A 230,686-nucleotide genomic window follows, 5' to 3' on the forward strand; every position below is an offset into this window, starting at 1 on the left:
GGAATATACCATTACAGAAATCCATAAAAAATTGGCTATTTCTAAGACAACTGTATTCTCAATTATAAAAGTACTTGAAGAGCATGACATTGTAAAAAAGAATGAAAAAGGTGAATACAAGACAGGTGTTAAACTTTATGAATTAGGTATGTCCTATATTTCAGAAGTAGACATAGTGAAAATTGCAAGACCATACATTGAGAACTTAATGGAGGAAACGGGATATACGGTTCATTTGGGGGTGATCGATGAGGGGGAATTATTATATGTTGATAAAGTCGAGCCAAATTCGTTTATCCGATTTTCTACTTACCCGGGGTTGCGATCAGAATTTCATGTAACCAGCTTGGGTAAGGCAATTGCAGCTTATTTAACCGAACAAGAGCTTGACGACATAATTGCCAGGAAAGGCTTAGCAATACATACACCACATACCATAACAGACGTAGATGAATTCAAGGAGGCCTTAAAGGAGATTCGGAATGTTGGACATGCCATTGAAGATGAAGAAGGAGAAATAGGGGTGAGGTGTATTGGTGTTCCGGTATTTAATGAAAATAACGTTGTAGCATCTGTTAGTATTGTTGGTCATTCCTCAATGCTGAGTTTCCAAAATGCTCATGAGTTAATAGAGCGATTAAAACGGGTAGCCCAAAACATTTCAAAAGAGTTAGGATCTGTAAATTATTAATTATAGATGCACGAATTACTAAAATGGAGGCCTCAATTATGAACAAAAGTAACGCGCAGTTCTATCAGGAAGCAAATGTATACTCACCAGGTGGGGTTCATACTTCAATTCGGAATGTAGATCCACATCTTATTTTTACAAAAGCCGAAGGAGCATATATTGAAGATGTCGAAGGAAACAGATTTATTGATTATCAAGCAGCTTTTGGACCGTTTGTTTTAGGTCATAATTATCCAAAAGTAAATGAAAGAGTGATAGATGCGATTTCTCGTACTGATTTATTCGGTGTGGGAACAACAGATTTGGAAATCGAACTTTCGAAAAAAATTTGTCAACATGTTCCATCATCAGAACAGGTGTTGTTTTGTAACTCAGGTTCCGAGGCTACTTATCATGCTATTCGATTAGCGCGGGCGGTAACAGAGAAACCAAAGTTAATTAAATTTCAAGGATGTTATCATGGCTGGCATGATTATGTGGCACGTAATATGCTGAGTGACTGGGACAAAATTGGCAAGCGTGATCCGGGATCGGCTGGCATGTTAGAAGAAGCAATCGAGAATACACTTGTTTGTACTTTTAATAACCTAGAAAATGTTGAACAAACGTTAAAAGAAAATCAAGGTGAAGTAGCAGCAATTATGGTTGAGCCAATTCCGCATAACATTGGTTGCGTCTTGCCAGAGAGTGGGTTCTTAGAAGGATTAAGTAAACTTTGTTCTGAATATGGGGCACTACTCATTTTTGATGAGGTGATTACAGGATTTCGTCACGATATTGGTGGCTTTCAAAAGGTTAGCGGAGTATCGCCGGACCTTACAACATTAGGTAAAGCAATGGCAAATGGTTATCCCATTGCCGCAGTTGCTGGTAAGAAAGAATATATGTCTCGCTTTAATACTCAACCGGGTGGTGATGTATGGTTTGCTGGAACATATAATGGCCATGCAGTTGGAACTGCAGCTTCACTTGCTACGATTGAGGTGATGGAAAATGAACCAGTACATGATCATATTTTTAGACTTGGTGACAGAATGCGTTCCGGTATTAAGGAAATACACGACCGTCTAGATATTAACGCAATTGTGACAGGAATTGGTTCTGTATGGACATCGTACTTTATGGATTCATTACCGAAAAATTATGGAGATCTGCAAAATAATGATGGTGACCTTTATGTTGCCTATCGAAAAAAGCTAATTGAAAAAGGTATATACAAAATGCCAATGAACTTAAAACGCAATCATATAAGCTATAGCCATACAGAGAAAGAAGTTGATCAGACTTTAGAGGCTATAGATGATGTATTACGTGAATTAGTTAGGGAATAAAGATTAAAAAAAATACGAATTAAGGGAGGTTTATCAATGAAAATAACAGATGTAAAAACGTATATTGTCGGAAACAATTGGAAGAACTGGGTATTCACGCAGGTTGAAACAGATGAAGGAATAACCGGATTAGGCGAAGCTACACTTAATGGTTTTGCCAAAACAACAGAAGCAGCAGTTCACGAATTAAAACGGTTAGTTATTGGAAAAGATCCTTTTGATGTAGAGCGTCTTTCCCTCAGCTTATTCCGAGATTATTATTCAGATGGTGGCCAAATACATGGAGCTGCTCTTTCAGGTATTGAATATGGCTGCTGGGATATTATGGGGAAAACGTTAGGAGTTCCAGTATATAAACTTCTAGGCGGAAAGGCTCAACCGCGATTACGTGCATATGCTAATGGATGGTATCGTTCTGCTCGTACTCCTGAAAACTTTTACCAAAATGCAAAACACGTAGTTGGAAAAGGGTATACAGCTTTGAAATTTGATCCATTTGGGTCTGCATGGCGCATAGTTGATCGTCCAGATTTTAATTATGCGATTGAGAATATTAAAGCCGTAAGAGAGGCAGTAGGAGAAGAAGTTGATATCTTAGTAGAAGGTCACAATAGATTTACCGTGCATACAGCATTACAATTTGCAGAAGCGATGTATCCATATCAGCCAACATGGTTTGAGACACCAGTACCACCACAGAAAATTTCCTCCATGGTCGAAGTGGCAAAGCGAAGCCCTGTCCCTATTGCTTGTGGGGAAGACTATTATTGTAAAGAACAATTTTCGGAATTGTTAGCACATAATGCTGTTCACATTATTCAATTAGAACCTCAATATTTAGGTATAACTGCTGCTAAACAAGTTGCGGCGATGACACATGCAAATAACGGGGTGACTGCACCACATAGTGCCCAAGGCCCTCTATGTTCCATTGTTTGTGCCCATTTGAATACAGCGACTCCTAACTTCTATCTTCATGAAGTATTCGATGACTTTAATGTGGATTGGACACAGGAATTGTTGACTGATCCAATAAAGGTTGAGAATGGATATATGACAGTAAGTGATCGTCCTGGATGGGGTGTGGAATTAAATCATGATGTTGTACAGCAGCATCCATATAACTCGAATAACTTTTTACCATTGTTCTCAGATGGCTGGGAAAAAAGGCAATCGGTAGAAAATTAAATCAAAAATGAATGAAATCAAGGAGATAGTTATATGAGGAAATTGCGTATAGGTATTGCAGGAATGAATCGAGGAAAACATTTTTATAAAGATTTTAGTAAGGTGGAAGGTGCAGAAGTAGTAGCTGTTATGGATCCTGACCAACAAGCTCTTGAACAATTTCAACATAAATACTCTGGAATATATGTCTTTACAGAATATGAAGATTTACTGGATGCTGATATCGATGCTGTCGTTATTGCTTCCCCCCTTAAATTTCATGCCGAACAGGCAATATTAGCACTTAACCGGGATATTCATGTATTATCGGAAGTTACAGCTGCAACGACAATTGAAGACTGTCGGTCTTTACTTAGAGCGGTAAAAGAAAGTAAAGCCCAATATATGATGGCTGAAAATTATTGTTACATTCGTGAGAACGTTGCTATTCGCAATATGGTGGAGAAGGGAGTGTTTGGAGAAATTTATTTTGCTGAGGGAGAATACCTTCATAATGTTACTTCCCTTCATTATGATAATAATGGACAGCCAACATGGCGCAAAAAAGATATGATGAATAAACGTGGGTTAACATATGGCACACATAGTCTTGGCCCAACTTTGAATTGGTTTAACGAGCGAGTTAAATATGTTAATTGTTTAGGCTCAGGTTCGCATACCGTATCAGAATATAAAAATGATGATACTACGATTATGTTATGCAGAACCGAAAATGGTGCATTAATCAATATTAGGTTAGATATGGTATCAAATAGGCCACATAATATGGGTTACTATTCATTACAAGGAACGAAAGGATGTTATGAAGCACCTAGAGTTCCTGGAGAGAAGCATAGAGTGTGGTTGGAAGACTATGCTGAATCAAGTGAACAATGGATGGATTTATCCGATCTATATGCTGATTTTCTGCCTCCAGAACTAGTGAACTTCCCTGAAGAGGCAAATGATTCGCATCACTGGGGAGCAGATTATTTTATGGTAAAAGATTTTGTGAAATGTATTAGTGAAAACAAACCAGTAAAAATTGATATATACAAGGCACTTGAATACACGTTACCAGGTCTGTTATCAGAGGCATCTATCGTAGCTGACGGGATACCTGTAGAAGTTCCCGATGTTCGTAAATGGTAGATAGAAAAATGGGGTGGGAAGAAAATGAAATTTTTATTTGAACAAGTTGATTTAGACAAGGTCATTAATAATACATTAGAACTTGTTAATGTTCAAGATACTGCCGGAGATACAGTTGAAGTAGCTTCCCTTTATGAGAAGTTATTGAAGCAAGCGGGATTTATCGTTGAAAAATATGAATTTATCCCCGATAACCCTACATTGATTGGAAGGTATCAAGAAAAAACTAATCCTGAAGGAAAGACATTACTATTCAACGGACACATGGACGTTATAACTCTTGATCACACACCTCCCTACGTTGAGGATGGAAAGATTTATGGTAGAGGGACATGTGATATGAAAGGATCTCTTGCTAGTATTTTGGAAGTAGTAAGAGTACTGGAGTTGTCGAAATCAGTTGTAAATGGTGAGATCATTGTAATTGCAAACAGTATGCATGAAAGCCCAGGAGGACGTGGAGAAGATTTAATTGCTTTGACTAAAAATCTGGAGTTACAAGCTGATGCTGCAGTTGTGATGGAAGGCGCCACGTATGATTGTACAGTCGCACAATTAGGATCTGCTACCTTTAACGTAACTATCGAAAGAGACGGACAACCAAGTCATCAACTATACACACCTGATAGAACACCACATCCAATTACTGTACTAGCAGACGTTGTTGAGGCATTGGACCAAGAAAATGATAACCTTAGAAAATTGAAAATAGAAGATATTGGATATGGTTCTTACTTTATTGGACAAGTACAAAGTGGAGCATTTTATAATCAAATGCCAAATCAGTCCTTCTTAGAAGGTGTTAGAAGGTATGGACCAAGTGAATCTTATAATGATGTAGAAGGTTAAATATCAGAATTATTAGAAAGTATAGCGAACAAACATGGTGTAAAAATTTCCTTAGAGATGAAAAAGGTAAGAGATGGTTACCGAATAAATAAAGAGGATAAAGCAGTTAAAGCTCTTCAGGAATCTGTAAGGCAGGTAAGAGGAATTGATTTGCCACTTGTAGGAAAGAAGTTAGTTACGGATGCTGGTATTTTTGTAAAAGAGATGAATATACCAACTGTTTGTTATGGTCCAGATCAAAGTAAGGCACATGGTGAAGTTGAATATGTAAAAACAAGTGAATTGGAAAATACGATAAAAGTCTATTTACAGTTTATTCATGAGTATTTAGGTATCAAAAACAGTAACATATCTTATCGTTGAGGGGTGGCATGCTTGGGGAATATACGAGTGTTAGTAACTGGAGCTGCGAGTGGAATTGGAAAAGGTATTGCAGAAAAATTTTTGTCGCAAGGTGCAAAGGTAATTTTATTAGATAAAGATGAATTAAAATTGTCTGAAACAGCGAAAGAATTGGAATCCTCAACAGAAGTTGTTGAATCTATAATATGTGATTTGCGAAATGAAAAAGAGCTTCAATCAAGTATTGATTGGACATGGAATAACTTGGGAGGGTTAGATGTATTAGTTAACAATGCTGGTTTGGCTATACGCGAATCATTTGTAGACATCCCTTTATCTACTTGGGATCAAATTATAGATGTAAACTTACGAGCAACATTTCGATTAAGCCAGATCGTTGCCAAACGAATGATCGAAGATAAAGTTTCAGGTTCTATCGTAAACATCTCTTCAAAAAATGGGATTTCAGGTAGTTCGAAGTTAGCTCATTACAATACTTCAAAGGCAGGTATCAACCTTTTAACACAATCGATGGCTGTAGAACTGGCAACATATAATATTCGAGTGAATGCTGTTGCTCCAGGGTTTATTGATACACCTTTAGACCGTGAATTAAAACAGAAAGAAAACAATCTTAAACTGACAGAAAAGACGCCCATGAATCGTTTGGGTACCGTACAAGAAGTTGCAAATGGAGTATATTTTTTAGCATCACATCAAGCATCTTATATAACAGGAACAACATTAATTATTGATGGTGGTCATCTTGCTAACGCAAGTGAATTTTAACTTTTTATAAAGGAGAGGTCATTTTAATGAAATTATTAACAATTCGGACAGATAAAGAGGAGCAACTAGGGATTAGTACAAAAAAAGGGATATTGAATGTGACTGAAAAGTTCCCTAATTTTCCTGACGTGAAAGCTGTTATTAAAAATAGCTCAATCCATGAATTGATCAATTTACATGACAAAGCACTTAAAGATGATGAGTTGAAATTTTTAAATGAAGGTGATCTCGATATAGGACCGTGTGTAACAGATCCAGGTAAAATTATTTGTGTTGGACTGAATTATCGTAAACATGCGGAGGAATCTGGAGCAGAGATCCCCAAATCCCCTATATTGTTTAATAAATATAATAATACACTTGCAGGTCACAAGGAATCTATTAAATTACCAAATGATTCCACACAAGTTGATTATGAAGCAGAATTGGCCATTGTAATAGGAAAAGAAACAAAGGAAATTTCAAAAGAGCATGCACTTGAACATGTTTTTGGTTACTCTACAGCAAATGATCTAACAGCCCGGGATCTGCAATTTCGAACTAATCAATGGCTCCTTGGAAAAAACCTTGATGGGTTTTGTCCATTAGGCCCCTATTTAGTAACAGCAGACGAGATTGAAAATCCTAATTCGCTAGATATAAGTTGTACGATAAATGGAGAAGTAAGGCAAAAATCTAACACGAAGGACATGATTTTCTATTGTGATGAAATTGTAAGTTATATTTCGCATTATATGACCTTGAATCCGGGTGATGTTATCTTGACAGGGACCCCAGAAGGTGTAGTTTTAGGTTTGGAAGAATCAGAACAGGTGTGGTTGGCAGATGGTGATGAAATCGAGGTTGAAGTTGAAGGGTTAGGTAAACTTCATAATATTATAAGGAAAAGAATTGAAGAATAATCTTAAAGTAATTTAAGAAGGAATTTGTTAAAAAGAGGTGGAAAAATGAAACCATTAAAAAAAACCTTCGTTAAAGAGTTAAAATTATTTGGAATGGGTTTATTATATTTGCTTCCTACTTTTTTAATTTTGGGAGTATTTCTTTTCTACCCTATTATCAAAACACTTCAATTCAGTGTCTCTGATGTGTTGGATGGAGGAATTGTGACTGAATTTGTGGGTTTAGAACATTTTCTATCTTTATTTAGCTCTTCGGCGTATTTAAATAGTATTAAAGTAACTTTCCTGTTTGTACTTTATACCGTTCCACTAACAATTATGCTTTCCCTTTTTTTAGCAGTTATAGCTAATGAGAAGTTAAAAGGGAATAAATTTTTTCAAATGATTTTTTCTTCACAATTGGGGATTTCTGGAGCAGCTAGCTCTGCGATTTTGCTTTTTTTCTTCCATCCGACACTTGGAACAATCAATAATATCCTGGGGTATTTTGGTATACCGAGTGTTGAATGGCTTACATCTCCTGATTGGGCATTATTTTCAGTAGCCTTAGCAACCATTTGGATGGGTCTTAGTTTAAACTTTATTCTTTTTTTAGGTGGCCTTCAAAATATCTCCAAGGATTTATATGAGAGCGCTACTGTGGATGGGGCAGGATATTGGGTTCGTTTATTTAAAATAACGATACCTTTGTTAAGTCCGGTTTTGTTTTTCGTTACGATTATTAATTTTATTAATGCACTTCAATCATTTGGACAAATTCATATTTTGACCGAGGGAGGCCCAACAGAAGCAACGAATTTACTTGTTTATTCTATATATAGAGAATCATTTATTTATGGTAATTATGGACTTGCCAGCGCTCAGGCCGTCATGTTATTTATAATCACCTTAATTATCACTTTAATTCAATTTAAAGTGGGAGAAAGGAGGGTGCATTATCAATGACGAAAAAAATTGTTTTGTATGTGTTGCTTTCAATAAGCGCATTTATAATGTTTGCACCTATTCTTTATGCTCTATCAGTGAGTTTTATGTCTGCAGATGATATTAACAATGCAGCTTTGCTACCATCCGACCCAAATGTTCAAGGGTATTTAGATGCAGCTGAAAGAATTCCACTACTCGAATTTATCTTCAATAGTTTTCTTATTGCGACAGTAACTATGGTCAGTCAGATAATTCTTTGTAGCTTAGCTGCATATGCGTTTGTCTTTATTCCTTTTAAGGGAAGAAATTTTTTATTTATTTTGTTGTTGAGCACGATGCTTATTCCCTTTGAATCAACAATTGTACCTAATCATGTAACGATTCTTAATTTAGGTTGGCTGGATACTTATCAAGCCTTAATTGCACCGACTTTGGTAACGCCATTTGGAGTCTTTCTACTAAGACAACATTTTTTAACACTTCCTAAAGAGTTGTGGGATGCTGCTCGAATGGATGGAGTTTCATACTTTCGTTATTATCTATCAATTGCACTACCATTGTCTAAAACTACTTTAGGGGCACTTAGTATATTTGCTTTTATTTCATCTTGGAATAGCTATTTATGGCCACTTATAATGACTAGCGATGATAGTGTCCGTCCTATTCAAATTGGCCTTAAAATGTTGGTGAGTTCACAGGCTTCGACAGATTGGCCTATTGTTATGGCAGGTGCCATTATTGCCTTGTTACCTACATTACTTATTCTTTTCTTTGGATTGAAATATATTCGAAAAGGGTTGCTTTCTGGAGGTGTTAAAGGATAAAAGTAAAAAGGGATAGAGGTGTAATATATTTAGATTAATGAGCATATGCCCCTGGTGACTTTGGAAAATATGGATCTAGGTTAAAAAGGCCTAAATATATTTTAAAGGAATGATTGAATTGAAAAAACTAATAGTATTAATTGCTTTAGTCCTTATAATAGCCGGATGTAGCGGCAACTCGAGTGAAACCACAACCACGGAAGATGGTAAAACAGTTATTTCATTTTGGCATAATCTAGATGGAGATAATGCAGTCACTCTTGAAGGGATTATTGATAATTTCAATGAGCAATCAGATACTGTAGAAGTGAACGCTTCATTTCAAGATGATGTGCAACAGCAAATGCGCACTGTAGGGGCAACGGACTCAGCACCAGAAGTATTTATGGGAGGAAATACAGCATATTATAGTCAAAGTGGTTTTATTAGACCAATAGAAGAAATGATAGACGAGGATAGCGATTTTGATATTTCAACAATGAATGAAGCGGTAATTTCAAATCACTCTTTAGATGAGACATTATATTCTATGCCATTTAATGTTTTTGTTCCTTTATTATTTTATAATGTAGAAATATTTGAAGAAGCAGGAGTAGATCCAGACAATCCACCACAAACGTTTAGCGAAATTCAAGAGGCAGCTGGTACTTTAACAGCTGGTGATGTTTATGGGTTTTCTATTCCTTTGGACACTTCTTTTATTTATAATTTCTTTGCCGTTCAAAATGAGCTTGTTTTTAATAATGATAATGGACGATTAGGAGAAGAACCCAGTGAAACTAATCTGAATACACCTACTGGACAGAACATATACAATTGGATCAATGAAATGAATGAAAATGGGCATTTTGGTAACTATGGACGTGAATGGTCCAATATGCAATTAGCCTTTTCTTCTGGAGAACTTGCCATGTATCCGGACTCTTCAGCTGTTACAGGAATTTGGCTTGAAACGCTTGACTTTGAATTTCAAACAGCACCTCTTCCAGTTCCGGATGGAGAAGAATGGGCAGGTGTTAACCAAGGCGGTTCACAACTTTGGTTATCTAATCAAGGTACAGAAGAGGAGCAAGAGGCTGGCTGGGAGTTCATTAAATTTATGGTTAGTGCAGAAACACAATCAGAATGGGCTGCATCTACTGGATATGTTCCTGTAACACAAGAGGCGGTTGAAATTGATCCTTTAAATGAAGCTTATAATGAAAACGAGCAGCTGAAAGAAGCGTATGACGCTCTAAATAATACCAATCCGTCTGAGGCTACCGCGGGGCCATCAATTGAACAATTAGAGGTATCCGAAGCTATTGCACAGTCCTTTGAAAGGCTTGTACAAGGGGAGGATATAGAAAGTTTATTAGAAGAGACCGAAAGTGAAATTAACGAATTACTTCAAAAGTAAAGAGACAGTTTTTCATTAGATTTGATGGGGCTGGGACATAACTAGCCTAAAATAACTTAAAAAGGAATCCCTTCATCAAAAATAAATGAAGGGATTCCTTTTGGTTTGGATGATGGCTTCCATTTAAACTCGGACTGGCCTTCATGGCGGTATACTTCCTCAAGTTTACCGCCATGAAGGCAAATCCTAATTCATTATCCACCCTTTCTTTTCCTCGAACGGAAAAACGAGTGAAACGTAAATTAGCCTTCAGAAATCCAAAAAACAGGTTCCATATTGATTTTACGTTGAACCGTAAATTTCTCCTGTTCTTCTTCCGAAAGCTTCTGCCTTGTATAGGCTTTTTGGTTTTCCCATTTTTCGTTATAATAAATTTTCTAGTTGTTTCCTTCGCCTTCGTGCATTGAGGGTGTAGCGAGTAATAGGAACAATCTTCCCATTCATAAACTTTAAAGGTTCGGGTATAGCCGTAACGGTCCGTTCGGTAAGACCAATAGTGAAATAAGACCTTCCTGCATTTTGACAGGTGAATGCATCCTTTTCCTCGTCATACACCCAATTGGCGGCGTTAATAGTATTTTCCTTATATTTCTTTTTCCTTTCTTTGCGATTTTAATTTCTAAATCTAAAGGCAAAACAACCTGATCTATGTTTTAAACATAAGGACACTTCCAAAAATAATGTTTGGTAACTTTACTTTATCAAAAGGTGTCCTTTTTGTTGACCTAAAAGTGAACATTAACATTAAACAAATATAAGCATGATACCTCAACCAATTTCATGATGATATCAGGCTTATTATTTTCATTCATTAGGGTTTTGTCCCAGCCCCTAAGTTTAGTGTTTAGAAGGACTATCAGTTTATACTCCCTGGCCATATCCAAAACCGATCCATGGTTATGAACCAACTCCTTCTACATCAAAATCTTCACGATGGGGTTTTAAAATATCTTGAGTAAGAGTTAACTTACACACTTTATTTGACAAATCCATAAAAAGTATAACGAATTAGCACCTTTAGGTCAGCATCTTTCTTTGAATATTCCTCCTACAATTTGCGTAACTTTCAATAAACATTGGAACGATGAGTGGGGAGTTATCGGTAAGAAAAAAGATCGGAAAAAAAGTTTTTGAAAAATATTGACTTGAAATCGCTTTCGTATTACACTTTGCTTAGATAGTAAACCTAACTAACTAAGTTCATCCAGAAATTGGCTTATTAAGGGGATGTTTAACATGGATTAAAATGAATAACTATATTATGCTGATGCAGATTGGATTGTAATAAATGAAAAAGTCTACGCCAAAATTAGCGAAAATAATGAATCGAGAGTTAATTATTAATGAACTGAAAAGCAATCCTGAGCAATCCCGAGCAGATCTTTCAAAAAAAACAAAACTCAGTAAACCCACAGTATCAGAGATTGTGAACGATTTAATTAAGGAAGAGCTCGTATTTGAAACAGGGGTAGGACCCTCCAGCGGTGGGAAAAAACCGATATACCTTGTATACAACGCTCGATCTAGTTATGTAATCGGTATTTCAATTGAGAATGATATAATCTTTTTTGCAATTGCTGATATGAATGGTGAAATCATAAAAGTTTCCCAAACAATCTTCACTTCGCAAACTGAAGGTCAGATTATTATTGATTTAATAATAGAGGGAATTATGAGTTTATTAGAATCAGTAAAAGCAGATTTTAAAAAGGTTTTAGGTGTAGTTGTTGGTATTTCAGGTATTGAAATGGATTCAGAAGGTATTATTATTTCTTCTCCAACAATCAAATGGCATGATATTAATTTGCGAAAAGAATTATTAAATCGGTTGAAGAAGGATGTCATTGTTGAAAACGATGTCAATCTTATGACAGTTGGCGAGTTCTATAAAGGACAAGGAAAAAATATTTCTGATTTTGTTTACTTATTTATTGGGAATGGAATTGGAAGTGGACTCTTTTTGAATGGCAAGTTATACAAAGGATTTCATTCAGCTTCAGGTGAAATAGGCTATATGATGTTAGGTGACGAACAAAAAATGAATCTGGATTCGGGTGTGTTTGAAACAAACTATGGGATGTTTGGTGTTACTAAGAAATTGCGAGAGATAAACGTTAACCCTACAGATGGAAAAAATTATTCACTATTGCAGGTTTTGCAAAAACATAAAGATGATAAAATGGTTGGAAATATTTTAAATGATACGATTGACCATTGGGCTAAAGTAACAATTAATATCATCAGTTTAATAGACCCACAAGCGGTCATAATTTCAGGGGAACTTGTAAACATGGATCAATCTTCTTTGAATCGTTATAAACAAACAATTGAAAAATTTGTCCCTAGAAGAATGCCTGAAATAAAAGCAACTGAGTTGGGTTCCAAGGCTGGGTTATATGGGGCAGTATATTTAGCCTTAGAGAATTTTTCCACTTCGGTTTTAAAATAACTTTAATTTATTAGGAGGTCTAATTATGGGGAGTAAAAAGAATTGGCTATTCATATTTATAATTGCCATTCCTTTCATCCTTCTGGCTGCTTGCGGAAGTGATGAAAGCTCTGGAGATGGAGGCAATGAAGGTGAAAATGAAAGCGGAGATTTGGTCATTTATACAGCGAGAGATCAGAACGTTGTTGACGAGGTTATCCCACTATTTGAGGAGGAGTATCCAGATATAAATGTTGAAGTATTAACAATGGGTGCACAAGATATACTTGAACGTGTCCGCGGCGAAAGCAGCAATCCACAGGGTGATTTCTGGTGGGGCGGTACACAATCTGCCTTTGATTTAGGAGTTGAAGAGGAGTTACTTCAACCCTTTGAGCCAGAATTCGCTGACACCATCCCCGAAGAGTATAAGGAACCTGAAGGTCATTGGTACGGGGAAATCATTTTACCTGAAGTTATCATGTACAATACAGATGCACTTTCAGAAGAAGAAGCACCACAGGACTGGGATGACTTACTTGATCCACAATGGGAAGATGAAATCATTATCCGAGATGTATTACCATCAGGGACAATGCGGACGATTTATTCAGCTATGATATACGACCAGAATCCCGAAGATCCTGAAGCGGGCTTTGAATGGTTAAAAGAATTTGATGCAAATACAGCAAATTATGCACAGGATCCAACGAATCTATATTTGCAACTCGCTCGCCAGGAAGGAACGCTTTCAGTATGGAACCTGCAGGACATATTGTTGCAAAGCGAACAGCAAAGTCAGCCTTTTGGTTATGTCATGCCTGAAAGCGGTGCGCCGATACTGGTAGATGCTGTTGGTGTTGTAAATGATGCGCCAAATGCAGAAAATGCAGAATTGTTCGCTGAATTCCTGTTTTCAACAGAAATACGAGCAAACTTAGCAGACGAGTTTTTTCAAATTCCAACGCGTACTGATATAGAAGATGAAGAGCAGGCTGATTGGTTGAAGGATCTTGAATTAAATGAGATGGATTTGGATTGGCAGATCATGGCTGAGAATGAAATGGAATGGATGGAACATTGGGATCAAAATATAAAAAACTCTAACTAAAAATTGATGAAAGCAATTTATCAGGAACAGGGCACAGTGGTACCCTGTTCCTTCCCAGATGACCGCCAAAACAAACAGGAGTGATAACAGTGAAAGCTATAGATATACACGGAAGAGAATTGGACGAACTTACTGATGCAAAATTTGCAGTTGTTCCTTTAGGCAGTTTTGAATACCACGGGCCGCATTCACCGCTTGGAACTGACATCTTTTTGGCAGATGGATTTGGTAATAAAATTAACACTGAATTAGGTGGCGTCATTTTTCCTACTGTACCGTATACAGCTTGTCCAGGAAAGACAGTTAAGTATAATGGTACCATTCCTATTCGATCATCAATCGTTCAAGAATATTTAATCGACATTGTCGATGGGATTATAAATCAAGGTATAGAGAAAATCTTGCTTTTGAATGCGCATGATGGAAATATAGGGATCTCACGAACTGTCGCTGAATATGTTACAAGTAAACATAACAATACCAGCTTTTTATTGATTAACTGGTGGCAAATGGTTGAAATCGAAAAAGCAAAGGAATTGGGAATGGTTTATACAAAAGGTAGAGGCCATGGAGGACCCTACGAGATGTCAGCAACCAAAGCATTTCAGCCTCATCTGGTACATATTCAGGAAGGTGATACAGAATTTCCTGATGTCGAAAAACTCTCTCCTCAACCGTATACACTTGTTGAAGGCAATCCTAAGTCTTGGGATGGCTATACAGGATTGATTCAGCAAACTTCATTTGAAATGGGTAAAAAAATTGTTGCGGAAGCAACAGATAACTTAAATAGACTAATAGAAAATTGGATACAGTAGTTTTTCACATATAAACCAAGGAGATAAGCATTCACTAACAATACCACTTTTCTCGTAAGATTTCTCTCCATATATCGTGAATTAGCTTTTTCCAGTTTTTCTAATCAAATAAAATTACCTACCGATTTTTGTAAAAAGAAAGGTGAAGGAAATGAAAAGTGTTAGATTGGAAAATATAACGAAAATGTTTGGTGAAACGATTGGTGTTGAGGATGTCAACATTGATATACAAAGCGGGGAATTTTTCACATTCTTGGGTCCAAGTGGCTGCGGTAAAACAACAACATTAAGAATGATCGCAGGGTTTTATTTTCCTACAAAAGGTAAAATAGCCTTCGACAATAAAGATATCACCGCGGTAAAACCAAACAAACGAAATATCGGCATGGTTTTTCAAAATTATGCGCTCTTTCCGCATATGACTGTCTTTGAAAATATTGCATTTGGTCTACAAGTTAGGAAAAATTCAAAAAGTGTTATAAAGGAAAAGGTGGAAAAAGCACAAAAATTTGTCCGATTGGTGGGCTATGGAGATAGAAAAATTACAGAATTATCCGGGGGACAACAACAACGCGTGGCACTAGCAAGATCGCTTGTCATTGAACCGGACATATTATTGTTGGACGAACCATTGTCTAACTTGGACGCAAAATTACGTGAAGAAACAAGGGTTGAGATTAAGCGACTTCAAGCTGAACTAGGAATCACCACAATCTATGTCACGCACGATCAGCATGAAGCGATGGCGATGTCTGATAGAATTATGGTCATGAGTGAAGGTGAGGTTCAACAAATCGGTACTCCTCAAGAAATTTATAACAGACCGATTAACCAGTTTGTTGCTTCATTTATCGGTGAATCAAATATTTTAGAAGGTACTATCACGGAAGTATTGGGTGATCATGTCATTGTTGATGTTGGCGAGGGCATTTCACTTAAAGGAATAAAAGAGAACGGTTCCCCGCATGTTGATATCACAGAAGGCAAAAAAGTATTACTCTCCATACGGCCCGAAATCATTGAGATCGATGAAGGTCTTAATTCAGTCGATGGCAAAATTCAGATGGTTGAGTTTTCCGGGGTAAGTATTAACTATCTTGTCAAGGTTGGCAATCATGAATTGAACGTGATGATTGTCAATTCGGGCTCCAATATATTGGAACGTGATCATACTATCACTCTCAACATTCCCGAAAACGGGATATATTTTATGAGCGAAAAGGGGTGAGGGCATGACTGATGGAACAATCGCCCCCAAAAAGACAATTTGGGAGAAAATGACACAATCGAGATATTTTGTATATATATTAATTTCACCTCTGGCTCTGGTATTATTAGCTTATGTGATTTATCCGATGTTCAGTACGCTTTCACAGAGTGTAAAGGATCAAGAAGGTGCTTTATCATTATCCAATTATATAAACTTTTTTTCTACTGAAGCCAATCTGGAATCATTAAGAAATAGTGTGTTTATATCGATCGTGAGTGTCATTACATGTGCTATTGTCGGAGTGACGATGGCTTTCTTACTAAACCGATTTGAATTTCCGGGAAGAAAAGTTTTATCTGTACTTGTTTTGGTACCTATGGCTTTACCGGATTTAATAGGTGCCCTTTCATTTGACTTTTTATATGGCCAAACAGGAATTTTCCCTCGTTTTTTCCAACAAATTTTTTATTTGGAGGACGTTCCATTCTCCCTAGAGGGGATTTTGGGTGTTATGGCTGTTCATACCTTTACAATGTATCCCTATTTTTATTTGAGTGCCTCCGTAGCGATTAAGGGATTGGATTTATCATTGGAGGAAGCAGCTTCAAATTTGGGTGCAGGTCGATTAATTATTTGGTTAAAAGTTATTTTACCTATGTTGACACCTGCAATGGTAGCATCATCATTACTTGTGTTTATGATTTCAATGGCATCATATACTGCTCCATTAATGTTCGGTGTCGAAAGAACGATGACAATGCAAATAACGCTTTCCCGTACAAATGGTAACCTAGAAATGTCGGCAACACAATCGACCATTCTTTCCATTGTATCAATTGCATTTCTGATACTGATGATGTGGTATCAAAACAGGAGAAATTATACAAATCAGAGCAAAGGTGTCGGTGCTCACAGGGCAGAGGTCCACTCGTCTATTGCCAAATATCTGGCAGTAATCGGATCCATCATTGGCGTTGTCATTTTAATGCTTCCGATCGTGGTCATCGCGTTGATTTCGTTCGCTGAAGACGGAGCCTGGACAACGCAAGTGATACCTGAATCCTATACCTTACAGCATTATATTGCTCTGTTTACGGATTCAAGTATATGGGCGCCCATTTGGAATAGCATTCAAATGAGTACAATTGCTGTTATTGGAAATATCATTTTTGGTGTTGCAGCTGCTTATGCGATGGTTCGTTTTGATTTTAAAGGAAAAAGCTTCATGGATATATTGATTATGGTACCTTGGGCGCTACCAGGCACTGTGGTAGCAGTTAATCTGATTTCAGCTTTCAGCGATCCTAGTGTTTTTTCATTTAACCAAGTATTGGTTGGTACTTTTTGGATTTTGCCTTTAGCATATTTTCTCAGACAGTTGCCGCTTGTCTTCCGCAATGCACAGGCAAGTTTAATGCAAATGGATCAATCAATTGAAGAAGCAGCACAAAGCTTGGGGGCATCTTGGTGGCATTCATTCAGGAGAGTTGTTTTACCACTTATTATGCCGGGGATTTTAGCTGGCACACTACTGGCTTTTATTCAAGGTCTAACGGAGTTTGTTGCGTCAATTTTAATTTATACACCTTCCAACATGCCATTATCTGTCGGTATATGGAATAGGTTGTACTCATTTGAGTTCGGAATAGCATGTGCATATGGCGTACTTCAAATCATTTTGGTTATTATTGTTCTCTTCATCAATGAAAAAATTAAAGGTGATAATAACAATACAAGTACTACTTTTTAAGAAGGAGTGACTGGAAATGACGACATTTCATCGACAAAAAATATTGGATATGGAAGGTATCAGATTCCCATCAAAAACCTATCGGGAACTTGTTCTTGAGCCAGCTTATAACAATGCAAAAATGAACTCCATTCAGCCCATGCTTCAAATACATTATGCACACTTAATCATGCTTTATGAAGAAGGGATTGTGAATAAGGAAGATGCAATTCAAATTGTTCAATCATTGAAAAAGATTGATGTCGAAGAGGTTAAAAAAAGAAGATATGATTCGTCTTATGAAGATTTGTTCTTTGAAATTGAGCATTTTCTCATTGAAGAAGGAGGTGAAATTGCAGGAAACCTTCATATTGCCCGGAGCCGAAATGATATGGGAATTGCCATTTACAGGATGAATCTTCGTAAAAGGCTGCTGAATCTGATCGAAGCATCTCTCCACCTACGTAAAAGTCTAAATGAATTGACGGAAGAACATCTTGATACAGTGATGATCGGATATACGCATACACAGCAGGCACAACCCACGACACTGGGGCACTATTTTAATGCTATGACGGATATGCTGACAAGAGATATCAACCGTCTAATGGCAGCTTATAATACGGTGAATCAGAGCAGCATGGGAGCGGCGGCTTTGACGACTTCTGGGTTTCCCATTAACCGGCAATCGGTTCAGGAGATGCTCGGATTTGAAGAAAGAATCGATAACGCTTGGGATGCTGTTGCTGGCGCGGATTATATAGGCGAGACGGCAACGTCTATTCAATTGGCTGCCATAAATTTGGGCAGATCAATGCAAGACTTGCTTTTGTGGGGAACGCAGGAATACGGAGCCTTCAAGTTGTTTTCGCCGTACGTTCAGATCAGTTCAATCATGCCCCAGAAACAAAATCCGGTTTCGATTGAACATATGCGCTCACTATTATCAGGAGTTGTGGGTGACACGCAGACAGTATTGACAATGATGCACAACACACCGTTTGGTGATATTGTCGACACTGAGGATGATATGCAGCCATATATGTGGAAAGGCATGGAGAAACTTGAAAGTATTTATTATTTACTATCGGGCGTATTAATGACAATGGAAGTAAATAAAGAAAAATTATACAAACGAGCAAAGGAAAGCTTTGCGAATGTCACAGAACTTGCTGACACTCTAGTTCGGACTAACAATATCTCTTTCCGAAAGGCACATGAAATTGTCAGCTCTTCAGTAAAAGATTTGACTTCGAAAGGAAAAGAGTCTTTAGAAGAATTTCATTTGTCCCATTTAAATGATCATGCCGAAAAAATAACAGGAAATAAATTAAATTTAACGGAAAAGGATTTAAAAGACGCGCTTGATCCAAAACATTTTATCAATATTCGCTCACTTGAAGGTGGACCGAGCCCGGAAAGAATGAAAAATACAATTGAGGACAGGGCTCAACAGCAAAGTCATTTAAATAGTTGGTTACAGAAAAAAAGAGATGTATTAGAGTCTGCAAATAAAAAGATTAATGAGAGAATAAAAAGAATGGTGAACCATGATAAATAAAGTAAGATATCATCATTTATCAGAAGGAAGGAAATATAACTGCTTTTCGAAAGACGAATCTGGCAGAAGTGAGACTGAGTTTTCATCTGGTGCATCTATTATGAATGGTCTAATAAACCAGAAGGAAAAATCATATCCTAATCCAACTATGCAGAGAACGGGTCGAGATAAATTTCCGCTCTTGGCTATAGATGGTGGTGGGACAAAAACTATTGCTGTCATTACGGATTCCCGTGGAAAAGTATTAAGTTCCGGAACATCCGGTAGTTCAAACTACCAGGTTTCTGGGAAAACAGAGACTATTAAAGCACTGAAACACGTAATAAAAAAAGCAATTAATCTTCTAAATGGGACTGCTTTCCCTCATGATACAGAAATCACTTTTAATGTAGGTGTATTTGCTTTAGCTGGAATAGATACTAGAAAAGATGAAGTAAATGTGCAAGAAATTGTAAAACAGGTAATTGGAGAAATCGGCATTCACATTGATAGAGTAATTGTAGAGAATGACGCATTGTCCGTATTGCTTGGGAAGACGAACCGTACACCAGGTGCCATTCTCATTTCCGGAACGGGCTCGATTGCCTTTGCTCATGATGGAAAGGGTCATTATGTCCGTTCCGGTGGATGGGGCATAGGATTGGCGATGAAGGTGGAGGATACTGGATTGGAAAAGAGGCTATAAGAACTATCATGAAAATGCTTGATGGTAGGGAACCTGAAACAATTTTATCCCATCTAGTGTTAAATCACTTTCAGTTCGAAGACTATGAACAATTATATGATTGGGTATATGGACCTAATTATTCTATTCACGAAGTGGGTAAAGTATCAACCATTGTTGGAGAAGCGAACCATCTAGGTGATCCAGCCAGTAAATGCATTTTAAATCGTGCAGTTACAGAACTTTATTGTCTGGTATCTACGGCTGTGAAAAGAGCTGATATTTCAGATGAACCATTTAAGTTATTAATGCTTGGTGGAGTCTTACAAAATAGTGAATATATTAATAGTGAATTAATTCGCCAAATTAAAGATAACATGGCAAATGTAGATATAATTACTGATTACGATATACCCATTGATTTAATTATTCAAAGAGGGTTGAATGGATAAATGTTTTAATTGGTTTTCTTATAAGCAAAATCATTACATTAATTAGTGAAAAAGTAATACTGAATTTGAACTCGATATTAGTCAGTTTAATTAACTGAAAGATTCCCTTGAGAGGGATGAATCCGGTGGCTATTAATCTTGGAACAGAAAGAAATAAACATTAGATACAAGGTTCTATTGTTGATCAACAAATGAAGAGAAAACATACTCTATGTTTAATCCCCCTTGTTGCAATTTGAAATTAATACAAGGGGGATTAATTATTTTACTGCCATTTTTCAATCAAATGGTTCGCCTCTCTATCCAAATCACTGTACGCTTTCTCGGAAACAGATTCGTTCTCAAGCATTTGATTGATTAGTTGTTTAAAGCTGGACATATGTTTAACAACTTTCATACCTTGCTCTTTATTCTCATAGTGGCCTACAGATGTTAAGTGAGTTGTTAATAAATGAACATCATCTTCATTGTTAAATTCACCATCATCCGCTAAACGTTCGACGGTTGCTTTTATTTTAGATGCACTAATTTCTTCAATATTTTCATCGGCACCATAACTTAAGAGATTGGTGAAGATGCGATAGCCACCAGGTACTTGATTATCGATTTGACGATAGAACACTAAACTGGAATAAAGATAGGTTCCTTCTCCATAATTTGTCATCAATATACCACCATCAAAAGGATCTTCTCCTGGGTCCGCCATGCTTACAAACGTTTCATATCGATCATCCCAGTTCATAGGGAAGTACAGTCCTCTTTCTTGTACCCAGCCATCCCAGTCGTTGTCTGATATTTTGTTTGGAAAGTTAAATAGTTTATGATCTGGCTGTGTCATGGTGACTGGTGCATTTTCATCTGTAACCCTCCATTCAATAGACGGGCTACCTAATTCTAATGAGTAGGGTGGAGTTTCATTTGCATTCCAATTATCCCCCGGTTTATGGTATTGGACAACTACATGACCACCATTTTCAGCATACTCAAGTAAACGCTGATTGTTTTCTATTAAATCTGGCCGTGATAAGTTTGCTCTAATACCTGTTACAATCGTATCGTATTGACTCAAGTCACCTGATTGTAAATCTGCTTCACTTAATTTCGTTACATCAATTCCAACATCTAGTAGATAATCGGCTACCTCATCGAAACCACTTTCAATATAACCGACCTTAAGATTATCCGGTTTTAATAACTCAAATGCTACTGTATTTACAGTAGATGGATATTGATAATAGGAGTCGTTTATATGATCGTATTCTATTTCTTGAACAGTAGTATCATAAGTTTCTCCATCCGATTCAGCAATCACATCAAAAGAAAAGTCTCCTTCTTCTATATCAGATGGGGACTTACATTGAAAGTTACTTCTTGCTCCTCTAGACGTTCAGTTAATGTTACTTGCTCCTGTTCAGTTTCCGTTGTCCAACCTTCAGGCAAGTTTAATGATACCTCTACATCTTTTTCTCCGTTAAAATAATTTTTTACATTAGCAGAAATAGGAATCTCTTCTTGTAGATCTGCTGTATTTATCGTTAATTTATCTGGATTAGCCTCTACACTAAGATCAGGTAAGACTGCAATCGTATCATCGAGTTCAAACGTTTTTGTAGTATTTGTTCCGCTTTCTTCAAACGAAACTTGAGCTTGTAAAACTGAATCGTCATAAGGTTCATAGTATGCCTCATCTTCAGGAACTGTGACGTTGAAAACAAATGTTTCAGATTGATCCGGATCTAGATCATTAAGATTTTGGCTTTCTTCGTGTTCCCAGTCTTCAGGTGTAATCAAAGATGCCTCGATGTGATTTCTTTTTTCATTTCCATTATTAGTGATTTCCATGGTTACTTGTGTTTCCTCACCCTGCGTTAAAATCCCAGAATCGGCTGTCGTTTCAACATGAAGATTGGATGAGATAAAGCTCACTTCTTGTAATTGTTCACTTTTTAGTTCGAGTTTATGGATCAAATCGTTTTTAACATCCTTATTCATGTCCGTATTTCTAGTCATTTCCAATGCCTCTTGAACATCTTTTAAAGCGTCTTGGCTAGGAGGCAAAATGTCATCTCTATTTGGATAAAGATCAATAATAGTATCCAGCTTCTGCTGCAGTGCTTCTAATTGGTTACTTAACTCGCTTGTAGGAACTAGTTGCGCCCATTCATTCAAGTTATAGGGGATATTTGAAAATAAATCATCATTTTCGTTGTCTACTGATGATTGAATCAGTTCCAAGTGAGTTTGCCTAGGCTCCGCTGGTATGTCGTTTCCCATTCCCTGACTTTTATGCAAATACCTGGATTCCTCTCCAAGTTGAGGATAAGTCATTCCATAAATAGGGTCATAATCACCTATTTCAATGGAGGTTGTAGCAGTTTCTTCAGATTCAGCAGGCAAATATAATTTCTTTATTTGCCAAACGTCCAATCCTTCTTCAAGGTGCTCAGGATAAACAGATGGATCTGCTGCATCCTCAAATGCTCGTTCACTCAAGATTGTTAGTGTTCTATGATGACCGTGTTGACTTTCCACATTGCGGAAAGATGGCATAACAATATCTGGTTTATAGGTGCGAATGAAGCGAATGAAGCGTTCGTAAGTCAATTCTTCTCCCCATTCTTCCAATGTTTCCTCTGGTGACTTGGAAAAGCCAAAATCGTAAATGGGATCAGAAGTGGTTTCGCTCAAATGATATGCTGTTACCCCATTGATTTTTGCTGCTTCAATCATCTCATTTGATCGTATAATACCCAGTCCGTTTCCTAATTCATTTCCAATCTCATTCTGTCCACCTTCTCCACGATTTGCTATAAGACTAGAAGTTTGCACCCCCAATCCACGTGATAGATATGCAAGGAAATCACTCCGTTCATCATCTGGATGTGCTCCAGTATTTAGAAAACTCACAGTTGTACTAAGCGGTTTAACTGCATTCCATAAATCTACATCTGAATCATTTTCATTTGCTACTGAACTCTGCAATGGCAGAAGAGACAGAATCAACACCAGTGAAAAAAATAAAGAGAAAATCTTTTTCATACATTGAAACCCCTTTCATTATTTTTGAACAAAGTAATATTTAATCATTTACACCTCCTTTTCTTGATTAGCTTAGTTAGTAAAGGTTACTTACTAACCATTCAAAAATTACTTTATAATAGAATAATATCATTTTTTAGTGAAAATAGTAAATATTAAAAAATAACTATTTTAAAAATTTAATAGTGATAAAGTGATGGTCTAATAGAACTACCCTAAAAGCAGGAACAGAATCATTTATTGATGGTGCGGAATCTTTGTTGTCTTCATCCCACTAGAAAGCTAGACTGTGAGGCAAAATTAACTCCTTTATTTCTGAATGTTGTATATCGGTAAAATAGATTATTTATAAAGTTCTATATAAAGTTAAAATTAAAATGTTTATGCTGAATTTTTTGAAAAGAACTATTGACAAAATATTTTTCCACATTAAAGTGGAAGAAAGTCCCGAATGTCGACATTACAATGGTCGTAGGTTAAGTTAATAAAGGTAATTGGAAAAAGGAAAATTTAAGGGCGAATAAAAGTGAACATACCAAAAGCGACTACTTTCGATTATTATGGAACTATCATTGATTGGAATGGGTAAATTTAAAAAAATTTAACATCCTGGAAGGGTATGGTGCAAACAATGCAGATGTTGTTGCACCTCACAAGCACTAGGAAAATATCCAATTTGAATACTTTCAAAATCAGTACCGTCCTTATAAAGAAGTTCTTAAAAACACAATGGCGATGGCATTTCGGGACTATGGCTATCCTTTTAGTCCAGAAGATTGTTTGCCTTTTCTGAATCCATGGGAAAATGGGGAACCTATTCCTGATTCCATAGAAACTTTGTTAGAATTAAAGAAAATGACGAAAATAGCGCTAATTTATCCGCAATTCTAGTGATCTAATATCATTATTCTAATTTACAAAATAATAGAATAATGAAGCAATAATCATAAAATATAAAACAACATCCATATTGTGGAAGCGCTTAAATTAAAGTATATTTAACATGTGGTTTAGTAAAGGGCTCTGCAGGGTTATATTGATATCTATTACAAGTTGTGGGAGAGGAGTGAACATAATAAGAAGTAAATTGATTGCGGGGCATTTTGCTGTTTAATTAAAGGAGGTAAAAATTAGTGTCAAATAATATGACAAAAAAAGCCTTTGCCCTATTAGTTGCTTTCATGTTGCTGCTATCACCAGTGATAAGTGGTTTTTTATCTTCAGTACATGCAGAAGCAGATGCAGGCACTGGGAATTTGAATACTGTGAACGATACTGAAATGGATTCCAATGAGCATAATTCCGAAGAAGGAGTAGAAGTAAACAACTATGAAAATGTAAGGGAACAATCGATTAAAGAAGATAGTGTAGTAGAAGAAGGAGACTTTGACGTCATCGAAGGCGATGGGGAGTTAAAATATAATGATGATGGTTCTGTTACTTTTGGTACTACATCGTCAGGGAAGAATAAAATTGTCTACAATGAGGCAGACGAAATGGAAAACGGAATTTTTGAAGCGGATATAAAATCAGATCAAGATTTGAATAGATTTGGTTTTATTTATCGGGTTCAGGATGCTTCCGAATATAAGTATGTCGGAACAGGCGATCAAAACAATCAGTATTTTAGCGAAATATTTGGTGATGCAAATGAATGGACCTCCATGACGAATGGTGTTCCATTGGAGGCGGATAATACGTATCGTTTGCGTGTCAGATTTATCGATGATGTGGCAACGTTGTATATCGATGGTGAAAGAATCGGATCCTGGTCACAAGATGGGGTTGAAGATGCAGGCTTATTCGGATTCGAGAAAAGCCGTGGTGCATCGAATATCACTATATCCAATGTAAGCATGGAAGAATATGTTGCACTGGAACCGCCTGAAACAGATCCGGAAGAACAAGTTCTAAGTTCTGATTATATGGATGTAACGATAGACGAAACATTCCCCCGTGTCATCGATTATAACGTAGATGATAAGTTGATGACCGGCCAAGAAACACCTGTATATGGATTAAAAATCAATGACATGTTTTATTATCCGGAAATTAGTTTCGAAAAGGTAAGTGATAATGAAGCAGCATACACGATGACTGTTGAGGACAGCTTCGATGACCTTGATGTTCAATTTACTTTATCATTAAAAGTAGAGGATAATCATGTAATTTACAGCTTTGAAGATATTTCGAATCACGGTGAAGCGACAATTGAAAAAATTGAGTTTGCAGATATGAATCTAATTTCGGTAGATTCAAGTCAAGCGGAAGCACATGCAAAATTAACGAATATTAGCAGTGATGTTACCGTGCCTGGTGACACGGATGTTGAGGTTAATGATTCCATGGATGAAATAGGGACATCTTCTGGTCATTATACGGCATTTTTAACGACAGGTGAATTAAGTGCAGGAGTATGGTCCAGTTCTGAAGTGGATGGATACAATAACCTGCTTGCGAATCGTTATGAAGCAGAAAATGGTGATAAGGCAATGGGTATTAGCTCTAATTCGCTTTTTTACCATAGGGACTTTATGCCGGAACCATCATCAAATAAACCTACCATCAAGATTGCCATTGCAGAAGATTTAAATGATGATGATAAAGTAGACTGGCAAGATGGCGCTATTGCGTACCGAGATATTATGCAAGATATTCAAGGCTGGAAAGATGTAAATAATAATGTTGGTACACGTATTGCCATGAATTTTGGATCGCAGGCACAGCAGCCATTTCTAAAGACTTTGGATAATGTGAAGAAAACTGCTCTTGCAACTGACGGCTTGCGACAGCCTGTTTTATTAAAAGGATATGGAAATGAAGGACATGACAGTGCTCACCCTGATTACGGTGATGTTGGTGAACGCATGGGTGGAAAAGAAGATTTAAATACACTGATTGAAGAAGGACATTCGTATAATGCTGAAATCGGTGTTCATATTAACGCACAAGAGACTTACCCAGAAGCAAAGGCATTTAGTGAAGATCTAATTGAAGGTCCAAATTCTCAAGGCTGGGGTTGGATAGATCAGGCTTATGTGATTGACAAATTATATGATTTATACTCTGGAAAGCGTGCGGAACGACTTGCTGAACTAGAAGAAGCTGCACCTGATCTTGATTTTGTGTATTTAGATGTATGGCATCAGGATCAGTGGGAATCCAATAGAATTACGGAACAATTAAATGGTATGGATTTAAGGTTGACAACAGAGTTTGGTACCGCCATGCCAAATAGCGCGACGTGGCAACACTGGGCTACCGATAAAAATTACGGTGGAGCGGAAAACAAGGGAATGAATTCAGAAGTGCTGCGTTTTATTGGTAATCATCAGAAAGATTCATGGGTATTGAATTGGCCAGAAGCCGGCGGAACAGCTGACCATCCATTACTTGGCGGATTTGAATTGGCCGGTTTTGAAGGATGGCAATCTGATAAAAACTTTGACAACTTTATTCATATGACGTTTGATACGAATGTACCGACTAAGTTTTTACAGAAATATTATATTACAAATTGGGAAACAACAGATGGAGATCCAACAGAAACGAACCTAGAACAGGAAATTAAACTTGAGGATCCAAGTAATGGGGATGTTGTCGCTGTTACAAGAAAAGATGATTCTAGAGAGCGCGTCATTACTTTAAACGACAATGTTGTTCTTGATGAACAAAAATATCTAATCCCTTGGGTGGAACAAGATTTTGAAACTCCTACACCTGATTCCGAGAAACTATATCACTGGAACCTGGAAGGTGGGGAATCAACGTGGACGCTGCCTGATGAGTATGAAGGTATTTCAAGTGTAAACGTGTACAAGCTGACAGACCAAGGCAGAACAGATAAGCAAGAAGTGGAAGTGGTTGATAATCAAGTCACCCTAACCGCTGAAGCAGCAACACCATATATTATTGTTGCCGGTGATGATGACAGTGTTCGAGTTGACGAATGGAGCACCGACGCCCATATCCATGATTCGGGGTTTAATTCGGCTACGATCGATGATGATTATACAACAGTAGATGGGGACTCAGAATCTGTGGACGTTATAAGAACAGATCAAACAGACAGTGCTAGTCAATTGAGCAGTGGTGATTATTACTTGAATTTTGATAGCCCGGAAAAGGATTCAACAATTTCACGAACGTTAACCGATTTAGAACCAAACGAAGATTATGTTGCAGAGGTCTATGTAGAAAACAATAGTGATGAAAAGGCAACAATTGAAGTTCTCGGCGGGGTAGAAGATGCAACTAATTTCACGTTGCGCAGTTTACAGAAAAACTATGTTAAAGCAGATTCGCATGCCGCAAATAATGGATATGACAGCAAAATGCAGCGAATGCAAGTTAGCTTTACCGCAGCGGATGATACAGCGACTATTAAGCTCGGTCGCGAAGCTGGGGAAGGACAAACGAAATTTGATGATATCCGGATTATTCAAAAGACATTGACAAATGATGAATCCGAAGATGCATTTACACAAGACTTCGAATCTGTCGTACAGGGTATTTATCCGTTTGTCATTGGTAATACAGAGGGTGTAGAAGATAATCGCATCCATCTGTCCGAGCATAATGATCCATATACACAAAAAGGCTGGGCAGACAACCTAGTGGATGATGTTATCGACGGAGATTGGTCCCTTAAAATTAATACCGGAAATAGTGGTCTGACCTACCGCACCATTCCACAACATTTCCATTTTGAACCTGGAGCAACATATAAAGTCAATTTTGATTATCAAACAACAGCCGATTCTTATCGTTTTATTGCCGGAGATGAAGCCATTGATGTTAGTGATATCGATGAGGCTGAGGGACTTAGCATGAACGAACAGCTTGCTTCAGCAAAAGATACTGAAACAGCAGAATTCACCGTGACAGGATCTGAAAATGGCCAAACGTATATAGGTATTTTCAATGATGGAACGACTGTCGATATGCATACAAAAGAAGGTGCGTTCATGCTGGATAATCTCCGAATTGAAAAAATAGAAGACGCACAGCCACCAGTGTCAACTATATCTGATTTGAAAAACTTCGTTGAACAATTCGAGGAATCTGGAGATTTTTCAAGCGATGAAGCTGTACGTGCTTTGAAACTTCATATAACAGCATTGGAACAATATGAAGAGACAGGTCAAAATGAGAAAGTTGTTAAACATTTGCATGGGTTTAAAGATTTACTTGATCATTATAGTGCAGAAGAACAAATTTCTGAAGAAGCCTATGAAACTCTCATTGACGGGACAGATACGTTGATTCATGAACTAGAGTAAAACGTACTATAAAGAAGAAAAGTAAATTAAAAAAGCCTATGAAATGCTTATCGATGGCACAGGTATGTTGACGGAGCTGGATGATTTAGTTATATTTCAAAATCCAAAGACACTCTTAAATGCCGAAAGCAAGAAGATGTCAGTAAAATGGTGAAGCATATGAACGGGTTCAAAGAAATTCTCGATTACCAAAAAGAAAATGAACTTATTTCCGCTGCAGCGTATGGCGCACTATATGATGTGACAGAGACCCTTATTGAGAAGTGGGAATAGACTAGCGGGACAGGAACCAGGTTTTGGACCACGGGTATCTGTCCCTTTGGTCTATTCAATTTTTTTACGTGTAAATTAATAGAGAGACATTATATGAAAAACATATGGGATATTTTTAGACAGATGTTCCTGAGACAAGTAATCAATACATGCCAGATTGGTTCTGTTGGACTTTTAAAGGTAAAATTATGGAAATATAAGGATGGGTAGAGCGATTAAGTGCTTGATATACAAAGACTTTTTGTTATGATTAAGCTACTGTACCAAATTTACATAAACGGATGTATTATCATGGGAAGGGAGATAACAATGCAACCAAAAACAGCCATTATCATAGGAGCCGGAGACCGTGGTGCAAGAGGATATGGGCCTTATGCTTTAGATCATCCGAATGAGTTAAAAATAGTTGCAGTCGCTGAACCTAATAACTACAGGAGAAATAAAGTGTGTGAATCGCATTTTATCTCACAAGAAAACGCCTATATATCGTGGGATAGTTTATTAGATGAGAAAAAAATAGCTGATATAGCAATTATTTGTACGATGGATCAAGAACATTTTGAGCCAACTATGAAGGCATTAGAATTAGGATATCATGTACTACTGGAGAAGCCAATGTCTTCGGATCCGTTAGAGTGTATAGAAATGGAACGGACTGCTAAACAATATGATCGGCAGCTTAGGATTTGTCACGTACTCCGGTACACTGAATTTTGGTCAAAAATAAAGGAAATCGTTGATAAAGGAACCATTGGAGATGTTGCTTCTGTACAATTGAATGAAAATGTAGAGATCATGCATATGTCACATAGTTTTGTCAGAGGTAATTGGAAAAATAAAGAGACGTCTAGCCCAATGATCTTGCAAAAATCATGTCACGATATGGACATAATCAGTTACATTGTGGATAAAAAATGTGAGCGTGTCAGTTCCTATGGCTCCCTTATGCACTTTAAAGAAGAAAATGCTCCTAAGGGTGCACCTGAGAGGTGTTTAGATGGATGTCCAGCTGAGTTGAAATGTCCTTTTCACGCAGGTCGTTATTACTTAGGTGAAGGGAGGTCATGGGCTAGAAAATTTACGGAAGATGATTCTAACGAAGGAATTATTAAAGCATTACATCAAACGGATTATGGGAAATGTGTTTATCAATCTAATAATAACGTGGTTGATCATCAAGTTGTTAATATGGAATTTGAAAATGGCGCTACAGCAACTTTTAGTATGTCAGGTTTTACTCGGGAACAAACAAGAATCGTTCAAATCATGGGGACGAAAGGTGAAATAAGAGGAAATATGGCGGAAAACAGTATTTCCATTTTTGATTTTCTTACAAGGCATGAAACTGTTATAAACTTTGCTAACCCTGTTGGTGGTCATGGCGGAGGTGACATGGAGATTGTTCGCTCTTTCCTGCTGGATATTGATAATGAGCAGTATGAAAGCAAATCATCTGCTTCATCCTCCTTAAGTAGTCATCTAATGGCGTTTGCAGCAGAGGAATCGCGACTTACCAGAGGTCAGTCTATTAATCTTGATGAGTATCGTCGGAGTTATATGAAGGAATCTATTAAGTAGAGCTAACACTAGTAGTTTCTGATCTAAATTACAAGGAAGAAACTTGGAGATTGTGTCCACAATGTATGATATAGCAAAAAAGTAAATGTTTCGTCTGCAACGGCTTCTAAAGTCTTTAACTAAGACAAAACTTTATCCGTTGCAGATATGGCAAAAGAAAAAATAGTTGGGATGTTGCTATAATTCGATTAGCAAAAATTTACACAATAATGACGCTTCACTGTACATTCTTACGTACTTTTTTCCGATAGTTGGAAGGAGGCATCTTTGTTTCACGTTTGAAAGCCTGCGAAAAAAAAGAATGAGATGAAAAACCATTGATACCAGCTATTTCCGCAACGGAGTAATCTGTACTTTCAAGAAGCGTCTTGGATTCCTTAATCCGTATATCATTCAAATACTCGATAGGTGATACCCCCATTTCTTTTTTGAATGTATGTGCTAAGTAGTATTTATTAATATGCCCTACTTTTGCAAGTACATCCAGTGTTATGTCACTCCGATAATTTTGGTTGATGTAGTGTTTTACAAACGCAGTGGTTTTGTTTAGATTTTTTGTTTTCGTTTGCTCTATCGTAAAATTTCTTTCGCGCTGTAATTTAACAATGAGGATTTCAATGACATTTTGACAGACAACTTCATATTCAAGATAACTGTGTTGTACTTCATCCAATAATTTATTCAGGTAGAACAGGATATCATTGCGATCTCCCCGGTAGGTGTACACTCCAATAGGTGTTTCATTTTCTTCTTGAAGCCAAAAGGACAACCCTTCAATTCCTAGTGCAATATATTTCATAGAGTCTTGATCATTGGAGCGTTCCGTATGTTCGACGTGCGGGTTGATGATGACAAGATCGTTTTCTTTGACTGGGATATCATGATTCGGTAGGACAAAAGCCCCCTTGCCTTTAACAATATAAAATAATTCTGTGAAATGATGCGTGTGAGAGGTACTATGCCAACCTTTATCATACTCAGAATGTGTTACATAAAGAAGTTTGAAAGGCACTTTCTTCGTTGATTTGCTGTTCATTTTATACAATTCGAATGACATGATATTCACCTCTTTTGTCGGATTTTTACCATAATTATATTGGTATAAGATAAAAAAAGCAATATCTGATTAATACATAAATCTCCTTGTAGTCTATCAATTCAGGGTTTTAGAAGACTATTAGCTTAAAAGACAATTCAGACGCAGGAATTTTACACGCATAATAGCAATATACCTAAAAAAGTAAACAATATCTTTATTGTGGAAGCGCTTCAAAAATAGATATAATCTAATTGTATTTCATAAACCTAAGGGGGGAATCACGATGAAATTGAGGTATCTATTATTTGCCGGACTCATAATACTGTTGACAGCTGGTTTGGTTGCTTGTGGAGGTGCTGAGGAGAGTGGTAGTACAGCACAAGATGATTCAAGTGCAGACGAAACATCCGGCGACGAAGAAGTTACCTTGCATTTAGCTGCATTGGAATCAGCTTATGACGACGAAATGTGGGAAAATATTATTGAGAATTATGAGGCGGCTAATGAGAATGTCGCCATAGAATTAACCAGTGAAAAGAATCTTGAAGAAGTAATTAGACCACAAATGCAAGCTGGAGACTATCCAGATGTTTTTTTGCTGGCGACTGATCGTGAAGAAGCGTTGACGGAAACGCTAATTAAGGAAGATGGACTTGAGAACATAAGCGATGTTCTAGATATGACTGTACCAGGTGAAGATGTTGCTGTTAAAGATAAGATGTTGGAAGGATTCAGCGATACACTTGCTACCAACCCATATGGCGATGGGGAAATGTATATGGCCCCCATGTTCTACAGTCCATCCGGGATGTTCTATAATGCCGGTCTGTTAGAAGAAAAAGGTTGGGAAGTACCTACAACATGGGATGAAATGTGGGAACTTGGTGATGAATCTGTTGAGGAAGAATTGTCCTTGTTCACTTACCCGATTGCTGAGTATTTCGATACGTTTTTAGGGTCCATGTTTTATGCTTCCGGTGGTCCTGATTTCTTCAATTCTGTGATGACGTACGAAGAGGGGATTTGGGAGACAGCAGAAGCAGAACGGGTTCTGCAAACGGTGGAACAACTCGCCGACTATACACACCCAAATACAGTGGCAAATGCAAACCCAAATGATTTTACTAGAAATCAACAACTAATCTTAGATAATGAAGCATTGTTTATGCCAAATGGCACATGGGTTGTTGAAGAGATGGCCGATGCTCCAAGAGCTGATGATTTTGAATGGGGTATGACGTCTGTGCCTGCATTTGAAGATGGGCAAGGTGATCGCTATGCCTTTACATTCTTTGAACAGATGTGGATCCCTGAACAAGCTGAAAACAAAGAAGCAGCTAAAGAATTCATCGCGTATATGTATTCGGATGAAGCAGCTGACATCTTCCTGGAAGCTGGTGCAGTGCAGCCGATCGAAGGTATGACGGATAAACTGGAAGGACAAAAACAAGAGTTTTACAGCATCTATGAAGAAGACGTGCTTCCTGCAATGGGAACTTTCGCATCTACCGAGCCGGTACCTGGGGCTAATATGGGTGATGCACTATATGGAAGTGTCGATAGCGTAGTCAATGGTAACATGTCTGTTCAGGAATGGCAGGCAGATATACAAGAAGTTTCTGACAAGTTAAGACCTCAAATGAAATAGGGGATGTCAGATCGGTCTTAAAATAATTGACTAGAAGTTTTATTGATTCATGGAACTATCGATTACAACTTGTTAGTTATATAAACACATGAAAGTTGATTGTTGATATAAAACAGAACAGCATCTTGGTTTCTTGCATTTGTCACTAGGTAAGAAACCAAGGTTTTCTCTGAAGAGAGGTGAGCTACTTGAGTAAAAAAATGGCAAGATCTATATTTATAGCGGTATGTATATCTCCTGCGCTTCTATTATTTATCCTCTTTATGGTTGTACCAACATTTGAGGTTTTTCGAATGTCCCTGTATCGATGGGGAGGACTGTCCAGCACACAACAATTTGTGGGCTTGGACAACTTTCAAATCTTGTGGAATGATATGCAGTTTATCCAGTCATTTCAGAATACGATCTTACTGATTGTTTTGGTAGCTATCGTCACCATGTTTTTTTCACTTGTATTCGCAGCTATATTAACAAGGGAAAAATTGATTGGTGGGAATTTTTTTAGAGTCATATTTTATATTCCAAATATTTTATCTATCGTTGTTATAGCAGGTATATTTTCAGCTATTTATAATCCGGAAAATGGATTATTAAATAGTATTTTTGGAATTTTTAACTTAGAAAACTGGCAGCAGCTCTGGTTGGGCAATCAGGATATCGTTATCTATAGTGTTGCCGGGGCGCTAGTCTGGCAGGCTATTGGCTATTATATGGTTATGTATATGTCCAGTATGGCTGGTATTCCAGCTAGTTATTATGAGGCGGCGGCTTTGGAAGGTGCGGGTAAGATTAAACAATTTACTGCCATTACACTTCCATTGATATGGAATAATATTCGAACAACAATGGCATTTTATATTATTAGTACCATCAACCTTAGCTTTTTGCTGGTAATGGCGATGACAGGCGGAGGACCAAATGGATCAACAGAAGTTTTTCTCTCCTATATGTATGATCAGGCATATAGCAATTCAACTTACGGCTATGGGATGGCCATAGGAGTTGTTGTTTTCACCTTCTCGTTTTTACTTGCTGCTATTGTCAGCCAAATTACCAAACGTGATGTGCTGGAGTATTAAGAAGGGAGTTGCAGCTTATGAAAAAAACAAAACGAATTCGTACAGAAACGCTATTTAAATTGTTTATATATGTGGCGCTTATCGTGCTGGCTATTTCCATTATCGTTCCTGTTGCTTGGGTTTTTTTGGCTTCCATTAAGGAAAATGCAGAATTCTATGGGAATCCGTGGGCGTTTCCTGCTGATATGCACATAAAAAATTTTGTCGAAGCATTTATTGAAGCAAATATGGGGCAGTATCTATTAAATTCAGTAATAGTTACTTCATTAGCATTGTTTTTCTTACTTATCATTGCACTGCCGGCAGCTTATGTCCTTTCTAGGTTTAAATTTTTCGGTAGTGGTTTGCTCAATACGTTCGTAAAAGCCGGTTTATTCATAAATGTTAGTTACATAGCTGTACCAATCTTTTTATTATTACTTGGCTGGGATAATGAATTAAGGGCTTTGATTGGGGAGGATTTCTTTTTAAATAATCGAGTTATGCTCGGCTTGATTTATGCATCAACCGCATTGCCGTTTACTATCTTTCTATTATCGAGTTATTTTGAAACATTGCCATCTGATTTTGAAGAAGCGGCAAATATTGACGGTGCCGGTTATTTCAGAACAATGTTTTCTGTTATGCTGCCGATGGCAATGCCAAGTATTGTGATCGTAATATTGTTTAATTTTTTATTATTTTGGAATGAATATATTTTGGCGCTCACCATCATGCCCGGAGAAAATAAAACCTTACCAGTCGGGTTGTTGAATCTTCTTGCTGCTGAGCGCGCGGCTGTGAATTACGGTCCAATGTATGCAGGAATGGTGATTGTTATGTTACCGACATTAATCTTATACATTATTGTTCAAAAACGTTTAACTGAAGGAATGACAGTAGGTGGAGTGAAAGGATAGGTGACGGAGATGAATAAATCAAAGGGAAGGGTAACCCTTCCAATCGAAGAAAATTTCCTGGAGGAGACGAAAGAATTAATGGATCGCTGGGGTGCTGATGCACTTCGAGATAGTGATGGAACAAAGATGGACGAGGAAATGAAAAAACTTCATTCCAAAATTTATACGACATATTTTGTAGCACGTGGACATAACGAATTTGCAGAGCAGCATCCCGAAGAAATGCAACAGCTATATCTCATGTCTTTATATAATACTGCAACAGAGTCAAGCTTAAAAATCAATTTTCTCCAAGGCTATTTTAAGGAGCAGATAGACGCTGATTATGTTCATGATCCAAAAAAATGGTGGGAAGTTATTGACAGAACGACTGGGAATGTGATCGATCCAGCTAGTTGGGAGGTCATTCAGCAGGATAACCAGTTGCTTATTCGTGATGCAGAACCTTGGCATGAATATACAGTATCCTTTTTGGCATATATGAAATGGGACCCGACGCAAATGTATAATCACATTACAAATAATTGGGGTGATAAACCGCATGAAATTCCATTTGATGCACGTCAACCCTACTCTCAGCAGTTTATACGGGATTATTTACAAAAATGGCTGAAAGAGAACCCCGACACGGATGTGGTTCGATTTACCACGTTTTTTTATCATTTTACGCTGATCTTCAACCATCTCGGGAAAGAAAAATTTGTAGACTGGTTTGGATACGGTGCAAGTGTGTCAGTTGCCGCCTTGGAAGCTTTTGAAAAAGAAAGGGGATATAGGCTTCGTCCAGAACATATTGTTGATCAAGGTTATTACAACACGTCATTTCGAGTTCCTTCCAAACCATATTTGGATTATATTGATTTTATCCAGCAGTTTGTAGCTCGACAAGTAAAGGAACTGGTGGACATTGTTCATCAAAGTGACAAGGAAGCGATGATGTTTTTGGGAGACAATTGGATCGGTACGGAACCCTATGGTAAATACTTCAGAGAAACAGGGATAGATGCGGTTGTGGGAAGTGTTGGCGACGGAACGACATTGAGACTGATATCAGATATTCCGCATGTTGACTATACAGAAGGTCGCTTTTTACCATACTTTTTTCCGGACACCTTCTATGAAGGAAATAACCCGGTCATTGAAGCGAATGAAAACTGGCTGACCGCTAGAAGAGCGCTCATGCGCAAGCCGGTGGATAGAATCGGCTATGGTGGGTATCCCAGCTTACCCTATAGGTTTCCGGATTTTATTGATTATGTGGAAAAGGTTACAAATGAATTCCGTGATATTTATAGCAAGATCAAAGACGCTAAGCCCTATACCGGTATCAAAGTTGCGATCTTAAATGCTTGGGGGAAACTCCGAACATGGCAGACGCATATTGTGGCTCATGGGAAGTTCTATAAACAGACATATTCCTATTATGGCGTGGTTGAGGCCTTGAGTGGAGGAGCTGCAGAAGTTTCATTTATTAGTTTTGATGATGTAATAGAAAATGGGATTCCAAATGATGTGGATGTCATCATCAATGCAGGCGATGCAGGTACTGCCTTTTCAGGTGGTGAAAAATGGAAAGATGTCAGATTGGTTACTGCCATAAGGGAATGGGTATACAATGGCGGGGGTTTTATCGGTATCGGCGAGCCATCTGCTGTTCATCATGAAGGTCGTTATTTTCAGTTGGCAAACATCCTCGGTGTGGATAAGGAATTAGGTTTTGGTTTATCGACCAACAAGTACTTTACTGAAAAGACTGATTCCCATTTTATGGCAGAAGATCTGGATGTGTATTATTTCGGTGAAGGAAGCGGAAATATCTACGCACTTAGTGAAGATACGGACATTATCGAATATAGTGATGGAAGTGTCCGGTTGTCGAGTACACCATTTGGCAAGGGAAGAGGTGTTTATATGGCAGGTTTGCCGTACAACCACGAAAACACTCGTTTATTAATGCGAGCTATGTTTCATGCGGCAAGCAGGGAACATGATTTCAAAAAATGGCATGCTTCCAATATGCACTGCGAAGTCCATGCATATCCATCTATAGGGAAATACGCTGTTGTGAATAATTCCAGTAGTCAACAACAAACGGATGTTTATGATGGAAACGGTTCAATACATAACTTGACACTTGAACCAAGTAATATTATATGGGGGGAGATGTGAAATGAACGATAGTCTGTCCCGTGTATTGAAAGTTGTCTTTTTTCTTTTTTGTATGTTTTTGATTGTGTTTGGTCAACAAACAGTCGGTAAAGTATATTTGCTTCTTCAATTGATCGGTCTTGCGGGGCTGTTATTTTTGCTATGGAATTACAATCGAAAATTTATATAGGAACTTGTAAAATGCTATTTAAGCATTAGGATAAAGGTACGTGAATAACGTAGATGCAGAGAAGGGGAGATGGATAATGAAGTATGCCATTGGTTTGGATATTGGCGGAACAAAGGTTGCAAGTGGTATTATCAATCAAAATGGAGATATCATTCAACGGGAAATTGCAAAAAGTGATCCATCCACGAGAGAGAATATGTTTTCTAGCGTGGTTACATGTCTGGAACAGCTTTTGGGTCACTCCAGCATCCCAATATCTGACATCTATGGTATTGGAGCAGGAGTTCCGGGAAAAGTTGATCGAAAAAATGGTATTGCTGTCTTTCAAAATAACCTGCCATGGCGCAACTTTTCTTTTGTGGACAGAATACGCAAAGCATTTGAAATCGACCGCGTTCTTATCGATAATGATGTGCATATGGCTGCATTTGCTGAATGGAAAGAAGCACATCTTCACCCGGATCAATTATTCGTTTATATAACGATTAGTACAGGGATTTCGAGTGCGATTATCCAAGGTGGAGATTTCATTCGCGGAGCGGGCTTTGCTGGAGAGGTAGGCTTCATCCCAGTCTATCAACATAACGAAGATTCACTGGAAAGGCTTGAGGATACGGCTTCCGGCCCAGCTCTTCAAAAACATGCAAACAAACAGTATAGAAGGTCGGACATGACTGCTAAGCAATTATTTGACAACTTTTATACTGGTGATCCAAAAGCGCAATTGCTAATTGATAACATAGCTGGTGCACTGGCTCAAGGTGTGTATACATTCAATTGCCTGCTGGATCCACATAAAATGGTCTTTGGCGGCAGTGTGATGTTCAATAATCCTGATCTGCTTATGCGTGTGAAGTCTAAATTAGATTATTGGCTTATGGAGGAGCAAAAGCACATATTGAACAACATGGAATTGAGTCACATGGGAAATGAGCAGGGGATCATTGGTGCCGGTCGCAGTGTTATGGAAATTGAAGGCAAAGTACAGGGCAGTGCGTGAAGCTACAATAAGAAGATGAATTCAGGAATCTCGGTTCTAAATTATAAAACGTCTCACTCAACTTGGTGTGACAATCACTTGTAGAAAACAACGTAGAATACTAAAAATCACATTTTTACTGGAGACTCCATTTCATGCCTTTAAAATTGGAAATTAGAACCGAGATTCCTGAATATAAATAGAAAGGGTTTACATTTATTAATTTATGATCTATACTATAATCAACTGGTTATAACCGCAAATTTTTATAGGAGGTGGCAAACATTCGTTGGATAAGCAAAGCAAGGTGCCATTGTATTTGCAATTAATGGAGGATATTATTAAGAAAATCGATGCAGAAGAATACCGAGAACACGAAAGGCTACCGTCTGAACGGGAACTGTGTGATCGGTTTGATGTAAGTAGAATCACGGTGAGGCAAACGTTACAGGAATTGGAACGAGAGGGATATATTTACAAGTTGCATGGAAAAGGCACTTTTGTTGGGTTGAAGACTTTTAATCAAAACTTGGTAAAAATGTACAGTTTTACAGAGGAAATGAAAACGTTGGGAAAACAACCTGCTACCCACGTCCTTTCCTTTCAAATAATTGCGGTAGATGAACGATTAGCTAGTAAAATAGATTTGGAACCGTTAGATGACGTCTACCAAGTGATTCGTTTGCGACTTGCTGATGATGAAGCCTTAATGTATGAAACATCGTACTTGCCAAAGCGTATTTTTCCGAACCTTACCAAGGCAGACTTTGACCAGCGTCCTATGTATGATATTTTCTTAGAAGATTATCAGATTGGTATAACTAAAGCAATCGAGCGTTTTTCACCAACAAGTGTCAGACAAAAGGAAGCTGATTACTTACAAGCTCCAATCGATCAACCAGCCATGCTCGTGAAACGTTTTGCTTATCATAATGACAAGTTGGTTGAATATACTGTTAGTGTGGCACGTGGTGATAAATTCGACTATACTGTAGAATTAACATAAGTGATGTAGCTGAATGCGATCAAATTCAAATGATCGTATTTTAAAGAACAAACTGGTAATGACAACATAACCATAAGATATGCGTGATGGAGGATGGCACATGTTTAATCTAACTAAAGAATTTTTAGAAAAGCACAAGGCAAATCATACAGCGACAGAAATAAAACAGCAGCCGCTAGCATGGCAGGAACTTGTTTCGATGATGTATCAACGGAAGGATGAGCTGAATGAGTTTATCACGTCCGTTTACCGAAAACACCAGCAAACCAGAGTTATTTTCACAGGTGCTGGTACATCAGCTTTCATAGGAGATATTCTATTACCGAAACTCCGTAAACAGACGGATGACCAGGTTCGATTTGAGGCTATTCCAACGACTGATATTGTTTCCAATCCGGAAGAATACTTGATCAAAGATATGCCAACGATTATGGTATCATTTGCCAGATCCGGTAATAGTCCGGAAAGTCTTGCATCTGTATCATTTGGAGAACAGCTGATTGATGACTTTTATCAAGTGGTTATTACATGCAACAAAGAAGGGAAATTAGCAAAAAAAGTTCGGAATAATGAGAAATCGGTCACAATTTTAACTCCAGAGAAGGCTCATGACCAAGGGTTTGCGATGACAAGTAGTTTCACATGTATGATGATGGCGACTTACATCTTGTTTACACCTAACGTATTTACGAGTAACGCTGCTAGACAAGTAATTGCCAATGCGGAACAATTGATGGATACCGTAGCGGTTCAAGTGGATGATATTTTACAGTTTGATTTTGACCGGATTGCCTACTTGGGTTCGGGGTCGCTAAGTCAATTATCCCATGAAGCATCGCTGAAAATGCTTGAATTGACAGCGGGAAAAGTTGCTGCAGTTTATGAATCTTCCCTGGGATTCCGTCATGGTCCAAAGTCTATTTTGAATGATTCATCGGTCGTTGTCCTGTTTATGTCACAGGACACTTATACAAGAAAATATGATATGGACATGTTGCGAGAACTTTCAGGTGACGATTCCAATATGAAAGTCATTGCCGTAACCGAAAAGAAAGATCCGATAGTAGAAGAACTTGCAGACTGGACAATAGCTGTGAATGCCAGCCAGAATGCATTTACAAATGATTTCCATCTGGCATTCCTCTATATTATTTTTGCCCAAGTTCTGGCAATGAAAAAATCTCTGCAATTAGGTATTACTCCGGACAATCCAAGCCCGAATGGTCGGGTGAACCGTGTAGTTCAGGGTGTTACGATTCATGAGTACAAAGAATAATGGGCAGGTCGTGTGGTGAGATTATGCTGCACGATTGAAGACAAATTATGATAGCGGTATCAAGAATGGTTAAAATAAAACATTAGGAGATGACAAAAATGGAACAAGGTCCAAATCTTTTAATCACAAGAATTGATAATCGGTTAATTCATGGACAAGTAGGGGTTACCTGGGCGAACCATTTAGGAGCAAATCTGGTGGTGGTTGCCAATGACGGAGTTGCTGGAGATGAAGTACAGCAAAATTTGATGGATATGGTGCTTCCGGATGTGATTCAAACACGTTATTTTACGTTACAGAAAACAATTGACATTATTCATAAAGCCGCGCCACGACAAAAGATATTCCTAGTTGTTCGTGATGTACATGATGTTCTGAAATTAAAAGAAGGGGGTGTGCCGATTGACCAGTTGAATATTGGCAATATGCACTTTGCTGAAGGGAAGAAACAAATTACTTCCACTATCTCCGTTGATGATGACGATATTCAGGCATTTAAAAAGCTGAATGAATTGGGTGTGGAGATGGATATGCGTGGCGTACCGACCGATCGAAGCCAGGATATTATAAAGCTCATTAGTTGATAAGATTGCTAGTCTATATCATTAGATAGGGAGGGAGAAGTTTATGTTACTGGAAGCAATTTTAATTGCTCTGTGGGCTGGTATTATCGGGATTGATATGTACGTAGGGCTGTTGCATATTCACCGTCCGGTTGTTACTGGTCTTGTTGTTGGTCTTATTCTTGGAGATGTGACAACCGGTTTAATGGTTGGAGGAACACTTGAATTAGTTTGGATGGGAATGGTTCCGCTTGCTGGTGCACAGCCACCAAATGTTGTTATTGGCGGTACAATTGGAGCAGCATTCGGTATTATCCTGGGAGTGGACGCGGAAGCTGCTGTTGGGATTGCGATTCCGTTTGCTGTAGCTGTGCAAGCTTTAATTACGTTATTGTTTACTGCGTTTGCACCTGTCATGCATAAAGCGGACCAGTATGCATTGGAGGCCAATTACCGAGGGATTGAGCGAATTAACTACATGGGAATAGGCATTCACTTTGTGTTTAATGCTACTATTGCCTTTCTACCAATCTATTTTGGTGCAAATACAGCCAGTGCAGTCGTTGAATCAGCTCCACAGTGGATCATTGATGGTTTCTCCATTGCTGGGGGGATTATGCCGGCGATCGGGTTTGCCATGCTGTTACGTATTATGATGAAAACAGAGTATATCATGTTTTTTATTGTCGGGTTTATCTTGGCGGCATATCTTGGATTACCAATTCTCGGTATTTCGTTAATCGGACTTGCGATTGCGCTGTATGATTTTTATCAAAACAAAAATAAAGGGAACGGTCCAACACCACCGAGAGAGGAGGAAATAACCGATGGCATCTAATAGCTATGTTTATCAAGATCCTAGTGAGGGTGAACAACTTACCAATAAACAGCTGAATGGACTTGCTTTTCGATCAATGCTTCTGCAGGCTTCGTTTAACTATGAGCGAATGCAGGCTGGAGGTTGGCTGTATTCCATTCTTCCCGGACTTCGAAAAGCGCATAAGAATAAGCAGGACTTAAGTAAATCAATGAAAGATCACTTGGAGTTTTTTAACACTCATCCATTTGATGTCACGTTTATTATGGGTGTTATCTTGGCGATGGAACGGACGAAAGAGGATCGGGAAGCCATTAGAGGCATCAAAGTAGCCACCATGGGCCCGCTCGGGGGTATTGGTGACGCCTTATTTTACCTAACAGCTCTTCCAATTGCAGCTGGGATTGGATCATCACTTGCGATAGATGGCAACATATTCGGACCGATCGTGTTTCTGTTGTTGTTTAACGCAATTCATTTCGGTTCCCGCTTTGGATTAATGCATTACGGCTATCGAACAGGCGTGAAAGCAATTGCGAAATTGAAAGAGGGAACACAAAAGGTATCCCGTGCCGCTTCGATTGTCGGTTTATCGGTTGTTGGCGGACTGATTGCAACCTATGTAGAATTTTCCATTGACTATACGTGGACACAGGGAGAAGCAGAACTTGATATCCAAAATGAAGTGCTCGATGAGATTATGCCGGCCCTTATTCCACTTGGTTATACCTTACTCATGTATTGGCTGTTAAAAAAAGGATTCTCCCCAATATGGCTGATTATTATTACTGTTGTTGTTGGTATAATTGGGTCAGGACTGGGAATTATGTCAGCAGGTGAATAAGAAAGGGAAGGCTCTTTTCACAGAGTCTTCCTGTGTGTGGAGGAGATTAAATGATTGGATTTGTATTGACCGGACATGGACCCTTTCCAGAAGGTGTTTTACAATCGGTGCAACTGATCACCGGCGAAGTTTCTCAGGTGAAAGTGGTTCCGTTTGAAACAGATACAATTAAATTACAAAATGAATTGGAGACGGCCATTGCGGAGGTAGATACTGGATCTGGTGTTGTTTGCTTCGCCGATTTGGCGGGGGGAACGCCATTCAATGTAAGCTCACGGATTGCCGTCGGGAAGGAAGCTGTACAGGTTATTGGAGGTATCAATACGCCTATGCTGCTAAGTGGATTTTTTCAGCGGGAGCAGGATCTGGACACCTTTGTGAATGCAGTTGTGCAGGAAGGTAAAGATAACATTAAACCTTTTGAAATGAACAAAAAAGAAAAAGCTGCGGATCATAGCAATGGCATTTAAACAGGGATGTTGAAGTGTTCGCAGTGGGGGAGTTTATAAATATGGAAGCAAAAGGAAGTATACACCATGAACTATTACGTAAAAGCAGATCATTTTTTACTCGAAACAGAAGAGCGTGAAGGTGGCTATTTGGAAAGACAGTGTTCGCTCATATGCAGAAGAAGGGCAAGAATCGCAATATCAATGGCTCGAAACAACAGGTTTGGAGAATTTAAATAAAGTGAAAAAGGCTATTAAGCATACAGCAACACCATGGACTGGGTTTATTGAGTAGGGTAGTAAAATGTAAAAACCAAGTTCAGTTAGAGTGAGCTTGGTTCTTACTAACTGAAGAATATCACATGCTTAGCCTGAGATATGATTATTCTGAAATATATTGGCCTATAGTGTATTGATTTTTATACAATTAAGAGTTTATTTAACAGAAAATATTAAACTAATTCGGTATAAAATTTACACCGATCTCCACGTACTATGGACTTACAAAATTCTACTGGTTTTTTTGATGGGTCATACGCTATTCTTTCTAATAACAAGGCTGGAGATCCAACCTCTACCTCTAAATGAAATTTTTCTTCTTCTCGTATTAAAGTAGGTTCAAATGTTTCTTTAGCAGAGTTTACGGATATATTGAAATTATTGTTCAATATATTGTATAGTGGGGTACACGCCACGAACTTTAATTTCTCCTCATTATTAATCAGTATTTTTGGTAAATAAGAACTTTCTAAAATAATTGGTTCATCGTTAGCATATCTTATCCTTTGTAACATGACGACTTGCTCTCCTTTTTCTATACGTAATGCTTTAGCTACTTGATGTGATGCCTCAATTACCTTTATACCTAACACAACATCTTTTGGTTTTAATCCTTTTTTACTAAGTACTTCACTAAAACTATAAAATGCAGATAGAGATTGTTCTATTTTGGGTAAGCTCACGAACGTTCCTTTGCCTTGGATTCGGTAAAGTATTCCTTCTTGAACTAAATCTTCAATTGCTCTTTTTGCTGTATTTCTGCTGACAGCAAACATTTCATATAGTTGATTTTCTGAATATATTTTGTCTCCCGGTTTCCATATTTTCTTATCGATCTTCTCTATAATATGTTCTTTTAGTTGCTGATATAACGGCACAAAGATTGATGTATCCAATTGAAACTTTTCCATATTATTTTTCTCCTTCAGTTATATGATATAAAGTAAAACTTCATTTAGTCAGAACTTCTGACACTTTCTATAATTTTACCAGATAAGCATAAAAGTTTATACATCTTGTTTGGTTATTAGAAAACGAGGCATTCGCCAACACTTTGGGCGAATGCCTTAGTAGCACTTATGCATTTTCTGCTTTCTATATAATTATTGCCATTTTTCTAATAAGGAATCACTTTTTTCTTTCAACATGCTAAATCCTTGTTCTGAAATCAACTGATTTTTCCTTTGGTGATTCAATAATTGTTTAAAACTATTCATGTGTTTAACAACTTTTTTGGCTTCTTCATTTCCTTCGTAATGGCTAACAGCTTCCAAATGCATCGTTAAGGAACGAACAGTGCTATTATCTTCAAATTCTCCTTCTTCGTTCAACTCTTCTACAAGTGACTTTATTTGAGCTGCACTGATCTCATCATCTTTGGGTTCTAATATATCTCCAATTTCATCAACTGTGTCAAAGGATGTGTTTAAAAGTAATGATCTTGTAATAGAGGCGTCAAACTCGGTATCTTCTCTTGCCTCTAATTTGACTGTGGCTATTGTTTCATTACCTTCCAATGTTGGCTGGGAACCTTTATTCGAGAGTGCCACCATCATTCTTTGTCCATTTTGTTTGGAATAATTCAACATATGTTTTGTGGCATCAGTTGGATTTATTCCGTCGTCTGCCAGTTTATATTTACTTGGATCAAATGTTAACTCTAAATTAAAAGCATTTATATCTTGCAGGTTATTTCCAATAATATCTACCGTGAACTCTTCTCCTTTTTCTAGTTGCAGTTTACTAGGTCTAACATCCAGTGATCCTTCTATTGACTCACCAGTTTCTTCAAGAGGTTCTTCGCCCAAGTGACTGGCTACATACATCAGGTCATAGGCGTCAATGACACCATTATAATTAATATCGCCTTTCATCACTTGATTCCAGGAACTATCCGTTTTGTCCACTCCCATATAACTTGCGAAGAAATTCAGATCATCTTCGCCTATTTCGCCTTCTGCTCCATCGGATATATTTTTTCCAACAACCCATCCCTCCGTTTTATTTTTCTTGTAAGGTCTGAATTCTCTTGCAGATCCGAAGTCGCCTACACTATCTGTGATTGTTAATTTTATGAATCGAGCGTGTACGGTTTCATCAAAATCAATCGTTTTAAGTTGATTGTTTGCCTCAAAGGAACCATCTTTAACGATATTTTTATACGTTTTGCCATCTAAACTGACATCTAAATCGTAATTTAAAATCGTTCCATTGCCAGCATCTATTCTAGGCAGATATTCAAATTTGTCTAAATCATAGGCAAGCTGCATATCGATTTCATATGTGTATGGTAGATTTGCCTCTCCCCATTCCGTATGCCATTGTGTATTTTCATCTCCATCTATTGCATTCTCGGCTTCTTCCCCTGATTGATAACTGCTTGCGGTTGCTGTCATATTTTCAGGTACATTTCGGAATGGGTCAAGTTCAGTTCTAACTTTTAGCTCTTCACTCCATTCTGAAGGCCCTTTTGTATTCACTGCTCGGACCTTATACGTATAGTCAGTATCGTAGTTTAAATCTGAGTGAGTAAAGTAAGGATCTTCGTCATTTTTCGTAAAGACGTTACTATGAATCACGCCATCTATCATTACTTCATATTGTACATTTTCATCTTCCACCTGATCCCACTCTAATTTGATTTCATCGGCAGTAACCTCTTCCTCATTAGCTCGTAAATTGGTTGGAGTTTCAGGAACTTCGTCATCTATTACTTCCTCTTTTGGAGTGTTATTAAAACCATCTACAGTTAATGAAATATCATTCGCAGTGATATCTGTTTTCTCTATTTTCACATATAGTTTTGGTGTTGTTATTATTTCGTTATCTTCAAACTCTGACCCTTCTGTCGAATATTTATTCAAATTCGGTTCTTCATTATAGAAGAACACGTTACTTGATTCTTCATATTCTTCTTCCGTTTTTACTTCTGTTAAATCAATTTCTTCATCACCTATATGAACAGTTAAATCTTCAGGTTCTTGTTGTGTATTTACAATAAACTCTGTACCTCTGTCTTTAATTATGCCATCATATCCGTTTCCTTTCGCTTTATCAACGGTTATAACAGCTGTATCTTCTTCAACAATGGAAGTGATCTTCGTTCGCATATTTTTATTATCTTTATAATCCACACTCTCACCATCATCTTCATACATGGTGAACTCCGATTCTCCTTCTGGGTATATATCAAATATTCTATTTTCCGTACCATCTAACTCATCAGGTGAGTTGTTTTCCGGTGCCATTGGAATAATTGCACCATTTTTTACAAATACAGGGGTCTTCCATAGTGGAGCTTCGAAATTATGAATCACGGAACCGCCCTCATATTGCTCACCTGTAAAATAGTCTATCCAAACTTGATCCTCATCTGGAAGGTATATTTCATCTCTTACCCCTGCTTCATGGTCGCTTTCCTTATAAACAGGAGCAACTAAAAGATTAGGACCCCACATATACTGATATTGCGTTTCCGTTCCATACGTATATGGATCATCTGGATATTCAAGCATCATCCCTCTAACCATTGGCATAGACTCAGACGTTGATTCTTCAGCAATCGTATAATTATACGGAAGCATTTGTGACTTCAATTTCAAATACAACCTATTTATGGAAGCATATGGCTCACCATAATTCCAAGGGGTTTTCTCGTGTGTATAATCGTCACCACTTGAAGCCCAACCATCCATATCTAACTGCGTAGGAGTAAATGTTTTCCACTGGAAATCTCTAGTTTGAATGACTTCATCTCCACCAAATATGCCATCCATGTCTGAACCGACATTTGGGTTACCTGATAAACCTGCTCCAATGTAAGTTGGGATATGCATTCTTATATATTCCCAGTTGCCACCATATTGATCACCCGACCAAAGACTCGCATATCGCTGAGTGCCTGCCCAACCATTTAATGAAACGATGAAAGGACGAGCTCCACCAGAGTTTTCTTCTTTGGAAATACCTTCTGCAGCTAGTCGTGTAGCATCTAATGCCATGGAATAGCCTGGACCAACCCAAGCAACATCTGTTTTAATCGCTCTAACGCCAGCTTGAATTTCACCGTCGAGGTCTCTGCGCAATGGATCATCTTCTGGTAAATCGGGGTCTGGCTCAAGTTCACTTTCTGTCCATAAGCCTGTTTTAACATTTTGCTCATTTGCTGCAGTAGTAAATTCTTCTAAATTATCTAACCCATCATATCCACATCCATAGCCGTCATTGGGTGTGAACCAACCCAGGGGCATATCATTCTCCATATAGCTATTCAACGTGTTAAGTCCATCTTCCATAAGTGATCGATTATCACCATGCCCATTATGTTCACCATTAAAACAATCTAAATGTCCTACATAAAAGGCATATTCTGGTAAGAGCGCGGGTTCTCCCGTTAATTCTGTATATTCATCGATGATGTTAGGTATAGAATCTTCGACAAAATAGTAAGCATCGTATCGCTCTTCAGAATGCTCAAATGTAGCAGTTTTGGAAAAGTCATAAGTTCCTGGCTGGAAGGTATTACGCATAACACCATAACCATCAGTGCTTAAGTAGAATGGCACAGGACTTGACGCAGCCCCCGCATCCCAGCCGCCACCAACTGAAATATTTATAGTTTCATTTTTATGGGAATAGTATCCGTTTTGTTGGCCACCACCATAAAAATACTCATTTTCACTTGTCGATAATGTTTGTACTGTGTTGTTGCTCTCATATTTAAGTGGAGCGGCCTCTTCCCAAAGAACTTTAGATTGATTTTTATCATACAAGCTCATTTTAGAAGTTTCTTTTTCAATTCTTAGTTCTACTGCTTCTGTAGAGATCTTGAAAAGCTCAGAATCCTCATCAATATCTACTTTTATGGAACCATATTCATCACTGTATTCGCTTTCATTTTTGTCAATAATTTTAGTTTCGTGATCTGGACTATTGGGTTCAGGGTAATCCGGGAATTCTTTGTCTGGATCTAAATGAAAACGAAAAAGGTTATCTTTTAAAAAGGTTACCTTTATCCCTTCGCCTGTGGATAAGTCTATATACACTTCCTCGTTATCTACCGTGATGTCTTCTATCGTACCAATAGTTCCTTCTTCCTCTTCAGCTGCATTTACGCTGCTCCCACCAAGTGTTACTGTGGGAATTATTACTAATAGTAAATAACCTATTACAAATATACTCATTATATTTGTTAGTGACCTTAGATGATACGTATAATTTAGCATTAACCTCCACATCCCTCGTTTACAATTATTGTTTCGTTTCCAATTCACTCATGAACAAGTCCTGTCCTCACAATAAATTATCTGCATTAAAATTCGATCAATGATGCACATTACTCACTCCTTTATTACTTTACAAAGACAAAATCTTTCTTTATTTTTACATTTGTCATTGAAAGTATGTAATCTATTACTGTTTAAATTGTATGGTTAATTGGTTGATGGGTCAACCCAACTTATTCCTTATTTTCAGAAATTTTATATAACGTTTTGAGTAAATAGTACTAAGATAGATGACCTGGGTTTGGATTTAAAAAATGAGCCTCCTTTTAGTAAAGATATACAAACAAAGTCATGTATCTATCCAATGCGTAACTTTTACTTGGTAAATGTGAAAATATGAACAAAAAGTGAATTTGAATAAAAGGTATTGTAAAAATAGCGATTTCATATTACAATAACATTATAGAACAAAATAAAACATTTTCGAACATTTTAGGAGGTGTTCTTCTGAAAGAAGCAAGGCATCAACAAATTCTTCAATTAATAGATGATAGGGATTTTCTAAAAGTAAATGAAGCAGCTGAATTATTAGATGTTACTGAAATGACGATTCGACGTGATCTTGTAAATTTAGAAAAACAAGGATCAATTGTGAGGGTTCATGGAGGTGCTAAGAAAATCCCGGAAGACGAGTATATTGAATTGTCTCATAAAGAAAAGGAAACCTTAAATGTTGAAGAGAAGAAATATGTTGCCAAGAAAGCAGCTGAATTAATTAAAGATAAAGATATCGTATTTATAGGACCTGGGACAACAACGGAAATGATTTACGATTATATTGATGTAAATACAGCAAACATTATTACGAACTCTATCTCTATATTTAATCGCTTTCAGGGAGATACTAGATTTGAAGTAATTCTCATCGGTGGCAGACTACGTGAAAGAACCAAAACTTTTGTTGGTTATTTTACGCGAAATTGGATAAAGGATTTTAAGGTTCAGAAAACGTTTATTGGAACAAATGGAATCTATGAGGAAAAAATAACCACCGCAGATGAAGAAGAAGGGTCTATTCAGCAGACCATTTTAAATAACTCAAAAAATAATTACGTAGTGTCTGACAGCAGTAAATTTGGTATTGAAGCATTTCAAGTAATATGTCCCATTCAAGATGTTACAGCTATAGTTACAGATCAACAAATTCCAGCAAAAATTGAAGAATTTTATAAAGGTAAGTGCAAAATAATTAATTAGGAGGGTCATGTATGAAGGTTGTTATCGGTAGTGATCGTAATGGATTCGAATTAAAAAAAATATTAAAGACGTATATCACTAATTTGGGTCATGAAATAATAGATGAAACGCCAGAAAAGGATTTAGATCTATACGAAGCCACTACAAAAGTTGCAAAAATTATCCAGGAAGAAAAAGCAGATCGAGGTATTATTATTGATGAATATGGCGTTGGATCATCCATTACAGCTAATAAGTATAAAGGTATCATTTGCGCAAATGTGTTTGATGAACATTCGGCTACAATGACCATTAGACACAATAATGCATCCATCATTAGCATTGGTTCTGGAATTGTGGGTCCTATATTAGCCGAAAAAATAGTTGAATCTTTTCTAACAGCAGAATATGACGGTGGCAGGCACCAAGTTAGAGTAGATATGTTAAATAAAATGTGCTAAGGAGTGAAATGTATGAAAATTTCAATAGGTTGTGACCATATCGTTACAGAAATAAAGGATCATATCGTGAAATATCTAACCGATAAAGGGCATGAAGTCATTGATAATGGAACATATGATAAAGAACGAACGCATTATCCAATCTATGGTAAAAAAACAGCTGAAGTAGTAGCGACTGGTGAAGCAGATGTAGGAATAGTAATTTGTGGAACCGGTGTTGGAATTTCTGTTAGTGCAAACAAAGTGAAAGGAATACGTGCAGCATTGGTAGGAGATGTAGAAACTGCCAGATATGCAAAAGAATCCCTTAATGCAAATGTATTGGCTATGGGAGGACGAATTGTAGGACTCGGTGTTATTGAAAATACAATTGATGTCTTCTTAGGAACGAAATATAAAGAAACAGAAGAAAACAAAGCATTAATTGAAAGAATAGACTCCATTGATATGAATCAAGATTTGGTACAAGATGAACACTTTTTCGATGAGTTTATCGAAAAATGGGATCAAGGTGTATACCATAAGTAAGAAATAGATAAAAGAGAAAAAAAGGGAGGTGATGCTATGAATGAAATTAAATCATTATTTAATAAAGAATTAATTTTTATCGAAAGTGCTGAAAGTCAGTCGGATATTTTCACTTATATTGGAAATGTGCTAATTGAAAAAGGAAAGGTGAAACCGGACTTTGTGAAAGCAATCAAAGAGAGAGAAAAGAATTATCCCACCGGATTGGATTTAAGCCCAGTAAGCAATGACATCCCAAATGCGGCTATACCACATACGGAAACAGAATATTGTAAAAGTAAGCACATCGTTTTTGTAAAATTAAATGAGGGTGTTAGGTGGAATAATATGATAGCACCGGAACAGGAAATGGAAGTTAAATATTTATTTTTCATTATAAATGATGAAAAAGATAATCAAACGAATGTGCTTTCAGAAATAATGACTTTTGTAACAGATGCAAGTAAGTTAAAATCTTTGGAATCTATGAACTCCGAAAACGAAATCTATCAGTTTTTAGTAGGACAAAAAAATAAAAAACTAAAGGGAGCGGTTACAAATGATTAAAATTTTAGCAGCGTGCGGAGCAGGTATTAATTCAAGTCATCAAATAAAAACAGCTATTGAAGAGGAAATGAAAAAAAGAGGGCATAAAGTTCAAGTAGATGCGGTAGTAATCAAGGATATAAATGAAGCAATGATGAAGCAATATGATATTTTTACTCCAATATCCAAAACGAAATTTAGCTTTGATATTACGATTCCAACTGTGGAAGCTGGACCAATATTATATCGTATGGCAGCGATGGCTGATCCAGTTTTTGACGAATTGGAAAGCGTTATCAAGAAATTAAATAAATAGAATGATAGGGCTGATCCTCCTTAGCCCTATTCATATCTACTATATAAGGAGAGAATTTAGTTATGTTAGAAAAGATAATAGAATTTGCTAATATGATCTTCGACCCTTTAATAGCATTAGGCGCGGCTCCGATGATGTTTATTTTGTTAACTATATTTGCACTTTTAATGCGTGTCAAAGTAGGCCGAGCACTTGAAGGTGGGCTGAAACTGGCTATTGCCTTAACAGGAATTGGTGCAGTAATTGATATGTTAACAGGGGAATTTGCCCCTGCCTTGGAAGATTTCGTCTTAGCAACTGGTATTGAATTAAATATAACGGATGTTGGTTGGGCGCCTCTAGCAACTATTACATGGGGATCAGCATACACGTTGTTTTTCTTATTAATACTGGTTGTTATAAATCTGGTTATGCTCGTTATTAATAAAACAAATACACTAGACGTAGATATATTTAACTTCTGGCATTTATCAATTATTGGATTACTCGTCATGTACTATTCAAATAACTTATTGTTGGCGACATTATTGGTTACGATGCTTGGTGTTATGAAATTTATCAATGCAGATGCTATGAAACCAACATTTAATGATTTACTAGATATGCCTGAATCGAATCCGACAACAACAACACACTTAAATTTCATGCTTAATCCAGTAATTATGCTTTTCGATAAGTTTTTTGAAAAAGTACTTCCATTTCTTGATAAATACGATTTTGATGCGGCATGGTTAAATGAAAAAATAGGGTTCTGGGGGAGTAAGTTTGCCATTGGTATTTATTTAGGAGCTTTTGTTGGTATTTTAGGTCAGCAATCACCACAAGCAATATTCAGTCTTGCATTTATTGGCGGGGTTTCATTAGAGCTCTTCTCCATTGTGGGGACATGGTTTATTTCAGCGATGGAACCAATATCACAAGGAATTACCGATTTTATGGGGAAACGATTAAAAGGAAGAAAGTTCAATATTGGTATAGATTGGCCGTTCGTAGCTGCTCGTGCTGAAATGTGGGCTGCTGCAAACATTATTGCGCCAATTATGCTAATCATCGCTTTATTCTTACCAGGAAATGAAATACTTCCTTTAGGCGGAATCATAGCAATCGGATTAACACCTGCATTGTTGGTTGTTTGTCGAGGAAAGATCATGCGAATGATATTAATTGGAGCATTCATGGTACCAATATTTTTATGGTCAGGAACTGCAATTGCACCATTCGTAACAGATACAGCAGCATCAGTAGGAGCATCACCAGCTGGAATAGAGGAGGGGGCTCTTATCACGCACTCCACATTGGAGGGACCAGTCGAAAAATTCCTTGGGATTTTAGTAGGTCAAGCTGGTGAAGATTTTAGTATAGGTCCTGTTCTTACTGCTTTAGGAGCTATTGCAGCTTATATTCTACTATTCATATGGTATATCAGACAAATGAAAAAACGTAATAAGGTATATAAAGAAGAAAAAGAAAATGAAGCAGAAGCGGTATAGGCTAGGATTTATAAGGAGTTAGATAGTAGGACGAGAATTCTAGCTCCTTTCTTAATACAAATTTTTATAGCACACAATTTAGATAATGGACTCGATTTAAAAAGATAAATTTTAAACGTTAAGGGAGATATTATCAAATGACAATGAGTGAACTTAAAACAAAACGGTTAAATAAATTAATGAATGAAAATGGTTACTTCAGTGCATTAGCCATTGATCAAAGAGGTGCATTAAAACGCATGATGGGTGAAGATTCGACACAGGAACAAATCGAATCGTTTAAGTCACTTGTTTCGGGAAAATTAACACCTCACGCTTCTGCAATTCTACTAGATCCCGAATATGGTTGGCCAGCAGTAGGAACTAAGGATGAAAAATGCGGGCTGTTAGTTGCTTACGAAAAAACAGGTTATGACACGACAGAAAAAGGCCGTATGCCCAGCTTGCTTCCGGAATGGTCTGTGAAACGCCTTGTAGAAAAAGGAGCAGATGGTATTAAAATATTAATCTATCATGATATCGATGATAATAGTGGAGTTAACGATAGCAAAGATATATTTATAGAAAGAATTGCATCAGAATGTGTGGCTGAAGATGTACCCTTTTTCCTGGAAATTTTAACATATTCAGAAGAAATAGAGGACACTAAGGGAAAAGAATACGCTAAGTCTAAGCCACATAAAGTAATCGGATCGATGAAGCATTTTGCTGATGAGCGTTTTGGTGTAGATGTTTTAAAAGTCGAAGTACCAGTCAATATGAATTATGTTGAAGGTTATAATGAAGGAGAAATACTTCATAAAAAAGAAGAAGCAGCAAAAATATTTAAAGAACAAAGCGATGCTACTAACATCCCCTATATATTTCTTAGTGCAGGCGTAAGCTCAGAATTATTCCAGGAAACATTGAAATTTGCGAAACAAGCAGAAGCAGAATTTCACGGTGTGTTATGTGGTAGAGCTACTTGGAGTGGTGCAGCTCATCTATACAAAGAAAAAGGAGAGAAGGCGGCCTCAGATTGGCTTGATTCAGAAGGAAAGAGAAATATTTCTAGTCTAAATAACGTTCTTGCCTCTACCGCTTCTGATTGTGGTTTTTAATAATGTTCGCTCGAATGATAGTGGTCATTCGGGTGATTCTATTCATTAAATAAATACTTACCAATAGTAGAATGAGGTGGCAACATTGATTTTAACTATAACATTAAACCCATCTGTCGATATTAGTTATAAGCCAAATACATTTACATTGGATTCAGTAACAAGAGTCAAAGATGTTTCCAAAACAGCTGGTGGAAAAGGATTGAATGTAAGTCGCGTGTTGCAACAGCTTGGAGAAAGCGTTGCAGCTACAGGGTTTCTTGGTGGCAGTTTAGGAAAGTTTATTAGCAAAGAAATTACTGCACAGGGAATCCAGGATTATTTTATCGGAATAGATGGAGAAACACGTAACTGCATTGCGATTATTCATGATGGTCAGCAAACAGAATTATTGGAAGCTGGACCAACAATCTTAGAGCAGGAAGAAACACGATTTTTGAATACATTTTCTGAATATGCACGACAAGCTGAGATCGTTACTATTTCCGGAAGTCTGCCACAAGGATTAGCAATTGAGTTTTATCAAAAGATAATCGAGATAGCAACCAGTTATGATAGCCCGGTATTGCTCGATACAAAAGGTGAATTACTTAAAAGTACGCTTAAAGGTAAAATCAAACCGTATCTGATCAAACCGAATCAAGATGAACTAGGTGATTTGTTTGGGCGTAAATTAATAGATGAATCCGATGTTGTTAAAGCTTTAAAATCAGAACTGTTCTTAGATGTACCGTGGATTGTAGTCACACTTGGAGCTGATGGGGCGTTCGTAAAACATAAAAATATGCTGTATCGCGTGTATATACCTCCAATCGATGCAATTAATCCAGTTGGTTCTGGAGACTCTGTGATCGCAGGTTTTGCGGCTGGAATATCAAGAGGTTATACAGATAAGAATCTAATTAAATTCGGATTGGCAATGGGTGTGTTAAATGCGATAGAAGAAAAAACGGGGTATGTAGACCCAGAAAACATAGAATGGTGTGTAGGAGAGATGGATATTATTGAGTTTTAAGGTTGTTGAACCAGAAAAAGATGAGAATGGCGTTTATTTACAAGTCTTTGCAGATCCAGAAAACAATGAAAAAAATACCATTATAGGGATTACGGATCCGAGTTTTGAAGTTAGTACAGATGATTATGTAAAAGTAACTGGTGTTATTCAAGATACATTCGAAGGTGAAAATGTGTTTGGCGGTAATGTTAATGCATCGGTTGTTTTGGCAGATATTGCGGAGGTGGTTGATTATGTAATAGCGGTATCGCCAGCCATCGAAACAATTGAAGTTGACGATGGAAGAGAACAATAGCTTCTATGATACTGGTCTACCGGAGTTACAATCTGATATTTTGCCGGGTATAGAAAAAGATGGTGTGATTAATTTCCCGACGATTGAGCCCGATACAAATGAGATGATATTACATACGGAGGGATCTATAGTAATTATGATTTGGATTTTGAACTATTTACCTTTGAGATCAGCAAGGAGTAGGCTTTTCTGTATTAGGTCGACTTTGTAAAATGGAGCGGGTTCGAAAGGGGTTCCCTATTAGCGTCGAGCAGAAAGCCCCAATAATGTCAGTGGACGAATGATTTAGGCAGGCTGTCGGGAATTTGAAGCAGGTGAATATTGCAGAGAGTGCTGGAGATATATTGTGGATTTAATTGTTAGCAGAGACTGGGTACGCTGAAGGTGCCTGGTCTTTTTTGTGTGAAACAACGCAGGTAAGTCAACCTAGATAGGTTATTTATGAGGAATCGAGTCATATGATAGGGATAGAGTTATATATTGATGGAGTGAAATCTCTGTTGGGGTGACGTGGATGTAGATGTGTATTTGGAAAATTATAGGCTGCCATATTAAATCAAAATAACAATGCTGAATTTTTTGAATAAATATTGACAAAACGTTCTAATCACATTAAAGTATAAGAAAACGTATTATGTCGACATAGTGATTTCTACCGCCTACGCTTATCAATTCATTTAAAAGCAGCAGTTCTGAGATTTTGTATTCCATTAATTGATAACGCTTACAAATGGATTTTAATATGAAAGGGGGATTCGTCATGCATGGATTAACATTTGCCACCTGGTTTTGGTTGCTTGTTCCGATGTTAGCGACCGTCGTTCTGTCTTTGATCAGCTTGATAAGAGTAAGGAGGGGTAAGAATGACTATTGATACGCCGACATTAATGACCTTTATCATATACATCATTGGCATGTTGATTATCGGTATTATATTTTACCGTACGACAAACAATTTATCTGATTATGTACTTGGGGGAAGAAAGTTAAATAGCTGGGTTGCTGCGTTAAGTGCCGGGGCATCTGATATGAGCGCTTTTATGGTCCTTGGGGTTCCAGGAGCCATTTACTTATCAGGGATGAGCGAATTATGGTTGCCGGTGGGCTTAACATTGGGCGCTTATCTCAATTGGCAGTTTCTTGCCAAACGTCTGCGTCGTTATACGGAGATTGCCGGCAATTCGATTACGCTCCCCGACTTCCTGGAGAACCGCTTTCGGGACGAAACAACAGTGACGCAAACGAAAATATTACGCATTGTATCGGCTTTTTTTATCCTTTTATTTTTTACATTTTATACATCTTCCGGGCTTGTTGGTGGGGCAACACTTTTCTCCACTACATTCGGCTGGGAATATCAAACGGCTTTATGGATCGGTGCTGTTGTCATTATTTCTTACACGTTTTTAGGAGGATTTATGGCTGTTAGTCTTACCGATTTCATCCAGGGAATACTAATGTTTTTAGGTTTGATCATTGTTCCGATTGTTGCGATTACGAAGATGGGTGGTTGGAACGAGACCGTTTCAGCTGTTGGGGAGATTGATCCTTCCTATTTAGATGCTTTTGCTGGGACGTCGGCTATCGCAATCATTTCTTTACTCGCATGGGGCCTTGGTTACTTTGGTCAACCGCATATTATTACGCGTTTTATGGCGATTCGATCAGAAAAAGATATCCCTGCTGCACGTTTTATTGGGATGTCATGGATGACGTTTGGTCTTTTGGGAGCGATATTTGTCGGCTTTATCGGCATTGCCTACTTTGAAGGAGCAGGCCCTGGCACCCCGCTGGATGATCATGAAACTGTCTATATATTTTTTTCTCAGCTGCTTTTTAATCCTTGGATCGCCGGTATTTTACTTGCTGCAATACTGGCCGCGATTATGAGTACCATCGATTCTCAGCTTCTCGTGTCATCAAGTGCGCTTACCGAGGATTTTTACAGAGGGTTGATCAAACCCAACGCTTCTGAAAGTGAACTGGTATGGATTGGCCGATTCGGAGTTCTAGTAATCGCCTTGATCGCGACCTTTTTGGCGATGGATCCTGATAGCACGGTTCTTGAACTTGTTGAATATGCTTGGGCTGGATTTGGAGCCGCATTTGGTCCGGTAATGTTATTTAGCGTCTTCTGGCGTCGCATGACCGCTTGGGGAGCGATTACCGGAATAACTGTCGGTGGATTGACAGTTATTGTATGGAATTTCTTTGAAGGTGGCTTGTTCGATCTTTATGAAATTGTCCCGGGATTTGTACTGGGAAGCTTGGCGATCATTATTGTCAGCATGCTCGGAAAACGGCCATCTGATAAAATTTTGGAAGAATTTGATTTCGTTGATAACGCGACATATGATGAAGAGAAAGGAAAATACGTTAGAAAAGGTTAAGGGGAATTTGAATTATTATAAAGGGGGTACGGCAACAATCAGGAATCAAACATTTGGAATAGTTGCTGTATTCTCTTCTTTTTATACAATGGATCATACATGATTTCAATCAGTTCAGCAGCTATATTATTTGGAAAAAACTACGCTCCATTATATCATTCTTTTAATTAAATTAATTTAACTAAATATGTTAAAATAGTGGCATAAAATAGGAATGGGAGGAGCACCTATGCAGCGCGGAACATTCCAATTAATGAAATCGGTAAACAAATCAAACATCCTAAATAAAATACGTAAATCGGAACCAACTTCTAGGGCTTAAATTGCAAAGGAAGATGGAGCTTACGCCACTTACAGTGAGTAGTACTGTGAAAGAACTACTCAAACAGGAAATTATAGGCGTACGTCATGGTTAATCCACATGAAAAATATCATTCAATTACCAGGTATCCATTTGGTGTTGAATGGTCAGTTCCCTCCATTTTTAGAAAGAGGCTGGGACAAAACAAACGTGTTTCATTAAAAAGACGAACATTATCAAACTTAGCGTAGGAAATATGCGGAGACTTCAGCGGGAGGGAAGGCATAGGTGAGACACCGTAGTGCGATAGCAATCTTTTTTGCGAGGAGTGCTGCCCCTCGAAGTCGCTTGCAACACGACGAGCACAAGGAGGCTCACCAGCCGCCCTAAGGTGCGCGAAGGATATTTTTAGAAGCGATGTATGTTCGGAATTTATTTGTTAAAAACACTTTTGTCCCAGCCCCTTTCTTTTTTAATGCTATACTGAAATGAAATATAGATTTATCATAAGGCAGATGCAGGAGATGACAAAGAGGTTATTACTAACTGGATTTATACCTTTCCTTGATTTTGCAATTAATCCGACAATGAAAATTGCAAAGGAATTAAATGGTATAACTATTGGGGAGTATACAGTGATTTTCCATGTACTCTAAGTAGATTTTTACCAGGCAGGAAAACAGCTCTTGCAATTGATGAACGAGACAATACCGGATGCGGTTATTTTGCTGGGACTTGCCGGAGCAAGGTTCAAGATTCATCCGGAAAGAATTACAGTGGATGTGAATGACGGGCCTTATGTGCGGACAAATTATCTTCCAGCTTGTTTTATCCATATCCCTGTATCACAGGAACTTGCTATTGAGAACGGAATAAATATCAAGTTGGAACTATGATGATTTGAAGAGGGATGTTATTTGTATAGAGACTTTATTGGAAATAATGGAATAGAACATACTATACTTTACAACGGAACAGTGATAATATTTTTATTATATATCCGTATAATCAATAATTTATTTAAATAAGCAAAAAATCAATAAAACGATAGAGAGGGGAAAAGTTATGTATTCCAATATTCTTAGACATCCTGGGCCTACTCCAATTCCTAAAGAAGTGGAACGGGCAATGGGGCAAAATATGATTAGTCATCGTTCAGAGGAATTTACCAAGTTATATCAAGAAGCGACAGAACGTGTGAAACCCTTATTCGGGACGAAGCAAGATATTATGCTTCTTCCTTCAGGCGGGACAGCAGCATTAGAAGCAGCTGTAGCCAATACCTCCTCCGTTGGTGATGAAGTAGTTGTTGTCACGATAGGTGCTTTTGGGAACTATTTTGTTTCGATCTGTGAAAAACATGGTTTGCATGTTCATAAACTTGAAAAAAACTGGGGAGAAGCTTGTACAAAAGAAGAACTCGCTAACTTTTTAAAACCTTTGTCTGGTATCAAGGCTGTTTTTGTGACCTATAATGAAACGTCTACGGGCATTTTAAATCCGGTCAAGCAATTGGCAGATGCGGTACACGAGCACTCAGACGCTTTATTTGTTGTGGATGGGGTAAGCTGTATTGGAGGAGCTCCTGCAGAAATGGATGCGTGGGGTATCGATATTTTAGTAACCGGATCACAAAAAGCAATCATGCTTCCTCCAGGACTTGCTTTCGTAGCTGTAAGTGAAAAAGCTTGGAAAGTCATAGAGGCTAATCGGACGACTGTCTATTATTTAGATTTATTAAGTTATCGTGAATGGGCGGAAAAATCAATGACACCGAATACACCAGCTATTTCATTGATTATGGGGTTATCTGCTGTGTGTGATTTAATTGAAGAGGAAGGTGGATTTGCCAAAACAGTAGAACGGCATGAACTCATGAAAAATATGGTTCGGAAAGCGATGAAGGCACTTTCTATTGATTTGTTAACAAGCGATAAATATGCATCACCAACATTAACGACGATTTGTGCTCCAAAGGGGTTGGATCTGTCAGCCTATTTAACACACTTGAAGAAGGAGTACCATCTTGATTTTGCTGGAGGGCTTGGCCATCTACAAGGCAAAGTTTTTAGGTTTGGACATATGGGATATTGCTTCCCTAGTGATATACTTCAAGCAGTTTCCTTAATAGAAGCAGGTCTACAGGACTTTTCCTACCAATTTGAGAGTGGCGCAGGAGTGAAGGCGGCGCAAAATGTTTTCTTGTCCTCCTTAAAAAAATAATCTATAAATCGCAAATGAGGATAACGTGTGATTTTGTTCCTGTTTGCAACAAGGGGAATCCGATTCAATAAATCAAGCAACAAGATATGTTTTTTCAAAAACAACGATTAAAAGAAGAACTTCTGATAAATACTAGAGGTTCTTCTTTTATATCTGTAAATGCACGAATCCTTTTAAGTACTAATGAGGTATATCATCTTCTAAATTAAATTAACTTAACTAACTATGTTATAATGAACCTATATATATTACTAGTTAAACGGAGGAACTTTCATGCAGCGTGGCACATTTCAGCTAATGAAATCAGTAAACAAATCAAACATCCTAAATAAAATACGTAAATCTGAACCTATTTCCAGAGCACAAATTGCAAAAGAGACGAAGCTTACGCCACCTACAGTAAGTAGTATTGTGAAAGAACTACTTGAACAGGGCATAATAAGGGAGAGTAATCTCGGGGATTCAAAAGGTGGAAGAAAACCAACCATGCTTCTTATTAATAAGGATGCTTTCTATATTATTGGAGTAGATGCCGGACCGGAAAGAGTGGAATGCATTCTTGCTGATTTATCAGGAGAAGTATTTGAGCGAATGTCAAGCAAGCTAAGAAAACCCGTATCAAATGATCAATTCATTACGATTTTAAAAGAAAATATCAATAAAATTTTACAATCATCAATGACAGACAAGGAAAAGGTTATGGGTATTGGTGTGGCGATGCATGGGGTTGTCGATGTAGAAACAGGCACTTCCCTTATTGCACCAAACTTAGACTTAAAAAATATCCCGATTAAAGCTGAACTTGAAAAAGCCTTTAACTTAATTGTGAAAGTAGAGAATGATGCACGGGCAATGGCGCTCGGTGAATCTTGGTTCGGCGGTCATGGTGATCTGGAGAGTATGGTTGCTGTTAACATTGGCCGCGGTGTAGGTTCGGGAGTTGTTATCCATGGAAAGTTATATCACGGGGCGCAGGACATCGCTGGCGAAATTGGTCATATGACTATTGATATGAATGGGACGATTTGTGAATGTGGCAATCGAGGCTGTCTACAAACATTTGCTAGTGGCGAGGCCATTGCAAAGAGAGCCCAAAAAGAAGTGCATGATGAGACAGAATCAGACACGCTAACAGGCCAACGTGTTCATGAATTAGCCCAACATGGAAATGAACCCTATATTCATGTTCTCGAAGAAACCGGGAGGGCAATCGGCATTGGTTTAACGAATTTAGTACATCTTATTAACCCCAGTGAAATCGTTTTGGGTGGTGGGGTAATGAAAAGTGAAAAATTCATCCTACCTGCCATTAAGCAAACAATTCAACAGCAAGCCCTTACAGAAGATTCGAAACAGACACAAGTAACAGTGACAAAGCTTGGTGACGATGCGACATTATTAGGTTCGGTTGCACTATTATTGGTGGAGTTATTTGATCCAGTTGAAAAAAGCTGAAGTAGGGTTTCGGCTTCAGCCATCATTCTCTCCTTCCAAAATAAGCCTTCCATTTGTATAAAACAAATGGAAGGCTTATTTTTTTGCAATATATTTTACACGAAAACTAAGTTATTTCGAACAATAGGTCAATATGAATGGCACTAGCTGTAAGTTGGTGGTAATTTACCTAAATTAATTACTATTTTCCAATAATAAGAAAATAATTTAGCAATTTTTGTTTGGTTATGAGTCTGTGTAATCATTTTCTGAGATGAAAATAAAGCATACCAAAAACAACCCATTGAATAAAGCTTAGATAATGATTTCTTTTTACAAACAGGGACTTTAACCCATGTAATAAACAAGGAAAAAGCATTACTATTCTATCAAATTTGAAAATTATATATATTTATATTAAAAAATCTATTATACTTGTGTTACCGCTATAAAAAATAGTGTTTTAACAAGTAGGAGGTGGTTTCTATTAAATTAGTTATTATGTTTACAACTACCAACTAGACTCTCGGATATTGAAATAAAACAGTGAAGGGGGAGCGCTAATAATGGTAAAGGGGAAAACCAAGCGTATCTATTTTATAGCTATTTTACTGCTTTTAATAGGAGTCTTAAACATTCCAACGGTTCAAATTGCTTCAACGAATGAATCAAATGATTCTGATTTTTTTAGTTCGTTTGAGCCTGGTGATCCAGAACCGAATTGGGAAAATACTGTAGAAGAGGACTCGGATGGTAATAAGATGACATCGGGTATTGATGGGAATCTACCACTTGAGGGTATTCAGGGGGACATCACAGATAACGTTGTAAATATCGAAGTACCTGGAGAAAATCCTCCAAATGAAACCAAAGAAAAATTAATTGATCGGGATATTAATTCGAAGTGGTTAATTTTTGAGGAGAGGGCATATATAGAACTTGAACTTCAAGAGCCTGACGCGGTGGTCAAATATGCATTAACATCGGCGGATGACTTTCCGGATAGGGATCCTAAAAATTGGCAATTATTAGGATCCAGGGATGGAGAGAATTGGACAACCCTTGACACTAGAACAGATGAGGATTTTGATGATCGTCATCAGACTAAAACCTACGAGGTTGAAAACACCACAGAATATTCGCATTATCGTGTAGAGATAACGGCTAATAATGGTGATTCCAGCTTACAATTGTCAGGAATTGCTATATCAAATGGGATTGATGTGCCCTCTCCACCACCTTCTGATATGAATTCATTGATCTCGACAGGTCCATCAAGTTCTTATACTGCTAATACGAATGCAGGATGGACCGGATTGAATGCGTTCGAATATTCTGGGTCTCATCTTTCCGACGATCGAGCGTATTCCTATAACAAGGTTTATGACGTTGACATTCCTGTTAAAGCAGATACTGCATTATCGTATTATATTCACCCTGAGTTTACTAATTCCGAGCACACGGATTATTCGAGTACTTATGCGGCGGTTGATCTAGCATTTTCCGATGGAACATATTTACATGAGCTTGATGCGTTGGATCAACATGGTATAAAGCTGAATCCACAAGATCAAGGAAACTCAGATACCTTGTATCCACACCAATGGAATTACAAAGAATCCAAGATCGGTGATGTGGCCGAAGGGAAAACGATTGAACGTATTCTTGTTGCTTATGATAAACCTGAAGGGTCGGCAGAGGCTGAAGAACCGATAACATTCAAAGGACATGTTGATGACATTCAGATAGAGGGAGATCCAGTCGAGGAAACCTATTCCAGATTGACGGACTACGTTGATACATTGAGGGGAACAAATGCGAACGGTACCTTTTCCCGTGGGAATAACATCCCTGCCGTTGCCGTTCCGCATGGCTTTAACTTCTGGACACCCGTGACGGATGCCGGTACAGACAGTTTCTTATATAACTATCATGAAGACAATAATGATGAAAACCTCCCGGAGCTTCAAGCACTCTCATTAAGCCATCAACCAAGTCCGTGGATGGGGGATCGACAGACATTCCAAGTGATGCCATCTGATACTACAGGAAAACCCAGTGAGAATCGGGAAGAGCGTGCGCTAGCTTTCGAACGAGACAATGAAATGGCAAAGCCTCATTATTATAGTGTGACATTTGAAAATGGCATTCAAGCAGAAATGACGCCGACCAATCACGCTGCAATGTTCAGATTTACGTTTGAGGATAACGCTTCTAATTTGATATTTGATAATATCAGTAATGATGGAGGGATTGACCTTGATCCTGAAAATGGCATAATGTCTGGTTATACAGATGTTAAAAGTGGACTTTCAACAGGGGCTACACGCATGTTTGTTTACGCAGCGTTCAATCAATCGGTCTCTGATAGTGGTATGTTAACGGATGAAGGCAGAGATGGTGTGGCCGCATATTACAAATTTGACACCACGGAATAAAAAGAAGTGACGATGCGAATTGCTACCTCTTTAATTAGTGTGGACCAAGCGAAGAAGAATTTAGATCTAGAAATTGGTTCACAAGACAGCTTTGAAACAGTTAAAGAAAGTGCGCAACAAGCGTGGGAAGATAAGTTGAATATCATCGAAGTTGAAGGGGCAACAGAAGATCAGCTCGTTACTTTATATTCTAATATGTATCGCCTATTTCTCTATCCAAACGCTGCGTATGAAAATGTCGGTACGGTAGAACAACCTGACTATAAATATGCAAGTCAGCTCGATATTGACGCTTGTGATACAAGTACGTCTAATGAAACATATGCTGATATTGAAGATGGGGAAGTCTATGTAAATAATGGCTTTTGGGATACTTATAGAGCAGCCTGGCCGGCGTATTCGCTTCTAACACCTAAACACGCTGGTGAAATGATCGATGGCTTTGTACAGCATTATCGGGATGGAGGTTGGATTTCCAGGTGGTCTTCACCGGGATATGCAGACTTAATGGCAGGAACAAGCGCCAATATTGCGTTTGCTGATGCTTATCTTAAAGGCGTCACCAACTTTGATGTGGAAAGCTTTTATGAATCAGCGATAAAAGATGCAGCTGTTGCTTCTCCTAATAACAATGTAGGGAGAAAAGGAACGGAAACGGCTATATTCGATAGATATACTAATACAGAAACTGGTGAAGGTATGTCATGGGCACTTGATGGCTATATTAATGATTTTGGCATTGCTAATCTTGCGAAAACATTATCAAAAGAGGGAAACGATGAAATGAACTACAATCATTTTGAAGAAGACGCTCAATACTATTTGAATCGTGCCCAAAACTACATTCACATGTTTGATGCCAATGTTGCGTTTTTCCAGGGAAGGTCGTCATCAGGGGAATGGCGCCATTCATCTGAAGCATTCAATCCAGCTGAATGGGGGTATGATTACACGGAAACTAATGCTTGGAATATGGCTTTTCACACGCCGCAAGATGGACAAGGATTAGCAAATTTGTATGGTGGCAAGGAAGGGCTTATTCAGAAACTCGATACGTACTTTGATACACCAGAAACTGTTGAATTTCCAGGAAGTTATGGTGGTATTATTCATGAAATGAGAGAGGCAAGAGATGTGAGAATGGGTATGTATGGGTTTAGTAACCAGCCGTCCCACCATATCATTTATATGTATAATCATGTTGGCCAACCGTGGAAAACACAAGAAAAGGTTAGCGAGGTCATGAACAGACAGTTCATTGGAAGCGAGATTGGTCAAGGGTATCCAGGTGATGAAGATAATGGCGAAATGTCTGCTTGGTATATTTTCAATGCGCTTGGATTTTATCCATTCACGATGGGAAGTTCTGATCCAGAATATGCCATTGGTGCTCCTTTATTTGAAAAAGCAACTATTCATTTAGAAAATGGGGAGGAAATTGTGATTAATGCCCCTGACAATAGCAAGGAAAATAAATATGTGCAAAACCTTCAGGTAAATGGCGAAGATTACACAAACACTTCGATTTTGCATGATGATTTAGCTGGTGGAGCAACGCTAGATTTCGAAATGGGGCCGGAACCTTCAGATTGGGGTACTAAGCAAACGGAAGCACCAGAGTCGATTACGCCTGCTGCAACGGAAGGATTGTCCGCTCCACAACCGTTGAAGGATTTGACAGATGGATTGATCGATGGAGATGAAGGCATCGCAATCGACAGTGAAAACGATAATACAAATCTGCTATTTGACAATACGTCCGAAACAGAATTAATCTTTGAGAATAACACGCCTTGGATTCAGTATCAATTTACGGATAAAAAGAAAAAAGGCCGTATGTATACGCTAACCTCGGGAGACAGTGTCTCCTCAGACGAACCTGAATCACAAATGGCTGATCCTCAAAGTTGGGTATTGAAAGGTTCCAATGATGGTGAGGATTGGACCATTTTAGATCAAAGGGAAAATGAAACATTCAAATGGCGTCATTATACGCGAGCATTTGAAATTGAGAATCCAGGGGAATACGAATTTTACCAATTAGAAATCACGGATAATGGAGGTCACCGTTCTACCGCTTTAGCGGAAGTAGAAATTCTAGGGTATGATGGTCCAATTAAAGGTTTAAGTAGTGGTATACAAAACTTAGTTGAGAATTTGGACAAAGATGGCGAATTTACGAGCGGTGAAGCGGTTTATGCGTTAAACCTCCATTTGACTGCAGTCGATCATTATGAGAATGAGGGAGAGGAAGAAAAAGTTGTTGATCACATGGAAGGTTTCCTTGGTTTATTGCAACACCAACATGACAATAACTTAATGTCTACTGAGGCTTATCAATTCTTAAAGTCGAATGCGGATTATATGATTAAGATGTGGGATTAGATTGAAGATCTATATGTGATAGGAAGTCTCTGTCACCTAGATTATTTTACCCAGTATAAACAGAAAAAAGATGGCCAACTGCTAATAACAGCTGGGCATCTTTTTGTAAGGAGAAATTCCATCATTTCCCGGGTAATGAGACGAGTGGCATCGTTTATCACGAATAATTTAGTTTTCCACTCCAAAAGAAAAAAGCGTACGTTTATTATATGTTGATTCACCTTCTAAAATCACATTTGGGAATCCTTCGTGATGTAATGATGCTGGTGAAGCCTGTGTTTCAAAACACACGCCCAGATGTTTTTTAGAAAGGCCTTCTGCTAACTCCAAACCTTCCTCTAAGGTGTTTGCTGTATACATAACCATGCCTGGTTGATCAGTTTGTATAGTCAATGTTCGTCCAGAATCTGAATCTCGAACGATTACGTTTTGCTCCTGCTTGTCATCAAAAATAAAATAATGATCATACCCACTTCCGGCAATTTGATTTTGCTCTAATTTATCATTGAATCCATCTTGAAGTAGACCGCCATTGCGAAAATCAAAGGTTGTGCCGGCAACTCTATACCATTGCCCAGTCGGAATTAATTCCTCATCCAATTCAATAAATTTTCCACTATCCATCGTCACATGATGATTATGGACTGTGTTTTTTAGATTTCCGCTTAAATTAAAATAGGAATGATTCGTTACGGTAAATGGCGTCGCTTGATTGCTCGTTGCTCTGTATTCAAGCATAAGTTGATTCGCATTATTTAAGGTATAAATCACACAAACATCTACATTGCCAGGATAGCCGCCTTCTTGATCTGCCCTTGTATGTGACAGTTTCAACCCAACGCTACTATTTGTCTCAAAAGGTTCAACATGCCAGATCACTTGATGGAACCCGTTTGATCCGCCGTGGAGATGATTTTCCCCATCATTGGCTTCCAAGGCATATGTTTTTTCATTTAGTTCAAATGTAGCATCTTGAATTCTTCCAGCAACCGGTCCAATTAAGGCGCCGAAAAAGTTGGGATTCGTTTCATAATCACCGTAGTCTTTATAGCCGAGAACAACATTCTCCATCTTTCCATCACGATCTGGGACAATGATTTTTGTAATAATCCCCCATAATTAAGTACACGAACTTCCATGCCGTGATCATTTCTAAGTGTGTATTCCTGCCATTTACCTGAGATTTCCTTTGTATGCATATTCATATCATTCACCCACTTCATTTAATGTCCGAATAAAACGGTTGAAAGTTGCTTGTTCCTTAAATACACCCGCATCTTCTAGTACGCGGGCGAATTTCTTTCCGAGCTCATTTTCAATGATTTGATCTACCTGTTCAGGACTTGAAATCGTGCCATACGCTTGTTTGATTTGCTTCGCCCACGTTTGATGATAAGCAGCGATATTACTTGAATTGTCAAGTAAAAATTGTCTGATTTCAGCTAACTCATCTTTTAATCTTGCTGGTAAAACTGCAAGGCCCAATACCTCGATCAGCCCAATATTTTCCTTTTTAATGTGATGCACATCAGCGTGTGGATGGAAAATACCTAATGGGTGCGCTTCTGATGTTCGATTATTACGTAAAACAAGATCAAGCTCATACATACCATCACGTATCCTTGCGATAGGTGTGATCGTGTTATGTGGTGTATCGCCGGTAAAGGCTCTTATATCCGCATCATCGTCGGAATACCCTTTCCATGTTTGTAAAATATGATCAGCTGTTTGGAGGAGCTGGTCTTTCTCCCAACTTTGAAGCCTGATTACGGACATCGGCCATTTCAAAACAGATGCTTTTATTTTAGGAAATTGCTTCAACGTAAAGGAAAAAACATCGGTAGCTTGTGCCATTGGAAATTCATAACGACCTGCCTGATAATGATCATGACTCAAAATCGAACCTCCAACAATCGGCAGATCTGCATTGGATCCGATAAAATAATGCGGAAATTTCTCTGTGAATAGAAGCAGTCGCTCAAATGCGTCCTTATCCATTTTCATGTTACGGTGTTCTTCGGCAAGCACAATACTATGCTCATGATAATAGACATATGGAGAATATTGCAGGTACCAGTTTTCTCCTTTTAATGGAACGTTGACGATACGATGATTAGCACGTGCTGGATAGCCGGTCCGACCTGCGTATCCTTCATTCTCGATGCATAATACACATTTGGGATAAGCGATCTGTTCCTTCTTTTCTCGTTCTCGTCTAATTTGCTCTGGATCCTTTTCTGGTTTCGATAGATTTATTGTGATGTCCATTTCACCATAAGAAGTGTTTGCTTTGAAATGGATATTCTTTGCTATGCGGTTCATCTGAATATAGTTGCTGTTTTTGCTTAATGTATAAAAATAATCTGTTGCTGCTTGAGGGGACTGTTCATATTTTTTATAAAATGTCTTGTTTATAACGGATGGACGTGCAATAAAACAATTCATGATTGTTGCAGCAAGAATTTCCTTATCATCGAAAACATTTTCAATAACGTCATTTTCCACGGCGTAGGCAATTATCCTTTCTAGGATATTAGGGATGGAGTCTTTTGTTATATTGGTTACGTTTTCGGGAAAAGACTCTAAATGTAAAAGGCGCATTACCTGATTTCGCACATAAATCTGATCTGCTTGCTCGATGAGCGCTGCCTCTATTGCCTTTTGAATAAGTCCGTTGATATGCTGATAAATCATTATTTCACGTCCTTCTCGTAGCCATTGGGATGGGTTGTATGCCACTTCCAGGCATCTTTTATGATTTTCGTAATCGATGTTCGTGTTGGTTTCCAGCCTAACTTGCTTTTCGCTTTCTCGGAACTGGCAATTAAAACACCTGGATCACCTGCACGTCGTTCTCCAGTTTGAGTCGGGATATCGTTATCCGTTACTTCTCGTGCTGTTTCGATTATTTCTTTAACGGAAAAACCCTGATTGCTTCCAAGGTTGAAAATGTCGCTATTACCGCCATTTTGTAAATGGTTCAAGGCTAAAAGATGTGCTCGGGTGAGATCTTCCACATGTACATAATCACGAATACACGTGCCATCACGTGTATCATAATCTTCTCCAAAAATGGTGATATGGGAACGCTGACCAAGAGCTGCCTGTAAAATAATCGGGATAAGATGGGTTTCTGGACGATGATCTTCTCCGACTTCTACAGTCTCCCTAGCGCCAGCCACATTGAAATAGCGTAGGGAAACGAACTTTATTCCATGAGCTGCCTGCGTCCATTTCATCAACTTTTCCATGGTTAGCTTTGTTTCCCCGTATGTGCTGGTTGGATTTGTTGGCTGATTTTCTGTAATCGGGACCGCTTCTGGTTCTCCGTAAGTTGCAGCAGTAGAGGAGAATACGATATATGTTACGTTATATTCCACCATCACCTGCAACAAAACTTGCGTACCATAAACATTATTATCAAAGTATGAAAGTGGTTTTTCCATGGATTCACCAACAAGGGAATGGGCTGCAAAATGAATAACAGCGTCTATTGTTTCTTTTTCGAATACATGGCGGAGAAAATCGATATGCCGAATATCGCCTTCATAGAATGTGGCTTTTGGATGGATTGCTTCTCTGTGACCGGTTTGGAGATTATCGACGACTACCACGTGCTCTCCCTGATCCATTAATTGATAAACGGCATGGGAGCCGATATAGCCAGCTCCTCCCAATATAAGCACACTCATTTTAACACTCCTTCTGTTACTTCTTTTGCTCCGTCCCCAATTGTTGCTGTGTAAAATGTGGCATCATAGCCAATTGCTTTATAATAGATCGCATTAACGTTTTTCTTAAAATCTTCTATTTTATCTTTGTCTACAATAGCAATCGCACACCCTCCGAATCCAGCGCCAGTCATTCGAGCTCCTAATACTCCTTCCTGATCCCATGCAGCTTGAACGATGGTATCGAGTTCCATTCCTGTCACTTCATAATCCTGTTTTAGGGAGAGGTGAGATTCATTCATGCATTTTCCGAAACCTTTTAAGTCACTTTCGCGTAATTTTTCCAACGCTTCTAATGTACGGGCATTCTCATAAACGGCATGTTTGGCACGTTTTTGATTCGTTACGTCTTTGATGAGATGCTTATGTTGATCAAATTCAGCTTTGGTCAAATCACCTAAACTGGTAATCGAAAGCTTTGTCTGTAAGTCTATGATTGCTTGGTCACATTGCTGGCGTCGTTCGTTATATTTGGATCCTGCCAATGTTCGCTGTTTGTTGGTATTAATAATTTGGATGACATAACCTTTTAACTCTAGTGGTGCATATTCGTAGTTTAATGTCTGGCAGTTTAATAAGATGGCATGGTCTTTTTTTCCCATTCCAATCGCAAATTGATCCATAATACCGCTATTAACGCCGATATACTCGTTCTCAACTTTTTGACCAAGCTGAACCATGTGGACGCGGTCTATCTTCAAATCGAAAAGACCTTCCAATAAAACGCCGGTAGCCATCTCAATCGAAGCAGAAGAGGAGAGTCCTGCACTGTTTGGGATATTGCCGTAAAATAATATATCTGCACCATAGGAAAATTCATATCCTGATTTCTGTAAATAAAGAAGCATCCCCTTCGGATAATTGGCCCAACCATCTTCTTTGGTGTAATCTAAATTCGATAGATCGCACTCGATCACTCCCATATTCGGAAAATTCATGGAGTAAAAACGTAATTTCTGATCCGAGCGCTTTTGACCAAGTGCATAGGTTCCAAATGATATGGATGCCGGAAGGACGTGCCCCCCGTTATAGTCCGTGTGTTCGCCGATCAGATTGATGCGTCCTGGGGCGAAGAAAGTGCGGGGTGTATCCGTTGTATCAAATGTTTTTTTAAATGTTTGACTTAAATTTGACTTTGTCATAATAGCCTCCTGGGTAAATAGTTTTGATTTTTAATACCAGCATAGAACATAATTAATTAATTTAATTAACTTAAGTGTACTATGTATACTTAAAATAATCAATAGCTGTTACCTGATTTCATTCATCAATTAGAAACAAGAATAAATGTTGTTAATCACTTATTAAATAATCAACCTGGCTAAATGTTTTATTATTTCGATATACGCTAGGAGATACGCCAAGGTAAGATCGAAAAACTTTCGTAAAATAATTACCATTTGAAAAACCTACTTTTAAGGCAATTGCTTCCACTGTTAATTGTTCATTTTTCAGTAATTGTATAGCTTTATTCACCCTTATTTTAGTCAAGTATTGAATTGGTGTTGCATTCATACTTTCGTGAAATAGTCTGGTGAAATGATATTTGGAAAGTCCGGAAGCTGCTACAATATCGTCCAGTGAAACGGGCGCAGCGTAGTTCTCGTTGATAAAGGCAGTTGCATTCTTAATTGCTGAAGGTATAGTGTTTTTTCTGTTTACTTGGAATACGTCAGCGTACAGGCTCATCAAAAAGTCATATGCACATGCTGATGCTTTATATACATCATTGATTTGTTCATTAGATATTTTATCTAATGAACTCATAATGCTCTGTATTGGGGGAGAGTAAACATCCAATTGAAAGATATTACCGACTGCTTTTGTTATTTTTTCATAGCACTGGAAGACCTCATTACCAAGTAAGGTAATATAAATAAACTCCCACTCTTCACTTTCTTCAGGTAAGTAGTATATGTGATTACTAGGGATATGTATAAAAAAGGCATCACCCGGATTCAAATCATACGTTTGCTGTTCAAATTTGATTTTGCCAGCACCTTTTAATGTATATTGAAGTACGAAAATGTCATTCTCGCTACGTGCTTGGCCATTCCAATAATAAGACGTGTCTGTTCTGATTTCTTTTCCGATGGAATATATCCCTGCAACGCGATACTGATGGTCACCTTTGAAACGAAGACCATAAGATTTATTGGTTAAGGATTGATAATTAATAAGCAATATGTTACCTACTTTCAAAAATATTCACCATTGAAAACGCTTAACAATACATTTAACATAATTATAATAGTTATTTTAATAAAGTGAAAGACAAAGATTTCCTTTTTTGTTTTTCGCAATAAATTACCATTCTATATAAAAGGAGATGGATGTACATGGATAAAATTACTTTTCTAGGTGCAGGAAGTACTGTTTTCGCAAAAAATGTGCTTGGAGATAGCATGACAGTTCCGGCTTTACAAGATTTTGAATTTGCTTTATTTGATATTGATCACGACCGATTAAAAGATTCTGAGATAATGCTGAATAATCTCAAAAATAATCTTAACTCTACGGTAAATATTGTCGCGTATACGGATCGAAAAGAAGCAATGCGCCATGCAAAATATGTGATTAATGCGATTCAGGTAGGGGGTTATGATCCAAGTACGATCATTGATTTTGAGATTCCGAAAAAATATGGACTACGTCAAACTATTGCCGACACGGTTGGAATTGGAGGTGTATTTAGAAATCTGCGTACCATTCCAGTTATGATGGAGTTTGCAAAAGACGTGCAGGAAGTATGTCCGGATGCCTGGTTTTTAAATTATACAAACCCAATGGCTGCCTTAACAGGTACAATGCTTCGTTATGGCGAAATTAAGACAGTCGGCTTGTGTCACAGTGTGCAAGTATGTACGAATGATTTATTAAAGTCGTTAGATATGCCTACCGATAATGTCCAATCGAAAATTGCCGGAATCAACCATATGGCCTGGCTTTTGGAAGTAAGCCGGAATGGGGAGGATTTATATCCGGAGATTAAACGAAGAGCAAAGAAAAAACAAAAGAATGCGCATGATGATATGATTCGCTTTGAGTTGATGGAGCGTTTTGGATATTATGTAACTGAGTCATCGGAGCATAATGCTGAGTATCACCCATATTTTATAAAGGAAAAATACCCAGAATTAATTGATCGGTTTAATATTCCATTGGATGAATATCCGCGTCGCTGTGTAAATCAAATTGAAGAGTGGAAACAAATGCGTGATGATATGGTCCTTGATAAAGACTTGAGTCATACACGAACACATGAATATGGATCCTATATCATGGAAGCGATGGAAACAAATAACCCGACCAAAATAGGGGGAAATGTGCTAAACACAGGTGGATTGATTAGCAATCTTCCGGAAAATGCAGTAGTTGAAGTACCATGTTTAGTGGATGCGAGCGGTGTAGCTCCGACTTATGTTGGAGATTTGCCGGAACAGTTAGCAGCTTTAAACCGGACAAATATTAACACACAGTTGTTGACGATTGAAGCGGCAATGACAAGGAAGAAGGAACATATTTATCAAGCAGCAATGCTAGATCCGCATACCGCTGCAGAATTGTCGATTGATGAAATCGTTTCATTGTGTGATGATCTGATCGATGCGCATGGTGATTGGTTACCTTCTTATAAATAAATGACTGAGCCCATCATAGCTAAATATATGGTGGGTTTTAAGTGATAGAATGATAGTATTTCCTGTTTGTAAAATTTCGTGTTATTTGTGTTGATAAAAGTAAAATAATCATGTATTATTAAATTAATTAATTTAATTAATTTACATATCCTTTAATATAATGTGCAATAGAAAGGGGTTATATAAAAATATGAAACATGAAATCGAATAAAATACTTTTACAAGGAGGATTGCTTAAAATAAGATTATGTTTGGAAAGGATATAAAACCGCTACTGAATAGCTGCTATTATAGGGCAATGTTTTTATTTATTTTCTCTGAGTCATTCAGACATCTACTACAGTCTTAGATGAATTTTGAAAAGGCTTACTTAATCCTAAGCAGGAAATCATCAAGACGTGCTGAGACGATCGATAGGTAGTGAGTAACTTTAAGACAAAATGAAGACCAGATTCCTAATTAGAGACTTTCTCAATAAACAGTCATCCTAGTTTTACTTGTCGATAATAAAGAGTTATTTATAACAAGACGTATTACAATAATACTAGAAACGAAAAGGGTGCTTAAAGTGAGTAGATTTATAATTAAGATTTCCAAAAAGGCTTTTCCGCTTGGACTAACTGTTCTCCTTTTATTGGGACTTTGTATTCCAGAAACGGCTATACAGGCAAGCGAATCGAATATAAGAAATGCAGATAAGACAGTGAAATTGGATCCAAGTTATCAACACGAATCATTTGATGGATGGGGAACAGCATTAGTGTGGTTTGGCAATGTAACGGGTGGATGGCCTGATGATATAAAAAATGAACTGGCAGATGCTCTATTTGGCGAAGAAGGTTTGAACCTTAATATTGCTCGTTACAATATTGGCGGAGAAGATTCTCCTGGAACAGAGCCGTATATGCGAATTGGTGGTGCGGTACCAGGATATTGGAACCGACCGGCTGAGTTTGCACCACCAGAAGATGCCGATGAAGATTGGCAAGAAGAGGATGATTGGTGGGATCCAGAAGACCCTAATCATTGGGATTGGGATAAAGATAAGAATCAACAATGGTGGTTGAAGGCAGCAAAAAATAGAGGAGCTAACCTCTTTGAAGCTTTTTCAAATTCCCCGCCTTATTTTATGACCGAAAGCGGGTATACATCGGGGAATTGGGATAGCTGGGAAGACAATCTTCGTTCCGATCAGTATGAAAATTTCGCGATTTATTTAACGAACGTAGTTGAGTATTTACAAGAAGAAATTGATATCGATATACAAACACTTTCCCCGGCGAATGAACCTAATAATGGCTATTGGGGAGCGCTGGGTAGACAGGAAGGGTCTAATTGGGCTCCTGCTTCACAAGCAAAAATTATTAATGAAACGGCAGATCAGTTGGAAAAGTTAGATTTGGATACGGTTGTTTCGGCCATGGATGAAACAAATCCTCAAGTATTTAGGGAGAATTGGGAAACGTATGAGGAAACAACAAAGGCGAACGTGGGACAAATGAACGTTCATACGTATTGGCCTGCACAACGTTCATCGATACGGGATATTGCAAAAGGCGAAGGGAAACGTCTGTGGATGTCTGAGGTTGATTTGGGCCCAGATGGTATTCCTCAAGACTTTGATAATATTGAGCCGGGCCTTGCATTATCTGAACGTATTTCATCAGATATTAGGAATTTGGAACCGGAAGCATGGGTGCTATGGCAAGCAATTGAAGATGAGATAAATATGAATGATGAAAATGAAAACATGAACTGGGGGCTTATTCATGTAGATTTCTCCCCTGAGGACTTTGATAAACTCGAATGGCACAAAAACAAAAAGTATTATACGATGGGAAATTACACAAAATTTATTCGTCCGGGAAATCAGTTTATAAATACGGATAATGAGGATACGACAGCGGCGATAGATAAACAAAGTAATGAAGTAGTGGTGGTTCATACGAATCATTCTGATACGGAAGAAGCGATTGATTTTGACTTATCAGGTTTTGAAACAGTTGCTAATTCCGCCACAGCAACTCCTTACGTAACTTCTGAATCAGAGAACCTTAGTGAAAAGGATAATATTGAAGTAAGTAATGAAGTACTGTCAACAACTGTTGATCCAAAGTCAGTAACATCTTTTGTTATTTCTGATGTTTCCGGTGTTGATACAAGTTTCTTAAACGCTGATGATAATTATAAACTATTTAATGTAAATAGTGAGCTCGTGATGGACGTTGATGGAACGTCATTAGTACAAAATAAGAACAACCGATACAAAGACAATCAAGAGTGGATGATTGAAAAAGCCACCGGTGGCTATTCCCATAAAGAGAAATACAAAATTATCAGTCCTGAGAGTGGTGACGTGCTAACAGATGATCAAGGATCACTCATACTAGCTCCTGATGAAAATCTAGCTGCACAACAGTGGATTATTTCAACAAATGGAATGGGAGAATACACATTTGTTAGTACGGAAAGTGGTCAATTAATCGAGGTTGTTGGACAGTCTTCAGATATAGAAGCCTCCATTGGATTGTATAAAGCCAATTCGGGTAGCAATCAGGAATGGAAAATTATGCAATCGGATATGAATAGTATCGATATTAAGACTTTAGTTGAACAATTTGAGGAACAAGGAGAATTCAAAAGTGACCAAGATGCTCTTTCCTTAAAAATCCATTTGACTGCTGTAAATCGGTATGAAGAAAAGGAGGCATCGGAAAAAGTCATTAAACATATGGAAAGCTTTAAATTATTACTTGATCACCAAAAAGAGGAAGAATTAATTTCGGAAAGGGCGTATGACACTCTGTATGCAAATACCGAATACCTGATTACTGAATGGGAATAAGCCTCCCATTTTGACAAAACTCAGGCCCCAAAAAGAAAGGTGGTGATAATACAAGTTAGTTATTATGCAAACGTAAACATCCTGTTTTGAAAATATTACGAATGTATTTCAAATATTTTACGAGGGGGAAAATAGATGAAGAAACTCATGCTTTTGGGTTTAATGTTCATTGGTATTCTATCATTGGTAGCCTGTTCTGGTGGTAATGAGGATGCGGGAACAAATAGTGATGATTCTTCTGATTCAGGGTCAGAAAATGAGAATGAAATTACTGCATGGGCCTGGGATCCGGAATTTAATATCGCTGGTCTTGAAATTGCAGATGAAGCTTACGATGGTGAAGAAGATGTTGATCTAAATATAGTTGAAAATGCTCAGGATGACATTATCCAAAGATTGAATACAAGTCTTAGTTCTGGAGCTGACACAGGCTTGCCAAATATTGTTTTAATTGAAGATTACCGTGCGCAAAGTTTTTTGGAGTCCTACCCGGATGCATTTTATGCAGTGGATGATTATATTGATACAAATGATTTTGCTGACTATAAAATGGCAACAACCAATCTTGATGGAAACCAATATGGCGTACCATTTGATTCTGGTGCAACAGGCATTTATGTGCGTACGGACTACTTGGAAGAAGCTGGATTCACTGTAGAGGACCTAACGGATATTACTTGGGAAGAGTATATTGAGATTGGAGAAGAAGTCAAAGAGCAAGTGGGAGTAGATTTCCTTACCTTGGATCCAAACGATTTGGGGCAAATTCGTATGATGATTCAATCTTCCGGTTCTTGGTATGTGGAAGAAGATGGAGCCATTCCGGATCTTGCTGATAATGATGCTCTGGCTGAAGCATTTCAAGTCTATAAAAATATGATGGATGCTGATATCGCAAAAGTAGTTTCTGACTGGAGTCAATTTGTAGGGGCCTTCAACAGTGGTGAAGTAGCAACCGTACCAACTGGAAACTGGATTACTCCAAGTATTAAAGCGGAAGATTCTCAAGAAGGGGAGTGGGCAGTCGTTCCTACTCCAAGGTTAGATATGGAAGGTTCTATAAATGCTTCCAACTTGGGAGGAAGTTCGTGGTATGTTCTTAATATTGATGGTAAAGAAAAGGCTGCCGAATTTCTAGCCAATACGTTCGGTTCTGATGTAGACATGTATGAAGAACTTGTGACGGAAATTGGGGCAATAGGTGCTTATCTACCTGCAATGGACGGTGAAGCCTTTGCAGCTGAGGACGATTTTTTCAGCGGACAGTCAATCGTTGAGGATTTTTCCAATTGGACGGACCAAATTCCAGGAGTTACTTATGGACTGCACACTTATGCAATTGAAGACATTATTATTGAATCAATGCAAAATTATCTCAGTGGGGGAGAACTTTCAGAAGTGTTAAACGATGCTCAAGTACAAGCTGAAACACAGCTTAATTAAGCGAAAGATAAAGCCTTGAGTTTCCGTCTACTAGTTGAATTTAACAGCAACTTTTAGACTGTGCTCTAGGCTTATTTTTAAAGAAAGGAGTGAGATTGTGAGACAGCTTATCAGAAAAAATAATATTGGCTGGCTGTTTATTATATTTGCGGTTATGGCAATTTCTGTGTTCTACTTTTATCCAATGGTACAAGCATTACTACTATCTTTTCAATCTGGTATGGGAGCAAGCTTAGAGTATGTCGGTTTGGATAATTATATTAGGCTTTTTAATGATCCGACCTTTAAAACCGCTTTAATGAATACAATCATTTATTTAATCATTCAAGTCCCAGTCATGATTGTATTGGCACTTGTATTTTCGGTGATGCTCAATGATGCAACATTAAAATTTCGAGGTTTTTTTCGAATGGCGATTTTTCTGCCATGTGTGACTTCACTTGTTGCATATTCGGTTATATTTAAATATATGTTTGGAGTCGATGGTATTTTTAATAAATTTTTAGTAGATCTTTCTATTATCTCTGAACCAATAAATTGGCTTTCGGATCCATTTTGGGCAAAAGTCATTATTATAATCGCAATAACTTGGAGATGGACGGGGTATAACATGATTTTTATTTGTCATCATTACAAAATATAGATAGATCTATTTATGAAGCTGCAAAGATTGATGGTGCAAATTCTTTTCAACAATTCACCAAAATAACAATACCGATGCTAAAACCGATTATTTTATTTACTTCTATCATTTCAACAATAGGGACATTGCAACTGTTTGATGAGGTTATGAATATAACTGGAGGTGGGCCAGGTAATGCAACATTGTCCATATCCCAATATATCTATAATCTATCATTTGAGTATAGCCCAGATTTTGGTTATGCATCTACTGTGTCTTACGTAATCGTATTGTTAGTTGTTGTACTATCTATTATTCAGTTTAGAGTGGCAGGTGATAAAAAGTGAAAAAACTGAAGCGTATTTTTATTTATGTATTCTTGGTAGTAGCCTCCTTTATTAGTATCTTTCCTTTTTTGTGGATGATTGTAAGCATGACAAATGAATCCGTTGACGTAACCAGGGGGCGTTTATTACCCGGCACGCATTTGTTGGAGAACATAAAAGCATTGTTTGGAACCGTTGATATTGTTACTGCCTTAGTTAACTCGGCGATCATTGCGGTAGTCACAACTATTTTAACTTTAGTGATTGCTTCATTAGCTGGTTATGGATTTGAAATATTTCAGAGCCGTGGAAAGGATTGGGTGTTTAATATTCTTTTGGTATCCATGATGATTCCATTTGCATCAATAATGATCCCACTATATCGGTTATTTGGTAATTTAACAGACACGGTACCAGCAATGGGAATCGATACATTAGCAGCTGCCATTTTACCCACGATAACGACGGCGTTTTTTATTTTTCTATTTCGGCAAAACACGAAAATGTTTCCGAAAGATTTAATTGAAGCGGGAAGGATAGATGGATTAAGTGAGCTTGGTATCTTTTTCCGTGTTTTCGTACCAACGATGAAAACAACGTATGCAGCAGCAGCTATTATTGCTTTCATGAATAGTTGGAATAATTACTTATGGCCGTTAGTGATCTTGCAATCTCCTGAGAATCAAACTGTACCATTACTCATTTCCAATTTAGGTGCAGGATATGCTCCCGACTATGGAGTGATTATGACTGCTATTGTTATTACTACATTACCGACAGCACTCGTTTTTTTCTTTATGCAAAAACACTTCGTTGCTGGAATGATGGGTTCAGTAAAGGGATAATAATGAACCATTGGTGGGAATTAGTTATACGCATCAAATTCGTTAATATAAATTTATTCGTTAGAAAAATTACTATAGTAGGAGTGGAATAAATAATGGAACATCATCCCAAATTAAGTTGGTTAACAGATGTTAATGTATTTGCGGTTAACCGGGTTTCTGCGCATTCTGACCATACATATTACGAGACAATGAAAGAAGCACAAGAAAAAGGTCCAATGAATTTTCGTCATAGTTTGAACGGGACATGGAAATTCAGTTATGCTCCAAATCCAAAGAGCAGGATGGAGCGTTTTTATGAACAAGATTATGATTGTTCAGGGTGGGAAACAATCCAAGTTCCAGGGCATATACAACTGCAAGGTTACGGAAAGCCGCAGTATGTAAATACGATGTATCCGTGGGATGGGCATGAAGAGCTTCGACCACCGCAAATTTCAGAGAAACAGAATACGGTTGGAAGTTATGTGAAGCATTTTGAAGTTCCACAATCTATGAAGGAACAACCATTATTTGTATCTTTTCAAGGTGTCGAAACGGCGTTTTATGTATGGTTAAATGGCAAATTCGTCGGCTACAGTGAAGATAGTTTCACACCAGCTGATTTTGAACTTACTTCATTTTTGAAAGCCGGTAAAAATAAACTTGCCCTTGAGGTCTATCAGCGTAGCACTGGTAGTTGGCTTGAGGATCAGGATTTCTGGCGTTTTTCTGGCATTTTTAGAGATGTGTATTTGTATACAAAGCCTGCAACTCATGTAGAGGATCTCCATGTAACAACAAATTTGAATGACTCGTATACAAAGGCTGACTTACATGTTGAGCTGAATTTGTCTGGGGCAGCCGATGGTGTAAAAGCTAAAGTTTCACTGAAGGATGCAACCAATCAAGTTGTCGTTGATGTCGAAAAGGAACTTTCAAATTTGAAGGAAATATTGACCTTACATATAAACAAACCTGAGTTATGGAGTGCAGAAAACCCATATCTGTATCAAGCTTATATTCAACTCTATGATCAGTCGGGTGAGTTGATTGAAGTTATTCCGCAACAGGTAGGGTTTAGACGTTTTGAGATGAAAAATAGTATCATGCATATAAATGGCAAACGAATTATTTTTAAAGGTGTCAACCGTCATGAATTTAATTGTTACCATGGTAGGTCAGTAACAAAAGAGGATATGCTTTGGGATATTAAAACGTTGAAACAACATAATATTAATGCAGTCCGAACGTCCCATTATCCGAACAAAACCGAATGGTATGAACTTTGCGATCGATATGGAATCTATGTTATTGATGAAATGAATTTGGAGACACATGGAACCTGGCAAAAAATGGGTGATGTAGATCCATCCTGGGTGATCCCCGGAAATAATGATGAATGGCAAGATATTGTAATGGATCGTGCTATTTCAATGTATGAAAGGGATAAAAATCACCCATCTATTTTAATTTGGTCATGTGGGAATGAGTCATATGCAGGGGAAGTCCTCTTGAATATTGCAAACTATTTTAGAGAAGCAGATCCAAGTCGATTGGTTCATTATGAAGGTGTGTTTCATAACCGGGACTATAATGATACAAGTGATATGGAAAGCCGAATGTATGCCAAACCAAATGAAATTGAGAAATATTTGTCCAATAATCCTGACAAACCTTATATTAGCTGCGAATATATACATGCAATGGGCAATTCGCTTGGAGGTATGAAAAAATATACGGACTTCGAACGAAAATATCCAATGTATCAAGGTGGATTTATTTGGGATTACATTGATCAGGGGATAGTCAAAGAGAATCGCTATGGTGAGGAGTATATTGCATTCGGCGGAGATTTTAACGATCGACCTACAGACAACAATTTTTGCACGAATGGTATTGTTTATGCTACTCGCGAACTCTCTCCGAAAATGCAGGAGGTCCGTTTTTTATACCAAAATATAAAACTGGAACCTGACCGTACTGGTGTTAAAATAATTAATGACAATTTGTTCACGGATACAAACCAATTTATATTAAAATATAGTATTAGTTATGAAGGTAATGAGATATTTAGTGATGAGAAAGAAGTGAATGTAGCACCTGAAACCGAAGAATATATTAAATTAGACTTTCCTTCTGACTTCCATGAAAAGGGTGAATATGTCATCCTTACATCCTTTATATTAAAGGATAAAACACTATGGGCAGATAAAGGTTTTGAGGTGGCCTTTGGAGAATATGAATTCGAGAATGGCAAACAACCTTTTGTTATTCCAGAAGGCAAAGTTGAGGTTGTTACGGGTGATGTTAATATTGGTGTGCATGGTGAGCATTTCAGCACCATTTTTTCGCGAACTACCGGTTCATTGATCTCACTCAACTATTCAGGAACAGAAATGATGAAGCACGCTCCAGCACCATTATTTTGGCGGGCTTTAACTGATAATGATCGTGGCAGCCAAACTGGTTTTAAAAATGGTAGCTGGTATATAGCAAGCCTGTTTCAAAAATGTACAGATATTAAAGTAGTAAAGGAAGACAAGCATCATGCAATGATAGTCGCTGAATATGAAATGTCTATCCATCCCGATGTAAAAGTTACGATTGCTTATACGGTTTATGCGGATGGTACTTTGAAAGTAAATTTATCATACCAAGGTGTAAAAGGTTTGCCGAATATGCCTTTATATGCAGTATCATTTAAAATTCCAGCTGATTATGACCAATTGGATTGGTATGCCAAAGGCCCGGAAGAAAATTATATAGACCGCTCGAATGGTGCCAAGCTATGCAAATTCAAAAATAAAGTAGTCGACAATATAGCACCTTATGTTATACCACAGGAGTCCGGGAATAGGACGGGAGTTCGTAAAGTTGATATAACAAATAATGAAAATTACGGTATAAGGATAGCAGGTGTCGATAGGCCACTGGAATGTAATGTTTCTCCATATACTGCGTTTGAATTGGAAAATGCCTATCATCGTTATGAACTGCCTAACGTCCATTATACAGTGGTTACTGTTATAGGTAGACAAATGGGAGTTGGTGGAGATGATAGTTGGGGTGCACCTATTCATGATGAGTTTCTAATTAAAGCAGAAGAAGATCATCAATTTGAATTTTTTATAGCACCGATTTATTAGATACTTTGGAAGTTAGCAAGAATAGATAGGTATAAATTAATAACACAAAAGTAAAAAACAGACCCTAATTCATCAAAGTTTTGATGAATTAGGGTCTTTCTTATTATAGAATCGATTTTCCCATCATAAAAATGAACCATAGACAGCAAACGTTTTTAAAAGCAGGTGACTACAATGATAATCAAAACAAGAACCCTCTTCTACACTATAACGATAATATTCTTCCTAACCAGCTTCATTGGAATGTTATTCTACGGATATAAAACATTTTACATCGAACCAACGAATGCTACGTCTAAAAGTTACACGCATCATTTCGCATTAATAGCGGAAGAAACTGAAAACGATTATTGGCGATTAATAGAACAAGGGGCAAAAGAGGCAGCAGCAGAAAATGATATTTTCTTGGAATATGTAGCACCACAAAAAGCGGATAATGATCAGTTACTAAGGTTATTTGACCGAATGATAGCCGCCAAAGTCGATGGTATTATTGTTCAAGGGGTTGAAGAAGAGCGTTTTGTAGATCTTGTGCATAAAGCGACTGAGCGCGATATACCAATAATCACAATTGATACGGATGTGAAAAGCAGTGCCCGGAAGGCCTATGTTGGAACGGATAATTTCTATGCTGGCGAACTTGCTGGGAAAACAATTATCGAAAATACAGAAGGGAAACAATTTGTAGGGATTATTACTGGAAGGTTTGAAGCAATCAATCAGCAAGAGCGAATGGCTGGTTTTCAATCAGCTATTGCGTCTGAACCCCGTGTTCAAATTGTGGCTAAAGAGGAATCGAATATTACCGAAATTGGTGCTACACAAGCAACCTACGCATTACTTAAGGAAAATCCCAAAGTCAATGCTTTAGTTGGATTGAGCGCACTTGATGGGGTAGGGATGGTAGAAGGGTTGCAGGAAATTGCGCCAAATAAAGAGATGTATATTACTGCTTTCGATGTTTTACCGGAAACATTGAATCTGATTCGAAAGAATGAAATTAATGCAACTATTGAGCAGTACCCCCATGAAATGGGGTTTGATTCTGTAGAGGTGTTGATTGACTTACAAAAACAGGATCTTTTGGAAAATCAAATTTTCACAGATACCGGGGTTATAGAAAAACAAGATTTGTCTAAAATTCATGGTGAAAGTCAATGAAGACAATCCGCGGAAAACTATTAGTCTATTTCTTTGCATTCGTTCTTTTATTTCAAGTCACAGCGGTGTCTATTTTTGTAAGTTCCAATGAATTAACGAACAGTTACGATGATAGCTTTCAACGTTTTCTATTATTAAACGCCATTTCTCAAAAATCAGAGGAGTTATATATGCACACGGGGATGTATGTAACCAATGCGAAAGCTATGAATGAAATAGATTACTTTAAAACGAAAAATAGGTTAGAAAACGAAATTGAACAGCTTGAAAATGCCTTTGATGATAGCAATGCAATAGAAATAAAAAATTATATCAATTTAATAGAGTCTTTTATGCATGAGAGTGAGCTTACTGTTGGTTTTGTTCTACAAGATGATATTGAAAATTATACATATCACTTGGAAGAAACAAGAATAGCTTCTGAATATATTCAAGCATCTACGTTAGAAATAATAGATGTTGAATTAACAGCATATCAAGCCCTTTATCAGGATTTACAATTGCGCAATGAACATTTTATGCTTTTTATTATTTTTCTGTTTATTACAACGGTTATGTTAGCCATATGCTTTGCATTATGGTTCTCCAAAGGGATAACTCAACCCATTCATAAATTGGCTTATGCGGCAAAAGAAGTATCAGAAGGCAATTTACTTGGAGAACCGATAAACATCCAATCAACCGATGAATTAAAGTTGCTTGGTGATACGTTTCATAATATGCGTTCGAATATACATGGATTAGTTGAAGAGATAAAAGATCAGTCTGAATTGGATCAACTTGTCAAAGAAATGGAGTTAAAACACCTGCAGAATCAAATGAACCCACATTTTTTATTTAATACATTAAATACCATTTCAAAGATGGCTTACTTAGAGGATGCTAAATCAACCTCGAGGCTCATTGATGCGGTGGCAGGCCTGCTTCGGCATAATTTAGGACAGATGGATACAACAATTTCATTAAGGAATGAAGTAGAGGTAGTAAAGAACTATTTTCATATTCAAAAAATACGTTTTTCTGAACGGATCCGATTTGAATGGAACATTGATGAGAATTGCCTGGAGATCGAGGTGCCAAGGCTGATCTTGCAGCCATTGGTTGAAAATGCTTTTATACATGGAATTGAGGAAAACGAGAATGGAGGCGCTATCACATTACAAATTTATGAATTGACGGAAAATATCATAATAGAAGTTCAGGATGATGGGGCTGGGATGAAGCAGGATACTGTTAAACGGCTATTGTCTTTATCTAATTTGGAAGAAGTGCATGTGGGTCATTCGACAGGGATAGGCTTAACGAACGTCATTCGACGACTTCAGTTACATTATCAATTGGATCATGTGGTGGAGATTGAATCGGAACAAGGGGAAGGGACGACAATTCGGTTGGTGTTACCTAAAAAATAACAACGGAGAGGATTCGTATGCACATATTGATTGCAGAAGATGAATTATTGGAGCGAAAAGCATGTAAGAAATTCATTGAAGACAACTTTCATCATATGCTTGTTGTCGGAGAGGCTGAAAATGGAAGGAAAGCTATTGAGTTAGCTGAGAAGACCAATCCGGATATTATTTTTATGGATATCAAGATGCCAGGTATTGATGGGTTAACGGCCATTAAGGAGATCCACAAGTCTCAACCACAGACCAAATTTATATTGCTTTCCGCCTATGATTCGTTCGACTATGCGAAAGAAGCGATGCGGTTTGGGATTAAGGATTATATTTTAAAACCTGGGAAAAGGGAAGAAATGATGAAAACAATAGAACGGGTGGAAAGAGAAATTGAAGAGGAACAGGAGAAAAGAAGAAAAGAAAGTGCACTTTTGAAGGAAAAATTTATAATAAAATTGATGCAACCTGCCTCCTTTGATGAAGAGATGATCGAACTACAAAAAGCGTTATTTCCTGACATGAAAAGTGGCTGTTTTTTCGTGATAAAGCCAACGGTTGATAATCATCTAGAATCTATTAAGAACGCTATTAAAGCAATGATTTCACATTCTACTATAGTACTTCAAACCCGGGAAGTTACGGTTATATGTATGATTGCACCAACGATACTTGAAAAGTCAGCGATATTAACATTAGCTAGAAAGCTAAATTATGAACTTGATGACAAGCTGTTCATTGGAATGGGTTTTCCATACATTTCTTTAGATAATCTCTCGAAATCCTATTTTGAAGCATATGAGGCTTGTTTACTTCTAGCTTCAGAGAACAACAGAAAATACGGATTCCTTCAAACAAATCATTCACGACGAAATGAAGAAAGTCCTATTACTCAAATAGGTCATATGGTTGAAAAGGGACATAGTAATGGTGCAAAAATGTATTTTAAAAAATATCAGGAAACGCTGACAGATAGTGAAAAAGAAGCACTGTATATGGAGCTAAAAATGATATTCACGACGCATGATATTGCTATGCCTAGATATTCATTTACTTCACTGCAAACGGATCAGGATTGGTACTCCTTTCTTCATTTATGCTGTATGAAACTAAGTGAATTTCATCAGTCGAAACAATATGGTTTTCAGGCAAGAAAATACATCCTTGCGCATTTCGCAGAAACAATAACATTGGAAAATGTTGCAGCTTCCGTGAATTTAAGTCCGAATTATTTATCGAATCTGTTTAAGCAGGAATTCGGGGAGACCTTTATTGATTTTGTAACAAAGGTTCGTTTGCAAAAAGCAAAAGAATTAATGGAGCTTAATTGGTATTCCTTAAAAGAAATTAGTTTCATGGTCGGGTATAATGATCCAAATTATTTTAGTCGAGTTTTTAAAAAATATTATCATGAATCTCCGAAGCAGTTTCAACAAGGTATCTTTGAAAAGTGAAGAAAAACGTAAAATAATACAGTTTATTTCACCCATGAAATGGCTTCACTTTTTTTATAATAGATAATGGGAGTGATATCAATAAGAGGGGGAGTTATTCGTGAAGAAAGTATATGGGATAGTCATATTTGTTGCACTTGTACTCTTGATAGCTGCATGTAGTGCGGATTCGTCAGGTGACATGGAATCAGACGGTGGTTCGGATGAAAATGAAAGCAGCGATAGTTCAAGTGGTGAAGTGGAAATCTTCAGTTGGTGGACTGGAGCTGGAGAAGAAGATGGATTACTTGCATTTATTGATTTATTCGAAGAGAAACATCCGGACATTACGGTTGAAAATGCAGCAGTAGCTGGCGGTGCGGGAACGAATGCCAAAGCAGTGCTGGCAACACGAATGCAAGGAAATGATCCGCCATCAACATTTCAAGTACATGGTGGCGAGGAACTGAACAAAAGTTGGGTTGCCGCAGATAAAATGGAGCCATTAAATGATTTGTTTGAAGAAAATGAGTGGATGGATAAATTTCCTGAAGAATTAATTGAGCTAGTAAGTGAGGGTGATGACATTTACTCTGTACCTGTAAATATTCACCGTGGGAATGTTTTCTTCTATAATATGGAAATATTTGAAGAGAATGATATTGAGGTACCTACATCTTTTGATGAATTTTTTGCCGCGGCGGAGCAATTAGAGGAAGCTGGTATAACCCCAATCGCATTAGGCGACAAAGAATCATGGCCTGCAACACAGGTTTTTGAAAACATTCTCTTAGGTGTCTTAGGGCCAGATGATTACCAAAATCTTTTTGCAGGTGAAATTGAATTTGATGATGAACGGGTTGTGGAAGCGATAGAAATCTTCGGGCAAATGCTTGATTATGTGAACGAGGATCATGCATCCCGTAATTGGCAAGATGCTGCTCAGCTTGTCGCAAGTGGTGAAGCTGCGATGATTAATATGGGCGACTGGGCAAAAGGCTATTTTGCAAATGATTTGGATTTGGAAACAAATGAAGACTTTGGGTATTTTCCATTTCCGGATACGGATGGTGAATTTCAGGTAATCACGGATACATTCGGATTACCAAAAGGGGTGGAGAACACAGAAGAAGTTGAGAAATTCTTGACAGAATTTGGATCCGTAGAAGGTCAGGATACGTTCAACCCTTTAAAAGGGGGAATTCCTGCTCGAGTAGATGCCGATCCGGAAGAATATGATGAATACGGGAAAGATGCAATGGAAGATTTCACGAATTCCAGATTAGTACCAAGTCTCGCACATGGATCAGCGGCATCGGAAGGATTTTTAACAAAAGCGAATCAAGCTGTAAACATATTTGTGACACAAGGAGATATTGATAATTTTATTCAAGCGTTAGAAAACGCAGCACCTGAGATGTAGTGAATAATTTTCTAGGAGGCTGTCTCTTGACGGCCTCCTATTCATTAAGCCTTAATGTCAGGAGGGTATGTATGGCGAAAGGTACACAGATAAAGAACAAGCGAAAAATTTCAAAAGATCAATGGACAGCGATATGTTTTTTGATTCCATCCCTTTTTCTTATTCTTGTTTTTGTTTATGGGTTTATCGGGTGGACGGGATATGTTTCGTTAAGTAATTATAATTCACTGGTACCGGATTTTTCATTTGCAGGACTAAAAAATTATATCTATTTATTCCAGGATTTCAGGTTCCAGTCGGATTTGCGTAATACATTATTTTTCACTATTTTCTTTATTGGTATGGTTATTGTAATGGGGCTGGGCTTAGCCATATTAATCGATCAGAAGCTAAAAGGGGAAACGATTTTCCGTAATATTTTTCTATTTCCGATGGCTTTATCTTTTGTCGTTACGGGAGTTGTATGGCAATGGTTACTGAATCCTTCTACCGGATTTAATCAGTTTTTACAGGTGTTTGGAATCCAACCAAAATGGTATACGGATACAAATATTCTGGCAGGTTTTGAGTGGGGAAATATTGAATTTGGTTTACCAATTGCTATTATAGCGGTGGTTATTGCTGCAGTATGGCAAATGACAGGCTTTTCCCTAGCAATGTATTTAGCCGGATTGCGCGGAATCCCGGACGAACTACGCGAAGCGGCTCGTATGGACGGAGCAAGTGAGTTTCAAGTTTATCGAAAAGTTGTTTTGCCTATGCTTCTGCCAATTACAATGAGTGTTGTTATTATTATGGCACATATTTCCCTGAAAATATTTGATTTAATTTATGCGATGACAGGTCCAGGTGCTAATTTCGTTACCGATGTACCTGGCGTTTATATGTTTGAAACCACGTTTAGAGGAAATTATTATGCGAATGGCGCTGCGATAGCCATTATCATGTTACTCCTAGTGGCAGTATTTATTGTTCCATACTTATGGAGCAACAGAAAGGGTGATCGTTAATGGCGTCAGTTCCTTTTGGTAAAATAATTAAATATGCTTTGTTAATCTTTTTTGCGGTTATTTTTTTAATGCCTGTTTACGTGATTATTGTTACAAGTTTAAAGCCACTCGATGAAGTTTCGTTAGAGAGCATGTGGGCATTGCCGACATCGATAGATTTTAGTTCTTACGGGGCAGCTATTTCGCAATTAGCCCCGAATTTTATGAATAGTGTTTACTTGGTTGTACCTGCAACCTTACTTTCAGCACTGCTTGGTGCGATGAACGGTTATGTTTTGTCAAAATGGAAGTTTAAGGGAGCTAATACGCTATTTACATTGATTTTATTTGGCATGTTTATTCCTTATCAGAGTATTTTAATCCCAATGATCCAATTTTTACGAACGATAGAATTATATAATACGATCCCGGGCTTGATTCTCGTACATGTTGTATATGGTCTGCCAATTACAACATTGATGTTCCGGAATTTCTATGCAAATATTCCTGATTCCATGATTGAGTCAGCGAAGATAGATGGAGCCAGTTTCCTGGGGGTATTTAGGCATATTATTATTCCACTGTCAATTACAGGGTTTGTTGTTGTGGCGATCTGGCAATTTACGAACATATGGAATGAATTTTTATTTGCAGTCACGGTTACGACTTCAGATAAACAACCAATTATGGTAGCCTTACAAAATCTATCCGGAAGTCAAATGGTAGAATGGAACGTACAAATGGCAGGGGCGTTAATTGCCGCAATGCCGACATTGCTTGTGTATATATTTCTAGGGAAATATTTTGTGCGTGGGCTTTTGGCAGGGTCTGTGAAGGGGTAGGTTGGAAAGTTATTATGATGCGCTGTTTGGTTTTCAATGATGCAGTATTTTTAATGGGCCATTTGGATATTACTTTTAAAGGTTGGAATAACTTGAGGATTGTGATTAAGTTCCAAGAAGTAGGAGGGAGAAAGCCCTCCTACTTCTCTACAATATTTCTTTATAATTTTTGATAACTTCATCTGTATATGCTTTAAGTGATTTTAAGGCTTCTCCAGAAATTAGGTCATTTTCCAGTTGGTGATCCAGTAACGTTTTAAAACCATTTAAATGATTGAGGGTCTTATCCTTTTTTCCTTGCTCAACATAATGTTCAATAGCTGTTAAATGCGTCTTTAACGCATGAAGAGTGTCGCTACCTGAAAGTTCCCTTTTGAGATCCAAATGATGTAAAGCTAACTGAAGATCAGCTACAGTTAAATTCTCACTTAAATAACCCGCACTATACCTCAGGCTTTCATCTGCTCCCGGTGTTTGTATAGTGTAATAGATCCTTCCTGCTTCATCTCCCAAGTCCAGATTTTCAAATGTTACGGCTTCATCATCTTCCTTTGCTTTTTTTTCAGCTAGTACGTCTTTCGTTTCTAAAGATTTATATAATCTTACAACTTGGTCTTTTTCAACATTTTCAATAGTGACTTCATCATTTGCACCTTCATTATTTTTAGCTGACGCGAAATGCATCATAAGATTTTCGGTCTTAGGTGTTTTTTCGCTTTCGAATAGTTGCCACTCATTAATACGAATAGCTTCCCATGGTGATGAACCACTGTTATGAATTTGTAATTTAAATTCACTGGAAGTAACTGGTTCGTCTAAAACAATATCTGTTATTGCATCTTCATTATCTGTTATTCTTTCTGCACTTGTCCATTCACCATTTTCTGTTTTGTAAAGAAGTTCAAAATCCACTGTATTCATATTTTTTTCTTCTCCGCCTGATTCAGCATGTTCAACTCTCCATCGACGGATTGTTTTCTCTTCCCCCATATCTATTGTTATATATCCTTCTTGTTCATCAGTTGCTGCCCATTTAGTACTTGATAATCCATCTAAAGCATTAGAAGCTGGTTCCGTAGTATTTTCAAATGAAACATCTGTAACATTAGCATTTAACGCCACATTTGGTGAAGGAGGATTCTGGTCATATTCTGTTGCATCAATATCCAGCCCCCAATCAAAGTTGGTTGTTGCTGTCTTCCCACGTTCAAAAGTTTCATTAACAGGCACAACTTTAAGTGTTGTTATATTATCACTAGAGGCGTTTTCCTCCGTTCTGGTGATATTGGGTGTATAAAAATGATTATTTGGAGTAACACCTAAAAGTTTATCATCTCCTTGTGCGTTTTCTTGATAAACTTCATAATGTTGTACATCCTCTTTTGGAGTCCAACTTAAACGAGCTTCTGCTTCATCAGCAGTTTTTAACATTTTTTCTTCTACTTTAGCATCTTCGAGTACTGCAATAGGACTTTCCTCATCATACAGAGAGATTTGTCCTAAATTAATGGAATAATCATCTATTTCATCTGTATTTTTGATATTTAAACTTACGGCGTAAGCTGTTTTGCCAGCGTCTTCGCCTAAATCAAGTTCAATTGTTTCCCAGTTCTTCTTATTATCTGGTAGTGGATAATAGGTCATATCTTCTTTTGAATAATCTTCATTATACGCTACACCTAATGAAACATCAGCTCCTGGCTTATTTTGATAAACTAGACGTATTTTTGTTGAATTTTTAATGGAAAGGTCTGTGCTATATAACATAATGTCATTCTCAGAATTTGCTTCAAGATCTCCAGTGAATTTTAAAGAATTTCCGCCATTGTAGGCCTTTTCAAAGTCGTATTCACTATTTAAGTTGCTTCCTTCTCCTCGAATCCACCAGCGCCATGTTGGCATAATATCTTGAATAGAACGATTATTCCATTCTTGCGAACTTACTTCTTTCCCGTTTGCGTAATATTTTTTACCATGACCGCTATTGAAATTACTAGTAAAGGGTTTACTTTGGATAACCGATGAATCGGTAGCAAACCGAGCCATCCCTTTCCAATCTTCTGAGTCATTTGCTAATGAAGGGTCACCTTGTGGTCCAGTCCAAAGATAATTTTCCTTATTATGAAAATCAGCTGGGTTATCTGCCATCCCCATTGTAGAATTAGGCGTGTACAAAGCAATGGAAACTTTAGATTGGTCCTGATCATTTAGTAGTGCATCAGTATTTATTTTTGTGTTATAGGAATTCTGCTGTAGTTCAAAACCAGCATAAGCATTATAAGGCGAGTGATCATGCTTGTTCATCGTTGAAACAGTTGTATCAATTTCATTGATTCCCCAATTATAATTCAAAAAGAATTCATCAACTGCATAAGCGCCATCCTCAGCCCGTTCCACATACATGTCATTTATTTCATTCACGGCATTCTGATATGAGATGGTGCCGTCGTTAGCTTGAGAATCATACCAGTTAATATTCAAATCTGAGTTACGTTTAAGATATCGCATCATCTCATTCATCTGTGTTGCTGTTTCTTTATTAACACCTGAAGTTTCCTGATTAAAAAAATAACCATCAAAACCATAGTATTGTGCTATTTCTATCATTTTTTCGGCAACAGGAAACGATCCATCTTCTGCTTGTTGAGTAAAATCTTCAATCTCAGCCAAGGTTTCTGGTGAACCTGGCCCCCAAGGAAAACCTATTGAAGCATATACAGGGACTCCATTTCGATGGGCTGCGTCTACAATATCTGGTGATGGTAATGCGAATACACCTTCTTTGTTAGGAGCACCTGGCCAATATATATAAGATTCTAGAAGTTGCCAGTTGTCAAAGGCATATACATTAAAATCATTACTACCTACAGAACTTGATAAATCATGGTCTATCGTCGTAATGGCTGCTGACGTAATACCAACATCATGGTTTGCTAATGGATTAACTTGGTGACCTTTAAATCTTTCCTTGTTTAACGATATACTGGATTGATTCAATTTTGCATCTGGATCATCATTAGGCGACCACTTCAAAAGTGATTCAACATTAAAAGCCGGAGCTACTGGTTGTAAGCTCAATTCATTCTTATACCTTTCATTGATGGCACCGCTTTCATCTCCTTCAGCAAATATAACAGTTGATGTAGAAAAGGTTATTAATGTTAATAAAGTAATTGAAATAATAAAATGATAGTGTTTCAAATTATTTTTGAACATAATATACTCCCTCATAGTAATGTTATAAAAAAATATTCTGTTTTCTGATCACTTCTTAAACACTGGTTTTAGGAAAATTACTGTGGAGCTATACGGCGATTAGAATAAGAAATATTCTAATTACAAATAATCCATTCTAAGGAGCAAATTAGTTTAAGCATACCTTATTCCTCCACATTACTTATCGTTGATCATCTCCTTAGCATATAAGTTTATAAAACTGAAGAGCAATTCTAATCTACAAATTATTCCTCCTTTCATGCATTCTTTCTTACAAGGTAGAAATTAAACGCTTACAAGATAACTTAAAAAAATAAGTTAAAACCTAAACTAATTAAAATACATTTAATAAGTTTATAGGATTATACCATAGACAATAATTATTTGTAAATAAAATTTAGTTATTTACAGAAATAATAGAACATGTTAAACTACTTATTAATAATAGTTTAAAAAGTATTGGGGTTTAAATCTGAAAGGTGTTTTTTATCATTATTTGAAAGCGATTTTAAATAATGATCTTATTATAACCAATCTAATAAGATCTGAGGGGAATCAAATGACTGATCAGTTTGTAAATGGTAACACAGTTAAGCAGGCTAATCGCTCCTTTATTCTAAAGGATATTCGCCAAAGCGGTCCCATTACAAAAATAGATCTGGCCCGTAAATTCGATTTAACATTTTCGGCTGTCGGAAATATAATTACAGAATTTTCCGAGGCGGGACTGATAAAAGAAGCCGGATATGGTGAGTCTAGCGGTGGGAGACCTCCTGTTTTATATGAGATGAAATGGGATAGTGTTTATGTGATAGCGTTGGTAATCGGTGTTAGGGAAATTTCTGCTTGCCTGGTTAATTTAAAGGGGGAAGTTAGCGATGAAATTATAGCAGAAGAAGATTCCAAACCTTTAATTGAGAGGGTTTATAATCTAATCGACCAGCTATTGGAGCGAATCGCTATTGATATTTCTAAAATATCAGGGATAGGTGTATCTGCTCCTGGACCGATTGATACTACTGATGGAAAGATGTTGACACCACCTAACCTAGAAGGCGTCAGGAATATTAGCTTTCAACGTTTGCTTGAAGATCGATATAAATGGCCAACCATCCTCGAGAAAGATGCTAATGCTTTTGCTTTAGCTGAACAATGGTTCGGCGATGTAGAACCGAATGAAGATATCCTGTACATTTATAATGATCAGGGGCTTGGTGGTGGTCTTATCATCGATTCTCGGATTCACCGTGGAATTGGTAATGGTGCCGGTGAAATTGGTCATATGGTTATCGATATTGATGGCCCAAAGTGTAATTGTGGTAATTTTGGTTGCTTGGAAACGCTTAGTTCAGGTATTGCTATTCAAAGACGAGTGAAAGAAGAGATTCGACGTGGATATCCAACAAGCCTTGCTGATGACTACCTTAATAATGGGAAAGAACCTACAATAGAGAATATTGTTCAACAAGCAGAAGAAGGGGACAAGTTAGCACTCGAAGTTTTGCATGAGGCAGAAAGATATTTAGGACTTGGATTAGCTAATGCTATTAATTTATTTGCCCCTGATCAGGTGATTTTTGGAGGAATGGTTGCAAAACTTTATCCTAAAATGATTAATACTGCAGAAAAAATTGCGAAAGAGCGTGCACTTTCACCATATGCAAGAAATATTATTTTTGCAGAGTCCGCTTTTAATCATCAATCAAATTCCATCGGGGCTGCATCAGTCATTCACCAAAAATTGTTTGATTATCCTGAAGGAACCATTATTTAAAAAACTTCTCCTTAAATTAATAAATATTTATTAATTTAAGGAGAAGAAGACACCTGTAGATGGTGGGATAACTGTGCAACTGTGATACAGGTGGATAAGTATAAAATCTTGCAAAATTTAATAGTTCTTATTTGAAAACGCTAACGAGGAATATCTTACATGAATTTTCCGTGAAACGCTTTTCATTATATGATTCCTTTAAAATAAAAAGCGTTTTCAAGTTAATATGCCTTTAAGGAGGTGGTTGCTTAAGTGAAAGTAGGACCAATCGTTGCTGTTCTTGGTGCGGAAGATAATGTGCTCATGTTCTTTATCGCATCTGTCATTATTAATACGATTGTAAAAGCTTTATTGGTTAATCCTTTAGAAAAAAGAGCATTTTGAAGATATTTTAATTATATAGAGAGAGGGTGATTTGATGAAGATGCATAAATTAACACCTTATTTATTTTTGATTCCCGGTTGCACCATTTTGGGAGCCTTTATTTTTTATCCAATATTGCAGGCTTTATGGTTGAGTTTGACCGAATATAGTATCATAGGTGAGCCAGAGTTCATTGGCTTTGAAAATTACCAAAATTTATTTCAAGATGATTTATTTTGGCTAACGCTGAAGAATACGTTTATTTATCTTATTGGGGTTGTTCCAGCTCTTGTTATTATTCCTATTTTTCTGGCTGTTTTGGTCAATCAAAAATTAAGAGGGATTAGCTTTTTCCGATCAGCTTATTTTATACCTGTTGTCACTTCATTAGTAGTTGCAGGTATCGCTTGGGAATGGGTGTATAGAGAAAATGGCTTGTTGAACTATGCGCTTGATCTATTGGGAATAATTAATGAGCAAGTTGGGTGGCTGACAACGACTTCTACGGCTATTTTTGCTGTCATGATTGTGACCATTTGGCAAGGACTAGGATATTACATGGTCATCTATATAGCAGGATTGCAATCAATTTCCACAGATATTTATGAGGCTGCAAAAATCGATGGAGCAAACTGGTGGCAACAAGTAACTCGTATAACTATTCCTATGTTGATGCCCTTTATATTAATTGTAGCCATTATGTCTTCAATCGCTGCTATGCAAGTGTTTGACGAAATATACATAATGACCGGCGGTGGTCCATTACACAGTTCGGAAACATTGGTTCTTTATATTTACAGAGAGGCATTTGAAAACTTAAATATGGGTTATGCTAGTGCTGCTGGAGTTATTTTGTTTTTAATCACTTTGGTTTTATCGATTATTAACCTGAAGTTTTTTGGCAATAAAGACAACAAGGGATAGAGAGGTGGAAAAATTGGCTTTAACGACAGCAAAAAATCAAAAAACTTTTTCGACAACTGTCATGAACTTCACTAAAAAGCTGCTGCTTTACATTTTATTAACTTTAGTCGCTTTATTTATGCTTGGTCCATTTATATGGCTTATTTCAACAGCTCTTAAATCCGGTGGTGAAAATATATTTCAATATCCCCCACAATTGATTCCAGAACAAGTTACCTTTTCGAATTTCGTGGGAGTGATGGACGCTTTTCCGTTTTGGACGTATCTATTAAATAGTGTGATTGTCACTATATTGACGGTGATACTCAACGTTTTATTTTGCTCCCTTGCCGCTTATCCGCTCGCTAGGATGAAGTTTAAGGGTAAAAATCTCATATTTATCTTAATACTTAGCACGATGATGATCCCGTTCCAGCTTTTAATGATTCCCGTTTATGAATTGGCCCTATCCCTAGGGTTAGACAATACATATGCTGGGATGATTTTACCGCAAATCACTACAGCTTTTGGTGTGTTTTTAATGCGACAAGCATTCATGGTCATACCATATGAGTTGGATGAATCAGCCAGAATGGATGGTGCCAACAGGTTTCAGATATGGCTAAGAATATTAATGCCGCTTGCGAAGCCATCGATGCTGACATTAACCGTTTTTACATTTATTTTTGCTTGGGGAGATTTCCTGTGGCCACTTATTATCATAAGTGATCAAGATATGTTCACTTTAACATTAGGACTGGATATGCTTTCTGGCACATTTTCTTCAGATTGGCGTTTAATTGCGGCAGGTGCTATTATATCGATGCTTCCAGCGATTGTTGTCTTCTTATTTTTACAGAAGTATTTCATTGGAGGCTTGATGAAAGGCGCTGTCAAGGAATAATAGTAACAGAGTGGTATTCTTAAGATATTAATTTGTAACAAATATCATTAATACTAATTCTAATAAAGTAAGACTTATTATGAATCTATTTTAATATGAAACATTTTGAAGATATTTTAATTATTGAGGGAGGAAAATGAAATGAAAAAAAAGGGAAAACTAATGGCTCTTGTATCAGTAATGTCTATGCTATTTATTGCCGGTTGTAATGATGACAACGGTGAGGAGGGAATAACGCTTGATTTCTGGACCAATCAGCTAGAGCCAACATATACGGAGTATCTTGAAGAGCTAATTAATGAATATGAGGAGCAGAATCCCGAAGTTACAATTAACTGGCTTGATGTCCCTGCAGATGATTTAGAGGAGAAAGTTTTGGCAGATGTAAGTTCAGGGAATGAACCTGATGTTGTAAATTTGGACCCATCATTTGCTTCTAGTCTGGCAGATGTAAATGCAACGATCAATATGGACGAATATGTATCAGAGGAAGATCGAGATCAATACCTTGATAATGCTTGGGAAGCCAATCAGATAGATGGAGAAACATTTGCTATTCCGTGGTATCTTGGTACAGCGGTAACTCATTATAATAAAGGGATCTTTGAAGAAGCAGATTTAGACCCTGAGCAACCTCCGGAAACATTTGAAGAAGCAAAGGAATATGCAGAGGTTATAGATGAAGAAACAGATGCGTACGGATACTTTCCTTCTATGGATGGAACTCTTTCTTTACAGTATATGGAACAATGGGGGGTTTCTGTAACAAATGATGATGGTACAGCTGCTTTTAATACACCGGAGGGGGTTGAAGTACTTGATTACTTTACGGAGCTCTATGAAAACGGCTTAATCCCCTCTGAGTCACTCACCGGAGAGGAACGTGAAGGAACTAATTTCTATCAGGCAGGCGAAGTAGCATTTGGAGGATTTATTCTAAATGAGGTTGAAGAAAATGCCCCGGATATATACGATAATACAGGAGTTTCGGACCAAATTACTGGAGAAGCAGAAGTTAAAGATTTAATAGTTCAGAATATAGTTGTTCCGGAACCGAGTGATCATCATGAAGAAGCGGTAGATTTTGCACTGTTTATTACAAATCCGGAAAATCAGCTGGAATTCGCGCAGATTGCTGGCTCTGGAGTCCTTCCTTCAACAGAAGAAACATTAGAGGATCCATATTTTTCAGAAGTTCCAGAAAATGCTACAGTTACAGACTTGGTAAGGGTAACTGAGGCCGAACAATTACCAGATGCTGAACTGTTAGTTCCGCCAATGGAAAATCTAAATGAATTAACAACGATTATGCATGATGCTTTTTCAAAAGCGATGTTGGGTGAGACAACTTCAGAAGAAGCACTCGCAGAAGCTGAGGAAGAGTGGAACAATGTTGTATCAGAGTAATAAGTTTAATTAGTAGATAAATATTTTGGAGGGTATTATGACTAACAATAAAACGATCCACATCATTCCCCACACTCACTGGGATCGGGAGTGGTATTTGCCTTACGAGAAGCATCATATGAAATTAGTAGATTTGATGGACTCACTACTGGAAACATTGAAGTCAGAGCCAGAGTATAAAAGTTTCCATCTGGATGGACACACGATTATCCTAGATGACTATCTGCAAGTACGTCCGGACAAAAGGGCTGAGTTGCAAAAACATATTAATGAAGGCCGAATCCATATCGGACCTTGGTACATTTTACAGGATGAATTTCTGACAAGTAGCGAATCTAATATCCGCAACCTGCAATATGGTATGAAAGACTCCAAAAAATGGGGCAACATGTTAAAAAGTGGATACTTTCCCGATTCATTTGGAAATATGGGACAAGCACCACAGATTCTTATGCAAGCCGGTATTAACAATGCTCTGTTTGCTCGCGGTGTCAAACCAACAGGGTTTAACAACGAAGTAATCGAATCGGATAGTTTTGAATCCCCTTATTCGGAAATGTACTGGCGATCACCGGATGGTTCAAAAGTTTACGGTATTTTGTTTGCCAACTGGTATTGTAACGGAAACGAGATTCCAGTCAACGAAAAAGAAGCTGTGTCTTACTGGGATAGTCAAATAGAAGCGATGGAAAAATACGCTGCGGGTCCACATATGCTGATGATGAATGGTTGTGATCATCAACCTATTCAAACTAATCTTTCTGAAGCAATCAAGACGGCACAAAATTTGTATCCCGATATTACGTTTAAACATTCAAACTTCAATGATTATGTCCAAAATCTAACGCAAACATTACCGGAAGATCTAAAAATAGTGGACGGCGAACTCCGAAGCCAAAAGACAGATGGTTGGGGAACTTTAGTTAATACAGCATCATCCCGTCTTTATTTAAAACAGATGAATCGGACAGGTGAAACAATTTTAGCTAAAGTAGCGGAACCGCTTGAGACATTCGCTTATATGCTAGGGAAACCTTACAATCATCAAAAATTAGAATATGCCTGGAAAAAATTGATGCAGAATCATGCTCATGACAGCATATGTGGATGCGGTGTGGATGAGATACATCGCGGTGTGGTAACACGATTTGCTGATAGTAAGCATGTAGCAGAATCTTTAGTAGAAGAATCACTGACGTCTATTACCAATCATATCGATACAACTGTATTCGGTGACATGGACAAAGCTGCGCTACCTTTTGTCGTATACAACACGAGTGGTTACGGAAAAAGTGGTACCGTAAGTATCATTCTTGATGTTAAACGTGCGTATTTTGCGGATGGTGTTAATAAAGAAGCGCTGAAGTCGTTTGACCTGGGCCAGAAGGAGCTTGTCGATGCTTCCGGGAATCGTTTTGATTTTACAATGGAAGATTTGGGAATTTCCTTTTCTTATGATTTACCAGAAGATAAATTCCGCCAGACATACATGGCTCGCCGTATTAAGGTAACATTTGAAGCAAATGATGTGCCTGCGCTTGGTTACCGCACATATGCACTTATTTCATCGGAAAACGAATTAGATGCAGACAAGCATTCACAAAGTTTGGTTGTATCTGATAATGAAATGGCCAATGAATACCTGCATGTCAAAATGAATGGAAATGGTTCGCTGACTATCACGGATAAACAAACCGGAAAAACATTCGAACAGCTTGGTGTTTATGAAGATACCGGGGATATAGGAAATGAATATATGTACAAACAACCCGATAATGAGGAACCGTTGACGACAAAAGACGCGTTAGCTTCTATCAAACTGATTGAGGACAAACCGTACCGTGCCGCCTTTGATATTACACATGACATGACGATTCCAAAAAGTGCGGACGAGCTGTTGGAACAAGAACAGCGGGAAGTTGTTCCATTCAACATCCGAAAAGCACAACGTACGAAAGAAACGGTATCGTTAACTATTTCAACCCGTGTATCACTCGAAAGGAACGGAAAAGGTGTACACGTCACAGCCAAGTTTAATAATCAGGCAAAAGACCATCGTCTCCGGACGCTCTTCCCAACAGGTATAGAAACGGATCATCATCACGCTGATTCGATTTTTGAAGTAGTCAAGCGCCCGAATGAACCGGCTGAGGAATGGAGTAATCCCGACAATTCCCAGCATCAGCAGGATTTTGTATCCGTTAGTAATGAAGAGGAGAGTTTGACGATCGCCAATTATGGTCTGAATGAGTATGAAATCCTCCGCGATGACCAAAACACAATTGCAGTAACCTTGCTTCGTTCAGTCGGTGAGATGGGAGACTGGGGTCACTTTCCAACTCCTGAAGCTCAATGTCTCGGGGAAAGTATTGTTTCATATGCCATTTATCCAAGTAATGGGCAAACTACCGATAGCTACCGCAAAGCTTATCAGTACCAGATACCTTGGTCGACCTGTCAATCTGCTATTCAGGAAGGTAGCCTGAAAGAGGAAGGATCCTTCATCGATTGGCAAGGAGACCACTTAGCTTTTTCTTCTATAAAGGTGTCTGAAGCGACTGGTGATATCATGTTGCGTTGGTTCAATCTGCAAAGTGCAAACGATATCCTCCAAGTAAACGGACCATCCGAGTGGTCAGCTTATGAGAGTAATGTTATCGAGGAATACGTAAATAAACCAGTCGGTCAAGAGCAAGACAAGATAAGTATTCCTGCAAGCGGACATAAAATTGTAACTGTCGGTTTTAAGCGGTAATTGATATACTCCTGGGCGGACAACTTTCGCCCGGGATAATCACATATTTCATCATACAAAAAGGAGAATTCTTAGATGGATAAGCAAATACCTGAGTCAATGCAGCATATAATCAACAAAGTGAATGGATTTTTTTCAGGTGATGATAAGGTTCGTACTATGTTCCAGTACTGCTTTACCAGCACATTAGAAACGACCATCCGTCCTCAAGATGATGGAACAACGTTTGTCATCACTGGAGATATACCTGCCATGTGGCTTCGAGATTCAGCAGCACAAGTTAGACCATACTTATTGCTTGCTGAAACGGATGAATCCATGGCAGATATGATTCAAGGCGTTATTCAAAAACAAATGGAATACATTATCCATGATCCATATGCCAATGCTTTTAATGAAAAACCAACGGGAGATCGTTATCATGATGATCAAACAGAAATGACGCCCTTATTATGGGAACGAAAATACGAAATTGATTCCCTATGCTACCCGATTCAATTAGCTTATCTATTTTGGAAATCAACAGGAAGGATCACTCACTTTAATTCTACTTTTAAGGAAGCCATAAAAAACATTTTAAATGTATGGAAAATCGAACAAAACCATGAAAAAGACTCGAGGTATTCCTTTATACGGGATAACTGTACACCACAAGATACGTTGTCTCATAATGGTAAAGGCGCTCCAGTTACATATACTGGTATGACTTGGTCGGGTTTTCGACCAAGTGATGATGCTTGTCAATATGGATATTTGGTTCCTGCGAATATGTTTGCGGTCGTTGTATTAAAGCAACTTGCAGAAATTGCAATTGATGTTTTAGATCACGTAGATTTGGCAAAAGAAGCTTCCGAATTAGCGAAAGAAATTGACAAAGGAATTCAGACCTACGGGAAAGTTGAACACGAAAAATATGGAACAATTTATGCTTTCGAAACAGATGGACGAGGAAATTATAATTTGATGGATGATGCAAACGTTCCATCCCTACTTTCCATGCCGTACTTAGGTTATTGTGCGGTCCATGATGAAGTATACCAAAATACAAGAAAATTTTTGTTAAGTGAGCTGAATCCATATTATTATGAAGGGAAAATAGCCAAAGGGATAGGTAGTCCACATACCCCAGAACAATATATATGGCATATTGCTCTTGCTATCCAGGGAATGACTGCAGAAACTACTGAAGCAAAGTGGGAAACATTGGAATTGTTTAAGAACACAGATGCAGGAAAGAACTTGATGCATGAAGGCTTTCATGTGGATGACCCCACACAATATACAAGGGCATGGTTCTCATGGGCAAATTCAATGTTTAGTGAGTTTGTTCTTCATTTAAATGAAATACATGTAAAAGGAAGTCCTCTATCTAAGAGATAAATCTATATGAATGAAGTTTAATGAGGTGTTGCTGGTTATGTACAAATTTCCGAAAAACTTTTTATGGGGAGCAGCTTCTTCAGCCACCCAGACAGAAGGAGCCGCAGATGAAGGCGGAAAAGCAAAAAATATCTGGGATTATTGGTTTGAAATAGAACCAGAACGATTTCATCAAGGGATAGGACCTCAAGAAACCTCCGATTTTTATAAGCAGTATAAAGAAGATATTGAACGTATGAAAGCAATTAACTTCAATTCATTTCGGACGTCGATTTCTTGGACACGTTTATTGCCCGACGGGAAGCATATCAATCAAGAAGCAGTTCGTTTTTATAATGATGTTATAAACGAACTGCTGAAAAATGATATCGAACCAATTATTAACTTATATCATTTTGATATGCCACTCCATTTTCAGGAACAAGGAGGGTGGGAAAACCGTGAAGTAGTAGAAGCCTTTCGGTATTATGCAGAAGTGGTTTTTGATTTATTTGGTGACCGGGTAAAAAAATGGACCACATTTAATGAACCTATTGTTCCAGTGGAGATGGGATATTTAAATCATTATCACTATCCTTGTGTGGTAGATATGAAAAGAGCAGTTGTGGTTGCTTATCAGTCGATGCTAGCTAGCGCGAAAGTCATTGAAACCTATCGCCAAATGGATCAGGAGGGGGAGATCGGCATTATTCTAAATTTAACTCCTTCTTATCCACGTAGTGATTCGAAGGAAGATAAACGAGCTGCAACGATTGCTGATCTATTTTTTAATCGAAGTTTTTTAGATCCATCTGTCTTAGGAAAATACCCGGAAGAGCTTGTTGCATTATTACGTGAGCATGATCTACTTCCTGAAATAGAAGAAGGCGACTTGGAATTGATTGCGGATAATACTGTGGATTTTTTAGGTGTAAATTATTATCAACCACGACGTGTCAAAGAAAAAGAAACACCTGTAGATGCGGGATCCATTTTACCGGAAAATTTCTTTGACCCCTATATTTGGCCAGAGCGTCGGATGAATCCTTATCGGGGTTGGGAAATTTATGAAAAGGGTATTTATGATATCGCTATGAATATAAAAAATAATTATGAAAATATCCCTTGGTATGTCGCTGAAAATGGAATGGGTGTAGAGAATGAAGAACGCTTTATAGATAACTCTGGTATGATCCAAGATGATTACCGGATTGAATTTTACCAAGAGCACTTAAAATGGCTACATCAAGGAATAGAAGAAGGGTCCAACTGTTTTGGGTATCATGTATGGACATTTATGGATAACTGGTCATGGTTAAATGCTTATAAGAATAGATATGGATTTTATCGTGTAGATATTGAAACCAAGCAACGCTTTTTGAAAAAGAGTGGTCAATGGTTTGCTGAGATCGTAAAGCAGAACGGATTTTAAATGAAGTAGGTTTATAGTATTGATTTGGATAGAGGTGCTGCAGACATGGAGAATATTCTTGCTTTTGATTGGGGAGGAACAAACATAAAATATGCTCTCGTTGATCAAAACGGAAAAATCATTAATAAAAATCATGCACCAACACCAGAAAGCCTAGAAGATTTATTCGTATTTATTGAGCGCCAATTACAAGAACAATTAAGCAAAGAGGTAACCGGAATAGCAATTAGTTCCCCAGGTTCTGTGGCAGAAGACGGAGTGATCCACGGTTCTAGTGCTATCCCTTATATACATGGACCAAATATGAAAGACCTTATCGAACGACGAACAGGATTACCCGTACATATTGAAAATGATGCCAATTGTGCGGCTCTTGCTGAAGTGTGGAAAGGGGCCGCCAGTGGAAAAAAAGATGTTGCCGTTGTCGTTATTGGAACAGGGGTTGGTGGTGCTCTAATAAAAGATGGTATGATTCATAAAGGTAGCCATCTACATGGTGGTGAATTTGGCTATATGATACTCCAACCTGCTCAATTAGGGAATGGAATGAATACATTCAGTGAGGTTGCTTCCACTTTTTCCATGATCAAACGTGTTGCACACCAAAAAGGATTGGATAGATCGTCCCTAACTGGTGAAGAGATATTTTTAAAGGCGGAACAAGGGGATAACGTATGTATTCAGGCTATTTCGGAGTTTTATCAAATGCTTGCTATTGGGTTATATAATATTCAATACATCTATGATCCAGAGATGATTTTAATTGGCGGGGGGATTAGCGATAGAAAAGATTTAATCTATCATTTAGAAGAAAAGATGAAATGCATTGTGAATAAGATTGATGTGGCAACAATGATGCCAGTAGTTAATCGATGTTATTTGAGTGCTGATTCTAATTTAATCGGTGCAGTATATCATTATTTGCAAAAACAACTTAAAAGTTACTAACACCATAATTAAAATGACTCTATATCAAAAAAATATAGATTTTGATATAGAGTCATGACGATTGCAAAAGGAGTTACGCTCTATTATCTATCAAGAGACTAGAAAAATAACTATTGAAAAAATGAAGGAGAAGATTTAACATGTTATATTCCTTGCTTGAACATACAACAAAACTACATGTATTTAAAAAAACTAGAAAAATGCTGTTTATTTAACTTGCCCCAAATACTTGTATAAGATGGTAATATATCTCATTTATAGAGTGAAGACTGGATGATAAAAGTTGTGCAAACATCTACATGGATGTTTTACAATTAAACAGTTACTCTGGATTACTTGTTACGGATTAGGTTAAATAAAGTTGGGAGGAAAACACATGTTAATAGGGGGAATCGAAGCAGGTGGAACTAAAATTGTCTGTGCGGTAGGCAATTCCACCGGCGAGATAAAGGCAAAGCAAAGTATACCTACACGAGAACCGGATGAAACACTTGCAGAAATTAAGAATTTCTATTCGGATTATGAACTGGAAGCATTGGGTGTCGGGAGTTTTGGCCCAATTGATCTAGATAAAAATAGTGATACGTATGGTATGATATTAAATACACCCAAGACGGCATGGAAGCATTATGATTTGCTGGGAAGCTTGCAGCGGCATTTTCAGATTCCTGTTTATATCGACACGGATGTTAATGTGGCATGCTTGGCGGAATATCGTCATGGCGTGGGCAGGGATGTAAGCAGTTGTTTGTATATAACGGTCGGGACAGGTATAGGAGCAGGTTTGGTCCAAGATGGTCGTATATTTCAGGGGAGAAGTCATCCGGAAATGGGACATGTCAGGATTCCACAGCATTCGGATGATTCGTTTGCTGGTATTTGTCCGTACCATCGTAACTGTCTTGAAGGTATGGCATCCGGATCGGCTATTGAAAAAAGGTATGGCAAGAAAGGGAATTTATTGGGTAATGATGTAAATGTCTGGGAAATCGAGGCCCATTATTTGGCACATGCCATTGTTAGCTATACGTTGATTTTATCACCTGAGCGAGTCATTTTGGGAGGTGGAGTGATGAAGCAGGATAGTTTGTTTCCCCTTGTGCGGCAAAAGGTCTCCGAGCTGATGAATGATTATGTTTACATGGGTGACATGAGCGAATTCATCACCGCGCCGGAACTGGATGACGAGCAAGGTGTGAAAGGAGCGATTGCGCTGACGATTGGGATGTAATAATTTTGTTTATAAAAAAGTGTCATGCTACAAAATCAGTAGCATGACATTTTTGTTCTTGCCTAGGAAATTATAAAATTATTTGCTGTGGATAACTTATTATTGATTAATGGCTACGTCTAGCTACAAGCGCCAAAAACTAGGAGATAACACGAGAGCTCCCTACGATAAGTCATCATCGGTTCGTTACCTCACCGTGATTCCTTTATCTCAGTTGCGCCGCTCCAATCTCTAGTTTTTAACCAGGCGCTTTTCGCTTTTGTCCTAGTAGAAAATCCGAATCATGGTTATATTTTTTGTTGCACAAAGCGCTTGGTGATTTCCTGTGGGCGGGTGATGGCTCCGCCGACGACACTTGCGTAAGCTCCGAGTTCCATACACTGATGATACATGTCAGGAGTAATCACATTACCCTCTGCTATGATTGGAATGTTTACCTTTTTTAATACATCCTGCAGAAATTGAAAGTTGTTATTATACAGTTTTTGTCCCTTCGTTTCTTTCGTATAGCCATGTAATGTTGTGGAAATACAATCAAACCCTGCTTTTTCAGCTTGTATGGCGTCTTCTGTCGTTGCGATGTCAGCCATTAATTCAATGGAAGGTTTCTTTTCTTTTGCATAATGTACCAGATCATTTAAGTGAATGTTCTGAGGGCGTGGACGGGATGTGGCGTCCATAGCGATCATATTACATCCGCTTTCTATAAGTTCATCTACCTCTTTGTATGTGGCAGTGATAAACACTTCGCTGTCAGGATAGTCCCTTTTTACAATGCCAATGATAGGCAAGTCTACCTCTTTTTTGATTGCGATAATATCTTCCTTTGAATTGGCTCGTATTCCTTGTGCACCACCCTGTTTTGCTGCCAGCGCCATTTTCGACATAATAAAAGAGCTGTGGAGCGGTTCTTCCGGTAAAGCCTGACAGGATACGATTAAGCCATTTTTGATTTTTTCTAACATGATGTAACCTCCTCTTTGTTGTTCGTTTCCTGTTTCGTCATTTTTTGAAAAAAGGGTAAACAGCACCATACAGGGCTGCATCGTTGTATAATCGTGCCACTTTAATCTCTGCTTTCAAAAAGTTATTCGGCAGGTAGCTATTTAAGTGTCTTTCAATTGCATTTACTAAAAATGACCCTTGTCTGGAAATGCCTCCGCCGATGATGATACATTTTGGGTCGATTAAGAGAATGATTTGCGCTAGTCCTTTGGCAACCTCATCCGACCAGATTTCAAGCAGCTCCATGCATGCATTATCACCGGATTTTGCCAGCTCAAATACATCTTTGGTGGATAGCTCTTTATCAAATCTTTGATATATCATTTTATTGAGAGCTGCGGTGGAGGCTCTGTCTTCATAATTGGTTTCGCTGTCTTTCTCGTATAGTAAATAACCAACGGAATTAGCCTTTTTGAAAAAGCCATCTATCAGCCGATCATGAAAATAGGCACCTCCAATACCTGTTCCCAATGTTATACAAAAGACATCGTTTTGATTCTGGGCAGCGCCTACCCAAATTTCCCCTAATAATGCTGCATTGACATCGTTTTCGACATGAACGGGTAAATGGAATTGACTGGTTAGTTTTTCTTTAAACTTTGTCCCTATATAGTTTTTTATCGTTGGCCCGGCGTAAATAATTTCTCCTTTTTCTCTGTCTACAATACCTGCTGTACTAATACCAATACCATTTATATCAGGGTTGGTGCGGAGAGCTTCAGCAGTAATCTCTTCTGTTTGCTTTAGAATAGCGTTATCTTCATTTTCTTTGGTCGGAATTTTACTATAGTGCTTAAGCTGATGCAGACTGTTAATGACAGCGTATTTAATATAAGTTCCGCCAATGTCAATGGCTAGAAATTCTGCCATAAATCAATGCCTCCTAATAATCCCTTGTTTTTTTGATATGATCTGTCAGCAATTTCTTGGCTTGTTCTGCCTGTCTGTTACTGATCGCCTTAACGATATGATCATGTTCATTGTTAGCTCTTTGATATTCTTCCGGAGACAACTGAATATGAATAATATCAAAGAAGTAAGTTGTAATCATATGGGTCATCTGAATAAACAGCTTGTTATTCGTTGTGTGCAGCAACTGTTTATGGAATGAGATATCGGCTTGTTTATATTCCTCTTCGGTTTCAGCCTGTTTACCGTCTTCGACTGTCTTTTTCAGCTGGTCAAGGTCAATTTGCTTATGGTCACGAATAATATCATCGATCGCACTGCATTCAAATATGACCCTTAAACTTTGAATATCGCGGACACTGCCGCCGTTGATTTGCCATAAAAAGAAAAAACTGTTTAGTAAGGTATCAATATTGGATTCATTTAAAAAGGCACCTTGCCCCTGCCGCACGCGGATAACATCTGTGTTTTCCATATAGCTTAATGCTTCGCGTACAACTGATCTGCTGACACCAAACATTTCCGTAAATTTTCGTTCGGTCGGTAATTTGTCACCAGCTTTCAGGCCGTTATCAATGATGTACGTTTTGATTTCCTGGATAACTGTTTTTTTTAATGATTTTCTTTCTGAGCTTGTAATGGGTTCCATATTAAATTGTTTCCTCCATCTGTTCGATAAACGTAAAAATTGGTTCAAAATGGACTGCCATAATCTGTTGTGCTGCGGTTAAGTCATTATTTTCAATCGCGTCCAGCATTGCTGCATGCTCCTGATAGGATTGCAGTAATTCATCTTCTTGCCGGATCAAGTCAATCTTAACCAATGAAAAGTATTCTTTAATAATTTCACCGAATGTATAAAAGGTGTTATTGGCTGTTTCTTTCATCAATTGTCGATGAAAAGCCTGGTCATACATTTTAATATCGCCATTGTTGATAATAGCGTTATAGTAGTCTTTATTAATTTGTTTGAGATACGTGAGATCAATGTTCTCTTCTTTTTCAATGATTAACCTCAACGTACCAAGTTCAATGATTTTACGTGTTTCAATTAATTCTTTTATTTTTACACCATAGGTATCGTAATGGTGCTTTAAAATGGTTTTAATCGAATTCAGGTTTGGATTGTCAATATAGATGCCTCCACCTGTCTTAATTGTTAGTATACCGACCGACTGTAAAGTGATTAAAGCTTCTCTGACAACAGTTCTGCTGACTTGTAATTGGTCTGTAAGTTCTTTCTCCGTTAAGAACTTATCATTTGGCTTTAAGTTATTCTCTTGAATATACTGCTTGATCCGTTCCGTTGCAACATCCACGAGTGATGTTTTCTCCATCGCCATAAGAACCACCTCTGCTTGGCAGATAAAAAAGTATAAATCTGTCTTATCTGCATTTGTTCGGGCTTTGTCTTTTGCTGTATAGGTATGGCAAAAGACAAATTTTCTAATGTCCATCTTACCATAACTTGTCAGTAATTTTTCTAAAAACCCTTACATGAAATGGTTGACTTTTTCTATTTGGGCTTTTATCATATTAATTAGCAACAAATTGGTCTGACAATATTATAAGTCTAATATACAGATGAAGCAACTTTTTAAGGAGGAATTTTTAATGAAGGGATTATTTTCAGCGTTACTTGTACCTTTTGATGAAAGCGGAGACATTAAAGAACAGGGATTACGAGAAGTAGTTAGGCAAAACATTGATGAGCAAAAAGTAGACGGTTTATATGTAAATGGCAGCTCTGGTGAAAATTTTATGATGAGCACAGCACAAAAAAAAGATGTCTTTCGAATTGTAAATGAAGAAAATAATGGGGCAGTGAAGTTAATAGCTCAAGTTGGTTCGATTAATCTAGATGAATCGATTGAGCTTGGACAATATGCAACACAGCTCGGATATGACAGTTTATCTGCTGTGACACCATTTTATTATCCATTTTCATTTGAAGAGATAAAATCGTACTATGAGACAATTATCGATAAGACGGATAATAATATGATTATTTATGCGATTCCGGCATTGACTGGTGTGTCAATGAATATGGAACAATTTGATACACTCTTACAACATGAAAAAGTTATCGGTGTTAAATACACAGATGGGGATCTTTTTAAATTGGAACGTCTTCGTAAGCGATTCCCAGATAAACTCATATATTTCGGTATTGACGAGATGCTTGTTCACGGGCTTGTTGCCGGAGCAGACGGTGTAATCGGCAGCACATACAATATTAATGGGAGCAATGCACGAAAAATCATGAATTTACATGAACAGGGCAAGGTTGATGAAGCGTATAATGTCCAGCATGAAACCAACGACTTGATTGAACAACTTATTGATTTAGGGATATATCAATCATTGAAGGAAGTATTGAATACAAAAGGAATTGATGCTGGCACATGTAAAAAGCCGATGCGTGCGTTTAATCCAGATAAAAAGGAAATCGTTAAACAGCTAGTTGGAAAATATAATCTATAGCAAACTGTTTAAATAAGTTTTTTAACAGGGCTTTACACTAGTCCTGTCTTTTTCACCATTTATGCAAGCGTATTCCTTAATCGTGAGTATGGCATGATAGTGGTAATTTAACTATATTTAAGGGAGAATTTAAGATGGATATTGGTTTTGGAGCCGGAAATTGGGCAGTACTCATTATTTATTTATTAGCAACTTTGGGTATTGGTGTATATTTTACAAAGAGTGCCGGAAAAGATACAAAATCTTTTTTTACCGCAAGAGGGAAAATCCCTTCATGGGTTGCGGGTTTCAGTATTTATGCGACAACTCTAAGTGCGATTACGTTTATGTCAACACCTGAGCAGGCTTTTTTGACAGATTGGTCCTACTCCTTCGGTAATTTGACGATATTCTTAATTGTACCCATCTTGATTTATTTTTATATTCCGTTCTTTCGGAAGTTGAATGTTACGACAGCGTATGAATATCTGGAAAAGCGTTTTGGGGTTTCTATTCGTTCAATAAGCAGTCTTTTATTCGTTTTGTTTCATATAGGCCGTATAGCAATCGTCATTTATTTGCCGACTTTAGCCATCACTTCAGTATCATCCATTAATCCAATGCTCGTTGCTTCGGTAGTAGGCGTTTTATGTATTGTTTATACATTTCTGGGAGGCATGGAAGGTGTCATTTGGAGCGACTTTATCCAGGGAATTATTATTCTTGGCGGTGGTGTAGCTATCATCTTAGTTGGTGCTAGTTATATAGATGGTGGACTTGCTACGGTAATCAGTGATGGGATTTCTGATGATAAATTTATATCTTCTGCTAACTTTAGCTTTACAACCGGTGCGGCGGCTATTCCGATTATTTTTCTGGGGAATATATTTAATAACTTGCACCAATACACAGCTAGTCAGGATGTAGTGCAGCGTTATTCCACAACTAAATCGTTAAAGGATACGAATACATCACTTTGGACCAATGGAATTTTAGCACTAATTACTATTCCAATTTTCTTTGGGATGGGCACAGTTCTTTATAGCTTTTATACTAATGTGGAAATTCTACCAGAGGGTTTTAATTCATCTGCGTTAGTGCCGTATTTTATACTCTCAGAGTTTCCGGTTGGTGTAGCAGGTGCCTTGATTGCAGCAATTTTTGCAGCGTGTCAATCCACGATTTCGTCAAGTTTAAATAGTCTATCAGCCTGTGTCACTACTGATTTTAAACAACGGTTTTTTGGTACGAAAAATGAGCGTCATGATGTTTGGTTTGCGAGAATTATCATTATAATCGCGGGTACAATAGGCATGTTTGCTTCACTTTATTTAATTTCAACGAACCGTGATGAGACGTGGAACTTGTTCTTAGATATCACCGGGTTATTCGGAGTTCCAATTGCAGCGATTTTTGCATTGGGAATTTTTACGAAACGTGCTAATGTACCTGGTATCTTAATTGGTTTGGTGTTCAGTGCAGTATTAGCCATGTTCATTCAGCAAACTGATTTCACACCATTTGCTGTCAGTTCAATTTCGTTTGTTGTTTCATTTATTGTTGGTTATCTGGCAAGTTTATTGTTTCCGAACTACAGAAAAGATACAACCGGTTTAACAATTTATACAAAAGATGAAGCATATGTTCAACCAGGAGAATAAAGGCATGCTTGATAACGTAGGGGCAAAGGTTTAGATCTTTGCCCTTACGTTATTTTATGAAGTTATCATTTCAGCTTTGATAAAAATAAGACATATGAACGGGTAGGCGGTGTATTGGAGACATCACAGCCTGAACGGCTGTACAGGATGTTAACAGATTTGGGTGTTTTTTCTATATCCAAGAACTATCAAAAGAAATGATGCTCAGAAAGGAAGGTTAGGAACGATTTAAATGTGATACTAAAAGAAAGAGCGGACGATGATTATCTGAGAATCCTGCAAATCCTGTCACGTAAGTTGATGGATGACTCATTTCGGGAGCAATTGCTAAACACTGGAACAAGAGCGGAAGCAATAAATTACTTGGTACAATTCAATAAGGAACTAGATGGAGCCAGTTTAGGAGCCTGTTTCTATCCATGATGTAACTTCCCTTATTTATGACAAGTATATGATAGCACGGTACATAAGTGATTTTTTTGCTATAATGAAGACAGATATATTCGAATGCAGAATTAGAACAGGAGAGGTATCCATGTATAACGAACCAATTTTTTTACAGCCCATTTTTCAAGAAAAGATCTGGGGAGGCAATAAATTAAAAACAGTTTATCATTATGACATTCCATCAGAGCGAACGGGGGAGGCCTGGGTGATTTCGGCGCATCCAAACGGATCAAGCGTGATTGAAAATGGCCCATTAAAGGGGAAAACATTAGCGGAAGCCTGGGACGCTCATGGTGAACTTTTCAATAAATCAGTAGATAGGGAGGAAGCATATCCGCTACTCGTCAAAATATTGGATGCGAATGATGATCTGTCGGTACAGGTACATCCAGATGATGCCTTTGCTCGTGATGTAGAGGGCGTTCCATATGGGAAAAGTGAATGCTGGTATGTACTGGACGCAGAGCCTGGTTCGGAACTCATTCTGGGACATCACGCTGAAACGAAGCAACATATGGAGAAGCTGATGTCTGATGGGGAATGGGACCAGCTTTTGAGGCGTGTGAAGGTGCAACCTGGTGATTTTATTTATGTGCCAAGTGGCACTATTCATGCCATTGGTGGCGGTATTGTCATCCTGGAAACACAACAGAGCTCCGATACGACCTACCGTGTTTATGACTACGATCGGACGGATAGAGATGGTAATAAACGGGAGTTACACCTTGAAAAGGCTGTAGCGGTGACATCCGTTCCGCATCAGAATCCCCAGTTGAATCAGGAAGAAACAGTTTCTGGCGATTTGACGAAAACGAAACTCGTGGAAAACGACTATTTTGGTGTGAGTAAATGGGTGCTGACGGGATACGTAGAACAGACAATGACAACTGATTTTTTGCAAGTTAGTGTGATTCAAGGAAATGCTATCCTTACCGTAGACGGAAAACGGTTTGAAATGGAGAAAGGTACGAATTTTATCATGCCCCATGGAATTGGTAAATACGAGCTTTCAGGCGAGGCGGCGTTTGTGGTGTCGTGGGTTTAATGAATATTGTAGGACAACAGTCGAAGGCCCTAAGCCGGCTGTTGTTTATCGAGGAAAATAAGGGGACGCGGCTGTATAAATGTGCATGATTATGATGTGATTGTGGTAAAACAGAGCTGTCTTTTCGATGAACTAAGCGTTGTATCCAAACTGAATATTCATGCTATAACAACTGAATTCACTTATCAACTGGTAACTGGTTGATTATATTGATTATAAAAGCCTTACGAAGCCTAATTATTCGATGGGTATCGAATAATTTCGTGCTGCTTCCATAAATATTGTTATTGGGATTAAGGTTAAAGACTATAGGAAAAGGATGTCTGCTGGAAAGTTAGGCATCCTTATTAATATAGAAAAAAATTGTTGATATAAACAAATTAAAAATCTGATTATTGTCTATTAAAACATAATACTATATGATATGCGTATCATTATATTTAAAAATAAGCAGCTAAGCCAATAAATTATAATCACCGTTAGCTGCTTTTTTTAGGATATAAATTAAATCGTTATAAAGTAGAGAGAAATATTAAACATGGGGTGAAATTAATGGGAATAACATTAGAAAATGCCATGAAAATAGGTGGTTTAAAAGAATGCCGTATTTTAGTAGGAGGAGAAGGTTTATCGAAGAACATTAATAATGTAACGATTATGGAAGTTCCCGACGTTACACGTTGGTTGAAAGGGAAAGAACTATTGATCACCAGTTTTTTTGCTAAAAATGAGCCATCTGATCAACGACGGTTCATACAGCAACTTTCTGCTATTAATACCTCAGCTCTAGCCATTAAACCATATCATTATTTAGGTGAAATTCCTGCATTCATACTGGAAGAAGCAGAAAAGTTTGGTCTTCCGATCATTGAAATACCTGAAAAAGTGAGTTATCTGGATATACTATCTCCCGTTATGAGTGCCATTTTTAATGATAAAGCCTTACTTCAGGACGATATGGAACAAGCACACAAAATTCTTAGGGAAGTTTCCATCAATGGTGGAAAAGTGAATGATTTTATTGAGGCATTAGAATTCCTTACTAAAAGGACTGTTACGCTAGAAAGTTGGTTACCTTTTATAAATCTCCCAAATCTAAATGTTGAAATCACATCTATAACGGAAGAAGAGATGAGAGAGCTGGAACTAATCAAACATCCTATTCGCTTCAAACGTAAATGTAATGGGGAAGAATTTCCGTGTATTGTTGCACCTATCTTGTTAGATGGTGTGATGTATGGGTGTGTCACGAGCTGGGGGTATAGAATGGAAAACTTACAATTGGACATATCGATACTAGAACAAGCTTCCGTCTTTTTATCCCTTGAATTTTTAAGACTTAAAGTAAAACATGATGTAGAGCAACAGTATAAAAATGATTTCATTCAGGAATTGCTGTTCAATAACTCCATGAATTTCCAGGATCTCATTGAAAAGGGGAAGAAATATCAATTTGACAATGACACAATGTATACCTGTATGCTAATAACGACGGGGCATAAGGAACATAAAAACAAGAATGTAGACGCGACGAAAATAAGCAGGGTTGACTACATGATCCGACAGCAGTGGCCTGATGCTATTATAGGCAACATTCGTGATTATATTTGCATCATCTTTCCCGTACATGATAGCACGAAAACAGCGTGGAAGGAACAATGCAATGCATTATGCAATTATTTAAATGCTTATGTTGAGCGTCAATTTGTATCTCGCATGGGTGTTGGACTAACTCACGCAGGAATAACAGGACTACGAGAAAGTTTTATTCAGGCAGAGCATGCGCTTAAATTAGGAAGTTATTTAATCCGCTCTAATACAATCACTTTTTATGAAGATTTGGGTGTATACCGTCTGCTTGGAGAAATGATTGGAAGTAAAGAGCTAACAGAATTTTTTAGTAAAACGGTAGGGAAATTGATCGCATATGATGAATCACATCATTTAAAACTCCTGGAAACTTTGGAGGCTTATTTTAAACACAATGAAAATCTCAAAGAAACAGCTCACTTCTTATTTATTCATGTGAATACATTGAAATATAGAATTCGAAAAATCGCGTCTATAACGGGATACTCTTTGCATGATACAGATGGAAAAATGATGTTATACCTTGGATTAAAAATAAATGAATTGTCGATATAGAATTGTCCATATAGACAATAGAATAATTAAAATCATGTATAAAAAGACAAAGAATTTTTTGAAACGTTTTCATATAATAGAGTTAGCATCAAGTGAAACAACAAAAGGATATTTATGAAAACTGTTGGGGAGATACATGATGAGTATTCGTCGGATTGAACAAACACTAAAGCAATTTAATAAGATAGGTTACACAGAAGACGGCATCAATCGGTTGGCATATACGGAAAATGAACGCAAAGCAAAAGAAATTTTTAAAGAAATATGCGAAGGTGAGAATTTAAGTGTGCGAATGGATTATGCAGGTAATATGATTGCACGTAGAGAAGGAATAGATCCAACATTACCCCCTGTTTCGACTGGTTCACATCTTGATACGGTTATTAATGGAGGTGAGTACGACGGGACTGTTGGCGTTGTTACTGCAATTGAATTAATTCGTCGTCTAAACGAACAACAGATACAAACCAAGCATCCGGTTGAGATCATTTGTTTTACTGCTGAGGAGTCATCAAGGTTTGGGGTGTCCACAATTGGAAGTAAATGCATGGCTGGAAAGTTAGAACAGCATAATGTCCAAAACGTAAAAGATAAATGTGATATAAGTTTAAAAGATGCCTTTTCACAGGTAGGACTAAATTTAAGTCAAGCTGGAGACGCATGTAGAGAAAACGAAACGATCAAAGCATTTTTTGAAGTTCATATTGAGCAGGGGCCTGTATTAGAGAGGGAGCAATTGGATATTGGGGTTGCAACGGGAATTGCAGCACCAACTCGCTTAAAAGTAACGGTGCAAGGTAAAGCATCACATTCCGGCACAACACCGATGAATTTACGAAAGGATGCATTTTTAGGTGCTTCCGAAATCGGTTTAGCCGTCGAACAAGCGGCAATGATCGAGGCGCAGAAAGGGACGGTTGCAACTGTAGGAGATTGTACTGTTGCTCCCGGTGTCATGAATGTTGTTCCGGAACAAGCGGAGATGAAAATTGATATTCGCAGCATTAACATGGCTTCAAAACAAACGGTGATGAAACATATAAAGGACACGATTAAGTATGTAGAAAGTAAAAGAGAACTATTGGTACATTCCGAATTACTTACGAATGATAAGCCTATATTATTAGAACAGGAAGTTACTTCCTCCATTTCGCAAACATGTGAACAATTAGGTGTTTCATATAGGAAAATGCCGAGTGGGGCGGGACATGATGCGATGCATATGGCAAAACTTTGTCCAACGGGATTGATTTTTATTCCTTGCAGGGATGGTTTAAGCCATCACAAAGATGAATTTGCCTCATTTGAAGCCATTGGAATCGGTTGTGACGTGTTGGAAAAGGAAGTATTAAAATGGGCCGTACCAAAGAAGGCTGAGGCAATTTCAAAATAGTGGGGGTATATCATGAAAGATTATCATTTGACAGTATTGTCCAACCGCCAAGTAAGTGACCGTTATTGGCATATGATAGTAGATTCGTCTGTTGTGGAAGAACGCATTGAACCAGGTCAATTCTTTAATATCAAACCTACGAATCACGAGACCTATTATCCTTTATTAAGAAGACCATTCAGTATTTACTTGATCAATGAGGATACACTCGAGTTTCTTTATAAGGTTGACGGTCCGGGAACGAGGCAACTAGCCAGGTATAAACCAGGTGAAAAAATCAACTTGCTTGGCCCCGCAGGAGTTCCTTTCACCATGTCAAAAGACTGTAATAAGGTATTGCTCTTAGCAAGGGGTGTCGGCATTGCTACTCTTGCTGCACTTGCTCAAAAAGCCGCTCGAATGAACATTGAAATATATGCCATTTTAAGCGCCCGAAAGCAGGATGATCTATTAGCCACGAAGACAATGGAAAAATATTGTACAAACGTTTACTGTGTGACAGAAGAAGATGGAACAAGTGATGTGGAACATGTACGTGAAATGATTCGTGATTTAATGGAGACATATCCTATTCATGCGGCGTACACATGTGGATCAAGAAGGCTATCGATGCTACTGCAGAAAATGTCAAAAGGAAATGGAATCACTGGTCAGGTTGCTTTAGAGGAATACATGGCGTGTGGAATGGGAGTTTGTTACTCGTGTGTATGTGACGTAAAAAGGCATGGTGTAACACAAACCGTTAAATCTTGTGAAGACGGACCGGTTTTCCCGCTTGAAGAGGTGGTGTTTGAATAATGAAAAAGGGATTGAAGATGGCCGTAGATATTGGTGGAATGACAATAGCAAATCCTGTTATGCCTGCTTCAGGAGCTTTCGGAGAGGGGATGGATAAGCTTATTGATTTTAATCTCCTTGGTGCACTGGTACCGAAAAGTATTACAAAATATCCCCAAAGAGGTAACAGAAATCCACGGGCGTGTGAAACCCAGGGCGGGATGATTAACTCAATAGGTATTCAAAGTAAAGGAATTGATCATTATTTACAAGAAACCATTCCTTATTACGAGCAGTACTGTGCACCACTTATATCCAGTATTTCTGCCGAATCCATTGATGAATTTGTCGAGATGTCCAATATCATTGCATCGGTCCCAAGCGTGGTTGCCTTGGAATTAAATATATCGTGTCCGAATTTAAAAAATAATGGTCAGGCGTTTGGAATGAGTGACGCTATCACCTATCAATTGGTTGATAGAGTACGAGAGACTACAGATAAACCAATTCTTGTTAAACTAACGCCAAATGTTACGGATATTCAATCAATTGCTTTAGCTGCGGAAAGGGCTGGAGCCGATTCGTTGGTCGTGGCCAATACCCCTTTAGCCATGGCGATTGATATTCATTCCCGACGACCTAAAATCGGCAACGTTATGGGTGGATTATCAGGTCCAGCCATTAAACCCATCATTGTTAGACAAATATATCAGGTCCATGAAGTATCGCGGCTCCCCATTATTGGCTGCGGTGGAGTCATGACAGCTAATGATGCAATTGAAATGATGCTGGCTGGTGCTTCAGCAGTGCAAGTAGGAACGGCAAACTTTGTATCCCCAACAGCTATGATTGATATCATACAGGGCATTCAAACCTATATGGAAGAACACCAATTGTATCATATTGATAAATTAATCGGCGGAGTTATGGTCCGTAATCAATGGGAAAAGGATTATATCTAAGTAAAAGAAAGAGGGATTACGGATGGTAGAATGGGATCATATCATTAAAAATGGAAAAATTACAACGGCAGATGATTGTTATGACGGAAATATTTATATAAAGGATGGAAAAGTTGCAGCCGTTACGTCCGAGGAATTACCAGGGGAAGCAGACGAAACGACAGATGCCAATGGCTGTTACGTATTGCCTGGATTAATGGACACGCACGTTCATTCGAGAGATCCAGGATCCACGCATAAGGAGGACTTTTACCACTCTACCTTAGCAGCAGCTGCTGGTGGAATCACACTTGTATTTGAGATGCCGAATACAAATCCACCTATCAATAACGTGGAAAATTTTGAGAATCAAGTTGATAATCTATCAAAAAAAGCGAACGTTGATTTTGGTGTTTGGGGAATTTGTTTAGGGAACTTAAATTTAGATAGTATTCAGTCACTTGACGAATCGGGGGTGATAGGTTTTAAATTTTTCTGGGGATATGCTATAAAACGAGATACGTATGAATTGGTTTATAATTATAGTTCGGAAATGAAAGATATTATTCCTCCTCTTGATGATGGTGAGGTCTATAAAATATTCAGAGAGGTTTCCAAGACGGGCAAAGTTTTAGCAATTCATGCAGAAAATAATGAATTAATCCACCAGTTGACAAATGAAGTACAAAATGAGGGGGGTAAAGATTATGAGGCTCTTGTTGAAGGAAGACCGGGTCTTGCTGAACTGACAACGATTCAAACTGGAATTGCTTTTTCCAAACATACAGGAGCACGACTACATGTACTTCATATTACTTCTGCAGCGGGAGTAGATGCAGTTAGAAGCGCGCAAGAAAAGGGAGATAATATAACTGCAGAGACTTGTCCTCACTTTCTCTTTTTGAATACGGATGACTACAAAGCTATTGGTCCGATGATGAAGGTTTATCCGCCGGTGAAATACAAAAAGGATCAGGATAAACTTTGGGAGAGTATTGAAGATGGTACCATTTCGATTGTTTGCTCTGATCATGCGCCACATACGGAAGAAGAAAAAGATGGTGATTTATGGTCAATCCCAGCCGGCATGTGCGGTGTGGAAACGACCGTACCATTAATGCTGAACGCGGTAAATGAAGGGAAAATCACAATCCAGCAATTGGTTGCATTGCTATCTACGAACCCGGCTAAACAATTTGACCTTTATCCAAGAAAAGGTTCTTTGGAGATTGGTTCAGATGCAGATATCACGATTGTCGATCTAAAGCAGCCGTTTGAAATAAAAAGAGAGCAATTGCATAGTAAAAGTAAAGTTACCGCTTTTGATGGCTTTCAGGGAAAGGGGAAACCGCTCGCAACCATTGTTCGTGGCAAAACCATTATGAAAGAGGGCCAAATCGTTAACGATCATCAGGGTCAATGGACGAAACCGGTTAGTAAAAGTACAACGTCGGTGGAACCTGGGCTATGTCATCCCCCGATGTATTACATGACCTAAAAGCATATAGATTTAATTTGTACGCATGGGTAAACAACCATACATTGGGTTAGTTCAGTCTGTGCGCTTGAAAATTTTCCTATCACCGAAATCCCTGTTCATAAAGAGTTGATTTTCGCGCTTGCAGAGGTAAAAAAGCAGCAACACTCGCCAATATACATACAGAGATGTTGTAAGAAACGAGTGGAAGAGCTATTGTCAGTTCGATTACTGGTCTTCGGGAAATTAATCTCCCAGTGAAGCAGCCTGGATCGTCCATTATGCTTATGTGGAGAAAAGCTGTAGCATAATCCCTGCATTGAATTTCCATTTGGGGTACGAAACGGCTGTAAAAGTAGTCAAGCAGGTAACTGAAACAGGGCTAACTATCAAAGAAGTTTGTAAGAAGAATTGGATATCATTTTGGCCCCGCGTGAGATAACCACGCTGAGTATTGCTGGGAATGAGCTTTTAACACATCAGTAGTGGGTTGCCCGTCACCTTCACTATATTTAGTGTTAAAATACTTAGTTGTTTCCCTTATTTTTGTTATCATCATTTTCGTAAATAAAATGGTTTACTTTGATAAAGTATTGATGTGAAGGAGTTTATAGTTATGGAAAATATACATTTGAAGTCAATCAGTCCAGCCGATTTAGGCGAGGTAACTTTATTAGTAGGTGATCCGGGCCGCGTGGAACTTATTTCAAATAGCTGGGAAAATACAAGACTTCTTTTAAAAAATCGCGAATTTATTTTGGTCGCAGGTACATGGAAAGGTAAAAATGTTTCGATCTGTTCTACCGGAATAGGATTGGGGTCTACAGAGATCGCTGTTATTGAGCTGATTCAAAGTGGTGCAAAGAAACTGGTGCGCTTAGGGGGGTGTGGTACTTGGAGAAAGGATTTAGCTCCGGGGGATATTATGCTGAATCACGCGATGGCACGTAATCATGGCGTATTATCTGAATATGTCAGTGATGTATATCCTGCGGTTGCAGATTTTGATCTCTTACAAAAGATTAAATCTAATGTCACAAGTGTTGGTTTTCATGTTCATACGGGCATTGGGATGACAACACAAAGTTACTATCTTGGTCAAGGACGTGATCATGCTATTACGAATGGGCCGAAACCTGACTCATCCTTTATGAATTATTGGCAGGACAGACATATTACCAACTTTGAGATGGAAACTGCTGTTTTATACCTTTTGGCAGCTTTATACCAAATTCCTGCTGCAAACTGTCTAGTTATTCATGTCAATCGATTCAATGATCAATGGGTATCAGATGACAATTATAAAGTTCTTCATGCAAAAGCAGCTAAAGCTATTCTCAATGCTTGTATACATTAAGTCGTACCAAAACTATCTAAATTTTACTTGAGAAGAGGGAAGAATGTGAATAATATGCATAAAGTCAATCAGCAAGAAGACGGGTATAAAAAGAAAGTACTTGGCTCATCTATGCTTGGATTAGGATTAGAAGGCATGGATATAATGTTTCTTTCGTTTGTGTTAACCAGTATAATCGCAGAATTTAACATTTCATCTGCCGCAGGCGGGGCTATCTCTTCCGTTACTAATATTGGAATGCTCCTTGGAGGAATTGGTTTTGGAATTCTTGCGGATAAATTTGGCCGGATTCGTGTGTTCACTTACACTATTTTTTTATTTGCCATTGCTACGGCATTAATGGCGTTTTCAACGAACATATATATGATTTATATTTTTCGTTTTCTCGCTGGTGTCGGTGGAGGTGGAGAATTTGGAATAGGAATGGCTTTAGTAGCGGAGGCTTTTCCAAAAGAAAAACGGGGGAGAATGACCTCCTGGGTAACCGTTGGCGGTCAGGTCGGGTCGATTCTAGCCGCTGTAGCAGCAGCAATCATTATTCCTTTAGGAGGGTGGAGAGCCTTATTCATTATTGGTATTTTACCGGTATTTCTAGCTTATTATGTCAGAAGAAATTTAGATGAAACGGAGGACTGGAAGAAAGCAAATCGACAAACAAAAGAAAAGAAAGAAAAAGCTACTTTATCTTTGCTGTTTAATTCACCCAAAACAACGTATGTTACCATTGCATTAACAATTATGTCTAGTGTGCAAGTTGCGGGATATTTTGGTTTAATGAACTGGCTACCATCTATTTTGCAAGAGCAAATAGGACTTAGCGTATCTAATTCTTCTTTGTGGATGATTAGTACCATTATAGGCATGTGCTTGGGTATGTTACTATTTGGTCAAATATTAGATCGGTTTGGGGCAAAATGGTCTTATAGTATCTTTCTAATTGCATCAGCTGTTTCCGTGTTTATTTATGTGTATGCGGATAGTGCTGTAACAATATTAATTGGTGGGGTGGTTGTAGGATTTTTCGCTAATGGTATGAACGCGGGATATGGTGCATTAATTAGTAGCTTTTATCCAACTAATGTTAGAAGTACTGCCAATAATGTTATTTTTAATACTGGAAGAGCAGTTGGCGGATTGTCTCCAATAGCTATTGGTTTCTTCTTAGACAAGTTTAGTATCACTGCAGCAATGTCATTTTTATCGATTATATATATTATTTCATTGATCGTTATTTTGACACTACGCGATGTCCCATTAAAAGGAAAAAGGAAGGCTGTAAAAGTAGAGTAGGATAAACAAAATTGCTCAGGTACATTTACTATTATGATTTGTATATAATTCCAGATTAAGCCCCACGTATAACATAGGGACATGGGAGAAGCTGTTGCACAATTCGATAATCGATTGTGCAACAGTTTTTGTGTACAAAAACAGATCACAAAGGGTATGTTCTCGTGTATTATAAACCATTAATATAAACTTAATACGCTAACTGCTGCAATTATCTATTATATGTACCAATCTATTTGTGGGAATCTGATTTAGTCTCTTATTCTGTATTTGCGTATTGGGAAACAGCTCAAGAAAATATCCAACCAAAACGGGCATGGGTTTATTATAAAAAATTTAAAAAGAGAAGGCTTATTTAAGTGCGTTAAAAAACGATCTATTTTCCTTATTCTCTTTTTTCTATGCTTTGTTTCTTACCTTATTCAATATATCATATGTACTATTTTAAATCGTAAACGATTTTGACATAGCAATAAATTCACGTACAGCGAACGGTAAGTACGTGTTCTTTCTCCAGACCATGCCTAACTCCAAATTAACGATAGGTCTGTTAAAAGGAATGGCGATAATTTTTTCATTGTTAATCTGGTTACAAATTTTACTTGGTAATAAAGCAACACCTAACTTTGCTTCAACCATTTCAATCATGAAATCTTTTTGTGAGCTTTCACAGACGATATTTGGATAAAAACCTTGTTTTTCGCAAGCTTCAATAATACTATCATGCAGGGAAAAATCATTCCGATATAAAATAAATGCTTCTTTTCTGATATGAGAAAAGTCAATGGATCTTTTCTTCGCTAAAGGATTGTCTTTCTGTACAATAAGCATTAGGGGGTCCTTTAATAGTTTAACGGTTTCAAAGTTTCCTTTTTGAATGGGGATATTACATACTAATCCAATGTCAAGCGTTCCTTCGTCAACACCATGTTTGATTTTGTTACTACCAACTTCCGTTAAGAGCAATTCAATGGAAGGATGGGCTTCTTTGTATTGACTGATTAATTTGGAAAAAAATGCAGCACCGATAATCGGGGGAATTCCAATTTTAATTTCCCCTTTTTTCAAATCAATGACATCATTGATTTCAGATGTTAAGTTCTCAAACGCGTGCAGAACCTGTTTGGCATTAACGAGAAGGGCTTGACCAGCATCAGTTAGCTCTAATTGATTAGCCCCTCTATAAAAAAGCGGAGCACTGAGTTCGGACTCCAGGTTTTTAATTGTCTTGCTTAATGATGGCTGGGAAATATGAAGGATGGATGCTGCTCTTGTAAAGTTCAACTGTTTCGCAACTTCTGCAAAATATTCTATCTGTCTTATGTCCATGATAGGCATCCTCTCCAGACAATAACGTGTAATTATGCTTCATTATACTACAAGGTATAGCTAAAAGGAATAACGATCATGCAAAAAATGTATTTTTGTTTCTACGCTACGTTGTAATAAAATGAAGAGTAGAAAAACGGAAGTGGAGGTATGATGAATGGTGGATTACGTAAAAGTGGGCAATCTTCAGGTGGCAAAGGAACTTTATGATTTCGTGAATATGGAAGCGTTGCCAGATACAGGTCTTGACAGCGAGAAATTTTGGACGGACTTAGGGAAGCTTGTTGCTGATTTAACACCAAAAAATAAAGCATTATTAGTAGAACGTGAGGAAATCCAAAACCAAATTGATGCTTGGCATAAAGAAAATAAGGTATTTGACTTTGATTCATACAAAGTATTCTTGGAGCGTATAGGCTATTTGGAGCCGCGTGTTGACGATTTTAACATAACGACAGAGGATGTTGATGATGTCATTACACGTCAAGCTGGACCACAGCTTGTTGTACCGGTTGACAATTCGCGCTATGCAATCAATGCTGCTAATGCACGCTGGGGTTCGCTTTATGATGCATTGTATGGAACGGATGCAGTAAGTGAAGAAGGAGGAGCCGAGAAAAAAGATTCCTATAACCCTGTGCGTGGTGAAAAAGTCATTGCTTTTGCTAAACATTTCCTTGATGAACATGCACCGCTTAACTTTTCATCCCATACAGAAGCAACAAAATATACAATCGTTAAGGGTAAATTAGAAGTCACACTAAAAAATGGTGAAACAACGGGACTTAAAGATGATTCTAAATTTGTCGGTTACCAAGGGCAACCACAAGAGCCCGGTGCTGTCTTGCTGAAAAATAATGGATTACATTTTGAAATTCAAATCGATCCAAATCACTCGATTGGAAAAACGGATGAGGCGGGTGTGAAGGATATTTACTTAGAGTCTGCAACTTCTTCTATTATGGATTGTGAAGATTCTGTTGCCGCTGTAGATGCTGAGGATAAAACACTTGTATATCGCAATTGGCTTGGTCTTAATAGAGGGGATTTAACATCTGTATTCACAAAAGGCGGAAAAGAAGTGACACGTACACTGAACTCTGACCGCACTTACATAGGTCCGGACGGCGAAGAAGTTATACTATCCGGCCGAGTGCTTATGTTTATACGTAATGTTGGTCACTTAATGACAAACAATGCGATTCTGGATGAAAACGGCGAAGAAGTTCATGAGGGTATTATGGACGGTGTCTTTACAAGCCTGATGGCGAAACATAGTCTTCTCGGAAATGGTCCATTGCAAAATTCGAAGGAAGGCTCTGTTTATATTGTTAAACCGAAAATGCATGGGTCAAAAGAAGCTGCTTTCGCGAATGAATTATTTAATCGTGTAGAAGATATGCTTGATATGAAACGTTATACACTTAAAATAGGTTTAATGGATGAAGAACGACGTACGAGTTTAAATTTGAAAAATAGTATCAAAGAAGTAAAAGAGAGAATTGTTTTCATTAATACAGGCTTCTTAGACCGAACAGGTGACGAAATTCATACCTCAATGGAAGCAGGTCCAATGATTCGCAAAGGCGAGATGAAATCCTCTATTTGGCTGAATGGCTATGAGAAAAATAATGTACGCGTCGGCTTAGATACAGGTTTAAAAGGAAAAGCGCAAATAGGTAAAGGAATGTGGGCCATGCCAGATTTGATGGACGCCATGCTTAAGCAAAAAGGAAGTCATTTACAAGCAGGTGGGAACACCGCCTGGGTTCCATCACCAACAGCAGCAACACTGCATGCGCTTCACTACCATGAAATTGATGTAAGAAAAGTCCAAGAGGAGCTAGCAAAAGAAGTGAAAGATTATCGCGATGAGATTTTGCAAATTCCAGTTGCAGGAAATATAAACTGGTCAGCTGAAGCAATACAGGAGGAACTTGATAACAGTACACAAACATTGCTTGGTTATGTAGTCCGTTGGGTTGAGCAAGGTGTCGGCTGTTCTAAAGTTCCTGATATTAACAATGTTGCGCTTATGGAAGACCGAGCAACATTACGCATTTCTAGTCAAATGATAGCGAATTGGTTGTACCATGGTATTTGTACAGAGAAGCAAATATTAAATACGCTGAAGCGAATGGCTAAAATTGTTGATGAGCAAAATGCAGGAGATCCATTTTATCGTCCAATGGCTCCTGAATTTGATGACTCGATTGCATTCCAAGCAGCTTGTGATCTTGTATTTAAGGGGAGAGAGCAGCCAAGTGGTTACACGGAGCCAATTCTGCACCGTCGCCGTCTCGAAGTAAAAGAAAGAGATTATGCTGTAAAATCGAGATAGAAGAGTAGTATAGTAGGATAGTTTCCCATTGTAAGGGCGGTAGAAGACTGTTGTGCTTAGAAGGCATTTTAGTCTGATACTGCTCTATACATCTATGTAAATATTTCTGATTTTTTAAAACAGTGTGTTGACTTTGGTGTAGGACAGTGATTTAATATAATAAATAAACACCATAAAGAGTTATGGTAACGAATCAATGAAACCGATTTCAAAAGTGGCGTTGTGGGGTTTATATTTTAGTATTATAGTCATTTATATGAGTTATACGGTTTCTCAAGCAATGACAAATGGGGGGGGTGTTAATATGGCTTCTTCGGATCTAATAGAGGTTTTGCCAAAAATACAAATGAAGCAAAACCATGAAGAACGTCATCCACTTGGCAATGGCGGTATGCAAATGATGGAGGCACATTCCGAAGCAGACATTTCAAAAGTTCTTGGATACGCGAATAAATATGATAAAACGGTCAACATTGTTTCAGGTGGAACAAAGCGAGGATATGGCGGGGTGATTGAACAAGCAGATATTCTATTGTCGCTTGCCGAATACAAAGGGATTATAGATCATTCAGTTGGAGATCTGACATTAACGGTGAGACCTGGAACGACGTTAAAAGAAATTACAGATGAAATAGGCAAAAAAGGGCAACATGTGGCACTTGACACTCCTTGGCCTGAAATGGCAACGATCGGAGGAATTATTGCAGCGAATGACAGTGGAGCGAAACGGCTGCTCTATGGATCTGCTAGAGATTTGGTTATCGGTACGCGAATCGTGTATGCAGACGGAAAAGTTATCCGTACAGGCGGTAAAGTTGTGAAAAACGTTGCGGGTTATGACATGAATAAACTTTTTATTGGGTCAATGGGAACGCTTGGCGTCATTAGCGAAATCACGATTAAATTGCGTCCGCTCCCAAAATATGAGGGGTTGTTTCTTCTGCATTTCCCTAAAGGTAATGAACAAGCGATTCGTGAATTTTCTGTGCTTATACTCGATTCAATGATGGAACCAGTATCACTTGAAATTTTAACCCCTTTTGTTGCTAAAAAGATGACTGGCGAAGATCATTATACACTTGCCATTGCATTTGAAGATCGGGAAAATGCCGTTCTCGACCAGGAGGATTGGGTAGAGAGGCATGTGCCAAAAGGTATTAAGCATTTTGTGTTACATGCGGAAGAGGCAAGGCACTGGTGGGAGAGATTCAGACATATCGGACCCAATGGATACAATGACGAAAAAGGTGAAGCTAAAACGCAAGCAGCATTGAAAATTGGCAGCAATAATTTAGATGTTCTCCTTATTCTGAAAGCAGCTGACAGACTTGCTGAGGAATATCATGTTTCAGTTGAAGCCCATGGTGGCCTTGGCCATGGCATTTCGAGAGTATATGTCAAAGGGTTCCCTGAAGCTATTGTTTCTTATATAAAGGCATTGAGAGCAAAAGTAGAAGAAAAACAAGGCTATGTTGTGTGTACACATCTGCCATTTATCCTAAGAGAAACGATTAGTGTTTGGGGAGAAAGACCGAACTACTTTGCTTTATTAGAAGGCATTAAACGGACGAACGATCCAAAGCGAATCTTAAACCGCCAACGTTTTGTAGGAGGTATATAACATGAGTGAGGATGAAAATAGCTTAACAAAATTATTAAATAAAGAAACATCCGATCTTCCTTGTCATACGAAGAGCCTGGGTAACTACTTGGGAGAGGATATCCCTGATGAAACGAAGTGGGCAGACTGTGTTCACTGTGGCATGTGTCTTGAAGCTTGTCCAACGTATCAGGAAACAGGAGAAGAGCAACATTCACCAAGAGGTCGTGTTTATTTAATTGAAGCAGTTGGCAAAGGCAAAATAGATATTAATGATGCTTTTTCTAAACCCATCTTTGACTGTCTAGATTGTCGCGCTTGTGAAACAGCCTGCCCGGCAGACGTCCAAGTTGGTGGACTGATTGAAGAAGCTCGTGGACAAATTCGCCAAGCAATGCCTTTAACAGGTCTTACAGGTACACTTAGTAAGACAGCATTGAACGGATTTTTCCCGTATCAGAATCGTATGAATATGCTTGGGTCTTTCATGCGATTTTATCAAAAAAGTGGTATACAGCGTATTGTGAGAACAACAGGCTTATTAAATATAATGCCAACACATTTGAAAGATATGGAGTCCATTCTCCCGAAAGTTGAAAAACCTGTGTTGGGAAGATACCCAGAAATTGTGCCAGCAGAAGATGAAAAGAAAGAAAGGGTTGGAATGCTGACAGGGTGTATCATGGACGTCATGTTCAGTGATGTTAACGAAGCGACTATTCGTGTTCTCACACATAATGGATTTGAAGTTGGCCTGCCGAAACAACAGGGATGTTGCGGAGCTCTTCATGTTCACGCTGGTGAAAGAGAAACTGGAAAGGAACTCGCCAAACAGAATATGGAAGCCTTTAAAGATTATGACAAAGTCCTTGTAAATGCTGCAGGCTGTGGATGTGCACTTCAGGAATATAATGAATTATTCAGAAATGATCCTGAAATGCTCCCTTTAGCGGAGGATTTTTCGGCGAAAATTGAAGATGTTTCTAAATTTCTATATGATAATGATTTTAAACGTCCAAAAGCAGAAGTAAACACAAAAATTACGTACCATGACGCGTGTCATCTAGCTCACGGACAGGGGGTACGTTTTGAGCCTCGTCAACTTTTAAATGAAATACCAGGTGTGGAAATGGTTGATTTACCAGATGCAGACAGATGCTGTGGAAGTGCAGGAATCTACAATCTTACACACCCCGAAATGGCAGGGGCTCTTCTGGAGCGTAAGGTGGAAGATGTACCTGAAAATATTGATATGATTTCAATGGGTAATCCCGGTTGTATGCTGCAAATCGCAATGGGGATAAAAAAATATGGTAGAAGTGAAAAGGTCGTTCACACCGTACAACTACTTGACTGGGCATATGAAAAAGAAAGAAGAGAGCAGGCTCGACTAGTGAAATCGTAATCAAAAGGATGTGAAAGAGTGCTTGGAAAAAGGCATAAAAAACAAAAACCTGATGCTGTTGCTCAACAATTAATCAATATAGTTGGCGAAGGTGAAGTTCTTTATTTGAAAGAAGATCTCATTTCATATGAATGCGACGGCTATACGATGTCAAAAGGGATGCCAAGAGCGGTTGTTTTTGTGCGGAATACTAAACAGGTTTCAGATGTTGTGAAATACTTAAATAAAGTGGAAATTCCTTATATAGCGCGTGGGGCTGGAACAGGTTTGAGCGGAGGGGCGACCCCGCTTGGAGGTGAAGTTCTAATTAGTTTGGTTCGGATGAAGAAGATGCTCCATCTTGATTTGGAAAATAGAAAAGCAGTTGTTGAGCCTGGTTATATTAATTTAAAGTTGACACAATCTATTTCAGATAAAGGTTACTATTACGCACCAGATCCTTCAAGCCAATATGCATGTACAATCGGTGGCAATGTTGCCGAAAACTCGGGAGGGGCACATTGTCTTAAATATGGTGTTACAACAAACCATATCTTGGGTCTTGAAATTGTTCTTCCTAGCGGTGAAATTATTGAAATAGGAGAAGACGGGGTTCCGGATCGCCCGGGATACGATTTACTCGGGCTTTTGACCGGTTCAGAGGGAACGCTTGGCATTGTGACAAAAGTTACCGTAAAGGTTTTAAAAACTCCTGAGGGTAAGAAAACCGTTCTTGCTTATTATGATGATATTAATGATGCAAGCCAAGCTGTTTCAGATATTATTGCCGCTGGTATTATTCCAGCTGCACTTGAAATGATGGACTCTATAGCCACCGAGGGTGTTGAATCTGCCGCTTATCCAGTCGGGCATCCGAGAGATATTGCTGCGTTCTTACTTATTGAAGTCGATGGAATTGCCGCTGGAATTGATGATCAAATCGATGAAATACTTGATGTTTGTAAAAATAATAATGTGCGAGAGGTAAAAGTGGCTAAAGATGAAGCAGAACGAGGACTTTGGTGGGCAAACCGCAAAATGGGCTTTGGCGCAATGGGAGCAATCTCTCCCGATTATCTCGTACAAGATGGGGTTATTCCTAGAACTCGTTTGCCTGAAGTACTGGCAAAAATCTCTGAAATTAGCATGAAGTATGAGCTTCGTATTGCAAATATTTTCCATGCAGGGGATGGGAATTTGCATCCACTTATTTTATTCGATGCAAGTATTCCTGGACAAAGTGAACGAGCTTCAAAAGCGGGTTCCGAATGCTTAAAGGTTTGTGCAGATGTTGGTGGCTCAATTACTGGTGAACATGGTGTGGGGATCGAAAAATCGGCAGAAATGCGTTTTATCTTCAGTGATGAGGAAATGGCCGCGCAAACGGAAATTCGTGCTGTTTTTAACCCCGAGGATCTACTAAATCCCGGAAAATTATTTCCAAGTCCCGGTCGTTGTGTAGAAGTAAAGCAAGAGTGGAAGACAGTAGAAGTATAAAGCCTGAGAGATGGGCCACATAATCCATCTCTCAATCATGAGAGTACAAGGAGTGAAAATAATGAAATTCGCTAGATTTAAAAAACAGAAAGAAACAAGCGTTTTGTATGGTATTGCAACAGACAGTGGTATTCAACAAATTGAAGGAGACATATTTACAGGATGGAATTTAACAGAAAAAATCTATAATGTTTCTGACATCCAATTATTGGCACCACTCACACCAAAACATGTAATTGGTATCGGAGCAAATTATGTTGCTGAAACTAATGATTTACCCTCTGAATTACCTGATATTCCTGTATTTTTTTATAAACCGATTTCCTCTGTTATTGGAAATGGGAAAGCTATTGTTATACCAAGAGAAGTTGAAGAAGTGAAATTTGAATCAGAACTTGCCGTAGTAATCGGTCAACGTGCAAGTAACCTCTCTGAAGAAGAAGTAACAGAGTCTATATTTGGCTATACGATAGCCAATGATGTAACAGCGCCACAATATTTCCATGAAGACGGACATTGGATGGTAGGAAAATCATTTGACACATTTACACCGCTCGGACCATATATCGAAACGGAACTCGATCCTGATAAAGTTAACGTTGAAGCATACTTAAACGGTAATAAGAAACAGGATAGCTCAACGGCACTTATGATCTTTTCCATGAGAAAGATGATCGCGTATTTATCCAGTGTAATGACATTGGAAGCGGGTGATATTATTTTAACTGGAAGTCCGCTAGGCGCTGAAATGATGAAAGACGGGGATGAAATCAACTGTAAAATTGCTGGAATTGGTGAGCTTCGTAACTCTATAAAACAAAGTTGACTTTATTTTAGGTTAATAGATATAACTAAATTCCTGTTTGCTATGTGCACATATGTATATGGTTTAAAAAAAAATATATAAGGAAGGGTTTTAAAAATGGGTAATGGAATATTAGCTGTGCTGGCCGTCCTTCCAATTATTGTTGTTGCTATTTTTCTAGTTGGGCTTAAATGGCCAGCGAGTAAGGCCATGCCGCTTTCCTATATTGTCACTGTTTTATTAGCTCTATTCGTTTGGAATGTAGCCTTCCCCAAAGTAGCTGCTGCATCTGTTCATGGTTTGATCGTTGCTGTTACACTTTTATTTATTATTTTTGGCGCAATTTTACTATTAAATACGCTGCAAGAAAGTGGGGGGCTTCATACTATTCGTCGTGGTTTTACAGATATTACCCCCGATCGGCGTATTCAAGTCATTATCGTTGCATGGCTTTTTGGTTCATTTATTGAAGGTTCAGCAGGGTTTGGTACACCTGCAGCAGTTGCAGTACCATTATTGGTCGGACTTGGGTTTCCAGCGATGGCAGCTGTTGTCTCCGGTATGGTTATCCAAAGTACTCCGGTATCCTTTGGAGCAGTCGGAACGCCCATGACTGTGGGAGTGGGTACAGGAGTTGAGTCGCTCACCCAAATCACTGATATTTCAAGCTTTGTATTTGGTGTTGCTGGGAAGGTGGCCTTGCTTCATACCATCGCAGGATTACTAATTCCGTTATTTTTAGTAGCCATTTTAACACGTTTTTTTGGGAAGAATAAATCATTCAGTGAGGGGTTAAAGGTTTGGAAGTTCGCAATCTTTGCTTCCGTGGCGATGACGATACCATATGTTATTGTTGCAAATTTATTAGGACCTGAATTCCCTGCAATGATTGGCGGCTTAGTTGGATTGGCAATTGTAATTCCGGCAGCGAAAAAGGGCTTCCTCATGCCAAAGGAAGACGAAATTTGGGATTTCGAATCAAAAGACCGGTGGGATCCAACGTGGACCGGGAGGGTTGAGCTTAAACATAGTGAGATTTATGCAGGCAAAATAAGCATGTGGCGTGCATGGGCACCATACGTATTGATTGCTATTCTATTGCTCATTTCCAGACTAACTATAGTAGGGGATTGGCTTCAATCTGCTACAATTACATTACCACATATTTTTGGGACAGAAATATCCTCTAGTTGGGAAATTTTGTTTTCACCAGGATTCATTTTTATCGTCGTTGCCGTATTCACCTATTATATGCATGGGATGAGGGTTCAAGAATTTGCTAGAGCTTGGAAAGACTCCGGGAAAACAATGATTGCAGCTGGGTCAGCTCTTGTCTTCACTGTTCCTATGGTGCAAGTATTTCTTAACTCAGACGGCGGAGCGGCTGGTTATCAAGAAATGCCGCTAGCTTTAGCAGAAGGTGTTGCAAATCTTGCAGGATCGTTGTATCCAATCTTTGCAACGTTCGTTGGAGGACTTGGTGCATTTGTAGCTGGTAGTAATACTATTAGTAACATGATGTTCTCGCTTTTCCAATTCGGGGTCGGCGAACGCATCGGCGGTGATGCGACTTGGATGGTTGCGCTTCAAGCAGTTGGTGGAGCAGCCGGAAATATGATTTGTGTCCATAATGTTGTCGCAGCATCAGCAGTTGTTGGACTTGTAGGGAAAGAAGGACACATTATTCGAAAAACGCTTCTTCCATTTCTCTATTATTCATTGCTGTTAGGATCTATAGGTTATTCGATTATGTGGACTGCCGAAAAGGGAATATTTAACATCGGGTCTATTATTGCGGTTATTATTTGGGTCATCGCTATTTACATTATTGTGACAAACAACAAGCGTTTAGACGTTATACAACGTCGCGCTGCTTCTTAAATCCGTGTAATGAAACTCCTTCTATATAGAGGGAGTTTTTTTTGGTTTACTAAAAAGAATTAATGATTGAAGGAAGAATAAGAACAAACACCTGTTAATAACAAATCGAATAAATAACGGTACATCCATATATACAATAGACGGAGCGTTACAACGACGTATTCAGAATAGAATATAATAATTTAAGTATTAACAAAAATAATCATTAATACAAAATGAGCACATATAAATAATAATGAGCATAAATGAGCATGGTGAGGAGTGGAGGTATGAGTAATAAAGAAATTGTACAGTCAAGAGCTTATCGACTGATTGCACCGGAAACGTTTGAAGAAGTTGTACTTCAACATTCCATTGATAATAATCAAGTTGTGGTACAGCCAAGTTTAGCAAGTATATGTCATGCAGACACTCGTTATTACACTGGTCAACGAAGAAAGGAGGCTTTACAAAGTAAACTTCCTATGGCCCTGTTTCATGAAGGAATTGGCCATATAGTAAAGTCGAAGGATGAAACTTTTGATATAGGTCAGCGTGTCGTTATTGTTCCTAATATCCCTGCAAGACGATTACAAGCTAATACAATAAATAATAAATCATCCCCTAACAGTCGAGTAGTAAAGGATAATTATTTGCCGCAAAGTGTTTTCTTAGGCAGTGGTTACGATGGGATTGGACAACAGAATTTGGTACTTCCAAAAGAAAATGTAATAGCCATACCCTCTAATGTTCCTGATGAAATTGCCGTTTTAGCGGAATTGACTTCCGTATCCTTACACGCTGCAAATCATGTAAGCGATTACTTTAATGATGGAAAAGTAGCTGTTTTTGGAGATGGGCCGGTTGGTTATTTAACGGCAGCAACATTACATCATGTTTTTGGCATATCAAAAGAGGACCTGTTAGTCTTTGGTGCTATAAGCGAAAGGTTGGTGCATTTTGATTTTGCCACAACGTATCTTGTACAAGATTTCAATTTTAGAAAGGAGGAGAATGTTGTAGCGGTAATTGAATGTACAGGAGGAACATTTAGTGAAAAGGCTATTAATCAAGCAATTGATTTAATCGAGCCTCAAGGAAAAATAACCTTAATGGGTGTATCCGAAGAACATGTACCTCTGAATACAAGAGATATTCTTGAGAAGGGGTTGACGATTTACGGAAGTTCTCGAAGTACAGCTGAGGAATTTCAAACACTAATGCATGCTTTTCAAAGTCAAGCGTATCAGCGTACATTGGAGAAGCTTTTACCGAATCAAAAAGAATTAATTAGGGATGCTAAGGATTTAGAAAAGTCGATGAATAAGGCTATAAAAAATAAGGGCTGGGGAAAGATTTTCTTGTCCTTTGAATGGGGTTAATAAAATGGTGTTTTATTTTTAAAGCAATCCATAAAACTTACAAATCGGTTTAATGCGGCTATTATTTTTTGAATATTAATAAATCTTATCAAAAAAGGAGGAAATGAAGTTGAAAAAAGTCTTGACGTTTATTCCTATTATTTGTGCATTAATGCTAGTTGCTTGTGGAAATGATGATACATCAAGTGGAGATGATGGCTCAAATGGTAAATTAACGATGTATACTCCGATGCCTGAAGAAAACGCAGAAGCATATGTAAGTAAATTTGAAGAAGATACTGGAATTGAAGTGGATTATACCCGTCTTAGTACAGGAGAGATTCTTTCAAAACTAAAAGCTGAAGAAGGAAGTAGCGATGCAAGTATATGGTTTGCGGGGCCATCTGATAGCTTCATAGAAGCAGATGAAGAAGGGTTCTTAGAAAAATACGACACTGATAATTTGGATAATCTCGATAAAATCGATGAGAATGCAATGGTAGAAGATGCTAGTTGGCTTCCTATTTATCAAGGGCCTATAGCTTTTGCCTCCAATGAAGAGTGGTTAGAAGAAAACGGTGTTGAAGCCCCAACAAGCTGGGAGGATTTATTGAAGCCGGAATTTGAAAACAATATAATGTTGGCCCATCCTGGAGCGTCAGGAACCGGATATCAATTTGTATCTACACTTGTGCAAATCATGGGGGAAGAAGAAGCATTTGATTATTTAAAGAAATTTGATGAGAATGTGAAACAATGGACGAAAGGAGGATCAGCTAACGCACAATTTATTGGGATAGGAGAAGTTGGCACTGGACTTGCTTTTGCTCAGGATCTGTTACCGCTCAAAGAGGAGGGGTATCCTATTAAAATTACTTACCCGGAGGATGGTGTATCAGTAGCTGTGGAAGGAGCGGCTAAAATAAAAGGGGGACCGGAACAAGAAAAGGAAAATGCAACGAAATTTATGAATTGGATAAATAGCGTGGAAGGGCAAAATGTCTATGCGGATACTGGATACTATCATTTACCAGTAATATCAGATGCCAACATACCGGAAGGAGCCCCAGATTTGAATGAATTTAATGTAGCGGATACGGATAACATTTGGGCTAGTGAACACCGCGATGAGATTGTTGATAAATTCGAACGGCAGATTGAATCAGAGGAAGAAGCTAGTGATGGATAACTAGTTATTCCAAAATAGGCTTCACCTAGCATGAAACTATGTGAAGTCTATTTTAAAAAGGTATTCTATAAAACGTTCTAACTGAGATATGTAAATGACTTTCGACGATTTTTAATGGGGTGTTATGATTGGCTAATTCAAATATAGTTAAAAAACCGTTAAAACGTAAATGGAAAGCAATAGGAGAGAACCCATATCTATTTGGTTTAATCATTTTGGTATTAATATCGCTTTTTTTATTTTCCATTTACCCTATGTATAGTATCTTGAAAACAATCTTTGTCGGTGAAAGTGGATTGGATTTTAAAGCCGTGCAAGAAATCTTTGATAAGCCTCGTATATATCAAACTATCTGGAACAGTCTGAAACTGGGCATTTCATCAGCGATAATTAGCACTTTGATCGGTTTCATATTTGCTTATTCAGTAACAAGGACTCACATGTTTGGTAAGAAATTTTTTAATTTTATTGCAGTTTTTCCAGTTGTTTCACCACCTTTCGTTTTAGCATTAGCTATGATTCTACTCTTTGGGAGTTCCGGATTAATTTCTAAAGAAATACTTGGGATGCAGAGCACGGATGTTTTTGGTTTTAATAGCCTATTAGTTATTCAAGCTATGTGCTTTTCACCTATTGCATATCTAAACTTAAAAGGTGTACTTGAAACAATGGATGCTTCATTGGAGGATTCTGCTTTTAATCTAGGAGCATCTAGGTGGAAAGTGTTTTATACGATAACTTTACCATTAGCAATGCCGGGCGTATTTAGTTCTTTGCTTTTAACATTTATTAAATCACTTGAAGATTTCGGAAATCCGATGATTATTGGTGGAGATTACTCCGTTTTAGCCACAGAAGCATATATGACAATTACGGGTAGAAATGACTTAAGGACAGGTGCTTTATTAGCAGTTTCCATGTTGATTCCGGTTTTAACTGCATATTTGGTTCAAAAGTATTGGGTCAATAAAAAATCATATACGACAGTAACAGGAAAAACTTCGCAGGGATCCGTAATTATTAAAGATAAAAAGGTGGTTGTACCTTTATTTATAACTTGTTTATTGATAACGGGGACAATCGTTTTATTTTACGGAACGATTATTGTGGGTGCTTTTGTCGAGATATGGGGAGTAAATTACGCATTATCCTTGAAACATTTTCAATACGTCTTTGACACAGGATTAGGTACAATCAAAGATACTGTAATTATTGCTGTTATTGCTACTCCGATAATGGTTTTATTAGGTATGATCATTTCCTTTTTAACAGTGAGAATAAGTTTCCCAGGAAAAAAGTTAGTGGAAATAGGTTCAATATTATTATTTGCTGTTCCTGGAACAGTCGTTGGTATTGGATATCTCTTATCGTTTAATAGCCCGCCATTAGCTATTACAGGAACGGCAGCTATCTTAGTTTTAGTACTTGTTTTCCGATATATGTCTTTAGGCATTGAGGCAGGAACGAACGCTTTAATGCAAATAGATTCATCGCTTGAGGAAGCATCTAAATCACTAAATGCTAATGGGTTTACTACTTTTTGGAAAATAACCTTTCCGTTATTGAGATCTGCATTATTTTCAAGTGCAATATATGCATTCACTCGAGCGTTAACTTCCATAAGTGCTGTCATCTTTTTGGTTTCTGCAAGTTGGAACCTGATGACGGTGGCAATTTTGTCAGCTGTTGACTTTGGCAAATTAGGTGTTGCTGCTGCTTATTGTGTCATCTTATTTGTCATTATATTGATTGCGTTCACTGGCTTGAATTTATTGTTAAAACAAAATGAAAGGTCGATGTAAATGAACCCGATATATACAGAATCTAATGTTGTAAAGTTGAAAATCGAAAACGTAGTAAAAGCATTTCCATCCCGTAATAAGAAACAAGATGTTTTTACTGCTGTCGATAATGTTTCTTTAAATTTTAAACAGGGAGAGTTAACAACATTATTAGGCCCTTCTGGATGTGGCAAAACAACAACATTACGGATGTTAGCAGGATTTGAGTTTCCTACAAGTGGCGAAGTAATTGTTGATGGAGAGAATATAACAAATCAACCTCCTAATAAACGTGATATGGGCATGGTATTCCAAAATTATGCTTTGTTTCCTCATCTTACCGTTTATGAAAATGTATCGTATGGGTTGAGAATAAAAAAAGTGGATAAAGAAGAAATAAAAAGTAGGACAGAAAAAGTATTATCACTTATGGACTTAGAAGAATTGAAAGATCGTAATCCTTCACGAATTTCAGGGGGACAACAGCAACGTGTTGCAATTGCAAGAGCAATTATACTTGAGCCTAAAATACTGTTATTTGATGAGCCTCTTTCTAATTTAGATAGTAAACTTCGTCAGTATATGAGGACTGAGATTCGAAATTTACAACGCAGGCTTGGTATTACTAGCATATATGTAACACATGATCAGGAAGAAGCTATGGCTATTTCTGATCAAGTAGTAATTCTAGATGAGGGCAAAATTCAACAAGTAGGTTCGCCACTGGACATTTATTTAAATCCAGTTAATCGTTTTGTAGCAAACTTCATAGGTGATTCGGATATATTAATGGCTACGGTAGCTGACATCAACGAGGAAACTGTACGGTTAAAACTTGAAGAAACGACTATTCAGGTGAAAAATTCCCCTGATTATAAACTTCAAAAAAATGATGTAGTTCATTGTGTCATGAAGCCAGAGTTCTGGTCAATTACTGATCAAGGAAATTTTTTAGTTGAAATAACGCAAGCTATATTTTTAGGATCCCATATGGAATATATCGTACAGATAGGCAATCAGTCATTTAAATTTTTTGATTATTATCATTATGAAAACGGGCAAAAAGAAGTAGGATCGAAAATACGATTACAATTAAGAAGTGATTTAGTTAAAATTTTGGATAACAGCATTGAAAAGGAAAAACTATAAAAAATGGATTCATGCATGAATTTAGAAAATACGAAAGTAGAGAAACAAAATAATGAACAAATGTTAACCAACCTCAACAGAAAAAACGGAAAAGAGATGATGTAATGCTACCACTAGAAAGACAAAAAGGGTTACTAGAATTCCTAAAACAAAATCATGTATCGACTGTATCAGAACTTGCTTCCCATTTTCAGGTTCATGAGGCAACGATCCGGCGTGATCTCACAATGCTGGAGAAAAAAGGGCTAATGAAGCGGACGTATGGTGGTGTGATGCTGGAGGAAGAAGTTCATTCCGAACCCTCCTTTCAAGACAGAGAGTTCGCTCAATATGAGGAAAAAGAAAGAATCGGCAGGCGTGCGGCCGAACTTATAGAAAACGGAGATAATATTATTCTGGATTCGGGAACAACAACATTACACATTGCAAAGTCAATCATAAATAAGAAAGATTTAACAGTCGTTACAAATGACATCAATATTGCAGCAACATTACGCTTTTCCAAGTCCATTCAAGTAATCGTAACAGGTGGTGTACTCTTTCCTGAAAGTTACATGCTAAATGGAATGATTACCGATGAAACATTAAGTACCGTAAATATTCAAAAAGCATTTATCGGAACACCGGCTTTTCATTACGAAAAAGGTCTTACTCATTTCGACGAATATCTTGTTCCAGCAAAACGGGGAATGATTCGCGCAGCTAAGCGAGTTATTGTCACAGCTGACCATACAAAAATTGGTCGAGTTTCTATTCATGCTGTTGCCGGTATAGATAAAATTGATGATCTGGTGATTCGACAAGAACTTGAAGAAGTTGATCTAAGAAGAGTGCAAAACGCAGGTATTCAGGTACATCTCGCGTGACTGGCCGCAAAACTACGAAAATGTTAATTGACAAATACATCCTATCGTTAGAACTCAAGTTTTATTGGAGGTGATACATGGATATAGTTACGTAAGGAAACAAAACGGTTCGAGATAACAAATAGTTACGAGGGAAGATTAGGAGCGGGAGGAGTATCATGATAAAATTTAAATTTTTAGTACTTTCCATTTTAAGTATTTTTGTACTATCTTTTGCATTTGATCATGTAGGTTATGCAGAATCAGCTGATAAGACCGATGATTGGTTGCGCAGTGATAAAACAGAAATAAGTGCCCACCGCGGTGCCCATGTAGCTGTCCCGGAAAATACAGCCGAAGCAATGAAATGGGCAGGTTTATTAGGGTATGGTTTTGTTGAAATTGACATACAGGAAACAAAAGATGGTCAGTATGTACTAATGCATGACGAAAACATCGACCGCACTACAACGGGTTCCGGAAAAATAGAAGATATAACCTTAGAAGAAATGAAGAGCTATAATGTTCTAGACGCTGATGGAAACGAGACCAATTATAAAGTGCCAACACTTCAAGAAGCATTAGAAGAAGCTGATAAGTATAACGTTGGAGTCAATTTTGACGGTTCAAAAGGAGAATGGGAGAATAAGGAGTTTGTGGATGGTATCATGGAGATTGCTGAACAAAACGATGTCTTGGACCATTCTTTTTTTGTATTAAGCGATAGAGAAATACGAGACCAATTTCATGCTTGGTATCCAGAAGCAACAGTAACTTTTCTTGGGAATGCCTTAGAAGATTTGGATGAAGATATCAAAGAATTAAAGAAATATGATCGTGCGATTTATACAACATCCATTAACAATATTGATAAAGCAGCTGCAGAAAAAATTGATGAAGAAGGGCTAAGATTACATGTTTATCAAGTGAACACAGCAGAAACATACGCGAAAGCTAAAAAAATAGAGCCGCGATTAATAGAAACAGACGTGATTGTGCCAGATGGAGCGGGTAGACTAGCGGATCTTGTGGAGCAGTTACGTAAGGAAGAAGGAATAAAAAACGATCAAGCTGCACATGCTTTGTTAATGCATCTGAAGGCGATAGAACATTTCGAGGCATCAGAACAAAGGGACAAGGTCGTTAAACATTTGGAGAACTTTAAGAAATTGTTAGAACATCAAGAACGCAAAAATTTGATTACAGAAAAAAATTATAATACATTGAGTATTAATGCAACTAAATGGATCGATAAATATGGAACTGGTAGATAGTAGCAGCTTTGACTAAAAGCCTAAAAAACGACTAAAAAAAGCGAACAGGCCAACTGTTCGCTTTAAATATACATCTTCTAATCTGTCCTCTCAGTCTGAGGATCATACTTCTCGTCTTCAGTGCGTCCCGATTCATCGTCTTCCATAAGATTTGTGGCAGATTTCTTAAATTCTGACAGCGTCTGTCCAAAAGCGGACCCGATTTCGGGAAGTTTCTTTGGTCCGAAAATAATCAAGGCAAGGAGAACAATGAGAATTAAGCCCGGGATGCCTATATTTGTAAAGCTCATATTGCTATCTCCCTTCAATCAAAATGTCAGGCATTTTTGGTTACCTTGCTGTTTTTCTTCCCTTGTACCAATTGACCGTCTTCTTCTCTGAATTGCATGATCCCCTCGGTTGCGCGGTATGCTAGTGCTCCGACTGTACCTGTAGGATTATAGCCCCCATTATGCGCGAACGCAGAAGCTCCAATGACGAATAGATTGTCCACATCCCACATTTGGGAGTAATTATTAACCGCTGATGTTTCAGGATCATCTCCCATGATAACGCCACCGGTATTATGCGTTGTTTGATATGGGACAATATTATAATGGTCTGTCATTTCACTTTTTTCCACTCTATCTGCCCCCATCTCTTCCATAATACCTACAGCTTTTTCAGCAATATAGTCGTGCAGGTTTCTATCTTGCTCGGTATAGTCGTATGTTAAGCGGAGAAGAGGATATCCAAATGCATCCTTGTAATCTGGATCCAAACTTAAGTAATTGTTTCGATGGGGCATGGATGCACCTTCACAACCTATAGATAACGTACGGTGAAAGTATTTTATGGATTGGGATTTGAATTCCTGCCCCCAATTTGGTGTGTCGTTCGGGACAACATTGCTATTGATAGGACGTTGCCCGGTTTGGGTAACATTGAGCACGCCACCGTGTATAAAATCTAAATCAGCATGATCGAAGTTATCCCCATTGTAGTCATCTACAGCAGCTCCAAGTGCTCCTGCGCCCATATACGTATTGAATTTTTCATCTTCAAAGAATCCTGTAGCACCTGGTTGGATCTGATAGCAATAATTTTTACCGATTACCCCTGATCTTGTTTCTGGATCGTAGGGAGTACCTATATTAGAGTTTAACAGGAGACGTACATTATTCATTACATAGCTTGTCAGCACAACGATATCTGCTGGTTGGATAAATTCTTCTCCCGTTTGCAGGTCTACATACTTGACACCAGTGGCTCGATTTCCATCGTACATCACTTCCGTTACATTTGCATGGGTTCGTAAATCGAAATTTCCTGTTTCCTGAGCAGTGGGGATAACGGTAACATTTGGCGAAGACTTGGCGCCATATTCACAACCGAAACGCTCACAGAAACCACAGTACTGACATTGTGCGATGGTTTGACCATCCGGATTTTCATAGGCTTCTGACAGATTGCCTGAAGGAATATGAAAAGGGTGCAAGTCTAAATTGTTTGCCGCATCTTTAAATCGTTGTGTGATTGGTGTTTCCTTCATTGCTGGTGTAGGATATGGTTTGTTTCTTGGTGCACTCAGTGGCATTGAATCCCCGTCTCCACTGATACCGGCCATTTCTTCAAATTTATAAAAATAGGGTTCTAATTCATCATAGGATATACCCCAGTCTTGAAGGGTGTAATCTTCCCCTAGTTTATTTTCTCCGTATTTCTCGTCAGTCATAGTCTTAATTTCAAGATCATATGGCAGGAAGCGCCAAGTCATCCCATTCCAATGGACACCAGCACCGCCAACTCCTTCACCAAGCAGGAAAGATCCTAACTGACGCATAGGGAGTGCACGTTCATCTCTATTATTCCTAAAGGTTATCGTTTCCTTGGATAGATCCTGCATCAAACCATAACGAATCGCATATCGATATTCATCGTGAATATGTTGGAAATTTTCTGTTGATCTGTCTTGCCCCCGTTCAAGTCCAACGACATTTATTCCTTGCTTGGTAAGCTCAGCAGCAACTATTCCCCCGGTCCAACCAACGCCTACTGTAACTACTTCTACCTTGTCTAATTCTTTCGCCATATTTTAGCCTCCATTCTAATCAAGATGACATATGTGATCGTAAAGCTTTTGGTTCTTTTTCAATAAATTCTTCTTCTTCCATTTCATCAATGTAACTCATATAATTACCCGGATACTCCTTCATCACCCAACCTTGCATATTTCCATTACCGCCGTAAAGGGGGTCTGAATACGCCCCTTCTATGGTTGCTGATCGCAGTAGTTCGAAGAAGGTAGTTGGCGTAACCCCTTTCATATCTACTTCGTCGTCTTGGAATTTTTGTAATATCTCATCTTGTTGCTCGCCCTCGAGATCCAAAAAAGATGCGTTAAATTCATTTTGGCTTTCTCGCTGGATGGCCTGAATGCCTACATCAAAAACGTCGCGTCTTTTTAATCTTGTCTGATATCCTTGAAAATCGGACCCGGGGTAAAATGGACCTTGCATATACTCCCGATCATTATTACCATAGCCTCCAGCCAATTGGTGATCGATGAAAAAAGGAACACCTAACTCTATTGCACCAGGACCATTATCATCTTCCGGAAAAATTCGCTCGGTTGCTGCACTTAGTACATCGAAATCCTCTTGTCTAGTGAAATACATCAGTGCACGATTAAAGTTATTCGCTTCATCTGTAGATTCTGGTGCCGTTTGTTGCTGATTCCCATCCAGAAAATTGGTGCCGAGAATCGAACCAAGAATACCACCACCAATTGCTCCACCAGCTACATAACCAGTATTTTTTATAAACTTCCGCCGTGATATTTCAGATTGTTGCTTATCATTTTTTTCATCTGCCACTACTATTCCTCCTTTATCTGCAGATACTGCCGAATTATGGATATTATGTGCAGTTATTTTGGAAATATACTTAAATAAATTGTCCTTCATTACGCTAACGCGATTAGCGAACACGCTGCTAAACATCCATAAAAAAGGCGTAAGTATTTTGGATTTTACACAATAATGGAGACTTGACTGATATGAGCGCCCGAAAGCAGTCTTTCGAAGCAGGGAACGGTCACTCATGAGTGCGATGAGTGACCAAAAGAAGGATTTTGAAGCCAGAACGGTCACTCATAAAGGATATGAGTGACCGAAAGCAGTACTTCCAAGCCCAGAATAGTACTCATAAGAGAAGTGAGTCTTTGTATCCATCGGCACATCAAATAGATGGTATGGGCCCATCTTCGGCAGTTGATTATTTTATCGCAATGTAACTGGCTGTAAGGCTTTCACTTGAGCAAAGGCGCAGGGCGCCCGGGTTGCAACGTACAAACTGGAACACTTCGCAGTGAGATTAGATGAACTTGACTTATCACCAGTAGTGGTGAAAGTCAAAGTGAATCTTATGCTTGGAAAGCGAAAAGGAAACATGCCCCTGCATCAGGGGAGCCGTGCGTTGGCCAGCAAGGACGTTCTTAGTCGGCCTTCCTTTGTTAAGTGCGACTTATCGTAATGGAGAAGTGTGAAGTTTGGGACTGCGCTAAAGCTCGCCCCACCAAAGGACTTGGGACTGCGCGGATGCTCGTCCCACCAAAAGACTTGCTATTGCTGGGCGCTGGAGCCGGATGTGGCTACTTTTGGAAATCAAGTTATGTCCAAGCAAATAATTTTATAATTTCCTAGGCAACAAAAAAGTGAACAGCACTAAGTACTGTTCACTTCTTAAAATATCTATATACTAATCTGTCTTCTCAGCTTGAGGTTGAGTTGGATTAGCATCTTTTTCATCTGTTGTCAACTCTTCATCACTTATCAGTCCGGTGGCAGATTTTTTAAATGATGAAAGGGTTTGTCCAAAGGCAGACCCGATTTCCGGAAGCTTCTTTGGCCCGAAAATAATTAAAGCAAGGATGACAATGAGAATTAACCCCGGAATGCCTATATTTGCAATGCCCATTTTGTTATCTCCCTTCATTTTTACGTGAGCGGTGTTTTACGTTACCTTCGTATTCTTCTTACCTTGTACCAGTTGGCCATTTTCTTCTCTGAATTGCATAATACCCTCGGCTGCTCGGTAAGCTAGTGCTCCCACAGTACCTGTGGGATTATAGCCGCCATTATGTGCAAAAGCAGAAGCACCGATGACAAATAGATTATCTACATCCCACATTTGGGAATAATTATTGACTGCTGATGTTTCAGGATCATCACCCATAATAACGCCTCCGGTATTATGGGTTGTTTGGTATGGCACTATGTTATAATGATCAGTCATCTCACTGGCTTCAACATGATCTGCTCCCATTTCCTTCATGATTTCCACAGATCTCTCCGCCAGATATGCATGCAGGCTTCTATCCTGATCGGTATAGTCATAGGTTAACCGAAGCAGTGGATAACCATTCGAATCCGTGTAATCGGGATCCAAGCTCAGGTAATTGTTCCGATGGGGCATGGATGCACCTTGGCTTCCAACAGTTAGTGTACGATAAAAGTATTTGAGTGACTCGGATTTAAATGTCTGTCCCCAGTTTGGTGTATCGTTTGGCACAACATTATTGTTAATTGGACGCTGCCCTTGTTGGTTAACTGTAATCACGCCACCATGTATGAAATCTACATCGGAATGATCAAAATTATCTCCATTATAATCATCTATCGCTGCTCCAAGTGCTCCGGCTCCCATGTAGGTATTGAACTTTTCCTCCTCAAAGAAACCTGTCGCAGTAGGGCGCATTTGATAGCAATAATTTTTGCCAATGACACCTGACCGTGTCTCCGGATCATAAGGGCGGCCAATTTCTGAATTTAGCAACAAGCGGGTGTTATTCATGACCCAACTTGTAAGCACGACGATATCAGCAGGTTGAATAAACTCTTCACCTGTCTGTAAATCTACATATTTTACACCATTGGCTTTGTCTCCATCGTATAACACTTCTGTTACGTTGGCGTTCATGCGTAACTCGAAATTATCCGTTTCTTGGGCAGTAGGAATAACGGTAACATTCGGTGTGGATTTGGCACCATATTCACAGCCGAAACGTTCACAAAAACCACAATATTGACATTGCTGGATGTTTTGACCATCCGGATTTTCATAGGCTTCAGACAAATTGGCTGAAGGGATATGAAAGGGATGAAGGTCTAAATTACTCGCTGCATCTTTGAAACGCTTGGTTACCGGTGTTTCTTTCATTCGCGGGGTAGGGTACGGATTATTTCGCGGTGCACTCTGTGGCATCGAGTCCGCATCTCCACTAATACCAGTTGTTTCTTCAAACTTGTAAAAATAAGGCTCTAATTCATCATAGGATATGCCCCAGTCCTGCAGGGTATAATCATCTCCCAGTTTATCGGCCCCGTACTTCTCATCTGTATGTGTTTTAATTTCAAGGTCATATGGTAAGAAACGATATACTTGCCCATCCCAATGCACACCTGCACCTCCCAAGCCTTCACCCATAAGGAATGAGCCTAATTGACGCATGGGAAGTGCGCGTTCATCGCGGTTATTTCTGAATGTAATTGTTTCCTTTGATAAATCTTGCATTAAATCATAGCGGATTGCATATCGATACTCATCATGAATATGTTGAAAATCCTCGGTATCTCTGGGTTTTCCTCGCTCTAATCCAACAACCTGAACTCCATTTTTGGCTAGTTCTGCAGCGATTATTCCGCCTGTCCAACCAACGCCAACAGTAACTACTTCTACTTTATCTAACTCCGTTGCCATTATTATCCTCCATTCTTTTACTACGATGATATATGTGATTGTAAAGCCTTTGGCTCTTTTTCTATAAATTCTTCTTCCTCGATTTCATCGATATAACTCATGTAGTTACCAGGATATTCCTTCATTACCCAGCCTTCCATATTGCCATTTCCGCCGTAGAGTGGATCGGCATATGCTCCTTCAATCGTAGCAGAGCGCAATAGCTCGAAAAAGGTGGTGGCTGTTACCCCTTTCAAATCAACATCGCCATCTTGAAATTGTTGTAAAATCTCGTCTTGTTGCTCTCCCTCGAGATCAACAAAAGAAGCGTTAAAATCATTCTGGCTTTGCTTTTCGATAGCCTGGATACCTACATCAAATACCTCGTGGCGTTTGAGCCGTGTTTGATATCCTTGAAAATCCGATCCGGGATAGAAAGGGCCTTGCATATATTCTCTATCATTATGTCCATACGCTCCAGCTAATTGGTGATCAATAAAAAAAGGGATGCCTAATTCTATTGCACCGGGTCCATTATCATCTTCCGGAAAAATTCGCTCGGTTGCTGCACGAAGGATGTCGAAGTCAGATTGTTTGGTAAAATACATCAGAGCACGATTAAAATTGTTTTCTTCGTTTGTATTTTCCGGGGAAGTTTGCTGGTTATCACCTAAAAAATTAGTGCCAAGCAGAGAACCAAGTAACCCTCCACCAATTGCCCCACCAGCTACATAACCAGTATTCTTCATGAATTTACGCCGGGACATCTCTGACTGTTTTTTCGCATCTTTTTCATCAGCCATTTTATTACTCCTTTCATTGTCTATTGATTAGTATTTGTGATAATTATTTCACTATACCATAAATAAACATTTCTTGACAATATTGTCGAAACTAAAAGGCGAACAGTGCCAGGCACTGTTCGCCTTTTAAGGATTTATATGATTAATCTCGTCGCATGGCTGTTTCTTCCATTGTTACCGTATCACTGGTTGCATCATTTCCCATTTTTAATTGATCATCTGCTACAATCAAAATATTTCCAGACTTTATTTCGTCAGTAAGTTTTTTGGCTTGAAGTTCTGATACGCCAGCATTTACTAATTTTCCGTGTAATTCAATATGGGAATCTGTATCTGTATGCTCCGTAAAAACTTTTTTTACCTTATCCATAAAGGATTCTTCATCTTCTGTAGTGGCATCACTTTTTACCTTCACATCAGTTTGTCTGTCCATATCCTCAGCATGATCGCTATTTGCAAAGATTGTAATGTTTTTAGCGATATATCCTTTAAGTTCTAATCGTTGTACCACGCTCACTGCTTCATCTCTAGAGGAATAGGATCCAATGATTTCTTTGGCCATTTCAAACACCTCCATAGCAATAATCGTTTATTATGTTCTTCCCAAGGATAAAGACTTTAAAACTTTTTTCTATTGCGTTGAGGCATTTTTATTACATCGATAAATTTGAAAATTACTTTAACATCTGATATTCAACGTATTTAATATTGGAAACGGTTTTAATTGGCTGTTATAATGAAAAAAGATAATTATAGAAGTTTTTCATTCAAATAATGAATAAAGGTAACTTATAAAAGGGAGGCGAGGTAGCGTGAATAAAACAATAAGTGAGAAAAACCAAAAGCTAGGTGTGATCCTTTCAGGAATGAACCGGGTTATGGTAGCCTTTTCCGGTGGTGTTGATAGTACATTGGTATTAAAGCGCGCACAACAGGAGTTGGGTGAAGCTAATGTGCTTGCAGTAGTTGTTGCATCCGAATTATTCCGTAAAGAAGAATTTGAAGGAGCAGTAAAACTTGCGGAGAAAATGGGGATTCGAGTCTATCAAACAGAAATAAAAGAACTGGAAGACGCAAATATTGTAGCTAACACACCTAATAGTTGGTATTATAGCAAAAAATTGCTCTATACCCATTTAAATCAGCTTGCTTGGGAAATGGGATATGATGAGGTGCTGGACGGTATGATTATGGATGACGTGGATGATTTCCGTCCTGGATTGAAGGCAAGAACAGAAGCAGGCGCGCGTAGTGTACTGGAAGAAGCAGGCTTTTTCAAACAAGAAGTTCGTGCGCTTACCAAAGAGCTTAATATTCCTGTATGGAATAAACCAGCATCTTGCAGCTTGGCATCCAGGATTCCTTATGGTATTAAACTGGATAAGCAAAAAATTAACCAAGTTGATCAGGCAGAGAAATTTATTGTAAGATTGGGATTTGATATGGTACGGGTACGTCACCATGAGGGTGTTGCCAGAATTGAAGTGACTTCAGAAGAAATTACCAAATTACTGGAACACCGCGAGGAAATCCAGCTAAAACTTGAGTCACTTGGCTTCAACTACGTATCATTGGATCTTCGTGGCTATCGTACAGGAAGTATGAATGAAGTATTACCAGCAGATGAATTGCAGACGGAAGTAAGTTAATATTTTTATATCTAAGCCTTGCAGATGCCAATACATTTCTGTAAGGCTTTTTCTAGCGAAGAAGAAGCACCACGCCTCGAATTTTAGTAAATAATAGGATTTCTTTTTTCCCTTTTTGAAAAGAAACGGTGGAAGTATGAACAGAGCGGAAATCTTAGATACATAAACAGGATAGAATTGTTTAAATCATGTACAAGAGAGAGATGCTCAAGTATATGAGTAAGGAAAAAAGGCATGATCATGTACCAGAGATAGGTTCTCTGACACATGAGCGGGCAAAATCAGCGTATCTATGTATGATAGCCAGACACAATAATCCAAACCACAAAGAATTACAGCTATACGGAGACTACAGCAAATGCGCACCTCATCTTATTGATGAGTATAAAGAAGATAAATAATTTGAAATTCTTAATATCTTTATTGACAAAGAATAATGGGCTGAATTATGATGGGAATAAATAAAGATGTCGACAATCGGCATAGAATAAATCGTTCCAATCGCTATAATGGAGGCATAAAATACAGGGAGGAGACTACTCTACATTATTTCCTTATAGGTCTGCGTTCAAAAACAGCATGGCCTACTATTTTATCTTATATAGGTAAGCGCTTTCAAAAGAGGATTTCATAAAAAGGAGGGGTTGCTAAAGGGTGGGTTCTTTAACAGTGCGTTACGCTGAAAGGTGTAAATTTAGGAAGAGGGGAAGGGATGGCTATGTTAAGATTTCCGGTTTTGGAGTATCATGAGCGAATGGCCAAAACGAAGCAACGGATGGCGACTGAAGGGATAGATGTTTTATTAGTGACAGATCCAGCGAATTTGAATTATTTAAGTGGTTATGATGCATGGTCGTTTTATGTTCATCAGCTTCTAATCGTTATGATAGAAGACGATCAGCCGTACTGGATTGGCCGTGGTTTAGACGCGAATGCCGCGAGACATACCAGTTGGTTGGATGAAGATCATATTTTCCCATATGCCGATCATTATGTTCAATCAACGATTCGTCATCCGATGGACTTTGTAGTTGATTTCCTGAAAGATAGAAAGTGGGATAAGAAGACGATTGCGATGGAGTTTGACAGCTATTATTTTACGGCGAAGTCACATATTCAGCTGACAAAAGGACTACCGGATGCGAGATTTAAAGATGGCACAAACTTGGTTAATTGGATCCGTATTATCAAATCGAACCAGGAAATTGATTATATGAAAAAAGCTGCCAGGATTTCTGAAAAAGCAATGGAAGCAGCTTTTGATATTTTAAATGAGGGCACCCGGGAAAGTGATGTTGTTGCAGGGATATCATATGCGCAAATACGTGGAACGGAAGAATTTGGTGGTGATTATCCAGCCATTGTTCCATTAGTGCCAAAGGGAGAAAAGACTTCTGCATGCCATTTGACATGGACAGATGATGTTTTTCAAGCAGGAGAGCCTGTAATTATCGAATTATCCGGTTGTTATAAGCGTTATCATGCTCCACTTGCTCGTACGGCCGTGGTGGGCACACCGGATGAAGAGATACAACGTTTAAGTGAGGTTGTTACGGAAGGAGTTAACAGTGCACTTGATATTGTGAAACCAGGTATTACCTGTGAAGAAGTTGAATTGGCATGGCGACAGTCGATTGAAAGAAATGGAATTAAAAAAGAGTCTCGAATTGGTTATTCCATGGGTCTTAATTACCCACCGGACTGGGGAGAGCATACTGCAAGTCTCAGGCCGGGAGACCGTACCATACTCGAACCGAATATGACCTTCCATATGATACCAACGATTGATTTAGGCCATGCCGGAATGGAGATTAGTGAATCATTCCGGGTGACAGAAACCGGAGTTGAATTATTCAATAATTTTCCGCAAGAACTTTTTGTGAAACCGAACATCCGGTTAGCTTAAGGAAATGAATAGACGTAAAGGCAGTTTTCTAGCTGCCTTTACGTCGTCGATCCCATACCTCTGGATCGATCAAATTCGGTGGTTTTTCATCATTTAACCCCTTTTCGAGGTTGATTGCAGCAAGTTCAGACATCTTTAATTCTGTCTCGTGTGTGGATGAGCCCACATGGGGAAGGGTGACTGTATTTTTCATTTTTAGGAGTGGGTTGTTCGGATCGGTTGGCTCATTTTCAAATACGTCTACTCCTGCTGCAGCGATGTCGCCATCTTTAAGGGCATCAATTAAATCCTGTTCCACGATCGTCTTACCTCGGGATCCGTTAATAAAAATCGCCGATCGTTTCATTAGCTCAAATTCCCTTTTGCCAATCATTCCCTTCGTTTCCGGTGTTAACGGGGTAATGAGACAAACAAAATCAGACACAGACAGCAATGTGTCGAGATTGGTATACGTTGCGTTATATTTTTTTCTACATCTGGCTTACGTGTACGACTGTGATAGACAATATCCATATCAAAACCAAAATGAGCCCGCTTGGCAATTGCTTGACCAATTCGTCCCATTCCGATGATACCTAATACTTTATGGTGGACATCTATACCGAAGTGATCAGATTCAACCGATTGCTTCCACTGGCCACTTTTAACAAACTGATCTAACTCTGGAATGCGTCTGGCTGTGGCAATGAGAATGCCAAATATCGTATCAGCCACTGTATCTGTTAATACGCTTGGCGTGTTGGTTGCCAAAATGTGATGTTTGCTTAATTGTTCAAGGTCGAGATTATTATAGCCAACAGAGACATTGCTCACAATTTTCAGATTAGGGGCTTTTTCCAGTAATTCATGATCAACTGGCAAATCCAATCCGATGATACCTTCTGCCTGATATAAGTATTCCAAGAATTCGGGATCAACTTTTGGGTCTATATTTTTAAAAAATCGAACATCGTGTTTTTTCTGCAAGTTTTCTAGTACAGGCTTCTCGACACGTTCATATGCAATAATTTTTTTCAAATCACAGACCTCCATTTTTTGGTGGATGCGGCTGGGACAAGGTTCCTGTCCCCATGTCCCTCTTCCAAAATAGCCATAAATATGGCAAAAGTCAATGTAAAAATAAATAATTTTAAATTATGGAATAATTGTATTGACTATTTGGAATAGGTATTTTAAGATAAAGGTAGAATTAATGTCGACAATCGGCAAAAAACATGGTATTGCAAGTTATGAATATAAAAGGAGATTCCCACATATGGATGATGATACTATGATTGTGCAAAAGCCGTTGAGTGAGCTTATCGCAGAACAACTAAGACAGCAAATATGGGATCGGGAGCTTGAATTCGGTGAACGTTTGCTGGAAGTAGAGCTGGCAGAAATGTTTGATGTGAGTCGGAGTACACTACGGGAAGCATTGAAAATGCTTGAACAAGAAGGATTGGTGATAAGTAAAGCACGAAAAGGTACGTATGTTGCACAGTTTTCAAACAAGGATTTAAAAGAGATTATCGAACTTCGAACATTGGTAGAGGATCATGCCTTTACGGATGCGTTATCTAATCTAAGCGAGGAACATTTTCAGAAACTCGAAGCGATTATCAATCAAATGAAGGAGGAAGTAGAACGAAAAGATTGGAATGCGCTATTTGATTTAGATATGCAATTTCATAGCTATGTCGTGGGTTTATGCAATAATTCCCGAATTATCAAAATTTATGACTCTATTCAAGTACAAATTCGGGCATATCTCGTACATCTTGATCAATATTATTCTAGTCATCAGGAATTTTATGAAGAGCATAAGGAATTATACAACGCCTTAGTAACCAAAGACGCTAAAGTCGTATACGGACGAGTGAGGGATCATATTGCATATGTTGGGGAGAACTTACTTGGGGTCAAATAAAATGTAGGGAGGTTAACAAATGAATAAAAAATTTGCGAACGTACAAACAGAATTGCCGGGACCAAAGGCGAAGGCATTACTTGAGCGGAGACATGCGATTGTTCCGGACGCGGTCAGTTATGGGATTCCAACTTTTGTAGAATCAGCAAAAGGTGCATTGCTTAAAGATGTGGATGGAAATCAGTTTATCGATTTCGCTGGGGCCATTGGAACGATAAACGCAGGGCATAGTCATGAATTAGTAACAGATGCATTACATGATCAGATTGATCGCTATATCCATACCGGGTTTAATGTCATGATGTATGACCCATATATTGCATTCGCCGAGAAAATTGCTGCCCTGGCTCCTGGAAATGGTGGAAAAAAAGTGATGTTTTTAAACAGTGGGGCGGAGGCGATCGAAAATGCGGTGAAAGTGGCTCGAAAATATACGAAACGTCAAGCTGTTGTTTCTTTTTCCGGTGGTTTTCATGGCAGGACATTATTGTCTATGTCTTTAACCGGAAAGGTGAGGCCATACAAATATGAATACGGTCCATTTGCTGCTGAAGTTTACCATGCCCCGTATCCTTATTTTTACCGCCGTCCAGAATCCATGAATGAAGAAGAATATTCCGCGTTTTTACGTCATGAAATGGAGGATTTTTTCATTAAAGAAGTCGCTCCTGATCAGGTTGCAGCGGTTATTATGGAGCCTGTCCAAGGAGAAAGCGGATTCATCATTCCGGATAAAGCATTTGTGCAGGGGATAAGTGATGTATGCAGGAAATATGGGATTCTTCTCATTGCAGATGAGATTCAAACAGGTTTTGGACGTACAGGAAAGTATTTTGCCATGGAACATTTCGAAGTGGAACCGGATCTAATTACGATTTCCAAATCCATGGCTGCAGGACTACCGATTAGTGGTGTGATTGGAAGCAGAGAAATCATGGACGAAGCAGGTGCAGGAGAACTTGGGGGAACGTATTGCGGGAGTCCGCTTGGCTGTCGTGCTGGGCTTGCGGTGCTGGATATAATGGAGAAGGAAAACCTGAACGGGCGCGCAGATTTGATTGGTCAACAGGTCATGACAAAATTTAAGCACATGCAAGCGCGTTTTGACGTGATTGGAGATGTAAGAGGAATGGGAGCTATGTGTGCACTGGAGTTTGTTACAGATCGAGAAAGCAAAACACCAGATAGGCAAATCACGGATCAGATCCTAAAAGAAGCGCAGCGGCGGGGCGTTGTCGCGCTTAAAGCGGGTGTTTACGATAATGTTGTTCGCTTGTTGATGCCGCTCGTGATAACCGATGAGCAGCTGCAGGAGGGATTGGATATATTGGAAGAATCCGTAGAGGCGGCTCTTACTGTCTCTGCAAAATAGAGGGAGCATCAAATGAAGCTATGTTCTTCACACTTACTATCTATATGAAATACGGAGAGGAGAAAAAATGATGAAACACTACTTGATGCATATCAATGGATTCGCTGTTGGAGACAATTTAAAGAAACAGGATGTTACCAATCCGGCAACAAATGAAATCGTCGGCACCGTTCCTGTGGGCGGAGAAGAAGAGGCAACACAGGCAATTGATGCAGCCCATGATGCACTCCAGGAATGGTCCGCATTGACTGCATATGATCGGGCCGGTTATTTAAAGCGGTTCCATGAACTTATGTTAGGAAATCAGGAAGATCTTGCGCATACGATGACAATTGAGATGGGTAAACCAATTCAGGAATCTAGAGGAGAAGTGAAATATGCAGCTTCTTTTATGGAATGGTTTGCAGAAGAAGGCAAGCGTATTTACGGCGAAACGGTTCCAACACATATCTCAGGTAAGCGTCTGCAGGTATGGAGAAAACCGATTGGTGTTGTGGCAGCAATCACCCCATGGAATTTTCCAGCTGCTATGTTGACGCGTAAGATGGGTCCAGCACTTGCCGCAGGTTGTACGATTGTGATTAAACCATCAAGTGAAAGCCCATTAACTGCTATGAAATTAATGGAGTTAGCCAAAGAGGCAGGTTTTCCTAAAGGTGTCATTAATCTGGTTACAGGTTCTTCATCAAAAATTGCTAGCACCGTTATGGAAAGTGAAAAGGTTCGTAAAGTAACGTTCACCGGCTCCACGGAAGTTGGGAAAATATTAATCAAACAAAGTGCTGATACGGTGAAGAATTTGTCACTGGAACTTGGGGGACACGCGCCGCTGATTGTTCTGGATGATGCAGATGTTGATGTGGCCGTTAAAGGGGTGATGGCTTCGAAATTTAGAAATGCCGGGCAGACGTGTATTTGTGCCAATCGTGTGTACGTTCAATCCGGTGTTTACGATGAATTTATTCAAAAGTTTGCACAAGCCGTAAATGAGTTGAAAGTCGGAAATGGAGAGGACGAATCGGTCGATGTTGGCCCACTCATCAATCAGGCAGGTCTGGAAAAAGTGAATCATCATGTGCAGGATGCAATCAATAAGGGCGCTTCGATCGTCAGTGGAGGAGAGCCAGCAATAAGCGAAGGGGGCGTCTTTTTCAAGCCCACTGTTATTGGTGAGGTGGATTCGTCGATGGTGATAATGCAGGAAGAAACTTTTGGTCCTGTAGCTCCTGTCCAAAAAGTAGAAACAGAAGACGAAGCGATCGCCCTTGCGAATGATACGCCGTATGGCTTGGCAGCTTATGTTTTCACGGACAGTGTAGGAAGGGGCACACGTGTTATTGAACAGCTGAACTTCGGTATTGTCGGTTGGAATGAAGGGGCGCCATCGGCTGCACAAGTTCCTTTTGGTGGCATGAAAGAAAGTGGCATTGGCAGAGAAGGTGGCCATGATGGCATTGATGCGTTTTTAGAAACGCAGTACGTGGCAATCGGAATGGAATAATATTAAAAAGGGAGCTTGCCAATAGAAGCGAATTATACAAATTCCTTTTTGAAAGTGTGTAGACAATGGTTTGACCCTGGATGATCAAGGGGGGTTTTACTTGGTTGCTGTAAATAATGAGATGAAAATTAAAGCAAAAGAAATGCGAATGCAGTTAGTCGAGTGGCGACGTAAGTTTCATGCGAATCCGGAATTAAGCTTTCAAGAAATGAAAACCTCTCAGATGGTTGCTCGAATTCTGGAAAACATGCCAGGTATGCACGTCCAAAGGAATGCGGGATATCCGACTGCGGTTGTTGGTACCCTTTCTTCTGGGAAAGGACCGACATTCGCGATCCGTGCAGATATGGATGCTTTACCGATTCAAGAAGCAAACATACATGAATACAGGTCGCAAAACTCTGGAGTCATGCATGCTTGTGGGCATGATGCGCATATGTCAATTGGGCTTGGAGTAGCTCATCTGTTAAGTAAAGCTTTTAAACATGGAGAAATGCAGGGAACGGTTAAATTTCTATTTCAACCTGCGGAAGAACGTGCAGATGAACATGGCTCTACAGGGGCTCCGTATATGATTCAAACAGGTGTGTTGGATGATGTAGATGCTGTCATTGCACTTCATATGAGTCCTGAACATCAACTAGGTGAAGTGCTGGTTCACGATGGATATAGTATGGCTAACGTGGATGTATTTGATGCAAAAATTTTGGGAACTGGTGGGCACGCAGCCTATCCGCATCAGGGATCAGATCCTGTCTGGATGCTTAGCCCTGTTCTGGCTGCAGTGTACGGGATTACAGCACGACGCATATCTCCGCTTGAATCCGCTGTGATTAGTATTGGAGCTATTCACAGCGGATCTGCTAACAATATACTTCCATCTGAAGTAGCAATCAGCGGGACGATTCGAAGCTATGGACCTGATGTTCGCAAACGCCTGCACAAGGAACTGGAGAAGGCATTTTCCATGGTGAAAGTCTGGCAGGGAGACTATGCTTTAAAAATTTCCCCTGAAGACCCCGCACTTGAAAATGATCCTAGAATCAATCGCTTCATTAAACGTACGATTCGCGGTCTTTATCCCGATTTTCATATACGTGACATGCCGTTTGGTCTAGGTGGAGAAGATTTCGCACATATGACGAGGAGAATTTCGGGCGCGATGTTTTTCCTTGGCTGCGCGGTTAATGATGGGGTGTCTCGAAACCTGCATACACCAACGTTTGATATTGATGAAAGAAGCTTACCAGTTGGTGTATCCATTATTGCTGAAACAGCAAGACGTTATTTAATGAAAGAAGAAGGTGGGGAAGTGTAGCATGACTCGCCAAATACAACCAATAACATTCGAAGATATTCAAACAGCCCATAAGCGAATCACTCCCATCGTAAAGAAGTCTCCTTTGATTTATTCACCTGTGCTATCAGAAATCACGGGAACACCAATTTATTTAAAATTGGAAAATCTGAATGTGAGTGGTTCTTTTAAGATTAGGGGAGCAGCAAATAAAATGTTAGGTTTGACTCCAGCACAACAAAAACGAGGAGTAACTACATTTTCTACTGGTAATTTTGGAATGAGTGTCGCTTATCTGGCTAAAACGCTAGGAATGAAAGCAATTATTTGCATATCAGGTCGTGTTCCGAAAGCAAAAGTGAATCTAATTCGGGATATGGGCGCACAAATTGAAATTATTGGTCAGTCCCAAGATGATGCACAGCAACGTTCATATCAATTGGAAAAAGAACATGGTTTGACGGTGATCCATCCTTTTGATGATCCGGAGGTGATTGCGGGCCAGGGAACAATTGGTTTGGAATTGCTGGAAGATTTGCCTGAAGTTGATACCGTTATTGGGGGACTTTCTGGTGGCGGGATGCATTCCGGTTTAGGTGTTGCTTTAAAAGCTATCGAACCTCATGTACAGCTTTTAGGAGTTTCGACTGTAAAGGGGGCAACGATGTATGAAAGTATTAAGCAAGGGAAACCTGTTGCCGTAGAGGAACAAGATACATTGGCTGATAGTTTGCTAGGGGGAATTGGGGATCATAATCAGTACACCTTTAAGATGATTCAACAATATGTAGATGAAATCATGTTGCTTGACGAAGAGGAGATTGCTGATGGAATGTACTTTATGCTAAAGAACCATCAGATGATAATTGAAGGTGCAGCAGCGTCCGGGATTGGAGCCATTTTGCATGAAAAGGCAAATTTAGGCACTTGCGTTGCGATTATTATTAGTGGCTGCAGTGTAGATACATCCGTCATCATGGACATTGCGAATCAGTATCAGTCGAAAAGTTTCAAATAACTGATGTTAGAGCACCGGGTTTGGAATTGGATATCTAAGCTTCGGTGTTCAGCGCTCGGAGTTCGGGGTTCGCGGATCCGAATTCGGCATTGGCTGCCTCGTATACGGTATGGATGAGTTCGAGTTTGGCATTCGTTATTTCCGAATTTTGAGCCCGGAGTTCGGGATTCTAATTAGGAGGTTTTGCAATGGCTAAAATGTTGTTTCATGATCAAATAATAGAAAGGGAAAGTCGTGTCAATATAGAAGACCGGGCATATCAATTTGGTGATGGAATTTATGAAGTCATAGGGGTTTATGACGGGAAGCCATTTATGATGGATGAACATTTGGACCGACTCAAGCGTAGTGCGAATGAAATTCAGCTAAAGCTACCTTATCAGATGGATGATTTCCGGTCCAATTTGGAAGAATTAGTGGAAAACAACGAACTTTATGAAGGTATTATTTACTTGCAGGTATCCAGAGGTGTTGGACCACGGTGGCATGAATTTCCGGATCCAGATGTATCCCCGGTCACTGTTGCTTATACTAGGGCAGAGGAACGAAAGACTGACCTGGAGGAAAAGGGTGGAGTGGCTGTGCTTACAGAGGATATTCGCTGGTTGCGTTGTGATATTAAGACACTAAACTTGCTTCCGAATGTGTTGGCCAAGCAAAAAGCAGTGGAACATAATGCGGTTGAAGCGATTCTACATCGGGATGGTATTGTGACAGAGGCAAGTGCCTCAAATGTGTTTATGGTGAAAGATGGAACACTTTACACTCACCCTGCAAATAACTATATTCTTAATGGTATTACGCGACAAAAAATCATAGAACGTTGTGATGCATTAGACATGAAAGTGAATGAAGAGCCATTTACCGTTGATGACATGCTAGCTGCTGATGAAGTGTTTATTACTGCAACAAAATCGGACATTATTCCTATTTTACAAATTGATAATCACAAAATCGCTGCAGGCGTTCCTGGAGCAATGACATTACGTATTTTAGAGGAATTTCGCTCGCTGATACGAGAACTGACAGAAACATGATGGTAGCCTCCTCCATCGCAGGGGGAAATAAAAGGGAGGAGGAAATCTGTTTTGATTTATTCACCAACATTAGCCGCCTATCATCCTACCACTGCAGAAATAGACCTTGCAGCATTTCATGAAAATATAAGGAATGTTAAACGCATCATAAATAAAAGCATACTGCTGGCGGTAATAAAAACAAATGCTTATGGTCATGGGACGGTTCGGATAGGGAAAGAAGCGGTTCGTGCCGGAGCAGATCGCCTGGGTGTGACCACCGTTGAAGAAGGGGCACTGCTTCGCGAGAATGGTATCCAAGTTCCGATCCATGTTTTAAATTCAATCATGCCCGCACAAGCGGCAGATATAGCCCGTTATAAACTGACAGCATCGGTATTCTCGTATAGGTTAACGCGAGCAATCAGCGAAGCAGCAACAAAGCAACAACGTGAGATTCCCGTACATGTTAAAGTAGATACAGGTCTGCATCGTTTTGGTTTAGAACCTCATGAAGTGATCCCGTTTTGTACGTCCTGTTATAAACTGCCGGGCCTTCGGTGGGAAGGTATTTACACGCATTTTTCCAGTGCGGATGAGGGGGACATGGGCAAGACAGAAAAGCAGTTTCGCTTATTTTTAGAGGTGGTGGAAAAGCTTTACAAACAAGGATTTACGTTTCCTATTCGTCACGTTGGTGGTTCCACGATTGCAATGGAAAGACCAGATCTTCATTTAGAGATGGTGAGACCAGGTTTGGCATTGTTTGGATATCCCCCCGCGTTGCGTCAACGGGATATTCTGACCTTAAAACCTGTTATGACATTGAAGTCAACATTGATTCATGTGCGCCATTTACCACCAAATACACCAGTTGGCTATGGTGGTAGCTATGTTACCACGACACATGAAAAAATAGCTGTTGTACCGATTGGACACGGGGATGGATACAGTAGAAGATTATCAAATAAGGGAGAAATGCTTGTAAGAGGACATAGGGCCAAAATAGTTGGGAAGTTATCACTTGATCAAACATTGATTGATGTAACAACAATACCGGATGTTGCCAAAGGCGATGAAGTAATTTTAATTGGCAGGCAAGGAGAAGATGAAATTTCAGCCTATGATGTCGCGGAATGGATGGATAGTATTGTAGATGAAGTAGTGTCGAGTTTAACAGAGCGAATTAGAAGGGTGTATGTTTGATATTCACACAATTCAAGGGGGATGGCAATGAAGCATTTTAATATAGCGCTAATACCAGGGGACGGAATTGGACCGGAAGTAGTTTCTGAAGGTGTGAAAGTTTTACAAGCGATTGAAGACATGGATCCGGAGATATCCTTTTCATTTCAGACATTTCCATGGGGATGTGAATATTATCTGAAGCATGGGAAAATGATGGATGATGCTGGTATGGAGCAATTAAAGTCTTTTGATGCTATTTACTTGGGGGCTGTTGGTTATCCGGGTGTACCTGATCATATTTCATTACGGGATCTCCTATTGAAAATACGAAAGGGTTTTGATCAATATGTAAACGTGAGACCTATTACACTCCTGCATTCAACCTTAACTCCATTGAAAGCCAAAACGGAAAAAGATATCGATTTTCTAGTGATTCGCGAAAATAGTGAAGGAGAGTATGCAGGAGCAGGGGAATGGTTGTACAAGGATAAACCGGAAGAAGTTGTCATGCAAACGGGTGTATTCTCTAGGAAAGGTACACAGCGAATCATCCGATATGCGTATGAAGAGGCACGCAAAACGAACCGAACACTAACCAGTGTGAGTAAGGGTAACGCTTTAAATTATTCCATGGTTTTTTGGGATGAGGTGTTTGAAGAGGTTGGAAAAGAATATCCGGATGTAAAAACATATTCTTATTTAGTCGATGCTGCTAGTTTATATTTCGTAGCCGACCCGAAACGATTTGAAGTTGTTGTCACATCTAACCTTTTCGGCGATATTTTAACAGATATTGGTGCAGGTATTACCGGTGGATTAGGTCTGGCAACAGGAGCAAATGTGAATCCCGAAAAGGAATACCCTTCGATGTTTGAGCCTGTACATGGATCAGCTCCGGACATAGCCGGTAAGGGAATTGCAAATCCAATTGCAGCAATTTGGTCTGTGAGTCAGATGATGGATTTCTTCGGGGAAACCGGGTGGGGAGAAGCAATTCTCTCGTCAATAAAATCGCTTCTCACTGAAACGGATCAATTAACTCCTGACTTAGGAGGGACGGCTTCAACAGCAGAACTCGGGTGTCGATTTGTGGAGCTACTTCAGGAACATAGATTTACATAAAAAACAGGTGAGGTGGGTAATGGCGCCTGATTCGCTATGGGTCTGGTGTTTTTATTTCTAGGCAGGGATTGCAAATAATACCAAAAAAGGACCGGACGCTTTTTGTCCGGTTTTTCTAACTGCATAGGAAATTATAAAATTTTGAGGTTGTGGATAATTCACTGGCCAAACAAGCCTCATCCGGCTCCAGTGCCCAGCAATAGCAAGTCTTTTGGTGGGACGAGCATCCGCGCAGTCCCAAACTTCACACTCCTCCATTACGATAAGTCAACATCGGCTCGTACCTCGCTGTGTTTCCTTTTCGCTTTCCAAGCATAAGATTCACTTTGACTTTCACCACTACTGGTGATAAGTCAAGTTCATCTAATCTCATTGCGGAGTGCTCCAGTTTGTACGTTGCTAACCGGGCGCCCTGCGCCTTTGTTCCTGCATAGGAAATTATAAAATTATTTGCTTGGGCATAACGTATTATTGATTAATGGCTACGTCCAGCTACAAGCGCCAAAAACGAGAAGATAACACGAGAGCTCCAATCTCTACGTTTTTAATCAAGCGCTTTTCGCTTTTGTTCTCAAGTGCACCAGCTTCCCTATTAATGTTACTATAAAAATAGAATGCAACATTAATAGGGGGAAATTACATATGCATTTTGTTTCCATCGATTTTGAAACCGCTAATGAAAAGCGTTTCAGTCCATGTGCGATCGGTGTGGTTGTCGCGAATGAGCATGAGATTTTGGATGAATTTTATAGTTTAATTAATCCGCTTATGGGATTTTCGTCATTTCATACAGATATACACGGTATTACAAAGAGTGACGTGGTACATGCACCAACATTTCCTCAAGTTTGGCCGACACTTCATGAGTATCTATCACAAAAGGTTGTCATTGCGCATAATGCGAGTTTCGATATGAGTGTGCTCAGGCAAACGCTTGATTATTTTAATTTGAGTTACCCTGATATGGACTACCTTTGTACGGCAAATATTTCTAAAAGAGTATGGCCAGGCTTGACCAATCATAAACTAAACACTCTTGCCATGCATCACGGTATTGCATTTGAACATCATCATGCGCTGGAGGACGCGCGGGTTGCTGCAGAGATATTGAGAAAGGCTTTGTCTGCATATCAGGCAGAATCCCTGGACCCATTTTTGGAAAAATGCAAGATGACCAAGGGAAGAATCTATGAACACGGGTATGTCCCGCCACGTGCGAAGAAACCAACGAAGCGTAAACGAAAATTATATTTTTAGGAATGAGGGTATTTATATTGAGAAAATTAGCCATCCTTGGCGGGGTGCTAGGAGTTGTGATTTCTTTAGCCACCCAATTATTTGCTGTAATAGATGATTCCTATACAATTGGAAATAGTGGACTTCTAGGTGCTTTGGCTGGCGTGATTGGTATCGTTTGTGGTTATCAAATGGATAAAAAAACTGATTTTGCTCTAATTGGATTGGGGATTGCGATTATTCTAGGTACAGTCGCATTATCTTTCCTGTATCTTATACCTACTGTCCTCATGATGATACCTTTTGTTTACATATTTAAAAATCGCTGAGAATAACGAAGGAGGAACAAAAAATGGCTGAATTAAAGTATGAAATCGTGGAAAACATTGGTGTGCTTTCCGAATCACCAAAGGGCTGGACGAAGGAGTTGAATGTAGTCAGTTGGAATGGGCGCAGTCCAAAATATGATTTGCGAGATTGGGCGCCTGGGAAAGAGAAGATGGGCAAAGGTGTAACGATGACTGCGGACGAGGTAAAGCAGCTGAAGGATATTTTACACAATAGAGATAAATAGTGTATGATTTGATTATCATTTACATAAAGGAGACGCTACATATGAACAGTAAACGTTGGATTGCACTCATTGTTGCAGTGGTTTTACTTGTGTTTTCATTAGGGTTTCGAATGATGACAAGTATAGCTTCAACCGACTTTGAGGAAATGTTTAATTTTCAGGATAATAAATTCCAGGAAAATGTTATTGAGGAAGGTGCTGGAACGAATCAGATTGCTGTACTAAATTTGGATGGCGTTATCCAAGATAGTGGTCAAAGTTCAGTGCTTGATACAGGTGGATATAACCATGAACGATTTTTGGAATTGCTTGAGCAAGCTGGATCGGATGGTACAGTGAATGGGATTGTTTTACGTGTGAATTCTCCTGGTGGAGGTGTCGTTGAAAGTGCAGAGATTCATGATAAAGTAGTAGAAATACAGGAGGAGTATGACAAACCTGTTTATATATCGATGGGTAATACGGCAGCGTCCGGTGGTTATTATGTAGCTGCGCCAGCTGACAAAATTGTAGCACATGAAGCAACGTTGACCGGTTCTATTGGAGTTATTATGGAGAGCTTCAATTTCGCTGAATTTGCGGATGAGCATGGCATTGATTTTAATACCATTAAAAGTGGTGAATACAAGGATATTATGTCGGCCTCCCGTGAAATGACGGATGATGAACGTGACATTTTGCAAGCGATGATTGATGATATGTATGGAGATTTCGTGGACGTGATTGTTGATGGACGTGACATGCCTGAAGATGAGGTAAGGGAATTAGGCGATGGTCGGGTTTATACTGGATCACAAGCGAATGACAACGGTTTGGTAGATGACCTTGGTTCTATGGATGACACGATTGCTATGATGAAGGAAGACTATGACTTAGGTGATGCTCGCGTTATTGAATATCAAAATGGCTTTGAAGTTAATCAATGGTTAGGTGGATCTGTCCAGAACTTGTTTGAATCCGAACCTGATGTAACTGGAATCAAAGACATGTTAAGAGAATCCAATACGCCGCGTGCGATGTATTTATATACAAAATAAGGGGGCGCGAACATGAGTGAAGAAGAAATTGAATATACCACAGAAGCAACACAAAGTTCCCTGCCAAGGCGGTATGCCGGCTTCTGGATGCGGTTTTGGGCATATTTGATTGATTTAATCGTCCTATTTAGTATAAATGGTATCTTGCTAAGCCCGTTTAAATTTGTAAACGATGGTGCCCCTATCGATGTCGGGTTTTGGACCTTAACAGGTATCCTTGGAGCGGTCGTTTTTTATGTGTATTTTCTGTTGATGACAAAGTTTTTTAATCAGACGGTAGGTAAAATGATTCTTGGTTTAAAAGTGATCCGAAATGACTTAGGCCCACTGCAATGGAGTGATCTACTTTTTCGGGAATTGGTTGGAAGATTTATTTATCGCGTTTTTTTCTTTATGGCACTTCTCTATATCGTAGTGGCATTTACACCAGAAAAACAAGGGTTACATGATATGATTGGAAATACGAGAGTAGTGTTCGTGAAATAAGGTAATCAGGGTTTTCTGCTTGAATTTGCAGGAGATCCTGATTTTTTTAGGTTTTCTTCTATAAATTGGTTGCTTTGGGTACAAAAGATAGAAACTACGATGGTTTTAAAGCAATTGTACTTATGGAAAAGGCGCTTTTTACAATACAAATAAGAGGATCGCTAAGTAGCGATCCTCTTTACATGTATGTTTTTACATTATTGTTGATTATTTTGTTGCTGTTGAGCTTGGGTTGCTTGTTGACGTGCTTCTTGAAGCTGTTGCTGTGCTTGTTGGATTTGCGGATCTTGTTGTGCACTAGCACCTGCTTGGGTTTGTGCATTTTGTAATCCTTGTTCAGCTTGCTGCAATTGCTGTTGCGCCTGCTGAATTTGTTGTGGGTCTGCACTAGCTTGAGCCTGTTGTACGGCTTGCTGTGCTTGTTGTGCCTGTTGAACAGCTTGTTGAATTTGCTGTTGTGCGTTTTGCTGAGCCATAATGAAATAACCTCCATGAAAGTTTTATTGAGCTGGTTTGCATGCTCTGTACATAGCGTGTCACAGTAATCCTTTGCTTATGTATTATTTACCAATTTTTTTAGAAAAACGTAAATGGTACTGCTTGCCATCCTTAGATATCTGAAATAAAATAAAAAAAGGAATATTCAACAAGGCGTACATCCAAATTCATTGGAGGAGTGGGAGAATGAGCAGAGAAGCAAATGTACAGGATGGTCTTGACAGGATCTTGGAAAGGGCACGTCGTAATACATTAGGAGATTTACTGGCAAGAACCCGCGGGCGGATGCCGGATAAATTTGCATTCGCTTACAATGGCCAACGTTTAAATTATGCAGAATTGGATGACTTGGTTAACCAGATGGCACATGCGTTTTTAGAGGATGGAATGGAAAAAGGGGATAGGGTTACAGTCATGTCTAAAAATAGTTTGGACTTTGTTGTGGTAACTTTTGCTTTGGCACGCATTGGAGCAGTTATGATCCCCATCAACTATATGCTAACAACTGAAGATGTTCAATATATTTTGGAGCATGCTGAAGTTAGCGGTTTCATTGCTTCGGAGGAATATGCCCCTTTACTTGATCAGTCAGCTAGTAGATTAGAGATAAAACAACGGTACTTGATGGAAGTTTCTGTTACTTGTACTGATGAGTTAGTCGAATGGAAGCCATTAGCTACTGCTCGTGCTGGACAGCCTATTGATTTCGTGGAAGCGGAAATTGCTGACGATGACCTTGTTCAAGTATTGTATACGAGTGGTACAGAATCGCGTCCAAAGGGAGTGATGCTTTCCCATAAAAGTATTGTTGGGGAGTATGTGAGTTCCATTGTTGACGGAAAAATGGATGCAGGTGATGTGGCCATTCATGCAATGCCGCTTTATCATAGTGCACAGCTCAATGTGTTTCTTGGTCCCAGTGTGTATGTCGGCTCAAGTGGGATCATCTTAAGTGCGGCAAATCCCGCGTTAATTTTAAAAACAATTGAAGAAGAAGGAGCGACACAGCTATTTTGTCCACCGACTGTATGGATTGGACTACTTCGTCATCCGGATTTTGATAAACGCGATTTATCAACGTTGGAGAAATGTTATTATGGAGCTGCCATTATGCCAAAAGAAATTTTAAAAGAACTCATGGAACGCTTGCCTAACGCACGTTTCTGGAATTTTTATGGGCAAACGGAAGTTGCTCCACTTGCAACTGCGCTTCAACCTGAGGATCAATTACGAAAGCTTGGTTCAGCAGGAGTTGCGACATTAAATGTGCAGACGAAAATTGTGGATGATGAAGATATAGAAGTACCCCGCGGGCAAATAGGTGAAATTGTTCATCGAACATCCCATGCGATGAAGGGATATTTGCATGACCCGGAAAAAACGGCAAAAGCTTTTAAAAATGGCTGGTTCCATAGCGGAGACTTCGGTGTGATGGATGAGGAGGGCTACGTAACGATTGTTGATCGGAAGAAAGATATGATAAACACAGGTGGCGTGAATGTTTCAAGCAGGGAAGTTGAGGAGACGATTTATCAGTTGGATGGCGTGTCTGAAGTCGCTGTTGTCAGTATCCCTGATACGTATTGGATTGAAGCAGTAGCAGCGGTTATTATTTTAAAAGACGGGATGAAATTAACGAAAGAAGAGGTTATCACCTTTTGTAAAGGTAAATTATCGACATTTAAGGTTCCGAAATATGTCGATTTTGCCGATGAATTACCAAAGAACCCGAGTGGAAAAGTTATGAAGCGAGCGTTGCGAGATCAGTATGGGGACGGGGGACAGGTTCATTGCCCCAGTGAGAATGGGACACAGGGACAGGTTCATTGTCCCACTCCTCTCGCGTAGGTACACCGGCTCCTTTGTCCTATTTGGTGTTTGGGTAATGGATAGAGAACTTTCCTTATTTCCTGCCTTAGGCATATAATTATTTATTTTTGAAACACTAATGCATGGAGGTGGTCTTGGTGGCTAAAAAGAAGAATACAAACCGAGATAAGGAAAGCGTGAAAAATTCTAGTTTAAATCCTCAAGGCTTGTCTGAAGATGTTGCAGACCAGCAACCAAAATCCCAGCTGGAACAACGAGCTAAAAAGAAGAATACGAAAATTTAGAATGGGACAGTAAGCCTGTCCCTATGTCCCACGGTCAACCGGATGAGGGTAAATTTCCCATTGAATTTTCACTACACCTGATATATAATATGGTTACAAGCTACGATGTGCGTATTTAAATAAGTTTTAACCTCTAACAGATGAATAGGGAGTTTTATATAAAAATTGGAATGTCGGGCCGTCAATGTGTAGCGGAAGACAGGAATGTTTTTGCAAACACCCACTTGGAGAAGTGGTGGTTTAAAACTTTTTATATCAAATACGGCAATTGTGGCCTGTAACTCTATTAATGTTCAAGACCAGCTTCTTATGGAGGCTGGTCTTTTAATATGGGAAAGTATAAGTAAAACCTGCGGAAAGTGATTGTATTTTTGTATTATGCGTGTTGGATGTGTGGTGATATGATCAGCTTAGACACATAAAAGGAGCTGGATAGGATGAATTTTTACTATGAAGCAATTGATCATGTACAACTTGCAGCACCTGTAGGCAGTGAAGATGAAGCACGAGGATTTTTTCGGAATGTATTAGGTTTTGATGAAATGGAAAAACCTGAAACTTTACAGGGAAGAGGCGGAGTGTGGTTTCGCTCTGGAACTGTACATGTACATATAGGATCAGATAAATCCTTTACACCAGCTAAAAAGGCTCATCCTGCTTTTCAAGTAAAAAATTTAGAGATAATGAAGGATCACTTAGCGGCGAAAAACGTTGACTTTCGGGTTGATGACCGTTTGCCTGGGGCGAATCGCTTTTATGTAACTGATCCTTTTGGAAATCGGATTGAGTTTCTGGAGTGGGTGTAGGCTCTGAGGTTCAACTTAAACTGCCACTTTGCTGAGCACGCCTGAACCACCCGTAGCGCTAAGCGCAGTTTGTACGTTGCTCACCGGGCACCTTGCGCCTTTGTTCTTTCAAATATGTTAAAATAATGTAAAGGATTAATAGTAAGGGAATTTACAAGGGGGGATGTACATTGAAAAAAAGAATATTACTTATTTCCGGAATTATTGTTGCTTTACTTCTTGTTGCCGTTTTTCTGGTAACGAATTATTTTTACGGGGAAGCGGTAAAGCGAGGGAATGAGGTTGAATTACACAGTGAAGAAGTGGAGACGGTTGCGAGCAGACAGGATCAATCGATCGTAGAAGAAGCTGAGGAGTGGTTCGGAGAGCAAGATACACAGGTCGTTGAACAGAGTTCGTATGATGATTTAACCTTAAAAGCCATTTACATAGATAATGAAGCATCAACCGGTAAAGCTGTTATTCTTGCTCACGGGTTTCGCGGAGTGAAAGAGGATATGGATGAATTGGTGAAATTTTATTATGATCAAGGGTTTGATATATTAATGCCGGATGCTCGCGGACACGGGGAAAGTGAAGGTGACTATATTGGCTATGGTTGGCATGACAGGCTTGATTATCAACAATGGGTTGACATGTTGATCGAGGACCATGAGGCTGAAGAAATATTTCTCCATGGAAATTCGATGGGGGCTGCGCTCGTTTTAATGACTAGTGGAGAGGATCTTCCTGCCGAGGTGAAAGGAATTGTGGAAGATAGCGGCTACACGACGGTTAAGGAAGAATTAACACATCAGCTGAACCATTTGTATAATCTTCCGGCTTTTCCATTACTTGATATGACAAGTGTGATGACCAAGGTGAGGGCAGGATTTACCTTTGAAGAAGCCTCTGCGATTGATCAGGTGAAAAATAATACACGTCCGTTATTCATTATTCACGGGGAAGAAGATGAACTTGTCCCAACAGAGATGGCTCATGAACTGTATGAGGCAGCCGGTGGTGACAAAGAAATTTGGATTATTCCGGAAGCAGGCCATACAGATGCGTATACGGTTGCTACGGCTGAATTTCAAGATCGGTTGCAGGACTTTATAGATAGGGCTTTGGAGGATTAGGTATGGAAACTGCTACTTTAGGGGGTAGCAGTTTTTGTCTTCTGAGATGGACCGCTATCTACTGATTCAAACGTGCCCTCTCCTATTGCAAGAAATTAACTGTTGATCGGAGGAAAATTGATTATCAATCCACTTCAACGAAAGTTCTATTAATCCTAGCATATCGATCGAAAAGAGAAAATGAAATTGTAAAAAAAGCTCTATTTTATCTGTTATCATGAAATTGGAGCTTTTTCACATGAAAAATACGAAATCGTTGCAGGAAGATAGGCTTTTATGGCGAATCTTTATAATAGGAATTTGGAGGACAAAATGACAAGCATAAGCATAAAGCATACATTAATAGATGAAACATCAATCCTAGATTTATTACAAGGGTATCATTTGGGGCCAATTAGCCAATGCAGATTTTTAACAAGAGGGTTAAATGATACCTATCTTATTACCACACCAAGAAAGTACTATATTTTTAGGGTTTATCGTCATGGCTGGAGGAATGAAGAGGCAATTAAGTTTGAATTGGATGTACTAAACCATTTACATGCAAAAATGTATCCGGCTTCTTATCCGATCGCAAAACGTGATGGAACTTATTTGAGTGCAATAGATGCGCCTGAAGGACGCCGTTACGGTATGCTGTTTACATATTCAAAAGGGGAGAGACCTGCCATAAATGTTGAGAATGCGAAATTAATCGGGGAGTCATTGGGCCATTTACACCGTGTAACCGATGATTTTCATTCGGATCATAGACGCGGATTTGCATTAGATCTTACGCATATATTGGATGAACCAACTTCGCGCGTTTTGCCGGTTGTTCGCAGGGTTTTAGGCAAGGAAATAGAAGGAGATATGCACGAGATTGTGGAAAACATCAAAACCACATTGGGTCATAAAAATTTGGAACTGGGTTTCTGTCATGGTGATTTTCATAATCATAATATGCATATGAATAATGGAGTATTAGAAATTTTTGATTTTGATAGTGGGGCAATGGGATTCAGGGCGTATGATGTTGCAGTATCCTGGTGGAATTTGCTCACGAACTATGGGAAGCAGGAAGAAGAATGCTGGGATGTTTTTCTAAATGGTTACTTTTCTCAACGGAGGCTGGACAAAGACGATGTTGACAGCTTACCCATATTTATAACTGCGAGAAGATTTTGTTTACTAGGTACAATGTTGCAAAATGATGATGTATGGGGAACGAACTGGATCAATAAACAATCTTTAGAATTATTCGTATTGCAGGTTAAGACAGATATGATACGGGAGATTTAAGAGGTGAGAAAATGGAGGCATTGCCAAAGGGCTTATGGGCTATGTATTATTTAATTCTTTTGTTAACCTTAATCAGCGCCATTTATAGTTGTTTTCGATTCAGAATGCTATATTGGGCTTATACATGCATCATCGTATCATTACTGATTCCGATCGTTGGTTTATTATTCATTGCGCAGCGGGCAGAGGGTACTAATAAATTGGGATATCTTTTTTCTCAACTGGCTAAGGGTGACTTCTGGGCAGTATTGATTATATTGTGTTTAGCGTATATCGGGACCTGGTGGTTTCTATTCATTCGGGAAGAGATAAACATGGACGTGATTATCAGAAGACTACAAGCATTAAGGGAAACGGTGAAAAAGTGTTTTTATAAGCTAAATAATAAAATTGGTAGAAAGAAGGAACGTTCATGATTTATGAAGCAGATCTTCATGTGAGAAAACAGCTATTTCCAATGTTTGAAGATATGAATGACACGATTATCCTCTCATGTCTTCAAGGCCATATGGGGAGCGCTTGGGTAGATGACGTTGAAAAACCAACTGTCTGTCAAGTGCTGGTAGGAGATTTTGTATTCTATGCCGGAAATCCTCATGCAAAAGAGGCTGACACTTTATTATATCATTTGCCTGAAAATATACTAGCAATTGTTCATACAGATGAATGGAAAAGTCGTATGGAAACCATTCATGAAGGCTCCATAGAAAAAATACAACGTTATCGTTTTAAAAAGAATGTAGATGATCTGGATCGGACGTATATTAAGAAATTTTTATCAGGGCTACCAAAAGAATATGAACTTAAGCCAATCGATGCATCCTTGGCAGGAGAAGCCTCTTTGCATGAAATTTCTGATGACTTTACAGGGCAGTTCCATTCGATCGATGATTATATAAATAGAGGATTAGGTTTTGCCATTTTGTATGATGGAAAAGTGGTGTGTGGCGCATCGTCCTATAGTATTTATGATGAAGGAATCGAGATCGAAATTGGCACACATCCTGTGCATAGAAGAAAGGGACTGGCGACTGTAGCAGCAGCTGCTTTGATTTTAGAATGCCTCGATGCGGGATTGTATCCGAGTTGGGATGCAGCGAACCTTGAGTCTGTTAAGTTAGCACAAAAGCTTGGATATGTTTTGGAAGAATCGTATGATGTGTATTATATAAAAAAGTAGATCGATGACTGGAGGAGTTCATGTGAAGCGTATTAGAAAAGCCGTCGATGCGGATATGGATGCCATCTATGCAATGGGGTATGATGTGTGGGGAGATGATCTTCCAATGGAAAAATACATAAATAGCTGTAGATCATCTACAAAATACAAAAAGGGAACATGGTATGTTTATGAGGATACTCAAACTGGGAGCAAGTTATCTTCTTTAATTGTATATCATCTTGATCCGATAGAAGGTTTGATTGTCCGGGGTATTGGTTCCATTTCAACTCCTGTTCATTGTAGAAATAATGGCTATGCTTCAGCATTAATAAAGATGGTTTTACAAGCGTTGAAAGAAAAGGAACAATGCAATCACTTTTTCTTATATAGCGATATTGGGTCAGCGTTCTATGAACGTTTACATTTTAAAGTGTTACCATTATCAAAACAAAAATCTAAAGATAGTGTTTGTATGTACTATTCGGAACTATACGATGGTGATGCCATATCCTTTGATATACCTGATTATTTTTAGTTGATTTGTTGAAACTACCAAGAGACACCATAGATAACAAAGAGAGAGAAAATTTGAAATCAGAAAAACAAAAAATGATATCGAACTATCGCTGATTCAGAATTACAAGCAGAGCAATTACACGCCCAACAATTAACGAGATTGTATCATCAACCCTGGAATTTATATAGGAGATAGTGGTTGGATCAGGCACTGTCGTAACAAAGGATCTCCCTAATAATGTGGTAGTAGGTGGGAATCCGGTGAAGATTATAAAGGAATTGGAATTATAGTGCGTCTACAGGGCTTGCTGTTTTACAAATAAATATTGAATCTGTTAATGCTTGACATATATAGGATAATCTAAACCTTCATGTTGGTGTTAACAGACAAAACTTTGGGTATATGTAATTATGGAGTGATTGTTATGGATGAAAAAATAAATGCCTTTCCACCTGTTGTACCGAAGAATCCTAAGGTGCTCATTCTCGGATCCATTCCTGGTGGGATGTCGCTTGAGAAACAAGAATATTACGGAAACCCTCGTAACCATTTTTGGGATATTCTTTATGAGCTTTTTGATCAAGAGCCACTTCGTGAATATAATGAAAAAATCGCATTCGTAAAGAAGCATGGAATTGCCCTATGGGATTCGATTGGTAGGTGCTATAGAGAAGGAAGTCTGGATACAAATATTTTGGAAGAGGAACCGAATGATATCATCGGATTATTAAAAGCGCATCCGACCATTACATTAATTGCGTGTAACGGAGGAAAATCCTATCAAACATTTAAAAGGAATTTTCCAGTCGATGAATTAGAGGGAATAGAAGTCTTGAAAATGCCATCAACCAGCCCGATTCCAGGAAAATATACGAAGTCATTTGAAGGGAAAGTAGAAGCATGGAGTCAAATTTTGCCTTTTTCGTATTAGCACTCGCTCATTACATTTAATCATTTCGTCAGTATTAAAATGAAAAATCGGTTGTATTTTTCAGAACAATAGAATACAATATGAAGGTGTGAGTCGTAAGGCATAACTTACGACCCACCAGACGGTGCCTTGCATCAGTTAGGCGGCTTCGTCTAGGGAAAGGAAAAAAGTAATTGTCCGAGCCTCAGGTGTATTTGGTCAGGATGATTACTTTTTTTCTTGGCTGGTGTTCACAACTAACAGAATAAGTGTGGCAAATAAAAAAAGTAACTCAAGCACCTTGTCAATTGGTATCACAAGCTCACGCCCCTTTCATTAGGGGATTTAAGCCGCCATGTAAAAAGATCATCTTTTTTACTGCTTTCTTCCTGAGCACACCTAGCAGGCCCCGTCCTCTCTATTATACAATAAATTTATTAAGAAAAGTTGAAATTATTAATAAATGGTAAAATATCCCTATTAAAAATAATATAGCATGGCTAAAGTAGTACAGTTTAAAAATTCTTTTAAACCTCTACATTCGTGTAAAAGCTCTCCCGTATATTTGTCATTATATTGTGCCATCTCAGATCGAAAATCCAATTGGTATTCATCTATAATATATGTATAAAAGCTTGGATGAGAGGGGTCATCACCATGTTGGATATCATTTTAGATGAATTTCATTTTTCTACCCTATGGAATGGGGGGATTTTATTATTTGGGTTGTTTGCAGCTATTATCTATCTATTTCTTTTACCTGAAGAAAAAAATCATTCCATATGGAAAACCATTCTTTTTTTTACGGCTTTGATTGTGTTATTTATTGCCATTGGCAGTCCTATAAATGTTATCGCGCGAATAAAATTCAGTACGCACATTATACAGCTGGTTTTACTATTACTCGTTGTTCCACCATTACTAATCATTGGGTTTAAAAAGAAAATTATAGAAAAAATCCGAACTATTTCAGTACTAGATAAAATGATCCATATGCTAACAAATCCAGTTGTTGCTATTTTCCTTTTCCAATTATCATTTTATGCATATCATATTCCGATGCTATTTGACTATGTCCGGATCGATTTGTTTCTAAATTATATTTTTTTACTTGGTTTGTTTATCTCAGCCTTGTTGCTTTGGATACCAATTGTATCTCCGGGGAGGCAAACGAGCGGCCAAAAGCTGAAGTATTGTATCACAAATAGTCTATTATTGATTCCTTTTAGTCTATTGTTATTCTTTGCTTCAGATAGTATCTATACTATTTATTCTGATATAGATGCGTTTATACCAGCGCTCGCTCTTTGTTTGCCAGATTATGATACACTGACACCCGAATTTTTCGAAACACTGCTACCTTTTGATCCGGTTAACGAACAACAGTTAGGTGGAGGTATATTGTTAGTAAGTCAGGTTGTTGTTTTTGGCGGGTTGTTATTGTTAAGGCAAGTAAGAAAGCATAGCTACTTTCCTGCTGCATAAGTGTAACGAATGCACTTCCCTAAACGTTTGCACTTGAAAGTATAAGGGATTCGAATAAACGCCAAGTTTTCTAAAAAGAAGTTATGATGTAAAGAAATACCATCACTGCAAATGTTTCAACGTCCCTATTTTCTAGTATAATAGAATAATAGGGAAGGGGGGTCTATGTGAAGAAGAAACGATGGATAAAAATTGGAATAGGACTTTTCAGTGTCATCTTAATTATAGATATTATTGCAAGTTTTTATTTTTATAATTTGGCAATTGAACGTAACGTAAAGGATTTTCTGGTAGGAAATGCTGATTTAGATGTTTCTGCAGAGGCTATGAACGTTTTCACAGAGGGAGATTGGCGTGAATGGAATCAAAATCAGGATTTCGAGCCAATAGAGATGACCTCTTATGATGGTCTAAAACTGCAGGGGTATTTTTTGGAAGCGGAAGAGCCGACGAATAAAACGGTTGTGTTAGCACATGGTTACCTTGGGGGCGCAAGCGATATGGGCTTATACGGTCAGTATTATTATGAAGAGTTGGGTTATAATATTTTTACCGCAGATTTGCGTGGCCATGGGGACAGTGAAGGAGATTATATTGGATTCGGCTGGCATGATCGTCTGGACTACGCGGATTGGGTTGATTTACTTGTAGAAAAACAAGGTCCGGAAACGGAAATTGTATTACATGGTGTATCAATGGGTGCTGCAGCGGTGTTAATGGCAAGTGGGGAAGATTTGCCTGATAATGTAAAAGCAATTGTGGCAGATAGTCCTTACTCGAGTGTATATGATTTATTTGCGTATCAACTGGATCGCATGTTTCATTTACCGGCATTCCCTGTTTTACCGAGTACAAGCTTTGTAACAAATATGCGTGCAGGATATACTCTGACAGAAGCTTCAGCACTTGATCAGGTAAAAGAGACCGATATACCAATTCTATATATTCACGGTAATGCGGACACATTTGTGCCGACTGCTATGACGAAAGAATTGTATGAAAACACAAATAGTGATGCAGATATAGTCATGTTTGATGAAGCTAGTCATGGAGAGGCTTTTGTCACGCAAAAAGATAAATATGTAGAGAAAATGAAAAGCTTTTTAACGAAATACATGGAATGACAAAGGGGTTATGTCAATATGACAAGAAGCCCTTTGTTTTTTCTTCACAGATGTTTAGGAAAATGTTACGGACCAAGGGTAATAATTGCTAAACGTATCCTAACATGATATTTTTTTAATGGAATAAGAATAAATGTTTTTTCGTTAAAAGTATGATGTAACAAGGAGCAAATAACCTAAAATAAACGACTTTCAAAAGCGGAGGTAATGAAATGAAGATAATAGTAGCTGGCGGAGATGGCTTTTGTGGCTGGCCGACTGCCCTTTATTTATCGAAACAGGGTCATGATGTGGCCATTATTGATAATATGATTCGAAGAAAATACGATAATGAACTGCATTCTAATTCGCTAACACCAATTGCTACTCTTGATGAGCGTGTAGCGAAATGGAAGAAATTGACCGGTAGGGAAATTCGTACATACCGCGGTGATTTAAACCATTATGATTTCCTAAGTGAGGTATTGAAAAAGGAGCAACCGGATGCTTTCGCCCATTTTGCTGAACAGCGCTCGGCACCATACTCTATGATTGATAGAGAGCATGCTGTATACACTCAGGTTAACAATGTTGCTGGTAATTTAAATGTTCTTTATGGTATAAGTGAGTTTGTTCCTGATTGTCATCTCATTAAATTGGGAACAATGGGAGAGTACGGCACACCAAATATTCCTATTGAAGAAGGATATATTGAAATAGCGCATAAAGGGAGAAAAGACGTGCTTCCATATCCAAAGCAGCCAGGTTCCTTTTACCATCTCTCCAAGGTACATGATAGTCATAATATTATGTTTGCATGTAAAATATGGGGGATCCGTGCTACAGATTTAAACCAAGGTATTGTTTATGGTCTCGATACAGATGAAACGCAGATGGATCCTGTACTTTCCAATCGACTGGATTATGACGGTGTATTTGGAACAGCTCTAAATCGCTTTATTATTCAATCAACTATTGGCCATGATCTTACTGTTTATGGGAAAGGCGGACAAACTCGCGGCTTTCTTAATATCAGGGATACTGTCCGTTGTCTGGAGATCGCAGCAGAGAATCCGGCTGATAAAGGGGAATTTCGTGTGTTTAACCAATTTACTGAAAAATTCTCCGTACTTGACCTTGCAAGTAAGGTGCAAAAGGTAGCGAATGAAGAAGGAATGGAAACGAGGATTGCTCATCTGGAAAATCCAAGGGTTGAGCAGGAAGAACACTTCTTCCATGCTGAAAATACAAAGCTGAAAGACCTTGGCTTGGAACCAAACCTACTGACTGATGAGGTGATTCGCCATATCCTTAAAACCGTCGTTCGCCATAAAGATCGCGTAATAGAAGAAAATGTACTCCCAAAAGTTTCATGGAAATAAATAAACATTAAGGGAAGTGTCTTGATTGAAAATTGCTATCGTAACGGAGACTTTCCTACCATCTACGGATGGAGTAGTTACACGATTAACAGCAAGTATACGTTATCTCTTAAGAGAAGGACATGACGTTCGGATTATTGCGCCGGATCTAGGTGTGTATGAATTTGAAGGGGCGAGAATTGATGGCGTACCAGCGCGCACACTTCCTTTTTATCGTTCCAAACAATTTGCACTTCCTAATAGCATAGTGAAAAAGCAACTGAGCGAATTTGATCCGGATATTGTTCATGTTGTTAACCCAGCCATTTTGGGTTTGTCTGGCGTTTATTATGCCAAAAAGCTTAAGCTTCCGCTAATAGCGTCTTATCATACGAATGTGGCGACGTATTTGGATTACTATCACCTTTCCCTATTTAAAGGATTAATCTGGTGGTATTTTCGAAAACTTTATAATAATGCCGCTTTAAATCTTGCAACATCTCAAACAGTACAGAAGGAACTGATGAATCGTGGCTTTTTCAATGTACATGTCTGGAAACGTGGTGTGGATACGGAGATGTTTACGCCGGATCAGTTTGATACTGAAATGCGGGCTCGATTGTCAAATGGACATCCGGAGAAAAAGTTGCTGCTTTTTGTTGGCAGGCTTGCTCCGGAAAAGGAAATCGAAAAGATTAAATCTGTATTAGAGGAATCGGATGAATTTGTTCTTGCTATCGTGGGAGATGGGCCTCATCGCCAGGCACTGGAAAAGCATTTCAATGGAACAAACACGGTTTTTACTGGTTATATGCACGGGGAGGAGCTTGCTAAGGCTTACGCGTCTTCCGATGTTTTTGTTTTCCCATCAACTACCGAAACGCTTGGTCTTGTTATTATGGAGGCAATGGCTTCCGGCCTTCCACTGGTTGCGGCTAAAAGCGGACCAACTTGCGAACAAATTGAGGATAATTATAATGGATTGCTGTATGATCCAGAAAACCCCGTAGACTTTACAGCTACTGTACGTCAGTTTGAAGATGAAACACTTCGAAAACGGCTGGCTCAAGCTGCACATAAAGACGTTTCAGAAATGGGATGGGAAGGTCAATCGAAACAATTGCTTCACTTTTATGAAGAAGTAACAGATTTAGATGGGAATAATGACAAGGCAAACGTAACATAAATGGATTTGTTGCCGTGTGAACAAATCTGATCAGGTAGAGGGGTTTCATGAAAAAGCATAGAAGAAAAAGAGGGCCATTTCAATTTTTCCAATATAGCGTCATAGGCATCGTAAACGCAGGCATTGATATAGGGGTGTTAAATCTATTATTACTATTGTTTCATACAGAAGGTAGCAGTATGCTTGTATTGTATAATACAATAGCCTATACATTGTCTGTAGCAAATAGCTATTTCTGGAATGCCAGCATAACGTTTCAGCATTCGGCCGAGGGAAGTAACCGTCAACGAATCACATTTGTGATTCAAGCAATCGTTAGTCTTGGTGTTAATAATCTTGTATTTTTAGGCGTTAATTCCTTATTTTTTGCCTTGGGTGTGCCCAGTTGGCTGCGTTATAATCTGGCGAAGGGTATAGCTATGTTTCTTTCATTTTGTTCCAGTTTCTTTATGATTAAGTATTTTGTGTTTACAAGGAATAAAAAAGCAAAGCGATGATCCGACCGCCAGGATAGTGATTATTTATACATCGTTTTGCATAAATATAAATTTTTTTTCATAAATATACTTGCATAACTATACGTGAAGTCTTATAATAATTATTAATTTACAAATGAAGCGAGAGGAAGATCGTGTTGAAAAATGTAGCAATTATTGGAGGTACGGGGTATGGGGCAATAGAATTAATCCGATTGCTTCATAATCATGAATATATGCATGTGAAGAAAATTATTTCTGACTCCCATCATGGGGAACAGCTCGCGTCCATTTACCCACACGTCATTAATTTTGTGGATGATCCACTGGAAGAATTAGAGATTGAATGTTTAAAGAAAGAAGTGGATATTGTGTTTTTTGCTACGCCAGCTGGTGTAGCAAAAGAACTTATTCCTAAATTTGAAAATTCATCGGTACAATGCATTGATTTATCGGGCGATTTGCGAATCAGTTCCAGGGAGCAATATACACGCTGGTATGGAGGAGAAGCAGCACCACAAGAAACTTTGAATAATGCGATATATGGACTATCAGAAATTTACAGGGAACAGGTAAAAGAAGCAACCGTTCTGTCCAATCCCGGTTGCTACCCAACGTCCGCCTTATTAGGACTCATACCTGCGCTAAAGAAAAAAATCATTGAAGCACATCCTATTATTATTGATGGGAAAACCGGAATTTCCGGTGCTGGGAAAACACCAACAGCCATGACGCATTTTTCAGAGGCGAATGATAATGTTCAGCCTTATAAAATAGGCGGGCATAAACATATTCCAGAAATAGAGGAATATTTATCTTCGGCTGCAGGCGAACCAATATCTACCACATTCACCGCACATCTTATCCCAATGACACGTGGATTAATTTGTACGATGTATGGCACCATAAAAGGTGATATGTCAACAGAGGAAGTGATTGATAGTTATAAAACATTTTATCAATCCAATCCTTTTGTTCGAATTCGAGATAAAGGTAAGTTTCCTAGATCAAAAGATGTTTATGGAAGTAACTTTTGCGATATAGGGCTTCATGTTGACGAGCGAACAAATCAGCTCATTATTGTCTCGGCGATTGATAATTTAGTAAAAGGTGCTTCCGGTCAAGCAATTCAGAACGCCAATTTAATGAATGGTTGGGATGAAAACCACGGATTAAATCGTTTACCAATATACCCATAAGGAGGATGAAACTAGATGGTTGCTGTAACAGAAAAAGATATTCACATCGTCAATAACGGACATGTAACAAGTCCACAAGGTTTTTCAGCAGGAGGTGTGCATGCAGGCTTCCGAAAAACAAAACTGGATTTCGGTTGGATTCATTCAGATACTCCTGCAACTGCAGCAGGCGTCTATACGTTAAATGCTTTTCAGGCTCCTCCGTTGCAAGTGACGAAAGAAAGTATCGAAAAAGAGAATTTAATTCAAACGGTTGTTGTAAATTCCGGGGTTGCCAATTCATGTACCGGGAAACAGGGGATGCATGATGCGTTGGAAACACAAGCACTAACGGCAGAGAAAATGGGGGTAGCTGCTAATCATGTTGCTGTATCGTCTACTGGTCTGATTGGCGTTCCTTTACCAATGGAAAAAATTCATGCTGGTATACAAGCAATGGATGATGGCAATCATGTTGCCCCTGAAAACTTCGAAAAGGCTATTTTAACAACAGATACGGTAACGAAACATATGGCGGTAGAGGTTGAAATTGATGGAGAGACGATAACAATCGGAGGGGCTGCAAAGGGGTCGGGTATGATCGACCCAAACATGGCCACCATGCTTTCTTTTATTACGACAGATGCTGCTGTTGATCATAGTAGTCTGCAGAACGCACTACGTAATACGACAAATAAGTCATTTAACATGATTACCGTGGATGGTGATTCCAGTACAAACGATATGGTTCTGGTTCTAGCGAATGGACGGAAGAATAATAGACGCTTAGATGAATCGCATCCAGAGTGGTCTGCTTTTTTACAAGCATTCCAGCATGTGTGTGAGGGATTAGCGAAGCAGATTGCTAGAGACGGCGAAGGGGCAACCAAGCTAATTGAAGTGAACGTAAGTGGGGCGCCTTCAGAAGAAGTGGCAAGTCAAGTAGCGAAAGCAGTTATTTCTTCCAATCTTGTAAAGACTGCTGTTTATGGAACGGACCCCAATTGGGGACGAATTATAACTGCTGTAGGATATAGTGAGCAGCCAATAGATCCGGATAAAGTGTCCGTTTCTCTTGGGGATATTATGGTCGTAAAAGATGGGCTCCCTGTAGAGTTTGAGGAGATGCGCGGGAAGCAGTATCTGGAAAATGAAACAGTAGCGTTGAATGTAGACCTACAAAACGGCTCACACGTAGCAACTGCCTGGGGCTGTGATTTAACCTATGATTATGTCAAAATTAATGCTTCTTATCGGACGTGAGGTGATCGTGATGGAATCTGTTATTGTTTTAAAAGTAGGAGGCAGTATCTTGGAAAAGCTTCCGGATTCCTTTTATGAAATGATAGTAGAATTAAAAAACTCCGGGATTTGTGAACCTGTCATTGTTCATGGTGGCGGACCCGAGATTAATAGACTTTTAACCCAACTGGAAGTAAAAAGTCCATTCGTCGATGGCCTTCGTGTAACGACGAAAGAAGTATTGGATGTGGCGGAGATGGTGATGAGCGGATCGATCAATAAAAGAATTGTCGCCAATCTGCAAAAAGCTGGTGGAACAGGCTTTGGTATAAGTGGAGTGGATTACTCCCTTTTAGAGGCAAGACCATTCGATTCTACGGGGGACCTAGGTTATGTTGGAGAAGTTGCCAATGTAAATAATGCATGGTTAAAAATGAACATGAGCCATGGAGGAATTCCAGTTATTTCACCAATCGGTATGGATGAATCAGGACAGCGATATAACATTAATGGAGATATGGCTGCAGCGGCTGTAGCACAAAGCCTGAAAGGAAAGCTAGCTCTAATCAGTGATATTCCTGGTGTTATGGAAACCATTGATGGGAAACAAATGATCCATACGAAACTTACCAAGCAGCAAATTGAATCGAAAATTGCATCAGGTGTTATTTACGGTGGGATGATACCGAAAATACGCTCCGCGTTAAACAGTCTATCGGCTGGTGCCAGTGAGTCTGTTATCTTAAATGGGCTTATACCGGCTGATTTGAAAAATTATATGGAAGGAAAAGAAGCAGGCACAAAAGTAATCATCGATAAGGAGGCCCATCATGTCTAATACAGTAAAAAATCAGCCCGCTTCAGTAATAATGAATACATACGGGCGGTTCCCCGTAACACTTGTGAAAGGAAAGGCAAGCAATGTTTGGGATGAAAATGGTCAGAAGTTCCTGGACTACACATCCGGTATTGCCACTTGTAATTTAGGCCATGTGCCAGAACACGTTCACCGTAAAGTTAAGGAGCAGCTTGATACACTGTGGCACTGCTCCAATCTTTATGAAATTCCTCTACAGCAGCAATTAGCAACTGTGTTAACAGAGAATAGCTGTTTTGACCAAGTATTTTTTTGCAATAGCGGTGCGGAGGCAAATGAAGCAGCAATAAAACTAGCGAAAAAATATGCGAGCGATCAAGGTTATGTAGAAAAGACGAATATTGTAACGTTTACCAATTCATTTCATGGCCGTACAGGATCAACTATGGCCGCGACAGGTCAGAAAAAAATACATCAGGGTTTTACTCCTTTGACGCCAGGATTTCGTTACTTGCCATTGAATGATTTTGATGCGCTGAAGGAAATCAATGATGGTAAGACAACAGCTGTACTTCTGGAACTTATTCAGGGCGAAGGCGGTGTGAATCCAGCAGATCAAGTCTGGATAAAAGAGCTTGCAGCATTATGTGAAAAAGAAGATATTTTACTAATGATCGATGAGATTCAAACGGGAGTTGGCAGAACAGGAACATTGTTCGCCTACGACCAATTTGACATAGAGCCGGATGTTATCACTTCAGCAAAAGCATTGGCATCTGGTTTTCCAGTCGGTGCTATGTTGGCAAAAGAAGAGGTTGCGCAGTCTTTTCAACCAGGATCTCATGGAAGTACATTTGGTGGTAACCCGCTTGTGATGAGTGCAGCTCTGGCAACAATTCAAACTATCATGAATGAGAATATACTGCATGAAGTCAGGAACAAAGCGGAGTGGTTGAGAGGCAAACTGGGAGAATTGCAACGGGATTTTTCCAGTATTGAAGAAGTAAGAGGACTGGGCCTGTTGATAGGTATCCAAATGACAGAAGAAGTAAAAACATGGATTAGCGCTTTTCGAGAAAAAGGAATCCTTGTGCTTTCAGCAGGTTCAAATGTGCTTCGGATTTTGCCTCCATTAACGACAACAAAAGAAGAGCTGGAATATTTTATTCAAACATTTAGACAGCTGTTAACGGAAAAAGAAGGGTTCTGTCATGATAAATGGATTCCTATTCGGGAATCCATGAAAAGGGAGAGGAGCAAAATATGAAAAAGCATGAAACACCAAAGAAAGTGCTCGTTATCGGATCAGGACCGATAGTTATTGGGCAGGCAGCTGAATTTGATTATGCAGGAACGCAAGCTTGCCTTGCGTTAAAAGAAGAAGGGATTGAAGTTGTTCTAGTAAATAACAACCCAGCAACGATTATGACGGATAAGGATATAGCGGATCATGTCTATATGGAGCCGCTTGAGATAAATACATTGGAGAAAATTATTGAAGAAGAGGCACCAGATGGGATGATCGGAACGTTGGGTGGCCAGACCGGGTTAAATCTAACGGTGCAGTTACATGAAAAAGGTATCTTAGCTAAATATGGTGTGGAACTGTTAGGGACATCAGTTGCCTCTATTCAAAAAGGAGAGGATCGTGACCAATTTCGTCAGCTTATGTTAGCTATTGAAGAACCAATCGCTGAGTCTGAAATCATTGGATCCATGGAGGAGGGTCTGGAATTTATTCAGGAAATCGGCTACCCCGTGATTTTACGTCCAGCCTATACACTCGGAGGGGAAGGTGGCGGATTTGCCAATAATGAAAATGAGTTTAAACAGTTGTTAACGAATGGATTAACGTTGAGTCCCATTCATCAAGTGCTTGTGGAGAAAAGCATCAAAGGCTGGAAGGAAATTGAATTTGAAGTGATGCGGGATACAAAAGATAATTGTGCAATTGTATGTGACATGGAGAATATGGATGCGGTTGGTGTGCATACTGGTGATTCGGTCGTCACAGCGCCATCCCAAACCCTATCCGATGTTCAATATCAAATGTTGCATGCAGCGTCGCTTAAAGTAATCCGAGCTTTAGACGTTGTCGGTGGCTGCAATATCCAATTTGCCCTACATCCGACATCGAATGAATACTGTATTATTGAAGTGAATCCAAGGGTAAGCAGATCTTCAGCCTTGGCATCGAAAGCAACGGGCTATCCGATAGCTCATATCACTGCGAAGTGTGCACTCGGCCATTGTCTGGAGGAGATTCTTAACCCGATAACAGGTAATACGTATGCATCCGTAGAACCAGTAGTGGACTATGTGGTCGTCAAGCTGCCGCGCTTTCCATTCGATAAATTTACAGAAGCTGATCGAACGCTTGGTACACAAATGAAGGCTACCGGTGAAGCCATGGCTATTGATAACACATTTGAAGGGGCGCTGAATAAGGCAATACGCTCTCTGGAAATGAATGTGTATAGCTTGCATTGGCCGGGCATGGATTCAAAAATGGAAGAAGAGTTAGCAGACCTAATAGCTACGCCTAATGATTTACGGATCTTTGCTATTGGAGAAGCATTCACAAGAAAATTTACTACCCAATATTTGCATCAATTAACCGAAATAGACAAGGACTTTCTACGAAAAATAGAAGGTATTATCCAGTGTGAGCAATCGCTTGCTAATGTTAGCTTGGAAGATCTTTCTTTAGACGAAATAAAAGCAGCGAAGCGGTTTAATATTAGTGACGAACGGATCGCTGAATTAATAGGGACAACGTCAAAAGCGCTTAGGGAAATCTACAAAGAGCAATCGATAAAACCTATTTATAATGTGGTAGACTCGTGTGCTGGTAAAGATGCAGCAAATACAGCCTATTTTTATTCTTCCTGGTATGGGGAGGATGAAGTCAGCGCAAATGATGAAAAGGAGAAAATTCTTGTACTGGGTTCAGGCCCTATTCGCATTGGCCAAGGAGTGGAATTTGACTACTGCAGTGTTCATGCGGCTTTAGCTGTTAAAAAAATGGGTTACGAGGCTGTTGTAATCAATAATAATCCAGAAACCGTCAGCACAGACTATTCGGTTGCAGACCGCTTATATTTTGAACCGTTGGCACTGGAAGATGTTCTGTCCGTTATTGAAAAAGAAAACATTGCTGGAGTGTTGATACAATTTGGAGGGCAGACTGCGATTAATTTGGCAAATGGATTAGAAAATGAGGGAATAAACGTTTTAGGAACATTACCGGCACATATTGACCAAATGGAAGACCGAGAACAGTTCTACCATGTTTTAAATCGGTTAAACATCCCACATATTGCAGGTCATATTGTCCATGGCCTTGATGAATTAACGTCATCAGCACACAATTTAGGTTTTCCGGTACTGATTCGTCCATCCTATGTTATTGGTGGGCAATCCATGTTTATTTGCTACGATGAAGAAGAATTAAAAACGTATGTGACACGTATTCAAAAGGATACCAATGACCAATGCTGGCCTTTATTAATCGATCAGTATCTTCCGGGATTAGAATGTGAAATAGATGTGATTAGCGATGGGAAAGATATCGTCATTCCAGGAATATTTGAGCATCTCGAAAAAGCCGGCGTTCATTCCGGTGATAGTATGACAAGCTTCCCACCCCTATCTTTATCAGAACAGATGAAAGAGCAAATGGTGAATATAACAAAGAAAATCAGTCAAACTGTGCCAATTATCGGAATGATGAATATCCAATTTGTTATTCATGAAGCTACTATTTATGTATTGGAAGTGAACCCACGTTCATCAAGAACCGTACCAATTATGAGTAAAATAACGGATGTTCCGATGGTTGAATGGGCCGTTAGAACGCAATTGGGAATTCCTTTGAAGGAAATAACAGAAGATTTGGATTTGCTGGCTGAACCAGACTATTCCACTGTGAAAGCACCAATCTTCTCTGCCAGTAAGCTAAAAGGTGTGGATCACGTACATGGCCCGGAAATGAAATCAACTGGTGAAATTATAGGCCTAGGTTGGAATCAGCAGGAAGCATTAAAAAAGGTTTCTTCTTATTTGAATGATTTCTCAACCCAGGAAGGGGTAGAGCTTTTTGTCTCTGTTTCCGACCGCATGAAACAGGAAAGTCTCGAGCTTATTAGCTTATTTGCAAAAGCAGGTGCTACCATTACAGCAACAGAAGGAACGGCGAAATACCTGGAGGCCAATGGGATTCAAACAACAAGTATGTTAAAAAATAAGGATGATCTCTTGTACCATTGGCAACATAGAGCTCCTCATCTCGTTCTTAACATCCCTAATCAGGGAAGAGAGAAAAGGAAGATCGGCTTTTATATTCGTGAATTATCTGTACGCTATCAGACCCCTTATTTCACAAGTTTGGAAACACTGCGACAGGTAGCAAATTCCCTCAGAGATGAAACAATCGAGGAAACGCCACGATCATTACAAGTGTACGTAAAACACGTGGTAGGGAAAAGGGAGGAGAATATGGTATGGGAAGTGTGAAGCAAGCAAATAAGTCTTTACAAACCGATCATTTTTTAACCATAGCAGATTTAAGCGGGGATGAAATAATGGATGTCATCCATGAAGCTTTGTCGATGAAAAACAAGTCAAGGAGAACATCTCCCATCCTCATCTTCAAGGAAAGACACTTGGAATGATTTTTGAGAAATCATCAACGAGAACGCGAGTTTCCTTTGAAGTTGGTATGAAGCAACTGGGAGGTCATGCCCTATTCTTAAATGCAAATGATATTCAATTAGGAAGAGGGGAGACGGTGTATGATACAGCCCAAGTTTTGTCCAGGTATGTTGATGGATTAATGATTCGGACCTTTTCCCATGAAATGCTGGAGGAATTCGCTTATCATGCCTCCGTGCCCGTCATTAATGGGCTAACAGATCCTCATCATCCAACTCAAGTTCTGGCCGATATCTTGACTATTTATGAGTATAAAGGAGAATTACAAGGATTAAAGCTTTGCTATGTGGGGAATGGAGATAATAATATGCCTCATTCACTGTTACAAGCCGCTGCGCTTACAGGTATGCATATGACAGTAGCAAGTCCTAAAGGGTATGAGCCTTGTGACGTAATATTTCAGCAAGCCAACAATAAAGGGAAACAAAATGGAGCAAAATTGGAGATTCATAATGATCCGAAAGAGGCCATTCAGGATGCGGATATTGTTGTCACTGATGTTTGGGCAAGTATGGGAGAAGAAAGCGAATTAGAGACTAGGAAAGCAACGCTTGAAGCATTTCAGGTGAATAAAGAGCTCACGCAATATGCAAAGAAAGATTATCTATTCCTTCATTGTTTGCCTGCACATCGGGGCGAGGAAGTCACGACTGACATTATTGATGGAGGGCATTCTGTCGTGTTTGATGAAGCAGAAAATAGACTGCATGCACAGAAGGCTTTATTAAAACTATTAATAGAAAAATAATTTTTATTTTTATATGGATTTTTGTATAAATATACGTTATAATTAATAAAAATTCAAAAAGGGAGAGATGAATGATGAGCAAAGGGAAGGTTGTTCTAGCATATTCTGGGGGATTAGATACCTCTGTTTCTATTAAATGGCTTCAAGATAAATATGATTATGATGTTATTGCACTGGGATTAGAAGTTGGTGAAGGAAAAGATTTAGAATCACTAAAAGAAAAAGCGTTGCAAGTAGGGGCGGACAAAGCTGTTATTATTGATGCAAAAGAATTATTGGCAAACGAATATTTATTACCAGCGCTTAAATCGAATTGTCTATATGAAGGAAAATACCCCATATCTTCTGCGCTATCGAGACCATTAATTTCGAAATTATTGGTTGAAGTAGCTGAAGAAGAGGGCGCAGTAGCTGTTGCACATGGTTGCACCGGCAAGGGAAATGATCAGGTACGGTTTGAGGTATCCATCAAAGCTCTAAATCCAGACTTGGAAGTCATTGCTCCTGTACGTGAATGGGGGATGAATCGGGATGAAGAGATTGCTTATGCAAAGGAGAAAGATATTGAGGTCCCAGTGAATGTGGATAAACCTTATTCCATTGATGCAAATATATGGGGTAGAGCTTGTGAAGCCGGTGTTCTTGAAAATACATGGAATGAGGCTCCGGAAGAAGCCTTCGAATGGACGGCCTCAATTGCAGATACTCCTGATGATCCCGAATATGTCGAAATCGAATTTAAAGAAGGAAAACCAATCGCATTAAACGGGCAGTCATTAGGGATGGTTGACATTATTGAGCAGTTAAATGATGTCGGTGGTAAACATGGTGTTGGAAGAATTGATCATATTGAAAATCGCCTGGTCGGCATTAAAGCCAGAGAAGTGTATGAAAACCCGGGTGCGTTGATTTTAATTAATGCACATAAGGAATTGGAATTTTTAACGTTAACGAAGGAAGTTACACAATATAAAGCACAAATGGATCAAAAAATGACCCAGCTTGTCTATGACGGCCTGTGGTATTCCCCATTAAGAAATGCGTTGGCAGCATTTATGGATGAGACACAGAAAAGTGTTAATGGAAAAGTGAAAGTGAAGCTGTGGAAGGGGACGCAAATGGTAGTGGCAAGAGATTCAGCCAATAGCTTATATAATGAAGAATTAGCAACCTATTCCCAAGGGGATATGTTTGATCACGATGCAGCAGTTGGTTTTATTAAGTTATGGGGACTCTCGACGCAAGTACATTCCCAAGTAAACCAGAAAAAAGAAGCGATAAAGTCTGGGAAGTAAATTTGTAGATGCACCTAAGCAGGAAGGAGTTGTACGATGGCTAAGCTATGGGGTGGAAGATTTACCAAAGAAACGAATAAACTCGTTGAGGAGCAAACAGCTTCTATTTCATTTGATCAAACGTTAGCGAATGAGGATATACAGGGAAGTATTGCTCATGTACATATGCTCATGTCTACTGCTATTATAACCGAAGAAGAAGGGAATACGATTATATCCGGATTGGAGACTGTGCAAACAAAGCTAGAACAGGGAGAGCTTACCCCTTCCATCGAAAATGAAGATATCCATATGAATATTGAAAAATTTCTCATCGATGAAATTGGACCGGTGGGTGGAAAACTGCATACGGGCCGAAGTAGGAATGATCAAGTGGCAACGGATATGCATCTGTATTTACAAAAGCATACCAATGAATTGATCGAACTTGTTCAAGCGACACAACAAGCCATTTTCAATCAGGCTTCTGAACATGTAGATACCATCCTTCCTGGCTATACCCATCTACAAAGAGCGCAACCGATATCTTTTGCGCATCATTTATTGGCCTATTTCTGGATGCTCCAACGGGATAAGGAGCGTTTTGAGGATAGTCTGAAGCGGGTTAGTGGATCACCTCTTGGATCGGGGGCACTTGCCGGGACGACATTTCCTGTTAATAGGGGACAGGTGGCAAATGAATTAGGTTTTGATTATGTATATCCAAACAGTATGGATGCAGTCAGTGACAGGGATTTTATTCTCGAGTTCATGTCGGCGGCTTCTATTATGATGATGCATATTTCCAGGATGGCAGAAGAAATGGTCCTTTGGAGTAGTCAAGAATTTCAATTTATCGAGCTAGATGATTCGTTTTGCACAGGTTCCAGTATTATGCCACAGAAGAAAAATCCGGACGTACCGGAATTGCTCCGTGCGAAAACTGGACGTGTGTATGGTAATTTAATAGGTTTATTAACGGTTTTAAAGGGCCTTCCGCTTGCGTATAATAAAGATATGCAAGAGGATAAGGAAGGGATGTTTGATACGGTTGATACCTTGGAGCATTCCCTCATGATGCTCGCCCCGATGATTGACACTATGACAGTAAAGACTGCCAACATGAAGCAATCTGTTTCAGAGGATTATTCCAACGCTACGGATATTGCGGATTATCTCGTGACCAAAGGGATGCCTTTCCGTGATGCGCATGAAATCATCGGGAAAATTGTGCTACACGCGATTGATAATGGAAAGTACTTGTTAGATCTAAAACTGGAAGAATATAAGGATTTTAGTGATCTGTTTGAGGAAGATATTTATGACGTGCTGGCACCAGAACAAGTTGTAGCAAACCGACATAGTTATGGGGGACCTCGCAACAACAAGTGAAGGAACAGCTTGAGCTGGCGGCGGGATTTTTATAGGAAATCAGACATACTGCAGGACCTTGCCGATGTGATTACCAGGTTGTATCAAAATCGAATGGATTAACAAGTTCTTTTACAAAGCGTCATGTGCGGATAGCCGCATGTGGCGCTTTTCTTCATTGCATAGGAAAATGGGAAAAGGAACTGGGGTTATCAAAGAAATGCTGAAAGGATCAGGTACACGGTTACGCAAAAATCACAGAACGATGTACGAGAGAGCGTCTCTCAGGTACACGGTTACGCAAAAATCGCAGAACGATGTACGAGAGAGCGTCTCTCAGGTACATGGTTACGCAAAAATCGTAGAACGATGTACCAGAAAGACATTCGACTACGTTTTTTCAGCCGATTTATCATAAGCTGGTAAGACAACTACGTCTTGATACTTGATGTCTGAACGAACCGTGCGGGCGAGGTGGGAGCAATATATGATATGATGATAGGTAGGGACGATGAGGAGGGAATGTATGCACTTCTGGGTGTGGTTCGGATTATGGCTGGTTGCTTGGGGTGGTGCTGTTTGGTACAGCACGCAGCAGCAAGCGGCAGATATTAGCTACCTATTGCTTATGGCTGCGGTTTTCTTTTCTATCTTCTTTTTCACCTCTATAGCAAGAAAAAGCTATCCGATCTTATGGCTGTTTTTAATCGTGATCATCACATGTAGTGTTGGCTGGCCAAGGGATGCTGACGTGAATCCGTTTGTGATGATCATGTATACATATGCCTATATTGCGATGATTGAACGGGTAAGCTCTAAGATGGTGTACCTGCTGGTTAGTTTACTGCTATTGGCCTTTTTCATCACTACGGTCGGTGTTATGCCTGGCTCCGTCACGCTATTGATTGTTCTGTCTGCGTATTTGGGAACCTACTATTACCAGCGTAACAGCAGGCGGCTGGTGGATCTAGAAGTGTGGTATCAAGCCTTATTACAACGATACCGCAGTACCAAACGTGAATCAGTGACGCGAGATCAGCATGCCAGGCAGGAGGAACGCGTGTCGATTGGCAGGGAAATCCATGATCGTGTCGGACATACCTTAACGAACTTAGTGATGCAGATTGAAATCTTGCGTATGCGGGGTGACTGCAAGGAACTGGATGATTTAAAAGTGTTGGCCCAGGAAAGTTTATCGGAAACAAGGAAGGCAGTCAGGGCAATGCGTGAGGATAATGCAACCGGTCTTTCTGCTATTATTCATCTGATTCGTAAACTGGAGGCAGAGCAGTATATGTCCATTCAGTTTTCGCTGAGAAAGAATGCGCTATCGGTCCTATTAACGCCGGAACAAGCAAGTATTATCTACCGGGCTATCCAGGAAGCGATGACGAATGTCATGCGGCATAGTCCGGGAAAGGAAGCGATGATCGTGCTGGAAGTCCCCGGTCAGACACATTTTCGCTTTGAAGTGAGCAATCCGGTGGAACACCAAATGGACGTAAAGGAAGGGTTCGGTTTGCAGTCGATGCGGGAGAGATTAGCACAATTAAATGGTCATTTAGAGGTGCAAACCTACCAGCAGCAATTTATTGTCCGAGGATTGTTTCCATTGAAGGAGGGTACAGAATGACCGATATTTTGATTGCCGAGGACCAAGCGATTGTACGGCAAGGGATCAAATTAATGCTGGAGACAGAACCCCTTTTTCATGTGAAAGGGGAAGCCAAAAACGGGAAAGAAGCCGTGCAATTACGGGAACTATCCCATTTTGATGTGGCATTATTGGATATTCGTATGCCGGAGATGGACGGCTTACAAGCGGCCAGAGAGATGCTGGGCCGCTTTCCGGCGACGAAGGTGTTAATGCTTACGACGTTTAACGATGAGGAGTATGCGATCGAGGCATTGCAGATTGGAGTGAGCGGTTATTTGTTGAAAGACGCCGAGGCTACACAGCTGATTCAGTCGATTAAAGGTTGTCTAGCAGGCGGGCTGCAGCTGCCGGGTGATGTAGCGAGCAAAGTAGTTCCCCATTTGCTGGAGAAGAAAAAACCGAAACAGGAGATGGACATCATCCATTTGACAAAGCGCGAGACAGCCATTTTGTGTTTGCTGGGAGAAGGCAAAAGCAATAAAGAAATCGCCGATACAGTGGCGCTTTCGGTGGGCACGGTAAAGAATCATATTAGTCAGTTACTTGATAAATTGGATCTGCGTGATCGGACGCAGTTGGCGATTTATGCGATTCATCACGGATATGTCTAAAAAAAGGTGTAGCGGATTTCTACGTTGGCTCCAAAGGTTCGATGCGCAAGACATAGAAGTACAGGTGTGACGATGGCGCGATGATTTATGCACACAGATTAAAAATATGACGGAGGTCATGGTTTTTCCAAAAAGTAATGACGAAGGGCAGTGTTCGCACTGTCCTTTTTCGCTTATACTAAAATACAGACGGAAATTGCAAGTAGGGAGGGAGTAGCAATGTTAGAAACAGCTTCATTGCGTAAGGTATATAAGAAAAACACAGCGGTGGATGATGTCAACTTTTATTTGCAAGAGGGGGAATCGGTGGGCTTGCTTGGCCCGAATGGCGCGGGCAAATCGACACTTATTTCGATGATGTCAACTTTGCTGAAGCCCACATCGGGTACGGTGATGTGGAATGGGCAGGATATACTGCATTCACCCAATATTATCCGGCCGATACTTGGTGTCGTACCACAAGAAATTGCCTTATATAAGGAATTGTCGGCCTATGAAAATGTGAAATTCTTTGGGAAAATTTATGGCATTCGCGGGAAAAAACTGGAGTCACGTGCCCAAGAAGTGCTGGAATTAGTTGGGTTGGCCAACCGGCAGAAAGAGCAAGTGAAAAATTACTCGGGTGGGATGCAGCGGCGGGTTAATATAGCGGTTGCGCTGCTACATGAGCCGGAGGTTATGATTATGGATGAGCCAACCGTAGGCATTGATCCGCAGTCCAGAAGTTATATCCTGGAGATGGTGAAACGGTTAAAAGAAGAACGTGGGATGACGGTACTTTATACCTCTCATTACATGGAAGAAGTGGAGCGGCTTTGTGATCGTATTTATATTATGGATCATGGCAAGGTGATTGCGACCGGTTCTAAGCAGGAACTTGTAAGTATCTTGGCGACAGAGGAGAGCATTCAATTAGAGGTGGAACAGTTATCCGAACCGTTCATGCAAGCATTAGAGCGACATGATTCTATTTTAAAAGTAACACAAAGTGATAAAGGTCTCACCTTAATTGTTGCAAAAAACAGTCGGCCGTTAGCCACTATTTTTCGAGAGGCTGAGGAACATCAAGTCATCGTTCATGGTGTGAATATAGCAGTACCTTCATTAGAAGACGTTTTCCTGCATTTAACGGGACGAAAGCTGCGAGATTAGGAGGGAGAGACATGCTTGATTTTTTCTGGAAAGATGTCAAGTTAATGTGGCGGGACCCCACAGAACTGCTTATGCTATTAGCCATGCCATTTATTTTAATTGTGATATTGGGGTTTGCTTTAGGAGGGGTGATGAATAACCCATCCATTGAACTACATGTTGCCATGGTAGACCAAGATGATGAAGAGACAGGTATGGAGCGGTTCGAACGTGATCTCGCATCAGCGTCATTACCAGCAGAACTTAGCGAAATAGCGGCGGAGATTGCACCCAAGTCTATCCTGCAACAGACCATGGAAGAGGATCTGCGCGATGTATTGACTGTAACGGCTATGACAGAGGAAGAAGCAGTCCGTGCTCTGGAGGAAGGAGAGGTGGAGGCGATCCTAACCATTCCTGAAGCATTTAGCTATGATAACTTGCGACATATGCTATTAGGGGAATCGGTCCAAACCACCCTTTCGATAAAAAAAGCAGCCGAAAGCCAGTTATCGGGTGATATTTTTCAAAATATGATTGAACAATTCGTGCACACGATGAATCTGCAATCGTCTTATGCAAACATTGCGATGGGGGAAGAGCCAGATCTGGCCATGGAAGAAGTGAGCAGACAGGAGACGGTGACTGAACGGGATCCAATATCGTCTATGGAATACTACACGATTGGTATGGCGGTCATGTTTGCCTTCTTTGTTGCTTCCACCATGTCGGCGAAGAGTAAAAATGAGTTGGAGGAAAAGGTGGTTAATCGTATTCTGTTAACCGGACAGCATCCTTTATCTTATTTGATGGGGAAGGTCATGGCTACGATAGTGATCGCGTTTATCCAAGTTTCTCTTATTATTTCATTATCATCGATTGGTTTACAGGCGTTTCGACCGTATGAGGGGGATATCATCGCAAAGATGCTGCTTATCTTACTATTATATGCCTTAGCGGTAGGTGCGCTTGGCAGTCTGATGATTGCGTTGACGGTCCGCTTTGAGGCGCAATCGTTACAAGAAATATTCTCGGTGGGTGTTGTAACGATTCTGGCGATGTTAGGGGGCAGCTTCTTTCCGACAGCCGGTTTGCCTGACCTGGTTAAAACATTAGGGGCATGGACGCCAAACGGGGCAGCGATGAAGGCGTTTATGCTGACGAATCAAGGGTTGCCTATGAATGAAATTGCCCCTTATTTAGGAAGATTAGTTCTATTTGCGCTAGTTATCTTCCTCATCAGCATCATGGTCTTTCCGAAAAGGAGGGTGCAGGCATGATAGATATCTTTTTATTACAGTGGCAGCGTTTAAGGCGGCGACCTTTTATGGTGCTTGCGATGATTGCGATGACGGTTGTCTTCATCATGTTTATCGGGGGTTCGAATACAGGGGAGAACCAATCATCTATTCCCGTTTATGTTACCGAAGAGGTGGATACTCCTACGCAAGAGGCATTAATGGAGGAATTGCAGACGCTGGAAGGATTTCGTTTTTATCTAGATGAATGGAGCAATATGAAAGAAGAGGTGGCCCTGGGTGATGTGGTCTTTGGCGTAGAATTGGCAGCGGAGCACTATACCTTTTTAATTAGTACGGAAAATGAATATCAAAGCTTGGTAGACAATCATTTGCGCACGATTTATCAAGAGAAATTACTGGTAGACCAGCTGACAAATGAAGTAGATAGAGAGGCGTTAGCTGCTGAATTGGAAAACCCGCCAATTGAAGTGAACAGTGAGACAGAAGGCATCCAAGGCTCGTCCTTAAATGATCAGCTGCACGTGTTGTTTGGGATGACCCTTTTCTTTGCTATTTATACGATTGTCTTTAGCCTAGGGGAAGTAGCAGAGGAAAAACAGCGTGGCAGTTGGGATCGGCTGATTCTATCTCCTGTGCGCAAATGGCAGTTATATGTAGGTCACGTAAGCTATGCGTTCGTGATTGGTTACCTGCAAATCTGTTTCGTGTTTCTGATGTTTGCATTCGTCTTTGACATAATGATTGGTGCGTCTTGGCCTGCAGTGCTGTTGATTGCGGCTTGTTATACCCTTGCGATTGTGTCCTTGGGCATGTTGCTGATCGGTCTTGTGCAAAAAGCCTCGCAGTTGAATGCGGTGATTCCCCTTGTAGCCGTTAGTATGGCAATGCTGGGAGGAGCTTATTGGCCGTTGGAAGTAGTAAGCAATAACATTGTACGGATGGTTGCGGAGTTGATACCTGTTAAGCATGCGATGGAGGCGCTCAAGGATGTCACGATGTATGGAGAAAGCTTGTTGGATGTCACTCAGCCCTTGGCGATTTTATTGCTGATGAGCGTCTTATTTATGGGGGTTGGGATTAATTTGATGGAGAGAAGGTAAGCTATGCTGGCGTCCGATGCGGGGAACCAAAGTGCTGAAAACTGGACGCGTCTATGTCTTGCCACATCGCCCGCCATAAGCACGAATAGTATTATGTGCTAACCAGCCCTACTTATGATTTGAAATAGATCCAACTTCTCATCTAGAAATAGTACCGCAATGTTATTTTTATCTCGCTCAAAATAGAAAATGAATCGTTTTCAAGAAGCAGTGAATGAATATGAGCAGGAGCCATTTTAGGAGAGCAGCGTTCAATGACTGAAAACGCCATTTTATACCAGCAAAAAGTTCAAGAAGCGCTCTCTTAGTGGTCCAAATATCATTTTATACTAGCAAGGATTCTCGATTTCATAAAAGCGACTCATCAAAAAACTGTCCGCAGATGTAACTTTGTATTTTGTGGGCAGCTTCTTTGCCTTGAGGCGCTCCTTCTTTTCATTGATTTCCAGTTTCTGAGAAATTCAAAAGAACCTAGAATTAAATATGATTTCATTACATTTGTGATTGAAAAAGCGCTTGCCCTATATTAGTTGTATCGTCGATGGAAATTTGAGATAATTTCTACTACTACTAGAGGTGCAGTTTAGTTTCTGAACCGTAGATGTTGGTAAAGATTCGTAAATTTATGATACATGCTTTATGGTCTATTGAAAAAGGGGGGAGAAAGATGCCTTTAAACGTAGGGGACAATATTACATTTGAACGACGTTTTACTGAAAAAGATGTTGCATTATTTACGCAAGTATCAGGGGATGAAGGCTCTCATCATGTTACTCCTGATGAAAAGGGAAGACTGGTTGTTCAAGGATTATTAACGGCAACACTGCCAACAAAAGTAGGTGGGGATTATAATGTAATGGCTCGTAATATGAACTTTGAGTTTTTAAGACCTGTATTTACAAGTGATACCATTACATGTGATGTGGAAATTGTAAAGTACGAAAAGCAACCAAATGACCGAACAGCTATCATGGCAACTTTTCTATGTAAAAATCAGAATGCAAAAGAAGTATTAAAAGGGGATTTTTCAGGAGTAATTCTGTAAATTTTTCTTCCTTTTCCTTCAACCATCAAAACGATAGATAAGCAGCCCACATTACCAAAAGGGGAGAATGGGGGCTGCTCGTATTGACATGAAGCATTGTTGCGTGTACAGAACGTATTTATAAATACGTTTCAAACCAACGACAAATATGGTTCAAGCGTTCCATTCGCATTTCCGGTTTTCCGCTTCGGCTTAATTCGTGACTTGCATCCGGGAAACGGACAAATTCAACATTTTTGCGCAAATGTTTCAGTGTAGTAAATAACTGCTCCCCTTGTTCTATTGGACAGCGATAGTCCTGTTCGCTGTGTAAAATTAATAATGGTGTTTCCACATTTTCTGCGTATTTCAGTGGAGAGAAATTCCATAGTTGCTCAGGATCTTCCATTATATTCTTACCAAGTTCCCATTTCGTGAAAAAGTAACCAATGTCACTTACGCCATAAAAGCTTAACCAATTACTGATGGATCGTTGGGTTACTGCAGCTTTAAAACGATTAGTGTGCCCAACAATCCAGTTGGTCATAAACCCGCCATAACTTCCTCCGGTTACACCAAGTCGCGTGTCATCAATGAAGCTATAGTTTTCTAGCGCATAATCAACGGCGCTCATTAAGTCGGTATAATCGCCCCCACCGTAATCAGAACGAACAGCGTCTACATATGCTTGCCCATATCCATAACTCCCTCTTGGGTTGGTATATAGTACCACGTATCCCTTCGCTGCCAGTAGTTGCATTTCGTGGAAGAAGGATCGGCCATACATCATATGTGGTCCACCATGAATCTCCAGTATGAATGGATATTTTTTACCTTCTTCAAATCCGTATGGACGTAGGAGCCATCCTTGTATTTCCCAGCCATCTTCTGCAGTGGCGGTTAACGCTTCCGGTTCAACGATTGCTACTTCATCCAGAAATGTTGCATTCGCATTGGTTAGACGCTTCAATTCATCGTCATTTTTCAATTGATAAAAATTACATGGGTTGGTTGGTGTACTGATTCCAAGAATGAATGTTTCTGATTCAGCATCATAGGAAAACCCAAATACATGATTATCCTTTTTATAACGTACGTTTAAATCACCATCTACGGTTACTTGGTAGAGGCCGGTCGCACCAAAATCACTAGCGATAAAGAAGATGCGGGTTTCATCTTTTGACCAAATCGGACCCGTTGTAGAATTTCCCAGTCTCATGTCACCAATCATGACATCACCAAGTTGCATATCCCACGCTTCACTGAGGCAAGTGCGCCTGTTTGTCTCTACATCGAATATATAGAGCTCATTCTGTGTCGCTCCGGCATGTGTATATTCATGACCAAAGCAAGCAATTTTGTCCCCATTTGGAGAAAAACTGGCACTATGATATACGCCTTGTCCATCCGTAAGTTTGGTTATCGTTTTGGTTGATCGGTGAAATAGGTATAAATCATTCGTATTTTCATAATCTGCATCTTCATTTAAGTTAGCTGCAAATAGGATAGTATTGCCATCAGGTGAAATATCCTGATAAGTGTGATCCGCATCTTCGGTTGTTAACTGGGTGATTGTATCGTTCTCTGTATCAAATAAAATGAGTTGGGCGCGTTTAGTATCATGAAAGCCGTTGGCATCTGATTTATGATCTAGACGTTTTATCACTAGTGGCTGTTTCTTTTGTGTTTCCTTTTCTTTTTGACGTTCTTCTTTTGATGGTTCCGTTTGTCTTTGTACGTCGTCATCCGCATCCAGAGAAGCACTGAAAATGATGTATCTCCCGTCCTTTGACCAATTAGGATTTCCTGCACCATTCTTAAACGTTGTTAATTGTCTTGCTTCTCCTCCATCTGTATAAAGCATCCAAAGCTGCATAAGCCCACTTCGATTGGATTGAAATACAACCTTCTTACCATCAGGTGAAATGCTGGGGTTGCTATTCTTACCATCACCAAATGTCCATTGCTTTGCTACGTCTTCATTCAAATGTTGAAAAAACAGATGAGATTCATAGTCATTATTATCATTGATAGTTGTTGAAACATATGTAAATGCATCCCCATCCGGGGTGAACTTGGGATCACTGAATACATCAATTTGTGTGATGTCAGCTGTTGTTATTGCTCGTTTTGAATCGCTCATTACATTACCTCCAATAGGATTAGATTTACAACTATAGTAAACGAGTTCACGTTATGAATCAATCAAATTGCTAGAATTTTCTTTTTCTAAAACGGTAAGAAAATGACATGTTTCCTTCGAGGAAAGAAAAAAGCTAGCTAATTTTCCAGGTTATTAGATTAAAAATTTGGCACCTGGACGGAAAAAGATTCCGATAAGGTGCCAGTTCTTCTAATGTTTCATGCTACGTTCTTTAATAGCTGCATCTTCTACATAAGCTTCCTGCAATTGTCTTGTTACGTTGCCGGGTTTTCCGTTGGCAATCTGCTGGCTATCCACGTGAACAATCGGAATAATTTCCGATGTACTGCTAGATAAGAAAAGTTCATCAGCAAGTGGGATATCCTCGATGGAGAATCCCTCCTCATGAAACGGAATGGAAAGGTCTTTGGCGAATTGCTCAATACGCATGCGAACACAACCGTGTAGAATTTGATAGGTAGCCGGATGTGTGTAAATTTTTCCATCTTTAACCAAATACACATTTGATGAACTGCATTCTGTTACCATTCCATCTTTGTGCAAGATAGCTTCATAGCTTCCTTGTTCTTTTGCCTCCTGCTTTGCAAGCACATTTGGCAGTAGATTCAAGCTTTTAATATAGCAATATTCCCAGCGAACATCGCGCTTTGTGATCACTGAAACCCCATTTTCTAAGTTAGTGGTATTACGGGGTGCATCCGAGATATAGGCATATATATTTGCAGGTACATCTACTGGAAAAACATGATCACGCGGTGCCGAACCACGAGTTATTTGTAAGTAAAGCTTCCCATCTGTTGTCATATCATTTCTAGCCAATAATTCGATTAATAAATTGGTAAGCTCTTCTTTTGTTGATGTAATCTTTATTTTTACAGCTTCTGCAGAGCGATAAAGACGATCCACATGCTCGTTTAATAAGTAATATTCACCATGATAGATTCGAATAACTTCATATACACCATCGCCAAATTGCAAGCCACGTTCTTCATATGGATAGGTTAAATGGTCACGATGGGTAAAGGTTTCTTGTGCCATAATAATCGGATAAACGGACATAAAATCAATAAACCTCCTTTAAATATAAGCCTATTCTATATCTATTTTTAAAAATTGTAAATGAATTTTAGAAACGCGAGTGACAAACATCATTGCTCTCGATTGAATGAGTTCATTATAGTAATAAGGGAGAAGGGTGGGATTATGGTGGAACCTTTACTAAAAAGATTAGATACCTATGATTATGATATGCTTATAGCTCATTCGAAGTTAACCGAAATCAAAAAAGGAGCGTATATCTATACCGAAAAAACGCCTTCCAATTATTTATATTTCATACATCAGGGAAATATACGCATTTTAAAAGAAATAGGAGATGGAAAAGAGATAACTATTTTCTCACGATGGAAAGATGATATTTTTGGAGAAATGGGAGTTTTCAGTGGAGAAACATATTCCACTACAGCAAAAGCTCAAAAAAATTCCTTTATCTATTATATTAGTAAAGGGAAACTTAACGCTCTTCTTGCGCAAAACGGTAGAATGAGCTTGCAATTTACCAAATGGGTTGCAACATCCCTGGAATCAAGTAACGCCAAAATGCGTGATTATGTTGCTTTTGGATCAGAGGGGGCTATCGCTTCTGTGTTTATTCGTTATTCGAACATGTATGGTATCGTAACAACAGAAGGGATTTGTATTACCGAGCCTGTTAGGATAACAGATATTAGTAAACAAATCGGAATCTCTCGTGAAACAGTCAGCCGTGTAGTGAAAAAGTGGAAGCAAAAAGGAATTATTAAAAACGATAACAAATATTTTTTGATAAAGGATATGCATTATTTCCGAAAATTGCTAGGTTGTCAATATTGTGGTGTGACGAATTGTGTTATTTAGGGGAGTATATGTAGCAATCTTTTCTATTATTTTGTCAAAAAAAGTGAAATTTCCTGTTGCTTTGTGGAAAAGGTCTTGTTATAATTAAAAATACGTTATTAAAGATGAATGTTACGTATTACATACGGATGTGCGGGTGTAGTTTAGTGGTAAAACCTCAGCCACGAGCAATTCTCCCACCGAATACGCTACGAGTTGCCCCGAAGTACAAACAACTTTGAATATGCTAGAAGATGTAGGGGCATGACAGGGCGTAAACAAATTTATGTTATCAGACTCATAAATACGCGGGTGTAGTTTAGTGGTAAAACCTCAGCCTTCCAAGCTGATGATGTGGGTTCGATTCCCATCATCCGCTCCATACATATGTCCTAACGCAGTGTTTCGTATATTCATACGAAGCATTGCGTTTTTATTCGTCTCGAAATTATGGTTCTACAATATATGTTGGGGTGTGAATCATTTTCTGAATAATATAAAGCACGCGAGCTCCTTATTTGTTAAACTGAAGTTAGCGAAAAAACAGATACAAAAGGAGTGCGTGCAATTGAATTCTAACATTCATTTACCAGGATTTGAAGCCTTTACGATCCAAAAGTCAGAAGAAGTTGACGGCATCTATTATCTTCATGTTGATAGGGAAGTAAAAAACCATCGTTGTCCGGCTTGTGGTGCTTATACATCAAATGTCCATGATTACCGGGTACAAAAGATTCAACATACCCGTATATTTGGCAGACAGGTTTATGTTTTCTATCGTAAGCGACGCTATGTTTGCCGATCCGGTTGCGGGAAGCGTTTTTATGAGGATAACCCCTTAGTGGAGCGTTATCAGCGACAGTCCATGGAGATGAAACAGGCCGTAGCGATGGAGCTTATTCACGGAAAAAGTTTCAGGGATGTTGCTCATCGATTTGATACATCCCCAACCACCGTTATTCGACGGTTCGATTATATTACGGCCCCGCTGTTGGATGAAACACAAACATTACCGGATGTGATTGCCATTGATGAATACAAAGGGGATGCCGGTGGAGAAACATATCAGACGATTATTGCCGATCCCGTAAATAGAAAACCGTTGGAAATACTGGCAGACCGTAGGAAAGAAACGGTAAAGAATTATTTACGGAAACATGGTGAACGCGTAAAGATGGTCGTGATGGATATGAGCCATTCGTTTAAGGCCGCTGTTGATCAAGCTTTGGGGCATCCTATTATCATCGCGGATCGCTTCCATTTTTGTCGGTATATCTATTGGGCTTTAGAAAGGGTCAGAAGACAGGAACAAAATGCTTTTGATGATTATGATCGCAAAAAATGTAAACGGATGAAACATGTATTTTATAAACAGCCGGAGACATTAACAGACAAACAAGCCTGGTATCTGGAACGATACTTACAAAAATCCGCCTATTTGAAACGGGCTTACCAACTTAAAGAGGCTTATCGATTATGGTTTGAGACAGCTAAAGAGAATGGCTCGAAACACTTGGGTGCAACGAAAGCGCATCTTTATGAATTCTATGACCTAGTTCGAGAATCGGGTGTTACGGAATTTGAACAGGCTATCGGGACCCTGCAGAATTGGCAGAAGGAAATTATGAATACGTTTGGTTTTGAACTGCATAACGGCTATATTGAGGGGATTAATAACCAAACCAAGGTTCTTAAGCGTAATGCATTTGGCTTTAAACGATTTGATCGCTTTCGGGCGAAGGTATTACTGCATCATCAATATAAAAAGCTGGATATTCGGGTGGCATAATAATAAGGAGTGAGCATACGCTCACCCCAACATTTGACAGAGAACCGAAATTATAAAATGTTTGCTTGAGATTACTAATTATAAATAGAGAGGCCACGTTTAGCTTCAAGCGCCAAACTTTAGAATCAACATGAGCGTGCCTAGGAATTTCACGTCGCTCCAATCTCTACGTTTTTTTAAGCAGGCACTTCTTCGCTTTTGCCCTTTTACATCCGCATGACTTGAATTTCCTGTTTCCAACATAGTATTCTAAAAGGAAATAAACTAGTATATTTGAGGGGTTTTCATGAAAAAGTTATTACAGCAACTAAAACAACTGGATAATAAAAGTTATAAAGCGTACAAAGATATACAGGGGAAGTACAGCTATAATCAATTTGATTTATTTATCGATTACGTGCAGGGGGATCCTTTTGCCACACCATCGAAAATACGTGTGGTTATCCCTCGCGAGCAGCGCAATGTAGAAAATGACTGGCTCAAGACTACATCAAGAAAAACTGCTACCGAAGATGCATTTGCACGGATCGTTGGCAAAACGATTGCGAATTCTAGGTTTACCATTAAAGGATCTGGTAAAAGTGGAGCGATTCTTTTTGATAGTCCTGGTCAGGAGGTATTGGAACGAAGCGCTGTACAAATAAACGCAGCAGCGATTACGGTATGTATTTCTGTAGGCCTTCCTGCTAATGGTCGTCGTATCAATGGAAGGGAAGCAGAGAAATTATTTTCTCAAGCCATTCCAACGATTATACAAAATTCCATTTTCACGATGAAAGATGAACAAATCATCCAGGCTATAGAGCTCGCAGATAAACAAGATGCGATTCGAGAAGAGATGCGCAACAACAATTGGATTGCTTTTATTGCAAATGGATCAATTTTACCGCGGGCAAGTGGTATTAGCAATCGACCGTTACAAAAAGCAATCCCTTTTCAGAGCCCGAAAGAAAACGAGGTGGCTGTGACTATTCCCCATCAATCTGAACCAATAAAGGGAATGGCGATAAAAAAAGGAATCACGTTAATTGTTGGTGGTGGTTATCACGGGAAAAGCACAATCTTGCAGGCAATTGAACGTGGCGTATACGCGCATGCGTTAGGGGATGGCCGCGAGTATGTGATTACAGATTCTGATGCTGTTAAAATCCGTGCAGAGGACGGTAGACAAATTACAGGGGTGAATATCTCCCCATTTATTACGAATTTACCTCATGGGCAGGATACGCAATTTTTCTCCACGGAAAATGCGAGTGGTAGTACGTCCCAGGCTGCAAATGTGATGGAAACATTAGAAGCTGGTGCAACGTCATTATTAATTGATGAAGATACGAGTGCAACAAACTTTATGATTCGTGATCACCGCATGCAGCAATTGGTGAAAAAGAATAAAGAGCCAATCACGCCTTTTATTGATAAAATCAAACAAATGCGTGACCAGCTTGATGTATCAACCATACTGGTAATGGGCGGTTCCGGGGACTACTTTGCAGTGGCTGATTCGGTTATTATGATGGAAGCGTATGTCCCATATAACGTAACAAGTAGAGCGAAGGAAATCATGGAAAGCGATCCGTTGAAACGGGATGCATTCGCAGATGAAGCATTTGGGGATGTTACGAATCGCTATTTTCAGCAAAATACCCTGCAAACAAAAAAGGGGAATAAGGCTAAAACACAGGCCAAAGGTTTAACAAAAATTATTATGGGAAAAACAGATATTGATTTTGACGATACCGAACAATTAGTTGATGCCTCGCAAACTAGGATGATTGCGGAAATTATTCAGTTTCTGGATCGTACAAATGGCTTGCAGCATAAATCAATGCATAAACTCTTGGATGAAGTCGAACAGCAAATGGATAAACAAGGGTTAGCTTCGTTCACGACATTTAAAAATCAACATCCCGGCGATATTGCTCGCCCGCGCAGGTATGAAATCGCGGCTGTGTTGAACCGGATTCGTACGGCAAACGTTCAGCAAAGATAGAAAGGAGGTACGCTCTTATGCAGACAGAGCAACTCAAGGCGGAAATTATCGCCTACAGCAAAGAAATCGGTATCGATAAAATCGGATTTGCCTCTGCAGATGTATTCAGTGAATTAAGAGAACGCCTGAGACGACAGCAGGAATTAAACTATCAATCAGGCTTTGAAAAAGGAACATTAGAAGAGCGTACGGAACCAGATCGTCTGCTTCCCGAGGCACAGTCAATCCTTTCGATTGCGATTGCGTATCCATCTCGGATGAAAGACGCACCAAAAAGTACGAAAGAAGAACGTCGAGGGTTATTCGCCCGAGCTTCATGGGGAATTGATTATCACAAGGTTTTACGTGATCGTCTGGAAAAGCTCGAAGCCTTTATCAAGGAGAAAATTCCTGATGCACGAAATAAAGTGATGGTTGATACAGGAGAGCTTTCGGATCGAGCAGTTGCCGAACGCGCCGGGATTGGATTTAGTGGAAAAAATACATCGATCATCACACCGGAATTTGGCTCATATGTGTATCTCGGAGAAATGATTACCAATATACCATTTATTCCTGATGAACCGGTTGATGACAGCTGCGGGACATGCACGAAATGTATTGATGCATGTCCTACTGGTGCGATTGTGGAGGGGGGTCAATTAAATGCTCAGCGTTGTATTGCATTTTTAACGCAAACAAAGGATTATTTACCGGATGAATTCCGCAGCAAAATTGGAAATCGTGTGTATGGTTGTGATACATGTCAGCTGGTATGTCCGAAGAATAAAAGTATCGATTTTCACATTCATCCGGAACTTGAACCAGAACATGACGTAGCAAAACCCAAATTAAAGCCTATGCTGCAGATTTCCAATCGAGCATTTAAAGAAACATTCGGCCATATCGCAGGTTCCTGGAGGGGAAAAAAACCGCTGCAGCGCAATGCGTTAATCGCACTTGGACATTATAAGGATAAAACAGCTGCCGATGAGATGATTGCTGTTATGAATAACGACCCTCGTCCGGTAATCCGGGGCACAGCTGCATGGGCCTTGGGGAAAATCGGCACCTCAGAAGAGGCCATCCACGTAGCAATGGAGAACGAACAGGATGAACAGGTTTTATATGAAATGGAGAAAGGGCTGGAGTTTCAGAAGGAAAGCCAGTAAAATAAATCATGCTAAAATCACATACTTTGCCAAGCATCCCTTCCATATACTTATTAATGGAGGGGATTTGTGTGGAAAAATTAAAGGATATATGGTTGGATTTTTTTAACGAAGAGCGAAATACAGATGACTGGTGGACGCGGAAGAAGACGTTGTGGAGAAAAATGAAAGGTGAGATTGTTCGGATCCAGGGAGACGCGAAAATTTATCGGAAAATCTGTTATGAAAATGAAATAGAATATGCATATTTACTACATGTGTCCTATTTCATTAAACAGGGTGACCATTTTCATCGGGAGGAACAGGTAACCCCATACCAATTCCGTTTGCGTGATGGGGAGGTAATAGATCATAAAGAGAAGTTGCCATCTAAGCCGCCAATAACAAAGCAATTATCAATCACACCAGATGAAATTCAGGAAAGATCAACACATATGCGATTTTCTTATGATCGCCTTGCTGCGGTGCAATATGCGGAGCGTTGGTGGAATAGTTATAATCCGAATTATAGGAAATTTGATGTGGATTGTACAAATTACGTGTCGCAGTGTGTGCGTGCTGGAGGCGCGCCAATGCGTGGTATTCCAAATAGAGAACAAGGCTGGTGGTATCAAGATGATAATTGGAGTTTTAGTTGGGCGGTTGCGCATTCTTTGAGATGGTATTTAAGCGGGTCTGAAGAAGGGCTGCAGGGGAAAGAAGTTGAAAATGCGGAAGCGCTACGACCGGGAGATATCATTTGCTATGATTTCGAAGGGGATGGTCGCTTTGATCATAATACGATTGTTGTTGCAAAGGATTCATATGGTATGCCGCTCGTTAACGCACATACCGACAATAGTCGAAATCGCAACTGGTCTTATGAGGATTCAACGGCATGGACGCCCGATATACAGTATAAGTTCTTTCAAATAGGTGAGTAGTAATGATATAATAAATTAGTTATTAAGCGTTTAAGGAGAATGAAAGTGAGTTTACATGTCGTATTATTTCAACCAGAGATACCCGCAAATACCGGTAATATAGCAAGAACATGCCTCGGTACGGATACAACCCTTCATTTAATTCATCCACTCGGCTTTTCTACAGACGACAAAATGGTGCGTCGAGCTGGGCTGGATTATTGGAAACATGTGGACATTCAGGAGTATGATTCATTGGATGAGTTGTATGAAACGTATCCGAAAGGTAGATTTTACTATATCGAAAATTTCGGAACAAATTATTATACCGATTATGATTACAGTAATACAAATGAAGATATATTCTTTGTTTTCGGGCGTGAAACAAACGGAATTCCAAAAGATCTGTTAGAAGGGAAAGAAGATCAGTGTCTTCGTATTCATATGAATGACAAGATTCGCTCCTTGAATTTAGCAAACTCAGCAGCGATTCTTATTTATGAAGCATTAAGGCAGCAGCATTTTCCGAAAATGCATTAAAAAACGCCATGTGATCATACCAAGGCCACTGAAAAACTGCTCCTAAATGGAAGACTGAGTAATATCTAATTAAAAGCGGCTTCGTTTAGAGTGGGTTTCTCTAAATGGAGCCGCTTTTTTAAACAGAGGATTCCCCCACCGCATTTAGCTCATGAGCCTCCATATTCGTTTGATAGTACCGGTGAAAATGGCTAATGCTTCTTGTATATGTATGCCATCAAGACCCGAAGATGAGGAAATCTCATATCCGTGTCTATGTTTCAACTTGCTATTCTTGGCTTCAATCTTATAACTCATCATAGGTAAAAGAAAAATCAACAAGTTCGTTGATTTTTCTTAGGAAATGATCTTCTGGAATAATGATATCGTATCGTACAACCCTGCATAATTACTCAGATTCATCGACAGTTGACATTCAATCATCCAATCCTCTAATCTCATTGCGGAATGCTCCAGGTTGTACGTTGCTAACTGGGGTTTCCACCCTTATTCCATTATTGATTCTTTTTTGGAACACCCGGTTTTGATTCATATGCTGACGTTAGACAAGCTGTTAAGAATACAACGATTACACCGCCTAATAATACTAAGTCCAACATGATGCAGACCCTCCTTTAGCGTTATATGTAGAGCTACGTATATTTTATTCTATCCTCATTATACAAAATAAATCGTATAATTGGAAGGGGAGAGGTTAAAAAAGGCTTTTTCATACGTATTATTGCTTGTAAAGCTTCGTCATTGATGTAACATGTGAGGTAGTTAAATTACGATGCTTTTTGCCTACCGCTACGGAAATACATTCCGCGCACCAAAGGCAGAGCTGATGAGCCCCCTCTATGACAAAATCATACTTTATTTTTCATAAAACCGCAAAAAATGGGAATTTCCCCTTTTATGCATAAAGGTGGTTACACATATTGTTTCCTAGCATAAAATAGGGTATATTAGTTGATGAAGTCATTTGTCAGTTTTATAATGTAATTGAGTGTTAAGAGCCGTTGTGAAACGGATAAAGTTAACTTCTAATGGGGGTATCAAACGTGGCACTGAATGAGGAATCCAGTGAGAGATTCTGGGGACAGTTTAATGGACCAAACATGGGGTATGTAGAGGAACAATATGATTTGTATAAGGAGGATCCGGAAAAACTCGACACCTCTACAAGAGAAATGTTCGACAAATATGGCGCGCCTGATTGGCTGCATCAATCTAGTAGCAATCAAAGTCTATCTAAAAAAACTTCAAAAAATGATGTTAAAAAGCTAACCTCTGCAATGAAACTTGTTGAGGCTATTCGACGTTATGGACATTTAGAGGCGGATATTTATCCGGTAGGTCTTCAAAAGGATAGAAAATCCGAGTTAGTTGACCCGAAAAAGTATGGATTAAATGATGAAGATTTAAAAAACATACCAGCAGAATGGTTATGGGAAAAAGCGCCAAGCAATATTGAAAACGGTTTGGATGTTATTAATGAATTTAAGAAATATTATACGGGGACGATAACCTACGAATATGACCATGTGAATAATAATGAAGAACGCAAATGGTTGCTGGAATTAATTGAAGCTGGGGAAGCTAGGTTGGATTTGTCTGATGAAGATAAGCAACAATTACTTGAGCGTCTTGCGCATGTGGAAGGTTTTGAAGAATTTCTGCAAAAAACATTTGTTGGACAAAAGCGTTTTTCTATTGAAGGACTGGAAGCAATGGTACCAATGCTTGATCAGATTGTAAAGTACGCAACTGCAGATAAAATTGAAAATATCATGATGGGAATGGCACATCGTGGCCGTTTGTCCGTCCTTGCTCATGTTCTGGGAAAACCATATGACAAAATATTCTCTGAATTCCATCACTCTCCGGATAAGGAATTAATGCCTTCTGAAGGATCGATGGGGATAAATCATGGTTGGACCGGAGATGTGAAATATCATCTAGGGGCAACAAAGGATGTTAATGAGACGGAAACAGCAACACGTATTACATTGGCGCATAACCCGTCACACTTGGAATTTGTAAATCCAGTTGTTGAAGGGTTTGCACGTGCAGCACAGGATGATCGCTCTGAAAAGGGTTACCCCGTGCGCGATGAAAGTAAAGCATTTGGAGTATTGATTCATGGAGACGCTGCGTTTATTGGAGAGGGTATCGTAGCTGAGACTTTGAATCTGAGTGGATTGCCTGGCTATACAACCGGAGGAACACTTCATATAATTGCAAATAATCTGGTTGGCTATACAACAAATCAGAAAGATGGACGTTCCACACGTTATGCAAGTGATTTAGCCAAGGGATTTGAAATTCCGATCATTCATGTAAACGCTGACGATCCAATAGCCTGTATATCTGCGATTCGAATTGGCTATGAATACAGGAAAAAATTTCATAAGGATTTTCTTATTGATTTAGTTGGTTATCGTCGTTATGGTCATAATGAAATGGATGAGCCAAGATCTACACAACCAAAGCTCTATCAGGATATTGATAATCACCCTACAGCAGTGAATGTTTTTGCTAACGTATTGGAAGAAAAAGGCATCCTTAATAAAGAAGGATACCAAGGCATAAAAGATAAGGTTGGGAATGATCTTCATGAAATATACAAAAGCATGAAGGAGAATGAAAACGGGCAACCTGAGGCAGAAGCTATTCCGAAAGCATTGTTAAATGGAATTGATCAATTTGAAACAGCTGTACCGCTTGATCAATTAAAGGCCTTAAATAAGGGGTTAATGAAGCGACCGGAAGGGTTTAATAGCTTTCGAAAGGTAGATAAAATTCTTAAGCGTCGTGAGAATGCGTTGGAAGATGGCAACAAAGCAGACTGGGGTACAGGAGAATCATTGGCCTATGCGTCTATTTTACAGGACGGGATTCCCATTCGCTTGACAGGTCAGGATACGGAAAGAGGAACCTTTGCACATCGTCATCTTGTATTGCATGATACAGAAAATAATAATGAATATAGTCCACTGCACGGATTGGATGAAGTAAATGCGTCATTTGATATTCGCAACAGCCCATTATCCGAGGCAGGTGTAGTAGGATTTGAATACGGGTATAGTGTTCAATCACCAAACACATTGGTTATTTGGGAAGCACAATTTGGAGATTTTGCTAATGCTGCTCAAGTTATCTTTGACCAATTTATTTCTGCCGCTCGTGCAAAATGGGGAGAGAAGTCAAATATGGTCTTGTTACTACCGCATGGTTATGAAGGACAAGGACCGGAACACTCCAGTGCGCGATTGGAACGTTTCCTGCAAATGGCTGCAGAAAATAATTGGATTGTCGCAAATGTCACATCATCTGCACAATTTTTCCATTTAATTCGCAGACAGGCAGCAATGCGTGGACGTGAAGAGGCGAGACCATTGGTATTAATGACACCGAAAAGTTTGCTTCGTAACCAACGTGTTGGATCGGTAGCAGAAGAATTCACAAATGGTAAGTTTCTCCCATTACGCGCGCAGCCAAACTTGAATGTTAACAAAGAGAATGTTACACGCTTACTTATTGGGAGCGGTAAAGTAATGGTGGATATCGAAGAGGAAATGGATCATTCAGAGGAAAAGATGGATTGGATGCAGATATTACGTCTGGAACAAATTTATCCATTCCCGAAAAAGCAATTAGAAACAGAACTGAAAGATTTACCGAATTTGAAAGAAATCGTTTGGGTACAAGAAGAACCGAAAAATATGGGCAGCTGGGATTTCGTTGATGATTATTTAAGAGATCTCCTGCAAGAAGGCCAAACCTTGCGATATATCGGTCGTCCCAATCGTGCATCGCCTGCAGTTGGTGTACCGAATGTTCATAAAACAGAACAAAGTCAATTAATCCAAAAAGCACTCAACCCATCAAAAGGAGGAGAAACCAGTGAACGAAATTAAAATACCAGAACTTGCCGAATCTATCACAGAAGGAACAATTGCGGAATGGTTAGTAAATAAAGGGGATAAAGTAGAAAAAGGGGACCCGGTTGTTGAGCTGGAAACGGATAAAATTAATGTTGAAGTAAACTCCGATTACGCTGGGGTAATCACCGAAATCGTCAGCGAAGCAGGCGATGATGTAGAAGTTGGTGATGTGATCGCTAAAATAGACGAGAACGCGCAAGCAGGTAGCAATACAACAGAAGATAAAGAAGCCTCTAGCGAAGAATCGAAGGAAGCACCAAAAGAAGAGGCGAAAGAAGAATCAACAAGAGAAACGTTTATCGAGGATAAAGATGAATCCCCTAAAAAGGAAGAAGCAAAAGAATCCGATAGTACGAATGATATTATTGCCTCACCGGCAGCCAGAAAACGAGCACGCGAATTAAACATTGATTTAAGAGATGTAAGCCCGCGTGATCCATTAGGTCGTGTTCGTCCGGAAGATGTAGATGCGGCGGTAAAAAGTAAAGATGAAAAGAAAGAATCCAAACCGGCTAAGAAAGAAGAGTCGAAGAAATCCGAGAAAACAGTGTTTGATAAACCGGTAGAGCGTGTGAAGATGTCACGTCGCCGTCAAACTATAGCGAAGCGCCTTGTAGAAGCACAGCATAATGCTGCTATGCTCACAACTTTTAACGAAGTAGACTTGACTGAAGTGATGAAAGTTCGTAGTGAGCGTAAGGAGAAATTCATGGAAAAACATGGTGTGAAGCTTGGTTTCATGTCCTTCTTTACAAAAGCAGTTGTAGGGGCATTAAAAGAGTTTCCATTACTCAATGCTGAAATTCAAGATAATGAAATCGTAAAGAAAAACTTCTATGATATAGGTATTGCTGTATCTGCAGAAGATGGTTTGGTAGTTCCGGTTGTACGTGATGCAGATAAATTGGATTTTGCAGGGATAGAGCGTAAGATTGGAGAACTTGGTAAGAAAGCACGGGAAAATAACCTAGGATTGGATGAAATACAGGGTGGATCATTCTCTATTACAAATGGTGGCACGTTTGGATCAATGTTATCCACACCTATATTAAATGCGCCACAAGTTGGTATCCTTGGCATGCACAACATCCAAAAACGTGCCATGGTTATGCCGGATGATTCTATTGAAGTTCGTCCAATGATGTATATCGCACTTTCCTATGACCATCGAATTGTTGATGGAAGTGAAGCAGTTCGGTTCCTAGTGCGTATTAAGCAATTACTTGAAGATCCATATGATCTTCTGCTGGAAGGTTAAAGAATGTAGCCCTCATATTGATGAAATATCAAGGTGAGGGCCTTTTTGTGTAGGAAAATTTAAATGTAGAAGAAAAAGGTAGCTCTGTTATCATATTGTTCTTTATTTGTGGTATAAAATCATCTAATCGGAAACAGCCATTTTAAGTATCTTTATATCCGATTCTAATTCCGATACGCGCTTATTTATCGAATTTTCCATCGTAAAATGAAGCTCATCACTCCTTTTTCTTCGCTTCCTTGCAATCTATTATATCATGTTTATTTCGTTTTCCATCTATCAAAAATCATGCTTGTTGATGAAAACGGATAGGCAAAACGCAAATTTGCCCAGACGGAAATTACATGTTTCTACCTCATAAGTCTAGAAAAATATAATTTTGCTTAAAAAAACATCACATAACCTTGCAAATATACTTAAAAACGAATAATATAGATTGTGTTGATTTTATTATTCGGAAAGAGGGGCTTGTGTTGGAGAATCTATTTAAGTTTAAGGAAAACAATACAAATATCCGAACAGAATTTGTAGCTGGTGTCACTACTTTTCTTACAATGGTTTATATTATCGTTGTCAATCCTGCCATTCTTACGTCAGCTGGAGTACCTTTCGACCAGGTGTTCATGGCGACTATTATTTCTGCAGTGGTTGGTACATTATATATAGCATTTTTTGCTAACTACCCCATCGCTATTGCTCCAGGAATGGGGATGAATGCTTATTTTGCCAGCGTGGTGGCTACACAGGGAATTTCTTATCAGGTTGTTTTCGGGGCTGTGTTTTTAGCTGGTGTGATTTTTATTGTATTAAGTCTTACAAAATTACGGGAAACATTAATTTATGCAATCCCGTCATCATTAAAGTATGGGATCACATCCGGTATCGGCCTTTTTATTGCTTTGGTAGGATTGAGAAATGCTGGGTTGGTCGTTCCAAATGAAGCGAATATCATCGGACTTGGTGATCTGGGGGACCCAATGATACTGTTAACCATTGCTGGGTTGTTTATAACTTTACTATTGTTTGTCCTGAAAATAAAGGGCGCTCTTTTTTTGGGAATGCTGGTAACAGGAATTATTTCGTTTTTTACTGGTCAGCTGGAATTCACAAATGAGGTTGTTTCGATGCCCCCTATGCCGGTATTTTTTGATATGGATATAGGTGGAGTTTTCATAAATGGACTTTATACCGCTGTTTTTGCATTTTTGTTGGTAACGATTTTTGATACGACCGGTACAATGATCGGTGTTGCTGAACAAGCCGGTTTTATGAAAAATGGGAACATGCCACGTGCGAAGCAAGCTTTAATGGCAGATGCAACTGCGACAACGATTGGTTCGATGTTTGGCACGAGTCCTTCAACCGCATTTGTCGAATCTACGTCAGGTGTAGCAGCAGGTGGGAGAACAGGAATGACATCTGTCGTGGTGGCAGTACTATTTGCATTGTCCGTCTTCTTTACACCAATCATTCAGATTGTTGCAAACATTCCTGCGATAACATCACCAGTATTAATTATTGTCGGATGTTTCATGATGGAGGGGCTATCTAAAATTGACTGGAAAGCATTTGATGAAGCATTTCCAGCCTTTGCTGTTATTCTTACCATGCCATTCACATCAAGTATTGCTACTGGTATAGCTTTTGGATTTATCACGTATCCCATTTTAAAGATTGTAGGTGGAAAAGGAAAAGAAGTACATTGGATACTGTATTTGTTTGGCGTGGTTTTTGTATTGCAAATGATTTTCTTTCCTATGCATTAATAGATGGGTTTTAAATATAATATGTTGGGAACAACGTACTACAATATGACAAAAAATGCAGAAAAAATAATCTCTTGCATGACGTCTGACGACTTGGTACAATAACGTTGAGTAATATGTGAAAGCATTTACAATTAGAGATAGGGGAGGATTATAGTGGGGATCATTTTAGGGTTACTAGCAATTGTTGTCGTGATTGGAATCGCATTTTTGATGTCAAATGATAAGAAAAACATCAACTACAAAGCAGTTGGAATTATGTTGGTAATGCAATTGTTGATAACTTGGTTTATGTTTTCAACACAAATTGGACAAGCAATTATAAATGGTATAGCAGCAGGATTTAATAAATTAATTGAATTTGGAACAGAAGGAATAAATTTTGTAGTAGGTGGATTTGAGCTTCAAGAAGGGGGCGTTTTCTTTTTTAACGTCCTATTACTGATTATCTTTTTCGCAACCCTACTTCAAGTTCTGACCTATTTAAAAATACTTCCTTTGATTATTAAATATATTGGGGGAATTATTTCAAAACTTACGGGTCTTCCAAGAATTGAATCGTTTAATGGTGTTAACAGTATCTTTTTTGGGCAGTCTGAAGCTTTAATAGCCATTCGATCACAGTTTAATCATTTAACACATAATCGCCTGTACATTGTCAGTGCTTCTGCCATGAGTTCTGTATCAGCATCTATTGTAGGTTCTTTTCTGTTGATGCTACCGGCGGAATATATTCTACTGGCATTACCATTAAACATGTTCAGTGCATTGATGGTCGCATCTGTTATTGCACCTGTCACAGTGCCATCGGAAGAAGACTATGTGGATGTAAAAAATGTCTCAACGGATAAAAGTGTTTTTGAAGCAATGGGTAATGGCGCGCTTGAGGGTGGTAAAATTGCATTGATCGTTGCTGCGATGCTCATTGCATTTATCGCTTCTCTGGAATTGGTAAATTGGTTGATTCAACTGGTTTTTGCCGGGGTAACATTACAACAGATTTTAGGTTATATCATCGCTCCACTTGGCTTATTAATGGGTATATCTCCAAGCGAAGTCCTTGAAGCTGGCTCTATCATGGGGACGAAAATAGTGACCAATGAATTTGTAGCAATGACAGAATTTCAGCCAATGGTTGATGCACTATCAGAAAAAACAGTTGGTATTGTGACTGTATTTCTGACCAGTTTTGCCAACTTCTCTTCCATCGGTATCATTGCCGGAACTGTTAAAGGTATTGACAGTGAAAAGGCAGCCACTGTCTCAGGATTTGGTATGAAATTATTGATTGGCTCGATATTAGCATCGATTTTATCTGCTACCGTTGCAGGACTTTTCTTATAAAGAAAAACAGGAACAGCCTTCTTTCGTAGAGGGCTGTTTTTACGTATGTTTATAATCTTTTTTTAAAGGAAAGATACATAGCAAGAGGTGAATGATGATATGAGTGAACAAATGAATCTTTTCATAAACGGTAAATGGGAAGGAACAGAAGAAAGGTTAGAAGTGATTAATAAATATACACAAGAAACCTATGCAACTATTGCAAAAGCTGGACAACGGGATGTGGACCATGCCATAGAAAGCGCTGAGGAAGCCTATCAATCCAAGCAGTTAGCTCCATACGAGCGATATGAAATCTTAAAGAAGGTAACCGAGTTTTTACAAGTAGAGAAAGAGGAATTTGCAAAATGTATGGTGGCAGAAGCAGGAAAACCGCTGAAGCAAGCACGTACGGAAGTTGACCGTGCTATCCAGACCATAGAGCTATCTGCAGAGGAGGCGAAGCGAATTAGCGGACAAGGCGTTCCCATAGAAGCTGCACCGGGATCAGAAAATCGTATGGCATTTACCATTCGTGTCCCGGTGGGGGTTGTTGGAGCGATCACACCGTTTAATTTCCCGTTAAACTTAGTGGCACATAAGATTGCGCCCGCACTGGCTGCAGGAAATGCAGTTGTTCTAAAACCAGCAAGCGCAACACCTGTAACCGCTCTGAAACTAGCCGCTTCGTTTGAAAAAGCGGGTCTGCCAGCCGGATTATTGAATGTCGTTGTTGGCGCAGGATCAGTGATTGGCAAACAAATGCAGCAAGACGAGCGTATTTCCACTTATACATTTACCGGAAGTGCTAAAGTGGGGTTGAATTTAAAGCAAAATACCGGTCTAAATAAATTGATATTGGAACTTGGTAACAATTCACCGGTCATTATCGATAAGGAGGCAGATTTGGATAAGGCGGCAGCAACATTATCTTCAGCAGGATTCGCTTATGCTGGCCAAACTTGTATTACACCACAACGCTTGTATGTACATGCTTCGGTTAAGGAAGAATTTCAGGAAAAATTGACCGAGGCGATGAGAGACCTTGTCGTTGGCGATCCAAATCATGAGGATACAGTTGTTGGACCTATGATTTCCAAAGAAGAAGCCAAGCGTGCGGAAAAATGGGTGAACGAAGCTAGGCAGGCTGGTGCAAAAGTAGTAACAGGAGGAAATCGCACTGGAGCAATGTATGATCCAACCGTATTGACTGATGTATCTAGGGATATGCTGGTTGTTTATGAGGAAATATTTGCACCCGTCGTTAGTATTATTGAATATAATCAGCTTGATGAATGCATTGCGGAATTAAACAAATCGCCGTATGGACTGCAAGGTGGTATTTTTACGAAAAATCTGGATACCGCCTTTTATGCTGCAAAGAATGTAGAAGTCGGTGGTCTGATTATAAATGACTCCTCCCAATATCGAGTTGATCTAATGCCATATGGTGGCGTGAAAGATAGTGGTTGGGGCAAAGAAGGACCCAAATATGCGATTGAAGAAATGACTGAAGAGAGGTTAGTTGTCTTGAACTTGGATTAGATGGTAGCTTATATACAAGCGGGGGTGAAGCTCCCCGCTTGTATATATAAGAATCAACCGGATATGCTATTGTTTCGTATAGGATACTTCCTTTTTTAATCTTTTTCTATTACACTTTAAATTGTAATGATAAAGATCTTTACATCGTTGTTAAATAGAAAGGAAGAACAATTTATGAAAAATAAACGCATCCTCTTCACCGGTGGGGGGAGTGCCGGTCATGTGATTGTAAATCTTGCATTAATCCCAGTATATGCACGAGACGGATGGGGGATTGATTATATAGGTTCGAAGGAGGGTATAGAAAGAAAACTGATCGGAGAACTAGATTATGTTACCTATCATCCAATTTCAACCGGGAAGTTACGTCGCTATATGTCAAAAGAAAACTTGAAGGATCCGTTTAAAGTGTTAAAAGGAATCATGCAGGCATGGCGAATTATTGGGAAGCGAAAGCCTGCGGTTATTTTTTCCAAAGGCGGATTTGTCTCTGTGCCGGTTGTTGCAGCTGCTAAATTGCGAAATGTACCGGCTGTTATTCACGAATCGGATTATACCCCTGGCCTTGCGAATAAGATTGCTATCCCTTTTGCCAGGAAAGTTCTGGCAACCTTTGAAGAAACAATGGACTATCTTCCTGAATCAAAGAGGGAATATGTTGGTGCTGTTATCCGGGAAGAACTTTTTCAGGGAACGAAAGAAAAGGGGCTAGCATTTGCCGGATTGACAAAGGAAAAGCCTGTGTTACTCGTGATGGGGGGTAGTGGAGGTGCTGAGAAAATTAATGAAACACTCAGGGATAGCCTTCCTGAATTGCTGCCATCTTTCCAGATCATACATATTTGCGGTCAGGGAAAGGTGGATTCCACTATAAATGAAAAAGGTTATGTGCAATTTGAATATGTCAATGAAGAATTGAAAGACATCTTTGCGGCAACCGATTTAGTCTTATCAAGAGCTGGATCTAATGCCATTTTTGAATTTTTGGCATTGCGCATCCCTATGTTGCTTATCCCATTATCGAGGCAAGCAAGTAGGGGCGACCAAATTATCAATGCAAAATCATTCATTGAAAAAGGGTATGCACGTGTGCTTGAAGAGGAGTCACTAACCATAGAGGTATTTGTTCGGGAACTCCTGCAACTAAAAGAATATGCATCCATCATGACCGATCATATGAAAGGATATAAAAGTGAAAAAGCAAGAGAGCGTGTCTTGGAAGTTTTACAAGAAACAATGAAATAGGAAAACACCCTTGTTCAGTTGCTGCTGATCAAGGGTGTTTTCCTATTTTTTTTGTGATAAGAAGCGCTTTTGGTAGTTATAAAGCTAAAATTGCAGATAAATGGGTTTTCATTTATATATTGCCATATTATAACGGATTTTGCTATATTATCGCTGTTCAGTATATTTGTAGAATTATGTCAAGTCCGATAAACTAATGTCATTCACTAGGTAATTTTTAAGGAAAGCTGATTCGTATTATCCGCAGTTAAGGAAAATTTCAATCCACGTTTAACCTAGTTAGGCTACTCCTCATTTCTATTAAAATTAGTGAAAGCGTTATTTGCAGGTAAAGATATAAACGCTTTTATTTATCATCCTGCATCGAAGGCATGTACCTAACCTGTAGGCATATGCCGGGTTTTCGATTGAAATTATTACAAAAATTATAATGAAAAGGAGCAAAAATTGGATGAAGAAGTTCATTATGTTAATTTCCGCTATTGTTTTAGTAGTGCTTTCTGCCTGTGGAGACACAGGTGAAAATGAAGATTCCGACGCAGAAGCAGGAGAGGAGATTGATACAATCATTTTCTCTGATGCCGGTTGGGATAGTAATCGTGTTCACAACAGCATTGCACAAACGATTGTTGAAGAGGGGTTTGATTATGATACGGAAGTCACTGCTGGAACAACGGCAGCAACATTTCAAGGATTAATAGAAGGTGACATTAATGTTTATATGGAAGCTTGGACAGATAATATAAAAGAAATATATACGGAAGCGATTGAAGCAGGAGATGTTGAAGAAGTTTCTGTGAACTTTGACGATAATGACCAAGGTTTATATGTTCCAACCTATGTTATAGAGGGTGACGAAGAGCGTGGTATTGAACCAATGGCTCCTGATTTACAAACGGTTGAAGATTTAAAGGACTATCCGGAAGTGTTTGAAGACCCTGAAGAGCCTGGGAGAGGGAGAGTCGTCAATGCCCCAAGTGGGTGGGCTGTTCAGGAAGCAATTGATGCGAAATTCGATATCTATGGATTGGATGAGACAATGAATAATTTCATGCCAGGATCGGATGCGGCGATCGTGGCAGATCTTACAGACGCATATAATGCAGGTAATGCTTGGGTAGGTTACTACTGGTCACCAACGGCTGTAACGGCTACGATGGATTTAACTTTACTGGAAGAGCCTGCATATGATGAAGAGGAGTGGGAAGAAACAAAAGCAACAGAATTTCCTCCCAATGATGTAACGGTTGCTGTTCATAAAGATTTGTCAGAGCAAGCACCGGATGTTGTAGAGTTTTTGAGTAATTATGAAACGAATAGTGAACTTACGGAGGAATCTTTGACCTATATGGACGAAAATGATGCCAGTCCGGAAGAAGCTGCAAACTGGTGGATGAACGAACATGAAGATATTTGGACAAGCTGGGTACCTGAGGATATAGCTGAAACGGTGAAAGAGGCGTTGTAATAAAGGAGAAGCAGCTGGCCGTTTGGTTAGCTGCTTCTTGAAGTGAACTACAAATGTATAAGAGGTGAAATAGGTTTATGGGGAATTTTCCTGATATACGCACAGAACTGGGTAATTACGCGGATGATTTTGTAAGTTTTTTAGATACAACGCTAGAAGGTTTTTTTGATTTTATATTTTTTATATCGTCCCGCACCATTGGTGGAATTGCTGATTTTTTAACATGGATGCCATGGTGGTTATTTATTATCATGATTATTGCTTTGGGCTGGTATTTTAAATCTATATTTTCTGGTATACTTTACGGTTTTTTAATATTTTTAATAGGAACATTCGGTCTGTGGGAAGATATGATGACAACAATTGCTATTATCGCAACGGCTGTTTTGATCTGTTTATTAATAGGTATTCCTGCAGGGATATGGATGTCATTTAGTAAACCTGTTTCAAATGTACTACGCCCCATTCTTGATGCCATGCAAACAATGCCGAGTTTCGTGTATCTGATTCCGGCTATCTTCTTCTTCGGATTAGGTAATGTATCCGCCATTTTTGCAACATTGATATACGCTGTCCCGCCCGTTATCCGCTTAACTGAACTAGCTATTCGTGGTGTGGATAAAGAGGTTATTGAATCCGCTGAGTCATTTGGTTCATCAAGGTGGCAAACATTAAGGAAAGTTCAGCTCCCACAAGCATTACCTACTATTATGGCAGGGGTTAACCAAACGACAATGATGGCATTGGCAATGGTTGTAATTGCTTCTATGGTAGGAGCATCAGGACTTGGGGAGCAAGTGCTAGTATCGATTAATCGTATTGATATTGCTTTAGGTTTCGAGGCGGGCATTAGTATTGTATTTCTGGCTGTTATTATTGATCGAGTTACGAATGGTATAGCAAATAAATTTCAAAAACATAGGGGGTAACCGAACGAATGTCAAAAGTGGAGATAAGACATGTATCAAAAATCTTTGGACCGAGACCAAAATCCATTATCCCTATGATAAAGGATGGAAAGACGAAAGAAGAGATTTTAACAGAGACGAATCACACAGTTGGCGTATATGACGCTTCTCTAGATATTAAACAAGGTGAAGTATTTGTGATTATGGGGCTTTCAGGCAGTGGAAAGTCGACCTTTATCAGATGTTTTAATCTATTAAACAAACCGACAGCTGGATCTATCATAGTTGATGATGAAGATATAGCTGCATATAATACTAGTCAATTAAAGACATTGAGGCAGGAAAAAATAGCCATGGTTTTTCAGCATTTTGGCCTATTTAGTCATAAAACAATTCTGGATAATGTTGAGTATGGACTGGAAATCCGTAATGTGCCAAAAGAAGAAAGACATAAAATAGCACTTGAAAATATTGAAAGTGTAGGATTACGAGGTTATGAGGATAAATATCCAGATGAATTGTCTGGTGGCATGCAACAACGGGTTGGTTTAGCTCGGGCATTGGCAAACGATCCGGAAATATTGTTGATGGATGAACCATTCAGTGCACTCGACCCATTGATTCGTAGAGAAATGCAATTAGAGCTATTGGATATACAGGAACGATTGCAAAAAACGATTGTTTTTATCACACATGATGTGAACGAAGCATTCAAATTAGGTGATCGTGTCGCAGTTATGAAAGATGGTCGTATTGTCCAGGTTGGAACCCCGGAAGAAATTATTGAATCACCAGCAAATGATTATATCTCCGATTTCATTAAAGATATTGATCGTTCCAAAGTATTTCAGGCAGAACATGTTATGATTAAGCCAAATGCTATTGTGTCTGTGAAAGATGGTCTGAAAGTAGCGGTGAAAGAAATGGAAGAAAACGGAATATCAAGTGTGTTCGTTGTGGATCGGGGCCGGCACCTTCGAGGCATTATAACGATAGATGATGCGATTAAGGGAATAAAAGAAAAACAAACATTAGAGGATGTTATGTGCCAGGATATTACCATCGTGAAAAGGGATGAATATGTCAATGAATTAATTCCGAAAGTGCTTGAATCTAAGTTTCCGCTTGCGGTGGTAAATAGCGAGGAGAAACTTATCGGATTCATTTTGCGTATTCATGTATTAGCAGGGCTAGTTTCAGGAGATGTGGAAAGCGAAGAATATGGTGAAGCGTAATATATATGGTTTCTGCATAATAGTCGCTTGTAAATCACAGTGGATAGAAACTGTGACGTAGTGTGCAATTCTCTTTCCAAGCATTGGTTGAGCGTAGGGATGCCTACGTTCAACTATCATTAGAACGAGAACCTTCTTATAAAGTTACTTTCACTACGCCGCAGTATATCTTTTATGTCGAGGAGATCAATTATTTTCGAACGGTATATATGAAACAAACAGATAAATTAATTGTATTAGCTGCTTGTTTAGGCTTCATTTACTGAATGGTTCCGTAATTGGTGAGCTGTACATTCACATTGAAATCCACAGCTGCACTTGGAAACTTTTCGTGCCATTCTTCAGAGGTTAATTGACCATTTTCTTTATGAATCCGGTAAAGCTTACCGAGACCAAACGGATCGGAGTTGGCCTCCTGTAAACTGTCCAAAAGGTCACTGTATTGGCTTTCCATTTCTTTTTCGATTTCTTTTTCCAACAAATTAGATATATGCTTACTTTTGACTTCCAAGTCCTCTGAGGTTTCAAATAAATTTGCCTTAAGCATTATATTTGTTTGAAAATAGGGCTGATCTACATCTGTTAGTTTAGTATTACTTATTCCGTCCGTGATCAAAAGATCAATCTTCAGCTCTTCTTCTTCCTCTTCCTCTTGCGTTTCCTCGATATACTCGGAAAAAGGTTCTTTTGGAAGTGAAATATTAAACGGTTTATCCCGTATTCTTTTACGAAATAGATTAACCAGAAAGGCGTCATCCAACGATATAGCTCCAACATATTTAGCGTTTCTAAGCAGCGCCATACCAATTAATTCCGATGCATTTTCTTTGATATCGAGTAGCGGTAAAAGGGGATCTTCTCCATAATTCTGGTGAACACGGTTAAAATTATAAAAAGAAACATCCGGGATTGAATCCTCCTCAATTTCTTTTTCAATGATTCCTTGCAAATGCTGCGCAATATCAATTCCTGTATTTTCTCGATTGGATGTCAGTAATTCTTTGGCGGTTGTATTACTTATAGTTGGATACATCATTTCAGATACACGTGAATCACGAACTAAAGTGTTTAAATAAGGTAAAATACCATTTTCCGCAGTTTCTTTTCCATAAATGGTCAATCGGATTTGACCGGGAGAAGTGTTATAACTTGTTTTTGAACCGATGTTCTGAAAGGCTTCTCTGACAGTACCCCCTGTTCCGGAAAGGGTTTGTGTTATATTGTCTGCTTGGCCATTAAATTGAAAGACAATACTTGTTACATCGATTTTCTGTGGATTATCTTCGGTTATATCTACACCATATGCATTTATAATGGCAAGCGTTTCGATGTCTTTTGTCGGTACGCAACCTATTAATAATAGCAACGTAAGAAGTAAAGGGAGGAATTTGCTGCGATTATCCATGATGATTCCCTCCTTTTCTCCCTCGCCATTTCTTCTTTGCAAATACGATCGGCAGAAGTAGAAGTGGATATACATACACAAGCCAAAATGCGGCTTCACTCGTACGATCCGTAAATGCTTGGATGAGAAAGTGTTGATCCAGAAAGATACAGGTAATAACTAACAAAGCGGCTGTTACATATAACGTGATTTTTTGTGGAATGCGGTACAGCCGCTTCAAACCATAGGTTACTCCCCATGTAAGTAGAAGCATATTTGGCAGGACGACCATCATCCATTCGGTTACAACAATATAATCAAATCGTTCGAGAAAGGGGATCGATTGCATTTTAAACAGATTTAATAATGCCCATTCCCGCGTCTTCAATTGCGGTGAACCGAAAAATCCGATTGCGATTAACGTTGTGAGTAGAATGATGCTTGCTGACACTAAGATCCCCATATATACAGGTTTTTTTGCCTTCTCCTTGTTTTGGATAAATGGATAGATGAAAAAAAGGATTTCAAATCCCATAAACGTATAAGTAGTCGAATAGGAGCCCTGTATCAATTCTGAGAAAGATGCTTGAAACATCGGTTGAAAGTTACTGATTTCTATCAGCGATGCCGGCTCAATTAACAGGAAAAACACCCACAAGGAGAGGAAGAAAAATATAAAAGAAACCCCTACTATTACCCGGATACCTCCAAGCACACTATAAACAATGAGACTGATTAATAATAGTCCTAGCACGAGATTGCTTATTTCGGGAAAGATGTAGATTTTGACGACTTCAATATACGTAATAAATACGGATATCAATGTAGCTATAAAGTAGATAATATAGATGGTACCAAGTATTTTTCCAAACCATTTGCCGAAAATATCAATCTGAATACCGAGTATATCCGCATTTTCGTATTGTTTTAGAATCAAAAACATGCTAAAGATAATAAGGAGAATAAATAAGAGAGCGATGATGATGGACAGCCATGCATCCTGATGCACTTTTAAAAACACAAATCGTGGTGTTCCCATTATACCTACCCTAATTGGATAGAGACAATAATGAAAAACAGATAAAACGCTTGAATCCTTAGGTTTGGCTTTACGTTGACATTGATATCCATTTGTTCTCACCTACTCATCGATGTCCTTTTTTTCAGCTGATTTTCTTTTTCCAAAACGAATGAAATCTTTTGGTTGATAGGAGACAAATCGCTTATATTGCTTTGACATTGGTAGTCTGTATAGTACTTTATTAATATCTTCCCATCGAAATGGATATATTGGCGCAAGATAAGGACGCCCCAGAGATTTTAACTTTAATAAATGAATGATGAGGAAACAGATGCCAAACATCATTCCTACCATCCCAAATGTTCCTGCTAAAATGATCATTGGAAAGCGAAGAATACGTACAGAAGTACTCATTAAATAATTAGGAATTGTAAAGGAAGCTAGTGCACTTAAAGCGACGAGAACAACTAAGAAGTTGCTTGTTATCCCCGCTTCAACGGCTGCCGTTCCAATCACAATACCACCAACAATACCAATCGTCTGACCGATTTTCGTTGGTAACCTGGCTCCAGCTTCCCTTAGTAACTCAATGGAAAATTCAAGCAGCAATGCTTCATAGATGGGAGGAAACGGTACTACAGATCTGGACTCACCAATGGTGATTAGTTCCTGTGTTGGGATAATTTCATAATGAAATGTTGTTGCAGCAACATACGCAGGTGTAAGCAATACGGAAATAATAAGGGCAATAAATCGTAAAAATCGCAAAAAGGTTCCCGCATTCCAGCGCATATATAAATCTTCTGTGGATTCAAGAAAACTGAAAAATGAAGAAGGTGCAATTAATGAAGAAGGGCTATTTTCAACCAATACGCCAACCCTTCCTTTCATCACGGAATAAGCAAATCGATCCGGAAGTTCCGTTAAGTAAAACTGCGGGAAAATGGTAGGTGACGAATCCTCAATATATTGCATTAATACAGAAGTGTCTTCAATCTCATCAACTTTTAAATCCTGCAGTCGTTGTCGCATTGTATTAACATCGGCATCATCAGCAATCGATTTTAAATAAATTAAACGTACTTCCCGCGAGGCCCTTTCTCCAATCTCCAGCCTTTCCATTACCAGATCTGTTGACCTAATCCCATAGCGGATAATATTCAAATTGGTGACAATGGATTCCGTAAAAGCTACTTTTGGCCCGAGCACTAAGGATTCTGTTTCTGCTTGCGTTAAATCTCTCTTTTCCTTATTGGATAAAAGATAGCTGACAACAGCATCTTCTCCTTCCACATAGACAAAGACTTCCCCAATCATAATGGCAGTAAGGATATCCTCCAATTTATCTTTGGTATCACTTTCTCCTAAAGGAATTTCATTCATGATTGTTTCCTTCGACCATTCTTCCTCCATACGTAATAATGGACGAAGTAAGTAATTTTCCACCATTTCTGCTTCAATCATGTAAGAAATAGAGAATACAGCCACTTTTTTGTTTGCCTGTTCATAAATAGAGAAGGCTAGGTCCGGATTATTTTCAAATTTACGTTCCATAATCCTTTTCAATTCATCGATTTTTAATGGAAAAATAGGATCCGATTGTTTTTTTCGTCTATTTCTCATGTGTACCTCCAATGAAATAGATGCTATTCGGGTAGTATGTATGTAAGTAGCCAAAATTATGTAAGAGAAAAACAGCAAATCTGAATTTCATTCTTCTAATGAGAGTGACTTATTTTTCTAAAAACTCATTGTTTCCATTTGCTGAATCGTTTATGATGGATGTAGCAGTACAATAAGGGTGGCAAGATGGAAGGATTTACATAAAATTGCTACTTGTTTAAGAAGCCAATCATAATCTGCGAAACTGCCTCTAGGATGCTGGTAGGATATATGATAAGTCAGCTAATGTGTAAAAAGGAAAAAATCCTATATAGTCGGGGTGACTGAATGGATAAAAAGGAAGAAAAAAAGAACCATGATGTGATCGATGATGATTTGTATGAAGAATTGGATGATGAAGAGCTATATGAACTCGTACAAGAGGAACGTCGAAAAGCGTTAGAAAAGGATAGGAAGGAAAAAGAGGAATCAAAATCAAAACGCCCATTTCCAAAATGGGCGTTTTGGCTTATTGCCGTTGTTATGGCTTTTAATATGGTTGCACTAATACCACGGACTTTTTCTATACCAGCTATCGATTTCTTACTAACGTCGGCAAAACTTTCCACAAGTGAGGATATTCAAACATATAAAGAAGCAGTAGTAGTAATAGAAACAGATGACAGCAAGGGGACGGGCTTTGCCATTAGCCGTGATGGCACCATTTTGACGAATCATCATGTGATTGAAGGGGAAGAGGAGCTTACAGTCGCATTCTCAGAAGAGGGTCTTTTTTCTGCAGAGATAAAAGATACATACCCTCAGGTAGATTTAGCCGTATTGGAAGTAAATGCATCTCAGCAATTTCCGCATCTAACGCTTGCTGATGAAACGAATGGAGAGCAGCATGAAGCCATTCAATTTATTGGAAATCCACTGCAATTTAATCACGTTGCTAATGAAGGTAATATTATAGGCTCTACACAATTAGAAGATTGGGAGGAAGAAGTACTGATGATCGAGGCACCTGTTTACCGTGGGAATAGCGGTAGCCCGGTTATTAATATGGAGGGAGAGGTGATTGGGGTGATATTTGCTACATTGAATCACGATATCCATGGTCGGGTTGGGCTTTTCGTCCCCATTGATTATTATTATGCGTATAAAACATAAAATTGTTTTAAATAGACAGGGGGAGGGTATTAAAAAAGTATAAAGGTTTAAGGGAGGAAATCCGATTGTTTTTTACATCAGATTTAAAAACATATAATATTGATGCATCAGATGGGGAAATGGGTAAAATAAAAGACCTATATTTTGATGATAGAAAATGGGCAATCCGATATGCGGTTGTTGATACAAGAAAGTGGTTGCCGGGTAGAAAGGTACTGCTATCACCAAGATCATTTATTAACTTAAATGAGGCAAATGAAAATTTGGAAGTGGAATTCGATAAAGAAACGATTCGAAATAGCCCCTCGATCACAGATGAACAACCTGTTTCAAAAGAAGTCGAAAATTCGATAATCGGATATTACGGTTGGAGTAGATATTGGATAGGTTTCCAGCTTTGGGGACCATCTGAGAATGAATCTTCGAAAGCACTTGCCGAAGAAACACAGCGTGACCAACCAATAGATGAACATCAGGAATATGACTTGCGGAGTGAAGATGAAACGATTGGTTTCAAGGTTCATGCAAATAATGGAAAAATTGGTAGAGTTGCAGATATGATCTATGATAACACGTACTGGAAAATTCAATATATTGTTGTTCGTAGTAGTGAAAGTATGGTTGAGGATGAGTACTTAGCCTTTACTCCTGAATCTATTGAATCCGTGGACTGGTTCGGAGAAGATATCTATGTAAGTGATTCACTGGAAGAAGTTAATCAACGTACATTATATAATAAAAAAGCAGACATTTTGCTTGGCAGATGAGGCTGGGACAAAAGTGTTTTTAACAAATAAATTCCGAACATACATCGCTTCTAAAAATATACTTCGCGCACCTTAGGGCGGCTGGTGAGCCCCCTTGTGCGCTTCGTGTTGCAAGTGGCTTCGAGGGGCAGCACTCCTCGCAAAAAAGATTGCTATCGCACTTCGGTGTCTCACCTATGCCTTCCCTCCCGCTGGAGTCTCCGCATATTTCCTACGCTAATTTTGATAATGTTTGTCTTTTTAATAAAACACTTTTGTTTTGTCCCAGCCTTACTGCATAAGTGCGGGCTTTGGATGTCACCCAAAAGCTTGGTGACAACCAAGTTTTCTAAAGAGATGAAATGGAAGCAAACAAAAATGCCTCCGGACATTGGAGGCATTTTTGTTTGCTGCTATTGGATATGCACTGGTAATTGATTTTTAAAGAAAATGTAATTGTTTTGAGATAGCCTAAAGAGGGTTGCTAAGTTAAGATTAATCATACATTAATGGGTAATTAAAATGATATAATAGATGGTGGAATCAATGATGATATATAATTTAAATAAATGTAAATATAAGCTAAATACAGTCAAAAAGAATACAAATAAATCGAAATACATAATGAGCGGAGGTGCTTTAGGTTGATGGTGAGTAAGTCATTACAGGCCAATCCACTTGAAGCGTTGATTGCCTCAGCACAGCAAGGGGATCACACCGTTCAAAATCATCTTTTAAAGACATACCAGCCGTTTATAGCTAAATGTGTTTCTGAAGTTTGTAAACGATATATAGATCCCAGTAGAGACGACGAGTTTAGCATTGGGCTATCAGCTTTTAATGAGGCCATTCTGGCTTATTCTACAGAAAGAGGATGCTCTTTTTTATCATTTGCGAGGCTTGTCGTTAAGCGGAAAGTAATTGACTATATTCGTTATATGCAAAAAAAGCCGCAAGCGGTATCATTGGATGAAAGCCAGGATTCTGAGCAAATGGAAAATCCAATAGAAACAATTGCCGTAGCAGAACAATACAGACAGGAACAGGACGCTTGGTACCGTAGAGATGAAATTATGGATTTTAAAGAAAAGCTTAGTACCTATAAGCTGACATTGGAGGAATTGACAGTCGTATCACCCAAGCATAGGGATG

General features: G+C 38.9%; 185 protein-coding genes, 1 tRNA gene, 1 other RNA gene and 5 pseudogenes (2 of these 192 only partly in view). 160 read left to right on the top strand and 32 right to left on the bottom strand.

What is annotated here, in order from left to right:
* From KFZ56_RS07100 to KFZ56_RS07150, 11 genes are all read left to right on the top strand, one after another.
* A protein-coding gene (locus KFZ56_RS07100; protein WP_222641164.1) for an IclR family transcriptional regulator crosses the window boundary here: on the top strand, positions 1–691 show its 3' portion. The gene continues 74 nt to the left of window position 1, outside the view; the window shows 691 of its 765 coding nt (coding positions 75–765); its start codon lies beyond the left edge, outside the window; its stop codon occupies positions 689–691.
* 38 nt (positions 692–729) lie between these two features.
* Positions 730–2,022, top strand: coding sequence for an aspartate aminotransferase family protein (locus KFZ56_RS07105; protein WP_255584903.1), 1,293 nt, complete (start codon positions 730–732; stop codon positions 2,020–2,022).
* Between the two features lie 36 nt (positions 2,023–2,058).
* Positions 2,059–3,210 carry a mandelate racemase/muconate lactonizing enzyme family protein gene (locus KFZ56_RS07110; protein WP_222641168.1) on the top strand — a complete coding sequence of 384 codons (1,152 nt, stop codon included), beginning with the start codon at positions 2,059–2,061 and terminating at the stop codon, positions 3,208–3,210.
* 33 nt (positions 3,211–3,243) lie between these two features.
* Positions 3,244–4,341, top strand: coding sequence for a Gfo/Idh/MocA family protein (locus KFZ56_RS07115; protein WP_222641170.1), 1,098 nt, complete (start codon positions 3,244–3,246; stop codon positions 4,339–4,341).
* A 24-nt stretch (positions 4,342–4,365) separates the two neighbouring features.
* Positions 4,366–5,190, top strand: coding sequence for a M20 family metallopeptidase (locus KFZ56_RS07120; RefSeq protein ID WP_222641172.1), 825 nt, complete (start codon positions 4,366–4,368; stop codon positions 5,188–5,190).
* A gap of 57 nt (positions 5,191–5,247) precedes the next feature.
* Positions 5,248–5,553, top strand: coding sequence for a M20/M25/M40 family metallo-hydrolase (locus KFZ56_RS07125; RefSeq protein WP_222641174.1), 306 nt, complete (start codon positions 5,248–5,250; stop codon positions 5,551–5,553).
* 12 nt (positions 5,554–5,565) lie between these two features.
* Positions 5,566–6,321 (top strand): SDR family NAD(P)-dependent oxidoreductase, encoded by a 756-nt coding sequence (locus tag KFZ56_RS07130; RefSeq protein WP_222641175.1) that lies wholly within the window; start codon positions 5,566–5,568, stop codon positions 6,319–6,321.
* Between the two features lie 26 nt (positions 6,322–6,347).
* Positions 6,348–7,223, top strand: coding sequence for a fumarylacetoacetate hydrolase family protein (locus tag KFZ56_RS07135; RefSeq protein WP_222641176.1), 876 nt, complete (start codon positions 6,348–6,350; stop codon positions 7,221–7,223).
* 45 nt (positions 7,224–7,268) lie between these two features.
* Positions 7,269–8,168 carry a carbohydrate ABC transporter permease gene (locus tag KFZ56_RS07140; RefSeq protein WP_222641177.1) on the top strand — a complete coding sequence of 300 codons (900 nt, stop codon included), beginning with the start codon at positions 7,269–7,271 and terminating at the stop codon, positions 8,166–8,168.
* Positions 8,165–8,974, top strand: coding sequence for a carbohydrate ABC transporter permease (locus KFZ56_RS07145; RefSeq protein WP_222641178.1), 810 nt, complete (start codon positions 8,165–8,167; stop codon positions 8,972–8,974). Before KFZ56_RS07140 ends, KFZ56_RS07145 begins: the two co-directional genes overlap by 4 nt.
* Before the next feature lie 118 nt (positions 8,975–9,092).
* Positions 9,093–10,373 (top strand): ABC transporter substrate-binding protein, encoded by a 1,281-nt coding sequence (locus KFZ56_RS07150; protein ID WP_222641179.1) that lies wholly within the window; start codon positions 9,093–9,095, stop codon positions 10,371–10,373.
* A gap of 46 nt (positions 10,374–10,419) precedes the next feature.
* On the opposite strand, the gene KFZ56_RS07155 is transcribed toward KFZ56_RS07150, so the two are convergent.
* Positions 10,420–10,905, bottom strand: a complete 486-nt coding sequence (locus KFZ56_RS07155; RefSeq protein WP_222643923.1) for a transposase — start codon at positions 10,903–10,905, stop codon at positions 10,420–10,422.
* A 756-nt stretch (positions 10,906–11,661) separates the two neighbouring features.
* On the opposite strand from KFZ56_RS07155, the gene KFZ56_RS07160 reads away from it, so the two are divergent.
* The 7 genes and pseudogenes from KFZ56_RS07160 (at position 11,662) to KFZ56_RS19535 (ending at position 20,346) form a co-directional block, all read left to right on the top strand.
* Positions 11,662–12,822 (top strand): ROK family transcriptional regulator, encoded by a 1,161-nt coding sequence (locus KFZ56_RS07160; RefSeq protein ID WP_222641181.1) that lies wholly within the window; start codon positions 11,662–11,664, stop codon positions 12,820–12,822.
* A gap of 25 nt (positions 12,823–12,847) precedes the next feature.
* Positions 12,848–13,912, top strand: a complete 1,065-nt coding sequence (locus KFZ56_RS07165; RefSeq protein WP_222641183.1) for an extracellular solute-binding protein — start codon at positions 12,848–12,850, stop codon at positions 13,910–13,912.
* Positions 13,913–14,001: 89 nt separating this feature from the next.
* Positions 14,002–14,730: a creatininase family protein gene (locus KFZ56_RS07170; RefSeq protein WP_222641184.1), complete on the top strand. Its 729-nt coding sequence runs from the start codon at positions 14,002–14,004 to the stop codon at positions 14,728–14,730.
* Positions 14,731–14,881: 151 nt separating this feature from the next.
* Entirely contained in the window at positions 14,882–15,958 is a 1,077-nt protein-coding gene (locus KFZ56_RS07175) for an ABC transporter ATP-binding protein (protein WP_222641186.1), read from the top strand.
* Positions 15,959–15,962: 4 nt separating this feature from the next.
* The gene (locus tag KFZ56_RS07180; protein ID WP_222641188.1) at positions 15,963–17,690 is read left to right on the top strand and encodes an ABC transporter permease; all 1,728 of its coding nucleotides are present in this window, start codon (positions 15,963–15,965) and stop codon (positions 17,688–17,690) included.
* A gap of 16 nt (positions 17,691–17,706) precedes the next feature.
* Entirely contained in the window at positions 17,707–19,230 is a 1,524-nt protein-coding gene (gene argH / locus KFZ56_RS07185; protein ID WP_222641190.1) for an argininosuccinate lyase, read from the top strand.
* A 148-nt stretch (positions 19,231–19,378) separates the two neighbouring features.
* Positions 19,379–20,346, top strand: a pseudogene (locus KFZ56_RS19535) (N-acetylglucosamine kinase).
* 265 nt (positions 20,347–20,611) lie between these two features.
* Here the strand turns inward: KFZ56_RS19535 and KFZ56_RS19845 are convergent.
* Positions 20,612–21,658 carry an FIMAH domain-containing protein gene (locus KFZ56_RS19845; protein ID WP_309228264.1) on the bottom strand — a complete coding sequence of 349 codons (1,047 nt, stop codon included), beginning with the start codon at positions 21,656–21,658 and terminating at the stop codon, positions 20,612–20,614.
* 23 nt (positions 21,659–21,681) lie between these two features.
* Positions 21,682–23,385: an NEW3 domain-containing protein gene (locus tag KFZ56_RS07200; RefSeq protein WP_309228265.1), complete on the bottom strand. Its 1,704-nt coding sequence runs from the start codon at positions 23,383–23,385 to the stop codon at positions 21,682–21,684.
* Positions 23,386–24,518: 1,133 nt separating this feature from the next.
* On the opposite strand from KFZ56_RS07200, the gene KFZ56_RS07205 reads away from it, so the two are divergent.
* From KFZ56_RS07205 to KFZ56_RS07210, 3 genes are all read left to right on the top strand, one after another.
* Complete coding sequence (locus tag KFZ56_RS07205) at positions 24,519–28,667, top strand: endo-alpha-N-acetylgalactosaminidase family protein (RefSeq protein WP_309228266.1); 4,149 nt, start codon at positions 24,519–24,521, stop codon at positions 28,665–28,667.
* Positions 28,668–28,760: 93 nt separating this feature from the next.
* Complete coding sequence (locus tag KFZ56_RS19540) at positions 28,761–28,940, top strand: FIMAH domain-containing protein (RefSeq protein ID WP_375540694.1); 180 nt, start codon at positions 28,761–28,763, stop codon at positions 28,938–28,940.
* Between the two features lie 309 nt (positions 28,941–29,249).
* A complete protein-coding gene (locus KFZ56_RS07210) occupies positions 29,250–30,518 on the top strand; it encodes a Gfo/Idh/MocA family protein (RefSeq protein WP_222641193.1) in 1,269 nt (422 codons plus the stop codon).
* A 217-nt stretch (positions 30,519–30,735) separates the two neighbouring features.
* Here KFZ56_RS07210 and KFZ56_RS07215 read toward each other — a convergent pair whose 3' ends face one another.
* On the bottom strand, positions 30,736–31,575 hold the full coding sequence (locus tag KFZ56_RS07215) for an AraC family transcriptional regulator (RefSeq protein ID WP_222641194.1): 840 nt from the start codon (positions 31,573–31,575) through the stop codon (positions 30,736–30,738).
* Positions 31,576–31,840: 265 nt separating this feature from the next.
* Between KFZ56_RS07215 and KFZ56_RS07220 the strand changes: the two genes are divergently transcribed.
* The 13 genes from KFZ56_RS07220 (at position 31,841) to KFZ56_RS07280 (ending at position 43,750) form a co-directional block, all read left to right on the top strand.
* Positions 31,841–33,205, top strand: a complete 1,365-nt coding sequence (locus tag KFZ56_RS07220) for a carbohydrate ABC transporter substrate-binding protein (RefSeq protein WP_222641195.1) — start codon at positions 31,841–31,843, stop codon at positions 33,203–33,205.
* A 179-nt stretch (positions 33,206–33,384) separates the two neighbouring features.
* Positions 33,385–34,284 carry a carbohydrate ABC transporter permease gene (locus KFZ56_RS07225; protein ID WP_446053748.1) on the top strand — a complete coding sequence of 300 codons (900 nt, stop codon included), beginning with the start codon at positions 33,385–33,387 and terminating at the stop codon, positions 34,282–34,284.
* A gap of 17 nt (positions 34,285–34,301) precedes the next feature.
* Positions 34,302–35,183, top strand: coding sequence for a carbohydrate ABC transporter permease (locus tag KFZ56_RS07230; protein ID WP_222641198.1), 882 nt, complete (start codon positions 34,302–34,304; stop codon positions 35,181–35,183).
* Positions 35,184–35,192: 9 nt separating this feature from the next.
* Positions 35,193–37,352: a 1,3-beta-galactosyl-N-acetylhexosamine phosphorylase gene (gene gnpA / locus KFZ56_RS07235; protein ID WP_222641200.1), complete on the top strand. Its 2,160-nt coding sequence runs from the start codon at positions 35,193–35,195 to the stop codon at positions 37,350–37,352.
* 1 nt (position 37,353) lies between these two features.
* A complete protein-coding gene (locus tag KFZ56_RS07240; protein ID WP_222641202.1) occupies positions 37,354–37,521 on the top strand; it encodes a DUF6903 family protein in 168 nt (55 codons plus the stop codon).
* Between the two features lie 40 nt (positions 37,522–37,561).
* A complete protein-coding gene (locus tag KFZ56_RS07245; RefSeq protein ID WP_309228267.1) occupies positions 37,562–38,521 on the top strand; it encodes an ROK family protein in 960 nt (319 codons plus the stop codon).
* A gap of 268 nt (positions 38,522–38,789) precedes the next feature.
* Positions 38,790–39,506, top strand: coding sequence for a GntR family transcriptional regulator (locus KFZ56_RS07250; RefSeq protein WP_255584907.1), 717 nt, complete (start codon positions 38,790–38,792; stop codon positions 39,504–39,506).
* A gap of 100 nt (positions 39,507–39,606) precedes the next feature.
* Positions 39,607–40,782, top strand: coding sequence for an SIS domain-containing protein (locus tag KFZ56_RS07255; RefSeq protein ID WP_222641204.1), 1,176 nt, complete (start codon positions 39,607–39,609; stop codon positions 40,780–40,782).
* 98 nt (positions 40,783–40,880) lie between these two features.
* Positions 40,881–41,366 (top strand): PTS N-acetylgalactosamine transporter subunit IIB, encoded by a 486-nt coding sequence (gene agaV / locus KFZ56_RS07260; protein ID WP_222641206.1) that lies wholly within the window; start codon positions 40,881–40,883, stop codon positions 41,364–41,366.
* Positions 41,367–41,409: 43 nt separating this feature from the next.
* The gene (agaW, locus tag KFZ56_RS07265; protein WP_222641208.1) at positions 41,410–42,183 is read left to right on the top strand and encodes a PTS N-acetylgalactosamine transporter subunit IIC; all 774 of its coding nucleotides are present in this window, start codon (positions 41,410–41,412) and stop codon (positions 42,181–42,183) included.
* Complete coding sequence (locus KFZ56_RS07270) at positions 42,173–43,006, top strand: PTS system mannose/fructose/sorbose family transporter subunit IID (RefSeq protein WP_222641209.1); 834 nt, start codon at positions 42,173–42,175, stop codon at positions 43,004–43,006. The genes agaW and KFZ56_RS07270 overlap by 11 nt, the downstream gene beginning before the upstream one ends.
* A 50-nt stretch (positions 43,007–43,056) precedes the next feature.
* Positions 43,057–43,476, top strand: a complete 420-nt coding sequence (locus tag KFZ56_RS07275) for a PTS sugar transporter subunit IIA (RefSeq protein ID WP_222641210.1) — start codon at positions 43,057–43,059, stop codon at positions 43,474–43,476.
* 121 nt (positions 43,477–43,597) lie between these two features.
* On the top strand, positions 43,598–43,750 hold the full coding sequence (locus tag KFZ56_RS07280; protein WP_222641211.1) for a hypothetical protein: 153 nt from the start codon (positions 43,598–43,600) through the stop codon (positions 43,748–43,750).
* 157 nt (positions 43,751–43,907) lie between these two features.
* On the opposite strand, the gene KFZ56_RS07285 is transcribed toward KFZ56_RS07280, so the two are convergent.
* Entirely contained in the window at positions 43,908–44,645 is a 738-nt protein-coding gene (locus KFZ56_RS07285) for a GntR family transcriptional regulator (protein ID WP_222641212.1), read from the bottom strand.
* 192 nt (positions 44,646–44,837) lie between these two features.
* Positions 44,838–48,959, bottom strand: coding sequence for a discoidin domain-containing protein (locus tag KFZ56_RS07290; protein ID WP_255584910.1), 4,122 nt, complete (start codon positions 48,957–48,959; stop codon positions 44,838–44,840).
* A gap of 531 nt (positions 48,960–49,490) precedes the next feature.
* Between KFZ56_RS07290 and KFZ56_RS07295 the strand changes: the two genes are divergently transcribed.
* From KFZ56_RS07295 to KFZ56_RS07365, 15 genes and pseudogenes are all read left to right on the top strand, one after another.
* Positions 49,491–50,216 (top strand): DeoR/GlpR family DNA-binding transcription regulator, encoded by a 726-nt coding sequence (locus KFZ56_RS07295; protein WP_309228345.1) that lies wholly within the window; start codon positions 49,491–49,493, stop codon positions 50,214–50,216.
* 11 nt (positions 50,217–50,227) lie between these two features.
* Entirely contained in the window at positions 50,228–50,656 is a 429-nt protein-coding gene (lacA, locus tag KFZ56_RS07300; protein WP_222641213.1) for a galactose-6-phosphate isomerase subunit LacA, read from the top strand.
* Between the two features lie 12 nt (positions 50,657–50,668).
* Positions 50,669–51,184, top strand: coding sequence for a galactose-6-phosphate isomerase subunit LacB (lacB, locus tag KFZ56_RS07305; RefSeq protein WP_222641214.1), 516 nt, complete (start codon positions 50,669–50,671; stop codon positions 51,182–51,184).
* A 36-nt stretch (positions 51,185–51,220) separates the two neighbouring features.
* Entirely contained in the window at positions 51,221–51,730 is a 510-nt protein-coding gene (locus KFZ56_RS07310; protein WP_222641216.1) for a PTS sugar transporter subunit IIA, read from the top strand.
* Positions 51,723–52,025 carry a PTS sugar transporter subunit IIB gene (locus tag KFZ56_RS07315; protein WP_222641218.1) on the top strand — a complete coding sequence of 101 codons (303 nt, stop codon included), beginning with the start codon at positions 51,723–51,725 and terminating at the stop codon, positions 52,023–52,025. Before KFZ56_RS07310 ends, KFZ56_RS07315 begins: the two co-directional genes overlap by 8 nt.
* 62 nt (positions 52,026–52,087) lie before the next feature.
* Positions 52,088–53,515, top strand: coding sequence for a PTS transporter subunit IIC (locus tag KFZ56_RS07320; protein ID WP_255584911.1), 1,428 nt, complete (start codon positions 52,088–52,090; stop codon positions 53,513–53,515).
* A gap of 137 nt (positions 53,516–53,652) precedes the next feature.
* The gene (gene lacD / locus KFZ56_RS07325; RefSeq protein ID WP_222641219.1) at positions 53,653–54,615 is read left to right on the top strand and encodes a tagatose-bisphosphate aldolase; all 963 of its coding nucleotides are present in this window, start codon (positions 53,653–53,655) and stop codon (positions 54,613–54,615) included.
* An 85-nt stretch (positions 54,616–54,700) separates the two neighbouring features.
* Positions 54,701–55,630 carry a hexose kinase gene (locus KFZ56_RS07330; RefSeq protein WP_222641221.1) on the top strand — a complete coding sequence of 310 codons (930 nt, stop codon included), beginning with the start codon at positions 54,701–54,703 and terminating at the stop codon, positions 55,628–55,630.
* Entirely contained in the window at positions 55,620–55,925 is a 306-nt protein-coding gene (locus KFZ56_RS07335; protein ID WP_222641223.1) for a hypothetical protein, read from the top strand. Before KFZ56_RS07330 ends, KFZ56_RS07335 begins: the two co-directional genes overlap by 11 nt.
* An 863-nt stretch (positions 55,926–56,788) precedes the next feature.
* On the top strand, positions 56,789–58,315 hold the full coding sequence (gene putP / locus KFZ56_RS07340) for a sodium/proline symporter PutP (RefSeq protein WP_222641226.1): 1,527 nt from the start codon (positions 56,789–56,791) through the stop codon (positions 58,313–58,315).
* Positions 58,316–59,203: 888 nt separating this feature from the next.
* Positions 59,204–59,512: pseudogene (locus KFZ56_RS07345) on the top strand (pyroglutamyl-peptidase I family protein).
* Positions 59,513–59,681: 169 nt separating this feature from the next.
* Positions 59,682–60,839 (top strand): pyridoxal-phosphate-dependent aminotransferase family protein, encoded by a 1,158-nt coding sequence (locus KFZ56_RS07350; RefSeq protein ID WP_222641228.1) that lies wholly within the window; start codon positions 59,682–59,684, stop codon positions 60,837–60,839.
* Positions 60,840–61,112: 273 nt separating this feature from the next.
* Positions 61,113–62,294: an ROK family transcriptional regulator gene (locus tag KFZ56_RS07355; protein ID WP_222641230.1), complete on the top strand. Its 1,182-nt coding sequence runs from the start codon at positions 61,113–61,115 to the stop codon at positions 62,292–62,294.
* Between the two features lie 545 nt (positions 62,295–62,839).
* Entirely contained in the window at positions 62,840–64,711 is a 1,872-nt protein-coding gene (locus tag KFZ56_RS07360; protein WP_222641232.1) for a discoidin domain-containing protein, read from the top strand.
* A 12-nt stretch (positions 64,712–64,723) separates the two neighbouring features.
* Positions 64,724–67,096, top strand: a complete 2,373-nt coding sequence (locus KFZ56_RS07365) for a GH92 family glycosyl hydrolase (protein ID WP_222641235.1) — start codon at positions 64,724–64,726, stop codon at positions 67,094–67,096.
* A gap of 168 nt (positions 67,097–67,264) precedes the next feature.
* On the opposite strand, the gene KFZ56_RS07370 is transcribed toward KFZ56_RS07365, so the two are convergent.
* The 5 genes from KFZ56_RS07370 to KFZ56_RS07390 all read right to left on the bottom strand — a co-directional run bounded on the left by KFZ56_RS07370 (position 67,265) and on the right by KFZ56_RS07390 (position 73,029).
* On the bottom strand, positions 67,265–68,167 hold the full coding sequence (locus KFZ56_RS07370) for an aldose epimerase family protein (RefSeq protein ID WP_309228268.1): 903 nt from the start codon (positions 68,165–68,167) through the stop codon (positions 67,265–67,267).
* A 135-nt stretch (positions 68,168–68,302) separates the two neighbouring features.
* Positions 68,303–69,790, bottom strand: coding sequence for a UDP-glucose--hexose-1-phosphate uridylyltransferase (gene galT / locus KFZ56_RS07375; RefSeq protein WP_222641236.1), 1,488 nt, complete (start codon positions 69,788–69,790; stop codon positions 68,303–68,305).
* Positions 69,790–70,788 (bottom strand): UDP-glucose 4-epimerase GalE, encoded by a 999-nt coding sequence (galE, locus tag KFZ56_RS07380; protein WP_222641238.1) that lies wholly within the window; start codon positions 70,786–70,788, stop codon positions 69,790–69,792. The genes galT and galE overlap by 1 nt, the downstream gene beginning before the upstream one ends.
* Positions 70,785–71,972, bottom strand: coding sequence for a galactokinase (locus KFZ56_RS07385; protein WP_375540696.1), 1,188 nt, complete (start codon positions 71,970–71,972; stop codon positions 70,785–70,787). Before KFZ56_RS07385 ends, galE begins: the two co-directional genes overlap by 4 nt.
* Positions 71,973–72,120: 148 nt before the next feature.
* Positions 72,121–73,029 carry an AraC family transcriptional regulator gene (locus KFZ56_RS07390; protein ID WP_222641240.1) on the bottom strand — a complete coding sequence of 303 codons (909 nt, stop codon included), beginning with the start codon at positions 73,027–73,029 and terminating at the stop codon, positions 72,121–72,123.
* Positions 73,030–73,166: 137 nt separating this feature from the next.
* On the opposite strand from KFZ56_RS07390, the gene KFZ56_RS07395 reads away from it, so the two are divergent.
* The 12 genes and pseudogenes from KFZ56_RS07395 (at position 73,167) to KFZ56_RS07450 (ending at position 90,925) form a co-directional block, all read left to right on the top strand.
* On the top strand, positions 73,167–74,468 hold the full coding sequence (locus tag KFZ56_RS07395) for an alpha-glucosidase/alpha-galactosidase (RefSeq protein ID WP_222641241.1): 1,302 nt from the start codon (positions 73,167–73,169) through the stop codon (positions 74,466–74,468).
* 568 nt (positions 74,469–75,036) lie between these two features.
* Positions 75,037–77,313, top strand: a complete 2,277-nt coding sequence (locus KFZ56_RS07400; RefSeq protein WP_222641242.1) for a glycoside hydrolase — start codon at positions 75,037–75,039, stop codon at positions 77,311–77,313.
* A 135-nt stretch (positions 77,314–77,448) separates the two neighbouring features.
* On the top strand, positions 77,449–78,756 hold the full coding sequence (locus KFZ56_RS07405) for an ABC transporter substrate-binding protein (protein ID WP_222641243.1): 1,308 nt from the start codon (positions 77,449–77,451) through the stop codon (positions 78,754–78,756).
* A gap of 154 nt (positions 78,757–78,910) precedes the next feature.
* A pseudogene (locus KFZ56_RS07410) lies at positions 78,911–79,725 on the top strand (carbohydrate ABC transporter permease).
* Positions 79,722–80,549, top strand: coding sequence for a carbohydrate ABC transporter permease (locus KFZ56_RS07415; RefSeq protein ID WP_222641244.1), 828 nt, complete (start codon positions 79,722–79,724; stop codon positions 80,547–80,549). Before KFZ56_RS07410 ends, KFZ56_RS07415 begins: the two are co-directional and overlap by 4 nt.
* Positions 80,550–80,644: 95 nt before the next feature.
* Complete coding sequence (gene lacZ / locus KFZ56_RS07420) at positions 80,645–83,677, top strand: beta-galactosidase, LacZ type (RefSeq protein ID WP_255584915.1); 3,033 nt, start codon at positions 80,645–80,647, stop codon at positions 83,675–83,677.
* A gap of 174 nt (positions 83,678–83,851) precedes the next feature.
* Complete coding sequence (locus tag KFZ56_RS07425) at positions 83,852–84,838, top strand: sugar-binding protein (protein WP_222641245.1); 987 nt, start codon at positions 83,852–83,854, stop codon at positions 84,836–84,838.
* Positions 84,835–86,250, top strand: a complete 1,416-nt coding sequence (locus KFZ56_RS07430) for a sensor histidine kinase (RefSeq protein ID WP_222641247.1) — start codon at positions 84,835–84,837, stop codon at positions 86,248–86,250. The genes KFZ56_RS07425 and KFZ56_RS07430 overlap by 4 nt, the downstream gene beginning before the upstream one ends.
* A gap of 17 nt (positions 86,251–86,267) precedes the next feature.
* The gene (locus tag KFZ56_RS07435) at positions 86,268–87,692 is read left to right on the top strand and encodes a response regulator transcription factor (RefSeq protein ID WP_222641249.1); all 1,425 of its coding nucleotides are present in this window, start codon (positions 86,268–86,270) and stop codon (positions 87,690–87,692) included.
* Positions 87,693–87,792: 100 nt separating this feature from the next.
* Positions 87,793–89,094 carry an ABC transporter substrate-binding protein gene (locus KFZ56_RS07440; protein ID WP_375540667.1) on the top strand — a complete coding sequence of 434 codons (1,302 nt, stop codon included), beginning with the start codon at positions 87,793–87,795 and terminating at the stop codon, positions 89,092–89,094.
* Between the two features lie 71 nt (positions 89,095–89,165).
* Positions 89,166–90,104 (top strand): carbohydrate ABC transporter permease, encoded by a 939-nt coding sequence (locus KFZ56_RS07445; protein ID WP_222641251.1) that lies wholly within the window; start codon positions 89,166–89,168, stop codon positions 90,102–90,104.
* Positions 90,104–90,925 (top strand): carbohydrate ABC transporter permease, encoded by an 822-nt coding sequence (locus tag KFZ56_RS07450; RefSeq protein WP_222641253.1) that lies wholly within the window; start codon positions 90,104–90,106, stop codon positions 90,923–90,925. The genes KFZ56_RS07445 and KFZ56_RS07450 overlap by 1 nt, the downstream gene beginning before the upstream one ends.
* 147 nt (positions 90,926–91,072) lie before the next feature.
* On the opposite strand, the gene KFZ56_RS07455 is transcribed toward KFZ56_RS07450, so the two are convergent.
* The gene (locus tag KFZ56_RS07455) at positions 91,073–94,141 is read right to left on the bottom strand and encodes an endo-beta-N-acetylglucosaminidase (protein WP_222641255.1); all 3,069 of its coding nucleotides are present in this window, start codon (positions 94,139–94,141) and stop codon (positions 91,073–91,075) included.
* 559 nt (positions 94,142–94,700) lie between these two features.
* Here KFZ56_RS07455 and KFZ56_RS07460 point away from each other — a divergent pair.
* The 10 genes from KFZ56_RS07460 to KFZ56_RS07500 all read left to right on the top strand — a co-directional run bounded on the left by KFZ56_RS07460 (position 94,701) and on the right by KFZ56_RS07500 (position 107,218).
* Positions 94,701–95,915, top strand: a complete 1,215-nt coding sequence (locus tag KFZ56_RS07460) for an ROK family transcriptional regulator (RefSeq protein WP_222641257.1) — start codon at positions 94,701–94,703, stop codon at positions 95,913–95,915.
* Between the two features lie 252 nt (positions 95,916–96,167).
* Positions 96,168–96,299 (top strand): hypothetical protein, encoded by a 132-nt coding sequence (locus tag KFZ56_RS19550; RefSeq protein ID WP_255585402.1) that lies wholly within the window; start codon positions 96,168–96,170, stop codon positions 96,297–96,299.
* Between the two features lie 34 nt (positions 96,300–96,333).
* The gene (locus tag KFZ56_RS07465) at positions 96,334–97,203 is read left to right on the top strand and encodes a carbohydrate ABC transporter permease (RefSeq protein ID WP_222641259.1); all 870 of its coding nucleotides are present in this window, start codon (positions 96,334–96,336) and stop codon (positions 97,201–97,203) included.
* A gap of 13 nt (positions 97,204–97,216) precedes the next feature.
* A complete protein-coding gene (locus tag KFZ56_RS07470) occupies positions 97,217–98,086 on the top strand; it encodes a carbohydrate ABC transporter permease (RefSeq protein WP_255584917.1) in 870 nt (289 codons plus the stop codon).
* A 141-nt stretch (positions 98,087–98,227) separates the two neighbouring features.
* The gene (locus tag KFZ56_RS07475) at positions 98,228–99,493 is read left to right on the top strand and encodes an ABC transporter substrate-binding protein (protein ID WP_222641261.1); all 1,266 of its coding nucleotides are present in this window, start codon (positions 98,228–98,230) and stop codon (positions 99,491–99,493) included.
* A 37-nt stretch (positions 99,494–99,530) separates the two neighbouring features.
* Positions 99,531–102,248: an alpha-mannosidase gene (locus KFZ56_RS07480; protein ID WP_222641263.1), complete on the top strand. Its 2,718-nt coding sequence runs from the start codon at positions 99,531–99,533 to the stop codon at positions 102,246–102,248.
* Positions 102,249–102,323: 75 nt separating this feature from the next.
* Complete coding sequence (locus tag KFZ56_RS07485) at positions 102,324–103,628, top strand: glycoside hydrolase family 125 protein (RefSeq protein ID WP_222641265.1); 1,305 nt, start codon at positions 102,324–102,326, stop codon at positions 103,626–103,628.
* Positions 103,629–103,665: 37 nt separating this feature from the next.
* Positions 103,666–105,039 (top strand): 6-phospho-beta-glucosidase GmuD, encoded by a 1,374-nt coding sequence (gmuD, locus tag KFZ56_RS07490; protein ID WP_222641267.1) that lies wholly within the window; start codon positions 103,666–103,668, stop codon positions 105,037–105,039.
* A gap of 45 nt (positions 105,040–105,084) precedes the next feature.
* Positions 105,085–105,987 (top strand): ROK family protein, encoded by a 903-nt coding sequence (locus KFZ56_RS07495; protein WP_222641268.1) that lies wholly within the window; start codon positions 105,085–105,087, stop codon positions 105,985–105,987.
* Positions 105,988–106,363: 376 nt separating this feature from the next.
* The gene (locus KFZ56_RS07500; protein WP_222641269.1) at positions 106,364–107,218 is read left to right on the top strand and encodes an ROK family protein; all 855 of its coding nucleotides are present in this window, start codon (positions 106,364–106,366) and stop codon (positions 107,216–107,218) included.
* 287 nt (positions 107,219–107,505) lie between these two features.
* On the opposite strand, the gene KFZ56_RS07505 is transcribed toward KFZ56_RS07500, so the two are convergent.
* Genes KFZ56_RS07505 through KFZ56_RS07520 form a run of 4 tightly spaced genes read right to left on the bottom strand, consistent with a single transcriptional unit; the run spans position 107,506 to position 110,589 of the window.
* Entirely contained in the window at positions 107,506–108,183 is a 678-nt protein-coding gene (locus KFZ56_RS07505; RefSeq protein ID WP_222641270.1) for an N-acetylmannosamine-6-phosphate 2-epimerase, read from the bottom strand.
* Positions 108,184–108,220: 37 nt separating this feature from the next.
* A complete protein-coding gene (locus KFZ56_RS07510) occupies positions 108,221–109,093 on the bottom strand; it encodes an ROK family protein (protein ID WP_222641271.1) in 873 nt (290 codons plus the stop codon).
* A 13-nt stretch (positions 109,094–109,106) separates the two neighbouring features.
* Complete coding sequence (locus tag KFZ56_RS07515; protein ID WP_222641272.1) at positions 109,107–109,781, bottom strand: FadR/GntR family transcriptional regulator; 675 nt, start codon at positions 109,779–109,781, stop codon at positions 109,107–109,109.
* A 1-nt stretch (position 109,782) separates the two neighbouring features.
* Positions 109,783–110,589 (bottom strand): FadR/GntR family transcriptional regulator, encoded by an 807-nt coding sequence (locus KFZ56_RS07520; protein ID WP_255584920.1) that lies wholly within the window; start codon positions 110,587–110,589, stop codon positions 109,783–109,785.
* 157 nt (positions 110,590–110,746) lie between these two features.
* Between KFZ56_RS07520 and KFZ56_RS07525 the strand changes: the two genes are divergently transcribed.
* The 12 genes from KFZ56_RS07525 to KFZ56_RS07580 all read left to right on the top strand — a co-directional run bounded on the left by KFZ56_RS07525 (position 110,747) and on the right by KFZ56_RS07580 (position 124,128).
* A complete protein-coding gene (locus tag KFZ56_RS07525) occupies positions 110,747–111,616 on the top strand; it encodes an N-acetylneuraminate lyase (protein WP_222641273.1) in 870 nt (289 codons plus the stop codon).
* Between the two features lie 134 nt (positions 111,617–111,750).
* A complete protein-coding gene (locus KFZ56_RS07530; protein ID WP_222641274.1) occupies positions 111,751–113,256 on the top strand; it encodes a sodium:solute symporter family protein in 1,506 nt (501 codons plus the stop codon).
* 234 nt (positions 113,257–113,490) lie between these two features.
* Positions 113,491–113,679, top strand: a complete 189-nt coding sequence (locus KFZ56_RS07535; RefSeq protein WP_222641276.1) for a PTS sugar transporter subunit IIA — start codon at positions 113,491–113,493, stop codon at positions 113,677–113,679.
* A gap of 112 nt (positions 113,680–113,791) precedes the next feature.
* A complete protein-coding gene (gene manA / locus KFZ56_RS07540; RefSeq protein WP_222641278.1) occupies positions 113,792–114,748 on the top strand; it encodes a mannose-6-phosphate isomerase, class I in 957 nt (318 codons plus the stop codon).
* 552 nt (positions 114,749–115,300) lie between these two features.
* Complete coding sequence (locus KFZ56_RS07545) at positions 115,301–116,893, top strand: PucR family transcriptional regulator (RefSeq protein ID WP_222641279.1); 1,593 nt, start codon at positions 115,301–115,303, stop codon at positions 116,891–116,893.
* Between the two features lie 139 nt (positions 116,894–117,032).
* Positions 117,033–118,286, top strand: a complete 1,254-nt coding sequence (locus tag KFZ56_RS07550; RefSeq protein ID WP_222641280.1) for a M20 family metallo-hydrolase — start codon at positions 117,033–117,035, stop codon at positions 118,284–118,286.
* Between the two features lie 12 nt (positions 118,287–118,298).
* Positions 118,299–119,084 (top strand): dihydroorotate dehydrogenase electron transfer subunit, encoded by a 786-nt coding sequence (locus tag KFZ56_RS07555; protein ID WP_222641281.1) that lies wholly within the window; start codon positions 118,299–118,301, stop codon positions 119,082–119,084.
* Positions 119,084–120,025, top strand: a complete 942-nt coding sequence (locus KFZ56_RS07560; RefSeq protein ID WP_222641282.1) for a dihydroorotate dehydrogenase — start codon at positions 119,084–119,086, stop codon at positions 120,023–120,025. Before KFZ56_RS07555 ends, KFZ56_RS07560 begins: the two co-directional genes overlap by 1 nt.
* Positions 120,026–120,047: 22 nt before the next feature.
* On the top strand, positions 120,048–121,502 hold the full coding sequence (gene allB / locus KFZ56_RS07565) for an allantoinase AllB (protein ID WP_222641283.1): 1,455 nt from the start codon (positions 120,048–120,050) through the stop codon (positions 121,500–121,502).
* A 268-nt stretch (positions 121,503–121,770) separates the two neighbouring features.
* Positions 121,771–121,923, top strand: coding sequence for a hypothetical protein (locus tag KFZ56_RS20025; protein WP_375540668.1), 153 nt, complete (start codon positions 121,771–121,773; stop codon positions 121,921–121,923).
* 174 nt (positions 121,924–122,097) lie between these two features.
* Positions 122,098–122,838 (top strand): nucleoside phosphorylase, encoded by a 741-nt coding sequence (locus KFZ56_RS07575; RefSeq protein ID WP_222641286.1) that lies wholly within the window; start codon positions 122,098–122,100, stop codon positions 122,836–122,838.
* Positions 122,839–122,892: 54 nt separating this feature from the next.
* Positions 122,893–124,128 carry an MFS transporter gene (locus KFZ56_RS07580; protein WP_222643934.1) on the top strand — a complete coding sequence of 412 codons (1,236 nt, stop codon included), beginning with the start codon at positions 122,893–122,895 and terminating at the stop codon, positions 124,126–124,128.
* 444 nt (positions 124,129–124,572) lie between these two features.
* Here KFZ56_RS07580 and KFZ56_RS07585 read toward each other — a convergent pair whose 3' ends face one another.
* On the bottom strand, positions 124,573–125,457 hold the full coding sequence (locus KFZ56_RS07585; protein WP_222641288.1) for a LysR substrate-binding domain-containing protein: 885 nt from the start codon (positions 125,455–125,457) through the stop codon (positions 124,573–124,575).
* A 157-nt stretch (positions 125,458–125,614) separates the two neighbouring features.
* Here KFZ56_RS07585 and KFZ56_RS07590 point away from each other — a divergent pair, with 157 nt between their 5' ends.
* The 12 genes from KFZ56_RS07590 to KFZ56_RS07645 all read left to right on the top strand — a co-directional run bounded on the left by KFZ56_RS07590 (position 125,615) and on the right by KFZ56_RS07645 (position 142,543).
* Positions 125,615–127,798, top strand: a complete 2,184-nt coding sequence (locus KFZ56_RS07590; protein WP_222641290.1) for a malate synthase G — start codon at positions 125,615–125,617, stop codon at positions 127,796–127,798.
* Between the two features lie 304 nt (positions 127,799–128,102).
* The gene (locus KFZ56_RS07595) at positions 128,103–129,419 is read left to right on the top strand and encodes an FAD-binding oxidoreductase (protein ID WP_222641292.1); all 1,317 of its coding nucleotides are present in this window, start codon (positions 128,103–128,105) and stop codon (positions 129,417–129,419) included.
* Between the two features lies 1 nt (position 129,420).
* Entirely contained in the window at positions 129,421–130,803 is a 1,383-nt protein-coding gene (locus tag KFZ56_RS07600) for a (Fe-S)-binding protein (protein WP_222641293.1), read from the top strand.
* A gap of 18 nt (positions 130,804–130,821) precedes the next feature.
* Positions 130,822–132,279 carry an FAD-linked oxidase C-terminal domain-containing protein gene (locus KFZ56_RS07605; protein ID WP_375540669.1) on the top strand — a complete coding sequence of 486 codons (1,458 nt, stop codon included), beginning with the start codon at positions 130,822–130,824 and terminating at the stop codon, positions 132,277–132,279.
* A gap of 61 nt (positions 132,280–132,340) precedes the next feature.
* The gene (locus KFZ56_RS07610; RefSeq protein WP_222641295.1) at positions 132,341–133,105 is read left to right on the top strand and encodes a fumarylacetoacetate hydrolase family protein; all 765 of its coding nucleotides are present in this window, start codon (positions 132,341–132,343) and stop codon (positions 133,103–133,105) included.
* A 96-nt stretch (positions 133,106–133,201) separates the two neighbouring features.
* Positions 133,202–134,965 carry an L-lactate permease gene (locus KFZ56_RS07615; RefSeq protein WP_222641297.1) on the top strand — a complete coding sequence of 588 codons (1,764 nt, stop codon included), beginning with the start codon at positions 133,202–133,204 and terminating at the stop codon, positions 134,963–134,965.
* Positions 134,966–135,234: 269 nt separating this feature from the next.
* Positions 135,235–136,326 carry a zinc-binding dehydrogenase gene (locus KFZ56_RS07620; protein ID WP_222641298.1) on the top strand — a complete coding sequence of 364 codons (1,092 nt, stop codon included), beginning with the start codon at positions 135,235–135,237 and terminating at the stop codon, positions 136,324–136,326.
* Between the two features lie 109 nt (positions 136,327–136,435).
* Complete coding sequence (locus KFZ56_RS07625) at positions 136,436–137,494, top strand: ABC transporter substrate-binding protein (protein WP_222641299.1); 1,059 nt, start codon at positions 136,436–136,438, stop codon at positions 137,492–137,494.
* Positions 137,495–137,622: 128 nt separating this feature from the next.
* Complete coding sequence (locus KFZ56_RS07630) at positions 137,623–139,296, top strand: ABC transporter permease (protein ID WP_222641300.1); 1,674 nt, start codon at positions 137,623–137,625, stop codon at positions 139,294–139,296.
* A complete protein-coding gene (locus KFZ56_RS07635) occupies positions 139,297–140,424 on the top strand; it encodes an ABC transporter ATP-binding protein (RefSeq protein ID WP_222641301.1) in 1,128 nt (375 codons plus the stop codon).
* Between the two features lie 104 nt (positions 140,425–140,528).
* Complete coding sequence (locus KFZ56_RS07640; RefSeq protein ID WP_222641302.1) at positions 140,529–141,290, top strand: DeoR/GlpR family DNA-binding transcription regulator; 762 nt, start codon at positions 140,529–140,531, stop codon at positions 141,288–141,290.
* A gap of 158 nt (positions 141,291–141,448) precedes the next feature.
* Positions 141,449–142,543 (top strand): glycerophosphodiester phosphodiesterase, encoded by a 1,095-nt coding sequence (locus KFZ56_RS07645; RefSeq protein WP_222641303.1) that lies wholly within the window; start codon positions 141,449–141,451, stop codon positions 142,541–142,543.
* Between the two features lie 77 nt (positions 142,544–142,620).
* Here the strand turns inward: KFZ56_RS07645 and tatA are convergent, their stop codons facing one another.
* The 7 genes from tatA to KFZ56_RS07680 form a co-directional block, all read right to left on the bottom strand.
* Positions 142,621–142,833, bottom strand: a complete 213-nt coding sequence (tatA, locus tag KFZ56_RS07650; RefSeq protein WP_222641305.1) for a twin-arginine translocase TatA/TatE family subunit — start codon at positions 142,831–142,833, stop codon at positions 142,621–142,623.
* 26 nt (positions 142,834–142,859) lie between these two features.
* Positions 142,860–144,614 carry a GMC family oxidoreductase gene (locus tag KFZ56_RS07655; RefSeq protein ID WP_222641306.1) on the bottom strand — a complete coding sequence of 585 codons (1,755 nt, stop codon included), beginning with the start codon at positions 144,612–144,614 and terminating at the stop codon, positions 142,860–142,862.
* Between the two features lie 19 nt (positions 144,615–144,633).
* Complete coding sequence (locus KFZ56_RS07660) at positions 144,634–145,398, bottom strand: gluconate 2-dehydrogenase subunit 3 family protein (protein WP_309228271.1); 765 nt, start codon at positions 145,396–145,398, stop codon at positions 144,634–144,636.
* Between the two features lie 883 nt (positions 145,399–146,281).
* Positions 146,282–146,500 (bottom strand): twin-arginine translocase TatA/TatE family subunit, encoded by a 219-nt coding sequence (locus tag KFZ56_RS07665; RefSeq protein WP_222641307.1) that lies wholly within the window; start codon positions 146,498–146,500, stop codon positions 146,282–146,284.
* 36 nt (positions 146,501–146,536) lie between these two features.
* Positions 146,537–148,282, bottom strand: a complete 1,746-nt coding sequence (locus KFZ56_RS07670; RefSeq protein ID WP_222641308.1) for a GMC family oxidoreductase — start codon at positions 148,280–148,282, stop codon at positions 146,537–146,539.
* Positions 148,283–148,302: 20 nt separating this feature from the next.
* A complete protein-coding gene (locus KFZ56_RS07675) occupies positions 148,303–149,064 on the bottom strand; it encodes a gluconate 2-dehydrogenase subunit 3 family protein (RefSeq protein ID WP_222641309.1) in 762 nt (253 codons plus the stop codon).
* A gap of 142 nt (positions 149,065–149,206) precedes the next feature.
* The gene (locus KFZ56_RS07680) at positions 149,207–149,626 is read right to left on the bottom strand and encodes a general stress protein (RefSeq protein WP_222641310.1); all 420 of its coding nucleotides are present in this window, start codon (positions 149,624–149,626) and stop codon (positions 149,207–149,209) included.
* Positions 149,627–149,876: 250 nt separating this feature from the next.
* Here KFZ56_RS07680 and larE point away from each other — a divergent pair, with 250 nt between their 5' ends.
* Together larE and KFZ56_RS07690 are read left to right on the top strand one after the other, a co-directional pair.
* Positions 149,877–150,713 (top strand): ATP-dependent sacrificial sulfur transferase LarE, encoded by an 837-nt coding sequence (larE, locus tag KFZ56_RS07685; protein ID WP_222641312.1) that lies wholly within the window; start codon positions 149,877–149,879, stop codon positions 150,711–150,713.
* Between the two features lie 718 nt (positions 150,714–151,431).
* Positions 151,432–152,619: a M24 family metallopeptidase gene (locus KFZ56_RS07690; protein ID WP_222643937.1), complete on the top strand. Its 1,188-nt coding sequence runs from the start codon at positions 151,432–151,434 to the stop codon at positions 152,617–152,619.
* A gap of 28 nt (positions 152,620–152,647) precedes the next feature.
* Here KFZ56_RS07690 and KFZ56_RS20030 read toward each other — a convergent pair.
* Positions 152,648–153,651: pseudogene (locus KFZ56_RS20030) on the bottom strand (2-hydroxyacid dehydrogenase).
* A gap of 223 nt (positions 153,652–153,874) precedes the next feature.
* Here KFZ56_RS20030 and KFZ56_RS07700 point away from each other — a divergent pair.
* The 8 genes from KFZ56_RS07700 (at position 153,875) to KFZ56_RS07735 (ending at position 163,042) form a co-directional block, all read left to right on the top strand.
* On the top strand, positions 153,875–154,528 hold the full coding sequence (locus tag KFZ56_RS07700; protein WP_222641313.1) for a GntR family transcriptional regulator: 654 nt from the start codon (positions 153,875–153,877) through the stop codon (positions 154,526–154,528).
* A gap of 19 nt (positions 154,529–154,547) precedes the next feature.
* Entirely contained in the window at positions 154,548–155,900 is a 1,353-nt protein-coding gene (gene gabT, locus KFZ56_RS07705) for a 4-aminobutyrate--2-oxoglutarate transaminase (protein WP_222641315.1), read from the top strand.
* Between the two features lie 70 nt (positions 155,901–155,970).
* Positions 155,971–157,401, top strand: coding sequence for an NAD-dependent succinate-semialdehyde dehydrogenase (locus tag KFZ56_RS07710; protein ID WP_222641317.1), 1,431 nt, complete (start codon positions 155,971–155,973; stop codon positions 157,399–157,401).
* Positions 157,402–157,501: 100 nt separating this feature from the next.
* Positions 157,502–158,719, top strand: a complete 1,218-nt coding sequence (locus KFZ56_RS07715) for a M20 metallopeptidase family protein (protein WP_309228275.1) — start codon at positions 157,502–157,504, stop codon at positions 158,717–158,719.
* A gap of 1 nt (position 158,720) precedes the next feature.
* On the top strand, positions 158,721–159,716 hold the full coding sequence (locus KFZ56_RS07720) for a threonine/serine dehydratase (RefSeq protein WP_222641318.1): 996 nt from the start codon (positions 158,721–158,723) through the stop codon (positions 159,714–159,716).
* A 188-nt stretch (positions 159,717–159,904) separates the two neighbouring features.
* Complete coding sequence (dat, locus tag KFZ56_RS07725; RefSeq protein ID WP_222641320.1) at positions 159,905–160,753, top strand: D-amino-acid transaminase; 849 nt, start codon at positions 159,905–159,907, stop codon at positions 160,751–160,753.
* A gap of 51 nt (positions 160,754–160,804) precedes the next feature.
* Positions 160,805–161,938, top strand: a complete 1,134-nt coding sequence (alr, locus tag KFZ56_RS07730; RefSeq protein ID WP_222641322.1) for an alanine racemase — start codon at positions 160,805–160,807, stop codon at positions 161,936–161,938.
* A gap of 27 nt (positions 161,939–161,965) precedes the next feature.
* The gene (locus tag KFZ56_RS07735) at positions 161,966–163,042 is read left to right on the top strand and encodes a tartrate dehydrogenase (RefSeq protein WP_222641323.1); all 1,077 of its coding nucleotides are present in this window, start codon (positions 161,966–161,968) and stop codon (positions 163,040–163,042) included.
* A 244-nt stretch (positions 163,043–163,286) separates the two neighbouring features.
* Here KFZ56_RS07735 and KFZ56_RS19555 read toward each other — a convergent pair whose 3' ends face one another.
* Positions 163,287–163,415: a hypothetical protein gene (locus KFZ56_RS19555; protein WP_255584922.1), complete on the bottom strand. Its 129-nt coding sequence runs from the start codon at positions 163,413–163,415 to the stop codon at positions 163,287–163,289.
* 269 nt (positions 163,416–163,684) lie between these two features.
* On the opposite strand from KFZ56_RS19555, the gene KFZ56_RS07740 reads away from it, so the two are divergent.
* The 5 genes from KFZ56_RS07740 to KFZ56_RS07760 are packed head-to-tail and all read left to right on the top strand — an operon-like array spanning position 163,685 to position 166,375.
* A complete protein-coding gene (locus tag KFZ56_RS07740; protein ID WP_222641325.1) occupies positions 163,685–164,299 on the top strand; it encodes a 3'-5' exonuclease in 615 nt (204 codons plus the stop codon).
* A 17-nt stretch (positions 164,300–164,316) separates the two neighbouring features.
* Positions 164,317–164,607 carry a hypothetical protein gene (locus KFZ56_RS07745; RefSeq protein WP_222641327.1) on the top strand — a complete coding sequence of 97 codons (291 nt, stop codon included), beginning with the start codon at positions 164,317–164,319 and terminating at the stop codon, positions 164,605–164,607.
* 23 nt (positions 164,608–164,630) lie between these two features.
* Positions 164,631–164,852, top strand: a complete 222-nt coding sequence (locus KFZ56_RS07750; RefSeq protein WP_222641329.1) for a YdbC family protein — start codon at positions 164,631–164,633, stop codon at positions 164,850–164,852.
* Positions 164,853–164,893: 41 nt separating this feature from the next.
* Complete coding sequence (gene sppA, locus KFZ56_RS07755; RefSeq protein WP_222641330.1) at positions 164,894–165,889, top strand: signal peptide peptidase SppA; 996 nt, start codon at positions 164,894–164,896, stop codon at positions 165,887–165,889.
* A 12-nt stretch (positions 165,890–165,901) separates the two neighbouring features.
* Positions 165,902–166,375 (top strand): RDD family protein, encoded by a 474-nt coding sequence (locus tag KFZ56_RS07760; protein WP_222641332.1) that lies wholly within the window; start codon positions 165,902–165,904, stop codon positions 166,373–166,375.
* A 197-nt stretch (positions 166,376–166,572) separates the two neighbouring features.
* On the opposite strand, the gene KFZ56_RS07765 is transcribed toward KFZ56_RS07760, so the two are convergent.
* Positions 166,573–166,851 carry a hypothetical protein gene (locus KFZ56_RS07765; protein ID WP_222641333.1) on the bottom strand — a complete coding sequence of 93 codons (279 nt, stop codon included), beginning with the start codon at positions 166,849–166,851 and terminating at the stop codon, positions 166,573–166,575.
* 208 nt (positions 166,852–167,059) lie between these two features.
* Here KFZ56_RS07765 and KFZ56_RS07770 point away from each other — a divergent pair, with 208 nt between their 5' ends.
* The 31 genes and pseudogenes from KFZ56_RS07770 to KFZ56_RS07915 all read left to right on the top strand — a co-directional run bounded on the left by KFZ56_RS07770 (position 167,060) and on the right by KFZ56_RS07915 (position 198,541).
* Positions 167,060–168,721, top strand: a complete 1,662-nt coding sequence (locus tag KFZ56_RS07770) for a fatty acyl-CoA synthetase (RefSeq protein WP_222641336.1) — start codon at positions 167,060–167,062, stop codon at positions 168,719–168,721.
* 104 nt (positions 168,722–168,825) lie between these two features.
* Positions 168,826–168,987: a small, acid-soluble spore protein L gene (gene sspL / locus KFZ56_RS07775; protein WP_222641338.1), complete on the top strand. Its 162-nt coding sequence runs from the start codon at positions 168,826–168,828 to the stop codon at positions 168,985–168,987.
* Between the two features lie 94 nt (positions 168,988–169,081).
* Positions 169,082–169,268: non-coding RNA, 6S RNA (gene ssrS, locus KFZ56_RS07780), on the top strand.
* Positions 169,269–169,424: 156 nt separating this feature from the next.
* Positions 169,425–169,793: a VOC family protein gene (locus tag KFZ56_RS07785; protein ID WP_222641340.1), complete on the top strand. Its 369-nt coding sequence runs from the start codon at positions 169,425–169,427 to the stop codon at positions 169,791–169,793.
* Between the two features lie 170 nt (positions 169,794–169,963).
* Positions 169,964–170,911: an alpha/beta hydrolase gene (locus KFZ56_RS07790; RefSeq protein ID WP_222641342.1), complete on the top strand. Its 948-nt coding sequence runs from the start codon at positions 169,964–169,966 to the stop codon at positions 170,909–170,911.
* A 312-nt stretch (positions 170,912–171,223) separates the two neighbouring features.
* Entirely contained in the window at positions 171,224–172,192 is a 969-nt protein-coding gene (locus tag KFZ56_RS07795) for a phosphotransferase (protein ID WP_222641344.1), read from the top strand.
* Between the two features lie 11 nt (positions 172,193–172,203).
* Positions 172,204–172,608, top strand: coding sequence for a hypothetical protein (locus KFZ56_RS07800; protein ID WP_222641346.1), 405 nt, complete (start codon positions 172,204–172,206; stop codon positions 172,606–172,608).
* Positions 172,605–173,372, top strand: coding sequence for a GNAT family N-acetyltransferase (locus tag KFZ56_RS07805; protein WP_222641347.1), 768 nt, complete (start codon positions 172,605–172,607; stop codon positions 173,370–173,372). The genes KFZ56_RS07800 and KFZ56_RS07805 overlap by 4 nt, the downstream gene beginning before the upstream one ends.
* A 22-nt stretch (positions 173,373–173,394) precedes the next feature.
* Positions 173,395–173,889: a GNAT family N-acetyltransferase gene (locus tag KFZ56_RS07810; protein ID WP_222641348.1), complete on the top strand. Its 495-nt coding sequence runs from the start codon at positions 173,395–173,397 to the stop codon at positions 173,887–173,889.
* Between the two features lie 145 nt (positions 173,890–174,034).
* Positions 174,035–174,161 (top strand): annotated as a pseudogene (locus KFZ56_RS07815) (acetyltransferase); the annotation flags it as partial.
* Between the two features lie 134 nt (positions 174,162–174,295).
* Positions 174,296–174,802 (top strand): DNA-deoxyinosine glycosylase, encoded by a 507-nt coding sequence (locus KFZ56_RS07820; protein ID WP_222641349.1) that lies wholly within the window; start codon positions 174,296–174,298, stop codon positions 174,800–174,802.
* Positions 174,803–175,438: 636 nt separating this feature from the next.
* A complete protein-coding gene (locus tag KFZ56_RS07825; RefSeq protein WP_222641350.1) occupies positions 175,439–176,266 on the top strand; it encodes a cytochrome c oxidase assembly protein in 828 nt (275 codons plus the stop codon).
* A 167-nt stretch (positions 176,267–176,433) separates the two neighbouring features.
* Positions 176,434–177,390 (top strand): alpha/beta hydrolase, encoded by a 957-nt coding sequence (locus tag KFZ56_RS07830; protein WP_222641351.1) that lies wholly within the window; start codon positions 176,434–176,436, stop codon positions 177,388–177,390.
* Positions 177,391–177,602: 212 nt separating this feature from the next.
* Positions 177,603–178,751 (top strand): NAD-dependent epimerase/dehydratase family protein, encoded by a 1,149-nt coding sequence (locus KFZ56_RS07835; protein ID WP_222641352.1) that lies wholly within the window; start codon positions 177,603–177,605, stop codon positions 178,749–178,751.
* Between the two features lie 25 nt (positions 178,752–178,776).
* On the top strand, positions 178,777–179,916 hold the full coding sequence (locus KFZ56_RS07840; protein ID WP_222641354.1) for a glycosyltransferase family 4 protein: 1,140 nt from the start codon (positions 178,777–178,779) through the stop codon (positions 179,914–179,916).
* A 47-nt stretch (positions 179,917–179,963) separates the two neighbouring features.
* Positions 179,964–180,413: a GtrA family protein gene (locus KFZ56_RS07845; protein ID WP_222641355.1), complete on the top strand. Its 450-nt coding sequence runs from the start codon at positions 179,964–179,966 to the stop codon at positions 180,411–180,413.
* 134 nt (positions 180,414–180,547) lie between these two features.
* Positions 180,548–181,591 (top strand): N-acetyl-gamma-glutamyl-phosphate reductase, encoded by a 1,044-nt coding sequence (argC, locus tag KFZ56_RS07850; protein WP_309228276.1) that lies wholly within the window; start codon positions 180,548–180,550, stop codon positions 181,589–181,591.
* Positions 181,592–181,606: 15 nt separating this feature from the next.
* The gene (gene argJ, locus KFZ56_RS07855) at positions 181,607–182,833 is read left to right on the top strand and encodes a bifunctional glutamate N-acetyltransferase/amino-acid acetyltransferase ArgJ (protein WP_222641356.1); all 1,227 of its coding nucleotides are present in this window, start codon (positions 181,607–181,609) and stop codon (positions 182,831–182,833) included.
* The gene (gene argB, locus KFZ56_RS07860) at positions 182,796–183,650 is read left to right on the top strand and encodes an acetylglutamate kinase (protein WP_255584926.1); all 855 of its coding nucleotides are present in this window, start codon (positions 182,796–182,798) and stop codon (positions 183,648–183,650) included. The genes argJ and argB overlap by 38 nt, the downstream gene beginning before the upstream one ends.
* Positions 183,643–184,896, top strand: a complete 1,254-nt coding sequence (gene argD, locus KFZ56_RS07865; protein WP_222641357.1) for an acetylornithine transaminase — start codon at positions 183,643–183,645, stop codon at positions 184,894–184,896. Before argB ends, argD begins: the two co-directional genes overlap by 8 nt.
* A complete protein-coding gene (gene carB, locus KFZ56_RS07870) occupies positions 184,893–188,144 on the top strand; it encodes a carbamoyl-phosphate synthase (glutamine-hydrolyzing) large subunit (protein WP_222641358.1) in 3,252 nt (1,083 codons plus the stop codon). The genes argD and carB overlap by 4 nt, the downstream gene beginning before the upstream one ends.
* Complete coding sequence (locus KFZ56_RS20035) at positions 188,132–188,302, top strand: hypothetical protein (protein ID WP_375540670.1); 171 nt, start codon at positions 188,132–188,134, stop codon at positions 188,300–188,302. The genes carB and KFZ56_RS20035 overlap by 13 nt, the downstream gene beginning before the upstream one ends.
* Positions 188,299–189,090, top strand: a complete 792-nt coding sequence (gene argF, locus KFZ56_RS07875) for an ornithine carbamoyltransferase (RefSeq protein WP_375540671.1) — start codon at positions 188,299–188,301, stop codon at positions 189,088–189,090. Before KFZ56_RS20035 ends, argF begins: the two co-directional genes overlap by 4 nt.
* Before the next feature lie 74 nt (positions 189,091–189,164).
* On the top strand, positions 189,165–190,385 hold the full coding sequence (locus tag KFZ56_RS07880; protein ID WP_222641359.1) for an argininosuccinate synthase: 1,221 nt from the start codon (positions 189,165–189,167) through the stop codon (positions 190,383–190,385).
* A gap of 36 nt (positions 190,386–190,421) precedes the next feature.
* Positions 190,422–191,756 (top strand): argininosuccinate lyase, encoded by a 1,335-nt coding sequence (gene argH, locus KFZ56_RS07885; RefSeq protein WP_222641360.1) that lies wholly within the window; start codon positions 190,422–190,424, stop codon positions 191,754–191,756.
* Positions 191,757–192,261: 505 nt separating this feature from the next.
* Positions 192,262–193,368, top strand: a complete 1,107-nt coding sequence (locus KFZ56_RS07890) for a sensor histidine kinase (protein WP_222641361.1) — start codon at positions 192,262–192,264, stop codon at positions 193,366–193,368.
* Complete coding sequence (locus tag KFZ56_RS07895) at positions 193,365–194,003, top strand: response regulator (RefSeq protein WP_222641362.1); 639 nt, start codon at positions 193,365–193,367, stop codon at positions 194,001–194,003. The genes KFZ56_RS07890 and KFZ56_RS07895 overlap by 4 nt, the downstream gene beginning before the upstream one ends.
* Positions 194,004–194,222: 219 nt before the next feature.
* Positions 194,223–195,155, top strand: coding sequence for an ABC transporter ATP-binding protein (locus tag KFZ56_RS07900; RefSeq protein ID WP_222641363.1), 933 nt, complete (start codon positions 194,223–194,225; stop codon positions 195,153–195,155).
* An 11-nt stretch (positions 195,156–195,166) separates the two neighbouring features.
* A complete protein-coding gene (locus KFZ56_RS07905; RefSeq protein WP_222641364.1) occupies positions 195,167–196,414 on the top strand; it encodes an ABC transporter permease in 1,248 nt (415 codons plus the stop codon).
* Entirely contained in the window at positions 196,411–197,496 is a 1,086-nt protein-coding gene (locus tag KFZ56_RS07910) for an ABC transporter permease (protein ID WP_222641366.1), read from the top strand. Before KFZ56_RS07905 ends, KFZ56_RS07910 begins: the two co-directional genes overlap by 4 nt.
* A gap of 667 nt (positions 197,497–198,163) precedes the next feature.
* Positions 198,164–198,541, top strand: a complete 378-nt coding sequence (locus KFZ56_RS07915; RefSeq protein WP_222641368.1) for a hotdog family protein — start codon at positions 198,164–198,166, stop codon at positions 198,539–198,541.
* Positions 198,542–198,659: 118 nt separating this feature from the next.
* On the opposite strand, the gene KFZ56_RS07920 is transcribed toward KFZ56_RS07915, so the two are convergent.
* Both KFZ56_RS07920 and dat (KFZ56_RS07925) read right to left on the bottom strand, forming a co-directional pair.
* Complete coding sequence (locus tag KFZ56_RS07920; RefSeq protein ID WP_222641370.1) at positions 198,660–200,663, bottom strand: S9 family peptidase; 2,004 nt, start codon at positions 200,661–200,663, stop codon at positions 198,660–198,662.
* A 210-nt stretch (positions 200,664–200,873) separates the two neighbouring features.
* Complete coding sequence (gene dat / locus KFZ56_RS07925; protein WP_222641371.1) at positions 200,874–201,743, bottom strand: D-amino-acid transaminase; 870 nt, start codon at positions 201,741–201,743, stop codon at positions 200,874–200,876.
* A 144-nt stretch (positions 201,744–201,887) separates the two neighbouring features.
* On the opposite strand from dat (KFZ56_RS07925), the gene KFZ56_RS07930 reads away from it, so the two are divergent.
* The 16 genes from KFZ56_RS07930 (at position 201,888) to KFZ56_RS08005 (ending at position 223,608) form a co-directional block, all read left to right on the top strand.
* Complete coding sequence (locus KFZ56_RS07930) at positions 201,888–202,580, top strand: Crp/Fnr family transcriptional regulator (protein WP_255584929.1); 693 nt, start codon at positions 201,888–201,890, stop codon at positions 202,578–202,580.
* A 287-nt stretch (positions 202,581–202,867) separates the two neighbouring features.
* Positions 202,868–202,941 (top strand) — tRNA-Gly (locus tag KFZ56_RS07935).
* 180 nt (positions 202,942–203,121) lie between these two features.
* Entirely contained in the window at positions 203,122–204,348 is a 1,227-nt protein-coding gene (locus tag KFZ56_RS07940; protein ID WP_222640277.1) for an ISL3 family transposase, read from the top strand.
* Positions 204,349–204,634: 286 nt separating this feature from the next.
* On the top strand, positions 204,635–206,338 hold the full coding sequence (locus KFZ56_RS07945; RefSeq protein WP_222641372.1) for an ABC-ATPase domain-containing protein: 1,704 nt from the start codon (positions 204,635–204,637) through the stop codon (positions 206,336–206,338).
* Positions 206,339–206,355: 17 nt separating this feature from the next.
* Positions 206,356–207,489 (top strand): tRNA epoxyqueuosine(34) reductase QueG, encoded by a 1,134-nt coding sequence (gene queG / locus KFZ56_RS07950; RefSeq protein WP_222641373.1) that lies wholly within the window; start codon positions 206,356–206,358, stop codon positions 207,487–207,489.
* A 71-nt stretch (positions 207,490–207,560) separates the two neighbouring features.
* Positions 207,561–208,412, top strand: coding sequence for an amidase domain-containing protein (locus tag KFZ56_RS07955; protein WP_222641374.1), 852 nt, complete (start codon positions 207,561–207,563; stop codon positions 208,410–208,412).
* A 45-nt stretch (positions 208,413–208,457) separates the two neighbouring features.
* A complete protein-coding gene (trmL, locus tag KFZ56_RS07960; protein WP_222641375.1) occupies positions 208,458–208,931 on the top strand; it encodes a tRNA (uridine(34)/cytosine(34)/5-carboxymethylaminomethyluridine(34)-2'-O)-methyltransferase TrmL in 474 nt (157 codons plus the stop codon).
* 1,043 nt (positions 208,932–209,974) lie between these two features.
* Positions 209,975–212,833, top strand: coding sequence for a 2-oxoglutarate dehydrogenase E1 component (locus tag KFZ56_RS07965; RefSeq protein ID WP_222641376.1), 2,859 nt, complete (start codon positions 209,975–209,977; stop codon positions 212,831–212,833).
* Complete coding sequence (odhB, locus tag KFZ56_RS07970) at positions 212,820–214,118, top strand: 2-oxoglutarate dehydrogenase complex dihydrolipoyllysine-residue succinyltransferase (RefSeq protein WP_222641377.1); 1,299 nt, start codon at positions 212,820–212,822, stop codon at positions 214,116–214,118. The genes KFZ56_RS07965 and odhB overlap by 14 nt, the downstream gene beginning before the upstream one ends.
* A 470-nt stretch (positions 214,119–214,588) precedes the next feature.
* On the top strand, positions 214,589–215,884 hold the full coding sequence (locus KFZ56_RS07975; protein WP_375540672.1) for an NCS2 family permease: 1,296 nt from the start codon (positions 214,589–214,591) through the stop codon (positions 215,882–215,884).
* A gap of 156 nt (positions 215,885–216,040) precedes the next feature.
* Complete coding sequence (locus tag KFZ56_RS07980; RefSeq protein WP_222641381.1) at positions 216,041–217,228, top strand: NupC/NupG family nucleoside CNT transporter; 1,188 nt, start codon at positions 216,041–216,043, stop codon at positions 217,226–217,228.
* 99 nt (positions 217,229–217,327) lie between these two features.
* On the top strand, positions 217,328–218,752 hold the full coding sequence (locus tag KFZ56_RS07985; protein WP_222641383.1) for an aldehyde dehydrogenase family protein: 1,425 nt from the start codon (positions 217,328–217,330) through the stop codon (positions 218,750–218,752).
* A 174-nt stretch (positions 218,753–218,926) separates the two neighbouring features.
* The gene (gene murG, locus KFZ56_RS07990; protein WP_222641385.1) at positions 218,927–219,997 is read left to right on the top strand and encodes an undecaprenyldiphospho-muramoylpentapeptide beta-N-acetylglucosaminyltransferase; all 1,071 of its coding nucleotides are present in this window, start codon (positions 218,927–218,929) and stop codon (positions 219,995–219,997) included.
* Between the two features lie 451 nt (positions 219,998–220,448).
* Positions 220,449–221,465, top strand: coding sequence for an ABC transporter substrate-binding protein (locus KFZ56_RS07995; RefSeq protein ID WP_222641387.1), 1,017 nt, complete (start codon positions 220,449–220,451; stop codon positions 221,463–221,465).
* A gap of 77 nt (positions 221,466–221,542) precedes the next feature.
* The gene (locus tag KFZ56_RS08000; RefSeq protein ID WP_222641389.1) at positions 221,543–222,394 is read left to right on the top strand and encodes an ABC transporter permease; all 852 of its coding nucleotides are present in this window, start codon (positions 221,543–221,545) and stop codon (positions 222,392–222,394) included.
* Positions 222,395–222,402: 8 nt separating this feature from the next.
* The gene (locus tag KFZ56_RS08005; RefSeq protein ID WP_222641391.1) at positions 222,403–223,608 is read left to right on the top strand and encodes a quaternary amine ABC transporter ATP-binding protein; all 1,206 of its coding nucleotides are present in this window, start codon (positions 222,403–222,405) and stop codon (positions 223,606–223,608) included.
* Between the two features lie 259 nt (positions 223,609–223,867).
* Here the strand turns inward: KFZ56_RS08005 and KFZ56_RS08010 are convergent, their stop codons facing one another.
* The 3 genes from KFZ56_RS08010 to KFZ56_RS08020 form a co-directional block, all read right to left on the bottom strand.
* Positions 223,868–225,013: a Ger(x)C family spore germination protein gene (locus KFZ56_RS08010; RefSeq protein ID WP_222641393.1), complete on the bottom strand. Its 1,146-nt coding sequence runs from the start codon at positions 225,011–225,013 to the stop codon at positions 223,868–223,870.
* Entirely contained in the window at positions 225,006–226,031 is a 1,026-nt protein-coding gene (locus KFZ56_RS08015) for a GerAB/ArcD/ProY family transporter (RefSeq protein ID WP_255584935.1), read from the bottom strand. The genes KFZ56_RS08010 and KFZ56_RS08015 overlap by 8 nt, the downstream gene beginning before the upstream one ends.
* A 102-nt stretch (positions 226,032–226,133) precedes the next feature.
* A complete protein-coding gene (locus tag KFZ56_RS08020) occupies positions 226,134–227,636 on the bottom strand; it encodes a spore germination protein (RefSeq protein WP_222641395.1) in 1,503 nt (500 codons plus the stop codon).
* Between the two features lie 327 nt (positions 227,637–227,963).
* On the opposite strand from KFZ56_RS08020, the gene KFZ56_RS08025 reads away from it, so the two are divergent.
* The 3 genes from KFZ56_RS08025 to sigI all read left to right on the top strand — a co-directional run.
* Entirely contained in the window at positions 227,964–228,788 is an 825-nt protein-coding gene (locus tag KFZ56_RS08025) for a S1C family serine protease (protein ID WP_222641397.1), read from the top strand.
* 65 nt (positions 228,789–228,853) lie between these two features.
* Positions 228,854–229,555, top strand: coding sequence for a PRC-barrel domain-containing protein (locus KFZ56_RS08030; RefSeq protein WP_255584936.1), 702 nt, complete (start codon positions 228,854–228,856; stop codon positions 229,553–229,555).
* A gap of 626 nt (positions 229,556–230,181) precedes the next feature.
* Positions 230,182–230,686, top strand: partial view of an RNA polymerase sigma factor SigI gene (sigI, locus tag KFZ56_RS08035; protein WP_222641399.1) — the 5' portion only. 341 nt of this gene lie beyond the right edge of the window; only the first 505 of its 846 coding nucleotides appear in the window; its start codon is at positions 230,182–230,184; its stop codon lies off the right edge, out of view.

Source organism: Virgibacillus sp. NKC19-3 (genome assembly GCF_019837165.1).
Lineage (GTDB): Bacteria > Bacillota > Bacilli > Bacillales > Amphibacillaceae > Virgibacillus_L > Virgibacillus_L saliphilus.

Bases quoted from the DNA above. Each gene is read 5' to 3' on its own strand.
- KFZ56_RS07560 (WP_222641282.1), top strand. From the start codon at position 119,084: ATGAAAAAGGGATTGAAGATGGCCGTAGATATTGGTGGAATGACAATA.
- KFZ56_RS07550 (WP_222641280.1), top strand. From the start codon at position 117,033: ATGAGTATTCGTCGGATTGAACAAACACTAAAGCAATTTAATAAGATA.
- KFZ56_RS07545 (WP_222641279.1), top strand. From the start codon at position 115,301: ATGGGAATAACATTAGAAAATGCCATGAAAATAGGTGGTTTAAAAGAA.
- KFZ56_RS07500 (WP_222641269.1), top strand. From the start codon at position 106,364: ATGTTAATAGGGGGAATCGAAGCAGGTGGAACTAAAATTGTCTGTGCG.
- putP (WP_222641226.1), top strand. From the start codon at position 56,789: ATGACTATTGATACGCCGACATTAATGACCTTTATCATATACATCATT.
- KFZ56_RS07175 (WP_222641186.1), top strand. From the start codon at position 14,882: ATGAAAAGTGTTAGATTGGAAAATATAACGAAAATGTTTGGTGAAACG.
- lacZ (WP_255584915.1), top strand. From the start codon at position 80,645: ATGGAACATCATCCCAAATTAAGTTGGTTAACAGATGTTAATGTATTT.
- KFZ56_RS07800 (WP_222641346.1), top strand. From the start codon at position 172,204: ATGGAGGCATTGCCAAAGGGCTTATGGGCTATGTATTATTTAATTCTT.
- KFZ56_RS07360 (WP_222641232.1), top strand. From the start codon at position 62,840: ATGGTAAAGGGGAAAACCAAGCGTATCTATTTTATAGCTATTTTACTG.
- KFZ56_RS07180 (WP_222641188.1), top strand. From the start codon at position 15,963: ATGACTGATGGAACAATCGCCCCCAAAAAGACAATTTGGGAGAAAATG.
- KFZ56_RS07315 (WP_222641218.1), top strand. From the start codon at position 51,723: ATGATTAAAATTTTAGCAGCGTGCGGAGCAGGTATTAATTCAAGTCAT.
- KFZ56_RS07475 (WP_222641261.1), top strand. From the start codon at position 98,228: ATGAAAAAAAAGGGAAAACTAATGGCTCTTGTATCAGTAATGTCTATG.
- KFZ56_RS07165 (WP_222641183.1), top strand. From the start codon at position 12,848: ATGGGGAGTAAAAAGAATTGGCTATTCATATTTATAATTGCCATTCCT.
- KFZ56_RS07635 (WP_222641301.1), top strand. From the start codon at position 139,297: ATGAACCCGATATATACAGAATCTAATGTTGTAAAGTTGAAAATCGAA.
- KFZ56_RS07735 (WP_222641323.1), top strand. From the start codon at position 161,966: ATGAAGCATTTTAATATAGCGCTAATACCAGGGGACGGAATTGGACCG.
- KFZ56_RS07145 (WP_222641178.1), top strand. From the start codon at position 8,165: ATGACGAAAAAAATTGTTTTGTATGTGTTGCTTTCAATAAGCGCATTT.
- lacA (WP_222641213.1), top strand. From the start codon at position 50,228: ATGAAGGTTGTTATCGGTAGTGATCGTAATGGATTCGAATTAAAAAAA.
- KFZ56_RS07200 (WP_309228265.1), bottom strand. From the start codon at position 23,385: ATGAAAAAGATTTTCTCTTTATTTTTTTCACTGGTGTTGATTCTGTCT.
- KFZ56_RS07140 (WP_222641177.1), top strand. From the start codon at position 7,269: ATGAAACCATTAAAAAAAACCTTCGTTAAAGAGTTAAAATTATTTGGA.
- KFZ56_RS07105 (WP_255584903.1), top strand. From the start codon at position 730: ATGAACAAAAGTAACGCGCAGTTCTATCAGGAAGCAAATGTATACTCA.
- KFZ56_RS07675 (WP_222641309.1), bottom strand. From the start codon at position 149,064: ATGGCTGATGAAAAAGATGCGAAAAAACAGTCAGAGATGTCCCGGCGT.
- argB (WP_255584926.1), top strand. From the start codon at position 182,796: ATGATTATGTCAAAATTAATGCTTCTTATCGGACGTGAGGTGATCGTG.
- KFZ56_RS07270 (WP_222641209.1), top strand. From the start codon at position 42,173: ATGGCATCTAATAGCTATGTTTATCAAGATCCTAGTGAGGGTGAACAA.
- KFZ56_RS07465 (WP_222641259.1), top strand. From the start codon at position 96,334: ATGAAGATGCATAAATTAACACCTTATTTATTTTTGATTCCCGGTTGC.
- KFZ56_RS07255 (WP_222641204.1), top strand. From the start codon at position 39,607: ATGTTTAATCTAACTAAAGAATTTTTAGAAAAGCACAAGGCAAATCAT.
- KFZ56_RS07640 (WP_222641302.1), top strand. From the start codon at position 140,529: ATGCTACCACTAGAAAGACAAAAAGGGTTACTAGAATTCCTAAAACAA.
- KFZ56_RS07405 (WP_222641243.1), top strand. From the start codon at position 77,449: ATGAAGAAACTCATGCTTTTGGGTTTAATGTTCATTGGTATTCTATCA.
- KFZ56_RS07590 (WP_222641290.1), top strand. From the start codon at position 125,615: ATGGTGGATTACGTAAAAGTGGGCAATCTTCAGGTGGCAAAGGAACTT.
- KFZ56_RS07740 (WP_222641325.1), top strand. From the start codon at position 163,685: ATGCATTTTGTTTCCATCGATTTTGAAACCGCTAATGAAAAGCGTTTC.
- KFZ56_RS07125 (WP_222641174.1), top strand. From the start codon at position 5,248: ATGAAAAAGGTAAGAGATGGTTACCGAATAAATAAAGAGGATAAAGCA.
- KFZ56_RS07505 (WP_222641270.1), bottom strand. From the start codon at position 108,183: ATGTTAGAAAAAATCAAAAATGGCTTAATCGTATCCTGTCAGGCTTTA.
- KFZ56_RS07215 (WP_222641194.1), bottom strand. From the start codon at position 31,575: ATGTCATTCGAATTGTATAAAATGAACAGCAAATCAACGAAGAAAGTG.
- KFZ56_RS07310 (WP_222641216.1), top strand. From the start codon at position 51,221: ATGAATGAAATTAAATCATTATTTAATAAAGAATTAATTTTTATCGAA.
- KFZ56_RS07795 (WP_222641344.1), top strand. From the start codon at position 171,224: ATGACAAGCATAAGCATAAAGCATACATTAATAGATGAAACATCAATC.
- KFZ56_RS07720 (WP_222641318.1), top strand. From the start codon at position 158,721: ATGACTCGCCAAATACAACCAATAACATTCGAAGATATTCAAACAGCC.
- KFZ56_RS07435 (WP_222641249.1), top strand. From the start codon at position 86,268: ATGCACATATTGATTGCAGAAGATGAATTATTGGAGCGAAAAGCATGT.
- KFZ56_RS07520 (WP_255584920.1), bottom strand. From the start codon at position 110,589: ATGGACATTAGAAAATTTGTCTTTTGCCATACCTATACAGCAAAAGAC.
- KFZ56_RS07880 (WP_222641359.1), top strand. From the start codon at position 189,165: ATGAGCAAAGGGAAGGTTGTTCTAGCATATTCTGGGGGATTAGATACC.
- KFZ56_RS07460 (WP_222641257.1), top strand. From the start codon at position 94,701: ATGACTGATCAGTTTGTAAATGGTAACACAGTTAAGCAGGCTAATCGC.
- murG (WP_222641385.1), top strand. From the start codon at position 218,927: ATGAAAAATAAACGCATCCTCTTCACCGGTGGGGGGAGTGCCGGTCAT.
- galE (WP_222641238.1), bottom strand. From the start codon at position 70,788: ATGAGTGTGCTTATATTGGGAGGAGCTGGCTATATCGGCTCCCATGCC.
- KFZ56_RS08010 (WP_222641393.1), bottom strand. From the start codon at position 225,013: ATGGATAATCGCAGCAAATTCCTCCCTTTACTTCTTACGTTGCTATTA.
- KFZ56_RS07645 (WP_222641303.1), top strand. From the start codon at position 141,449: ATGATAAAATTTAAATTTTTAGTACTTTCCATTTTAAGTATTTTTGTA.
- KFZ56_RS07915 (WP_222641368.1), top strand. From the start codon at position 198,164: ATGCCTTTAAACGTAGGGGACAATATTACATTTGAACGACGTTTTACT.
- KFZ56_RS07495 (WP_222641268.1), top strand. From the start codon at position 105,085: ATGGAGAATATTCTTGCTTTTGATTGGGGAGGAACAAACATAAAATAT.
- KFZ56_RS07770 (WP_222641336.1), top strand. From the start codon at position 167,060: ATGAGCAGAGAAGCAAATGTACAGGATGGTCTTGACAGGATCTTGGAA.
- lacD (WP_222641219.1), top strand. From the start codon at position 53,653: ATGACAATGAGTGAACTTAAAACAAAACGGTTAAATAAATTAATGAAT.
- KFZ56_RS08000 (WP_222641389.1), top strand. From the start codon at position 221,543: ATGGGGAATTTTCCTGATATACGCACAGAACTGGGTAATTACGCGGAT.
- KFZ56_RS07690 (WP_222643937.1), top strand. From the start codon at position 151,432: ATGTTAAGATTTCCGGTTTTGGAGTATCATGAGCGAATGGCCAAAACG.
- KFZ56_RS07275 (WP_222641210.1), top strand. From the start codon at position 43,057: ATGATTGGATTTGTATTGACCGGACATGGACCCTTTCCAGAAGGTGTT.
- KFZ56_RS07765 (WP_222641333.1), bottom strand. From the start codon at position 166,851: ATGGCTCAGCAAAACGCACAACAGCAAATTCAACAAGCTGTTCAACAG.
- KFZ56_RS07555 (WP_222641281.1), top strand. From the start codon at position 118,299: ATGAAAGATTATCATTTGACAGTATTGTCCAACCGCCAAGTAAGTGAC.
- KFZ56_RS07515 (WP_222641272.1), bottom strand. From the start codon at position 109,781: ATGGAACCCATTACAAGCTCAGAAAGAAAATCATTAAAAAAAACAGTT.
- sspL (WP_222641338.1), top strand. From the start codon at position 168,826: ATGGAGGTGGTCTTGGTGGCTAAAAAGAAGAATACAAACCGAGATAAG.
- KFZ56_RS07785 (WP_222641340.1), top strand. From the start codon at position 169,425: ATGAATTTTTACTATGAAGCAATTGATCATGTACAACTTGCAGCACCT.
- KFZ56_RS07450 (WP_222641253.1), top strand. From the start codon at position 90,104: ATGGCGTCAGTTCCTTTTGGTAAAATAATTAAATATGCTTTGTTAATC.
- KFZ56_RS07615 (WP_222641297.1), top strand. From the start codon at position 133,202: ATGGGTAATGGAATATTAGCTGTGCTGGCCGTCCTTCCAATTATTGTT.
- KFZ56_RS07230 (WP_222641198.1), top strand. From the start codon at position 34,302: ATGAAAAAAACAAAACGAATTCGTACAGAAACGCTATTTAAATTGTTT.
- KFZ56_RS07835 (WP_222641352.1), top strand. From the start codon at position 177,603: ATGAAGATAATAGTAGCTGGCGGAGATGGCTTTTGTGGCTGGCCGACT.
- KFZ56_RS08025 (WP_222641397.1), top strand. From the start codon at position 227,964: ATGGATAAAAAGGAAGAAAAAAAGAACCATGATGTGATCGATGATGAT.
- KFZ56_RS07905 (WP_222641364.1), top strand. From the start codon at position 195,167: ATGCTTGATTTTTTCTGGAAAGATGTCAAGTTAATGTGGCGGGACCCC.
- KFZ56_RS07485 (WP_222641265.1), top strand. From the start codon at position 102,324: ATGGATAAGCAAATACCTGAGTCAATGCAGCATATAATCAACAAAGTG.
- KFZ56_RS07160 (WP_222641181.1), top strand. From the start codon at position 11,662: ATGAAAAAGTCTACGCCAAAATTAGCGAAAATAATGAATCGAGAGTTA.
- argD (WP_222641357.1), top strand. From the start codon at position 183,643: ATGTCTAATACAGTAAAAAATCAGCCCGCTTCAGTAATAATGAATACA.
- KFZ56_RS07890 (WP_222641361.1), top strand. From the start codon at position 192,262: ATGCACTTCTGGGTGTGGTTCGGATTATGGCTGGTTGCTTGGGGTGGT.
- KFZ56_RS07665 (WP_222641307.1), bottom strand. From the start codon at position 146,500: ATGGGCATTGCAAATATAGGCATTCCGGGGTTAATTCTCATTGTCATC.
- KFZ56_RS07210 (WP_222641193.1), top strand. From the start codon at position 29,250: ATGCAACCAAAAACAGCCATTATCATAGGAGCCGGAGACCGTGGTGCA.
- KFZ56_RS07480 (WP_222641263.1), top strand. From the start codon at position 99,531: ATGACTAACAATAAAACGATCCACATCATTCCCCACACTCACTGGGAT.
- dat (WP_222641320.1), top strand. From the start codon at position 159,905: ATGGCTAAAATGTTGTTTCATGATCAAATAATAGAAAGGGAAAGTCGT.
- KFZ56_RS07600 (WP_222641293.1), top strand. From the start codon at position 129,421: ATGAGTGAGGATGAAAATAGCTTAACAAAATTATTAAATAAAGAAACA.
- argF (WP_375540671.1), top strand. From the start codon at position 188,299: ATGATTTTTGAGAAATCATCAACGAGAACGCGAGTTTCCTTTGAAGTT.
- KFZ56_RS07285 (WP_222641212.1), bottom strand. From the start codon at position 44,645: ATGGAAAAGTTTCAATTGGATACATCAATCTTTGTGCCGTTATATCAG.
- KFZ56_RS07825 (WP_222641350.1), top strand. From the start codon at position 175,439: ATGTTGGATATCATTTTAGATGAATTTCATTTTTCTACCCTATGGAAT.
- KFZ56_RS07760 (WP_222641332.1), top strand. From the start codon at position 165,902: ATGAGTGAAGAAGAAATTGAATATACCACAGAAGCAACACAAAGTTCC.
- KFZ56_RS07930 (WP_255584929.1), top strand. From the start codon at position 201,888: ATGGTGGAACCTTTACTAAAAAGATTAGATACCTATGATTATGATATG.
- KFZ56_RS07985 (WP_222641383.1), top strand. From the start codon at position 217,328: ATGAGTGAACAAATGAATCTTTTCATAAACGGTAAATGGGAAGGAACA.
- KFZ56_RS07240 (WP_222641202.1), top strand. From the start codon at position 37,354: ATGAACGATAGTCTGTCCCGTGTATTGAAAGTTGTCTTTTTTCTTTTT.
- KFZ56_RS07135 (WP_222641176.1), top strand. From the start codon at position 6,348: ATGAAATTATTAACAATTCGGACAGATAAAGAGGAGCAACTAGGGATT.
- KFZ56_RS07525 (WP_222641273.1), top strand. From the start codon at position 110,747: ATGAAGGGATTATTTTCAGCGTTACTTGTACCTTTTGATGAAAGCGGA.
- gabT (WP_222641315.1), top strand. From the start codon at position 154,548: ATGAATAAAAAATTTGCGAACGTACAAACAGAATTGCCGGGACCAAAG.
- argH (WP_222641360.1), top strand. From the start codon at position 190,422: ATGGCTAAGCTATGGGGTGGAAGATTTACCAAAGAAACGAATAAACTC.
- KFZ56_RS07710 (WP_222641317.1), top strand. From the start codon at position 155,971: ATGAAACACTACTTGATGCATATCAATGGATTCGCTGTTGGAGACAAT.
- gmuD (WP_222641267.1), top strand. From the start codon at position 103,666: ATGTACAAATTTCCGAAAAACTTTTTATGGGGAGCAGCTTCTTCAGCC.
- KFZ56_RS07110 (WP_222641168.1), top strand. From the start codon at position 2,059: ATGAAAATAACAGATGTAAAAACGTATATTGTCGGAAACAATTGGAAG.
- argJ (WP_222641356.1), top strand. From the start codon at position 181,607: ATGGTTGCTGTAACAGAAAAAGATATTCACATCGTCAATAACGGACAT.
- KFZ56_RS07445 (WP_222641251.1), top strand. From the start codon at position 89,166: ATGGCGAAAGGTACACAGATAAAGAACAAGCGAAAAATTTCAAAAGAT.
- sppA (WP_222641330.1), top strand. From the start codon at position 164,894: ATGAACAGTAAACGTTGGATTGCACTCATTGTTGCAGTGGTTTTACTT.
- galT (WP_222641236.1), bottom strand. From the start codon at position 69,790: ATGATTTATCAGCATATCAACGGACTTATTCAAAAGGCAATAGAGGCA.
- manA (WP_222641278.1), top strand. From the start codon at position 113,792: ATGTATAACGAACCAATTTTTTTACAGCCCATTTTTCAAGAAAAGATC.
- gnpA (WP_222641200.1), top strand. From the start codon at position 35,193: ATGAATAAATCAAAGGGAAGGGTAACCCTTCCAATCGAAGAAAATTTC.
- agaW (WP_222641208.1), top strand. From the start codon at position 41,410: ATGTTACTGGAAGCAATTTTAATTGCTCTGTGGGCTGGTATTATCGGG.
- KFZ56_RS07700 (WP_222641313.1), top strand. From the start codon at position 153,875: ATGGATGATGATACTATGATTGTGCAAAAGCCGTTGAGTGAGCTTATC.
- KFZ56_RS07370 (WP_309228268.1), bottom strand. From the start codon at position 68,167: ATGGAGAATGTTGTTCTCGGCTATAAAGACTACGGTGATTATGAAACG.
- dat (WP_222641371.1), bottom strand. From the start codon at position 201,743: ATGTCCGTTTATCCGATTATTATGGCACAAGAAACCTTTACCCATCGT.
- KFZ56_RS07805 (WP_222641347.1), top strand. From the start codon at position 172,605: ATGATTTATGAAGCAGATCTTCATGTGAGAAAACAGCTATTTCCAATG.
- KFZ56_RS08015 (WP_255584935.1), bottom strand. From the start codon at position 226,031: ATGGGAACACCACGATTTGTGTTTTTAAAAGTGCATCAGGATGCATGG.
- KFZ56_RS07845 (WP_222641355.1), top strand. From the start codon at position 179,964: ATGAAAAAGCATAGAAGAAAAAGAGGGCCATTTCAATTTTTCCAATAT.
- KFZ56_RS07510 (WP_222641271.1), bottom strand. From the start codon at position 109,093: ATGGCAGAATTTCTAGCCATTGACATTGGCGGAACTTATATTAAATAC.
- KFZ56_RS07620 (WP_222641298.1), top strand. From the start codon at position 135,235: ATGAGTAATAAAGAAATTGTACAGTCAAGAGCTTATCGACTGATTGCA.
- lacB (WP_222641214.1), top strand. From the start codon at position 50,669: ATGAAAATTTCAATAGGTTGTGACCATATCGTTACAGAAATAAAGGAT.
- KFZ56_RS07430 (WP_222641247.1), top strand. From the start codon at position 84,835: ATGAAGACAATCCGCGGAAAACTATTAGTCTATTTCTTTGCATTCGTT.
- KFZ56_RS07995 (WP_222641387.1), top strand. From the start codon at position 220,449: ATGAAGAAGTTCATTATGTTAATTTCCGCTATTGTTTTAGTAGTGCTT.
- KFZ56_RS07610 (WP_222641295.1), top strand. From the start codon at position 132,341: ATGAAATTCGCTAGATTTAAAAAACAGAAAGAAACAAGCGTTTTGTAT.
- KFZ56_RS07820 (WP_222641349.1), top strand. From the start codon at position 174,296: ATGGATGAAAAAATAAATGCCTTTCCACCTGTTGTACCGAAGAATCCT.
- KFZ56_RS07425 (WP_222641245.1), top strand. From the start codon at position 83,852: ATGATAATCAAAACAAGAACCCTCTTCTACACTATAACGATAATATTC.
- KFZ56_RS07900 (WP_222641363.1), top strand. From the start codon at position 194,223: ATGTTAGAAACAGCTTCATTGCGTAAGGTATATAAGAAAAACACAGCG.
- KFZ56_RS07680 (WP_222641310.1), bottom strand. From the start codon at position 149,626: ATGGCCAAAGAAATCATTGGATCCTATTCCTCTAGAGATGAAGCAGTG.
- KFZ56_RS07530 (WP_222641274.1), top strand. From the start codon at position 111,751: ATGGATATTGGTTTTGGAGCCGGAAATTGGGCAGTACTCATTATTTAT.
- KFZ56_RS07355 (WP_222641230.1), top strand. From the start codon at position 61,113: ATGCAGCGTGGCACATTTCAGCTAATGAAATCAGTAAACAAATCAAAC.
- KFZ56_RS07220 (WP_222641195.1), top strand. From the start codon at position 31,841: ATGAAATTGAGGTATCTATTATTTGCCGGACTCATAATACTGTTGACA.
- KFZ56_RS07580 (WP_222643934.1), top strand. From the start codon at position 122,893: ATGCATAAAGTCAATCAGCAAGAAGACGGGTATAAAAAGAAAGTACTT.
- KFZ56_RS07655 (WP_222641306.1), bottom strand. From the start codon at position 144,614: ATGGCGAAAGAATTAGACAAGGTAGAAGTAGTTACAGTAGGCGTTGGT.
- argH (WP_222641190.1), top strand. From the start codon at position 17,707: ATGACGACATTTCATCGACAAAAAATATTGGATATGGAAGGTATCAGA.
- KFZ56_RS08005 (WP_222641391.1), top strand. From the start codon at position 222,403: ATGTCAAAAGTGGAGATAAGACATGTATCAAAAATCTTTGGACCGAGA.
- KFZ56_RS07595 (WP_222641292.1), top strand. From the start codon at position 128,103: ATGGCTTCTTCGGATCTAATAGAGGTTTTGCCAAAAATACAAATGAAG.
- KFZ56_RS07920 (WP_222641370.1), bottom strand. From the start codon at position 200,663: ATGAGCGATTCAAAACGAGCAATAACAACAGCTGACATCACACAAATT.
- KFZ56_RS08020 (WP_222641395.1), bottom strand. From the start codon at position 227,636: ATGAGAAATAGACGAAAAAAACAATCGGATCCTATTTTTCCATTAAAA.
- KFZ56_RS07290 (WP_255584910.1), bottom strand. From the start codon at position 48,959: ATGCTAAATTATACGTATCATCTAAGGTCACTAACAAATATAATGAGT.
- KFZ56_RS07575 (WP_222641286.1), top strand. From the start codon at position 122,098: ATGGAAAATATACATTTGAAGTCAATCAGTCCAGCCGATTTAGGCGAG.
- queG (WP_222641373.1), top strand. From the start codon at position 206,356: ATGCAGACAGAGCAACTCAAGGCGGAAATTATCGCCTACAGCAAAGAA.
- KFZ56_RS07395 (WP_222641241.1), top strand. From the start codon at position 73,167: ATGGATAAAATTACTTTTCTAGGTGCAGGAAGTACTGTTTTCGCAAAA.
- KFZ56_RS07750 (WP_222641329.1), top strand. From the start codon at position 164,631: ATGGCTGAATTAAAGTATGAAATCGTGGAAAACATTGGTGTGCTTTCC.
- agaV (WP_222641206.1), top strand. From the start codon at position 40,881: ATGGAACAAGGTCCAAATCTTTTAATCACAAGAATTGATAATCGGTTA.
- KFZ56_RS19555 (WP_255584922.1), bottom strand. From the start codon at position 163,415: ATGAGATTAGATGAACTTGACTTATCACCAGTAGTGGTGAAAGTCAAA.
- KFZ56_RS07585 (WP_222641288.1), bottom strand. From the start codon at position 125,457: ATGGACATAAGACAGATAGAATATTTTGCAGAAGTTGCGAAACAGTTG.
- KFZ56_RS07120 (WP_222641172.1), top strand. From the start codon at position 4,366: ATGAAATTTTTATTTGAACAAGTTGATTTAGACAAGGTCATTAATAAT.
- allB (WP_222641283.1), top strand. From the start codon at position 120,048: ATGGTAGAATGGGATCATATCATTAAAAATGGAAAAATTACAACGGCA.
- KFZ56_RS07320 (WP_255584911.1), top strand. From the start codon at position 52,088: ATGTTAGAAAAGATAATAGAATTTGCTAATATGATCTTCGACCCTTTA.
- carB (WP_222641358.1), top strand. From the start codon at position 184,893: ATGAAAAAGCATGAAACACCAAAGAAAGTGCTCGTTATCGGATCAGGA.
- KFZ56_RS07670 (WP_222641308.1), bottom strand. From the start codon at position 148,282: ATGGCAACGGAGTTAGATAAAGTAGAAGTAGTTACTGTTGGCGTTGGT.
- KFZ56_RS07455 (WP_222641255.1), bottom strand. From the start codon at position 94,141: ATGTTCAAAAATAATTTGAAACACTATCATTTTATTATTTCAATTACT.
- KFZ56_RS20035 (WP_375540670.1), top strand. From the start codon at position 188,132: ATGGGAAGTGTGAAGCAAGCAAATAAGTCTTTACAAACCGATCATTTT.
- KFZ56_RS07895 (WP_222641362.1), top strand. From the start codon at position 193,365: ATGACCGATATTTTGATTGCCGAGGACCAAGCGATTGTACGGCAAGGG.
- KFZ56_RS07350 (WP_222641228.1), top strand. From the start codon at position 59,682: ATGTATTCCAATATTCTTAGACATCCTGGGCCTACTCCAATTCCTAAA.
- KFZ56_RS07115 (WP_222641170.1), top strand. From the start codon at position 3,244: ATGAGGAAATTGCGTATAGGTATTGCAGGAATGAATCGAGGAAAACAT.
- KFZ56_RS07910 (WP_222641366.1), top strand. From the start codon at position 196,411: ATGATAGATATCTTTTTATTACAGTGGCAGCGTTTAAGGCGGCGACCT.
- KFZ56_RS07945 (WP_222641372.1), top strand. From the start codon at position 204,635: ATGAAAAAGTTATTACAGCAACTAAAACAACTGGATAATAAAAGTTAT.
- KFZ56_RS07365 (WP_222641235.1), top strand. From the start codon at position 64,724: ATGCGAATTGCTACCTCTTTAATTAGTGTGGACCAAGCGAAGAAGAAT.
- tatA (WP_222641305.1), bottom strand. From the start codon at position 142,833: ATGAGCTTTACAAATATAGGCATCCCGGGCTTAATTCTCATTGTTCTC.